This window comes from Eggerthella guodeyinii (assembly GCF_009834925.2).
Taxonomy (GTDB): domain Bacteria; phylum Actinomycetota; class Coriobacteriia; order Coriobacteriales; family Eggerthellaceae; genus Eggerthella; species Eggerthella guodeyinii.
In genome coordinates this window covers 3,778,558-4,009,243 of sequence record NZ_CP063310.1, presented here as the reverse complement: position 1 = coordinate 4,009,243, position 230,686 = coordinate 3,778,558, and the positions used below count along the sequence as shown (strand labels likewise).

Below are 230,686 nucleotides of genomic sequence, written 5' to 3'. Positions count from 1 at the left end.
GCGCGTTGGCGTTCTCGCTGCTGGTCAGCCTGATGCTGGCTGCGTGCGGCTCGCACAGCCTACTGGGATGGGACGCGTTGGCGAACTGGCAGTTCTCCGCGGGGCTCGACATGCAGGCCGACCTCGGCAGCCTGTTGATGCAGCCCGCGCTGTGGTGCATCGTGATCAGCTGGATTGCGGCGACGGGCGCGCTGTCGGCCTTCCGCCTGCGTCCGACGCGCGCGTTCGCCGTGCTGGGGACGCTCGTGGCCGGCGCCCTGCTGCTGGCGGGCATCGCGCTGGCCGCCTGGGTCGCCTCGGGGCAAGCCACCTGGATGCCGTCGCTCAACAACCTCGTGTTCACTATCGTTCCCATCGTGGTGATGCTTCTCATGTGCGTCCTCGTCCCCGAGCCGTACTATTACGACGAGGACTACGAGGGCTACGCAGAAGAAGCGTAGCGGATTCGCGGAGCGGGTTGTTCCCGGCCTTGCGCACCGCTTCTCCGCGCGTATAATAGGACGAGCCGCAGGGAGGCTAGACTCCCCACGGCTCTCGGATCGCTTCGGCGGTTTGGGTTTAGTCTTGGCGCTCCTTTCCCCTACGGGTTAGGAGCGCGCTCCTTATCATGAGAACAAGCTCGATGACGCGGGACGCAAACTCCAAGAGCAGTGCTGCCAATTCGACAAACCCAAAAACGGTCATGGTCTTCACCTCCATCCATCTAGAATAATGAGAGGGAGAGGCACCAAGCCGCCTGGCGTATCCGTACCTATGAGTATAACGAGCCGGTCTCACGTTTCCATGGCGTGCGTCACCATGGAAAGCCGCCTGGATCCAGCGCCGATCCCACGCCGTTCCAACGCGCTTTCCACGTTTCTTGCCCGCGAATCCAGCGCGCTTCGAACGCGCAGCTCACGCTCATCCAACGTGAATTCGACGCGTGCAAACCTACGCGCTTCTACCTCCGGCCCTTGCGCCGGCGTCATGCCTGCGAACGCAAAAGAAGGGAGGCCGCGGGAGGGAGTGCGGCCTCCCTTGCAGGGAGGGGTCGGATATGTTCGGGGCCGGTCACGCTCGAGGCCGACGGCGCGGGCGCTACTTCACGGTGCCGCCCGCGGCGATCTTGCCGGCGACGTAGCCGTGGGTGAGCGCCATGCCGATGGAGCTGCCGGCAGCCGGCGTGGAATAGGCGTTGCCGAAGCGCTGGCCCAGGCAGTTACCGACGGCGTACAGGCCCTTGATCGGCGTTTTCAGATCGGACGAGAGCACCTGCAGATCGTCATTGGTCACGAGGCCGCACAGGCTGACCAGGCCCACGTAGCCGCGCCCGGTGTTCGGCTGTGCCGATCCGAAGAAGGGCGGGTTCTCGATGGCGCTCATGAACACGTCGTCCTTGCCGAAATCGGAGTCTTCGCCCGCCCGGCACAGCTCGTTGTAGTGCTCGATGGTGGCCGCCGCTTCCTTCTTCGCGTCGCCCTCGTAGCCTAGGTAGCCGAGCAGTTCGTCGATGGTGTCGGCGGCGTACACCTGATCGGGCATCGTGTTGTCGTATTCGATGACGTACACGCCGTCGACGCTGACGCCTTCCGCTCCCTTTCCCACGGCCGACTGCATCTGCTCGTCCATGCGATCCATGATCTTGATGATGTCGACGCCCGCCGCGCCCCAGTTGGGGGAGAAGTGGTCGGTCGAGCACTGCTTCATGACGTCCATGTACTTGGAATCGCAGATGGTGGCCAGGATGCCGCGCGGCTGCTTGAGCGTGGTGGGCTTGATGTACGGCGTCATGGCTTCGTTCATGAAGCGCTTGCCGTAATCGTTCAGCCACAAAAACGGCGTGGTGCCCCACGGGCCCGCGTTGCCGCCGTTCGTGTTCATGCAGGGTCGCGGTGCCTGCTCGATGAAGCCGCCCGCCCAGCAACCCAGCTTGTGGCCGGCGCCCTTGCAGTTGCTCTCGCCGGTCATCTCCTCGCGCGGGATGTCGCAGCGCAGCGATTGCTCGTTGATGTCGGTGCACAGGTTCACCACCATGTCGGGGTTCGCGCCGAAATCGCCGGTCGCGAGGATGACGCCCTTCGCCGCCTGGTAGCGCACGAGCCCGTCCTTGCCCTTCGCCACGACGCCGGTGACGTTGCCCTGCCCGTCCTGGTCGAGCACCGTCACGTCCGTCTCGAAGAAGAACTCGGCGCCCAGCTTCTCGGCGGCTTCCTTGCAGTAGAGGGCGATTTCGGTCATGCGCGACACGCCTTCGCGCCCGCAGACGGGCGTGGGGTTCTTCGTGCTGAGGTTCTGGATGGTGGTTGCCCACGATTGGAACCCACCGCGCGTGAAGGGGTAGGAGCTTCCGTCGGGCATGTTGTACGCAACCTGGATCTGCGCCTGACCCGTTTCGAGGTCGAACAGGTTCGACGTGTCGGGAATCTGCGCGACGATGTTGTCCAGCATGTCGCCCGAGTTCGCCACGAACTTGCGGATGATCTCGGCACTGACGCGTCCGCCCCCGCGACGGATGAACTCGGCCACGATGTCGCCCGTCTTGTACGGGCCGTACCCCTTGTCCACGAGCCACTGTGCGTTGAACGCGCAAATGTCGTTGCCGAGCTGCGTCCAGGTGGCTTCGGGCTGGATCTCGAGCACGGCGACCTTGGCGCCCTCCTGCGCCGCGGCGAGCGCCGCCTGCACGCCGGCGTTTCCGCCGCCGCACACGACGATGTCGAAGTCCTTGGTGTCGACGATGTCGCTGTCGGCCACCTCCGGCTTCGCCCCCAGCCAGTCTTCGGCGCATTCGTAACCCTTCGGCAGGGAAGAGCCGGACGTCCCGGCAGCCTGCGCCGCGGTGCCGGCGCTTGCCGCGTCCTTGGGCTGTGCGGGCGAGCAGCCGGCCAGCATGGCCCCTCCCGCGGCGAGCGCGCCGGTGGCAAGCGCGCCCTTGAGGAAGTTCCTGCGATCCATCGTTTGCTGTTCCATGATGCATCCTTTCCTTGGACGGTTCGGCATCTGCCGCGCTTCTCCCGCGGAAGCTCCCCTGGCAGATGGCTCGATTCGGATGTTCGCGCAGCGCGGCTCGGCTGTCGCTATCGACGGCGGGTAGTTTCCGCCGTCCACGAGGGAAGACCTATCAAAAGTTGGTAGGTTTGCGGCATGGCGGGTATGGTAGTATCGAGCCGCAGGGTGCAGGGAGGGATGCAGGTGAAAGCCGTTTCGGGACAGATGCCGCGCGCGCATGCCGTGGCTTTCGTCGGATACGTTCTGTATTCCGTGTACGTTTGCATGACCTTCTACTCGCCTACCACCATATCCTCGGTGGTCGAGATCGGCTATCTGCCGAAGGCGCTGTACCTCTTCTACATCATTCTCGGACGCATGATCGCGCTTGCCGTGCTGGCCTTGGTGCTGGCACGTCGCAAGAAGCAGGCGCCGCTTTCGGTCATGGTGGCCTCGTCGGCCGCATGCGCGCTCGTGGGGTTCGCGGTGATGGCCATCGTGTTCCAGATGACGGCGGTCGCCGCGCTCGATGCGCTGCTGCCCTGGTTCTTCGCAAGCGGGGTGTGGATCGGGTTGGGCGACGCGTTCGCCATCGTGCTGTGGTTTACGTACGTCAGCAGGTTCGATATCCGGTTCATGTACGTGTTCCTCGTGGCATCGGCCGCAGCGGGCGCGGTGCTGTACTTCGCGACGACGTTTCTTCCCGCGCCGGTGCCGTGGATCGTGGCCGTGACGGCGTTTTTCGGGTCGCTCGCGTGCTGTGCGCAGGTGCTCAAGCGGCCGGAGGAAATGTTGCAGCCGGTCGATGCGGCCGTGGATCGCCGCTCGTTCCGTCGGCTGATCAGGCCGCTGCTCGGGGTCGCCCTCATGGCGTTCATGGCGGGGCTCATGATGAACGTGGCCGGTCAGGAGAAGATATCGCTCGGCACCTATCAATGGACGGCGTTCGTCATCATGTTCGCGCTCAACGGCATCTTGCTGCTGCCCGCGCTGCTCGCGCCGCGCGCGTTCAGCGTGCCGCGCCTGTACAAGTTCATCCTGCCGTTGTCGGCGCTGGGGTTTCTCCTGCTGCCGGTGGCGTGGGACGCCAGCGGGCGCGGCATGGTGAACTCGTTCGTGCAGGTGGGGTTCACTTTCACGAACGTCATCTTCTTCTGCCTGATCGCCGAGGAGTACCGCTGCGAAAAGGGGTCGTCCATCAAGACGTTTTCCCTCATGCAGCTCGTGGTGATGGCGGCGAACTTCGCCGGGCTGTTCCTCGCGTTCTTCGGCATCGGGTACCTTGAACCGGGCGATTTGATGCTGACCATCACGGCGCTCGTGGCGGTGTACCTGATTCTCGCCGCGACGTTGGTGCTGTTCAAAGACAAGAGCCTGAGCGTCACCGAGGGTGAGAGGGAGGGTGCGGACGAGGACGCGGGGCCGGCCGAGCAACCGACGCGCGCCGACGCCGCGCGAGTCGATTCGGCGCGCACCTCGCAGCTGATGGAGCGCGCCGGCCTGTCCGTTCGGGAGCGCGAGGTGCTCGAGCATCTGCGGCAGGGCCGCGCGCCGAAGACCATCGCGAAGGTGCTGTTCGTCTCGGAGAACACGGTGCGTTTCCACATCCGCAACATCTACCAGAAGTTCGGCGTGCACTCGCGCACAGACCTCATGGAGCTGTTCGACGACGAACTCGACGCCCGGGAGTCGGTTGAGCGTTCGGGCGGTTCGTAGGGGGCGCCTCGACGCGCGCACTTCTCGCGCTCGCCGGATGTTTCACGTGAAACATCCGGTTTCCTGTACCCTTCGAACGTAAATCCGACACAAGAGACACCTCCGGGACGAGCCCCTCCGTAGTACTATTGAACCCAACACAATCTTGTAGAAAGGGTGACCTCATGCAGGAACTTGATGACGGGCGCGTGCTGTTCGCGTTCGCGCGCGATGCGGAGCCGGCGCTGACGGTGGCATCGGGCGAGACGGTGCGCATCCGCACGCAGGATTGCTTCGGCAACCAGGTGCAGACGCCCGAGGACGAGCTGGACGAGATCAACTGGGATCGCATCAACCCGGCCACCGGCCCCGTGTTCGTCGAGGGCGCGGTGCCCGGCGGCGCGCTCAAGGTGGTCATCGAGAACATCGAGCTCGATGCGCAAACCGCGTCGTGCACGGGCAAGGACGAGGGCGTGTGCGGCGACCGCTTCGACGCGTGGAGCACGCACCTGTGCGCCATCGACGGCGACAAGCTGGTGTGGAACGACAAGCTGTCCATCCCGCTCAACCCCATGATCGGCGTGATCGGCGTGGCGCCGGCCGGCGAGCCGGTGAACTGCGGAACGCCCGGCAGCCACGGCGGCAACATGGACAACACCGCCATCACCACGGGCGCGACGCTGTACTTCCCCGTGGCGGTTGAGGGCGCGCTGTTCGGCTGCGGCGACATGCACGCCGCCATGGGCGACGGCGAGGTGAGCGTGTCGGGCGCCGAGGTTGCCGGCTACGCCACGGTGACCCTGACCGCGCTGCCCGACCTGCACCTGGTCGACCCCCTCATCGAGAACGCCACGCATTTCGGCGTCATCGCGTCGGCCGAGACGCTCGACGCCGCTGCCGACCGCGCGGTGCACGAGATGGTGGACCTGCTGCACGATCGCACCGGCGTCGACGAGGCCGAGCTGGTCATGCTGCTGTCGCTCGTGGCCGACGTGCAAGTCTGCCAAATGGTCGACCCCGAGAAAACCGTCCGCTTCATGGTGCCGAAGCACGTCCTGGAGGCGCTGGGGTTCGAGCTGTAGAAGGCGGAGGCGCAGCTCCCTCCCTTTCGCCCTGCCGTCTAGCTGGTAACGGCATTGCGGCTTGTCGGGGTTCCTTTCGTAGCGCGCCTTCGGGCGCGCTACGATGCGTTTGGAGCCCGTGCCGTGCGGGCGCCGAACGAACGGAAGGAGCGCGTCATGAGCGATGCGAACATGAAGGCCATCGTCGTCGAGCAGTTCGGCGGCCCCGAGGTGCTGCGCGTGCGCGAGCGCCCGATGCCCCAGCCTGCGGCGGGCGAGGTGCGCGTGCGGCTTGCCGCAGTGGGCGTGAACCCCGTCGAGACGTACATCCGCGCCGGCGCGTACGGCGCGCTGCCCGCGTTGCCGTACGTCCCCGGCAACGACGGCGCGGGCGTGGTGGATGCCGTGGGCGAGAACGTCGAAGGCGTGCAGGTGGGCGAGCGCGTCTTCGTGGCTGCCACGCGCGCGAAGCGGAACACGGGCACCTATGCGGACTACGTGGTGTGCGACGCCGCCGCGGTCGGGCACCTGCCGCAGGGCGTGTCGCTCGAGCAGGGCGCGGGCATCGGCACGCCGGGGCTGGCCGCGGGCGATGCGCTGTTCGTACGCGCTCGCGTTCGACCGGGCGAAACGGTGCTCGTGCACGGCGCGAGCGGCGGCGTGGGCACGCTGGCGGTGCAGCTGGCGCAGCGCATCGGCTGCACGGTGTACGGCACGGCGGGCGACGAACGCGGCCGCGCGCTGGTCGAGCAGCTGGGCGCGGCGCGCGCGTTCGACCATCATGCGGACGGCTACCTCGACGCCATTCTCGACGCGACCGACGGCTGCGGGGTCGACGTGGTGCTCGACATGGCGGCGCACGCGAACCTCATGAAGGACGTGCGCGTGACCGCGATCCGCGGTCGCATCGTGGTGGTGGGCAGCCGCGGCTCGCTTGAGTTCGACCCGCGCGGGCTCATGGGCAACGACCTGGACGTGCGCGGCATGAACGTGAACAACCTGCGTCCCGACGAGCTCAACCTGGTCATGCATGCGCTGGAAGCGGCGCTCGACGGCGGCTTGCGCGTGGCGGTGGCTCGGACGTTCCCGCTCGCCGAGGCTGCCGAGGCGCATCGTGCGGTGGGCGAGCGCGGCAAGGACGGGAAGATCGTGCTGATCGCCGGGCTGTCCGAGGAAGTGGACGAGGAAGGGCGCGGCGCATGATCTACCTCACGGGCGACACCCACGGCAGCTACCGGCACATCCGCGCGTTCGCGCGCGAGCACGATGCGGGCCCCGGCGACGTGCTCGTCTGCCTGGGCGATACGGGCTTCGACTACTACGGCGACGAGCGGGACGCGCAGGTGAAGGACAAAGCCGCGAGCATGGGCTTCACGCTGCTGTGCATCCGCGGCAATCACGATCGCAACCCGGCCTCGCTGCCCAGCTACCATCTGATCCCCTGGCGCGGCGGCGAAGTGTACTGCGACGACCGCTGGCCCAGCATCCTGTTCGCGCGCGACGGCAGCGTGTTCGACCTCGACGGCCGCGCCACCGTCGCCATCGGCGGTGCCTATAGCGTGGACAAAGCGTATCGCCTGGCCAAAGGGTACGCGTGGTTCCCCGACGAGCAGCTTACCGCCGACGAGCAGCGCGCCGTCGAAGCGGCTCTCGCTCACCGCGACTGGCGCGTCGATACCGTGCTCTCGCACACCTGCCCCGCCTCGTTCGTGCCGCAGGAGGCGCTCCTCGCCGGCGTCGACCAAAGCACGGTGGACACCGCGATGGAGGACTGGCTCCAGACCGTCGAAGATCGCCTCGACTACCGCCGCTGGTTCTGCGGCCACTTCCACATCGAGAAGCAGGAAGCCAACCTCCGCTTCGTCTACCACGACATCCTGGAGTTCTAGACCCCGAGCACGGAAAAGGCCCGGCGAACGTTGTTCGCCGGGCCCGGTTCGCACATCGTCGCGCGTGCCGTTACAGCAGCTCGCACACCTTTCCCAGCAGGGGCTCGAAGCTGACGCCGCGGTCGCGGAAGTCGGGCTGCTCGGCGCTCACCAGCATGGCGTCGTGCACGAAGTCGCCGGCGAACTGCACGGCCTCTTCCAGCGAGCGACCGGCCATGACGGCGGCCATCAGGCACGACGCGTACAGGTCGCCCGTGCCGTGCAGCATGTAGGGTAGGTACTCGTTGTGCACCTCGAACGTCTCGCAGTCGGCACCGCCCACGAAGTTGCGGATGCACGACTCGCCCGCGCGTTGGATGCCCTTGAGCACCACGTGCTTCGCGCCCTTCGCGACAAGGGCGTCCACCAGGCGGTGCGCCTCCTCGTCGGAGATGTCGGTGCCGCCCCAGTCCTCGCCGATAGGTTCGCCCAGGATGATGGCGGCTTCGGTGAGGTTCGGCGTGAGGATGTCGGCACCGCAAGCCAGCTCGGCCATGGCGTCGCACAGCTCGGGCGTGTACGTGGGGTACACCTTGCCGTGGTCGGCCATCACGGGGTCCACCACGCGCAGCGCGTTCGGGTACATCGCATACAGGTCGCGGATGCGGTCCACCTGCTCGGGCGCGCCGAGGAAGCCGGAGTACACGGCGTCGATCTCCACGCCGATGCCCTTCCACGCGTTCAGGTAGTCGGCCAGGATCTCGGTGGTGTCGTGCATGTACCAACCGGGGAAGGCGGTGTGCGACGAGAACAGGCCCGTCGGCACGGGGCACACGTCGCAGCCGGCGGCCGACAGCACGGGGATGGCAACGCCCAGCGAGCACTTGCCGTAGCCGCACAGGTCGTGCACGGCGGCGACGCGGGGGATGTACGCGCCTTCGCGCTGGTAGAGGTGCGTTTCAGCTTCGCTCATGAGGGGACTTCCTTTCGAACTTGTCAAGAGCCGATGGAGCTCAAAACTGTGGATTGGGTGTGCGGGATAATTTACGACTTGAAAACAGGAACGCGCAGCTGAAAAGCTGCGCGCGATGGGCAAGCGAGCGACGATCGTGCGCTTGTGCGAAGGGCTGTGCACCGGTCGGATCGCACCGTTTCGTCACCGTTCAGCACGCGTGCGGAGACGTTACTTGTCGTCTTCGTCGTCGTCGAAAAAAGACCAATCGTCCTCGTCAGGCTCATGGTTCGTGAATGTTTTGCGCGTACGACGCTCCATGATGACGCAGGCGATCAGGCTGATGACCAAAGCCAAACCCACCAGGCACCCGATGCCGGCGTAGGTTTCAAAAAGAAAATGGTAGATCTCACCGAAATCCATGGTTACCTCGTTACTCTAACTCGTTCCATCACCGTTACCACAGAACGCTTGCATTCCAGCGTTAGAGTATACTATGTTGAACCGATTCGGTACCGGTCGGCTTCGATATTCCTTTATTCTTACGTGCGCCGGAGAAGGGCAAGCACATGCGCGCTATGAGCAGGGATAAGCAGAAACGACGCATAGCCGCATCAATCGCAATCGTCGCCGTAGTGGCGGCGATTGTTGCTGCTGTGCTCGGACTGACATCCTACATCGACAAAAAGCTCAATCAGAGCGCCGAGCAGCAGGTGGTCACATTCACCGAGCAAGCTGCGGCGAGCGTTGCTGATCGCATGTTCATGTCGCAGAACGCCATCGGCGCCTTCACCGTGCAGACGGCCGACCCCGAGCTGATCGTGCCGGCCCTCAAGAATTTCGAGGAACGCAACGGCTTCGAGTGCGCCGGCTTCGCCGACATGGACGGCAACGGAATCCGCTCGGACGGCTCGGCGTTCTCGGTCAGCGATCTGCCGGAACCCGAGACCGCGCTCTCCGAGGGCCGCGCCTCGTACTCGGGCACGTTCGCCAACGAGGACGGCGTGCGGGTGCGCCTGGCCCAAACGCCGCTGTACATCGGCGACGAGCAGGTGGGCGCGCTGTACGTGCAGGTGCCGCTCAGCCTGTTCTCCATGGCTCGCCAGCTGGACATGTTCGACGGCCGCGGCTACTTCATGCTGTTCGAGGGCTCCACCGGCGAGGTGCTGGTCCCGCCCACGGACGAGACGAAAACGCCGGTGTCCATCGGCACGTCGCTGTACGATTTCCTCAACGAGGCGTCGCGCTACCAGGACACCACGGCCATCACCGACGCTGCCGTCTCCACCGAGGCCGCCCTCCAGCTCATGCAATCGCGCTCGCAAAGCGACCTGTCCACGCTGCGCGATGTGGTGGAGAACAGGCAGACGGGGCTGCTCACGGCCACGGTGGACGGCAAGGCCAGCTACGTGTGCGTGGCACCGGTTGGGGAAGGGTACTGGTACGTATGCAACGTGGTGCCCGTCGAGAACGTGCGCGCCGAGGCGGCCGTGGTCACCACCACGTTCGAAGCGGTGTTCGCCATCATCTTCGCCTGCCTCGTGGCCGTGGGCCTGCTGGTGTTCGGCGCGTACCGTCGTCGGCTGCGCGAGCAGAACATCGCCATGCTCACGCAGCTGTACGAGGCGCTGTCCGACAGCATCGACATGGCGGTGAACCTGTACTCGCCCGCGGACGGAACCGTCACGCCCATCGTGGCGAAGGCGGAGCGCATCATCGGCTACCGCCTGGACGCCTTCCTGAAAAACGAGCGTCTGGCGGCCACCATCGACCTTTCTCCCGAAGGCGTGGCCCTGTTCGACCGCATCCGGTCGGACGAAACCAAGGGCTTCGAGCAAGGCGAGTTCTCGTTCCGCAGCAAGCAGACCGGCAAGGAAAGCTGGGCCTCCTACTCCGTCAAGCAGCTCACGTTCGAGGGGAAGCCGCAGCTGCTCGTGGTCATGCGCGACGTGACGGCTGACAAGGAGATCCAGCTGTCCATGAAGGACGCGATGGACGTCGCCGAGGCCGCTAACGCCGCTAAGTCCGAATTCCTCTCGCGCATGAGCCACGAGATTCGCACGCCGATGAACGTGATCATCGGCATGCTGCAAATCGCCCAGGGCAGCGTGGACGACCACGAGAAGGTGGCGGTGAGCCTCGACAAAATCGGCGCGGCTTCGGACCACCTGCTGGGGCTCATCAACGACGTGCTGGACATCTCGAAAATCGAGAACGGAAAGATGACCCTGGCCAGCGAGCCGTTCCGCCTGAGCGATCTGTTGTCGCACGTGACCGCCGCCATCCGCATGCAATGCGAGCAACGCGATCAGGAGTTCACCGTGAAGGTGCCCCCGTGCGCCGACGCCGTGTACGTGGGCGACGCGGTGCGCCTGAAGCAGCTGCTGCTGAACCTGTTGACGAACGCGGTGAAGTACACGCCCTGCGGCGGCCGCGTCCGGTTCGAGACGATGGTGTCGAAGGGCGCCGCTATGGGGTATCGCCAGGTCAGATTTATCGTGTCCGACAACGGCATCGGCATGTCCGAGGAGTTCAAGGCGCGCATCTTCGAGCCGTTCAGCATGGAGGGCCGTTCGCGCGAGCAGGGCACGGGCCTCGGCATGCCCATCGTGAAGAACATCGTCACCATGATGGCGGGCGATATCGTCGTCGAGTCGACGAAGGGGCAGGGCACCACGTTCACCGTGACGTTCAACCTGCGCATCGCGTTGGAGGCCGAGCGCATCGTGTTCGAGGAAGAGGAGGGCGTCGAGCCGGAGGACGTGCAGCCAGAGGTGCTGAGCGCGGCGGCTGCGGCGGCCCAGCTGCACGCCCGCGGCCGGCGCGGCGATCGCGCGTCGCGTCCCGTGTCGGCCTACGCGGCGCCCCTGCCGGGCGCGCCGCGTGCCCTCGACCGCACCGAGTTCGAGGGGCTGCGCGTGCTGCTGGCCGAGGACAACGACCTGAACGCCGAGATCGCTTGCGAGCTGCTGTCGGAAGCGGGGCTCGTGGTGGACCGCGCCGAGGACGGTGCCGAGGCGCTCGCCGCGTTCGAGGCGTCGCCGGCGGGCCACTTCGACGCGATCCTCATGGACGTGCAGATGCCGAACATGAACGGCTACGAGGCCACGCGGCGCATCCGCGCGCTCGACCGCGAGGACGCGCGCGTCATCCCCATCATCGCCATGTCGGCCAACGCGTTCGCCGAGGACGTGAACGCCTCGCTGGCCAGCGGCATGGACGCGCACCTGTCGAAGCCCATCGACATGCGCCGCGTGCTGGCCACCATCATCAAGTACGTCCGGAAGCGCTACGGAGGGTAGCTGCGAGCCGCATGCGGCCCTGCGGGTTGCCGACTTCGAGCTCCGAGAACATGCCGGGTGCGTGAAGGTGCGACGGGGCGTTGCGCCCGTGAGGTATACTGAAGAGATTACCGTATCCCATCGTGAAGGAGCGCGACTATGCTCGACATCAAATTTGTCCGCGACAACCAAGAAGCCGTCGCCGAGGCGATGAAGAACCGCCATGCTTCGTGGGACGCGTCGCGCTTCTCCGAGCTCGATGAGACCCGTCGCGCCGCCATCGCGAAGGAAGAGGCGCTGCAGGCCGAGCGCAACGCCACGTCGAAGTTGATCGGCCAGATGATGGCCGCCGGCCAGCAGGACGAGGCCGAAGCCGCCAAGGAGCGCGTGCGCGCCATCAACGACGAGCTGGCCGTCATCGGCAAGGATCGCGAAGCGGCCGACGAGGCCCTGCGCGAGCTGCTGCTGGGCACACCGAACATGCCGGCCGGCTCCACGCCCGTGGGCGACGACGAGGACGACAACCCCGAGGTGCGCCGCTGGGGCACGCCTCGCGATTTTGCCGCCGAGGGCTTCGAGATGAAGCCGCACTGGGACCTGGGCCCCGAGCTGGGCATCATCGACTTCGAGCGCGCGGTGAAGCTGGCCGCGAGCCGCTTCATCCTGTTGGGCGGCCTCGGCGCTCGCCTGGAGCGCGCCCTCATCAACTTCATGGCCGACACGCACGCATCGCGCGGCTACAAGGAATGGTGGTGCCCGGCCATGGCCAACGCCGAGACGCTCACCGGCACGGGCCAGCTGCCGAAGTTCGAGGAGGACCTGTTCCACACCACCGAGGGCCTGTACCTCATCCCCACGGCCGAGGTGCAGCTGACGAACATCCACGCGGGCGAGATGCTTGACGCCGGCCAGCTGCCGCTCAAGTACTGCGCGTTCACGCCGTGCTTCCGCGAGGAGGCGGGCAGCGCCGGCCGCGACACGCGCGGGCTCATCCGCGTGCACCAGTTCGACAAGGTGGAGATGGTGAAGTACGCCAAGCCCGAGGAGAGCTACGACGATCTGGAGGCCATGGTGGCCGATGCCGAGAACATCCTGCAGCTGCTGGGCCTGCCGTACCGCGTGATCAGCCTGTGCACGGGCGACATCGGGTTCTCGGCCGCCAAGACGTACGACCTCGAGGTGTGGCTGCCGTCGTACAACGGCTACAAGGAGATCTCGTCCTGCTCGAACTGCACGGACTTCCAGGCGCGCCGCGCGAACATCAAGTACCGCGACCCCGAGAACTTCAAGGGCTCGCGCTACGTGCACACGCTGAACGGCTCCGGCCTGGCGGTGGGCCGCACGATGGCCGCCGTCATCGAGAACTACCAGCAGCCCGACGGCACCATCAAGGTGCCCGACGTGCTGGTGCCTTACATGGGCGGCGTCGAGGTCATCGCGCCCGAGTAGCGGCAGGCGAATCGACCGGGACCGGCCAAGGACACGACCAGCGTGGCAACGAAGCGTAAACGAACCAGGGAATCGAATACCGCCGCATCCGTGACGGACGCCGCCAAGCCGGAGGCGTCCGGCCGCATCGCGCCGCGCAAGCGCACCGATGCGCCGCCGCCGAAGGCGAAGGGGCGCACGGGCGCCACGCCGCGCGTCGCCGGTGCGGCCGGGGCCGCGACGGGTGCCGGGGCGGATGCGGCTGCGAGCGCGGCCGACGCGTCGGCCGAGAGCGCGCGCGAGCGGCGGGAGCGTCGCGGGACGGCGGCGAAGCCGCGCAAGCGCCGCTGGCCGCTCGTCGTGACGGGCTCGGTGCTGCTGGTCATCCTGCTGGCGGTGGGCGGGTTCTCGTGGGACCGTTGGCTGCGCTACGACGACGCGCGCGAGTTCCTGGGCGAGTGGCAAACCCACGGCACCACCGCCGTCGTGGTCATCGACGGGGAAACCATCAAGCTCACCGAGGACGTGAGCTGGACATACACGCTGGATACGGGCGCGAAGACCATCGTGTTCACGTTCGGGAACATGGAAGGCTCCGGCCGCTACCGCTTCTCGCTCGACCGCTCGCAGCTGGTGATCACCGACGGCGACGGCTACTCGTGGCTCTCCACGCTGGCGGACGACATCGCCTGGCAGTTCGACCAGCTGGTGCGCGCGATACAGGGGCAGCCGCAGGAGGAGCCTCCGTCGGGCGACGGGTACACGGTGCTCGATCGCCTGTCGCACGATGCGGCGGCCACGCCGCAAACGGGCACGCCGGTGGAGCCCGACCCCGAGCCGGAGCCGACGCCCGACCCCGAGCCGACGACCGAGCCGGAAGCCACGCCCTCTCCCGAATCGAACCCCGAGTCCGAAACCACGCCGGAGTCCGATGCGGGATCGACGTCCGCGCCGGACGCCGCCCCCGAGTCCACGGACGCGGGCAAGAACGACGACGCCGGCACGTCGAGCGCCCCCAGCGGCGTGTTCGACGTGAGCGACCTGCCGGCGTGAGCGCCTGCGACACAGCCCCGCTCGCCATCGAGCGCCTCACCGTGCGCGCCGACCGCCTCGTGTGCGACGTAGCGCTGGCGCCCGGCACGCCGCACCGCACTTCTCCGCTGCTCATGGAGCGCGTATGCGCCGCGCATCCGCACGTGCCGCGCCATGCCTGCGTGAACGACGAGGGCGACACCTTCGCCGCGGTCATGAACGGCACGTCGCTGCCGCACCTGTTGGAGCACCTGGTCATCGACCTGCAAACGCAGGCCGCAGCCCAGCGGGACGCCGTGTTCGTGGGCACCACCGAGTGGACGGACGAGCGCGCGGGCCGCGCGCGCATCGAGGTGAGCTTCATCGATGATCTGGTCGCTTTGCGCGCTTTTCGCGATGCGATTGCGTTTCTCAACGCCGCGGTGGTACGCTGACGCCCATGACTTCGGCTCACCTGACATTCGACCAGACGGGCGAGAAAATCGCCGAACGCGTCACGAAGATGCGGTCCTCCGCCGTGCGCGACCTGTTCGCCGCGGCGTCGAACCCCGCCATCATCTCGCTGTCCGGCGGCATGCCCGACGTATCGCTGCTTCCTCAAGCCGCCATTCGCACGGCCACGCACGCGGCCTGCGACGACGAGCGCGCGGTGGCGTTGCAGTACGGCTCCACCGACGGTCGTGCGGAGACGAAGCGCGTGTTCTGCGACCTCATGCGCGACATCGGCGTGCGCGCCAAGCCCGAGAACGTCATGATCACCTCGGGCGCGCAGGAAGCGCTCGACCTCATCGCCAAGACGTTCGTGAACCCGGGCGACATCGTCCTGGCCGAAGGCCCCACGTACCTGGGAGCGTTGCAGGCGTTCAGCGCCTACGAGCCCGATATCCGCTGCATCCCGTTCGACGACGAGGGTATGCGGATGGACCTCCTGGAGGCTGAGTTGCAGCGCATCGGCGCGGGCAACCCGCAGCTCAAGTTCCTCTACACCATCCCGAACTTCCAGAACCCCGGCGGCGTGACCATGGCGCCCGCGCGGCGCAAGCGCCTGCTGGAGCTGTCCGACGAATACGGGTTCATGGTGGTGGAAGACGATCCCTACGGGCGCCTGCGCTACGACGGCGGCCACGTGCTGCCCCTCAAGGCGCTGTCCGACGACGTCATCTACCTGGGCACCGTGTCGAAGGTGTTCGCGCCCGGCCTGCGCACCGGCTGGATTGTGGCGCCGAAGCACGTGCTGGCGAAGATCAACCTCGTCAAGCAGGGAACCGACCTGTGCGGCAGCGCGTTCAACCAGGTGGTGGTAGAGCACTACTTCACCGACACCCCGTGGCAGAAGACGCTGCAGACGTTCGTCGAGACGTACCGCGAGCGGCGCGATGCCATGCTGGCCGCGCTCGAGGAGCATTTCCCGCCCGAAGCGACGTGGACGCGTCCCGAAGGCGGCTTCTTCGTGTGGGTGACGCTTCCCGGCTACGTGGACACGGGTTCCATGCTGAGTGCGGCCCTGGACCGAGGCGTGACCTACACGCCCGGCGACGGCTTCTTCCCCGACGGCACCAGCGGCAAGAACAGCATGCGCATCGCGTTCTGCTACGAAAGCCCCGAGAACATCGCCGAAGCGGTGCGCCGCCTCGCCGCCGTCATCGAGGAGCGCCTCGGGCTCTACCGGGCCTTCCTGGAAGCCGGAGCGATCAAACCCGAATAGCGTCCCTAGCACCCCTAGCACCCCTAGCATCCCTAGCGTCCCAAAGGAGTACCCCATGAAAGTTGCAGTGTTGATGGGCGGCAGCTCGTTCGAGCGCGAGTTTTCCCTGGCCAGCGGCAAGAACGTGTGCGCCGCACTCGAGGAGGCGGGCCACAAGGTGGTGCCGCTCGACACCACGTCCGACCTCGTCCCCACGCTGCGAAGCGAACGTCCCGACGTGTGCTACAGCGCCCTGCACGGCAAGCACGGCGAGGACGGCACCATCCAGAGCCTGCTCGAGTTCGTGGGCATCCCCTTCGTCGGCTCGCCCTCCAGCGTGTGCCAGCGTGCCTGGAACAAGGATTCCATGCACTCCGAGATGGCCGCCTATCGCGCCATCACCGGCGACGAGCCGGTGGCGTACTGGCCGCAGGGCCTCTACATCGCGCGCGATGCGTTCAAGGACATGGGCGCCGCGACGGCTCTCGACCTGGTGGAAGACCGCGTGATCGGCGGCTATCCCGTGGCGGTGAAGCCCGCGCACGGCGGCTCGGCCTTGGGCGTGCATCGCGTGGACTCCGTCGACGATCTGGGCGAAGCGGTGCTCGACGCGCTGTCGTTCGACGACGCCGTGGTCATCGAGCAGTGGATCGAGGGCGTGGAGCTTGCCGTGTCCGTGCTGGGCTCCGGCTGGGACGCCTACGCGCTGCCGCCGGTGGAGGTGGTCGCGAAGCGGGGCCTGTACGACACGACCGCCCGCCTCACGCCGGGTGCGGTGGAGTACCACGCGCCCGTGCGCCCCGCGTCGCTGTCGAACGACGAAGCCGACGCCCAGGCCATCCGCGCCGAAATCGAGCGCGCCGCCCTCGAGGTGTATCGCGCCTACCAGGTGCGCGACCTCGCGCGCATCGACCTCATATGGGACGGCGCCCAGGCGCGCGTCTTCGAGGTGAACGTGTCGCCCGGCATGACCGAGACGTCGCTGTTCCCGGCTGCCTGCGAGGCTGCCGGGCTGTCGTTGCCCAGCGTCCTCAACGAGCTGGTCAGCCAATACGCATAGGAGTTGAAGGAAACCGCTTGTTCGGTAGCCGCCGAAGCCGCCGTGCTACAATGGCCGCAGAACCGGTTCGAAGCTGAGGGGGACGCGTCATGGGAAGATCGGGCGGAGGAGGCAGCGGCGGCTCGTCGGGAGGCGGGCGTTCGTCGGGCGGATTCTCCGGTGGAGGACGTTCCTCCGGCGGCTTCTCGGGCGGGTCGCGCGGCTCCGGCGGCAGAAGCCGCTTCAGCGGCGGCTCGGGCGGCTCGAGCGGATCGAGCGGCGGCGGCTTCGGCTCGGGAGGCGGCGGAGGCTTCCGCCTGCCCTCCATCATGCCCATCATCATCAACGCGACGCGCAGCGAGCGTCGGGACGAGCGCTACGAAGCCCCGCCCGCTCCTGCGCCCGATCCCGCTCCCGCTCCCGTAGCTCCGCCCGCGCAACAGGTGCCCCAGGCGCCCTCGGCGTATCCCAACCAGTACCAGGTTCCGTATCAAAACCAGCCCACGAGCGTGCCGCCCACCGCGGCGTCCGGCACGCCTCCCACCGCGACGCCCCCTGGGCAGCAGCCCTCGTCCAGCGCGCCCAAGAGGAAGGGCCCCGGCTGCCTGATCGTCGCCATCGTCCTCATCGTCATATTCGCGGCGACCGCCTTCTCGACCGTCCTCGACGATCGCAACGGGGTCGACGCGTACGGCAACAAGGTCGTCGTACGCGAGGCGCTTCCCTCGTCGGCCACGACGGAAACCGACTACTACACCGACGAGGACGGCGACTGGATTCGCAGCGACCGCAAACTCGAAGACGGTCTGCGCTCGTTCTACCGCGCGACGGGCGTGCAGCCGTACGTGTACATCCTGCCGAACGGGTCCTCCACGTCCACGTCCGAGCTGCGCGGCATCGCGGAAGAGCGCTACGACCAGCTGTTCTCGGACGAGGGCCACTTCCTGTTGGTGTTCTGCGACGACGGCGACGGCTCGTTCAACTGCGGCTACACGATGGGATCGGACGCGCGTGCCGTGATGGATACCGAAGCCGTGGACCTGCTGGGCGACAACCTCGACCGGTACTACAACGACCGCTCCCTCAGCGAGGAGGAGATTTTCTCCAAGGCGTTCTCCGATACGGCTGACGAGATCATGAAGAAGCCCCACGATTCCGGGGACACCGTTGTGGGTGCTGTCCTGATCATCGTGCCGCTCGCTGCCTACGTCGTGTATTGGTTCGTGCGCCGCCGCCGCGAAGATCGCGAGCGCCAGCGGGCGTACCAGGAGGAGCTGCTGCGGACGCCCCTGGAGAAGTTCAGCGACCAGAGCATCGAGGATCTGGCCGAGAAGTACGAGCAGTCCGACCAAAAGGAACAGCCTCGCGACGGTGCGGGGAGCACGATACAACCTTAGAAGAGGAGAACAACGATGGGCATCCTGGACCGATTCACCGACATTGTGAAAGCGAACATCAACGAGCTGCTCGACCGGGCGGAAGACCCCGCCAAGATGATCGACCAGTACCTGCGCGATCTGACCGACAACCTGGCCGAAGTGAAGCAGGAGACGGCCGGCGTGATGGCGGAAGAGGCGCGCACGAAGCGCCTCGCGGACGACTGCGCCGCCGACATGGAGAAGTACGACGGCCTGGCCCGCAAGGCGCTGCAAGCCGGCAACGAGGACGACGCCCGCGCGTTCCTCGCCAAGAAGCAGGAGCTTGAGGCGAAGGCCGCCGGTCTGCGGGCCACGTACGAGGCCGCGCACGAGAACGCCTCCAAGATGCGCCAGATGCACGACAAGCTGGTGGACGACATCGAAGAGCTGAAGGGCCGCCGCGAGGGGATCAAGGCCAAGGTTGCCGTGGCGAAGACCCAGGACAAGGTCAACGAGTTCACCTCGGGCGCCGACAAGGCGGAGGGCGCCATGAGCGCCTTCGACCGCATGGAAGCCAAGGCCGACCAGATGCTCGACCGCGCGAACGCCATGAACGAGCTGAACCAGCAGCCCGTCGATACGGCGGCCGAGCTCGAGGCGAAGTACGCGAACGCGGGCAGCGACGCGGCGGTGGACGAGGAGCTGGCGAAGCTCAAAGCCGATATGGGTTTGTAGGACAATCGGCGAGCAACGAAACGGCAGCAAAATCGTAGAGCGCTCGTGTTTTCCCTCATGGGGGCAGGCGGGTGCCCCTATAATGGACGGACAGACAAACATCCCGAAGGAGGCCGTCATGGGCAACAAATTTGGAGCATTTTTGGCTGGTGGGTTGGCCGGCGCGGTTGTCGCGCTGCTGTACGCCCCCCGGTCTGGTCAGGAAACGCGCGCTATGGTCACCGATAAGATGAACACGGCGTGGGGCGAGGCGCAGGAGCTGGGCTCCCAGGCCAGCGCCAACGTGCAGCATGCGTACCAGGATGCCACGTCCAAGGGTCAGGAAGTGGTGCAGGACGTGGCCGCGAAGGGCCAGGAGCTATACGGCCAGGCGTCGCAGCGCGTGCAGGAAGCCGCCGACAACATCAAGCCGGCGTTCTCGCAGAAGAACGACGAGCTGCGCGACAAGATCGAAGCGGCGCGCCAGCGCATCGCTTCGCAGGTTGCCAAGAACGCCGAGCAGGCGCACGACGCGGTGAGCGACACCATCCCCGTGGCGGCCGACACGGCGCATGACGCCGTCGACAAGGTCGAGGACAAGGCGCAGGACGTGGCCGACACGGTGAAGGACAAGGCCGAAGACGCTGCCGACAAGATCTCCGGCGACGACAAGTAACCAAACGCATTCATCACGAAGCGGCGAGGCAGGTGACGAGAGCGCAAGCTCCGCACCGCTCGCCGCTTCCTGAGTATTCGACAGACAACGGCGCTGGGGGGCCGCGGTGCGAGCCGCGGCAAATGCGCAGGTTGCCGAGTGGAGAAGAAGGTCATGGCAAGCAAACTCATCACCACGCATGAGCTCACGGGCGTTCGCGTCGTGGGCGGCAAGAACGGCACGAAGCGCATCGGCAAGGTGCGCCGTTTCGTGTTCCATCCGAAAGAGAAGCGCTGCATCGGATTCATCGTGAAGCGCCCCGACCTGCTGTGGATGTTCCGCCGCAAGGACAAGTTCGTGTCCATCGAGGGCTACGACATCGTGGACGGCCGCATCGCCATCCGCGACGTTCCCGAGGCTACCGACAAGGCCGCATGCAAGGCGCTGGGCGTCAACTGGGACGACTGCGTGCTGTGGGTGGGGCTTCCCGTCATGACCGAGGACGGCACGTCGCTGGGCATGGTGGGCAACGTCACGTTCAACCGCATCACCGGCGCGGTGGACACGTTCGACACCGATTCCGGCGCCACCGCCAACGCGCTGCTGGGCAAGCGCACCATTCCGGCCGATCTCGTCAGGGGGTTCCGCCGCGGCATGGGCGTGGCGCTCGCGCAGGTGGGCGCCGAAGGTCGCGAGACCGACGAGGTGGTGCTGGGCGCGATGCTGGTGGACGATGCGGCGAAGGATCTCGTGGCGGAAGGCGGCGTCGCCGAGAAGGCGGGCGCGGCCACGGCCGTGGCCGTCGACAAGGTGCACACCACGGTGGACAAGGCGAAGCCCGTGGTCAGCGAGGCCGCCAAGAAAACCGGCGAAGTGGTGAACAAGGGCGCGTACGCCACGGGCAAGCAGATCGCCGCCACGAAGGGCATGTTCTCCGGCTTCAAGGAGGAGTACGACAAGGCGCGCGGCACCAAGCCCGATTCCGACGACCAGGCGCTTGCGGCGCCGGACGAGGTTGAGGCCGAGGACGCTGCCGAAGACGTTGCCGTGCCCGCGAAGCCCAAGACGACGACCGCGCCGAAGAAAAAGACGACGACCGCCAAGAAGCCTGCGCCCAAGAAGAACATGTTCGCAGCCTTCAAAGAGGAGTATGACAAGGCCCGCCACGATGACTGACGAGAAAAAACCCGGCCGTAAAATCGAAAAGGCCGACATCTTCAAGTTTGCCGGCCTCATCGCGTTCTTCGCCATCATGGTGCTGATCGTGGTGCTGCTGTGGCCGTACTTTGGCGACCTTTTCGAGGAGGGCGGCATCGAGCGCATCATCACCGACGTGCGCGATGCGGGGCCCGTCGGGTTCCTCATCCTGCTGGGATTGCAGTTCTTGCAGATCGTCGTGGCGTTCATTCCCGGCGAGGTCGTGCAGATCGCGGCCGGTCTGCTGTACGGCCCGTGGGTCGGCGCGCTCGTCATTCTCGTGGGGTGCGTCATTTCCAGCGCGTTCATCTTCGCGCTCGTGCACAAGCTGGGCGCGCCGTTCGTGCAGAGCATGGTGCCCACGCAGTACCTCAACAAGTTCCGCAAGTTCGAGCTGACCGGCAAGCTCAACATCGTCGTGTTCGTGTTGTTCCTGATCCCCGGCTTGCCGAAGGACGTGTTCACGTACCTCGTGCCGCTGACGGACATGCGGATGCGCACGTTTTTGCTGCTGTCGAACGTGGGGCGCATCCCGGGCATCGTCGTGTCCACGTACGCGGCCGACGGGTTGGCCGACGGACGTCTCATGGAGAGCGTGATCATCTTCGCGGTGGCGGCCGTGATCGCCGTGCTGGGCATCGTGTTCCGCGAGCGCATCATGAAGCTGCTCGAGAAGCATTCGGATAAGAAGAACTAGGTGCGATCAGGCTTTTCGTCAGCATCTTCCCATACCTTAAGAAATACTGAACGACGTTTACGGTATTGTGACGAAACCGTCTCGCGCGCCTCGGCGCGCACTACTATGGCGATAAAGGATACCGACGCAGAAACGCAGGATGAGAGGTAGGTCCTTATGGCCACCAACGAACCTTTGAATAGCGCAGCGGACGAGGTTGCCGCTGCTGAAGCGGAGCTCAAGGCCGCTCAGGAAAAACTGGAAGCCGCGAAGGCGAAGCTGGCCTCGACGTCCGACGATGCGTGCGTTGTCGAAGGCGAGACGGTAGCCGCCGTGGTCGTCGACGAGGCGACGGGCGAGGTCGAGGCCGTCGTGGTCGAGGACGTGGCGGTCGTCTCGTGCGACGCGGAACCCGCGTGTGCGGAGGAAGCGTCGGCTGAGGCCGTGGCGCCTGTCTCGGCTGCGGCCGCGAAGCCTGCCGAGCCGGCCGAACCGGAGCCTGCTTGGGTGCCGTACTCGACGGCTCCGGCGACTGCCCCTGCCCCTGCGGCTGCAACCGCCCCGCAGGCTGCCCCGACGCAGCCCCTGCCGGCTGACGCCTCCGCCGCGACCGCCGCTCCCGCGCAGCCCGCGGGCGCAGCCCCGGCCGCCGGCCAGCCCGCGCCCGGCTACTATGCCGCTCCCGGTTACGCCGCGCCGCAGACGCCGCCGCACGCCGGCCCCGGCGCCGTGCCGCCGCAGCAGCCCTACTACGGCTACCAGCAGCCGTATTACCAGCAGCCGTACAGCCAGCCCATGGTCACGACGAAGGATCACGTGGCCGCCGGCCTGCTTGCCATCTTCCTGGGCGCGTTCGGCATCCACAAGTTCTACCTGGGCTACAACACCGCCGGCTTCATCATGCTGGCCGTCACCATCATCGGCGGCGTGCTGACGTTCTCGCTGGCGTCGTGGGTGATCTGGGTCATCGCCATCATCGAGGGCGTCCTGTACCTCACGAAGTCCCAAACCGAGTTCGAGCAGATCTACGTGCTGAACAAGCGCGAGTGGTTCTAGTTCTGTTCCGCGGGCCTGCCGGCCCGCGGAACCGCCCTCGCTGACTCACTACGCCAACCCGCGAGCCCACCCTCGCGCTGCGCGCGAGGCGCAGGTCGCTTCGCTCCTGCGCGCCCCAACCTGCGAGCCCCTTATGCGCCCTGCGGGCGCATGGGCGGGTCGCTTCGCTCCCGCCCCGGTGTCGCCCGGCATCTCCATCCCGTGTTCGCGCTGCGCGCGAGGGGCGGCTCCTGCGGAGCGCGCCCTTTTCGCGCTGCGCGCGAACGGATGTTTCACGTGAAACATCCGAATCCACCCACGGCCGATCGCGAGCCGACGGCGCCCTGCCACGCGGATGTGGGCGCAAAAGGGCAGCCATGACAATTTCGGGCGGGATTTCAGGTCGCCTGCTCGAGATTGTCCGAAACGCATTCGGCATATGCCCAGGTCGCAAGATCCCTGGTGCAGCTGCAACATGAGTTCGCCGCAGGTAACATTGTCAGGGCTGCCCTTTTGCGCCCACGTTTCAGCGGGGGAACGCTCGTCCGAAGCGAAGCACGAACGGATGTTTCACGTGAAACATCCCGCGCCCTCGTCCCCCGAGGTTCTGCGTCTGTCGCGTGCCCTTGTTCGCGCTTCGCGCGAATCGGCGGCTCGTTCACGGGTTTTTCAGTGAAACGGAGCGCCCCGCTTCCCTTTTTCGCTAGAATGTCCCTATCGATAAGGCGTTGAGCCTCATCCGTTGAGTTGGATCCTATAAGGAGGAAACCATGCCCAAAATCACTCGTGACCAGGTGAGGGTGCCGGCCGACGTCATGCCGGAATCCCGTGACGAGTACATCGAGAACTTCATGAAGGCAACCCGCGGAACGGGCCGTCTCATGCTGTTCGCGTGCGATCAGAAGATCGAGCACCTCAACAAGGACTTCTACGGTGAGGGCATCGACATCGCCGACGCCGAGCCGCAGCACCTCTTCGAGATCGGCCGCCAGGGCGTGTGCGGCGTGTTGGCTGGCCAGCGCGGCCTTATCGCGCAGTACGCCGCCGACTATCCCGAGATCAACTATCTCGTGAAGATGAACTCCAAGACGAACATCGTGGGCGGCAGCCAGGACGACCCCTATTCGCCGCAGCTCTACGATTTGGACGCCGTGCTGGCCATGCGCGAGGCGGGCGTGAACATCGTGGGCATCGGCTACACCATCTACCTCGGCAGCGAGTACGAGTCCACCATGATGGCCGAGGCCGGCGAGCTCATCGCCCAGGCCCACGCCAACGGCCTGCTGGTCGTGCTGTGGATCTACCCGCGCGGCAAGGCCGTCAAGGCCGAGAAGGACCCGGCGCTCATCGCCGGCGCGGCGGGCGTGGCCCTGTGCCTCGGCGCCGACTTCGTGAAGGTGAACCCGCCGAAGCCCGAGGACGGCACCGCGCCGGCCGAGGCGCTCAAGATCGCTACGATGGCGTCCGGCCGCACGGGCCTCGTGTGCGCCGGCGGCTCGACGGTCGACGCCGAGACGTTCCTCACGCAGCTGTACGACCAGATCCACACCGGCGGCGCCGTGGGCAACGCCACCGGCCGCAACATCCACCAGCGCTCGCTGTCCGAGGCGGTCCGCCTGACGAAGGCCATCAGCGCCATCACGCTGGCCGACTACTCCGTGGAGGACGCTCTCGACGTCTTCAACGGTGACGAGGACTTCTCGCTGTAAAACAGCGAGTTCCACGCAGCCGCGCATCCCGACGGGCCCCTCATCGAGGGGCCCGTCGTGCGTCCACCCCAAAATGTTTCACGTGAAACATCCGTTCGACCCGCTTGACGCGTACCCATGCTCGCCGGATGCAGCTTCGCGCCACCCGCGGTTCCTCCGGATGCGCGAGGAAACGACGACGCGGTCGAAGAGGGCGCGACGGACCCGCGGACGCGATCCGTCCCGTCGCGCGCGGTGCGTCAGACGGCCTCGCGCCTCGCCGTCTGCCGCTCGCGGGCTCACGCTGCCGCTCGCCTGCCGCAGCCGTTGGGGGATTGTTGCGCCCTGCCCCTAGCGCCCCTCCTCATTAAATGGTACTATAAACGTAACATATAAGAACAAGCAACAAACGCAGTAAGGAGTGCGGTATGGAAGCGGTTATGGACACGACGAACCCGATGGGCGATATGGTTGTGAACGACCGGCTGACCGTTGACGGCGTGAACGTATTGGTGGGCTACACCAACGAGAACGACCAGCATGTGACCGAGGCGGAGATCCGCGCCTACCTCGAGCGCGGCGCGCTGCAGCATCCGAACAGCGCCGTGACCGGCCTCGCGCTGCTGGTGGACGGCGAGGACGTGGGCATTCGCTACGAGCTGGCGCCCGTCCCGTTCGATCGCATCCGTCGCATCACGGGCTATCTTGTGGGGACGATGGATCGCTGGAACGACGCGAAAACGGCCGAGGAGTCCGATCGCGTGAAGCACGGCGTCTATCGCGAAGATCGCGTCCCCACGTGCGCGAGCGGCCGTTAGCGCGAGCCCGGCTTTGTAAAATCTTCTGTTCGTTACCGGGCTGTGGCCGCGAGGTCACGGCCCGTTTCGTATACTACTACCTATGACATCAGAGAAAAACACCGACGCGCGCGAAGAACGCGAAAGCGCTCCTCGCGAAGAAACGCCGCCCGCCTGCCTGAGCGGCGATCCCACCTGCTCGCCTACCGAGCGCATCCTCGAGCCGGAAGTGCGGCGCCACCACCGGCGCAAGCGCAAGCTGCTCGAGTTCACGCACTCGTCCACGCGCGCGACCATGCTCATGCTGGCCGCGGCCGTGGCGGCGCTCATCATCGAGAACACGCCGGTGCTGCCGTACTTCGCCGAATTCTGGCACTCGTTCAACATCGGCATCTCCCTCGGCGACTTCGCGCCGCACCTCTCGCTCGAGCACTTCATCAACGACTTCCTCATGGCCATCTTCTTCCTGCTGGTGGGCCTCGAGATCAAGTTCGAGATGACGGCGGGCGAGCTCAAGAACCCGCGCAAGGCGCTGCTGCCCATCCTGGGCGCGGCGGGCGGCGCCATCGTCCCGGCGCTCGTGTACACGGCGGTGAACGTGGGCAGCGGGTTCGAGCAGGGTTGGGGCGTCCCCATGGCGAACGATATCGCGTTCTGCCTGGGCATCCTCGCGCTGCTGGGCAGCCGCATCCCGGCGGGGCTGCGCTCGTTCCTCTCGACGCTCACCATCGCCGACGACATCATCGCCATCATGGTGATCGCCATCTTCTACACCGCGAACCTCGACGTGGCGTGGTTGGCCGGCGGCTTGGGCCTGTTCGCCGTGCTGCTCGTGTTCAACCGGCTGCACATCTACGATCTGCTGCCCTACATCCTCGTGGGCCTGGGGATGTGGGTGTGCTTCCTCATGTCGGGCGTGCACGCCACCATCGCTGGCGTGCTGATGGCGCTTGCCATCCCGGCGCGCTCGCAGGTGAAGCTCGACCGCGCTCCGGGCTGGTTCGCCGCACGCGCGCGCCGCGCCGACGACCGCTACGATCCCGGCGAGCCCGACATCGTGCAGAAGGAGTACCTGTCCGAGGTGGCCGAGATCGGCCGCGTGTCGCGCCTGTCCATCCCGCCCATCACGCGCCTCGACCACCGCCTGCACATCCCCGTGTACTTCTTCATCCTACCGCTGTTCGCGTTCTCGAACGCCAGCGTGGTGCTGACGGGCATGGACCCGCTGTCCATCATCACGAACCCCGTGACCATCGGCGTGTTCTGCGGCCTGCTGTTCGGCAAGCCGCTCGGCATCTTCCTGGCCACGTGGCTCACTGTGAAGCTGAAGCTGTCCGACCTGCCGTACGGCGTGAACTGGGGCCATATCGCGGGCGTGTCGGTGCTGGGCGGCGTGGGCTTCACCATGGCCATCTTCGTGACGAACCTCGCGTTCGTCGATCCGAACATGATCGCCATGGCGAAGGCGGCCATCTTGGCGGCGTCGCTGATCGCCGGCATCGCGGGATTCTTCATCCTGCGCGCCGTGACCGACGAGGAAGATCTGGAGGAGACCGTATGAACAAGGTGAGGATCACCGTGCTCAAGACGACGCTCGACGAGGAGCTGGCGGCCGAGTTCGGCGTGGAGGGCCTCAAGGCGTGCCCGATGCTCGAGGCCGGCCAGGTGTTTCAAGCCGACTACGCGAAGCCCGAGGGCTTCTGCGACGAGGCGTGGAAGGCCATCTACCAGTACGTGTTCGCGCTGGCGCACGGGGTGGGCCAGGACGGCGGCCTGTTCTATTACGGCGACTGGATTCGCAAACCGGGCGTGGCCGTGTGCAGCTGCAACGACGGCCTGCGACCGGTTATCTTCAAGCTGGAAGCCACGGGCGAGGAATCGGCCCTCGACTACGAGCCGGTGCGCTAGCCTATCTTCGGCGTGGACGCGGCGGGTGCGGGCAGCTCGGCCGTGCAGTGCGGGCAGCGCGTGGCGCCTTCGTTCACTTCTTCCAGGCAGAACGGGCAGTGGGGCGCTTCCATCTCCTCGGCGTGCTGGCCGCGGGTGGTCAGCGTGCGCGCCTTGTTCAGGGCCTTCACGATGAGGAACACCACGAACGCGATGATGAGGAACTGGATGACGGCGTTGATGAAGTTGCCGTACGTGAACGCGGCGGCATCGGGGCCGTCGCCCAGGGGGATCTTCATGTCGGAGAAATTGATGCCGCCCGTCACCAGCGAGATGATCGGCATGATGAGGTCGCTCACCACCGAGTTCACGATGGCGGTGAACGCGGCGCCGATAACCACCGCCACGGCCAGATCCATGACGTTTCCCTGGTTGATGAACTCCTTGAACTCCTCGAAGAACTTTTTCATAGTGTGCCTTTCTTGCGTGCTTGCAGGGGCGGAGGTTCGCGTCCGCCGCAGGATAGGATCAGTATAGAGGCCGTCGTGCTAGAATGCGATTCACTCACGATTTGGTTGACTGTTCGGTGCCGAGCGCGGGACGGCGATAGCGAGAGAGGCCTTTATGACGAAGATCTTTTCATACACGCAACCGATCGAAGCCGATATCGTCGACGCGTACTGCGTGCTGCAAAAAGGCTTCACCGACCAGTTCGTCTACTATCGCAAAGACCGCCCCGTCCGCTTCATGGGCATGGGGCGCTGCATCGCGCTGCCCACGCTCGACGGCGTGGAATGCGAGCTTGAAGGCCCCGCCGACCAGCAGCCCGTCTTCTTCTCGTTCAACCGCTTCGACGCCGAGAACCCCGCGCCCAGCGACGAGCTGTTCGAGGCGTTCCCGCGTTTGAAGTTCATGCTGCCCGAAGTGGTGCTCGTCGAGGACGAGCGCGGGGCGTACTTGCAGGTGAACTCGCTGAGCCAGGTGTACCCCGGCCGCATCGAGCGGTTCGCGCGCCAAGCGCTGGGCGCGCCGCGCCGCAGCCGCCGCACCATCCCCTTCAAGCTGAAGCCCGACCCGCGCCCCGTGTGGCGCGCCAATGTGGAGCGGGCGCTCGATGCCATCGAGCGGGGCCGCATCAGCAAGGTGGTGCTGTCGCGTCGCCAGCGCCTCGAGGCGTTCGAGCCGTTCTCGTCGAAGGATTTGCTGGTGAACCTCATCGACGGACCCGCGCGCGGCACCGTGCTGCTGTACCGCTACGCCGACGTGTTCTTCTGCGGCTGCACGCCCGAGCTGCTCGTGCGCAAGCGCGGCAGCGAGGTGGAGAGCATGTGCCTGGCGGGCACGTGCCCCGCCGGTTCCAGCGAGGATGAGCGCGCGCGGCTGGCCGACGAGCTCATGGCCGACGCGAAGAACCGCGCCGAGCACGACTACGTGGTGCGGTTCATCCGCGAGGTGTTCCACCGCACGTGCTACGACGTGGAGGTTCCCGAGGAGCCGGGCATCCTGCCGCTCACGCACGTGCAGCACCTGTGCACGCCCGCGAGCGCGCGCATGCTGGAGGGCGTCGATCTGTGGACGATGAAGGACGATCTGCATCCCACGCCGGCCGTGGCCGGCACGCCGGTGGGCGAGGCGCAGATGCTGATCAGGAGCATCGAGTCGTACAACCGCGGGTTCTTCGCCGGCGCGTGCGGCTACGTGGACGGCGCGGGCAACGGCGAGTTCTCGGTGGCGCTGCGCACGGGCGTGTTCGATGGCGAAGTGGGCTGGGTGTACGCGGGCTGCGGCATCGTGGCCGGCAGCGTGGCCGACGACGAGTACGACGAGAGCGGCATGAAGCTGAAAACCGTGCTGTCGGCGTTCGACGGCGAAGAGGTTGCGGACGGGGGTGCGCGATGAGGGCCGATCCTACGGCGAGCGCCCTGTTCCTGGGCGCGTTCTTCGACGAGCTGGAGCGTTGGGGCGTGCGCGACGTGGTGGTGAGCCCCGGATCGCGCTCGACGCCGCTTGCCATGGTGGCCTACGAGCTGTCGCGCCGCTTTCCCGAGCGCCTGCGGCTGTTCGTGGACGTTGACGAGCGCGGTGCCGCGTTCTTCGCGCTGGGCTTGGCGAAGGCGAGCGGGCATCCTGCGGCCGTCATCTGCACGTCCGGCACGGCGGTGGCGAACTACTACCCGGCCGTGATGGAGGCCGAGTCGTCCCGCGTGCCGCTCATCGTGCTGACGGGCGACCGCCCGGCGCGGCTGCAAGGCCTGGGCGCGCCGCAAACGTGCGACCAGCTGAACGCATACGGCGCGCATGTGCGCGCGTTTCGCCACATGCCCGAGCCCGCCGCGGATGCGGCCACCCTCGCGTTCGCGCGCCAGGCGGCGCGCGAGGCGTGCATCGCCGCAGGCGGGGAGCTTGCGGGCTCCGCGAGAGAGCCGCGCATCGCGGGCGCCTGCCTGGGCGGCCCCGTGCATCTGAACTTCCCGTTCGACGAGCCGCTCAAGCCAGACTTGCACGTCGAGAGCTTGTTCGAGGCCGGGCGCGGCATGCAGCACGCGTTGCCCGACCTGCGGATGGCGTACCCGCCGACGTACTTCGATCCCGTCGATGCCGCGCGCATGCTCGATATGCTGCGCGGGCGGCGCGTGCTCGTGGTGGCGGGCGAGGGGTCGTGTGCGACGGCGGGCGAGGCGAACGCGCTGCTGGCCTGGGCCGAGTCGTTCGAGTACCCGCTGCTGGCCGATCCGCTGTCGGGCCTGCGCACCACGTCGGACGCGCTCGTCGTCGACCACTACGACACCGTGCTGGCCGCGCCGACCGAGGCGCTGACGCCCGAGGTGGTCATCCGCTTCGGACGCTACCCGGTGTCGAAGCGCGCCACGACGTTCCTCGCGTCCGCAGACGCCGTTAACATCGTGGTGGACCCGCTGGAGACGCGCGATTTCAACTGCGCGACCGACCTACATCTACGCTGCACGCCGCTCGACTTGTCGCAGACGCTGCTCTCGGCGATGCGCGGGCTCGCGCGCGAAAGCATCATGAGCGACCGGCAGCATGCGTTCGCAACGGCCTGGTTGGGCGCGAACGCCGAGGCGGGCCGGCGCATCGAGGCGGTCGGCGCGGTGGAGTGCGGTTTCGAGGGAGCGTTCGTGCGCCGCGTGGTGGAGCGCGCCCCCGAGGGATCGTGCCTGTTCGCGGCCAACTCGATGAGCGTGCGCGCCCTCGACACGTTCTACCCGAAGGGCGACAAGCGGCTGACGGTGTTGTGCAACCGCGGGCTGAACGGTATCGACGGAACCGTGTCGACGGCGCTCGGCGCGGCGCAGCGATTCGAGCAGACGACCCTGCTCACGGGCGACTTGACGCTGCTGCACGACCTGAACGCCCTCGCGCTGCAGCGCGAGCTGCGCGTGCAGGTCGCGCTGGGCGCGCCGCCGTGCAGCATCGTGATCGTGCTGCTGAACAACAACGGCGGCGGCATCTTCGACATGCTTCCGCAGCGCTCGGACGACCCGTACTTCGAGCGGCTGTTCCTCACGCCGCAAGACGTGGAGTTCGGGGCGGCCGCGCAGGCATTCGGCGTGCCGTATCGCCTGGTGGAGAACGTGGATGCGTTCGACGCGGCCTACGGCGAAGCGCTCGGCGTGCCGGGCATCTCGCTCGTCGAGGTGCGCGTGCCTCTCGAGGGCCTCCCCGAGCGCTACGCCCCGTACTGGTCGTAGGCGGCGAGGAAGAGATGCGCGCTGCGCGGTTGCGCCGGCTTTCGGAGGTTCCGACGGCTGAATCTGGCACAAAATCACGGTTTGGGCGAAAGAATCCGAACGCGGAAATGTGCGACCTGGGCATATGTCTGCGCCTTCGCCTCGTTTCGGCGAATTTGAGGTCGAATGTCTGCCCAAACCGTCAATTTGTGCCAGATCCTGGGTTTGCGACCGAGCGCTCTCGCTTGCGTCGTTGCGCGGCGAGGAGTCGGTGATGCGCGCGGTCGACACGCGCCGGTTCTCGTGCGGCGGAACCGTGTACGCCTACCGCGTCTGGGCGCCCGCGCCCGCCGCGGGCCGCGCCACGCCCCCCGCGCCCGACGCGCCCTGCGTCGCGCCCGTCGCCCCGCGCGTCGTGCCTGCCCCCCTCGTCTTGCTGCACGGGTTCGCGCAGAGTGCGGCGTCGTGGGACGCCGTGGCGCGCGCATTCGCGGATGCCGGCCGCCCGGTGTACGCGCTCGACCTGGCGGGCCACGGCGCAAGCGAGCGCCCCGCCGACCCGCGCGCCTACGCGCTGGACGCGCAGGCCGACGCGCTGCTCGCCCTCGCCCACGCGCTCGCAGCTGAGGCCAACACACGCCCCGCGATCCTCGGCTACTCGATGGGCGGCCGCGTGACGCTCGCCGCGCTGGCCCGCGACCCGCACGCGTTCTCCGCGGTCATCCTGGAAGCGGCCGGTTTCGGCCCCGCCACGCAGGCCGAGCGCGACGCCGCCGCCGAGCGCGACGCGGCCTGCGCCGCCCGCCTGCGCGCCGACGGCCTCGAAGCGTTCATGGACTTCTGGGAGCAGCTGCCCCTGTTCGCCAGCCAGCGTGACCTGCCCTCCAATGCGCGCGCCCGCCTGCGCGCCGGGCGCTTGGCGAACGACGCCGAGGCCCTCGCGCGCACGTTCGAGCACGCCGGCCAGCACGTCATGCCCGCCCGCGCGACGACGCTCGCAACGCTGGGGAGCCTGCGCGCCAGCGGCACGCCGCTGCTCTACCTGGCGGGCGAGCGCGATGCGAAGTACCGCGCCCTCGCGGCGCAGGCGGCCGAGGTGGCGGGCGCGACCGTGCGCATCGTGCCCGGCGCGGGCCACAACGCGCACCTCGAGGCGCCCGCGGCGTTCGTGAACGAAGCGGCATCGTTCCTCTCTGCCGAACGGGTATAATGACCCGATGAGCAAGCGCGGGCGCGCGGAAGCGCGCGAGGCGCACAAGGAACAGGAGGCACCATGGCCGATCTCGAAGGTGGAACAACCCTTTCCCTCGACCGTCATCTGGGCGCGTCGGACACCGCCGAGGCGATCAAGTCGTACACGGAGATCGAGATCCCCGAGAGCCTGCGCGACAACCTCATCCTGTTCCTCCGCATGGAGCGCAAGGTGCTCAAGGAGTACGACCCCGCCATCTGCGCCCTCTTCGACCGCTTGTTCAACAGTGTGATCAGGGCGAACGAAGGCAACCCGGGCACCGTCGCGGCGGACGAGCCCACGGACGCCCAGGGCATCCCCACGGCGGACACCGACGGCGCGCGGGCGTTCCGCGAGGCCGTCGAGCTCATCGACGCGCTGCCGGTGGATCAGGCGCAGGTGGTGGTGCGCGCGTTCACGTCGTTCTTCCACCTGGCGAACCTGTCCGAGGAGAACTACCGTGTGGAAACGCTGCGCGAGCTGGAACGCAACGTGTCGATAGAGTCGGCGGTGGACACGTCCAACGAGCTGGTGGTGGCGTACGGCCGCCTGTTGGACGAGGTCGGCCCCGAGCGCACGGCCGAGCTGCTGGGCCGTCTGGAATTCCATCCCGTGTTCACCGCGCATCCCACGGAGGCGCGCCGCAAGGCGGTCGAGGGCAAGATCCGCCGCATCGCCGCGTTGCTGGACGAGCATCCCCGCCTGGGCGGGTCGGCCCTCCTGGAGAACGAGCGCCACATGCTGCAGGAGATCGACGCGCTCGTGCGCACCTCGCCCACCGAGCTGAAGAAGCCGACGCCCCTCGAAGAGGCCGATACCATCATCGACATCTTCGACAGCACGCTGTTCGACACGGTGCCGCAGGTGTACCGCCGCTTCGACGACTGGGTGCTGGGCGAGGCCGCCGGCAGCGTGCCGCCCGTGTGTCCGGCGTTCTTCCGCCCGGGCAGTTGGATCGGGTCGGATCGCGACGGCAACCCGAACGTCACCGCGAAGGTGTCGCGCCGGGTGGCGGCGAAGTACTTCGCGCACGTGGTGTCGAAGCTGGCCGAGAAGTGCCGCAGCATCGGGCGCAACCTCACCCTGGAGTCGCGGCACACCGCGCCATCGGACGAGCTCATGAACCTGTGGAGCCAGCTCGTCGAGGTGAGCGAGACGCTGACGGGACGCGTGGCCGACGACCTGGGCTTCGAGCCGCATCGCGCCGTCATGCTGGTGATGGCCGCGCGCCTCGAGGGCACCGTGGCGCGCAACGCCGACATCATGTACCTCACGCCCGAGGACCTGCTGGCCGACCTGCGCACGGTGCAGGACTCGCTCGCGCGCGCCGGCGCCGCGCGCGCCGCGTACGGCCCCGTGCAAACGCTCATCTGGCAGGTGGAGACGTTCGGGTTCCACCTGGTGGAGATGGAGTTTCGCCAGCATTCGCTCGTGCACGAGCGCGCGTTGGACGACATCCGCGCCCACGGTGTGCGCGGCAAGCTCGACCCCATGACGCGCGAGGTGCTCGACACGTTCCGCGCCATCGGCGCCATCCAGAAGCGCTACGGCCAGAAGATGGCACGGCGCTACATCGTGTCCTTCACCAAGAGCGCCCGCCACATGGCTGACGTGTACGAGCTGGCCGAGCTCGCGTTCTCCCACGCGCAGGACGTGCCCGAGCTAGACGTGATCCCCCTGTTCGAGCAGTTGGAGGACCTGGAAAACTGCGTCGCCGTGCTGGACGAGATGCTGCAGCTGCCGCCCGTGCAGCGCCGGCTGGCGCAGACGGGGCGGCGGATGGAGGTCATGCTGGGCTACTCGGATTCCTCGAAGGACGCGGGCCCGGTCACGGCCACGCTCGCGCTGCACTCCGCGCAGGAGCGCATCGCGCGCTGGGCCGAGGAACGCGGCATCGACGTCGTGCTCATGCACGGTCGCGGCGGCGCGGTGGGTCGCGGGGGCGGCCCGGCCAACCGCGCGGTGCTCGCGCAGCCGAAGGGGTCGGTGAACTGCCGGTTCAAGGTGACCGAACAGGGCGAGGTCATCTTCGCGCGCTACGGCAACCGCTCGCTTGCGCTGCGCCACATCGAAAGCGTGGCGGCGGCGACGCTCATGAGCTCCGCGCCGTCGGTGGAGCGCGTCAACACCGAGGCCACCGCGCGCTTCGCCGACGCGGCCGCGCGCCTGAACGAGGCCGCACATCAGCGCTACCTGGACCTGCTGCACACGGACGGTTTCGCGCCGTGGTTCTCCACCGTCACCCCGCTGGCCGAGGTGGGCTTGCTGCCCATCGGCAGCCGTCCCGCCAAGCGCGGCCTGGGCGCCCAGTCGCTCGACGACCTGCGCACCATCCCGTGGGTGTTCTCGTGGTCGCAGGCGCGCATCAACCTGGCCGCGTGGTACGGCCTGGGCGCCGCGTGCGAGCAGCTGGGCGACCTGGAGCTTTTGCAGCGCGCGTATCGCGAGTGGCCCTTGTTCCGCACGTTCGTCGACAACGTGGAGATGTCCATCGCCAAGACCGACGGGCGCATCGCGAAGATGTACCTGGCGCTGGGCGATCGCGACGATCTGGCCCAGGCGGTGTTCGACGAGATGCAGCTGACGCGCTCGTGGGCGCTGGCCATCGTGGGCGACGAGTGGCCGCTCGAGCACCGTCGCGTGCTGGGCTGCGCCATCCGCGTGCGCAACCCCTACGTGGACGTCCTGTCGCTTGCGCAGGTGCGCGCGCTGCGCGTGATCCGCGGCCAGCAGGAAGAGCTGTCGAACGAGGCCAAGGCCGAGTACCTGGCGCTCATCCTGGCCACGGTGACCGGGGTTTCCGCCGGCTTGCAGAACACGGGGTAGCGCCTGATTCAACCTTTGGCGAAAGTTCCCCTCACTTTTCGGAGAAATTTTGCTATGAGGTGCGAAAACACGCGATACGCGGTACTATAGAAGCATCTAGTTGGAGACCCCCTTCTATACACGGCGCACTCGCTTCGTCGGGCGCGCGACGAAAGGACGGCCATGGGCGACATCGCGTGGCAGGCGGGCAAGGCATACCGCGAGATCATCTACGAAACAGCAGGCGGTATCGCCAAGATCAGCATCAATCGCCCCGAGCGACGCAATGCGTTCACCCCGCTCACCGTCAACGAGCTGTACGACGCCTTCAGCGAGGCGCGCGACGATGCCAGCATCGGCGTCATCATCCTCACCGGCGTCAACCACGGCGGCCGTCACGAGGACGAGGCGTTCTGCTCGGGCGGCGACCAGAAGATCCGCGGCAACGGCGGCTACGTGGGCGAGGACAACATCCCGCGCCTCAACGTGCTGGACCTGCAGCGCCTCATCCGCGTGGTGCCCAAGCCCGTCATCGCCATGGTGAACGGCTACGCCATCGGCGGCGGCCACGTGCTGCACATCCTGTGCGACCTCTCCATCGCGGCCGAGACGGCCAAGTTCGGACAGACGGGCCCGAAGGTGGGCAGCTTCGACGCGGGGTACGGCGCGGGCTACCTGGCCGATATCGTCGGCCAGAAGAAGGCGCGCGAGATCTGGTACCTCTGCCGCCAGTACTCGGCGGCCGAGGCGCTTGAGATGGGCCTCGTGAACAAGGTGGTGCCGTTCGAGGAGCTGGAGGCGGAATGCGTCGCGTGGGCGCAGGAGATGCTGCAGTTCAGCCCCACGGCGCTGCGCTTCATGAAGGCGTCGTTCAACGCGGCGACGGACGGCCTGGCCGGCATCCAGCAGCTCGCCGGCGACGCGACGTTGCTGTACTACACCACCGACGAGGCGAAAGAGGGCCGCGACGCGTTCAAGGAGAAGCGCGCCCCCGACTTCACCCAGTTCCCCAAGTTTCCCTAGGATCGAAGGTTAGCGAGGGCTCGACCGAAAGGCAGGAATCCGGCAGCGATGATCGGTGCGTTCGAAAGCATGACGCGGCAATGTCCGCAGCGCACGTGCTTCACGTACGTTGACGAGGCAGGCACCGAAACGGCGTACTCGTACCGCGAGGCGCGCATGTTGTCCGCTGCGCTTTCCCGGCTCCTGCTCGATCGCGGCGTGCGGCCGGGCGACTGCGTCGCCGTCGATCTGCCGAATTGCCCGGCGTACGTGCTGCTCATGCTGGCCGCCGCATACGGCGGCTTCGCCCTGGTCACGCTCAACAACCGCCTGACCGACGCCGAGAAGCACAGCCGCCTCCTCGACATCGAGCGCAAGCCCGACGTGTCGCTGGCGTCGCTGCGCATCGACGAGATGAACGTGTCGCGCCTGGTGGACGGCGCGCAGGCGCTGCTGGCGGGCGAGGGGGCCGCCGCCGGCCCCGGTTCCAATCGCGCGACGGGGCGCGGCGTGCGCCCCAGCTTCGCCGCCCGCGTCAACGCGGCCTCTGCCGAGGCCCGCACGACGAAGGCGCTCGGCCGCGCCAGCTCGAGCCGCGCATCGCTGCGCCGCCGCAGCGAGATGGCGCAGCAGGATGCGGTGGAGAGCGTCATCCACTTCGCCGAGCATGCTTCCCATGTGTTCGATTTCGACGCCCGCGCGGTGGTCATGTTCACGTCGGGCACCACCGGTCGCGCGAAGGCCGTGTCGCTGACGTGGGGGAACATCTGCTTCGCATCCGAGGCGTCCAACGCGGCGCTCAACCGCCATGGCGAGGGCCTGTGGCAGGCGGTGCTGCCGCTCTACCACATCGGCGGCTTCCAGGTCATCGTGCGCAGCGTGCTGAACTGCTGCCCCTTCGTGCTGTACCGCCGCTTCGACGCGCCGCGCCTGCTGTCCGATGCGGCGAAGAAGGGTGCCACGCATGTGTCGGTGGTCGACAAGATGCTGCAAGACATGCTGGCCGCCGAGAAGCCCGAAACGCTTGCGCGCTACTCCTGCATCCTGCTGGGAGGCGGCGCGCTCAACCCGCAAACGCTCGACCGCGCCCGCCGCGCGGGCGCGCGCGTGTACGCGAGCTACGGCATGACCGAGACGTCGAGCCAGATCGCCCATGCCCAGGTGACGGCCTCGTTTACCGGAGGCCTGCGCCTGCTGCCCGGCTACGAGGCGCACATCGTGGACCCCGGCGACGACGGGTTCGGCCGCCTGGCCGTGAAGGGCCCGGGGCTGTTCGGCGGCTACCTGAACGCGCGCGCGGCCTACACGGTGGACGGCTTCTTCCTGACGGGCGACACCGCGGCGCTGTACGGGGGCAAGCTGTTCGTGAAGGAGCGCACCGAGGACATGTTCGTGTCGGGCGGCGAGAACGTGTACCCGGCCGAGATCAAGGAGAAGCTGCTGCGCGTGGCCGGGGTGGCCGACGCGCACGTGTTCGGCGCGCCCGACCCGCGCTGGGGACGGCGTCCCGTGGCGTTCGTCGAGCGCGAGAAGGCTCCCGCCCCGCGTCAGGCCTCAAGCCCCTATGCGCAGCAGCGGTCGCAGGTCGATCCGCTCGCTACCATGACGAACCGCCAGATGGCATCCGTCATCCGCGCCAGCCTGGCCCCTCGCTTGTCGAAGCTGTACCTGCCCAAGCACGTGTGCGTGGTCGACGAATTCCCGCGCTCGGGCATCGGCAAGGTCGACCGTGCCGCGCTCGAGCAGCGGTACGACCAGCGCATCGAGGTGGTGCGCGTCACGCTGCACCGCATCCGCCTGCCGTTCAAAACGCCCTTCAAGACGGCGAAAACCACGCTGACGCATCGCGAGTCGGTCATCGTCGAGGTGACCGACCACGCCGGGCGCACGGGTCTGGGCGAGTGCGTGGCGTTCCCCACCGATTGGTACCTGCCGGAAGTGCTCGACCAGGACGTGCGCGTCCTCCACGACCTGCTGGCGCCGCTCGTGCTGCACGAGGCCTTCCTCCACCCGAGCGAGGCGAGCGCCGCCTTCGCCTCCCTTCCCGAGGCGAAGGCGTTCCCGTTGGCGTGCGGCGCGCTCGAGCCGGCGCTGTGGGACCTGTACGGCAAGATCGTCGGAAAACCGTTGTGGCAGCTCATCGGCGGGACGGCCGATGCCGCGAGCGCGGGCGCGAGCGCGGGCACGCCGGGGGGCGCGAGCGCGTCCGCATCCGTGCCGGCCGGCGCGGTGATCGGCCTGGGCTCCGCGGTGGAGACGGTGGCCGCCGCCCGGCGCTGCGCCGAGGCGGGCTACAAGCGCGTGAAGCTGAAGGTGAAGCCGGGAGGCACGCTCGCCTGCGTGCAGGCCGTGCGCGCGGCGCTGCCCGACATGATGATCACGCTCGACGCCAACCAGAGCTTCTCGGAGCGCGAAGCCGAGGAGCTGCGCGGCCTCGACAACCTGAACGTCGCCTGGATCGAGGAGCCCCTCGACCCGCGCCGTCTGCCCGCCGTGGGCCCCACTGACCTGTTCAGCCGCTTGGCGCGGCTGCAGCGCGTGCTGCGCACCCCCATCTGCCTCGACGAGTCCATCGTGCGCCCCGACGATCTGTCCCGCGCGCTGGCGCATCCCGAACTGCGCTGCTACGCTCTCAAGCTGGGTAAATGCGGTGGCGTGCAGCCGGGCCTCGACTTCGTGCGCCTGGCGCATACGCGCGGCATCGACGTATGGATGGGCGGTATGTACGACACGGGGGTGTCCAAACGCCTGCACGCCGCATTCGAGACGCTGCACGCGGTGCGCGCGCCCGGCGACATCGGCGACACGGCGCGCTACTTCTCCTGCGACATCACCGATCCGCCCCATACGGCCGAGCGCGGCATGGTGACGCTCAACCGCGAGGGGCACGCCGCCGGCCTGGGGTGCGACCTCAACCGCTCGGCGTTGGAGAACGTGCTGGTGGAGCGCATCGTCATCACCTAGCGCTCGCGCGCGGTTCTGCGGCCGGCGCATTCTGGGATTGCCTTGCATGCAAAATGTTGCATAACGGTGTGACGGAATGCAGCGTTGTGGAGTATCATGCTACCAGTTGTACAACGAGGAAACGGTGATTACATGAGCGAATCCGCATCGCACCATCCGTCCGCGTCTCCGGACATCCCCCAGCCCCAGGGTGGATTGGGTATCTTCCGCCTCGTTACCACGGTTATCACGCTCATCGTCGGCGGCGGCGTGTTCACGCTGGCCGGCGACCAGGCGGCGGGCGGCGCCAGCGGCGCGGCCATCCTCACGGCCTGGGGCATCTCGGGCGTCGGCGTGCTGTGCCTCGTCATGACGTTTTTCGCGCTGTCGCGTATCAAGCCCCAGCTCAAAGGCGGTATCTACAGCTACGCGAACGCTGGGTTCGGCGACTTCCTGGGCTTCAACAGCGCGTGGGGCTACTGGATCAGCGCGCTTCTGTGCACGGTCAGCTTCTCGGCGCTGCTGTTCGGCGCGCTTACGTATTTCTTCCCCATCTTCGGCGGCGGCACGAACCTGCCGTCGGTCATCGGCGCCAGCATCCTCATCTGGTTCTACGTGTTCCTCGTGTCGCGCGGCATCAAAGAGGCGACGGGCGTGAACGCCGTCATCACCATCTCGAAGTTCGTGCCCATCTTCGTGGCCATCACGGCCATCATCTTCCTCCAGAAGTTCGACCTCGGCATCTTCCTCGCGAACATGTCGCAGGGCGCCGAGCCGGGCCTGCCGTTCTTCGACCAGGTCAGCAACACCATGATGATCACCATCTGGGTGTTCGTCGGCATCGAGGGCGCGGTGGCCATTTCCGGTCGCGCGAAGAAGGAGCGCGACGTGGGCAAGGCCACCATCATCGCGTTCGTGTGCGTGCTGAGCATCTACCTCATGGTGAGCGTGCTCAGCATGGGCGTCATGCCGCTGTCCGAGCTGGCTCAGCTGGAGAACCCGGCGCTCGCCGGCGTCATGGAGCACGCGGTGGGGCAGTGGGGCGCCATCCTCATCAACGGCGGCGTGGTGCTGTCGCTGGTCGGCGCGATGCTGGGCTACACGGTGCTGTCGAGCGAGTCTCCCTACGAGGCCGCTGAGCAGGGCGTGTTCATCAAGGCCTTCGCCAAGACGAACAAGAAGGGTGCTCCCATCGTCACGCTCGTGGTGACGAACATCATCATCGAGGTGTTCCTCGTCATCATGCTGTTCTCGGACAGCACGTACCAGTTCTTCTACGCGCTGTCGGCCGGCATGATCCTGCTGCCGTACCTGCTGTCGGCGGCGTACTTCGCGAAGCTCACCTTCACCGAGCCGGGCGCGTTCAAGGGCAAGGTGGGCGGCAGCCTCGTGCTGTGGCGTATCTTCGGCGTCTTCGGCGTGGTGTACAGCTTCTTCTTGGCGTGGGCATCGGGCTCGGTGGGACTCACCTTGATGTCGCTGCTGTACGCGCCGGGCATCCTCATGTACATCAAGGGCAAGAAGGAGCGCAACGAGCCGTACCTGAAAAGCACGGTCGACAAAGTGGTAGTGGCCATCATCCTCATCGCCGCCATCGTGTCGCTCGTCCTTCTGTTCACCGGTCAAGTGGTGCTGTAAAGCGGTTCGCGGTTCGCCCGTGCCCGCCCGTCCACACGCCCGCTCTCGCCTGCTGTCCCAAGGCCGCGCTTGCTGCAAGCGCGGCCTTTCTTGTGCACGTGCCCGTTCGAGCGCTCGTGCATCCGTGTGTGCCCATGCGCTTTCCGCGCGAATTCAACCCGGTATGCCCCTTCTGCTTGACAAAGCGTCGCGGGGGGGGGGCATTATATGTTGAATACTCATGAAAACAGGTGCGAGCATATCCCGGGAGGACGTGAGAGCGATGGGCGAGACGACAGAGGTGGGCGCGAAATCCGTGGAAGCGGTGGTGCCGGGCGATCCGATCCCGTTTGAAGGCCCTTGCAAGAAGCCGCAGGTCAAAACACGCGCGGCCATGGCGGATATCCTGCAGTACCTCTTGGAGCGCACGGCGCCCGGCAGCGCGTACGCGCTCGTCTCGCGCCACGTGCTGCAGCGCGACCTGGGCATCACGCCCGCCCGGTTGCGCAACGTGAAGCTCGCCCTCGCGCGCGCGGGCTACATCCGGGCCGTCGCCTGTTTTCGCGAGGACGGCGGCCAGCGCGAGAGCGCCTACCAGGTTACCGAGCAGGGCCGCGCCTTCCTGCGGAGCTACCGAGAACTTGCGTGACGCTTCGCCGCCAGCTTGGCCCGCGAAGCCTGCGGAACGCGCCTCGGAGGGCGCTGTTTGCATACGATTTCGTCCTGCATGCACAAAAAACGGCGACGTGCGGATTCTCGAAGCCTTTGGAGGATGCAAAGATGTTGGTCTTGCCTGTCCGTGGCGGACGTTTTGGACATGCGTGTTCGTCTGAACTGGTCATTCGCTCGCCGTGTGCGTGGAAGCGTCGCAGGGAGGCGCCGGCGAGTCTCGCACGTCGAGGGTTTTTGTGCAAAAAGCGCCGAATCGCATGCACGAGGTTTCGTTGTCCACAACGAATGTGACAAAGGGGGCCGTCGATCGGCGTCGGGTTGCCCCCTCCCGTTCGGGCGCGCGCTCGGGTACACTGGTCGGTACAACATTCGGCGGGCATCGACGGGTCCGGGGCAGCGGACGGAGGAGCGGCATGGAGCTTTTGGAGGAGCGCATCAGGCGCGACGGGGTGGTGAAGTCGGAAGGCGTCCTCAAGGTGGACAGCTTCCTCAACCACCAGCTGGACATCGATCTGTTCGACGCGATGGGCGAGGAGTTCAGGCGGTTGTTCGCCGACGCCCCCATCACGAAGATCCTCACGATCGAGGCGTCCGGCATCGGCATCGCGTGCGTGGTGGCGCGGCATTTCGGCGTGCCCGTGGTGTTCGCCAAGAAGGCGCAGAGCATCAACCTGGACGGCGAGACGTACACGACGCGCATCGAGTCGTTCACGCACAGCCGCGTGTACGACGTGATCGTGTCCAAGAAGTTCCTCAACGCCGACGACCACGTGCTGATCATCGACGACTTCCTGGCGAACGGGTGCGCGCTCAACGGCCTCATCGAACTCGTCGACGAGGCGGGCGCCACGGTGGAGGGCATCGGCATCGCCATCGAGAAGGGCTTCCAGCCCGGTGGCGACGACCTGCGGCACCGCGGGTACCGCCTCGAATCGCTCGCCATCGTGGAGGGCATGGACCCCGAGACGGGGGAGATCGCGTTCCGATGAAGTCATTCGCGCACGAAGAGCTGTTCAAGCTCGACGGCGACATCCCCGTCGTCCGCGCCGTTCCCTACGGCATCCAGCACATCCTCGCCATGTTCGTGGCGAACCTCGCGCCCATCCTCATCGTGGGCACCGCCGCAGGGCTGGCCGACGATCAAGTCGGCATGCTCGTGCAAAGCGCCATGCTCATCGCCGGCATCGGCACGCTCATCCAGCTGTTCCCCTTGTGGCGCATCGGCTCGGGGCTGCCCATCGTCATGGGCATCAGCTTCACGTTCGTCACGGTGCTCACCGGCATCGTGGCCACCTACGGCTACAACGTGGCCATCGGCGCCATCATCGTCGGCGGCATCATCGAGGGCGTGCTGGGCCTGTTCGCGAAGTACTGGCGCCGCATCATCTCGCCCATCGTGGCCGCCGTCGTGGTGACCTCCATCGGATTCTCGCTGCTGGGCGTGGGCGCGAACTCGTTCGGCGGCGGCACGGGCGCGCCGGACTTCGGCTCGCCGCAGAACCTGCTGCTGGGTACCGTCTCGCTCGTGTCGTGCCTGGCGTTCCAGGTGCTGGCGAAGGGGAAGACCAAGCAGCTTTCGGTGTTGTTCGGCCTGGTCATCGGCTATGCGTGCGCGGTGGTGATGGGCGCGGTGGACTTCAGCGGCTTCCAGAACCTGCAGCTGTTCGCGCTGCCGCAGCTCATGCCGTTCGCTCCCGAGTTCAATCTGGGCGCCATCGTGTCGGTGACGCTCATCTTCCTCGTGTCGGCCACCGAGACCATCGGCGACACGTCGGCGCTGACCATGGTGGGCCTCAACCGCGAGGTCAAGGAGAAGGAGCTGACGGGCTCCATCGCGTGCGACGGCTTCGTCAGCTCGCTGTCGGCGTGCTTCGGCTGCCTGCCCATCACGTCGTTCTCGCAGAACGTGGGCCTTGTGGCCATGACGAAGGTGGTGAACCGCAAGGCCATCGCCACCGGCGCCGTGATCATGGTGCTGGCCGCGTTCCTGCCGGTGATCAGCGTGGTGTTTGCGTCGCTTCCCGAGGCGGTGCTGGGCGGCTGCACCATCATGATGTTCGGCAACATCATCGTCAGCGGGTTCCAGATGATCGCGCGCGCGGGCTTCTCGCAGCGCAACATCCTCATCGCGGCGTTGTCGCTGGCGGTGGGCATCGGCTTCACGCAGGTGTCCGCGCTGTTCGCGAACTTCCCCGAGCTGGTGCAGAGCGTGTTCGCGCAGAACTGCGTGGCCGTGGTGTTCCTGGTGGCCGTGGTGGCGAACCTCGTGCTGCCGAAGGACGCCGGCGTCGACGACGCGGCGACCGCGCCCGAGCAGGCGCCCGCCGATGCGGTGTCGAGCATCGAAGAGGACGGCGACCTGGCTACCGCGTAGCGTGCGGGTTACTTGACTTTCTTGAGGACCGGGGCCTGGGCGACGATGCACAGGCCCAGGATGCCGAGCGCGGCCAAGGGGAGTATCATCTTCAGGGGCTTGCTCATGGGCGCTTCCTTTCGTTGGAGCGGGCAGCTCGCTCCACGATACCCGCCCAACTTTGCAAGAACATTGCAGCCCGCCTGATTCAACCTTACGTTTTTGTCACGTTGCGGGCGACGGGCTAGGTGGCCGATTCCTGCGGAGCGGTCTCCTCGATGAGGTCGAGCAGCTCTTGGCGCGAGTGCACTTTCAACTTCTGGTAAATGTGGCTGGTGTGGGAATTCACGGTGTTCATGGACACGTGGAGCTCGCTTTGGATGCGCGGCGCTGAACGCCCCTTGGCGATGAGCGCCAGCACTTCGGCCTCGCGCTTCGACAGCCGACCTATGCGAACGAGGCGATCGCATGCGTCCCGCATGGAATCGGACGAAGCCGCCTCCCCTTCGGCCTTGAGGAAGAGCGACGAGCTAGAGCGATCGGCGAATACGAACAAATAGGTGGCGATGATCAACAGCCCGAGGGTAACCGAAAGGAGTCCCAGCAGGTCGGGCATGATGGGGGAGAACGAGCGGTACGCGTGATAGGCGCCGAACCCGATGAGCAGGTCGAGCGAGAACGCGATACGCGTCAGCGCGAATACCAGCACGGGAATCGTTCGATACCGATGGCAGAAATTGAACGCGATGATCATGACCATGATCTTAAACAGAAATGCCCCGAAATTCGTGATGCCGTAGAACAGCGTCGTGACGTGCTGCGTGTAGGGCATGAACAGGACGGCTATCATGGCGAGCAAAAACGATGCGCGATACACCAGGGGCATATGATGGATCTGGCTGGTGAGCATCGAAACGAGGACGACCGTGCAGAGCAGCTTCGCAAGCAGCAAGACGAGGTTCAGCCCGCTCGAGTAGAACATCAAGTCGGTGCCTTCCAGGTAGAAATTCCGCATGAACTCGTCAGCGAGGCTGACCGTGAATATGCCGAGGCAGAGAAGGATGAGGGCGCGGCGCTGCTCGGTGCCCTTTTCGGGAAAGGCGGCTTCCGAAACGTAGTCGTCTCGACGCGGTGCGCGCGTGAGCAGCAATCCCGACACCAGCGGAGTGACGCAGGCGATGCCCACCATGACCCACGGGCTGAGTATGGGCGCGAGCGCCACCGCGGTCAGCACGTACATGAACAGGCTGGACACGACCACGCCCAGCACGAAGCCTGCCAAATCGTCGATCTTGCAGAACGCCTGGTACCATCCGACGAACAGCCATCCCGAAGGGATGCCGGTGAGCAGCGCGGCTGCAACCTGCAGCACGACGGCCTCGGTGCTCGAGCCCGCCGAGAAGGGAATGAGCAGCGTGCCGATGCCCGCGCACGCGGCCAACGCCCAAACGGTGCGGTTGTCTTCGAGGAGCCGCTCGCTGCGGCGCGAGAACAGCAAGCAGGGGACGAGGCTGACGACGCAGACCACAAGCGATAGCTCGTACACGAACACCGACGCGTTGTCGGGGAACAGCTGCGGCGCGAAAAAGCAGAGGGAAAGCCACAGTTGGCAGAGCGCATAGCCCACCACCAGAGGGAAATGCACGGAGGCTGCTTCCTCGACGAACCGCGTGACGGTCGACGCGCCGGTTTTCTTTTGCGTTTGGTTCCGAGCGATGTCTTCCATGAGCTCCCCTAACCTCACTAGAAACTGGTGAAAACCGCTGAAATACCTGATAAATAGCCTAGTAGTTCCCCCAGATCGCACGTATTTCAGCCCCTTTCTCCCATAGTTTCACAAGTTTCCTCGGATGACAAGCACCGCGCCCGTGCCATACGCTTTCACCCATCGAAGCCGTGCGGAGGGCATGGCGACAACCGAGGGAAGGGGGTACGCATGGCGAAGATTCGCTCGGCGAATGCCGTAGCGTTGGCGTTGGTCGCTCTTGCGGTTGGCATGGTGTGCGTGGCGGGCTGCTCGCCGCAATCGTCCGATGACGCGGCAGGTTCGAAGCCGCAGGGATCGGATTCGTCCCAAGCTGCAACGCAGGCGGGATGGTCGCTCGACATGGAGTGCACCACGTGCCACAGCGTGGAAGGCGGCACGATGGAGGACGGGACGTCTGGCGCAAGCGCTCATGTGCAGCAAGCGCAGGCGACCTGCGCGACCTGCCACACCGACGAGCAGGGGCTGGCCTCGGTGCATGAGGGCAAGACGGCGTCGGATGCCATGCCCAAGAAGCTGAAGAAGACCGCCGTCGAAGCTCAAACGTGCCAGTCTTCGGGGTGCCACAACGAAACGGCCGACGAGATGACGGCGCTGACGGCCGGGTACACCGAGCTGGTGGACACGAAGGGCACGCAGGTCAATCCCCATGAGGTCATGGGGCTGACGGAGGGGCACGCCGACATCACGTGTTCGAACTGCCACAACATGCACGAAGCGGAGGTCGCCGCTGCGGACACGTGCGTGAGCTGCCATCACGCGGGCGTGTACGAGTGCAACACCTGCCACTGAGGTTCGCAGCGCGCGCTGCGTGCTGAAACGATGGGAACAACGCCTCGGGCGCAAGGGACTTGGGGCGCACACAATGGGAAGGGGATCGTCATGGAGCAAACGCGGAGGAGTTTTTTGAAGGGTGCCGGCCTGGTCGCTTTGGGAGCCGGGGCGCTGACGGGCGCCGCAGGGCTGACGGGTTGTGCTGCGGCTTCGACGCCGTCGGCGTTCGAGACGAAGCACGAGTGCGACGTGGTTGTGGCCGGCGCCGGCATCGGCGGCCTTGCGGCGGCGGTCAGCGCCGCGGAGCAGGGCGCGAACGTCGTGCTGGTGGAAGCGTCCAAGCACGTGGGCGGCACCAGCCGATTCGCCGCCGGCGCATTCGGACCGCGCTTCGGCGCGGAGTGGGAGGCGGCGTACGCGAAGGCCCCGCTGTCGGACCCGGAGCTGGGCAAGTTCGTCTGCGACAACTGGAGCTCCTACCTTGAGTGGATCGAAGGGCTCGGCATGACCACCGAGGAGCTTGCAGCTGGCAGCCCGTACGTTTGGATGGGCGGCAAGCGTCCGACGGAAGAGGGATCGAAGAGCTACACCGACGAATACCTGCAGCAGTTCGGCGAGGTGTTCGCGCAAAAGGGCGGGACCACCCTGCTCGAGACGCGGGCGAAGAAGCTCGTGACCGACGAGGCGGGAACGGTCGTCGGCCTCATTGCCGAGGATGCCGAAGGGGCGTTCGAGATCAAAGCCAAGTCGGTGATTCTGGCGACGGGCGGTTGGCAATGCGACAAGGAGATGTGCACGAAGTACATCGGTCGCCACGCTGATCTGGGCATGGCCCAGTGCGTTCCCTACCTGGACGGTTCGGGCATCAAGATGGGCGTTGAAGTGGGCGCTCAGCTGTCCCGCAGCTTCGGCTCGTTCTACGGCCACCCCCAGCCGTGGCCGATGACGTACCTCGAGGGCGTGGACACCCCCGAAGGCTACGAAGCCGTCGAGAACGTCGACGACGTGCATGTGCTGTATTACGGCACCACGGGCCATTCCATTCAGAGCATGGGCGTGTACGTCAACACCGACGGCGAGCGCTTCGTGAACGAGGGCCTGGGGTCGTCGCTGGTGAACCAGGAGATCATGCAGCAGCACATGGCCCGTGCGTACCTCATACTCGACGAGGGCGTGCGCGACATCATCCGCGCCACGCCCTTCTGCAACGCCGCGGTCATCGGCGGCGATCGCATCGACCACATGATCGAGCTGGGCATGACGGTGGTGCAGGCCGACTCGCTCGAGGACCTTGGCGCGAAGATCGTGTCGGATACGGCGGACGGCGTCAGCTTCAATGCCGCGAACATGGTGGCCACCGTCAACGCGTACAACGAAGCGGCGGCAGCGGGAACCGCGGCGGCCCTGCCCGTCCCCCATCAGGGCACGGTGCCGGCGACGGCCCTCACCACGCCGCCTTTCTACGCCATTCCCATGGTGGGCGGCATCATGGCGACGTTCGGCGGCCTCAAAATCAACCTCGACACGCAGGTGATCGGCACCGATGCGCTGCCGATCAAGGGCCTGTACGCCGTGCCCGGCGCGGCCGGCGGCATCATGAACGGCGATTACTGGTGCGTGATGAGCGGCTATTCCATCCTCGGCCGCACGGCCGGCCAGGTATCGGCTGCCAGCGCCCAGGAAGCGCAGAAATAACCTTCCCTCCTCCCTTCTTGACGGGGCCGCGCTCTTCGGGCGCGGCCCCGTTCGGTTCGCGTGTGGATTGCTGGCTCCCACTTGTGGAAACCTGCGGGTTTCCGGTAACGGGTATATGACCGGGTGGGGTAATGCCGTACGATTACATGGCGAATAGTCATATAAAGGAGGACCATCCGCAATTATGCCCATAGCACTCAGTTTGCTGCTCGTTCTGTTCTTCCTGCTCATGAATGCGTTCTTCGTCGCCGCCGAGTTCTCGCTCGTACGCGTGCGCAAGTCGCAAGTCGAGATCCTCGTCGATGAGGGTCGCAAGGGTGCAAAATACACCAAGATCGTGGCCGACAACGTCAACGCGTACCTGTCTGCCTGTCAGCTTGGTATCACCCTCGCATCGCTGGCGCTCGGTTGGTTGGGCGAGCCTGCGGTATCGGCGCTGTTCGAACCGCTGTTCAAGGCGCTCAACGTGCCCGAGGCGGCCACGCACGGCATCTCCATCGTCATCGGTTTCGTCATCATCACGGCGTTGCACATCGTGGTGGGCGAGCTTATCCCGAAGTCGTTGGCCATCTTCTCCACCGAGCGTTACTCGTTGCTTACCGCTACGCCGCTCGTGTGGTTCTACCGCATCACGTACCCCATCATGTGGCTGTTCAACAGCATCACGAACGGCGTCATGAAGATGCTCGGTCACGACGTGGCCAACGAGCACGAGGTGTACACCGACGAGGAGATCAAGCTGCTCATCGACGAGAGCACCGAAAGCGGCCTCATCGATCCTGAGCAGAACGAATACGTGGACAACATCTTCGACCTGGGCGACAAAGACGCCGAGGCCATCATGACGCCGCGTACCGACGTCGTGTGCATCGACCTGGACGATCCGCTGGAGGAGAGCCTTCAGACCGTGCTGCAGTACAAGTACACGCGCTACCCCGTGTGCCGCGGCAGCAAGGACCGCATCGTCGGCTTCGTGCACGTGAAGGACCTCTACACGATGCCCAAGGACGCGACGGTCGACGACCTGCGCATTCGCATGATCCAGGCCGTGCCCGAGAGCGTGCCCATCGCGAAGCTGCTGCAAACGCTGCAGGAGAAGCGCACGAAGATCGCCGTGGTCATCGACGAGCACGGCGGCACGGCCGGCATCGTCACGATGAGCGACATCATGGAGCAGATCGTCGGCCGCATCGACGACGAGTACGCCCACGGCGGTTCGGACGAGGTCGTGCAGCTCGATGACGGCAGCTACCTCATCGACGGCTCGCTGCCCATCGACGAGGTGGGCGAGCTCATCGGCTTCGAGCCCGTCGAGTCCGAGGAGTGCGAGACGGCGGGCGGCCTGCTGCTCACCGTGTTCGATCGCATCCCCGACGAGGGCGATTCCGCCACGGTGGAGGACGGCGACGACAAAGCCACGTTCACCGTGGTCGACATGGACCGCCACCGCATCGACAAGATCCGCGTGGTCGTGGAGAAAGCCGAAAAAGAAGAAGCTTAGGCATCTTTCCGCAGGTCGGAGTGCCAGAAGGCGAAGCCGTTCTTGCCATGGTTCTTCACGTGGTGCAGGGCGGCGTCGGCCTGCTTGTACAGCATCTCGAACGTGTCGCCCGGCTGCGCCATGGCGACGCCGATGCTGCGATGGAGGGGAACGTCGTTCCGCTCGCCGATGGTCAGGTCGGCGCTTTTCGCCACGAACGACTCGATGACGGTGCGCGCCTGCCCCTCGCCTTCGAGGCCCTTGATGCACACCATGAATTCGTCGCCTCCGATGCGGCCGATGATGTCGGTGTCGCGGAAGTTGCTTTTCAAGCTGGAGGATAGGGTTCTGATCGCCTGGTCTCCCTGCAAATGGCCCAGGGTGTCGTTGATCGTCTTGAGATCGTCGATGTCGACGATGGCAATGGCAAGGTGGCTCGTCCGGTCGGCTTCGTGCTCTTTGAGGGTGTCGGCGATGAGGGCCTCCGTGGCCTCTTTGTCGTACAGCCCTGTCATCGAATCGGTTTGCGCTTCCAGTTGCAGCAGCTCCATGGTGCGCACCGTCTCGTCGATGTTCATGAGCTTGCCCAGCACGCGCGCGATTTCGCCCGACTCGTCCATCACCGAGCTGAGATCCACGGAGTACCAGGTGGGCTTGCCGTCATCGTCGAGGCAGCGAAGCCGGCCTTCAACGTGCTCGTCGTGCGCGTACAGGCTTTTGATGAGGCCGCGGTACACGCCGAGGTCGTCCGGATGCACGCGCCCGCCTTCGACGAAGCACTCGTAGCGGCAGGCGGGGCCGAACTGCTTCACGAAGTTCTCGTTGTGCTCGATGGTCTTTTCGGCCATGTTGATCTCGAACACGATGATGTCCGAATCGCGCGCGATCAGCCGATACTTCTCCTCGGACAGCGCGAGCCGCATCTTCTCGTCCTGAATGCGCAGGTTGTCTTTGCGCAGACGGTTGCGTTCGCGCGAGAAGATGAGCAGCATGCACAGCAGGCCGCCGGCGAACGTTGCGGTAACCGTGATGTTCATCTGGTTCATGTTCGTGTTGATGAAGGCGTATGCTTCGTCGATGCTGTTTCTGTCGACGGCGGAGAACAGCGTCCATCCATTGTAGCCGAAGGGGATCTGGGTGGTGTAGATCTCCTCCACCCCGTTGTCTGCCAGCGTTGTCAGCGCCTCGTTGTTGCTCATGGCGCTGCGAACGTCTTCGACCGACTTGCCGTCGAGGAAGCTGAAATTCGTTATCTCTTCGAAGATGTTGAGGCCGGTCAGCGCGATGCCGTCTGTCGGCGTGGAGACGATGACGTTGCCCTCTTCGTCGCTCAGGAAGGCGACGTCCTGCGTTTCGAGGTTCCCGTCAAGGAACAGACTGCCGAAGTACTCCGACGTATAGGATCCTCCCAGCACTCCCACGATCTCGCCGTCCGCGGTTGTGATGGGGACGGCCAGCATCACGCACACGTAATTGGCGTCCACGTTCGAGAGGAACGGCTCGGTGACGGTGCGCTCGCCCGCCAGCGCATTGTGGAAGTAGTCGCGGTGGGCCACGTTTCCCGCGACGCCGTCGCTTGTCAGGCTGTCGCCTTGAACGTCGGCAACGGTATAGCGTGCGAAGTTCAAGCTGGTTTGCATGGCGGCGACGACGGTTTCGAAATCGGTGCGATCGCCCGGGTAGGCGGCTCCGAGATACGCTGCGGCCGATTCGAGCGAGGCGAACTGCCCGTCGAGCACCGTTTCGACGTAGCGAACCTGCTGTGCGGTTCTGGTCTCCAGCTTGCGGTTGGTTCTCTCTGAAATCTCTTTCGAGGTGTTGTCGACGAAGTAGCCGAACGCAACGAAGAGCGTCGCCGCAATCGCCAGGAAAACGAGTGCAACGAGGCAAATGGTTGTTGTTGACCCCTGTCTTCTCATGAACCCCACCTCGAACGATGCGTGCGAAAATGTCTCACGTGCGTCGAGCTCGCCTCGATTATACAATGGCCTTCGAGGCGTCGGCCTGGAGAAATTGGGATTCTCGCGCTTAGCTCACCTTCACGCCGGCGAAGCGTTCAGCGTTGTGCCACAGCATGTTCTCCAGCTCGTCCTCCGAGAAGCCGGCGGTGACGAACTGGTCGTATTCCGCGGCCGGGCTCCACATGGGGTAGTCCGAGCCGAACATGATGCGGTCGGTGCCCCACATGCGCGCGAGCTCCACCGTGCGGCGCTGCCCCAGGAAGAACTGGGAGCTCGAGGCGTCCACGAACAGGTTCTCGGCGTTGTGCAGGATGTCGTAGCCCACTTCGTAGCGCGACCAGCAGCCGAAATGCGCCGCATCCACCACGAGGTTGGGGAAGGCCTTCAGCACGTTCATGAGGCGGCGCGGGTGCGAGTAATCGTAGCGGTAGTCGCCCGTGTGGATGACGATGGGCAGGCGCCCCTCGATCATCTCGTAGACGTTCATGAGCCGCGGGTCGTCCATGTTCACGTGCTGCGTGTCGGGGTGCAACTTCATGCCCTTGAGGCCCAGGCCGATGGCGCGTTCGATTTCCTTCTCGGGCTCCGGATAGTCCTGGTGCATGGCCATGAAGCCGATGAATTCGGGGTGCAGCCGGCACTGCTCGGCGATGAAGTTGTTGATGGATTCCACGCTGCCCGGGGTCGTGGCCACCGAGTGCACGATGAAGTGCGTGATGGGCGCGTGCTGCTGTGCGGACAGCAGATGCTCCACCGTGCCTTCGCCGAACATGTCGATGAGGTAGAAGTTGCCCACGGCATCGACGGCTTTCGAGGCGATCTTGGTGGGGTAGATGTGGGCATGGGCATCGATGACGGCCATGGGTGCGTGCTCCTTCGAACGGCTTGCGGCTTGCGGGCTGCGGGCAGCGTGCGGCTGCGGGCGGTTCGCGACGTGTTTCGCCTCCGATTGTAGTGCATCCGCCCCGCCCCCGCATTAATCAAAGCCGGGTTCTTGGGGATTTCGCACGTGAAACGCGGCCGCAACCTGAAATTGCGGGCGTTGCCTACTAGATGCGCTAGCGCAACCGATCGTCGAGCCTCTATGATGGACGAAACGACAACGGAGGAGTTCTCATGGCAGACGTAAGCGTGGAGGCGGCGGGCATCACGGGTTTGACGATCAGGTGGGCTGCGGGATCGGTTGACGTGGCGGTGATCGACGATGCCGGCGCGCACGCGATCGAGCTGACCGAGACGGCGCCGCGCCCTCTGGGGGAGACTCAGCGGATGCGGTGGCGCGTCGTGGGCTCGACGCTTGAGGTTGAGTTCGGCTCGTGGTTCGAGTGCTTCCTGCTGGGGCGCAAGGATCTCGAAGTGCGCATCCCCCGTGCGTTCGCGAGCGCGTTCGAGCGGGTGAGCGTCGAAGGCTCGTCGGGCTTGTACCAGGTGCGCGACATCGGGTGCGGCACGATGAAGCTCAAGCTGGCCTCCGGAAGGATCGACGTCGATCGGGTTGCCGCTCGCGGGTTGAGCATCGATGTGGCAAGCGGTTACGTGTCCGCGGTGGGTCGCTTCGACGAGAGCGTGCGCGCCCATGTGGCATCGGGGGAGATCCGGGTGCTGTGCGACGGTCCGTGCCCGCAATCGATCGATGCCGATATCGCAAGCGGCAGCGTGCGTCTGGCCATTCCCGCGTCGTCGGGTTTCACGGCCCGCATCACGAAAGCGTCGGGCGCGTTCAAGAGCGGATTCCCGCTCGAGCAGGCCAGCGGCGGCTACCGCCACGGCGACGGCTCCGCCCGCGTGACCGCCCGCATGGCCAGCGGCACCTTCGCCCTGGACAGCGTGGGGTAGGGGGCTGCCCCCCCCCCTCCGAAATATGTAGACTATGTGGAGTGAAGAGAAATAGTTTGCGATTAGAGGGGTGTGAGGGTAGTATTCTTTCTTGCCGCTTTTCCTGTTTGAAGGCACTTCGGGCAGGAGAGGTAGGCGCAACATAACGGTGCGGGGTGGAGCAGTCTGGTAGCTCGCCGGGCTCATAACCCGGAGGTCATCGGTTCAAATCCGGTCCCCGCGACCAGAAACTAACAGGTCGGAAGCATTGCTTCCGACCTTTTCTTTGTGCTGTGTGTGGCCGTACCTTCTCTAGTCAGTCTGCTGTTGAGAGAGGGATAGATTCGGCTTCAGTGAGCAACTGCTGGCGAGAGCTGATTCCCATCTTTGCATAGACGTGACGAACATGGGTCTTCACAGTGCTCTCGGAGACGACAAGCGTTTCCGCCATGCGCGCGTTGCTATAGTTCTGCAGCATAAGAAGCAGCACGTCCTTTTCGCGAGCCGATAATTCCGGATATCGTTCGGCGAGCGCCTGGCAGCGGATTTGGGCTATTTCGGCGGGGCTCACAATCGACGCTCCGGTTATGACGTACTCGACCTTTTGTCTGCGACGCGAAAGCGGCAGTATCATGAGGAGTACGAAATAGACCACCAAGAGCGCGGTAAAGGTAAGCGCGGTTGCGTCGAGGCCGAACGTGTTACGAATCACGCCGCCGATGAATACGCCTAGCAGGTTGAGCGCGGCGAGCGTTGCGAGCAGGAAGGGGAACCTCGCCACGCCCTCGCCCTCCCTTGCTGCGAACAGGGCGATGACGAATGTAAGCAGCAATGTCGATTGAGCAAGAGCGACGGCGAACTCGCGCAGGATGGACGCGGTGCTGATGGGGAGCAAAACGAACGCCGTCGTCAGTACAAGAGGCACGGCTATTTGGATGCGCTCAATATCGGAAAGGCGATTCAGCAAAGTGAGCACAAGCGTTGCCAGTGCTGCGCCTCCGGCCATGATGCTCGCTTGGACAAAGCGCACTCGCTGCGCATCGATGGCGTCATAATCAAAACCAAGGATTCCCATGAATACGGCGAATCCGAATATAGCCACGCAAAGCGTTAGCGTGTTCGCAAAGGAGCGAGCAGGGGCCTCTTGCGTCGATAACGTGTTTGCTAGCTGACGTGATAGGGCAAGCAGGCAGCCGCACCATGCAAGCGGAAGCAGGCTGACGAGCGCATGGGCGGCGGTTGACGGCAACGTGCCTGCGATTACGTCGAGAGCAAACGCTATCGCGAAGCCCAAGATCAACCGTTGCGGTGCGAGAGAGGTATCGCCAACTGCAACAATACGCACCCAGATGCATAGTGCTATCGCCATTCCTGCGCCACACAGAATTCCGCATGCGAGTACGGGGGCGACCGATGCGAATTCTCCCACGATGCCCGCAGAGCCCAGTACCATACAGATGGCTGCAGCAACGAGGGGAGTTTTTGCCGAGAATGCGGGGACGGTTCCTCCGCGCTGCATCCTGTCTCTCGTGGTTAATCCTATTATCAAGGCGACTGCAAGTACGGTAGCCAAAGCGGCAAGCCAGGTTTCGTCGCGTCGCGGAAATGAAAGAAACGACCAAGGAAGAGAGACCGCGGGCGCGTTGACCATGCGAAACGCAAGGCCGTTCCACGTGGCGAACGCTGCGACGGCACCTGCGCCCCACCAGTCGCGTTTGGTATAGGAACATACGGAAAGCTTGCTGGCCTTGCCCATCTTCTCCCCTTCTGATTTGGCTCGCCTCGCATTATAGAGCTTCGTGCATAGCCGCGCCTGCGGTTGGTTTTTTTGACGTCATCCTTTCGGGTTGATTCAGTCTGCGGCCTTGCTTTTCAGCACAGAAGACGGACGCTCGATGGCTTTCGGTTCCCTAATCTGCAAGCGGGTTCTCAGTACAACGCCCGCCGACAAGGAGTGGGCGTGGAGCGGAGGAGGAAAGCATGGAACGATTGGATATGGGTCGCCGAGATTTTCTGAAGGTGGCTGCCGGTCTCGGAGCGATGACGGCGGTGGTTGCGCTTCCCGGATGCGCGCCGCAAGGTGTTTCGGAGGAGGTCGGCAAAGAGAAAACATCGGTTTCGGCATCCGCAGGAACGGGTGACGGCTACGCGTGGCTTGGAAACGCTCCTGAAATCGATGAATCTCAGATTGTCGACACGGTTACGACGGATGTGGTGGTGCTTGGCGGCGGAAACGCGGGTGTCATGTGCGCGTGCGCGGCAGCAGAGGCTGGGGCTACCGTTTCGGTGGTCGAGATGCAGAGCGAAAGTGCTATCTCATATTACGGTTTGCACGACATCGCGACGCTCAATTCGAATTACCTGACCGAGCACGGGATTGAAGCTGTGAAGCCGAGCGAGTTTATCGCCGAATATCAGCGTCGAAACCGCAATAAGACAAACCCTGCGCTCGTGCGTCAGTTTGCGAATCACAGCGGCGAAATGCTTGACTGGCTCATTTCAAACGCTCCACAAGAGGTGGTGGACGCGCTTGAGATCGAAAACGGAATCGAGAGTCAGACGGCGACGGAATACTTCAACGATGGTGCTGTTATTAACGGTTTCCGTTGCTGGAGAGGCTGCACGCAGGTTAATTTCCAAGATACAGCCCCTGTATTGATTGCTCAAGCTGAAAACCAAGGCGCAACATGGTACTGGGAGCACACCGCAGTCAAGCTACTCACCGAAACAGTGACTGAAAGGGTGAGAACTACGGTGTACAACCAAGAGGAGAGCGCCGTAGTCGAAAAAGACGTCGACACGGAGGTCACAAGAGTGACAGGGGCGATCGTGCAAGACGCAAACGGCGAATACCATGCGTTTGTGGGCGAGAAGGGCGTAGTGCTTGCGTGCGGCGATTACGGCGGCAACAATGATATGTACGTTGCTTTGCAGGATGAGCGTCGCTGGTTGTACGAAGCGCACGGTTTGGATACCGGTGAGATGCGAACCAAGATGTTCGGTCGCGACGGAAGCGGCATCAAGATGGGCATGTGGGCTGGCGGCTCGATCGACCCGTGCCCTCATTGCCTGGTATCGCCTCAGGTCATGTTCGAGAGCAACGATTTTCCCACCAACGTATTGCGCTGGGGATCCGGCTTCAAGGTGGAAGCGGATCGTTTGCCTGCGGGCTCGGGCGGCGCGAGCCAGAATCCTTGGGCGCTCCGTTCGTTTGCCTCGACAGCAATGGGCGACGCTTTACCGATGAAACGTTTCTTGGCATCTTCGGAGTGCTCGATCAGGTGGAACGCCGAAAGCCTGGACGATACTTCTACTTCTTTGACAATAAGTGGAAGGAGCTTATGGCGAAGATGCCGCCCGAGCACTTCTCCCAGCCAATCGGCGTAACGGATGCCGCTGATTTCGAGAAGTTATTCCAGGGTTGGGTTGATCGTGGAGCTGAGGGCGCGGAGACCGAGGAAGGGGGAGTCGTGTGCGCATGGGCTGCCAACAGCTTCGATGAGTTGTTGGAGTACATGGGTTTCGAGGGCGATGTGAAGGAGAACGTCAAATCGTCCATCGCCAAATACAACGAGTACTGTGCCCAAGGGGAAGACGAAGATTTCGGTCGCGATCCCAAGCTGCTGCTCGATGTAAGCGAGCCTCCGTTCTTCGGTATGTATAGCGTTGAAGAAAAGCCCATGCTGGGAACGGTTGCACTGAACGGCTTGGTCATCGACGATGATCAGCGCGTTCTGGACAAGAATTACAACCCCATCGAAGGATTGTATGCGACGGGTAACAATAGCGGTGGTCGCTTCGCCGTGCAATACTCCACGGCCATATCAGGATTGACGCTCGGGTTCGCTATGACGCTCGGACGTGAATTGGGTAAAGCGTTGGCCGAAAAGTAGTACGACATTCCGCGCTTGCGCCTGTTGCGTGCGCATTGCTTACGGCTCCGAAAGGCTCATCCCTCCCTGGCCTTTCGGAGCGTCTTTGAGGATGTATTGTCGTTTCGCGCATTGGAAGTGCTCGCAACTTTGCATATGCCGATTATATATGACTGCATTGATTATATACTTTTCATAGGATCATAATGCGATGGTCTGATTTGTTTATTTTGCTGCGGAAGGACCGTTGGATGGATGGGTATTTGTTCTTGGACGTTGAATGGGCTGATGCGAGGCGTCATATCTGCTCGATCGCCTATCAGCGGACGAGCTACGACGGCACGCTTCTCGACAGCTGCTATCAGCTGGTGAACCCCCTGTGCGACTTCGATCCCATGACGCAGCGCGTCCATGGGATCACCGAGGAGATGGTGGCGCACGAGCCGACGTTCGACGTCGTGTGGAACGAGGCGCTGGGGTCGTTGGTCGAGTCGCACGTGGTGGTTGCCCACTGCGCCAAGACGGCGGACTGCCCCGCCATCTATCGGAGCTTGGAGTACGTCGAAATCGAGATGCCCGAGCTTCTGTACATCGACACCGGCGAGATGGCCAAGCGCGTGCTGGGCGGCCGGAAGTACGGGCTGTCGACGTGCTGCGACTATTACGGCATCTCGCTCGACAAGCACCACGATGCGCTGTGCGACACCAATGCTTGTCGGGAATTGTTTTGGCGGCTTGCGGAAGAGGTCGAAGTGCCCGCACCGAGGCCGTACGTGTTCGGTGGTGGATCGAAAAGGAGCAGGGCGCGATGGAGATAGGGAGCGGTGATAACCATGCATGAAACGATTGCTATGAGCGAGACGGAGATCCGGGACCTGTTCGGGTTCACGAAGACGAAGCCGATCGTGTTCAAGGAGCGGGGCGACGACGGGCAAGCGATTCGGACGCTGCCGGTGACGGACATGCAGCTGATCCAGCTGGATACCGACGGCAAGATGGGGTCGCTCAGCATCACGCTCGAGGATGGCCGTGAACTGCGGATATGCTCGGCGTATCTCAAAGAGATGCAGGCTGCGCGCTTCACCTTCGAGACGAAGCTCGACGACGAGGAGTAGCAAGTCCCGCCGCGCGCAACGGCGCGGCGGGCGAAGATGTATCGCGGGGCGCGCTAGAGATCCAAGCCCAGCAGGTCGATGGCGTTCTGGCGGCCGATCTGCTCGCGGTCGGCGTGGCTGAGCGGCACGTTGTCGAACCAGAGGGCGGCCTCGTCGAGGCTCTCGTACGGGGTGTCGGACGAGAACATCACGTGCGAGGTGTTGCACTCCATAAGCGTGTTCAAAAACGCCTGCGTGTTGAAGTGGCCGCTCGTGGTGACGTACACGTTCTGCTCGAAGTACTCGGTCAGGGGCTTCTTGTGCGCGCCGCACGGCTTCTGGTTGTTCAGGCGATGCTGAACGCGCGGCAGGCCGAAGGGCAGGCCTTCGCCGAGGTGGCCGAGGATCAGTTTGGCCTCGGGCAACTCGTCGAACAGGCCGCTGCACAGCAGGCGCAGCGCATGCAGCGACGTCTCGGCGCCGAATCCCCAGGCGGAGCCCAGCAGGCCCTCGTAACCCTCGTAGCCACGTTGCTGGTTCGGGGCGGGATCGCGCGGATGCAGGTACAGCGGAACGTTCAGCTCCACGAGCTTCTTCCAGAACGGGAAGTTCTGCTTCTCGTCCAGGTACTCGACGTTGTTCTTGTCGTTCTTCATCGTGTAGCCGTTGACGAGCGCGCCCACGAACCCGAGCTCCTTCACGCAGAACTCCAGCTCCTTGGCCGCGGCCTCGGGGTCTTGCAGCGCCACGGCGGCGAAGGCGTTGAAGCGGGTCGGGTACTTCTGCACGTAGTTCTCGTAGATCCAAATGTTCATCTCATGCGCGCGCTGCACGGCCTCGTCGGTGTCGAGCACCTCCTGGATGCCGGGCTGGGTGAGCGACATGATGAACATCTCCACGCCGTTGCGGTCCATCTCCTCGATGCGGATCTCGGGGGAGTGCAGGCGCGCCTTCACGGCCTCGAAGTAGTCCTCCTTGTTGCGGGCCGTCTCGTTCGCCGGGTCGCCCGTGGCGTCCCAGGTGGGGGACTCGTAATGCTCCTCGAGCGCGATTTTCCCGTGCGCGACTTCCTGTCCGTAGGGCGCGACGTAGTCCTTGACGAACTCGGTGCGAAACTCGTGTGCCATCGTTCTCGTGCCTCCTTGTGGTTTGGTGTGATCGGTTCGACGAGCTCGATTCTAGCGAGCGGGATTCCGGCTGGGTATCTGCAAAATTGGACGTAATGTATGAATTCGGACACTTGTAGTAAAATTGTGCGAGAACGGAAGCACGGAGAGAGCGAGATGCGCACCGCCCTGAAAGGAGTCCCATGGATCGCACGAACGACATGCGGAAGACGCGGAGCCGGCAGTACCTGGTGGACGCGCTTCTGGAGCTGATGCAGGAGAAGGACTTCGAGAGCATCTCGGTCAACGAGATCGTGAAGAAGGCGCGCGTGTCCCGCAGCACGTTCTACTTCCAGTTCGAGGACAAGTACTTCTTCGTCAACCGGATTATCGACGACGTGCTGGCCGACCTGCGTCGCGAGGCGAGCCCCTCGCGGAAGGCGGAGCACGGGCTCGAGCGCGAAAGCCACGACTACTACAAGCGGCATTTCGAGTACATCTACGACCACGCGCAGTTCTTCGTGACGATGCTCGGCCCGCACGGCGCGCCCCTGTTCAACAAGAAGTTCGAGGAGAGCGCGCACCGCACGTACCGCGAGATATTCAGCACGTTCGAGGGCGGCGGCTTGGGCGAATCGCTGGACTACTTCATCCAGTACATCATCTCGGCCCACATCGGCATCACCATCAAGTGGATCAACGGCGGGCTGCGCGAATCGCCCGCGTATATGTCGGAGCTGCTGACGAGGCTGACGTTCCGCGGCTTGCTGCACGGTCTGGAGATGGACCAGCAGGTGACGTTGCCGCAGTAGGCGTCTACGCGCATTACCCTAAGAAGATACGCGGTTTGCGTACTGGCGCACGGCGTCGGAAGTTGGGATGATGCTGCCATCAGGGGAGGCGACGCGAGGGGGTGCCGAGTGGGCGATCGTGCTGGCGGCCATGCCGATCGCGACAGCGACCGACGCTTGTCGCCGTATCGGTGGGTGATCCTGCTCGTTTCCTGCGCGCTCATCTTCATGACGAACTACCTGCAATTCCAGATGTCGTCGCTTGCCCCGCTGATCGTGCCGCGCTTCGGGCTGGACTCGGTGCAGCTGTCCAGCCTGCTGCTGGCCCCGCTGCTGTCGGGCGTGTTCCTCAGCATTCCCGGCGGCGTGCTGTGCGACCGGTTCGGCCCGCGGGTGGTGGTGGCCGTGGCCACGGCGGTGTCGGTGGCGGCCGGCTTCGCCCGAGTGGGCGCGGGCGATTACCCGACGCTGTTCTGCGCGATGTTCCTGTTGGGGTGCTGCCCCGCGGTGCTGCAGGCCTCGCTCATCAAGCTGTTCTGCATCTGGTTCAAACGCTCGAGCAACATGGCCATGGGCATCTACTTCGCCAGCGCCTCGGTGGGCATCGCGTGCGCGCAGGCCACGTCGAACCTCTTCGCCGACATGGCCGTCGCGTTCCTCGTGCCCTCGGCCCTGTTTCTGGCGTGCGCGGCAGCATGGGCGCTGTTCGCGCGCGACGTGCCGAAGGGGGAGGAGCCGCCGGAGGGCGAACCGGTCGCGCGCTACCTAAAAACGGCTGCCGCCAGCAAGAACGTGTGGCTCGTCGCGCTCGCCGTGGGCCTGGGCATGGCGACGTCCACCGCGTACGTGGGCCTGTTCCCGCAGGCGTTGTTCGAGGTGCACGGGCTCGATCCGGAGTCGGCGGGGGCGACCGCGGCCATCCTGTCGCTGGGGTCGATCGCGGGTTCCATGCTGGGCCCGCTCGTCTGCCAGCGCCTGGGAAGCGTGAAGGGCGCGCTCGCGGTCATCGTGGTGCTGGGCGGCATCGCGAAGCTGCTGAGCTGGACGCTGTTCGGGACGGTGGGCATCGCGGCGATGCTGCTGGTGAACGGCGCGTTGGGTTCTGCCGCGGGGCCGGTGCTCGAAGCGCTCCCCGGGGCGTTTCCCGAGATCGGGCACAAGTACGCCGGCTCGGCCGGCGGGGTGGTGGGAAGCGTGAGCCTCGCCATCAGCTACGGGCTGCCGTTGGCCGTGTCGGGTATCGCGGGCGCCGACTACTCGCTCAACCTCATCCTGGAATCGTTGTGCTTCGCGCTGGCCGTCGTGCCCATCGTGCTGCTGTCGAAGGTGCGTGAAGCGCCCGCCGTCGCGCCGGTCGGCGCCCCGGTCCTGCCGGTGACGGACGCCGCCCCCGACCCCACATCGGACCCTGCGCCCCTGCCCTAGCCGGCGCGCATGTGCTTGCGCGCGAACACCGCCAGCTCCAGGCGGCTTTTCGCGCCGGCCTTCTTGTACAGGTTCTCCAGATGCTTGCGCGTGGTGGCGGGGCTGATGCACAGCTCCTCGCTGATCTCGCCGTTGCTCATGCCCTTCAGCAGGCACGACAGCACTTCGCCCTCGCGCGCGGTGATGTTGTGATCCTGCAAGAACTTCTCGAAATCCTTCTGGCTGCCGTCTTGCAGACGGTGCTGCGACAGGCGCTCGGTGATGTGCGGCTCCAGCACTTCGAGGATGAACACCTCTTTGTCGCTGAAGTCGTTGAGCTTGCGGTTGAGGTTGAGCGACCCCAACGGCCCCTTGGGGCAGGCGAACGTGCAGGTGAGCACGTTGCGGCCGCCGAGAAAATCGGAGTAGTAGGACGACGACCGCTTCTCCTCCTTCGAGACGAAATCGCTCTCGCGGATGACGCGCGATTCGTCGGTGGGGAACAGCTCGCGAATCTTGTCGCCTTCCCAGGCGGTTTCGAGGTACTCGTCCAGGCGTCCCTCCTCGCAGTCGATGCCGATGGGCGACGCGAAGAAGTTCGGCGTGGTGGACACCTTCGACAGGTCGGTGAGGAAGAACGCCGCCGACTCGTAGGGGATGAGGATGCGCAGCTGCTCGAGGATCGTACGTCGGAACGCGTAGTCTTCGTTGAGACGGTTCGCCAAGCCGATGATCTTGATAAGGTGCAGCCATTCTCCATCGGTGAGCAAGTTGATGGGCTGCGGCCCCTGTTCGTCTGGCATTGCGCCTCCCCGGCAACGATAATGCGGACCCTGCGGTTCGTCCGATACGGCCTAGTATAGCGCAGCGTCGGGCGCGCAAAAAGCCGACGGCGCTCGCGGGCGCGGCGGTCGGTCTACCGCTTTGCGCGTAGAAAGATACGAAGTTCGGTCGATGGTGGCCGCCGGAGCCAGTCCCTATACTTCCAGGTGATGCCGGCGTATCAACCATTTCATTCGTATCGACAAAGGAGGGGAATCATGGAATCGCGTACGTTGTCCTCGTATCGTTGGGTGGTGCTGCTCGTCTCGTGCCTCATCATCTTCATCGCGGACTACATCCAGTTCCAGCTTTCCGCATTGGCCACCGAAATCATGCCCGCCCTGGGCATCGACGTGGCCCAGTTCTCTGCTCTGCTGCTCGCTCCGCTGCTGGCGGGCGTGTTCGTGTCCATCCCCGGCGGCTCGCTGGCCGACAAGTTCGGCGCGAAGATCGTCGTGGGCGTGGCGACCGCCATCTCGGTCGTGCTGGCGTTCGGCCGCCTGGTCGCAGGCGATTTCACCGTCATGCTGATCATGATGCTGGGTACCGGCATCGCGCCTTCCGTGCTGCAGGCGGCAACCATCAAGCTGTTCGGTGCGTGGTTCGAGGACAAGATGGATTTCGCTATGGGCATCTACTTCGCGGCCGCGTGCTGCGGCATCGCGGCCGGCCTGGCGACGTCCGCCTTCTTCCCGAGCGTGCAGGACGCCTACCTCTGGTCGTCCATCGCCTTCGCCGTCATCCTCGTGCTGTGGTTCGTGCTGGCGAAGAACCAGCCGAAGGGCGCCGAGGTTCCGCCGTCCGAGCCGGTCATGCAGTACTTCGGCGTGGCCATCAAGAACAAGTTCGTGTGGCTCATCGCCATCGCCACGGGCTTGGGCATGGCCACCGCCACGAACTACTCCGGCATCCTGCCGCAGGCTATGGTGGAGATGCGCGGCGTGGACATCATGGCCGCCAACAACATGGCCGCGTTCCTCACCATCGTGTCCATCTTCGGCTCCATCATCGGCCCCGTGCTGTGCCAGCGCTCCGGCAAGCCGCGCCTCGTGCTCGTCGTCATCTGCATCCTCGGCGGCGTGGTGATGATCGCCAACTGGTACTCGCCGATGGGCATCATCCTGTGGGTGCTCCTGTGCTTCAACGGCATCTTCTCCGCCGCGTCGGGCCCCATCCTGCAAGCGCTGCCGTTCCAGCTGCCCGAGATCGGCCTGAAGTACGCGGCCTCCGCCGGCGGCGTCATCGGTTCGGTCAGCCTGATCATCTCCTACGTGCTGCCCATCGGCATCGGCCTGATCGCCGGCACCGACTACACGCTGAACTTCATCCTGGAGGGTATCTTCTTCGCCATCGCGTTCATCCCGGTGCTCATGCTCCCGCGCTCGCTCGATAGGAAGAGGTCTGCCGCGCCCGAGGAGCTGGAAGGGAGCGAGGCGTAATGGTTGCCGATCGCATTCTGCTGTCCGAGGCGGTGTTCACGGGCAACACCCTGGAACCCCTCGCGGGCGGCGTGGCCATCGCGGGCGACCGCGTGCTGGCCGCGGGGCCGAAGGACGAGGTCATGGCGCTTGCCGGCCCCGACACCGAGGTGACGGACTACGGCGACCAGCTGATCGCCCCCGGTTTCAACGACTCGCACGTGCACTTCGCGTCGGCCGCGGCCTACGACGACCCCGACTTCTGCGTGAACCTCATGGGCTGCACGAGCGAGCAGGAGTGCGCCGAACGCGTGCGCGCTTTCTGCGAGGCGCATCCCGACAACGAGTGGGTGTACGGCCTGGGCTGGGACACGGCCATCTGGGACGACCATGCGGCCCCCACGCGCGACTCGCTCGATTGCTTCGCGCCCGACCAGCCCATTTGCCTGAGCAGCTTCGATCACCATGCGGTGTGGGTGAACGGCGCGGCGCTGGCGAAGGCGGGCATCACGGCCGCAACGCCGCAGCCCGAGGGCGGCGAGATCGTGCACGACGAAAGCGGCCGCCCCGTGGGGCTGCTGCTGGGTCAGCCGGCTTCCACGATGGTGTCCGACCTGGCGTTGCAGGTGAAGGGGCTCAAGGGCTCCATCCTGCGCCTGCTGGACGTGTTCCGCGAGCTGGGCATCACGGCGGTGGGCGACATGTTCCCGCGCGACCTGTCCAACGACGACATCTACGACACGTACCGCGAGATCGAGCAGGACGGCGACCTCACCTGCCGCATCACGTTCTTCCCGTCGCTGCTGGAGATCCCCGAGGTGCTGGACCTGCGCGCCCAGCTGCGCGGCACCCGCCTGCGCGTGGGCGGCGTGAAGCAGGTGCTCGACGGCGTGATCGAGGCGCACACCGCGTTCATGCTGGAGCCGTACGAGGGCACCGACCAGCGCGGCGAGACGAACCTGCCGCCCGACGAGTTCAAGCGCCTCGTGCGTGCGGCCGATGCCGCAGGGCTGCCCGTGCGCGTCCACTGCATCGGCGACGCGTCGGCGCGGTTGGCGCTCGACGCGCACGAGGAGGCCCAGGCCGCGAACGGCCGCAAGGAGCTGCACCACTGCCTCGAGCATATCGAGACGATCGCGGACGAGGACATCGAGCGCATGGCGGCCCTCGGCATTGGTGCCAGCGTGCAGCCGCTCCATGCCACGTTCGGTTCATCTACGGGGTTCTACGACGTGTGCATCGGCGCCGAACGCGCATCGCGTTGCTGGCGTTTCCGCACGGTGCGCGACGCGGGCGTGCCCCTGGGGCTGTCCACCGACTTCCCGGCGGCGCCCATGGTGCTGCCGCTGCAGGTGCTGTACGCGGCCGTGGCCCGCTGCATGCCCGACGGCCAGCCTGCCGAGGGCTTCCATCGCGAGTACGCGCTCGCCCTGGGCGAGGCGCTCCAGTGCATGACGCAGGGCTCGGCCTGGGTCGAGAGCTTCGACCACGAGCTGGGCACGCTCGAGCCCGGCAAGCTGGCCGACCTCGTGGTCATCGACCGCAACCTCTTCGCCGTGGACGACCTCCACGAAATCGCCGAAGCGTCGGTGGTGACCACCATCGTCGGCGGCGAGACGGTGTTCACGCGGTAAGGAGGTAGGGAAGAACTCGGCTGGAATTGCGTCGCGTCTTCTGAAATGAAAGCAGGTCGGAAGCTTCTAAGCCTTCGACCTGCTTCTGTTTGCGGGGATGTGAAGGCGGTGCCAGGCAAGGCCGTGGGCCTCTTCGGGATGCACTTCTGGCCTGGCCCCGTTGTGCGCGCGGCGGTCGGAAGCGCCTTGGCACGGCGATTCGCTATCTGGTGCACAAAAACTCGCGATGTGCGAAACCTCCGCGCCTCTCAGGGGTCGCAAAGCGGACGGATCGTTGGGGATACAACCTCGCGGTATGTCGGATCATACCTGCGACCTGGGGATTTCCTCGAAACAGGTCGGGGCGAGGCGGCGTAGTGCCATCGACGGTTTCGCACGTCGAGGATTTTTGTGCAAAAAACGCCAATCCCGCGTGTAAACCTTCGCCATCCGGTGGTAGATGCATCGGGGTAGGCGTGCTGAGACCGTGCATCGAGGTGCCTTGGAAGCGGGCTTTCTGCGAATGCGTGTCGACGATCTGGCGCGGAGCGAGAGCGGACGCTGTGCTATGCTTGGGGGCATGCAGCATGGCTTCGGCGTTTCGACATAGCCGAAGCCACGATACCGGGGGAGCGGTGCTGCTCAGGCGTTTGACGGGTGGGGGAGATCATGAAGCACATGCAATTGCAGGGGCATCGCTATGTTTTGGCCTGACAAGGGCGACATCGCGTCGGAGATTCCGACGAAGGACGAGTTGATCGGCATGTTGCAGGAGACGGGCGTCGATTACCGCGTGCGCCGCGTGCCGAAGGGCGTCCTGTTCGGGTGGGGCGAAGAGCCTCACAAGAGCGCCCATTTCGTGGTGGAGGGCATGGTCGAGATATACAAGCTCGAGCGTGACGGGCGAAAGAAGACGCTCTACTTCTGCAAGAAAGGGGACTTCTTCGGCTTTCAAATCCTGGGCGATAGCTGCGTGCCCATCGCCACGGCCAGCGCGTGCGCCGACAGCGAGCTCATCGCCATCCCGAAGGAGTCGTTCTTCAAAGCCTTGCACACGTGTCCCGACTTCGCCGACATGGTGGTGAAGTACCTGTACAACCTCATTTCGGTGCTGACGAACGAGTCGGTTCAGTCGGCGTTCTATGCAACCGCCCAACGGGTGCCCATGCTGCTGCTCAGCCTGGGGCGCGACGAGCAGGGCTCGCACGACGCCGCCGCGGATGCCGCCGCGGACGACGGCACGTCGGTGCCGATCATCGTGAAGTACAACAACAGCGATCTGGCGAACATCCTCGGCATCAGCAGGAATTCCGTCACGTCGTCGATCTCCCGCCTTCAAGAGCAGGGCATCGTGGCGAAGCGGCGGAACAGCATCGAGATCCTCGACATGGATCGCCTGGAGAAGGTCACGCTGCTCGAATCGAGCGAATAGCGGCGCCCGCGCGCTTGTGCACAATATTGGTCAGACCCGCCGAAGCCCGACGGATATACTCTGGACAAGGGCGTAGGGGGTGGGGATATGACGAATGCGGAGCAGCCGAACGCGGGAGCGCGCGGGCCCGTCCGAAGGGGAATCGTGCCGCTCGTCGGGCTGTCGCTGGCGGGCTTCTTCATGTACGGGTGCAACAACATCCTCATGACGCTGCTGCCGGCGTACGCGCTGGGCATGGGCGCGACGATGGTGGAAGCGGGCTTGCAGGGGACGGTGTTCCTCCTGGTGGCCGTTGTCATGCGGTTCTATTTCGGCCCGCTGGCCGACCGGCGCGGCACGCGTTTCGTCATGGTCGTCGGCGCGGCCTCGTTCGTCGTGTCCAGCGTGCTGCTGGTTTTCTGCGCGACGTTCTGGCAGCTGCTGCTCATCCGCTGCATTCAGGCCGTGGGCCTCTCGGCGTTCTGGTCGTGCGCGGTCGCGGCCGTGGCCTCCATCGCGCCTGCGGGCAAAGGCGGCCTGTTCATCGGCTCCTACCGGTTCGCCACGGCGGCGTCGCTCCTGTTCGGCCCGCTTGTCGCGCTGATGCTGGTGAACGATCGCGGGTACGCCTCCTGCTTCATGGTGCTGGCGGGCTTCGCTGCGGCGGCGTTCGTCCTGTCGTTTTGCTTCGCGCCCGCGGGTGACGGCGCAGGTGGAAGCGCGGGCGGCGACGCGGACGGACGCTCCGCGCGCGCCGCGCGCGAGGAGCGGCGTCTGGGGACGGCGAAAACGCTGCGCATGGCGTTTTCCTCGGGCCAGCGAAGCCTCGTGGTGCTGCTGGGCGTGACGGCGGTCGTCGCGCTCGGGTACGGCCTGTCGATGAACTTCGTCGTGACGTTCGTCGAGGGCGCCGACATCCCCATCAACGCAGGGCTGTTCTTCTCCTGCTTCAGCCTTGGCGGCCTCATCGCCAACCCCCTTGCCGGATGGGTTGCCGACAAGTGCGATCAGCGCGTGCTGCTGGCGACGACGCTCGGTTGCATGGGGGTGGGCATCGGCCTGATCGCGTTCGCGCAGGCGATGCCGCCCGTACTGCTGGCTGCGGGCCTCGCGGCGGGCATGGGATCGTCGGGGTCGACGATCGTCGTGCTGTCCACGATATCCGCGCGCGTGGACGAGCGGTTCCGAGCGTCGGCGCTCGCCGTGCAGCAGAACGTCGTCGATCTGGGCATCGCCTGCGCTTCGACGCTGTTCGGATGGCTGTTCGCCGTGGCCGCGGTCCCCGAGCTCGTCTTCGCCGGGCAGGCCGTCTTCGCGATCGCAAGCGCGCTCGTGCTGCTGGCCGCCAAGAACGCGGCCCGTTTCTAGCGCCAACGCGGGAAGCCCGCCGAGGCGGGCTTCCGGGGAGGGAGCGCAGGTGAAGGGCGCGCGTCAGAGCACGTAGTACACCGAGGAGCCGGTTTCGAATTCCTCGTGGAAGGGGACGGCCTGCTTATCGGCGAGGTACTTCGCCACGTCGCTGTTCGGGTCGTTGAGGTCGCCGAAGATGCGCGCTTTGCCCGGGCACGACAGCACGCACCAGGGCTGCTCGCCCACGGCTGTGCGCTCGTAGCACAGATTGCACTTCGACGCCTTCTTGGCCGCCTCGTCGATCTGGGGAATCTCGTAGGGGCAGGCGAGGGCGCACGTGCCGCATCCGATGCACGCTTCCTCGTCGATGACCACGGCGCCGTCCTCCTCACGCTTCTGAATGGCGCCCGCCGGGCACTTGGCGAAGCACGCGGGCGAGGCGCAATGGTTGCACAGCTCGGGCCTGAACGCCAGCTTCGCGTCGGGGAAGGTGCCCGTGGCCTGGTAGGGGATCTCGCCGTCGCGGCTGCGAACGCGGCCCCAGTACAGCCCCTCGGGGGTCTGGTTCGAAATTTTGCAGCTTATCACGCATGTCTGGCATCCCATGCAACGGGTCGTGTCGATCACCATGCCGTATTGAACCTTGTCAGCCATGGTTCCACCTACGCTTTCTCTACTTCGACCAACACGTCATAGAAAGCGGTACTGGTCTGGCCTATGAACTCTTCGGTCGGGTTGATCGTGAAATGGGTGAGCATCTGGTAGTTGCCCTCGATGAACTGCTCGGGCGTCCACCCGCTTGCCGTGGCGACGGCACCGGGGCGGATGCCCTCGGTCAGGAACGCCTTCATCTTGCAGGAGCCGCGGTCGTTCTTGATCGAGACGACGTCGCCGTGCTTGACTCCGCGCGCTTCGGCGTCGACGGGGTTCATCTCGAGCAGCGGCTCGCTTTGCACGACGCTGAGCTCGGGGATGAGAATGTGCTGTGAGTGCACGTTCAGGCGATCGTGGAATTGCAGGTACACGAGCGGGTACTTCTGGCCCAGGTCGCCCGACGGATCCTCGAGCATCGGCTCGTACGTGGGAACCTCTTGGCCGAACGCGACGAGCTCCTCGTTGTACAGCTGGAAGCGCTTCGACGGCGTGGGGAACGTGTTGTCGGGTCGGAAGATCAGCGGCTCGAAGATGCCGTCCGCGCGGGCGAAGATACCCTCCTCGGCAACCTTGTCGAAATCGAAGCCTTCCCAGGCGGGGTGATCGTAGTTGATGAACCCGCGCACCCATTCCTCGTCGGACTTGTTCCAAAGTTCCTCAAGCCCCACCTTCTTCGCGAGCAGCGACATGATCTCGGCGTCGGACTTGCTCTCGCCCATCGGCGTGATGGCGGGCTTGCTGATGATGACCCAGGGGGTGCGGTCCTCGATGTCCCACTTCTCCCAGTAGTTGCAGGCTGGCAGCACGTAGTCGGACTGCTTGGCCGTCCACGTCCAGTACGGGTCCACCGTCACGATGGTCGAGACGTTGGGCAGCACCTCGTTGATGATCTTGTTGGCGTCGGGGCTCATGTTGACGAAGTTCGAGTTCGCGAACCACAGGAAGTCGAGCGGGTACGGATCCTTTGTCATGATCTGGTCGTACATGGTGGACGTGCGCACCATGGCGGCCTTCTTGTCGCCGGTGCTCGACCAGTCGGGGTTGCCCAGCGCAGGCTTCTCGATCTCGGGATGCGGCTGCGCTGCCGTGATGCCGCCCATGTGCGACGCGCCGCCGCCTTCGACGCCCACGTATCCGGTCACGGCTGCGAGCACCGCCACCGTGCGGAACGGCGCGAACGAGTTCCAGACGCGCTGCATGCCCTGGCCCATGCGGATGCCGGCCGGCTTCGCGTTGGCGTACTCCAGCGCGAACGTCTCGATGACGTCTTCGGACAGGCCGGTGATCTCGGCCGTCACGGGGAGCGTGTACGCGGACACCTCGTCGACCAGGTGGTCGAACGCCGTGCGCACCGCCTCGCCGTTCACGTCGAAGGTACCCGAGAGGGCGGGCGCGACGCCCTCCTCGTTGTATTTCTTGGCGCTGTTCGACGCGGTGTCCCACACCAGCCAGTCTTCGCCGTCCATGGCGTACGCGCCGTCGGACTCCTTGACGAGGAAGGGGGCCACGCTGTACGAGGCGAGCCATTCCTTGTCGTGCAGGTCGTTGCCGATGATGACGTTCATCATGCCGAGGGCCAGCGCGGGGTCGGTTTGGGGCTTGAGCGGAATCCACTGGTCGGCGATGGTCGCCGACGAGCACAGGCGCGGGTCGACCACGACGATCTTCGCGCCCTTCTCGTGCGCTTCCACGAGGTAGCGGAACTCGGACGTGTGCGTGTCGGCCACGTTGCGGCCCCACAGCACGATCATGTTCGAGTTGAGGTAGTCGCGCGTGTCGTGCGAGCCGCGCTTCACGCCGTACGCGAGGATCATGCCCATGCTGGCGCCCTGGTCGCCCATGATGCCCTCGATGTCGAAGACGGTTCCGCCGAACGTCCCCGCGAATCGCGTGGGCGCGCTCATCGAGAGGTTGCCCGAGTTGCCGGTGAACGAGTAGAAGCCGGCGGCTTGCTCGCCGTGCTTCTCCTTCGTCTCGTTCAGCTTCTGCGCGATCTCGTCCATCGCCTGATCCCACGAGATGCGCTCGAACTCGCCCGACCCGCGCTCGCCCGTGCGCTTCATCGGGTACATCACGCGCGCGTTCTCGTCCTGGGTTTTCTGGCTGAGCGCCATGCCGCGCAGGCAGGCGTTGGCGTAGTCCTCGCGCCCGGGCGTGTCGCCCGGCGTGACGGTGACGATAGTGCCGTCCTTGATGTGGGCTTTAAGATGGCAGTGCGACGTGCAGTTGAGATTGCAGCAGGCGTGCGCGTAAGTGACGCCCTCGTTCGGGTCGGCGGAAGCGGCCGCCCCTTTGTCCGCCTGCGGCTCGCTGGCGGGCGCGCAACCGGCGATGCCGAGCCCCAACGCCGAGGTGACGGTGATCCAGCCGGCCCCCTTCACGAATGTTCGGCGGGTGAGCCTGCCGTCCTTCACGTACTCGATCGGTGAAAAATCCTGCTTCTTTTCCATGCTCCTCCTATCGTCCTGATGCCGCATAGTGCATTCCCCCAATGCGGGCGACATCAGTATAGGGAGGGCGGTCGGGCCCGTTCTGCCCAGAATTGGTCACATGAAACGCTCCATTTGGACGACCGAGGCTCCGACCGCCGATGCGGCCGGAGCCTCGGTCGTCGCCCCGCCGGGGAGGGAGGGTGCGGCGGGGCGACGCGTGTTGGCTGGGAGGGAGGACGACGACGCGTCGCGCGCGACCCTGCGCACGCCGCGTCGCGCGCACGCTAGGCGGTTTGCTCCTTGGCGGCGTTTTGGCCGGCGATGCGGCCGTTCACCAGGCAGTCGGCCGTGGCGCAAGAGCCCAGACGGCATGCGCCGTGGATGCCGCCCACCGCCTCGCCGGCCGCGTACAGGCCGGGGATGACCTGCAGGTCCATGTCGACGACGCGGCACTCGAGATCGGTTTTCACGCCGCCCATGCAGTGGTGCACCTTCGGCCACAGACGCACGCCGTAGAACGGAGCCTCGTCGATGGGCTGCGCGTCGTCGGGGATGGGCTTCTTGAAGTCCTCGTCAACCTTGTTCGCCACGAACGTGTTGTAGCGGGCGATCTCTTCCTTCACCGCATCGACGGGCATGCCGTAGTGCTCGGCCGCCTCCTCGATGGACGCGAACTCGGTGGTGATGCCGGCCTTGATGGCGCCCTCGAGGCCGGTGCCGCCGTCGTACAGCGCCTTCTTGCAGGTGATCTGCACGCACGGCTGGCCGGTTTCCAGGATGGCGTCGGCATAGCGCTTGCGGTCGGTCAGCTCGTTGACGATGCGCTTGCCGGTGGCCACGTCCAGCGTGGGGGCGTAGCTGGCTTGGCCGTCGGTGTAGAACGCGGCCACGCCGTAGCCCTGCTCGTCCGGGCTCATGAAGGGCAGCAGCTGAATCCAGTCGGTGTGCACCGCCATCGCGCCGGCGGCCACCGAGGCGCGCAGGCTCTCGGCTGTGGCGCCTTCCTGGTTCGTGCAGTCCACGGAGTCGTCGAGGCGCGGGTCCTGCGCCTGGCGGAACGCCAGGTCGCGACCGAACCCGCCGGTGGTCAGCACCACGGCCTTCTTCGCCTTGATGGCGACGGGCGTGCCGCTTTCCACGTCGTTGCCGCTGGGCTTGTCGTGCACGATGGCACCGATCACGCGGCCGTTCTCGTCCTTCACCAGCTCCGTGAGCATGCGCTTCGTCTCAACTTCGACGCCCAGCTCTTTGAGCTTCTCGGCGAAGGGGCCCGTGACGTTCGCGCCGCCGCCGTCGCCCTGCGCGATGGAGCGCATGACGGTGTGGCCGCCGTACGGGTAGAGGAAGTACTCGTCGTTGTCGTTCTTCGCCCAGGTGGCGCCCATCTCGATGGTCCACTCCCACGTCTCGTTGGACTTCTCGGCGATCACCCGGCACTTTTCCTTGTCGTTGAGGTACAGGCCCGCCACCATCATGTCGTCCACGTACTGTTCGACGGAGTCCTGCACGCCCTCACGCTCCTGCACGCTGGAGTTGCATACGGCGAAGTCGCCGGCTGCAAGCGCCGAGTTGCCGCCCACGCGCGCCGTCTTCTCGATGACCTTGACGTCCGCGCCGGCGTTCTTCGCCTCAAGCGCCGCAGCCAGGCCCGTGTACCCGCTGCCCACGACCAGGACGTCGCACTCCTCGTCCCACTTCGTGTCGGCGCCGTTCGTGGCGGCCGATGCGGTCTGCTTGTCCTGCGGCGCGCAACCTGCCAAGCCCAGCGTTGCCAGCATGCCGGCCGCCGCCGCTCCCGTGATGAACGAGCGGCGCGACACTCCCGTTGCGTGCGACGGTGCGTTCGATGCGATGTTCCCCATAAAAAGCCTCCTCCGTGGTGCGTTCTTCTGCGATCCTGGCTTCGACGCGCCGAAGCGCATCTGCTGGAACTCAGCGTACGGTCGCAGCGGGGCGCGCGCACCCCACCTGAGGCGGGAAACCGCGAAACCCCCCTTGAGGTGGGGTGCGTGACCTGGGGATTATGATGGTGGTGCTTCTCCGCCGCGTTGCGCGGGCTAGCGTCGCGCTGCGTCGGCTTCGCCGTGCACGAGGTCGATGATCTCCTGCTTGCTGTGCACGTCGAGCTTCGCGTAGATGGTCTTCTGGTAGCTCTTCACCGTGTTCTTCGACAGGAACAGCGTCTCGCAGATGAAGGCGAGATCGCGTCCCTGGGCCAGCAGGTACAGGATGTCCTTCTCGCGGTTCGTCAGCCCGCGGTCGTCGGCCAGCGTGTCGCAGCGCAGCTTGCGCACGCTTTCCTGCTCCTGCGCGAAACGGCCGAGCAGCTCGTCGGCGGCGCGCGCCTGCGTTTCGGCGCGCTTGCGCTCGTGCGAGTTCACCATCCAGATGACCATGAGGATGAGGTACAGCAGAAAGAAGGCCACGGCCGTGGTGCGCACGAAGTCGGCCGTGCTGCCCACGCCCAGCAGTTGCGCCACGTTCTGCCCCACGAACAGGCCGAACCGCGGCAGCGCGTACGCCAGCGAGATGCCCACGAGCAGCTTCGCGCGGCTGTGAGCGTACGTGGTGACCACGAGGTAGAACAGCGCCAGCATGACGAGCTTCCATCCGGCGGCGGCCAGGATGTTCAGCGACACCGCGTAGTCGTTCGACAGGAACGGCAGGAACAGGATGCCGGTGGCCAGGATGCCGAACACCACGTTGAACAGCAGCGACGGCGCGGGTTTCGCGCGCGTCCCGAAGTAGGCGAGGAATACGACGGCCGCGGCGATGCCACCGAACTGCGAGATGAGGATCGACGTGGCGGGCGAGGCGCTGCCGCCCGTGGCCGCGGTGTCGAGGATGCCGTACACGATGGACAGCGCGAACGTGCACACGCCCGATACGAGGAACACGTCGAGGAAGTCGTGCTTCGACAACGCGTCGCGCGCATGCGGCGCTGCGCTGCGGCGTTCTCTTTCGGCTGCTCCGCCCTCGCTCTCGGCGGGCTCCGTGCGGTGCGCGTTGCCCAGGCACAGCGCCGAAGCGCCGAGCAGCACCGCGTACGCCGCCAGGGAAACGACGTCGGGCGCGAATTCCAACAGCATGTTCGCCGCCATGCCGCCCAACGACATGATGCCGAACGCGATGGCGACGCGGCGCGACGAGTAATGCGCGAACGTTTCGAAGTAGAAGGGCATGACCAGCCCCATGCCGATGCCGGCCGCCAGCGCCGACGCGGCGACGACGGCGGGGCCGATGCTCGTCGTCGCGGCGAGGAGCGCGCCGCCCAGCCCCAGCGCGAACCCCCCGTAGCCCGCCGCGAGGAGCGCCGTGCGGGCGACGGGTAGTTTCGAGCGTACGAGCAGCGAGAACAGCAGCGACATCGCGAAGATCGAGGGGTTCAGCACGTTGTCGAAGAGCGCGACCGACACGTCCGAGCCGTCGACGGTCCAGCTGGAATAGAAGAACGACACGCACACGGCGTACAGGCACGTGAAGCCGACGACGGCAACGGAGTAGCGCCGGCTCGCGCCGAACTGCTTCGCGTCGTTCTGCTGGTTCGTGTTCCCCATATCTCCTCCGTCGTGACCCCCGAGGCTGCGTCGCATCATTATAATGCGCCCGCGACGGGTTTCGCGCGGCATCGCGACGTTGCGGCGTTGCGGCATCGCGGCATCGCACCCGTTACGCATCGGATACCGCATACGCGCCCGGAACGCATTATGATAGAGGACATCACCTTCAACCGCACGAAACGGAGGCATCATGAAATCGTTTCTCGACGCATTGCGTTCCAACATGCTGGCGCAGGCCATCACGTCCATCGCGCTCGGCATCCTTCTGGCATTCTGGCCGGGTATCACGGTGATCACCGTCGTGTACCTGCTGGCGCTGTACCTGGCGGTGTCGGGCATCGCGTCGCTCGTGGCGTACTTCCGCTCCTCGGGCGCGCGCTACCGTTCGGGCGGCGTGCTGGTCAACGCCATTTTCCTGCTCGTGCTGGCGCTGCTCGTGTTCCTGTTCCCCGAGGCGGTGGGCGGCTTCTTCTCGCTCATCCTGGGCATCCTGCTGACCATCGGCGGCATCGTGAACGCCGTGCGCTCGGTCGAGCTGCGCGCGTACCAGGGCAGCACGTGGGTCGTCACGCTGATCCTCAGCGCGATCATCGCCATCGGCGGCCTCGTCATCATCGTGAACCCGTTCGCCACGACGGCGATGTTCGTGCTGGTGCTGGGCGTCCTGCTCATCGTGAAGGGCGTGGCCGACCTCGTCATCGAGCGCCGTCTCGCCCGCATGATGAAAGAAGCGCGGTAAGGAACCTCAAGAAATAGCGGTCAAAGTCTCAACCATACGATTCTTACGCTACAATCGTAACGCTTTTCTTACGAGCAATTTGGTACAAGAATCAGCGGGAGAGGTATGGTATGAGCAACGGCAAGGGGAGCGGCGCGGCCGCGGCTGCGGGCGCGCAGGCGGATGGCGGCATCGCCAAGCGCGAGCGGTTCGGCTCGCGTCTGGGCTTCATCTTGATATCCGCGGGATGCGCCATCGGCTTGGGCAACGTGTGGCGCTTCCCCTACATCACGGGCGAGTACGGCGGCGCGGCGTTCGTGCTCATGTACCTCGTGTTCCTCGTCATCCTGGGCCTCCCCGTCATGGTGATGGAGTTCGCCGTGGGCCGTGCCAGCCAGAAGAGCTCGGCGGTGGCGTTCGACACGCTGCAGCCGTCGCGGAAGTGGCACTGGTTCTCGTGGTGGGGCTACATCGGGTGCATGGTGCTCATGATGTTCTACACCACGGTGGGCGGCTGGATGCTGTCGTTCGTGGTGAAGATGGGCACGGGCGCGTTCAACGGCCTGGACAGCGCGGGCGTCGGCGCCGTGTTCAACGACATGCTGGCGAACCCCACCGAGCTGGTCGGCTGGATGCTCGTGGTCATCGTGCTGGGCTTCCTCGTGTGCAGCCTGGGGTTGCAGAAGGGCGTCGAGCGCATCACGAAGGTGATGATGATCTGCCTGTTGGGCATCATGGCGGTGCTCGTGGTGCGCGCGGTCACGCTGCCGGGCGGCCTCGAGGGCCTCAAGTTCTACCTCATTCCCGACTTCGGCAAGCTGTTCGCGGGCGCGACAAGCGCCGAGCAGTGGGCCACGTTCGGCGACGCGGTGTACGCGGCCATGGGCCAGGCGTTCTTCACGCTGTCGCTGGGCATCTCGGCCATGGAGATATTCGGCAGCTACATCGGCAAGGAGCGCTCGCTCACCGGCGAGGCGCTGCGCATCTGCGGCCTCGACACCGCAGTGGCGCTCGTGGCGGGCCTCATCATCTTCCCCGCGTGCTTCGCGTTCTCGGTGCAGCCCGACAGCGGTCCGGGCCTCGTGTTCGTCACGCTGCCCAGCGTGTTCAACCAGATGCCGCTCGGGCAGCTGTGGGGCGCGCTGTTCTTCGTGTTCATGAGCTTCGCCGCGCTGTCCACCATCATCGCGGTGTTCGAGAACCTCATCAGCTGGTCGATGGACAAGTGGGGCTGGACGCGCAAGAAGGCCGTCGCGCGCACGGCCGTCATCGTGACGGTGCTCAGTCTGCCGTGCGCCCTCGGGTTCAACGTGCTGGCGGGCGTGCAGATTCCGGCCATCGGCGACATCCAGTCCATCGAGGACTTCATCGTGTCGAACAACCTGCTGCCCATCGGCAGCCTGCTGTACGTGCTGTTCTGCGTGACGAAGGGCGGCTGGGGCTGGGACAACTTCCTGGCCGAAGCCGATACCGGCAAGGGCATGAAGTTCCCGGCCTGGTCGCGCTTGTGGCTGAAGTTCGGCATCCCGGCGCTCATCGTCGTGATCTTCGTGATGGGCTACGTGCCGAAGTTCGCCACCTGGCTGGGGCTGTCGTAGGGATGGACGGCGGCCTTCGCGCGCCCGGCGCGGGGCCCTTACCGGTTGTTGGCGGCCTGGTTCGCCAAGCTTTCCAGGAGCTCCTGCATCTTCGCGATGACGGGCATCTCGCCGAGGCCGTAGCGTTCTGCAAGTTCCTTCATCGTGGGGAATGCCAGCCAAGTGCGGCCCGCTTCGTCCTCCCAAACGGCGATGCGCAGGGGAAGCTCAAGCGATATGCGCTGGTCGGCCTGCATGAGGGCGGTGCCAACCCGGGGCGAGCCGAACACCACGACCGTGGTGGGGCGCAGGTCGAGCCCCACGTCTTCGGCGTTCCGAGCGTGGTCGAACGTGGCGAACACGGGAATGGAGCGCGCCGCCAGCTCGTCCTTGAGGCGGCGAACCGTCTCGTCTGCGGGCAAGCGCCCTTCGACCAGGCAGAGGTTGCGCGCTTCCGATTCGCTCATAGCAGGCTCCTTCGACGTGTGCGGCTGCTGTCGTGTTCCACGATAGCGCGTTCTGGTCCGAAGGGCGCGTTTTGTTGGGCAGCGGTTGCGCGAGAGAACCCGAGGGAAAGCGGAGGCGCAGCGGTATACTGGTTCCACCACACGTTGGCGAGAGCGCGCCATCAACCAAAGGAGGTACCATGCAGGTCATTGAGGATCAGGTCATCAAGTTTTCCAAGGACAATGCACCGTGCGCGACCGCGCAGCCGGGCGAGGTGCTGCTGTTCAAGACGCAGGACTGCTTCGCCGGGCGCATCCCCAGCGAAGACGTCACGATGAAGGACCTCAACTTCTCGTACGGGTTCACGAACCCGGCCGCCGGTCCCGTGTACGTGGAGGGCGCCGAGCCGGGCGACGTGCTGGTGGTGGACATCTACGACGTGCAGGTGGCCGACCACGGCGTCATCGCCACCGACGACCACTGCGGCCCGCTGTTCGAGACGACGGACTACCGCAGCAAGATCATCCCCATCGAGGGCGGCATGGCCGACTTCAACGGCGTGAAGTTCCCCATCAACCCGATGATCGGCGTCATCGGCACCGCGCCCGACGGCGAGGACGTCATCGACGGCTTCGTGGGCGCGCACGGTGGCAACCTGGACAACAAGCTGATCACGAAGGGGACGCGTCTGTACTTCCCTGTGCGCGTGCCGGGCGCGCTGCTGCAGATGGGCGACGTGCACGCCACGATGGGCGACGCCGAGCTGTGCGGCACGGGCATCGAGATCGCGGCCGACATCACGGTGAAGGTGTCGCTGGTGAAGGGCTTCGAGCTGAACTGGCCCGTGCTGGAGACGTTCGGCGCGCACGGCAAGTGGTACGTGAACGCGAGCGCGCAGGAGTTCAACGAGGCGCTGATGAACGGCTGCAAGGAGATGCAGCGCCTACTCATGCGCATCACGGGTTGGGACGCCATCGACACCTACATGTACATGTCGGTGCAGAGCGACGTGGAGCTGAGCCAGGCGTGCAAGCCCTGCGAGGTACAGCTGAGCCTGCGCGTGGGCACGCCGAAGCTGGTGGATTTCCCGCCGCTGGTGCCGCAGCCGTAGCGCCAACTGCGTCGAGAGCGCAACGAAGCCCCGAGCCCGCCGCGAAGCGGACCCGGGGCTTTTTCGTGTTACAGCAGCGCGAGCAGCTCGTCCACGGCTTCGGGACGGGTGGCCCAGCTGGTGGCGAAGCGGACGACGGTGCGGCCGTCGGGCGTGCGCTCCCAGAAGCCGAACGACGCGTGCTCGGCCAGGCGCTCCTTGGTGGCGTCGTCCAGGACGACGAACTGCTGGTTCGTGGGCGAGTCGATGGCCAGCTCGTAGCCCTTCGCGCGGAAGCCCTCGGCGATGCGCTGCGCCAGCTCGACGGCGTGGCGGCCGATGCGCTCGTAGCGCAGCTCGCCCTCCACCTGGTCGAACAGCACGTCGAACTGCAATCCCAGGAAGCGCCCCTTCGCCAGCAGCGCCCCGCGCTTCTTCATGAGCGTGAAGAAGTGGTCGTCAAGCCCCGGTTTCGTGAACACGACGGCCTCGCCGCAGAACGCGCCCACCTTCGTGCCGCCGATGTAGAACGCGTCGCACAAACGCGCGATGTCGGCCAGCGTGACGTCGGTGCCCACGGCGGCCAGGCCGTAGCCCAGGCGCGCGCCGTCCATGAACAGCCGCATGTCGAAGTCGTGGCACACCTGCGCGAGCGCTTCCAGCTCGGCCAGCGAGTACACGGTGCCGTACTCGGTGGGATGCGAGAGGTACACCGCGCCCGGCGCCACGATGTGCTCGCGATTCTCGTCGCCCCAGTACGCCTCGCACAGCGCGCGCACCTCGGCGGCGTCCAGCTTGCCGTCGTGCTGCGGCAGCGGCAGCGTCTTGCGGCCGCACGCCTCCACGGCACCGGCCTCGTGCGCGGTGATGTGGCCGGTCGTGGCCGACACGATGCCCTCCCACGGCCGCAGGATCTGGTCGGCCACGGCCGCGTTGGCCTGGGTGCCGCCTACGAGGAAGTACACGGCCGCGTCGGGGCAGGCGCATGCCGCGCGGATGCGCTCGCGGGCGGCGGCGCACACCTCGTCGGTGCCGTAGCCGGACGTCTGGTCGAGGTTGGTGGCCATCATGCGCTCGAGGATGGCGGGATGGGCGCCTTCCATATAGTCGCTGTCGAAGTGGAGCATGGGGGTCGATCCTTTCTGGGAGGGGGTCTTGGCGCCTTGGCGCGGCGGGTCGGTCGGGGTCAGCGGCGGCTGGGCAGCACGCGGCGCTTGGGGATGACGATGGCGCGCGGTTCGAGGGCGAACAGCTCCGAGACGGTGAGCGTCTCCTCGCGGGAGATGGCCTCGTAGCGGCAGGTGTCGGTGCACGTGCCGCAATCGCGGCACAGGGCCGCGTCGAACTCGAGCAGCGTGCGGCCGCCGGCGGCTTTGCCCGCCTTGCGCAGCGCCTGCGTGGGACAGAAGCCCGCGCACAGCGCGCAGCCCGAGCAGCGTTCGGCGTCGATGTCTACGCGCGGCGCGAGCGCGCGCGGCACGACGGCGTCGCCGGAGGGAAGGCCCGCGGCGTGCAGGTCGTCGAGCAGCTGCCAGCGGCGGCGGTCGGGCTCGGGGGCGGGCGCGTCGGCGGCGCGTCGGCCGGCCAGCGCGTCTATCTGCGCCGATGCGGCGTCGGTGGCCGCTTCCACCAGCGCCGAACGCGCCTGCGAGAACAGGCCGCGCCGCGACACTTCGCCCGCGGCGTCCTCGTCGTCGGGCGCGGCCACGTCGTCCACGGCGTCGACGATGCTCACGACGGCGTCGAGCTGCCACGTGTCGAGGATGCGTTGGGCCGCGTCCGCCGCCTGCGGCAGCGCGTCCACGGCGGCGGCGTGCTCGCACGAGGCGCACGGGGCCGTCAGCAGCGCGATGCGCTGCGCGCCCGCGCAGGCCATGTGCACGATGAGCGCCTCGTCAACCCAGGCGAGGCAAGGCAGCGTCACCGTGCGCTCGGCGTCGATGCGCGCGCCGCCGCGCACGGCCCGCTCGCACACGAAGCCCCCGCAGGAGGAGCCCACGGCGCTCGCCGCCGCTTCGCCTCGGGTTCCGGCGGCCGGGGGTGTTCCCCCTTGGGGTGCTACTCCTCGGACCCCTCTTCCTTGCGCCGCGGTAGGGGCTTGCAGGTCCCCGTCATTCCCACGCGGCGCAAGGGGAAGAGCCGCTTCGCCCCCCGCAAGCGCCTCCGCAAGTCGAGCCGCCGCTCCCGCCTGCGCGCTTGCGTCCAGCAGCGCATCGTCGTCGAGCGGTGCGTTCGCCAGCAGCGCGGCCGTGGGGCACGCCGTGATGCAGCGGCCGCAGCGCACGCACGCTTCGTCGTCGATGCGCGGTCCGGTGGGCCCGTCCTTGGTCACGGAGCCGTACGCGGTGGCGGACGCATCGTCATCGCCGCGCGCCGCGCCCACCGCGATGGCGTCGACCGGGCACGCTTCGGCGCAGCGCGCGCAGGATGAGCCCAGATCGCGTTCGGGCAGGCAGCGCTCTTCGTGCAGCAGCGCTACGGCCGGTTGCTCGGCCAGGCGTTGCGCTATGTCGATGAGATTCGGCATCCCGTTCCCCCTGGGTGTTCTTCTCGTCCCGTCGTCCGCCGCCGCAGCCGAGGTGCGAGCCGCGGGCGACATCTCCCTATTCTACGACGCGTACTGCTCAAGGTAGTCGAGGATCTCCTGACGGGAGTGCAACCCGGTTTTAGCGTAGATGCGCTTGATGTGCGCGTGGGCGGTTCCCTGGGTGATGAACAGCTCCTCGGCCACGCGCTTCTGCGTGTAGCCCAGCGCATACAGCGCCATCACCTCGATCTCGCGGTCGGACAGCAGGAACTGCTTTCCCATCTCCTCGGCGTTGTGCTTCATGGAGGCTTGGCGCATGTCCGCGAGGCTTTCGTGCTCGTCGAGGCCCATGATCTTGAGCATGCTCTGGCGCCGCGCGCTCTGCTCTTCCTGTTCCTCGGCCGTGTGCCGGGTGATGTTGAGGAACTGCACGAACACCACCTGGGTGGACAGGACCACCATCGCGCCCATCACGGCGCTCATGAGGATGTCGTTCGAGTACAGCTCGTGGCTTCCCAGCAGCGCGATGCGCGCCACGGCGCGGCAGCCCAGCCACACAAGCCATCCCGCGATGGCGTAATAATACGGGTCGCGCCAGCCGTAGCTCATGAACGCGATGATGATATACCAGGTGAACCCTACCATGAGCGCGTTGAGCGTGGTGGTGAACACCGCGCCGATGTCCAGCATGTCGGGGAAGGCCGCGTACGCGACCAGCGCGAAGCAGGCCAGCAACTCCATGACCACGAAGATGCCCACGGTCATCACGTGCTGCCGGCGCTTCAGCACCAACGCGATGAGCGCGGCGCTGATGCCGATGGTCAGCGCGCCGTACGCCGCGCGCGTCACGGGCGTGAACGCGATGGCGGTGCCGTCGGGGTAGCCGCGCAGCAGGCCGATGACGATGGACAGGCAGCCGATGCCCAGCGCGGTGGCCGCGAGGAACTGCTTGCTTTGCAGCATGGTTTTGGAGAACCCGAAATAGTCGTTGGCCTGCGTCGGCGACACGATGGCGTGCGGTCGGCGCTGCTTGCGCGCCCACAGCATGCAGGGGTACTGCAGCAGCACGAGCACGGCGGCGGCGACGTTGCCCGCGAACACCGGCAGCAGCGTGCACAGGTAGATTTCCACTTCGCTGATGATGAGCGCGACGAACACGAACACGGCGGCGGCGGTGGTGCTCGTGCCGCGAGCGCGTCGCAGCCAATAATAGATGGCGCCGGACGACACGAGGGTGCACAGCGCGCTCAGCACGAAGCGCTCGCCCGCGCCGCCGCTGTCGAGCAGGTCGAACGCGGCCATCGCCACCAGCGCGAAGGCTTCCAGCGCCACGCACACGCGCATGATCACGTTGGTGGTGTGCTTGCGGATGGTGCGTTTGCTGACGGTCAGCGCGATGAGGAACAGCGCCAGAACGGACAGCGCCACCAGCATGGCGCCGTCGGTGAAGATGCCTTCGTCGGTGCTCGTGTAGCTGCCGTAGCTGTTTACGATGAGGCCTGCGCGGCCGAAAGCCAGACCGAGGATCAGCGGCCACAGCGGAGCGTAGCGGCGCGCCGTCCCGCTGAGTCCGCGGTAGGCATGGCTTTGCTCGGCGCTCTCGGGCGTCGGATCTGTTGTCGTGCGTGCGCCCAACCGTACGCTCCCTCCCGTGATCGGTACGAAGTTGACGCGGGCGCACGCCCCGTTCGCCTCGATTTATCCTGAAAGAGGGGATGCGGGCCGCGCGCCGTGGGTCATCATACCATACGGAAACCAGCGCATGGCAAAGGAGCGAACTTATGGTTGATGAAGAGGCTCAGCTAATCCGCGACGAAGTGATCCGCGCACTGGCTGAGCAGGGGGAAGACATCGAAGCGCTCGGTCTGCAGACTCCCGTCGAAGCCCAAATCGATGCCGAGCCCGTGGCGATGCCCGCATGGGATCACGTGGCCGAGGCGGCTGCCGAAGCGCGCGGCGACGCGGCGGCTGGCGAAGCGGGCATGGGCGACGAAGAGGTGGAGCGCCTGTTCTTGGCGGCGGTGTTCGACGACGTGCGCGCGCAGTCTGCGGACGGCAAGCTGGTTCAGCCGGCGCGCTGGCTTGGCGCGGGCCTCGTGCCGCAGCACTTCTCCGTCGATGACTGGGAGATGTTCGTCTACGAGTATCTCGAGGATCGCAAGGCCGAGCGCGACGAGCGCGCTGCCGCGGCTCCTGCGGCTCCCGTTCGCACGGCGACCCGCCCGGTGGGCGTTCCCCGCATGCTGCGCGTGGAGGAGGAGCCTGAGCCGGAGGAAGCGGAAGACCCTCGTCATCCCGAGCTCGGCGTGGAAGACGCGGAATCAGAGGATCCCGAGCGGCGCGACGACGCAGAGGAGGCCGGCGGCGACGAAGCGCTCGCGGGCGTTCCCTGCGACGACATCGTGGCGCTCGTCGGGAAGCACAGCTACTACCTCTACTCGAACGATCGCATGACGGACGCGTACGCTCGCTGGTCGTTCCTCGCCAGCGAGGACGATCGCGTGCTGACGTTCGTGGAGTGCGTGCGCGACGAGTCGCGGAAGTACCCGCGGCCGATGGAGGCGTCGTCGCTGTCCAACGAGCCGTTCAACCTGTCGGCCGACGAGATCGACGAGCTGTGGCGCACCGTGCACGAAAGCGGCGCCTATCCCGATCTCGACACCGTCACCGCGTCGAACGGCGATGTGTACTACTTCTCGACCGAGCACCTCACGCCCACCTACGCGGCGTCGCTCGCGGAGTGGAGCTCCGTCGAGCGCGACATGTTTCTGTAAACCGAACGCCGGCAAAGGCCGGCACGTACGGCGCCGCAGCGGCGCACGAAAGGGGCTTTCATGGAAGACGAGGCGCGCAACGTATACCGCGAGGTGAAGGATCGCCACGTGCTGCGCACGGCGGACGTGTACCAAACCGAGATCGAGGACGGCGTGACGGGGTACTCCGACACGCTGCTGTCGGTGGTGGCGAACTTCCGCAACGGCGGCGCCCCCGAAGGGTTCAACGCGCAGAGCATGGTGGGCAAGTCGAAGCGCGGCGAGGTGGCGTTGCGCCTGTTCGCCGTCATCGACCCCGAGACCGAAAGGTTCGTGCGCGTGGGCTTCAAAGCGCGCGGGTGCCTGGCCGTCACGGGCTGCGCCAGCGTCGTGTGCTCCATGCTGGAAGGCCGCACGTTCGACGAGGCCCTGGCCATCACCACCGACGACGTGAAGACGGCGCTCGACGGCGTCCCCGTGGACAAGGTGTACACGCTCCATTTCGCCGTCGAGGCCATCCGCGCCCTCATCGGCGACTACCTCGCGCACCGCGGCGCCACGCTCGAAGAGCTCGACGCCGTCGTGCCCTGCAATGCCATGGGCGTCCCCTGCATCATCTGCGAGCACTGCTCCTTCCGCTCCACCCGCGTAGACCTGAAGATGGCGGAGGCGTAGGGAGCCCCTGCTCCCTTCCCCTTCGGCGCGGCGGATTGCTTGGGATGCACGCGTCCAGCTTCGCGTCGTTCGCGCAAAGCCTCTCAACCAGGAATGCCCCCGGATGCAGCATCCGGGGGCATTCCTATAAGGAGGTCGGGGTCGCGGGGAGAGGGGGAGATGCGACCCCGTGTCGTGGGTTGCGTTACGGCAGCAGACCCAGGCCGTCGAGCTCTTCCTTCACGTCGGCCATGCCGTACTGGTCGAGGCAGGCGGCCGTCGGGCAGCCCTTCTCGTGGTCCCAGCCGAACGTGTCGTACACCATGCCCAGGGCGGTCTGGAAGTCGTCGCGGTCCATCTTGATGGTGCCCTCGGTGAAGGGCTGCTTGTCCGGATCGTGGTCGAACGTCCAGGCGCACATCGTGTCGTGGACGTTGCGCATGTCGTTCTCGCCCATCGTGCCGTCGTCCTTCGTCATGCCGCGCACGGTGTTGGCGCGCTGCAGCGTCATGATCTTGGCGCCGGCCTGGTACAGGTCGTCGGTGGTCACGTCCTCGCCGGTGACGGCCTTGAAGAACTTGGCCTCCAGGTCGAGGTCGCCGCGGTAGTCGCGCGACTTCGTCGGGCTCATGGTCATCGGCCACACCCAGTTGCACAGCGTCAGCGAGTCGTGCAGCACGTCGGTGACGATGCTCCACCACGCGAAGTTCGCCTTGCGCTCGTTCATGGGGGTGTAGTTCTTGTTCTGGTCGATGGCGTCCTTGCCGCCCCACACCTCCTCGGCGATCTGCTGCTTCAGCTCGAAGGGCAGGCCGCAGCCCTGGAAGTTCACGGCGGAGTGGATCATGTCGTCGCGGTTGAACATCATGTTGTACACGCCGCCCACCTGGCCGAAGCACTCGATGGCGTGGTGCACGGGCCAGCCGCGGTAGTTGATCAGCTGGCTGGGCTGCTGGTCGAACCAACCCGCGTCGTCCCAGCGCTCGGTCCAGTGATACGGGCCGTAGGCGATGTGGGCGATCTCGGAGTCGTTCTGCGCGATGTCGTGCAGCAGCTCCACCATGATGGTGGGGTCGTCATCATAGATGCGCTGCCAGTCGTACTTCGCCTTCTCCTCTTCGGGGAGGACGCGGTCGAACACGCCGGCCTTGATGCAGTGGGCGAGGTCGCGCCACAGCTGGGCGTAGTTGCACCACAGGCCCAGCTCGTCGATGGTGGTGCCGATCAGCGTGTTCCACACGATGCCCGACTCGGTGTCTTCCTTGATGTCGGTCTTCAGGATGCCGTTCATGTACTTGAACGGGAAGTTGGCCGCGCAGGTGTTGCCCGAGACGGTCTTGCCGCCCAGCTCGCCGGTGCGCTCGGTGCGCAGGTCGGAGTAGCAGTGGATGGGGCAGCTGTGGCAGCCGTCCATCTTGATGGTGTACTTCTCGGCCACTTCGCCCAGGTCGTACACCGACTTCATGCAGCGGTAGCCCACGGTGTTCAGCTCGCCGGGCTTCGGCTCGCCGACGTCGATGGGTTCGCCCTCGGCCATGCCCCAGGTCAGGCCCTTGCGCGCCGACCAACGGGAGCCTTCGTCGTAGAACTCGGCCCATTCCTGCTGCGTCTGCGGCACCACGTGGTTGTTGTTGGAGCCGATGACCTCGCGCAGCATGTAGTCGGACAGGTCGGCCACGGCCTGCGGGTCCTTTACGTGCACGCTGCCGTTGCCCTGCACCACGATGGCCTTCACCATCTTCGAGCCCATGACCGCGCCCGTCCCGGCGCCGGCCGAGTGGTTGCGGGAGTTCATGATGACCGCGTAGGGCAGCAGATTCTCGCCGGCGGGGCCGATGGTGGCCACGCACGACTCGACGCCTTCCAGGCGGTTGAGGGCCTCGGTGGCCTCGCGGGTGCCCATGCCCCACACGAAGCTGGCGTCCTTGATCTCCACCTTGTCGTCGACGATGTTCAGGTACACGGGCTTGTCCGACGCGCCCTCGATCACGATGGCGTCCCAGCCGGCCAGCTTGATCTTCGCGCCGATCATGCCGCCGCAGTGGGCGTCCACCACGAGGTGGTCCTTGGTGAACGTGGACAGGGAGCAGATGGTGGTACGGCCGGCCAGGGGCACGCCGGAGGCCGTCAGGGGGCCGACGGCGAAGATGACCTTGTTCTCAGGGGAGAAGGGATCGGTGCCGGCGGGCACTTCGTCGTACATGATCTTGTTGGCCAAGCCCATGCCGCCGATGTACTCCTTGTAAGGGTCGGTCGGCTGCGTCGTGATCGAGCCCGTGCTCAGATTGACGCGGAGGATCTTACCGGCCCATCCATACGATGTTTCGTCAGCCATGTTGCATCTCCAAATCTTGGATAGATTACTGAGGTTCGGTGTTGTGTGGGAACCTGCGGGTGCGACACGAGTGCTGACAACATTCGTCGCTCGCCAGTATGCCGATGCGGGCGGTCAGGGTATACCCTCTTTGAGGGTAATTTGGGGAACTCGCCGATCAGGGGCGAAAAGTCCCTCAAAGAGGGGAGGGTGTTTTCGTCGGCGCTTCCATACTGGGTACCGTTGTGTGGAGCCAAGAACGGGATCGAACCGAGTGTGAAACCGCCGTCGCAGCGCGGGCGTATAGAGGAGTTCGCGCGAGTACGCATGCGACGGAGGGACGAGGAAAACGACACTCACCGCACTCAAGTGAGGGAGGGAGCACCAGGCTATGTCAGATTCCAATCTGAACCAGAACACCTCCGAGGACCGGGACGCCAGGGCGAACGGGCCCGAGGCCGCCCCGGCCGCGGCCGCGCCAGCGCCCGAGGGGGATCCCAAGCAGAAGACCTTCACGCGCCGCACGGTGCTGGCCATGGCCGGCTGCGGCGTCGCCGGGCTCGCCGTGGGCGGCGTGCTGGCGTCGTGGGGCGTCACGTCGAGGTCGATCGCCTCGGGGCGCATCGAGATCCGCACCACGCCGACGAAGATGATCGTCACCGACCGCGCCCGCTGCTCGGGCTGCCAGCGCTGCGAGATGATGTGCACGCTGAAGAACGACGGCCGCGTGTCGCAGCACACCGCCCGCGTGCGCGTGTGGCAGAACTACAACTGGGGCGCGAACCCCGACGGCCCGGACGGCGTCTACAAGAGCTGCGAGTTCACCGTCGAGCACTGCAAGCAGTGCGCCGAGGCCGCCTGCATGGAGTACTGCCCGGTCCACGCCATCTACGCCAGCGAGGACAACGGCGCCCGCATGGTGGACGCCGACCGCTGCATCGGCTGCGGCATGTGCGCCTCGGCCTGCCCGTGGAACATGCCGCGCGTCGACTCCGAGAGCCGCGTGTCCACCAAGTGCGTCAGCTGCGGCCGCTGCGCCGAGCAGTGCCCGAACGGCGCCATCAAGTTCATCGACTGGGAGGACATCGCGCAGAAGGTCATCGAGCAGGGCGTCGTGAGGACGACGACCCTCGTGCAGGCGTGACGGGCGCCCGATCCGCGTCCCTATCCATGATATTCATCCCATGAAGCGAACGAGAAAGGAAGCAGGGCGATGATGGAAGACGAGGTCATGTTCTCGGTGCTCTCCACGTGCTTCGCGCCCGTCGACGAGGACGAGTGGAAGCGCGTCGTGGCCGGCACCGCGTGGCCGGACTTCCTCGACGCCGCTCGCCGGGCGTTGCAGGACGACGGGGCCCTCGGGACTTCCCCGACCCCGATATCCGAAGCGCGTCGGCGCTGCCCCTTGCAGGACTTCCTTTCCGTCGGCGAGGTGGACGCCCTGTTCCGCCCTCCGAGCTACGAGGAGAAGCGCGCGTTCGCCGCGCGCCATTTCACCGGAGGCCTGCCCGAATCGGCCATGCCGGTGGAGTCCCTGTACCGCTTGCGGCCGGTTGGCGCGCCGCCTTCCCCGCTCGCGCGGCGAGATGGGTCGTACATGGGGGATTCGGCGTCGTACATGCAGGACCTGGTCGAACGCCTGGGCTTGGAGGTGCCGCCGCAGTTCGCGGCCTGCCCCGACCACCTGGCGCTCGAGCTCGACCTGCTGGCGGTGCTGCTGCGAAGCGGCTTGCAGAGCGAGGCGCGCACGTTCCTCGCCGAACGCTTCGCATGGCTGACCGCCTATCGGATGCGCTTGCTCGCGCTCAAGGACGACGCGAGCTTCTATATCGGGCTGGTCGACGTGCTCATGGGCATTTGGGCACAGAAGTCGCCGGTGGAGATGAGCGCATGAACGACGCCGGACAGGATCGAATTCACGTGCATGCATATAGAGAGGAAACAGCTATGTCTGAGAACGCTATAACCAGGCGGAGCTTCCTGGCCGGCAGTGCGGGGGTCGCGGCTGTCGCGGCCGGCGCCGGCTTCATGAGCTTCGGTTCCTGGGAGCAGGCGCATGCTGCGGGATGGCGCAGGGAAGTGTCCACTGCCCATTCGCTGTGCAACGCCTGCTCGACCAAATGCGGGTTCACCGGATACGTCGAGAACGGCCGCCTTGCCAAGATGATCGCCGACAAGGACCACCCCTACGCCGAGGGCCACCTGTGCGCCCGCGGCTACGGCTACGCCGACATCGCCTACTCGAAGGATCGCCTGACCGACCCGCTGAAGAAGAACGACAAGGGCGAGTTCGAGGCCGTGTCGTGGGAGCAGGCCTACGCGGAGATCGCCGAGAAGGTGAAGTCCATCATCGACTCCTCCGGCCCCGAGGCGCTCGCCATCGTGCAGGATCCGCGCCCGTCCGGCAAGTACTACTCCAAGCGCTTCATGAACGCGCTGGGCAGCCCGAACGTCTACACGCACGGCGCCGCCTGCAACCTGTCGAAGAACTCCGGGTTCACGCAGGTCATCGGCGCGGGCGACTACGTCAGCGACGTGGAGAACTCGAAGATGACGATGTTCATCGGCCGCAGCTACGCCGACGCCATCCGCCCGAGCTCGGTCCACGCGCTGCAGAAGGCGCACGACAACGGCGCGCAGATCGTGCTGGTGGACCCGCGCTGCAACAACTCCATCGCGTTCGCCGACGAGTGGGTGCCCATCAACCCCGGCACCGACCTGGCGCTCGTGCTGGCCATGTCCAACGTGCTCATCTCGAACGGCCTGTACGACAAGGAGTACGTCGCCGCCAACTCGGTGGGCTTCGAGGAGTGGGCCGAGGCCATCAAGGACCACACGCCGGCGTGGGCCGAGGGCGTCACCGGCATCCCGTCCAACACCATCGTCCGCCTCGCCACCTCGTTCGCCGAAGCCGCCCCCGCGGCGTCCATCGAGCCCAGCTGGCGCGGCGCGTTCGGCTGCTCGTACGCGAACTCCGGCGAGACGGCGCGCGCGGTGTGCTGCTTCAACACGCTGCTCGGCTGCTGGAACCAGGAGGGCGGCGCGCTGCTGCTGCCCAGCGTGTCGGCGGGCGACGTCGACAAGGAGAAGTTCCCGTCGGTGCCCAAGGTGGAGGCCAAGATCGCCGGCACCGAGGAGTACCCGCTGGCGCTGTCCAGCATGGGCGTCAACCTCTTCGCGGCCGACCAGGCCAAGAAGGGCGGCATGAAGGGCATGTTCTTCTACAACTCCAACATGGTGGCGGGCTACTCCAACACGGCGTACCTGGCCGAGTGCATGGAGAGCCTGGAGCTGTGCGTGGCCATCGACGTGCAGATGTCCGAGACCTGCATGGCGGCCGACTACGTGCTGCCCGACACCTCCTATTTGGAGCGCCTCGAGCTGCCGGAGTTCATCGGCGGCAAGGTGCCGGCCGTGGCCCTGCGCGACCAGGTGATCGAGAAGGTGCACCCGAACACGAAGCCGGTCGACCAGATCTTCAGCGAGCTGGCCGAGGCGTGCGGCGTGGGCGAGTACTTCCAGTTCGGCGTCGACGAGCTGGCCGACGCGGAGCTCAAGAGCGTGGGCCTGTCCCTCGACGCGCTGAAGAAGACCGGCACGGCCTACTTCCCCGAGAAGGAGTTCTCCTACGGCGGCGTGCCGAAGTGGAAGACGCCCACCGAGAAGATCCAGTTCGCGAGCGATGCCTGCGAGAAGGCGGGGCTTTCCCGCACCCCCGTGTGGGTGGAGCCCCAGACCATGCCGATGGGCAACGAGCTGCGCCTCATCGGCGGCAAGCAGGCCATCCACTCGCATACCCAGACGGCCAACATCGAGTCCCTCATGGAGATCACGAAGAAGTACGGCCTCGACCGCGTGTGGCTCAACGCCGACAAGGCCGCGGAATGGGGCATCTCCGACGGCGACACCGTGGAGGTGTCCAGCGGCGAGCACACGGGCAAGGCGCAGGCGAAGGTGACCCAGCGCATCAACCCGACCGCGCTGTACATGCCCAGCCACTACGGCTGCTCCTCGCCCGACCAGCACACCGCCTACGAGGTGGGCCTGCGCCAGATGGACTTCGTGCCGTTCCACATTGAGCCCGCCTACGGCGGGGCGATGACCCAGGAAGCGGTCGTCACGGTCAAGAAGGTAGGTGCATGATGGCACGGTACGGAATGCTGATCAATACGAAGAAGTGCATCGGCTGCTACGCGTGCCGCGTGGCCTGCCAGCGCCAGAACGGCCTGCTGCCCGACGAGGACTTCATCCGCTACGAGGAGAAGGAGACGGGCACCTACCCCAGCGTGGGCGTCGAGACGGTCCCCCTGCAGTGCATGCACTGCGAGGACGCCCCCTGCGCGTCGGTGTGCCCGACGGGCGCGGCCCATATCGGCCCGAACGGCATCGTGAGCGTCGACCAGGGCCGCTGCATCGGCTGCCTGTACTGCATGGCGGCGTGCCCCTACCAGGTGCGCGCGCGCAACAGCGAGACGGGCGCGGTGGACAAGTGCCGCTTCTGCACCGCGTCCAACTTCGAGTCGGGCACCGAGATGGCCACGTGCGTGACGGCGTGCCCGACGGGCGTCCGCATCTTCGGCGACCTGGACGACCCGAACGGCGAGCTGGTCCGCGAGATCAACCGGACGCACGCCCAGCCCATCGCCGGGGATATAACCAAGTCCAAAGTATTCTACGTGAGGTGATGAACGATGACGTTTGAACCTATTTGGGGCGCCATCATCGCATGGTACCTGTTCCTCGCCGGTCTCGGCGGCGGCGCGTTCGTGACCTCGGCCTTTTTGGGCTGGCGCCATCCCGAGGCGGTGAACATGCGCAAGATCGGGCACATCATCGCCCCCGCCGCGGTGATCGTCGGCCTCGTGCTGCTCATGTTCGACGCGCACGCCGGCTTCATGAACCCGCTGCGCTTCGCGCTGCTGCTGACGAACTTCGGGTCGGTGATGACCTGGGGCGTCGTGTTCCTGGCGGGCTTCACGGTGGTGGCCCTCGCCGCGTTCGTGCTCGATCGCCTGAAGAGGCCGGTGCCGGTGTGGCTCGACATCGTGGGCGTGGTGTTCGGCGTGGCCGTGGCCATGTACACGGGCGCCCTCCTGGGCGTGTGCAAGACGTTCCCGCTGTGGAACAACGCGCTGCTGCCCATCCTGTTCCTCGTGTCGGCCCTGTCGGCCGGTGCCGCGTCGGTGCTGGTGGTGGGCATCGTGCGCCATGCCGACGAGTTCAACCGCGCGGGCGTGCTCAAGAAGTTCCACTTCTGCCTGCCCATCATCGAGCTCGTGCTGGTGGCGGCGCTGCTGTTCATCACGTGCACGAACTCCACGGCCGGCTGGAACTCGGTCATGAGCCTGCTGGTGGGCGAGCATGCGCCGCTGTTCTGGATCGGCCTCGTGGCGATCGGCCTCGTGCTTCCCACCGTGCTCGAGACGTGGCTGCTGTTCTTCAGCCCGAAGGAGTTCGAGGAGAGCCGCGCGGCCCACTGGATCAGCTTCGGCTCCGACGCCGGCGTGCTGGTGGGCGGCTTCCTGCTGCGCTACCTCGTGGTGGTCGCGGCCCTGCCGCTGACCATGGTGGTGCCCATGCTGTAGCGGGCCCCCGCACAACCGCTTCGTCGCGCGCCGCCCCTCCGGGGGCGGCGCGCTTGCGTTGGGACGGGGTAGAAGGGGCGATGGAGCGCAACGGTTCCCCGGAAATGCTCCTTGAGAACCGATTCTGCTAAAAATTCTCGTTTGTGAACGATTTCTCGCATGCTATGGATTTTGCGACCCGGTGTTTTTCTCATACCGCTTCAAATGTTCTTGCCAAAATCGTTCACAAACGAGAATTTTTAGCAAAAACGCAATACTCGATTCGCGGAACGGCTTCTGCGTTTGCTCGCCGGAACTCACCTTTCTGCAGGTGGCCGATTCGTTCGACCTCGTTCGGCTCGTCGATTTGGCCTACGAACTGTGCGGAACGTACGACACTTCCACGGGCAACGTGCGAGAATGCGCCCCTCTGACCACGATCGCGAAACTCAAAACGTACGTGGGTAAGTCCGAAGGTGTGCGGGGGAGGAAAAAGGCGTTGCGTGCGCTGCGCTATGCTGCTGACGGATCTGCGTCTCCTCGAGAAACGGTGCTGGCCATGCTGCTGTGCCTTCCCCACAGCTTGGGCGGCTATCGGTTCGCGTTGCCTCAGTTGAACTGCCGTATTGATGTGAGTGCTCGGGCGAAGGCCGTGACTGACAAGAGGTTTTACCGTTGCGACCTCTATTGGTCCGAAGCGAAGCTGGCCGTGGAATACGACAGCGATCTTGAGCATTTGGGCTCCCGCAACGCTGCAAGCGATTCCTCCCGCCGCACAGCTTTGGATGCGCTGGGTGTTACGGTGGTGACAGTGACCACGCTGCAGATCGCAAGTCGCGTAGAGATGGAGCATGTTGCCCATCGCGTGGCGCGCTGCCTTGGAAAGAGGCTGCAATATCGGGAACCTGGCTTTTCGAGCGCCAACCTGAGACTTCGAACGAAACTGCTAAGCAGCTTGCAGGACGAAGGCGTCCTCACGGCTCTACAATGTTGAAGAAGAAGTCGTACGACACCAGGTGTTCGGTGAGCTTCGCGATGACCCCCGGATCGCCCTCGACGACGATGGCGCGCTGCGCTTCCTCGTCGCGGTTGAGGATGGCGAACATTCCCAGCCGTGGCATGGTGAGCGTGGCGTCGGCATCGGGGGACTGGGCGTTGCGCTCGTACAGCACGACGCCAGCGCGCATGGTCAACAGGTAGGGGTCTTCGTCGGTGAACGCCAGGTTCACGATGAGGTTCGTATCCTGCGCGGCGTTCGCGTCCACGAGAATGCCCAGGTAGTCCAGCATCATATCCGGCGTCATGGCTTTCTGCACGTCCTGACTGCCGGTTGCCCGGTACTTCGGGTCGGCATCCACGCCGTCGCGGAGCTCTTTCGCGCCGGTGAGGTAGGCGTTGCGCCATGGGCCCGATTCTGCCGTGTAGGCCAGCTGCTCGAGCGCGTCGGCGCACAGCAGGCGCGCCTGTTGATTCGTCGGGTCGGCGAACACGAGGATGTTCGTCACCTGCGCCACCCACTGGTAGTGGCCGTCGTCGAAGTCGCGCGCGGCGCGTGCCAGCACCGCATCCGTATCGCCGAAGTATTCGACGAACTTTTTGGCGGCGTCGACGGGCGCGAGCGGGTGGAGGTTCACGGGGTTCGCGTCGTACCAGCCCATGTACTTCTGATAGACGGCCTTGGCGTTATGCGCCACCGTTCCGTAGTACTGGCGCGTGTACCAGTTCTTCTCCAGTGCGGCCGGCAGCTCTATCATGTTCGCGATCTCGTTTTGCGTGTAGCCGAGGTTGAGGTACATGAGCGTCTGGTCGGTGATGAACTTGTACATGGCGGCCGTGTTCTGCAGATACTCGTTCACGAGGTCGTTGCCCCAGTGCGGCCAGTTGTGCGCCTGGAACGTCACCTGCGCCTCGGCGCCGTAACGGGCTTTCGTCTCCATGAGGTAGTTCGCCCAGGCATTGCCGTCGCGCACTTCGGCGCCGCGCAGCGTGTACAGGTTGTGCAGGGTGCCGGTGCAGTTCTCGGCCACCCAGAGGGCGTTCAGATCGGGAAACCAGGTGTTCATCTCGGCAGGTGCTTCGGTGCCGGGCGTCATCTGGAATTCCATGCGCACGCCGTCGACGACGCGCGTCTCGCCCGTGGCGGCGATGACGTCGTTCGGGGCGATGTAGGAGGTGTTGCCCTTCGACTGTCCCAAACCGATGCCGATGCTCAGGCTGCCCTGCGCGCCCGGCTCCAGCATGACACCGTACTGATAGCTGGCGCGACGGCCCATGGCATTGCCGGCGTATACGTTCTCGGCCACGGCATGCTCGGCAAAACCCTGCGGCACGATGAGGGGGATGGCGCGCTCGGCCACGTCCTGCTCGCTGACGATGCCTTTGATGCCGCCGTAGTGGTCGACGTGCGGATGGCTCATGACGATGCCCGTGACGGGGCGCTCGCCCAAGTTCTCGGTGACCAGCGCGAAAGCCGCCTGAGAGCATTCGACGCTCATGAGCGGGTCGAACACGATCCACCCGGTTTCGCCGCGCACGAACGTGATGTTGGTCATGTCGTAGCCTCGCACCTGGTAGATGCCGTCCATGACTTCGAACAGGCCGTACAGGTGGTTGAGCTGGGCGTTGCGCCAGAGGCTGGGATTGGCGGTGTCGGGAGCCTCGGCGGGGAGGCCGTCCGCGTCGTCCAGAAACGCGTACGCCTTCTGGCTCCAAACCAGCTTACCGTCCTCGTCGACGATCTCAAGCGATTCGGGTGCGGCAATGAGGCCGCGGCTGGCGAATTCCCGCTCGCGTTCGTCGGAGAAGTCGAGCAGTGCGTACACGGCTTGATTGGCCTCGGCCGTCGCCGCAGTCGCGCCCTTGCGCATGGCGTCGAGGTCGGGCGCGGCGGTGCTGGCAGGCACATCGCCTGGGTTGGCTGCGCATCCGCAGGCGACCGTGCCGGCGGCGACGAGCGCGCCTGTCGCAAAGGCGCCCGAAACGAATGTGCGTCGATCGATGGGATGATTGCGGGTCATAGGAGTGTTCTCGCTTTCGTCCGGGATCACGCGGCTCACACAATGATAGCATGCCCGCACCGATCGAGCCGCCGTCGGGTACGGCGCCCGGCTCCGCAGGTTCTTCCAGCCCCGTGATCACATGCTGGTCGTGGATCGTGAGCGTTCGGCTCAGGGCAGGGCGCGTCGGCGTCCACCCAGCCCCCGTTCTCGAAGCGCTCGCGAGCGAACGTTGCCGTCAAACGATAGGTGCCATCGCGACCATGCCGTCCGTGGGCAACACCTCCTCGAGAGGGGGGGTGCCGTCTACGAGCCGTCGGCGATGGCGGTAGCGCCGGAATCGCTCAATAGCTCGACGTTCCAGGTGGAGGGGCGCAGCCGTTGCGTGCCCCAAGGAACGTCGGTTGCGTCCATACTCGCGCCAATCGTCGCGAAAGGAACGCCCACGCCCGGCTCGAACAGCTGGCCTTCGTCGAGGCCTCCCAGCGCGCAGGCGACCGAATCGCGTTGGGCGCTCGGCCGCAAGGACGAGGCGGTGGCGGTGTTCGCCGAGGTGCTGTCGGCTGTCGCCGCGTACCGGTTCTTCCGCGTGGTGGCCGACGAGGGAGCAGCGGTGGAGCCGGTGCTCAAGAGTCTGGCGGACCGGCTTGCCCGCGTCGCATGGTGGCACCCTCGGCACGGGAGACGAGCGGCGTCTGCCCAATCGTGAAGTCGAGCATGGCCGAACCGGGTAGGGAGAAGGTCACCTGGTAGTCGCTGGCGGTCACGGGCGGATGGGCGGTGGGCCCCGTAGGGCGTGCCGCCGTAGGTTGCGGTTGAGTACAGGCCGCTTTTTGTCGCTATAGGAATATGGCACGACGAAAAACATCATCCAGGATGAGCTTCTTGCCGTATTTCGCCGAGAGTGTTCGCCCGCATCTGTTACCTGCGATTTCGCCGTGCTTGCACTATAATAAGGCGTTTCATGGAAGGGTAATCTGATCAACGGTATCACGAAATATGCTCGCGAATGGTCGCCTGTCGGCCTCGCTATGTCCTGCGTTCTGGCCGGGTTCGCGCTGTGCTTGCACGCCGACAACCTGCTGCTGAGCGCCTATGCGATCGAAGGCGCGTCCGACCTGTTCATCCACTCGTTCCTTGCGGGCGTGGTGGTGCTGTGCGTCGTCGTGTTCGTTTCGGCGCACGACGGGGAGAAGCGGCGTTGGTCGATCGGCGCGGGGCTGCTCGCATCGGTGGCGGGCGTGCTGTGCGCGCTGCTGTACCAGGTGCTTCCCATCGAGGTGAGCGCCGTGGGGGCCGGCTTGTTTCTGGGCTTCGGATTGACGTGCCTGCTGCGCCAATGGGGGCGCTACTACCGCCTGTTCTCCTACCAGGGCGCGCTGCTCAACACCATGCTGGCGTTTCTGGCGGCATCGTGCTGGTGGTTCGTGGTGTCGCACGCCGGCACGCCGTTCCTGTTCTGCCTCGGCATGCTCGTGCTGGTGTCGTGCGGTGCGTTGCCGCTGTTGGCAAGCCAGATCGTGCAGGCCGACGAGATCAAGGTGGGGCTGCGCAGCGCCGTCGTGGTGAAACCGCTCGAAACGATGCGCGAGGTCATGCAGAAGGGCTGGGCCGCGGTTGCCGGGCTCATGTTCAACTTCTTCACCATCGGCCTGACGTTGTGGACCGAGCGCGTCGACGCCGGCCCGGTGAACGTCGCTTTCAAGCCGGTGGCGTATCTGCTGCTCACCGTCGTTGTGTGGTGGGTCGTCGCGCACGCTTCGCGCGCGACGGACGGCATCCTCCAGGTGTTCTATCGCGTGGCGCTCCCCGTTTCGGCGGCGCTTTTGCTGGCGTGCCCCCTCGTCAACGCGACGGGAGCGCTTTCGGGGTCGATGCTGTTCTCCGTCGCCTCCTATCTGGGCGTGGCGTTGATGAACGTGCTGGGCCTCGTGGTGCTGCTGTGGATGGCGAAAAGCTCCGAGGTGGGATTTTCCAAGGTGTTCGCCGCGTTCTGCTCCAGCTGCGCGGCCAGCGTGGCGGCGGGCATGATCGCGTTCCAGCTGTTCGGCGGCCAGGCGCAGCTGCTGTGGTCGAGCGCGCTGTCGGTCTATCTCGTGGCGATGGTGCTGAGCGAGATGGTTGCGGCCGCGGGGCGCCGTCACGGGGTGTGCGAAGCCGTGCGCGAGGCGGGCGCGGAGGACGAGCTGCTCGACCTGGTCGAGGAGCTCGAATAGGCGCGCGCCGCGCCATCGGCGCTGTGTTGATTTGACGCGAGCACGGGCGCCAATCTCGTCTGCAAGTAGGAGGAGCGCTATCATATATGCAGATGAAACGGGGTGCATTACCGGTTCGCTCCCCGAACGAACGAAGAAGGAGATGCCCATGGACGCACGCGTGTATGAACTTCTGAACGATCAGATCAACAAGGAGCTGTATTCCTCGTATCTGTACCTGTCCTTCGCCGACTACTACGAGGAGGAGGGCCTCGAAGGCTTCGCCAACTGGTACGAGATCCAGGCCAAGGAAGAGCGCGACCACGCCCTCATCTTCCGCAACTACCTGCACGAGAACGGCTGCAAGGTGAAGCTGCTGGCCATCGACCAGCCCGACAAGGAGTTCACCAACTTCCTGGAGCCGCTCGAGGCCGCCCTCACGCACGAGAAGTACGTCACGAGCCTCATCAACGACATCTACGCCGCTGCTGCCGAGGTGAAGGACTACCGCACCATGAAGTTCCTCGACTGGTTCATCGAGGAGCAGCAGGAGGAAGAGGACAACGCCGACAAGATGATCACGCGCATGAAGCTGTTCGGCTCCGACGCGAAGGCCCTCTACGACCTCGATCAGGAAAACGCCGCGCGCGTCTACTCCGTCCCGAGCCCTCTGGCCACCGCGTAAGCGCGCACCGTACTTCACCGCCAAAAACGCCCCCGGCCAACCGGGGGCGTTTTTTTTTGCGCCCGGAGGACAAGCGAGCCCCTTACCCGGCTTCAACAAGGCGTTGACGGCGGGGTGACGGATAGCAACGATTTGGTTGTTCACCTGCACAAAAACGCTTGCGGGGGTTCGCAAGGAGAACAAAAGAGCGTACAATCTGCGTTGTCCGACAGTTGATAAAAAAATCGCAATACGAACGAATAAAGACTATCTTCGCCAAGTAAACAGTCTCGTAAGGTATTGCTACGAACATCGCGAAAGCGATGGGCTAGTAGGCTTTCAGCCAAGCGGTACTGTCGGTATTCCTTTCGATGAGACCGGGGATCACTCCCCGGTCTCGTTGTGTTTCGGCGCTGGTATGCGCGTAGGTAACGCTGGGAAAAAGCATCGAGGCCGTCATCGTTTATTGGCGTACACTGTGCTGGTACCACAGAATGGCGCGACGCCGACCACGGCACCGCTGCGCCGATACGCACCTTCGAACGAATACGATAGGAGCAGGTAATGCAAACTGCTTTGTTATGGGCCGCCGGCGGAACCGGCTTCACCTTTCTCATGACCACCTTGGGCGCCGCCTCGGTGTTCTTGTTCCGCAAGCGCAACAGCATGGTGTTTCAACAGGTATTTCTCGGGTTCGCCGCAGGCGTGATGGTGGCGGCGTCCGTGTGGTCGCTGCTCATTCCCGCCATCGAGCGCGCGGAGGAGGCGGGGCAGATCGGGTGGATTCCCGCAGCGGGAGGCTTCGCCATCGGCGTGGTGTTCCTCATGGTGCTGCACCAGCTGCTGCCGCACCTGCATCCGGGCGAGAGCAAGCCCGAGGGCCTGCCCAGCAAGTGGGATCGTCCGACGCTGCTGTTCACGGCCGTCACGCTGCACAACATCCCCGAGGGCATGAGCGTGGGCTTGCTGTTCGCCATGGCGGCGCAGAACGGCGGCGATCCGGGCATGTTCGGCATGGCCGTGGCGCTGGCCATCGGCATCGGCATCCAGAACGTGCCCGAGGGCGCGGCCGTGGCGCTGCCCATGCTGCAGGAAGGCATGAGCGCGCCGAAAGCGTTCGCGCTGGGCACGCTGTCGGGTCTGGCCGAGCCTGTGTTCGGCATCCTCGTGGTGCTGTTCGCGGGGCTCATCTCGCCGTACATGCCGTGGATGCTGGCGTTCTCGGCCGGGGCCATGATGTACGTCGTGGTGGAGGAGCTCATCCCCGAGGCGCACCTGGGCGAGCACTCCAACGCCGGCACCCTCGGCGTGATGGCCGGCTTCCTCGTGATGATGATCCTGGACGTGGCGCTGGGGTAAGGTGCCGCGCGCCAGGCGTTCGTGCTCGGCGTCCGGAGCGGCGGCGCCGTGCCGGGTCGTCGAGTTATGCACCCCTCTGTCATTGAAAAGGGCCTAAAAATGACCTGTCGTCGAGTTATGCACCCTCTCTCGGCGGGCAGCGGGGGTTCCGTGACCGAAGTGAGCAGATTCACCTGGGATTTTGCGCACGCTTCGAGCTCGGCTCTCTTTCCGAGCGCCCAGCGGGGTTGCCAAAGGGGTGCATAACTCGAGAACCTTGCAGGAAACGCGCGAGCCGGCGTGCTCGCGTGGCGGGTCGCTGTTGGCTGGCAGACTGCTATAATCGCGTTGTCGTGTACGTCGAAGCGGGAACGTGGCCCATGTTCAACAACCTGATCGTCGCATATCTCTTCCTGGGCGGTATGGGCGCGGGGGCTTGCTGCGTGCTGAACGTGTTGGGCTTCGCGACGGAGCGTGCGGGCATCGCGCCGCGGCGGCTGTTCGGCTTCGGGTTCCTCATCGCTTCGGCCGTGTGCACGGTGGGCGCGTTCTGCCTGCTCGCCGACATGAGGCGACCCGACGAGATCCTGATCCTCCTCACCGAGCCCACGCTTTCGGTGGTGTCGGTGGGCGCCTACACGCTGGCGGCCACCATCCTATGCGGGGTGTTCTCGGGGCTGGCATGGCTGCGGGTGTTCCCGGTTCCTCCGCTGGCGATGCGCATCGTCGCGGCGGTCCACCTCGTGCTGGCGTGCGCGGTCATGACGTACACCGCGTTGCTGCTCATGGCGTTCTCGGGCGTGCCGCTCTTCCGATCGCCGCTGCTCATCCCGCTGTTTCTGGCATCGTCGCTCTCGTGCGGCGCGGCGGCCGTCACGCTGAGCGCCGTCGCCACGAGAACGTGGGACAGCTTCGCGCCCGCGATGCGTCGCGTGGCGCTGGCGGATGCGGCGGTGCTGGTGGTGGAGCTGCTCGTGCTGGCGGCCTTCGTGCTGGCGAGCCTCCAGGATGCACCCGCGTCGGCATGGCGGCTGATCGGCGGAAGCGCGGCGGTCCCGTTCTGGGCCGGCCTCGTGGCGATCGGCATCGTCGCGCCGATCGTGCTGTACGTGCTGGCGCGCAAGGTGCCCACGCTCCGCGTCCATCCGTTCGTTCCGGCGGCGCTCGTGCTGGTGGGCGGGTTCGTGCTGCGGTGGTGTATTCTGGCGGCGGCGTGAGCCGTTGGTGTACTCTGATCACGACAGATAGTCAGGTGCGAGATAAGCGGGGAATGAGGACAACCGATCGTGTTTCACTTCGAGAAGAACGAAGAAAGCCGCGTGCCTCTGTGGATGCAGCTGCGCAACCGCCTGGTGTACCTGATCAACTCGGGGCACTACCAGCCGGGCGACCAGCTGCCGACGATCCACGAGATGGCGATCGACCTCTCGATCAACTACAACACGGTCAGCAAGGTGTACACGAGCTTGGCGAACGACGGCTACATCACGTCGAAGCGCGGCGTGGGCGCGTTCGTCAACGGGTTCGACGCGGGGGAGAGCAGGGAACAGGCTGATGCGATCGAGCAAGCGCTCGACGAGTGCATCGCCGCGCTGACGGATATCGGGCTGTCGAACCGCGACATCGAGGCCGCCATGAGGACGCGCGTCCGCAAACTGGAGCAAGAGGCCGGCACGTATCCGTCGCACGAGTAAGGGGGAGGACGTTCATGGGGATGAAACGAAACGACGAGGGCAGGGAGAACGGCAGCGGGAAGCCGCGCCGCGTGACGGTGGCGCCGCCGGGCGAGGGCGACCCGATGCAGCGGGCGTCGCGCAACGGCGTGTACTTCCTCCAAGCGATGATCATCGTGGCGGCTTTCCTGGTCGTGTGCTGCGTATTCTACCTGGCCAGCGGCAAGATCGGCTTCTTCGCCATCGCCGTGGCCGTCTTCGCCGCCATCGTGGTGGCATCGTCGGTCCACATCGCGCAGCAGTGGGAGCGCATGGTGGTGATGCGCCTGGGCAAGCTGAAGTGCGTGAAGGGACCCGGGCTGTTCTTCACCATCCCGTTCATCGAGTACAGCACGATGCGCATCGACGTGCGCATCCGCACCACGGCGTTCGGTGCGGAGGAGACGCTGTCGACCGACCTCGTGCCCCTCGACGTGGACGCGGTGGTGTTCTGGATGGTGCACGATGCCGAGCGCGCATGCGTCGCGGTGGACGACTACGCCAACCAGCTGCTGTTCTCCGCGCAGACCATCCTGCGCGACGCCATCGGCCGCGCGACGGCCGCCGAGGTGACGGCGCGCCGCGATCAGCTGGACCGCGAACTCAAGCGGCTGCTGGAGGAGAAGGTGTCGGAATGGGGCATCACGGTGCTGTCGGTGGAGGTGCGCAACATCCTGCTGCCCGAAGAGTTGCAGGACGTCATGTCGTTGGAGGCGCAGGCCGAGCAGAAGAAGAAAGCGCGCCTGATCCTCATGGAAGCCGAGCCGGAAATCTCGGCGATGATCGAGCGCTACGCGCACACCTACGACGACGATACGGCGCTTGAACTGCGGAAAATGTACCTGCTCTACGAGGGCGTCAAGGAGGGGAAGGGAACGGTCGTCGTGCCCAGCTCGTGGAACGAGGGGTTCGCCGACAAGGTGAGCGAAGCGTCTTCCCCGAAGCCTGTGAAATAACCTGAGTGGGGAATCATCTAAAACTAGAATAATGCAATCCCCCGTAGCCTCTTGAGTTTTCATATGAAAAGTGTTTTCATATGAAAACTAGAGGGGTTGGCCAATCCTGACACGGCAAGAGGGTTCTCGAAACGCGTGCGTGCGTGGTGACCCATGCGCGTTCGCCCTGGATTTCGAAGGGGGAGACATGTCTTGGACGAATGAAACGTCAGGCCTCACGAGGCGGAGTTTTCTGAAGTCGACGGCGGTTGTCGCAGGAGGGGTGTGGGCCGGCACGGCACTGGGGTGCGCGCCGAGCACATCGGGCTCCGACGACGGCGCGGCCGAAACGCAGCAGGTCAACGAGGAGCACTTCAACGTGTGCTGCCGTCCGAACTGCTTCAACACCTGCATGATGACCGCTACGGTGCGCGACGGCAAGCTGGTGAAAACGGCTCCGGCCGATTTTCCGAGTCCCGAGTTCAACCGCATCTGCCTGCGCGGCTTGGTCAGCAATGAGAACATCTATCATCCCGATCGCGTGCTGTATCCGATGAAGCAGACGGGCGCGCGCGGCAGCGACCAGTGGGAGCGCGTGAGCTGGGACGAGGCGATCGACGACATCGCCGCGAAGATCAAGGGCTATCGCGAGGAGTTCGGCGACTCGTCCATCTTCAAAACCTCGGGCTCGAGCGTGTACCACGCCACGAGCGGCACGCCGGGCAAGCTGTTCGGCACCATCAACGCGTCCACGATGAGCGGCCCGCTGGACGCCGGCAACATGTACGGCATCATGCGCGTGTTCGGGTACGGCGGCTCGCCGTGGCCCGGCAACGACCAGCGCGACTACGTGAACGCGAAGAACCTGTTCCTGTGGTGCAACAACCTGACCGATGCGCAGATCCACGACTGGCACTTCGTCGCCGACGCCATCGAGGCGGGCGCGAACGTCATCTGCATCGACCCGATCTACACGCAGATGGCCGCGAAGTCGCACAAGTGGGTGCCCATCCGCCCCGGCGCCGACCTGCAGCTGATCATGTCCATGATGTATGTCATGCTGGAGGAAGACCTGGTCGACTGGGACTTCATCAAGCAGCATACGGTGGCTCCGTTCCTGGTGAAGGATGCCGACGGGCTGTTCCTGCGCATGAGCGATTTGGGCGTGGAGCCCACGAAGGGCGATATCGACCCCACGACCGGCGAGCCGGCGATCATCGACCCGTACGCGGTGTGGGACGAGGACGCGGGTGCCGCCGCCGAGCTCTCGACGGTGGCCAACGCGGCGATCGAGGGTGCGTTCGACGTCGAAGGCATCGCCGTGCATACGGCGTTCACCCTGCTGAAAGCCGAGATCGAGAAGTTCGCCCCCGCGCAGGCGTCCACGATGTGCGACGTGCCGGAGGAAACCATCGTCGAGCTGGCGCGCCTCGCCTGCGACGGCCCGGTCACGCACCGCGTCGGATGGGGCACGCAGGCCTACGACAACGGCCTTGCTCCTCACGTCGCAGGCGCGACGATGGCGGCGCTCGCCGGCCAGCTGGGCAAGCCGGGCGCGAACTACAGCTCGGCCGTGTGGATGTCGTGGGCGGGCGGCAACAAGGCCGCGACCTCGCCCGCAACGCCGGCGACCTCGCCCACCATCGCGTACATGAACATGCCCGAAGTGTTCGCGAGCGGCCAGTACCTCGGCGCTCCCATCACGCCCAAGGCGCTGTGGGTGTACTCGGGCAACCCGCTGTGCACCTGGTGCGACACGAACGCGCTGCGCGACGACATCTTCGCCAACTTCGAGCTGGTGGTCACCGTGGACTACATGATGACCGACACGGCGCGCTACTCCGATTACGTGCTGCCGTGCGCCCACTGGTTCGAGTACGAGGATGCCATCACGAGCGGCAACACCTATCACCTCATCCACTCCGAGAAGGCCATCGAGCCTTTGGGCGAGGCGCTGTGCGACCTCGACATCATGCGCAAGCTGGGCACGGCGCTCGGGTTGGACGACAACCTGTTCCCGGACAGCAACGAAGCGTTCCTGCGCGAGTACTTCGACAGCGAGCTGGCCGCGAAGCAGGGCATCACGTACGACGCGCTGTGCGAGAAGAACGCCATCCACGCGTACGGCGACTACTTCATGCAGTGGCAGGACCTCACGTTCGCCACGCCGTCGGGCCGCGCTGAGTTCTACGTCGAAAAGCCTACGCCGTACGGCGTGACGGGGAAGACGCCCGACCTGTCGCGCGAGCACCTTCCCACCTGGTTCGAGCCCCGCGAGGCGTGGCCGACGAACCCGCTGGCCGAGCAGTACCCGTTCGTGCTCATGTCCGAGCGCCCGCGCTTCCGCGTGCACGGCCAGTGGTCGTACAACCGCATCCTGCGCGAGCTTGATCCGGAGCCTACGGTGAAGATCAACCCGGCCGATGCCGCCGAGGCCGGTTTGGCCGATGGCGTGCTGGTCGAATGCTACAACGACCATGGCCATGCGGTTGCCAAGCTCGTGTACAACGAGGCCATCCGTCCGGGCACCCTCGTGTACCCGAAAAGCTGGCAATCCGACCAGCACGTGGCGGGCGGCTGGTCCGAGCCGCTCTCGCGCGAGACCGACGCCGTGCTGGTCAACCAAAGCTTCATGGACTGCTTGGTGGGCATTCGCGCTTGGGAAGGAGCTGAGTAACGATGACGCAATACGGAATGGTTATCGACGTCAAGCGGTGCATCGCGTGCAGCACGTGCGTCGTGGGATGCAAGGTTGAGAACAATCTGCCGCAGGATATGTGGTGGAACAAAGTGGTGAACGAGGGCGGTGAGAACCCCGATTCTCCGGCCGGCACGTACGGCGGCGAGATGAGCATGTCGTCCTACACGCTGTCGTGCCAGCACTGCGACAAGCCGGCCTGCGTGGCGGTGTGCGCGACGGGCGCGACGTGGAAAGACGAGGAAACCGGCATCGTTATGATCGATGCCGAGAAGTGCATCGGCTGCGGCCTGTGCGTGGAGGCCTGCCCCTATGGCGTGCGCTCGCTGCAGGAGGGCGACCCCGTGCAGTACGCCGACTTCGCCTTCGGCGCGGCGAACGCCCCCGCGCACCTGGCGGGCACGGCCGAGAAATGCACGTTCTGCCACCATCGCGTGAAGGACGGCGACGTGCCGTTCTGCGTGGAGGTGTGCCCCGGTCGCGCACGCTTCTTCGGCGACTTGGACGATCCGAATTCCGAGGTGGCGAAGCTGGCTGCCCAAAGCAACGCCGAGCAGCTGCTGGCCGATGCGGGCACCGGTCCGAACGTCTATCTGCTGCGCTAGATGCTGCGCGTGTGGCGCCCCGCCCGACCTTCCCTCCCTCCTCGGGCGGGGCGCCCACCCAAGCAGCACGTGGCGTGAGGAGGTGCAATCATGAGTCAAGTGATCTCGCTGGCGTTTTCGGTCGCGTTCGTGGCGCTGTTCCACAACGCCATCAAGGCGCGCCCGTCGGCGTTCTACGTGCTTGCCGCAGCGACGGCGTGCTTCGGCGTGTACTTCACGTACCACCCCGTTGCCGACGGCTTCGTGCGCGCGGCGGCGTTCGCGATACAAAAGGGGCAGGTGGGATTCACGTTTCTCGCCATCGTGATGTTCGTGGGGGCGTTTCGGGACGGTTCGGCCGTGCGCAAGGCCTTGCAGCCTGTGCGCGGGGAGCTCTCCATCGTCGCCACCATCCTGATGGTCGCCCATGTCGTCCCGTACCTGGCGAGCTACGCGGGCATGGTGGGGACGCTCGGCTCGCTCAGGCCGACCGTGATCGCGTCGTTGGGGATCGCCGTGGTGCTCATCGTGCTGCTGGCCGTTCTCGCGGTCACGTCGCTGCAAGCGGTCAAGCGTGCGATGAAGGCGAATTCGTGGAAGCGTGTGCAATGGCTAGCATATGCGTTCTTCGCGCTGATATTCTTCCATATGCTTGGCTATATGATGGTACCCGTTGCGGCGGGGTCGCCGGATGCGTCGGCGGCGCTCGCGTTTTACGGTATGGTGTACGCGTCCTACGCGGTTGCGCGCGTGAGACGAGCTTGGGCTGACAAAAGAGGAGGGCACACATGGTTGACGACATGAACGGCGGCGAGGCGCGTGCGGCTGCGTGGGAGCTGGCGGCGTTCAGCTTCCGGTATCCGACGGAGGAGCTTGCCGAGGCGGTGGCGTCCGGCGAGTGGACCGATGCGGCGCGCGAGGTCGCGGAAGCGCTGGGACTTGAGCTGCCGGAATCGTTCGGCGCGGGCGACGCCGAGAGCGTGCAGGATTTGAAGGCGCTGCGCGTTGAGGCGACGCGCCTGTTCGTGGGCTCGCCCCAGCCGGCGGTCAGCCCCTACGAGGGCGTGCGGCGCGCGGAGGAGGAAGGCGTGCAGGCGCTCCTGTTCGTGAACCCGCACTCGATGGCGGTGGAGCGTTTCATGAAGTCGTGCGGGTTGGCCAGGCCCGAGGGGACGAACGAGCCGCTCGATCATATCGCGACCGAGTGCGAGCTGCTTGAGCACCTCGCCCTTCGCTCGCTGGGCATCGCGCTGGACGACGAGTCGCCGCTTCCTGCAAGCGCGGACCTGCCCGGGGGATCGCCGCAGGCGGCGTACGAGACCTTCCTGGCCGAGCACGTGGCGGTGTGGGCGCCCGGCTTCGCCGCCGCGGTGGCCGCCGAAACGCGTCTCCCATTCTACCGCGATGCAGCCGAGCTGCTGAAGGTTCTTACGGCGTAACAGGCACGCGAGAAGCGCCTCCGCATTCGGAGGCGCTTCTCGTTACGGCTGGTAAGGAGGCACGGGTGGCATCGGCGCCTGCGGCTGGTAGGGCGGCGTGCGCAGCTTGTTGAGGTACACGGCCGCAATGATGAGCAGCGCCATGGTGATGAGGTTGCCGCCCAGCAGCGACAGCACGGCGCCGGCGATGGCCCAACCGAACGCGGTGCCCAGCTTCTCGGGGCGCGCGGACGCCTGCAGACCCATGATGCCTGCGACCAGCACCACGCCGTGGCAGATGACCAGCCAGATCACGCCGATGCTGGCGAAGCCCAGCCCGAGGGCCGTGAGCATGGCGGCAGCTTCCGCGTCGGAGCTCGAGGAGAACCTCTCGACGAAACCGGGGTCGTTGTGCGCGACGATGAACGACGAGCCGGGGTCGCTCAACACGGCGCCGCCGATGCCCAGCACGACGAGCAACAGCAGACATCCTGCAAGCGCCAACGCTGACAGGACGATCACGGCGATGCTTACACCTCTCACCAACCGCGCATCGGGGTTCGGCATAGGGTATCCTTTCCTGAGAGTATCGCTGGTAGTAGTATACGATACGTTGCACTACGAAAAATCAACGGGACGTGAACGCACTGCGGAAAGGATCGTCTATGGAGAACTTCGAATTCGTGTCGCCGACCCACTTCGTGTTCGGCAAAGGCGCGGAGGAGCAGGTGGGCGCGAAGCTGGCCGAGCGCGGGGCGCGCAAGGCGCTGCTGCATTTCGGCGGGCAGAGCGCGGTGAAAAGCGGCCTGATCGATCGCGTGAAGGCGTCGCTCGACGCGGCGGGCGTCGAGCATGTGGAGCTGGGCGGCGTGCGCCCGAACCCCGAGATCACGCTTGTGCGCGAGGGCGTGGCGCTGTGCAAGGAGCACGGCATCGACTGGGTGCTCGCCGTGGGCGGCGGCTCGGTCATCGATTCGGCGAAGGCCATCGCCGTGGGCGCGCACTACGACGGCGACGTGTGGGACTTCTTCGAGACGAAACGGCAGACGAACGACGTGCTGCCCATCGCCGTGGTGCTCACCATCCCGGCTGCCGGCAGCGAGGCGTCGAAGAACACGGTGGTGTCGAACGACGAGCTGCAGATGAAGTCGGGTTACCCGAACAACGCGCAGCGCCCGAAGCTCGCCTTCATGAACCCCGAGCTCACGTTCACGCTGCCGCCGTTCCAGACCGCCGCGGGCCTCACCGACATGTTCTGCCACCTGCTGGAGCGCTTCTTCGACGACGTGGGCGCGGTGCCGGTGACGGACAACCTGTGCCTGTCGCTCATGAAGACCGTGCGCGCCGAGGCGCCGCGCGTCATGGTGGAGCCCGAGAACTACGATGCGCGCGCGAACGTCATGTGGGCGGGCATGCTGTGCCATCAGGGTCTCGCCGGCGTCGGCCGCCACGAGGACTGGGCGACGCACGGCCTGGAGCACGAGCTGTCGGCGCTCTATCCCGAGATCACGCACGGCGCGGGCCTCGCGGTGATGTTCCCGGCCTGGATGGAGTTCGTCTACTCTGAGAACCCGGCGCGCTTCGCCCACTACGGCCGCGAGGTGTTCGGCCTGGCGCCCACCGGCGACGTCGACGCCGATGCGCTGTCGGCCATCGACGAGACGCGCTCGTTCTTCGCCTCGCTCGGCATGCCCCTCACGCTGGCGGAGCTCGACGTGGAGGAGGACGACATCGAGAAGCTCATCCCCACGCTCAAGGAGAACAAGGGCGAGCCCTTCGGCAGCTTCAAGAAGCTCACCATGGACGACGCCCGCGAGATCTACAAGATCGCGCAGTAATCGCGCTTGCTTTTGAAGCGTCTGCTCGTATAATAAAGGCGAGCCGCAGGGAGCTCTTACTCTCCCCACGGCTCTCGAATCGCTTCGGCGGTTTGGCTACTTGGTTACGGCTCCTTGTCCTTTCGGATCGGGAGCCGCTCCATTATTGCGGTCAAAAACCCCAGCAAACTGGAAGCGAACTCAAGGATCGCCGCGAGCAAGGCCAAAACGGTCATGGCGTCCACCTCCCTCCGAACGGTCCCTCTCTCGGGAGCATCTGGTGGAAAGGGGTGTGGTGCCGCGCCGCCTCCGCGCTTCGTGCCTACCAGTATATCAGCGCGGCCTCACGCGCAGATGGCGCAGATCCAGCGCGGATTCGCCTCGATCTCGCGCGGAACCTGCGCGCTTCCAACGCGGATCCCACGCGGCTTGCCGGCGTTTCCAACGCGGATTGCACGCGCGTCCCACGGAAATTCAGCGCCCTTGTCCAGCTCCCGCGTCTCTCGCTTGCGCCCGTCCCTACAAAAAGCAGCTTGCTATGATCACGATGGCGGTGGTCAGCAGGCCCGACACCGCGATGGAGACGCCGCTCATAGCGCCTTCCAGCTCGCCCATCTCGAGCGCCTTCGTCGTGCCCACCGCGTGGCTGCACGTGCCGATGGCCACGCCTTTGGCGATGCCGTCGCGCACGCGGAACAGGCGCGCCATGAGCGGTGCGGTGATGGCGCCCAGGATGCCGGTGACGATGACGGCCGCCACGGTGATGGACGTGATGCCGCCCAGCTGCTGCGACACCGCGATGGCGATGGGTGTGGTTACCGACTTGGGGATGAACGACAGCGCCAGCGTGTCGTCGAGTCCCAGCAGCTTGCACAGTGCGTAGGCGCTCGTCATGGACACGACCGAGCCCACGAGGCACCCGGCGAAGATGGGGACGAAATGGTCCTTGAGCGTTTGGCGCTGCCGGTACACCGAGTACGCCAACGCCACGGTGGCCGGTCCCAGCAGAAACGAGATGAGCTGCACGCTCTGCTCGTAGGATTCCAGGGGAATGCGCAGCGCCACGAGCGCCGCGATGATGAACGCGACGGTGACCAGCAGGGGGTTGAGCAGCGGCGATTTCACGCGCTCGTACAGCAGCACGGAAAGCTTGAACACCGCGAACGAGGCCGCGGTTCCCAGCGCCAGGGTCAGCGCAAGGTACACCATCGGGTCCATGCGCCTACGCCTCCTCGTCGGCCGTGCGCGCATCGCGCTTCGCCAGCAGCCGCGACACGAGCATCACCGTGTACGACGTCGCCAAAAACACGAGCACCGTGGTGATCACGCACACGAGCGCGAACTTCGCCGCATTGCCCTCGAGTAGGGAAAAGCATCCCATGATGGCCACGCCGGCCGGGATGAAGAACAGCGACATGTTGTCGAGCAGGCAGTCGCACGCGTCGCCCACATGGCGAGCCTTCAGCAAGCCCGTGCCCAGAAGCGCGAGCAGCAGCACCATCCCCACGATGTTGCCCGGTAGCTGGACGGGCAGCACCGAAGCCAACGCGCACCCCGCGGCGTACACCGCCACCACCACGCCGAGCTGCACGACGAGGCGCGCCCCGCGCTTGCCGGCCCGTCCGGCCTTCGTCCGCCACGAGGCATCGTTAGGAGAGGGCGCGGAGGCGCACCCGGAGACGCCCGAAGCGGCGTCGGTCAGCTGTTCCATGATTCGAATTCCTCACCAGTATGCGGATCGGCGCGGCTCTTCGCCCTGCGCCTGCGACCCGCCCGTCTTAGTCGCGCCTATTGTACGGCTGCTCCTGGGCGCAGGGGCGCGCTGCACTCAGAATTCACGCAAAACGAAAGCGGCACCGTCGAGTTTCGACGGTGCCGCCCGCGGCCCAGAGGGGGTCGGATGCTAGTCCTTGTTGCCAACCAACGCGTTTACCAGCGCCGATACGATGCTGATGACGATCGACGCCACGAACGCGCTGCCGAACGAGTCGATGACAAGCCCCACCTGGAATATCCCGTTCGCCAGCCACGCGGCGATGTACAGCATGAGCGTGTTCACCACGAGGTAGAAGATGCCCAGTGTGATCACGCTGATCGGGAGGCTGAGCACCTGCATGATGGGCTTGATGCTGATGTTGATCAGCGACAGGATCAGGCCGAAGATCGCGATGCCCACCCACGCGTCGGAGCCGCCGAGCAGCTCGATGCCGGGGACGATCCACACTGCCACGCCCACGGCGATAGCGGTGACGAGCCAGCGGATGATGAAGTTCATGACGTGCTCCTTGATATGCGGCGATACAACCGCACTACTATAGCACGCCGTCATCGGCAGGGGGCTTATCGGTCACGCAGCCGTAAACCGCATGCCCCGGCGGCCCGTGCGCACGGGCCGCCGGGCTGGCGAAACGTTACAGCACCTGGATCGTGCCGGTGGCCATGAGGGCGATCGACACCACCATGAGCACCACGATAACGGCGGCTATCGCCTTGTCCGCCACGTTCGGCAGGATCTTCTCGCCGCGCTCGCGCTGGCCGAGGGCGTACACGATGATGCCCGGCGCGAACAGGATGGTGGTGATCATGATGCCCACCAACCCGGCCGCCCACACGAGGAACACCGTGTACACGAAGCCCACGGTGCCGAACACGCGCGCCTTTTTGACCTGGTCGGGCGTCAGGCGTTCCTTCTTCCAGGCGATCTTCATGTAGTAGGCCGCCGAGCATACGTAGGGGATGAGGATGGTGGACACGGCGCACGCGTAGAAGAACTGGTACGTGGACGACGAGAACACCGACACGATGAGGAACAGCTGCGTGATGCCGGCCGAGATGAGCACGGTCACGATGGGCGCGCCGTTCTTGTTCGTGCGCGCGAACGACTTGGGGAACACTCCCTGGCGCGCAGCCTCGAACGGCGTCTCGGCCGCGATGATCACGTAGCCCAGCATCGCGCCCAGCAGCGACAGCACCACGCCGAGGTTCACGATGCCCGCGCCGACGGGGCCGATGGCGTGCTCGAGGATGCCGGCCATCGAAGGGGTGGCCAGCTGGGCCATCTGCTCGCGCGGCATGACGCCCATGCTTTCGAGCGAGATGATGAGGTACAGCACGAACACCGAGATGAAGCCGATGACCGTGGCGCGGCCCACGTCGCGGGCGTACTTCGCGCGTCCCGAGATGACCACGGCGCCCTCGATGCCGGTGAACACCCACACGAGCGCGATCATGGTGGAGACGATCTGCTGTCCCAGGTCGGGTCCGCCCGGCTCGCCCCAGAAGTTCTCCATGAAGATGGCGGGATCGAACTTTCCTAGCAGCGCGATGGACAGCACGAACAGCGCCAGCGGCACGAGCTTCGCGATGGTGACGACGACGTTGATGCCGGCCGCCTCCTTCACGCCGCGCGACACGAGCCACACGAGCAGCCACAGAAACGCCGAGGCGCACACGCACGACAGCAGGTTGTTGCCGCTTTCGAACGGGTGGAAAAAGTACCCGAGCGCCGAGAACAGCAGGATGGCGAACGACACGTTCGACAGGCATGCCGACACCCAGTAGCCCCAGGCGGAGTTGAACCCGACGAAGTCGCCGAAGCCCGCCGCCGCGTACGCGTAGATGCCGCCGGTGAGGTCGGGCCGGGCCTGCGACAGCCCGTTGAAGCACATCATGAGCGAGAACACGCCGACGAAGCAGATGGCCCAGCTGATGAGCACGGCACCGGTGCTGGCGCCGCCCGCGGCCATGTCGCCGGCAAGCGCGAAAATGCCTCCGCAGATGCTGGCCGTGATCACCATCATGGTGAGGCGGAACAGGTCCAGGCCGTTCGGGTCGATGATCTGGCCTTTGTCGGAGGCTTTCAAGGCAGCGCTCGACATAGCCCCTCCTTTCAAAGGGGTCGAAGGGAATGCTGACGCACGGCACGGTGCGGTGCGCGCGTCGAATATGGAACGGCGCGCCGGGCGAAGCCGCAGCGCGCCGTATGCGGCGATGTGAAGAGGGGAAGAGGGTTTCTGCGGCGTCGGCCGCAGAAACCCGTCAGGTTAGAAGCGCAGCGACAGGCAGCTCAGGCCGCCGTCGAGCTTGCGATACTCGGACGTGTCCACGGTCAGCGTCTCGTAGCCGGCGTCCTGCACGGCCTTCAGCACGGTGGGGTAGCCCTCGGGCACGATGACGGTGCCGTTCACCCAGATGCAGTTCGCGGCGTACGCCTCGTCCTCGGGGATCTCGATGCGGTTGTACTGCTCGAAGTCGGGCTTCGTTACGAACTCGCCGGACACCAGCATGTTGCCGTCCTCCAGGTAGTTCACGCCGGTCTTCAGGTGCAGCACGTACTCCAGCGGCACCTCGGAGCCTTCGAGGCCCCAGCCTTCGAGGATCTCGAAGAACTGACGCAGGCCCTCTTCGTTCGTGCGGGCGGAGCGGCCTACGTAGAAGTGGTCCCCCACCATCATGACGTCGCCGCCGTCGAGCGTGCCGGGGCTCACGATGTGCTTCACGTGTTCGTCGTCGAAGAACTGGCGCACGGCCGGCTCGATCTCGTCCTTCTCGCCGTTGCGGCTGTCGGCGCCCGGGTTCGTGATGATGGCACCCTTGCGCGTGATGACCGCGGGGTCCTCGACGAAGCAGGAGTCGGGGAACTGCTCGAGCGCGGGCAGGACGGTCACCTCGACGCCGCACTCCTTGAGGGCCGCGATGTAGTCGTCGTGCTGCTTGAGCGCCAGCTCGTAGTCGGGCTTGCCCAGCTCGGGGGCGGAGGTGATGCCCTCGACCATGGACTTGGCAGGACGGCGGACGATGACGTTGGAGAACTTGGTCATAACGGAATCCTTTCGTAAGAGATTATTTCCGTTCGTTCCTATGCCGCACATTGTATTCTGTATATTGTATACAATCAAGGGGAAGCGGAAAGTTTTTGGAATTCGTTGAAAAGAGGGATGCGCCGACGAGGGAGGAGTGAACAGGGGGCGGGGAAGAGGGACGGCGATAGGGGCGGGGGCGATGAGAGGGGCGAAGATGGGGGTGACGATGGGGCGGTGAAAAGCGAGGCGATGAGGGGGTCGGGGAAGAGGGAGCGGGGAAGAGGGATGCGCCGACGAGGGAGCGGGAGCCGCTCAAGAGAACGGCGACGAAGAAGGCGGCGATGGGGGCGGGGCCCGGGTCGCCCCCATCGCCCCCATTGCCGCGGTCTCGAAGCGGCTCCTGCGCTATCGGGCGCATGCACCCGGTCGGTCATGCATCGGTGGCGGTTCGACGCGGAAATCGCGGAGTTCCAAGCAATTTTTACGTTTTGCGTACCATGCAAAGGCTTCGGCCCCTATTTTCGCTTGTTCGCTCCCGGAGGCTTTCAAGGGTGTTTTGCATATACCCAGGTCACAAGGTTTTTGCTGCAATGACCCACCCAGCCGTTTCGCCCATTCAATGCTCCTGGGTGCGCAAAACGAAAAAAGTGCTTACTTCGAACGGATTCTGCTGCTGAAACGCTGCGGCGCTCTTCGACGGCCATGCGTGCAGGGAGGGATGCGGGCGCACGCGCGGCGGGTCCCTCCCTGCACGCGGGCCAGCCGCTCGCGAACGCGCCCGAGCGCTTGTGGTATATTAGTATACACGATAGCTGTACGACAGGCGGATGATATGACGAACGAGTACCGATCGCTCAAGGACCATGTGTACGACCACATCGTCGACCTCATCGACGGCGGCACCCTCGCCGACGACCATAAGATCAGCGAGCAGCAGATATGCGATGCCCTCGGCGTCAGCCGCACGCCCGTGCGCGAAGCGCTCATCCAACTTGCCGCCGACGGGTATCTCGAGAACGTGCCGCGCAAAGGCTTTTCCGTCAAGCGCGTGACGGAGGACAGCGCCCGCGAGATCGTGGAGATCATCGGGCCGCTCGACGGTCGTGCCGCCCTGCTCGCCGTCGACGAGATGACAGAGGATGACATCGCGCAGCTGCAGTTCCTTCACGGCTCCATGCAGCTGGCCATCGACAAGGGCCTCTTCAAGAAGTACGACGATCTGCAGCACGACTTCCACGACAGCTATGTGCGCAAGTGCGGCAACTCGCGCCTCATCGGCCTGATACACCAGATGAACCGCTATTTCATGAAGCGCGAGTACGCCAATGTGGGCGAGGACGAGCTGGACGGCCTGCTGCGCAAGGCGAACGAAGAGCACGCCGAAATCGTCAGGTTGTTCGAGCTGCACGATGGGGAAGAGCTGCAGCGGTTCATTCGCGACGTCCATTGGAGCATCGACAATGCCAAGTTCCTCGTCTGGTAGTGTGCGGCCCGCCCCGCGTCCTGCGTCGACGGCGTCTGCGTGCCCCGTCGAGCGCGAGTGCGGTGCCTGCCAGCATATCGGCGTCCCGTACGCGAAACAGCTCGCGGGCAAGGACGCGCGCGTGGCCGCCCTGTTCGCCGACGTGGCCGATCCGGCCGCGCTGCGACCCATCATCGGCATGGACGAGCCCTATCATTACCGCAACAAGGTGGTGTCTCCCTACGCGCCCGGGCGCAAGCTGCAAGGCGGCACCGCGAAGCGCGGTCAGAAGCCGCGCCGCGAAATCCTCTGCGGCATGTACGCGGCCGGGTCGCACCGCATCGTCCCCACGGACGGCTGCCTCATCGAGAACGAGGAGGCCAAACGCATCATCCGAGCCGTGCGCGACCTCATGGGGCGCTTCGGCATCGAGCCGTACCGGGAGGACGCGGGCTCCGGATTCCTGCGCCATGCGGTGGTGCGCGTCGGCCACACGAGCGGCGAGATCCTCGTCACGCTCGTGACGAACGGCCGCACGTTCCCGGCGTCGCGTGCGTTCTGCCGCGAGCTCGTGCGTCGCTGCCCCCGCATCACGTCGGTCGTGCAGAACGTGAACGAGCGCCAGACCAACGTGATCCTCGGCGAGCGCGAGCAGACCCTGTACGGCCCGGGCTTCATCCTGGACAAGCTGTGCGGGTTGAGCTTCCGCATCTCGTCGCAATCGTTTTACCAGGTGAACGCCGTGCAGACCGAAGTGCTGTACGAGCGGGCCATCGAGATGGCGGGCTTCACCGGCGCCGAGTGCGCCATCGACGCCTACTGCGGCACGGGCACCATCGGGCTCGTGGCGGCCAAGCACGGCGCGCGGCAGGTGATCGGCGTGGACACGGTGGCGTCGGCCGTGCGCGACGCGCGCGAGAACGCCAAGCACAACGGCGTGGAGAACGCGCAGTTCGTAGTGGGGGACGCGGGGGCGTTCATGCGCGAGCGCGCCGCCGCGGGCGAAGCCGTCGACGTGCTGCTCATGGACCCGCCGCGCGCGGGCGCGAGCGAGGAGTTCCTCGCCGCCGCCGCGACGCTGGCCCCGCAGCGCATCGTGTACATTTCCTGCAACCCCGAAACACACGTGCGCGACCTGGCCTTCCTGCGGGAGCGCGGCTATGCCGTGCGCATGGTGCAGCCGGTGGATATGTTTCCCCATACGGATCACGTCGAAACGATTGCGCTCGTGGAGCGCGAAGAAGGCGCCCCTGAAAGGAGCCAGCGATGAGCGAGCGCGATCCCAAGCGATCGTCTGCCCCGAGCGAGCAGTCTGACGAGGCCGCTCCGATGATGCGGCACGATGCGCCGCTGACCGCCGACGACAACCACGGAGGCGTCACCGACTTGCACAGCTTCGTGTTCGACACGGTGCTCGAGGGCATGCGCACGAGCATTTACGTGACGGACCCGAACACCGACCGCATCCTGTATATGAACGGGTTCATGAAGCACGACTACGGCGTGGAGAACCCCGAAGGGAAGGTGTGCTGGCAGGTGCTGCAGCGCGGCCTGACCGAGCGCTGCGCGTTTTGCCCCGTCGATGAGCTGTTGAGCTGCGGAAGCGAAGCGCCGCTTGTGGAGTGGGACGAAGAGAGCCCCGTGACGGGCCGCACGTACCGCAACTACGACAGCCTGGTGGAATGGATCGACGGGTCGCGCGTGCACCTGCAGCAATCGGTGGACATCACCGCGCTCGTGTCGGCGAACACCGACGAGCTGACCGGCATGATGGGGCGCCGCGCCGGCAAGGAGCGCCTCGGCCTCTCGCTTGCGCGCGCTGCGGTCGAGGGCGAAGACGTGTCCATCGTGCTGTACGACATCAACCGCCTGAAAGACGTGAACGACCAGTACGGTCACGCCGAGGGCGACTACCTCATCCGCTCGGCCGCGAACGCCATGCGGTCCGAATTCGGGCCGAACGACTACGGGTTCCGCTTGAGCGGCGACGAGTTCGTGTGCGTGTTCCTGGGCGACGCGGCTTCGACGCGCGTGAAGGTCGAACGCGCCCGCACGGCGCTCACCGCGCTCCCGCGTCGCACCGATCCCCCGTACGACATGGGATTTTGCTTCGGCATCGCCGAGATCGACCCCGCGGCGCCGCTCGAGCTGTACGAGGCCCTGGCCCTGGCCGACCAGCGCATGTACGAGGAGAAGCGCCGCTACCATATCGACCGCAACATCAACGCGCTGATCAGCGCCGAGCAGTCGGGAAGGGGCGTATCGGTCGACCTGAGCGCGTTCTCGTACGACGAGAGCAAGCTGTACGACGCGGTGGTCGAGAGCACTGACGACTACCTCTACGTGTGCAACATGAAAACCGGCGTGTTCCGCTATCCGCGCGCCATGGTGGAGGAGTTCGACCTGCCCTCCGAGGTGGTGGAGAACGCGGCGGCCGTGTGGGGCTCGAAGGTGCATCCCGACGACAAGCAGGCGTTTCTCGAATCGAACCAGGAAATCACCGACGCGCGCACCACGCGCCACTGGATTGAGTACCGCGCCATCAACCGCAAGGGCGAGTGGGTGCGCCTGCGATGCCGCGGCCGGCTCATCCTCGATGCGAAGGGCAAGCCGCTGCTGTTCGCCGGGTTCATCACGAACCTGGGCAAGAAGAGCAAGGTCGACCCGCTGACCGGCCTGTTCAACAGGTTCGAGTTCGAGGACGACCTGCGACGCCGCATGGAGACGGCGCCGAGCGAGACGATCAGCCTCATGGTGCTCGGCATCGACGACCTGCGGCATATCAACGACCGCTACGACCGCGCATTCGGCGACGAGGTCATCCGGTTCGTGGCGCAGCGCATCCAGAGCGCGCTGCCCGAGGAGGCGCGCGTGTACCGTCTCGACGGCGACGAGTTCGCCGTGATCATCAACGACGACGTCAACGTGCTGCGCGGAGCGTACGCCCAGTTGGGCGGCATGTTCCAACGGCAACACGACCACGAGGGCCGCAAGTTCTACTGCACGTTGTCCGGCGGCATCGCGCAGTACCCCGGCGATGCCGAGACGTACGAGAGCCTCGTGAAGTACGCCGATTACGCGCTGGAGTACGCGAAGGGGCACGGCAAGAAGCGCTGCGTGAACTTCTCGCAGCCTATCCTGGCCGAGCGCACGCGCGAGCTCGAGTTGATGGAGCTGCTGCGCGACAGCGTGGAAAACGGGTTCAAGGGGTTCAGCCTGTGCTATCAGCCCCAGGTGGAAGCCGCCACGGGACGGGTCGTGGGCGCCGAGGCCCTCGCGCGCTGGCGCTGCGACGCGTACGGCGATCTGTCGCCGCTCGAGTTCATCCCGCTGCTCGAGGAGAGCGGCCTCATCGTGCCGATGGGGACGTGGGTGCTGCAGCATGCCGTGGACACGTGCAGGCGCTGGAGAAAGGTGATCCCGACGTTCACCATGAGCGTGAACCTTTCGTATCGCCAGCTTGACGAGGACGGCCTCGTGCCGCTCATCGTGGACACGCTGCACGAGGCGGGGCTGCCTCCCGAGAGCCTCGTGGTGGAGATGACCGAGAGCCGTTTCGCCGACGATGCCCAGGCCACGCATCAGCTGTTCCACCAGCTGCGCATGCAGGGCGTGCGTGTGGCCATGGACGATTTCGGCACGGGCTATTCGTCGCTGGGCGTGCTGAAGACCTCGCCCGCCGACATCGTGAAAATCGACCGGGCCTTCATCCGCGATATCCAGACGAGCACGTTCGATGCCACGTTCATCAAGTTCGTGGTGGAACTGTGCCATGCCGTGGGCATCAGCGTGTGCCTCGAAGGCGTGGAAACCGATGAGGAGTACGAAGTGGTGGGCGGCATGGGGCTCGACTACATCCAGGGATTCCTGTTCGGACGCCCCCTGCCCGAAGGCGAATTCGAGCGGAGGTTCTTGGAGGTGCATGCGTGATGGCTGCCGCACGGACGGACGCGCTGGTCGACCGCGTGGGGGAGGTGCTGGCGGCGCGCGCTTTGGCCGACGCCGATACGCCGGCGCTGCTGATGGTATCGGGCGGATCGGACTCCACGGCGCTCGCTTACATCGCCTGCGACCTGCGGGAACGAGGAATGTTGGGGCAGCTGGCCATGCTGCACGTCAACCACCAGCTGCGCGGCGCCGACGCCGACGACGACGCGCGCTTCGTCGCCCGGCTGGCCGAGCTGCTGAGCATCCCGCTGTTCTCGTGCGACATCGACATCGCGGGCGAGGCCCGGCGCACGGGCGAGAACGTGGAAGCCGTCGCCCGCCGCGAGCGCTACCTGGCCGCGAACGAGGCGCTCGAAAGCCTGTGCCTTCACGCGGCCGCGCCGCTCGCCGACGGCCGCATCCTCACGGCGCACACGTCCGACGACCGCGTGGAGAGCTTCTACATGCGCTCGATCGTGGGCACGGGGCCGGGCGGGTTCCGCGCCATGAAGTACCGCAACGGGCCCGTGGTGCGCCCGCTGCTCGATGCGAGCCGCGAGGAGCTGCGCGCGTACGTTTCCGAGCGCGAGCAGGCCGGCGCGCCCGTGGCCTGCGACGGCGAGGGCAACCTGTGGCGCGAGGACGCGACGAACGCGCATACCGACCGCTTCCGCGCCTACGTGCGCCATGAGATCGTCCCGCGCGCGAAGGAGCGCAACCCCCAGCTGCTCGAGGTGCTCTGCCGCACCATGAACCTCATCGCCGACGAGGACGACATGCTTGAACGCATGGTGGACGAGCTGATGGCCGGCCACGTGGAGGCGCTCGGCGACGACTACGGCGCGGGCTGCGTGCTGGCCCCCGCGTTCGGCGCGGAGCCGCTGCCGCTGCGCCGCCGCGCCGTGCTGCGCGCCCTGCAGCTGATGCTGGGGCGCGACGCCCGCGTGGAGACGGCTTCGGTCGAGGCGGTGCTGGCCGCGTTCGACGAGGGGGCGGACGGCAAGCCCCGCGGCGGCTACGTGACCAACATCCAGGGCGACCTCGCGGTCAGCGCCAACAAGCACGGCGTGCGCATCGAGCCCATGGCCGCCTACCGGGCCCGAAGAAAGCGCGCGTAGCATTCGCGCTAGGCGCTTGCGCCGGGGTTGCGCTACAATGCGTCGCATGGAAAACGAAGAGAACACCCAAAACGCCCCGGAGGCTTCGGCCTCCTCGGACGAATCGATGCCCGCCCTCGACGTGGTGCTGGCCAGCGCCTCGCCCCGTCGCAAGCAGCTGCTTGCGGACGCGGGCGTGCGCTTCGTCGTGCACTCCTCGGATGTGGACGAAACGCTGGAACCCGACCTGCTGGCCGACCCGCCCGAGGCGTGCAAGAAGCTGGCCGAGCGCAAGGCCGGCGCGGTGGTGCAGGAGGTGCTGGCCGAGGACTACACCGGCATGGCCGCCGTCATCGGCGCCGACACCATGGTGGTGCTCGACGGCGAGATCTTCGGCAAGCCCGTCAGCCTGTCCGACGCGAAGCGCATGCTGCGCCGCCTGTCCGGCCGCACCCACGAGGTGCTCACCGCCGTGTCCGTGTGGATGGTGGCCGCGCCCGAGCCCGAGAAGATCTCACTGGGCTTTCGCACGTTCGTCGAGCGCTCGGCCGTGACGTTCCACGAGCTGACCGACGAGGAGATCGCCGACTACCTGCGCAAGGGCGAGTCGTTCGACAAGGCGGGCGCCTATGCCGTGCAGGGTGCCGGGGCCGACCTGGTCGCGCGCGTGGACGGCGCGCTCGACACGGTCATCGGCCTGCCCGTCGGCCGCCTGCTCGAGGAATTCCCCGACCTCGCCGGTTCGCCGGCGTAACGGCCCAACACAACCTATCGTCCCAGTTCCCGTTGCGAAATGTAAAAATCGTGACAGGTGGGCTGGCGTTACCGTATCGTCTCCTTTTCCCGGGATGGCAATGGTACACTAACCGAATTCAAGGTAAGCGTGACGCCGCCGCTTCGTGATCATGTGATGCGATCAGGGGCGATGGCAGAAGCGAAACGCGATGAAGAGGTTAGGAACGTGCACAACGACATTTCGGAGATCCTATTCACCGAAGAGCAGATCGCAGGCCGCGTAGGCGAAATCGGCGCCGCCATCACACGCGACTACGCCGATGCGGCCGACGAGGGTATCGTCCTCATCTCGGTGCTGCGCGGAGCGGCCATCTTCATGGCGGATCTCGCGCGGCAGATCGATCTTCCGGTCGAGATGGACTACATGGCCATCTCGTCGTACGGAAACGGCGCGAAAAGCTCCGGCGTGGTGCGCATTCTGAAAGACCTCTCGTCCGAAATCGAAGGTCGCCACGTTATCGTGGCCGAGGACATCCTCGACTCCGGTCTTACCCTGACGTACCTGCTGAAAAACCTGTCGTCGCGTCAGCCGGCCTCCATCGCGGTGGCCACGCTCCTTCGCAAGAAGACGCTCGCACAGGCGAAGATCGATTGCAAATACATTGGTTTCGAGTGCCCCGATGAGTTCATCGTGGGCTACGGGCTGGACTTTGCAGAACGGTATCGCAATCTGCCCTACATCGGCATCTTGAAGCCGGAGATTTACTAGCGAAGCAGCCTTGGCGGGCGGTCGGTTCGGCTCGGTCGAACCGTGCGGCGCACTGAGGGTATGCGGCATCGGCCGCGTGCGAAGGCGGGTCGGGCACCAGCCCGGTCCCTCTCGCAGCGCGAGTCGGTGAGAAAAGGAAAGTAAGACGCTATGGCACAGCAAAACAAACAATCGCAGTTCCAGCAGCCCAGTCCGAGGACGACCATCATCTCGGTCGTCCTGTTCATGCTGGTGGCCTTCTTCGTGGGCCAGCAGTTCCTGAACATGTCGTCCTCGAACGCCAAGCCCACCGACCGCCTGATCACGTCTGAGTTCGTGCAGGCCGTCGAGCAGGATCGCGCGACGAAGGTGGTGTACAGCGCCGGCGACTACTCGGTGTCCGGCACGTACTATCCCGCGGTCACGGCGGGCTCCACCGGCGCCGACGCCTTCAACGAGGCGTTCCAGGCGCTCAATGCGCGCATGGCCACGATCAAGAACCCCGACACCGGCAAGGCGCTCGGCGGCGTGGGCACCACCGACATCAATGCGGCGACGCTGGGCACCGAGCACAACTTCACCTCCACCTACTACGGCGGTTCGCTGGGCGACCTCATGGCCGCGCACCCGAACATCCCCTACGAGGTGTCGCTGCCGAGCCCCTTCATGGAGCTGCTGGGCACGCTGCTGCCCATCGGCCTGATCGCTCTCGTGCTGCTGTTCTTCTTCACGCAGATGCAGAAGGCGAACAACTCGCAGATGAGCTTCGGCAAGGCGAAGACGAAGAAATCCATCGAGGAGCGCCCCGACGTGAAGTTCTCTGACGTCGCCGGCGTGGACGAGGCCGTCGAGGAGATGCAGGAGATCAAGGACTTCCTGGCGAACCCGGCGAAGTACCAGTCCATGGGCGCGAAGATCCCCCGCGGCTGCCTGCTGGTGGGCCCTCCGGGCACCGGCAAGACGCTGCTCGCGCGCGCCGTTGCGGGCGAGGCGGGCGTGCCGTTCTTCAGCATCTCCGGCTCGGACTTCGTTGAAATGTTCGTCGGCGTGGGCGCGTCCCGCGTGCGCGACCTGTTCCAGCAGGCGAAGGACGCCTCGCCGGCCATCATCTTCATCGACGAGATCGACGCCGTCGGCCGCCAGCGCGGCACGGGCCTCGGCGGCGGCCACGACGAGCGTGAGCAGACGCTCAACCAGCTGCTCGTCGAGATGGACGGCTTCGAGAGCAACGACTCCGTGGTGCTGATCGCCGCGACGAACCGCGCGGACGTGCTGGACCCGGCGTTGCTGCGCCCCGGCCGCTTCGACCGTCAGATCGTGGTGGACGCGCCCGACGTGAAGGGCCGCGAGAAGATCCTGCAGGTGCACTCGAAGGACAAGCCCATCGGCAGCGACGTGGACCTGTCGAAGGTCGCGAAGCTCACCCCGGGCTTCACGGGCGCCGACCTGGCGAACCTCATGAACGAGTCGGCGCTGCTCACCGCGCGCCGCGGCAAGAAGATCATCACGCAGCAGGAAGTGTCCGAGTCCATGGAGCGCGTCATCGCCGGTCCGGAGCGCAAGGGCCGCGTGTTGGACGAGCGGACCAAGCACACGATCGCCTACCACGAGAGCGGCCACGCCCTCGTCGGCCACTCGCTGCCGCACGCCGACCCGGTACACAAGATCTCGATCATCTCGCGCGGCCGCGCGCTGGGCTACACGCTGTCCATCCCCAAGGAGGACAAGGTGCTCAACTCGCTCGGCGAGATGCGCGACGAGCTGGCCGTGTTCATGGGCGGCCGCGTGGCGGAGGAGATCTTCTGCGACGACATCACCACGGGCGCTTCGAACGACCTCGAGCGCGCCACGAAGATGGCCCGCGCCATCGTGACGCAGTACGGCATGAGCGCCGAGCTGGGCACGCAGGTGTTCGGCCAGCCGAACCACGAGGTGTTCCTGGGCCGCGACTACGGCAACACGCAGGACTACTCGGAGGAGACGGCCAAGCGCATCGACGACGAGGTCGCCCGCATCATGAAGGACGCGCACGACCGCGCCTACGAGATTCTGTCGAGCCATCGCGAGCAGATGGATCTCATGGCGAACGTGCTGCTCGAGCGCGAAACGGTGGAAGGCGAGGCCTGCCTGGCCCTGCTGGACAACACGTGGGACGAGTACCTCAAGCACGAGGATGAGATCAACGCCCGCAAGGAGGCCGAAGAGGCCGCCGCGCGTGCTCGCGACGAGCATCTGGCCGATCCGAACTGGAAGGAAGAGCCGGTGGAGCCGGGCGATCAGGATCCGAACCCGCCGTTCCGCGCGCCTTCCGATGTGGCCGAGGGAACCGACCCGCAGCAAGCCCCTGAGCAGAAAGGCGACGGCACCGAACGATGATCTGGCGCTGTTCAACCTATGAGTTCGATACGAGGATGCCCATGGTTATGGGCATCCTCAACGTTACCCCCGATTCCTTCTCCGACGGCGGTCAGCACGACGGCTTCGATACCGCGTTGGCCCATGCCGAGAGCATGCTGGAGGAGGGTGCCCGCATCATCGACGTGGGCGGCGAGTCCACGCGTCCCGGCGCCGCGCCGGTGTCGGTGGACGAAGAGCTGGCGCGCGTGCTGCCGGTGGTGCGCGCGCTCGCGCAGCGCGGCGTGTGCGTGAGCATCGACACGCGGCACGCCGACGTGGCGCGCGCGTGTTTGGAAGCGGGTGCGGCCATCGTGAACGACGTGTCCGGCTTCCGCGATCCGGCCATGGTGGAGGCGGCGCGCGCGAGCGATTGCGGCCTCGTGGTCATGCACATGCAGGGCGACCCCTCCACGATGCAGGACGCGCCCGCCTACGACGACGTGGTGACGGACGTGCGCGATTGGCTGCGCGACCAGGCTGCCGCGCTGGAAGCGGCGGGCATTGCGCACGACCGCATCTGCATCGATCCGGGCCCCGGGTTCGGCAAGACACCGTCGCAGACGCTCGAGCTGGTGCGCAACTTCCAGGAGTTCGTGCGCCTGGGCTACCCGGTGATGGTGGCGGTGTCGCGCAAGAGCTTCCTGGGCTGGGCGTACGGGATCGACGAGCCGTCCGAGCGCGACGAGGTGTCGGCCACCGAGGCGCTCATGGCGTGCGAGCTGGGGGCCAGCGTGGTGCGCACGCACAACGTGGCCGCCACGATTGCCGCGCTCGAAGGGCTGCGGCCGTACGCGCTCATCGGCATGGGCTGCAACGTGCCGCTCGTGGCTCATCCGGGCGAGGAGCGCGAGGGCAAGATCGCCATGCTCAACCAGGCCATCACCGAGCTGTGCTCGCTGCCCGACTCGCAGATCGTCGACATCTCGAGCTTTTACGAGAGCGAGCCCGCCTACTACCTCGATCAGGACGCGTTCGTGAACGCCGTCGTGCTGCTGCGCACGGGCATCCCGCCGAAGGAGCTGCTGGGCTACCTCCACGCGGTGGAGAACAGCCTGGGTCGCGTGCGCACCGTGGAGAACGGGCCGCGCACCTGCGATCTCGACATCCTCGACTACCAGCTGTACGTCGTGGACACCGATGTCCTCACGTTGCCGCATCCGCGCCTGCTGGAGCGCGACTTCGTGGTGCAGCCTTTGCTGGAGTTGGTGCCGGGCCACGTGCTGGCCAACGACGTTCCCGTCACGGCTGACGGCGCGTGCGTGGGAAAGGCCGTACGGCTGTGAGCGAGGGGAAAGGCGGCGCGCCGGGCGGTTTCCCCTTCCGCGTGCTTCTGCTCGACGAAGTCTCCTCCACGAACGACGAGGTCAAACGCGCGCTGGACGACGGTGAACCCGAGGGCCTCGTGGTTCGCGCGCTCCGGCAGGTTGCCGGGTACGGTCGTCAGGGCCGCGTATGGACCAGCCCCGCAGGCGGGCTGTACTGCTCGCTGCTGCTGCGCCCGCAGGTGGAGCCGCGCGAGCTGCCGACGTTGAGCCTGGTCGTGGGCATGGCGGTGCGCCGAGCGCTCGTGGCGTTGGCAGGGGATGCCGCCGCGCAAAGCGTTCGCATCAAGTGGCCCAACGACGTGGTGTGCGAGCAGGGCAAGCTCTGCGGCATCTCGCTTGAGGCGCACGGCGGCGGCGTGTGCGTGGGCGTGGGCGTGAACGTGCTGCCGCCGGACGAGCGCCCCGACGTGGGCGGCAAGAACCGCGCCGCGTACGTGGCCGATCTCGCCCCCGCCGCGCCTCCCTCCATCGAAACCGTGCTCGATGCCTTCCTCGCCGCCTTCTCGCCGCTGTACGACGAATGGACGCGCGCCGGTTTCGCCGCTCTCGTCGACGAGTTCAACGCCCATGCGAGCCTCATCGGCCGCACGGTGAGCGTCGTCGATCGGACGGGCTCCACCTTGGCCGAAGGCGCCGTGCGGCGCATCGACGCCCAAGGCCGTCTCGTCCTCCTCGACGCGTCCGGCACCGAAACCCCTGTTTCATCAGGCGAAGCCCATCTCGTCTAGCGCCCGCGTGCCGCGGTTGCTGTCGTCCTCCGCTCGTTCCCGAATTCCCGCTTGACCCTCGACCTGGTTCAGGGTCTACCGTGGTTTGTGCGCCAAAGGCGCATCGAGGGAAACGCACGCAAAGGAGGAGAGATGAAACAGGCCAGATTATCACGGCGCGATTTTCTCAGGGGAGCGGGATTGACCGGGGCGGCCGCCGCGGGCATGCTCGCGTTCCCCGGGGCGGGCGCGGCGTTTGCGGACGACGGCGCCACTGCCACGCAGGCAGACGGTGAGGAAAGCGCGGGCAACCTGTACTCCCGGGTGTTGGGGGACGATGCCTCGCTGCTGCCGCTGCGCAAGGCCGCTTGTCCCGGCCCGCGCGGCCCCATCGCGTTCGAAGATCGCGAGATCGCCGAATCCGAGATAACCAGCACCGAGGAATGCGAGATCCTCATCGTGGGGGCGGGCATCGGCGGCTTGATGGGCAGCTTGAAAGCGGCGGTGGAGGGTGCGAACGTCATCACGCTCGAGAAGATGACCGAGGGCCGTTCGGCGTGGGAGAGCTTCGGCGCGGTCGGTGCGAAGTTCCAAAAGGAGCAGGGCATCGAGATCGATCCCGCCCAGCTGCGCGACGAGATATATCGCGCCGCCGACTGGCGCGTCGACCCCGGCCCCATCGAGACGTACGTGAGCCGGTCGGGCGAGATGGCCGACTTCTGGCAGGAGATGCTCGACAAGGGCGGGTCCGGGTGGCAGCTGTACAAGTTCGATCAGGCACCGAACTACAACGGCTTCCCCGTCATCGACAGCTACGTCAACTTCAAGATGCCCGAGGGCATCAGCACCACGTGGCTGTACGGTCTGTACGTATGCAAGGAGCTGCGCGCGGTCGCCGAGACCTACGACAACCTTTCCATCCGCTACGAGATGCCGGCCGTGCAGCTGGTTCGCGAGTCTGGCGGGCGCGTGACCGGGTGCATCGCCAAAAGCGGCGACCAGTACGTTCGCATCAACGCCTCGAAGGGCGTGCTGCTGGCAACCGGCGGCTACGACGCGAACCCCGAGATGATGCAAACGTGGGTCCGTCCCGAAGACTACGAGTCGTCTTCCTGGTGGAATCCCAGTTGGGGAACCACGGGCGACGGCCACATGATGGGCCTCAAAGTGGGCGCCGACATGGACTCGCTGCCGCATCCGGTGATGAACTTCAGCAACGCCACGCCCTCCACGTTCGTCGAGAAACGCGTGTACTTCCCGGGCGCGATGAACTACTCGATCATCGTGAATTCCGACGGTCAGCGCTTCGTGAACGAGAATCAGGCACGCCAGTACATCTCCAACGCCATCAACATGCAGATTCGCCGCGGCAAGAAGTGCTATCACCTTTTCGACCAGGCCATGATAGCTTCTGCGCTGGAGAAGGAGCCGAGCGCGGAGCAGCAGCTCGAGCGCGACGAGGAGAAGGGCCACCTGTTCCGCGCGTCGTCCTTGAGCGAGCTTGCCGGCATGATCGATGTCGATGCGGCGGCGCTCGAAGGCACGGTCGAGCGGTACAACAGCTTCTTCGAAGACGGCCTCGAGCGTGATCCCGACTATTACCGTTACACGGGGAACAACGTCGCGTTCACGGGCGGCACGTACTACGCGCTGGTCACGAACAGCGTCATCCTGGCGACGGTGGGCGGTCTCACCATCAACGGCGACACGCAGGTGCTCGACCGGGACGGGGCCGTGATCGAGGGCTTGTACGCGACGGGCAACGTGTCCGGCAATTTCTACGCAGGAAACTATCCGCGCCACATTCCCGGCACGTCGGTGGGGCGTGCGGCGACGTTCGGCTACGTGGCGGTAGAGCATATGTTGAAAGGAGGCCAGGCATGAGCCGATTCAAGGTGCGCGGTAGCGTTGCGATCGCCTTCGCTGCGATTGCGCTGGTGGCGATCTTCGCGGCGGCGGGATGCGCGCCGCAGCAGACCAGCTCCTCGTCGAGCGACGGGGCGAAAACCGAGGCGGTGTCGGGCGAAGCGGGAGCCTACGTTTCGGACGAGCAGTGCCTCAGCTGCCACGGAGGCAGCTACGAGGCGCTTGCGGAACGCACGGCCGATCTGGGCGACTGGAATCCGCACGACTCCCTGCATGGCGGTTACAACGCATGCGTGAACTGCCACGAGAAGGACAAGGAGATCACGTTCAACTACTGCGAGAACTGCCACGTGTACGCTCCCGACGAAGAGCCGCTGTACTAGCGGCACGCGCTGCGGCAACGCGCCTTCTTGAGGGGCTCCGGCTGGCGATTTCGCCCCGGAGCCCCTCAACCGTTTCAGCTGACGGGCACGTAGAGCGTTTCGATATCGCTTCCCAAACCGTCGAGGTTGAGGAAGGACGGGAAGAGGATGATGTCGTTGCGGAGTTGATAGCCGTGGCCGTCGAGGTACGCGAACAGGGTGGCGAACGTTTCCTTCCGCACGCTTTCCGTTCGGGTGGCCTGCCTTCTGAAGCGGATGCATTTTCCCAGGTACAGTCGTTTTACCTGCTTGAACGCGTCGCTGTCCAGCCGATGGCTCTCGTGTTCGGGCATCGTCAGCACGTAATCGGGGTTCACCGTGGGCGACTGGTCAAGCAGGTCGTCCCGTTTGATGATGCGCGCGCAGCTGGTGATGCTCAGCAAGTCGTAATACTGCGAGATGGTCTTCTCATGCTCGAGCGAAACGTGGAAGTCGCGACCGTGCGACGTGTTGATGTAAAGCTGGTCGGCGGCATCCACCAGCTCGAACTCTGAACCTGGTTCGGACCTTATCGCGCCGAGGGTGCTTTCGAGCCGCCTGAGGCGGTACGCGATCAGGTCGGCCTCGCGCGTGAGCTTCTCCTGCTGGGTCAGCAGCGAGCGTTCGAACTCCTCGGTGCCCTGCTGGGCGTCGAGCATCGCGACGGCCTCGTCGATGCTGAACCCGTATTGAAGCAGCACGCGAAACGCATTTGACTTGAACGCGTCTTCGGGTGTGAATACGCGGTAACCGTTTTCTTCGCGATCCGACAGGACCAGCCCGCGCTTCTCGTAGAAGCGGATTTTCGACTGCGGCAGCCCGGTCATGGCTGCGAATTCCTTCATCCGGTACATGTTCCCCCAACCTCCATGCATCGTGGTGACGCCGTTCAATATAGCATACGCGGTGCTGCTTTACGGTGTATCTGATTTCAGGGCTGTGCGATGCCAAGATGATGGGTTACAATATGCCGTTCCTCGAAAATGGAGAAGGTTGAAAGGCAGCAGCGAACTCATGGAAACAGAAGCAACGAACCCCACTCTCAACTTCACGGAAGAAAGCACCGGCGCACCCGTCGGCAAGGATCCGAAGCGCCCGGGACGCGACGACAAAGTCAGTCGCATGGGCACGGCATCCATTCCGCGCCTCATCGTCGAATTCGCCATCCCGTCCATTCTCGGCATGCTGGTGAACGGCGCGTACAACGTCATCGACTCCGTCTTCCTCGGCCAGGCGCTGGGCGAGATCGGCCTGGCCACCGCCACGGTGGCGATGCCCATCATGACGGTGTTCATGGCCATCGCCATGCTCGTGGGCAACGGCGGCAACGCGCTGGCCGCGCTGCGCATGGGCGAGGGCAACCGGGTCGAGGCCGAGCGCAGCCTGGGCAACACGGTGTGCCTGTCCATCGCGTTCGCGGTGGTGGTGGCCGTGGCCATGCACATCCCCGCATGCGTCGACGGCCTGCTGAGCGTGTCGGGCGCCACGGCTGAGGACTGGGAGTTCGCGCGCTCGTTCATCCAGATCATCTCGCTGGGCTTCGTGTTCCAGTGCATCGGCATGGGCGTGAACAACTTCATCCGTACGGCCGGCGCGCCGAACCGTGCGCTGGGCACCATGATCATCGGCGCCGTGTCGTGCACCATCTTCAACTTCCTGTTCGTGATGGTGCTGGGCTGGGGCGTGCAGGGCAGCGCGCTGGCCACGGTGTGCGGCCAGGCCATCTCATGCGGTGCGGTGCTGTGGTACTTCATCTTCACGAAGAACGTGCCCATGAAGCTGCACCTGCGCTTCATGCCGCTGCATGTGCGCACGGTGCGCCTCATCCTGTCGCTCGGCCTGGCCAGCTTCGCGGTGCAGGCGGGCATGGCCGTGGTGAACTTCGTGCTGAACAACCTGCTGAACATGTACGGCGCCATGAGCCCGCTGGGGGCCGAGGGCGCGCTCGCATCCATCGGCGTGGTGCAGCGCGTGTCGATGTTCGCCGTGCTGCCGCTCATCGGCGTGGCCATCGCCATCCAGCCGTTGCTGGGGTACAACTACGGCGCGCACCTGTTCGAGCGCGTGAAGAAGACGCTGTGGTACGGTATCATCGGCGCTACGGGCATCGGCGTGGTGCTGTGGACGCTCGTGCACCTGTTCCCCGAGCAGATCGTCGGGTTCTTCGGCATCACGAGCGAGTCGTTGCGCGACTTCACCGTGTTCGCGCTCAAGGTGCAGCTGCTCATGCTGCCCTTCATCGGCTTCCAAATCGTGGGCTCGAACTACTTCCAGGCCACGGGGCAGCCGTTGAAGTCCATCTTCCTGTCGCTGACGCGCCAGATCTTGTTCCTCATCCCGCTGCTCGTCGTGCTGCCGATGCTGCTGCCGGGTTGGTTCCCGCAGTTCACCAGCCTCGATGCGCTGTACTTCGCCACGCCTGCGGCCGACTTCCTGGCCATCTTCACCACGGTGGTGTTCATCATCCTGGAGATGGGCCGCCTGCGGAAGCTCAAGAGCGGCGAGCTGAAGGCGAAGTTCTAGCCCGCGCCGCCGCGCGTGCGGTGCGTGCGGAAACTGCGCGCTTCCGCATCGCTCATCCCGATTGTCACCCTTGTCCAAGCCCCGCGGTTCACAAAACCGCGGGGCTTGCTTATAGTGCGATGCTGTTGAAAACGGCATTTGAGCTTTGGGAAAGGAAGCAGCACATGGAGGCAAGCAAGGTGAAACGGGGTTCCGCGCGGGCGTCGCGCACGCGTTCCATCGCGTTCGTCGGGTTGACCATCGCGATCATGGGCGTGTCGGCATGGGTGGCCATCCCGTTCGGGCCGGTGCTGCTGACGCTGCAGATGTTCGCGCTCATGTTCGCCATCATGGCGCTCACGCCGAAGCAATGCATGGCGGCCATCGCGGGCTATCTGGTGCTGGGGGCCGTCGGGCTGCCGATGTTCTCGGGGATGCGCGGCGGCATCGGCATGCTGATGGGTCCGACGGGCGGCTATCTGTGGGGGTATCTGCTGGGCGCCGTCGCGGCGCTGCTCGTGCGGGAGGCGCTCGGGCGCGCGATGGGCGGTGCGAAGGGCCTCGGGGGGACGAAGGCGTTTGCCGTGGACATGACGGCGTGCCTCGCATTCATCGTGGTGACGTACGTGTGCGGATGCTTCCAGTACGCCGCCGTGGTGGGGGTCGATTTGGCCGCGGCCTTCGCCGTGACCATCGCGCCGTTCGCGGTGCCCGATGTGCTGAAGGCGGTGGCGGCCGTGCTATGCGCCCGCGCCGTGAAGCGCGCGCTGCCGAAGCGCTAGAGCATGAAAACGGGCACCCGCGGGTGCCCGTTTTCATGATGATGGGGGAGGGTCGCTATGCCTCGATGAGCACGGCGCCCGAGGTGAAGCCGCCGCCGAACGCGACGAGCACCACCTTGTCGCCGCGCGCGATGCGGCCGCTGGCGTAGGCGTCGCACAGGGCCATGGGCAGGCTGGCGGCCGACGTGTTGCCGGTGTGGTCGATGGACAGCTGGAAGAAGTCCATCGGGCGGCCCAGCTTCTTGGCCGCGTACTTGATGATGCGCTCGTTGGCCTGGTGGGGAACGATGCAGGCGACGTCGTCGAGCGTCAGGCCCGCGCGGTCGAGCGCTTCGTGCACGGCGACGGTCATGGCCTCGGCGGCGAACTTGAACACCTTGGGGCCGTCCATGCGCAGCACCTGGCGCGGCTCGCCGGCGTCCACGAGCTCGGCGATGTCCAGCTCGTCGTCGATGCGGGAGAGCGTGGCATCCTCGGAGCGCGCGGCATCCACGCCCTCGACGGTGAACGGACTGGGCGCATCGAAAGCGAACGAGCAGGTCAGCGCATTGGTGTCGTCGTCAGCGTTCGTGATGAAGCTGCTCATGATGCCCGGGCGCGATTCGTCCCACTCGAGCACGGCGGCGCCGGCGCCGTCGCCGAACAGCACGCAGGTGTTGCGGTCGCTCCAGTTCGTGACGCGCGTGAGGCGTTCGGCGCCCACCACGAGCGCACGGCGGATGGGGTTGCGGCCCGTCGCGCCCGGCGTGCCGGAGGCGGAGCCGGCCATCATGCATTCGGCAACGGTCAGGCCGTACACGAAGCCCGTGCATGCGGCGTTCAGGTCGAACGCGATGGCGTGCTCGAGGCCCAGGCGGCGGCGCAGCAGGCCGGCGGCGGAGGGAACCACGACGTCGGGCGTGATGGTGGCGAAGATGATGAGGTCGATGGTGGAGGGGTCGACGGCCTCTTCGCACCAGCCGCCCTCGACGAGGCCGAGGGCCTGGCGTGCGGCGGCTTCGGCAAGGTCGGTTGCGGTTTCCTCGACGGCGACGTGGCGGGTCCTGATGCCCGTGCGCGTGCTGATCCATTCGTCGTTCGTGTCGACGAGCGCTTTCAGGTCGTCGTTCGCCACTTCCAGCTTCGGGAGGGACTTTCCGCATCCGATGATCGTGCTGCCCATGCTGCTCCGTCCTCGATCGCACCTACGCCGGGCGCGTCGTCAATGCTTTGATAATCAAACTAAATGCATTATAGCACCGAGCCTGTTCCCCGTCAGAAACCCAAGCGACCTTCACAAAGGGGCGGGCGCGGTGCGGATGTTTCACGTGAAACATCCGTTCCGTTCGGACGCCTTGGCGCCGCAAAGCTCCGTTGCCCCCCCTACCGCGCGGCGGCGGCCAGCGCTTCGAACAGCGACGCATTGCTGTCGAGGTACTCGGGGTGCCATTGGACTCCCAGGTAGAAGCGGTGCGCGGGGTCTTCCACGCCCTCGACGATGCCGTCGCCGCTGACCGCGCACACCTGCAGCGGATCGGCCACGCGGGCGAGCGCCTGATGGTGCATCGAGTTCACCAGCAGCGAGTGCGGCGCGGGGGCGACGCCTTCCCAGCTCGCCTCGAGCGACGCGGGCCATCCCGCCTTGCATCCCGGCACCATGCCGTCGCCCGGACCGTCGCACAGCACGCGGTCGAGCACGCTTCCCGGCGCGATGTCCACGCGCTGCGCGACGACGTCGTAGGGCGGCTTCTGCTGGTGCACGGCGTCGGTGAGCCCGCAGGCGTGCACGTCCTGGTACAGCGATCCGCCCAGCGCCACGTTGAGCACCTGCATGCCGCGGCAGATGCCCAGGGTGGGGAGGTCACGCTCGTGGGCGACGCGCGCTAGCTCCAGCTCGAGCGCGTCGCGATCGTCGAACACGTACACGGTTTCCGTCAGGCGCGCCTCGTCGCCGTAGGTCGCCGGGTTGAGATCCCCGCCGCCGGCCAGCACCAGGCCGTCCAGCCGCTCCACCAGCTCGCGTGCCGCGCGGCGGTTCGCATCCGCCCCGCCCGCGACGGGCGGCAGCAGCACGGGCACCGCCCCGGTGGCGGCCACGCGCCGCACGTATTCCACCGTCACGCGTTCCACGGGAACGCGTTCGTCCTTCTGCTCCTCTTCAACATACGTGGTGGTGATGCCGATGATCATGCCGCTCGCCCTCCGGTCGTCGTCTTCCTGCCAGCAGCATACGAAAAAGCGACCCGTCGGGAATCGACGCGCGCGGAATTCACAAAAGTAAGAGGGAAAGATTGGCACGGTAGTTGCTATGGGGAGGCCAGAGAAGGTTGTCGTCCCGCAAGCGCGGGCGACGCAGGATACGGGATCAGGACACAAGGAGGAACGCACATGAAGTCATCGGATCGCCCCAAGTTCGGCAACTTGCAGAACTTGAAGGTGCTCAACGCGGGCGCCGTCATCGCGGCACCGTTCGTTTGCGAGCTGTTCGCCGAGCAAGGCGCCGACGTCATCGAGCTGGAAAGCACGGTGGCGCCCGATATGTACCGCATGTACGGCGACGCATGGTCGGTCGATCGCCGCAACCAGCGCATGATCACGCTCAACATCCCCTCGCCCGAGGGCAAGGAGATCCTGCTGCAGATGGTGAAGTGGGCCGATGTGCTGGTCGAGTCGTCCAAGGGCGGCACCTGGGAGAAGTGGGGGCTTACCGACGAGGTGCTGTGGGAGGCGAACCCCGCGCTGGTCATCCTGCATATTTCCGGCTTCGGCAACTGGGGCGATCCGGATTACGTGCGCAAGGCATCGTTCGATCCCATCGGCCAGGCGTTCTCGGGCTACTCGAACCTCAACGGATTCCCGGATAGCCCGCCCAGCGTGACCAAGCCCTTCACCGGCGACTTCATGACTGGCCTCATGGGCGCATGGGCCACGCTGGCCGCCGTGATCCGCGCGCGCGAGACGGGCGAGGGCGAGTCCATCGACTGCTGCCAGTTCGAGGCGCTCGTGCGCCTGCAGGGCGCCACGCTGTCCGACGGCATCAACCACGGCATCCAGCCCATGCGCATCGGCAACGAAGACCTCGTGGGCGCCTGCGCCGGCGCGCAGAAGTGCAAGGACGGCTACTGCCAGGTGGCCGTGGGCGGCGCCGGCCCGGTGAAGAAGCTCGTCGAGTTCTTCGGGTTCGCCGACGATCCCGATTTCCAGCCGCTCGGCACGTACCCCTCCATCACGCGCAAACCCGGCTGCAAGAGCCTCGACGAGCCGCTGCCCGACCGCGCCGCGAAGTTCCGCGCCGCCCTCGACAGCTGGTGCGAGGAGCACACGGTTGAGGAGGTCAACCAGATCTTCGGCCAGATGGGCGTGGCGGTGAGCCCCCACATGACCTACGAGATGATGCTGAACGACCCGCATTACCAGGCGCGCGAGGTGTTCATCGACTGCTACGACGAGATCACGCAGAAGACGGTCAAGCAGGTGAACATGATCCCGCGCTTCAAGAAGCATCCCGGCAAGATCGTGCGCGGCGGCGCGAAGTACGACGCCGATACGAAAGACGTGCTGAACGAATTCGGCTACTCGGAAGAGGAGATCGAGCTGCTGTACGAGAAGGGGGTGCTGCGCAAGGGCGAATAACGCGCCGGGCGATCGGCGGCCTCGATGCGCTTCGATCGGGGCCGCGTCGCCGGGCGGGCAGGGAAAGGGAAATCCTCTGACGCCCTAACGATGGCATGGATTTTGCTTATCGCTAGAGCGTTGGGGATTCTACGTTCGACAAAGGAGGCATTATGGGATCTGAAACAATGAAGGGTAGCAACTACGCATGGGCGATCGCCATCGCCTGCGTAGCCTTCTACGCTATACCGCTTGGCTTCGTGGCCAACCAAGCGGGCCTGTTCGCGTCGCCGGTCATGGAGGAGTTCGGCTGGTCCCGCACCGACGCGACGCTGTACATGTCCATCCAGCCGTGGGTGGCGGCCATCTGCACGCCGTTCGCCGGCAAGCTCATCACCAAGTTCAATCCCCGCTGGGTGATGACCGCTGCCGCCGCCGTGTTCGGCTTGGCATCGCTCGCGTGCGCCTGGTTCACCGAGCCGTGGCAGTGGAACGTGTACGGCGTGCTGTACGGCGCGTCCGCCGCGTTCTGGATGTACATCGCCACGCCGACGTTCATCAACCGTTGGTTCGCCAAGAGCAACGGCACCGTCATCGGCGTCATCGGCGTGTGCGCGTCGCTGCTGGGCGCGTTCATGAGCCCGGTTATCCAGGGTTGGATCAGCGGTTACGGCTGGCACACCGCCCGTATCATCATCAGCGTGATCGCGCTTGTTGCGTCCGTCGTGCTGACCGCGGCGCTGCTGCGCGAGTCGCCCGAGAAGATGGGCGTGCTGCCCTGGGGCTACGGCGCTGCTGAGGTCGCATCCGCAAAGTCCGAGGCCAAGTCCGTTATCGACGTTGCCGCCGACGAGGGCGCCACGGCTGCGCAGGCGCGCAAGAATCCCGCGCTGTGGCTGCTCATCATCATGGCCGGCTTCTTCGTGATCGCTGCCGGCATGATGCAGCAGTTCTCGTCCTATGCTTCCACCGGCGCGCTCGGCGCGGCCGTGGGCGCCATGGGCGTGACCGTGTGCATGATCGGCCAGCTGTTCGGCAAGTTCGGCCTGGGTTGGCTGTGCGACCACACCGGCGCCCGCGTCTCCGGCGTGGTGGCCAGCGTCTTCGGCGCGCTCGGCATCGCCATCGTGCTGTTCAGCGTCGACAACGCCATGATGTTCTACGTGGGCGTGTTCCTGTTCGGCATCGGCTTCGCGGCGCTCAACATCGTGCCGCCCATGGCGTGCCGCCAGGCGTTCGGTCAGAAGGACTACGCCAACATCTTCTCGATGGTGGCCACCGGCCTCAACGTGTTCTCCGGTTTCTCGGCGCTCATCTACGCGCAAATCTTCGACATCACCGGATCGTTCGCCGGCTGCTTCTACCTCATCATCGGCTTCTACGTGGTGACGCTCATCTGCTCGCTCGTGATCGTCCCGATGGGCCGCCGCTCCTGGGCGAAGAAGTAAGCTCGCCCGCGCTTCGCACCCAATCGCACAACGGGCCGCCCCTTTGGGCGGCCCGTTTGCGTGGTGGGCGTGGCTTGGAAACGGTGTCGAGGCAGCCTCGCCCTTCGTTACCGGTACCAGTCCATCACTTGCTTGTAGAGGGGGAGGATCTGCTGACGCTGCGCGCGGAAGGCGGCTTCGGCGGCGTGCAGCTCGACCACCGTGTCGTCGGTCGCGTCGGCAACATCCACGCTCAGCGCTTTCTCGAGGCGCTTGCGGGTTTGCTTGTACGTGCTTTTCGCGCCGTGGCTCATCTTCTTCTTCGCCGCGCTGTAGTAGTCGTTCGTCGCCCCGATGAACGCGTAGCACTCGAGCATCTTCTGGATGAGGTCGCGGGTGGCCCGGTCGGCCGCCTCGTGCTCGCGCGCGTCGGCTAAGGCCTGCTGGATGTCGCTCTGGGTGACGACGTCTCCGGCGGTGAACACGACGATCTCCGCGTTGCTCCGGTCCAGGTTCGCGGCCGACACGGTCAAGACGCCCGTCGCGTCCAGCTCGAACCGCAGCTCGATCTGGGGCACGCCCGCGCCGCTCCACTTGATGTTGCGCACTCGGATGCGGCACAGCTCGATGCCGTCGCGCGCGAGCGGGCGGTTCCCCATGAGGACGTGGAACTCCGCGGCCATCTGGAACGAGTCGGCCGTGGAGAACATCGTGGACGCCGTATGGGGCACGCGCACGTCGCTCGGGACCACCTCGGACACGTAGCCGCCCGGCAGCTCCACGTTGAGGGCCAGAGGCAGCAGGCCGTCGGGCAGCTCCACCTGTATGCGCGCCTCGGGCTCGTCGACGCGAACCATATTCTGATAGAGGTCGGAAGCCTTGCTCGCCATAGTCGCTCCTCCTGCATCGATCGGGTATCCCTTGCCTCGATCATCGCAAAAATCATGCCATGTTGGCATCAATTTTGCAGTGGATTTCGCAGCCGCTCTCCTGGGTGGCAACGTCGAGAAGGAGGAACCGTATGAAAGCTCAAGATTGCCCGAAGTTCGGCCCGCTGCAAGGGGTGAAGGTGGTCAACCTCACCATGGCCATCGCGGGCCCGTTCGCCTGCAGCCTGCTGGCCGACCTGGGCGCCGAGGTCATCGGCGTGGAAAGCCCGCGCGGCCGCGACACCTCGCGTCCCACCAATCAGGCGTTGCAGGGGTGGGGCACGCAGATGGAGCGACGCAACACGCGCTCGCTGTGCATGAACGTGAAGGACGGCGCGGGCCGCGCCTGGTTCTTCGAGCTGCTCAAGCAGGCGGACATCCTCGTGGACGGCTTCCGCGGCGGCCAGATGGCGAAGTGGGGCATGACCGACGAAGCGTTGTGGGAGGTCAACCCGAAGCTGACCATCGCGCACATCTCGGGCTTCGGTCAGACGGGCGATCCGGCGTACGTGTCGCGCGCCTCGTTCGACGGCATCGGCCAGGCCTACGGCTGCTTCATGGAGATGAACGGCTATCCCGATCGTCTGCCGGTGCTCGCGTTTCCCCAGGTGTCGGACTACTACGCGGGCTTCATGGCCAGCATCGGCGCGCTGGCCGGCTACATCAACGCGCAGCGAACCGGCAAGGGCGACAGCGTGGACGTTGCCCAGTACGAGGCCATGCTGCGCTGCGAGGGCTTCTATGCGCTGAACTACCTGAACACGGGCGCGCTGCCCGTGCGCGAGGGGTCGCACAGCACATCGAGCGCCGGCTACGGCACCTACATCTGCCAGGACGGCGTGCCCATCTACACGCTCATCCTGGGTCCCGGCGTGGTGCGCGCCGCGCTGCCCGTGTTCGGTTTGGAGTACGGCAGCGAGCTGTTCCCCGAAGGCACGCCGGTCATCTCGTTCGGCAGCGAGGCCGGTAACGTGTTGGAGGAGGCGATGGAGGCGTTCTTCGGGTCGCACACCGCCGAGGAGGCCGAGCGCATCATGCTGGATGCGGGCGTTCCGTGCAGCCGCATCTACACCTTTGAGATGGCCGAGCAGGATCCCCACTACCAGGCGCGCGAAAGCTTCACGTCGTGGAAGAACTCCTACGACGACGAATCCATCCGCGGGGTGAACGTGGTGCCCCGCATGAAGAACAACCCCGGTCAGATTTGGCGCGGCATGCCGCTCGTGGGCGCCGACAACGAGGACATCCTCGAAGAGCTGGGCGCCACGCCCGACGACGTCGCCAGCCTCTACGACGAGCAGCTCCTCAAGAAGGAGAACGGCCCCTTCGGGTAATGTGATAGGGGGACGGGGCGCGACGTATGTCTCGCCCCGTCATTCCGGGAATACTGGAAGAGACGGGTTTGACGTCTCAGGGTCGAGCGCTGAATCGGGACAAGGGGTCGCGACGCTGATCCTCGATATAGTAGACATGCACCTCGCCGCGATCGTCGGACACTTCATAATAGATGCTGTAGTGTCCAGCGTAGGCTACCATTACCGGCTCCTTGGGTCTCGCGGCTTCGTATACGGGATCGTACGTGCGTCCGATTCCGGGGACGGTGTCGAGAATGGAGAGGACCTTGTCGATTCTCGCCCTATCGGCCCTTGAGGCAATGGTGCTTATCGCCTCAAGGGCCGTAGGGGATATGATCACCTCGTAGGTTTCCGGCCCGTTCTCCTCGTGCAGCTCGTCCATCAAAGGCCCAATTCTTCGCGCACTTCGCGATAGGGCCTGCCGAGACCTCGCCGAATCTCATCGCGGCCTTGCTTGATCCCCTCCAACGTGCGCATTTCGCGTTTGTAAGCCAAATCGCGCAGCTCCATGGCCTCGTCGAATGCCTGCGCATCCATGACAACGAGATCGACGCCGCCGTTGCGCGTGATGTAGATGGGTTGACGTGTTTCGCGGCACAGGGCCGAGACCTCGCCGATGTTGCGTTGCAGGTCAGTTGTGGTTTTTGTAATCACCGTCATACCAGCCTCCTGTCATGTTTGTCTCGATTCATTCTACCAGGTTATCTGATAATTATCTGATTTGATATCGGAATCTTACGCAAACAGCATGCCGGAATGATATAGGGCGAGACAGGGGGGGGCGGGGACGATGTCTCATTCCCCGCCCCCCCCCGCTTCGCCGAATAGCATTCCGAATGAGACATCGTCCTCCCCCCCGTCTCTTGTCCCGCCCCCGTCCCATTCCAACTTGGCACGGTATTTGCTTTCTGTTCTCCATCGGAAGTTTCAGGGGATTTTGAGACAAGGAGATGAGGACATGGGCACTGCACGTACCAAAGGAGCCGTGTGGGCTTGGCTCGTCGTTATCGGGTGCATCGGCTTCTATTCGATTCCGACGGGCATCGTCGGCAACACCTCGGGTATTTTTGTCGCTCCGGTGATGGATCAGTTCGGTTGGACGCAAACCGACACCACCATGTACCGCACCATCCAGCCGCTCGTCGCAGCCGTGTGCGCGCCGATCGCCGGCAAGCTGATGGAGAAGTACAACCCGCGCTGGATCCTCGCCGCGGTGTCGGCGGCCTTCGGCCTGGCGTCGTGGGCGAGCGCCTACGCCACCGAGCTGTGGCAGTGGAACCTCTACGGCGTCGTGTACGGCGTGACGTCGGCGTTCTACATGTACCTCGCGGCCCCCGTCCTGATCAACGCCTGGTTCAAGAAGAGCGCCGGTTTGGCCATCAGCATCACGGCGGCGGTGCTGTCCATCCTGGCCGCCGTGGCCAGCCCGGTGGGGCAAGAGCTGATCAACCAGTTCGGCTGGCAGACGGCGCGCGCCGCGCTGTCCATCGTCACCACGGTGCTGTCGGTGGTGCTGACGGTGGCGTTCGTGCGCAAGAGCCCGTCGGTGATGGGGCTGCTGCCGTTCGGCGCGGGCGAGAAGGACGCGTCCGACGACAAGCTCGCCGCGGCCCCCGAGGCCGACGAGGGCGCCACGGTGGCGCAGGCCATCAAGTCGCCCGGCCTCTACCTGCTCATCCTCGTGGCCTGCATCTTCGTCATGTGCGCCGCGTTCTTCCAGCAGATCCCCGCGTTCGCCGCGCACGGCGCGCTGGGCGCGAGCGCGGGCGCCATGGCCGTGTCCATCATCATGGTGGGCGGCGTGATGTTCAAGCTGCTGCTGGGCGCGCTCAACGACAAGATCGGCGTCAAGTACACGGGCATCATCGCCGCGTCGTGCGGCGCCATCGGCATCCTGCTCGCCTACGTCGCCGGCGAGAACGTGGCCCTGTTCTACGCGGGCATGGTGGTGTTCGGCGGCGGCTACGCGGGCCTCACGGTCATCGCTCCCATGCTGGCGCGCGCGGCCTTCGGCTCGCTCAACTACTCGCAAATCTACTCCTGGGTGTCCACGGGCATCTTCATCGCAACGGCCGTGTCGTTCTTGGTGTACGGCATGATCTACGACACGACGGGCTCGTTCGACCTGTGCTTCATCCTGGTCATCGCCCTGTACGTGCTGGCCGTCGTCCTGGTTCCCATCACGCTTGCGCTGTCCCAGAAGTCGTGGAAGCGCAGCGATCGGTAAATCGCGCAATCGAGAGAAAGAGGAGAACGACCCGGTGGATGAAGAAGTATTCGATGTCATGATCGTCGGCGGCGGCCTGGCCGGCTGCGCGGCGGCGTACGCGTTGGCGAAGGCCGGCGTGGAGGTGGTCGTGGTGGAGCGCGGCCCGTTCAGCGGCTCCAAGAACATGACGGGCGGCCGCCTGTACGGTCACAGCCTTGAAAAGCTCATACCGGGCTTCGCGGCATCAGCGCCGGTGGAGCGGCTGATCACGCGCGAGCGCCTGTCGTTCCTCACCGACGACAGCGCCACCACGATGGACTTCGCGAGCACGTCTCTGGGCGCGCCGGTGTGCGCTTCGTACGCGGTGCTGCGCGCCTCGTTCGACCAGTGGTTGGCCGAGCAGGCGGAGAACGAGGGCGCGCTGTTCGTCAACGAGATCCGCGTGGACGACCTCATCGTGCGCGACGGCCGCGTGTGCGGCGTGCATGCGGGCGAGGACGACATGGAGGCGAAGGTGGTGCTGCTGGCCGACGGCGCGGTGTCGCTGCTGGGCCAGAAGCTGGGCATGGTCGCGCCGCTCGACCCGCACGCCATGGCGGTGTCGGCCAAAGAGGTCATCCAGCTGGACGAGAAAACGGTGTCGGATCGCTTCGGCTGCGCGCCGGGCGAGGGCTGCGCCTGGCTGTTCGACGGGTCGTGCACCGACGGGCACATCGGCGGCGGCTTCCTGTACACGAACCGCGACAGCATCTCGCTGGGCGTGGTCACCACCATCGGCGACATCGACCACAGCGACACCTCGGTGCCCGAGATGCTCAAGCGCCTGGAGCGCCATCCCGTAGTGGCGCCGCTCATCGAGGGCGGCACCCTGCGCGAATACACGGGCCGCATGATCCTCGAGGGCGGTATCGCCGCCGTCCCCGAGCTCGTGCGCGACGGCGTGCTCATCGCGGGCGACGCCGCGGGCTTCGGGCTGAACACCGGCTACTGCGTGCGCGGCATGGACTTCGCCATCGAATCGGGACGCTTGGCGGCCGAGGCCATCCTCAAGGCGCGCGAAGCCGACGACTACGGCGCCGCCAGCCTGGGCGTGTACCGCACGCTGCTCGACGAGAGCTTCGTGATGCAGGACCTGAGGTTCTATCGCGGCTTCCCCTCCTTCATGGAGCAGACGCGGCGCATGTTCATTGAGTACCCCGTCATGTTGGAGGACCTCATGCTGGGCATGTTCCGCGTGGACGGAGCGCCGCCGAAGAAGCTGACGAAGAAGGCCCTGGCGGCCGCGAAGGGCGTGGGCCTCATGGCCCTGGCGAACGATGCGCGAAAGGGGTTGAAGGCGCTGTGATCCAGCAGATGACGGTTGAAGAGAAGCTTGCCGCGGACAAGTTCCACGTAGACGAGGAGTGCGCCCACATCGAAGCGGACAAGGCGGCCAGCAGGAACGACATCGAACGATTGGCGAAGCTGTGCCCGGCGGGCCTGTACGTGATCGACGAGCAGGGAAACTTGAGCTTCGACTACGCCGGATGCCTGGAGTGCGGCACGTGCCTCGTGGCCGCCAAGGGCACGGTGATCACGTCGTGGAACTACCCGCGCGGCGGCATGGGCGTGGAATTTCGCCTGGGTTAGGAACACCGAGAGAGGACTTGAGACTATGAGCACGCAGTACCCCATCCTGGGATCGCCGTTGCAGGTGAACGGCGTCACCTTGAAGAACCGCATGATCACCACGTCCATGTCGCCGGGCGCGGGCTACGTGACGAAGGACAACCGTCCCACGCAGCGTTTGGCGAACTACCTGGAGGAACGGGCCGAAGGACAGACGGCCCTCATCATCCAAACCATCTGCCCGTGGAAGCGCAATGAGATCGACCCCGACCACATCCACGAACTGCCCAGCTGCTACGACGAAAGCTGCATTCCCGACCTGCAGCGCTACCTGGTCGAGCCGGTGCACAAGCACGGCGGCCTCATCTGCGCGCAGCCGTACTACGTACACGATTGGAAGCCCGACGCCGAGACGCCGGAAGGCCCCTACGGCCCGTCCGATATCGCCATCCTCAAGTTCATGGGCGGCTTCCGCGCCATGACGCTCGAGCAGATCGAGGCGTTCAAGCAGCAGTTCTTCAACGCGGCGCGCGTGTGCAAGGCGGCCGGATTCGACGCCATCGAAGTCATGGCCGGCGTGGGCGGCATCCTGTCGCGCTTCATGGCGCTCGCCACCAACAACCGCACCGACGAATACGGCGGCAGCCTGGAGAACCGCGTGAAGCTGACGCTCGAGGTGATCCGCGGCGTGCGCGAAGCGGTGGGGCCGGAGTTCCCCATCGTGGTGCGCTGGTCGCCCGTCGACTTCATCAAGAGCCCCGCGGGCCCGGGCCTGTCCATGGAGGAGGCGCTGCGCATCGCGCCGATGCTGGAAGAAGCGGGCTGCGACCTGCACGATCTGGCCGTGGGCTGGCACGAGACCAGCGAGCCGCTCACCACGAAGGTCATCGAGGACGGCCACTGGACGTTCATCTCCCAGCAGATCAAGACCGTGGCGAAGAAGCCGGTGGCGCAGGGGTACCGCAACACCGATCCGCGCGTGATGGAGCGGAACCTGCAGGACGGCAAGATGGACGTGGTGGCCGGGTTGCGCTACAGCATCGCCGACCCGGCATTGCCCCGCAAGGTGATGGAGGACCGCACCTGCGACATGCGCCTGTGCATCGTGTGCTGCCGCTGCTTGGACGACGTGGTGAGCCAGGGCAAACCGCTCAACAACTGCGGCGTGAACCCGCGCTTGGGCGAGGAGCTCGACCACGAGGCGTTTCCGCCGGCGCAGAGCGCCAAGAAGGTGATGGTGGTGGGCTCGGGGCCGGCCGGCATCAACGCGGCGCTGACGGCGGCACAGCGCGGCCATGCCGTGGACCTGTACGAGGAAGGCCCGCGCCTCGGCGGATGCGTGAAGATGAGCAGCATCTTCAGCCCCTACCACGAACGCTACCTGGACTACCTCCTCACGCAGGTGAAGCAGCATCCCGAGATCACCGTGCACCTCAAGACGAAGGTCACGCCCGAGACGGTGCGGCAGGCCAAGCCCGACGCGGCCATCGTGGCCGTGGGCGGCAAGCCCGTGGGGCTGGACGTGCCGGGCGCCGACGGCAAGAACGTCGTGTCGTCGCACGATTTCCTCGAGATGATCAACGGCCACAAGCCTGCGGGGAAGAAGGGCGCGCTCAACAGCTTCATGTGGGGTGCGGGCTCGCTGTTCCTCAGCATGTACTACACGCCGTCGTTCGCGCGCACGATGACCGAGAAGTCGCCGTGGCCCATCGGCCGCAGCGTCGCCATCGTCGGCGGCGGCCTGCCGGGCTGCGAGTTCGGCCACCTGTGCATGGAGACGGGCCGCACCACCGCCATCATCGAGGAGCGCAAGAAGGTGGGCTTCGACGTGGGCGGTTCGGACCGCTTCGGGCTGATCAGCGGTTTCAAGAAGGCCGAGAACGTCGAGATGTACCCGCTCACGCGCGTTACGGCCATCACCGAGGAGGGCGTGAAGGCCGTGCAAACCACGCCGGAGGGCGACAAGGAGCTGTTCATCCCCGCCAAGACCGTGGCCATCACGCTGGGTCTTGCCGAGAACCACGATCTGGGCGAGGCATGCAAGCCGCTCGTGAACGAGGTGTACCTCGTGGGCGACTGCGAGACGCCGGGGCGCATCGCCGACGCAACCAAGATGGGCTATCGCGCGGCATGCGCGCTGTAGGAGAGGAAACGCGAGTGAGTGCTATGACCGAACAACCTGTCATCCCGAGCGAAGGCGGCGAAATCGCCGGAGCCGACGGATCTCCTGCGTGCGCTTCCGCGCACGACGTCGTGTACGCCGAGCGGCTCGAAGGGGGCATCGAGGTCGTCTACCTGAACCAGCCGCGCAAGAAGAACGCCCTGTCCGGCGAGATGATGAGCAAGCTCGACGGGCTGCTGCGCGCGGCGGACGTCGACGACGGCGTGCGCGTGGTGGTGCTGCGCGGCGCGGGGACCGACTTCTCGAGCGGCGGGGACCTCGATCAGGGCCCCGCGCTCGAGCCCGGCCCCGAGGGCGCGCGCAAGACGCTGCGCCGGTACCTGGCCGTGATCCGCACGATCCGCACGATGTCGAAGCCGGTGATCGCGATGGTGGACGGCTACGCCGTGGGCGGCGCATTCGCGCTCGTGTGCGCGTCCGACCTCGTGTGCGCGTCCGAGCGCGCGCAGTTCGTGCCGGCGTTCTGCCAGATCGGCATCGTGCCCGAGATGGGCATGATGAAGCTGCTGCCCGATTTGGTGGGTCCGCAGCGTGCCAAGGAGCTGCTGTTCTTCGGCGGCAAGATCCCCGCGCTCCAGCTGTACGACTGGGGCGTGGTGAACCGGCTGTTCCCGGCCGAAACCCTGGAAGCCGACACGCTCTGGTTCGCGCGCCAGCTGGCGGGGATGCCCGACGCGTCCATCCAGCTGACGAAGAACATCATGAACGGGCTTGCCGACGGCAATCTGGAAGCGTGCCTGGAAGCCGAATCGACGGCGTCGCCGTTCTGCACGACGACGAAGGCGTACGCCGCCACCATGGAGAAATTTGCCCGCTGAACCCTGCGAAGGTGAGACGATATGGCACAGTGCAACGTAGCGGAACCGTTCCTGGCAAGCGTGCAGGCGCATCCCGATAAAACGGCCGTCGTGTTCGACGGACGCGAGATCACCTACGGCGCCATGAACGACCGCATCAACCAGATGGCGGGCATGCTCGCCGGCGACCTGGGCGTACGGCCGGGCGATCGCGTGGCCTACCTGCTGCCGAACTGCCCCGAGCTTCTGGAGGTGTACTATGCCATCCAGAAGCTCGGGGCGGTGGCCGTGCCTTTGAACTACAAGCTCATCCCGCGCGAGATCGGCTATCTGGTGAACGCGAGCGGGGCCGAGGTGCTCGTGTTCGCCCACCAGTTCGCTGCGGCGGTGGCCGAGGCGGCGCGCGCGTTTTCGGCCGACGTGGCGCTCGTCAGCGCAGGCGGGGAGGTGGATGGCGCGCTGGAGCTGGAGAGGGCGTGCGCCGGCCACGGCACTGCCGAGCCCCCGCTGTTCCGCGACCCGGACGCCCTGTCGCGCATCCAGTACACGGGCGGCTCCACGGGCCTGCCGAAGGGGGCCGCGCGCACCCATGCCGCCGACCTCGTGGAGCTCGATGCCATCATGGACTCGAACAGCATCGGCGACGACCCCGACAACGTGGTGCTCATCCAGTGCCCGCTCGAGCACCACGGCGGCCACAGCTGGTTCACCATCACGTTCGCGGCCGGGGCGACGCTGGTCATCTGCGAGGCGTTCAACGCCGAGCAGATCCTCCACTTCATCGAGTTCTACCGGGTGACGTACATGATTCTGCTGCCGCCCACCACGTACCTGCGCCTGCTGCGGTGCCCCACCATCGACCAGTGCGACCTCAGCTCGGTGCGCCTCGTGCAGAGCGCCGCCGGGGCCACCACGAAGCCCATCATCCAGGCCATCTACGACAAGTTCCCCAACGCGGTGCTCAACTACGGCTGGGGCCAGTCGGAAAGCGGCGCGGGCAGCAGCCTGAAGATCACGCGCGCGATGCTCGAGGCCGGCTCGCCCCTGCTGGAGAGCGTGGGGCGGCCGATGAAGCACGTGGAGATGAAGGTGGTGGACGAGGCCGGCTGCGAGGTGCCCGACGGCGAGGTGGGCGAAGCGCTGTTCCGCTCGGCGTCGGTGATGCGCGGCTACTACGGGCAGCGCGACCTCACCGACGAGGCGTTCACGCCCGACGGCTGGCTGCGCACGGGCGACCTCATGATGCGCGACGCGGAGGGGTACTACTACGTGCGGTCGCGCAAGAAGGACATGATCAAGTCGGGCGGCGAGAACGTGTTCGTCGCCGAGGTGGAGAACGTGCTGCGCACGCATCCCGATGTGGAGGATTGCGTCGTGTTCGGCACGAGCGACCCGGTGATGGGGGAGGCCGTGGCGGCCGTCATCCAGCCGCGTGCGGGCTCGAACCTCACGGCCGCCGAGGTGCAGACGCACTGTAAGGGCTACATCGCCAGCTACAAGAAGCCGCGCTACGTCGTGTTCATGGACGACCTGGGACGCGATGGCGCGGGCAAGGTGCGGAAGCTCGACGTCGTCGCGTACTTCGACGAGCGCAAGGAACAGGCCGCGCCGCGTCACCACGAGAAGCTGTGCAGCGACCCCGACATCTACCTCATCCAGGTGCCGTACTCGGGCGGCACGCCCATCGGTTACACGAACGCCTACCTCATCGTCACCGACGAGCGCAACCTGCTGGTGGACACCGGCGTGAGCCATGAGGCGTCCTACGAGGTGCTGCGTTCGGCGTTGCAGGATCTTCGCGTGGACATGGCGCGCACCGACGTGTTCGCTACGCACTTCCACATCGACCACCTGGGGCTGGTCGCGGCGCTTGCGCACGAGGACACGCGCGTGTACCTGAGCGCACGCGACGAGGAGGTGTTCCGCGGGCGGGGCGCGCGCTCGTATCGCGGCACGGTGAAGGCGCGGCTGGCGCGCGAGGGCTTCCCGCCGGACGAGTTGGACGAGCTTGAGCGCACCGATGCCAGCCTCATCCCGCGCGTGGAATGGCCCATGCCCGAGAGCTTCGTGAACCTGGCCGACGGGGACGAGGTGCGCTACGGCGACTATCGGATGCGGGCCGTGGACACGCCCGGGCACACGCCGGGGCACCAATGCCTGTACCTGCCCGATCAGAAGATCATGTTCTACGGCGACCACGTGCTGATGAACAGCTCGCCCAACATGGCGCCGTTCCCCGACGAGGCGGATTCCCTGGGAGACTACCTGCGCAGCCTGGACAAGGTGGCGCAGCTGCCGGTGGCGTTCGCCTGCATGGGCCACGGCTTCGTCGATCCGCGGCGGCAGGCCGAAGCCATGCCCGCGCGCATCGCGTGGCTGCGCCAGCATCACCAGCAGCGGCTCGACGAGATTCTCGCGCGAATCGACGAGGTTCCCGGCATGACTGGCACGGAACTTGCTAAGTCCATCACGTGGAACATTCCGCATGACACCTGGGAGGAGATCCCCATCATCCAGCGGTGGATCATCGTGTGCGAAACGCTGGCCCACCTCGACCACCTCAGGGGCGAAGGGCGGGTGCGCAGGGAGCGCGCGGGGGATGCGTACCGGTATTTCATGGGGCACTACGTACGGAGAACCGAAGGAAAGGAACGATGAGATGGATTTCAGTTTGACCGACGAGCAGCAGCTTCTGCTTGAGAGCCTCGACGAGCTGATGGAGCGCTATTGCACCGAGCAGTACATGAAGGAGTGCGACGAGAAGCACGAATGGCCGCACGAGTTCACCGACGCGCTGCTGGAGAACGGCTTCCAGATGTTGGGCGTGGACGAGGAGTTCGGCGGCACCCCCGTCGACGTGACCACGCTCATGCTGGTGGCCGAGCGCGTGTGCAAGAACGGCGCGCCCATCTACGTGTACGGCAACCTGTGCGCGCTCAAGGACATGACCGAGTACGGCACGCCCGAGCAGCAGGAGCAGTGCTTCGCCGAGGTGATGGCGGGACGCCCCGGATTCGTGCTGGGCTTCACCGAGCCGGGCGCGGGCAGCGACAGCTCTGCGCTGGCCAGCACCTACCAGCGTCGCGACGGCAAGGTGTACCTCAACGGCAGCAAGTCGTTCATGACGAACGCCGTGAATTCGAAGTACATGCTGTGCGTGGCTCGCGATGCCGACGACGACCCCGAGGAGCGCGCCAACCGCTCGCGCTTCTCCATGTGGTGGGTACCGCTGCGCGACGACGAGGGCAACCTGACCCCCGGCATCTCCATCGAGCCGCTCGAGAAGATCGGCTGGAACATGGGCAACACCTGCGAGCTGCACATGCAGGACGTGGAGCTCGAGGAGAAGGACCTCGTGGGCGTCGAGGGCAACGGCTTCATGCAGGCCATGGTGAACTTCGAGGTGGAGCGCTTGCTGGCGTGCGCCCAATCGCTGGGCGCCGCCGAGTGCGCGTTCGAGGACGCCACGCGCTACGCCACCCAGCGCATCCAGTTCGGCAAGCCCATCGGGCGCAACCAGCTCATCCAGGAGCACATCACCGACATGTACCTGAAGATCGAGAACATGCGCAACTGGGTGTACAAGACGGCGTGGAAGATCGACAACGGCGAGTCGGTGCAGATCGACTCCGCTGTGGCGAAGCTGTACTGCGGCCGCGCCGCCTTCGAGGTGTGCGACACCGCGCTGCAGGTGATGGGCGGCATCGGCTACACGAAGGACTGCCGCATCTCGCGTCTCTGGCGCGACCAGCGCGTCTACCGTATCGGGGCCGGAACCGACGAGATCATGATCCACATCGCCGGACGAGCCATCCAGAAGCAATTTCAGGAGTAGGTCGTCTGGCTTTCGTGCGCGGCGGATCGGCCTTCGGGATGCGCGGGTTGCGTCCGCCGCGCGACGCACCGTTCCCGCAGGAGGTTCGCGGGCGCATGGAGCGCGTGCACAAACCACCGAGAAAGGACTTCATCATGCCCCAAATCTTCAATCCCGTCGACGACCTCGTTGCGGAGCAATCCCTGGTTGATTCGCTCGTTGCCGACTTCACCGAGGACGACTGGAACCGTATGGCGTCGTACTGCACCACCTGGACGTTCAAGGACGTCATCTGCCACATCGCGTTCTTCGACTACTGCGCGGTCGAGCTGCTGGCCGGGCGCGGCGAGAGCGTGAACGCCGTGGCCGACGCCGCGTCCGAACAGGACGAGCACTACCATGTGATGGCGTTCCGCGACCAGAGCGGCGCCGATATCCTGAACTGGTGGCGCGAGCAGCGCACCCTTATGACGGCCGCCTTCATGGAGCTGGGCCCCAAGGGCCGCGTGCCGTGGGCCGCCGGCATCCCGCCCATGTCCGTGCGCTCGCTCGCGTCGGCGCGCCTCATGGAGCTGTGGGCGCACAGCGTGGACCTCTACGACGCGCTGGGCATCGACCCCGTGGTGAAAGAGCGCATCACCTCCACGCTGTTCCTCTCGTGGCAGGGCCGTCCGAACATGTACAACGTGAACGGCCTCGCGTTCAACCCCGAGATTCCCCTGTACCTCGAGCTGACGCTGCCGTCGGGCGAGCTGTGGGCGAAGGGCGAGCCGAACGACCAGAACTACATCAAGGGCTCGGCGAAGGACTGGGCGCTCGTGGCCATCCGCCGCCGCAACTGGATGGACACCGATCTCGAGGTGGTCGGCGACGAGGCGCGCACCTACGCCGGCATCGTGCAAACCTACGCCGGCCCCGCCGATCCGGCTCCGGAAGCGAAGAATCCGCGGTAGGCGCAGGGACGGTCCCCGAAGGCGCCGGTCCCCTTGGGGGCCTTCAGCGGTAGATCATGGGGACGGGGGAGCAGGTGGCGAAATCGGGGCACGTGTCGCAGTCCTCGCCGAGGTCGGGCGAAATGCGCTCGCGCGCCACCTGCTCGCACCCGAGTGCCGTGTAGAAGGGGACCGCCGGGCCGCGCGCGACGAACAGCAGCGCTCCGTAGCGCGCCCGCGCGTCCTCCATGAGGGCGCGTCCGACGCCCAGCCGCCGCGCCTGCGGATCGACCACGATGGGGCTGATGTACCAGCTGCCCTCGGCTTCGACGATGCGGATGAAGCCGACGATGCGCCCCTCGCTCAGCGCGACGTACGACGTTCCGCGCGGGGTGAGCGTGCCCATGCCGGCATCCTCGGCCAGGCGCGCGATGGTGTCGCCGTCGTGCTCGGTTGCTTCGCGAATGGTGAGGGTGCATGGATCGCACGTCATGAAGGGGTCCTTCCTGAGCTTTATCCATAGATTAGTGAAGTAATTAGCAAAAATCGTGCTAAAGTTTATAATATCTCATATTTAGTTGAAAATTTCACGGAATCATCTTAAAATGGGTGCATTGACACCGCTTGTCGGTAAAACCACGCGCTGGCCGAGGGGAACGGCCCCAGCGTACCGTACCAAGGGGGTTGCATGCCGGAGTACCCGAGCCAAGCCGTTCGCATGGAAGCGCGTTCCGAGGTATCGTTGCGCACGAAGCAGCGATTGGCGCCTGCGGCCATCCAGGGGCTCGAGGTGCTGTCGCTGCCCGTCACGCGCCTCGATGCCTACGTGCGCGATCTGGTGGAGCGCAATCCCCTGCTCGATTTCGATTACGATCACGCCTCCCTGTCGTTCGAGGAGATCCCCGAAGAAGACGACGACCGCGCTTCCGGCGGCGCCGACGAGGACGCCGAGAGCGCCTACGCGCGTCCCGCTTCCATCGCCTGGGATGCGCACGGGTTCGATCTCGCGCGCCTGCGCGACGAGTGCTCCGAGACCGAGACGCTGCAGAGCCACCTGCGCATGCAGCTGACGGGAGCATGCGCCAGCGAGCGGGACCGTCTCGTGCTGGACGCCCTCATCGAGAACATCGACGACGACGGGTACTTCTCGGGCAGCATGCCCGCGGTGTGCGCGGAGGCGGGCTGCTCGACGGACGACGGCCAGCGGCTGCTCGCGCTCGTGCAAACGCTGACGCCGCGCGGCGTGGGTGCGCGCGACCTGGCCGAGTGCCTCATGCTGCAGCTCGACGACGACGTCCCCTATGCGCCGGTGATTCGCGCGATGCTGCAGAACAGCCTGGAAGATCTCGCCGAGAATCGCACGACGAAGCTCACGCGCGCGTACCATGTCAGCGTCGACGACCTCTCGGCCATCCGCGATATCATCTGCACGCTCGACCCGCGTCCCGGCTCGTCGTTCTCGCAGCGCAAGGGGACGGTGTACGTCGTGCCCGACGTGACCATCATGCCCGACGGGACGGGGTTCTCGGTGCGCGTGACCGGCCAGCTGTCGGAGACGCTCGTGCTCAACGGAACCTACGATCGCATGGCCGCGCAGGGCCGCATGGACGGCGAGGCGCGCGAGTGGCTGGGCCAGAAACGCGCCGAGGCCGATGCGGCGCTGGCCAACATCGACCAGCGCCGCCAGACGCTCCACCGCTTCGGCGTGTACCTGGCGGAGGCGCAGTACGACTTCTTCATCGGAGGCGATGCGCGCATGCGCCCGCTCACCATGCAGCAGGCTGCCGACGCGCTGGGCGTGCACGTGTCCACCATCAGCCGCACGGTGCAGGACAAGCACGTGCTCACCCCCTGGGGCGTGTACCCGCTCAAGCACTTCTTCTCGAGCTCGGTTGCCTGCTCGGCGGAGGAGCGTCGCCACGCGCTGTCGTCGCTGGCCATCAAGGACCGCATCAAGGATCTCGTCGCGCAGGAGGACCGCCGCAAGCCCCTGAGCGATGCGACCATCACCACCATCCTGAACGGCGAGGGCGTGGACATCAAGCGCCGCACCGTGGCGAAGTATCGGGAAGCGCTCGGCATCGGGCGGCAGTCGCAGCGAAGACGGTAAGGTTCTCAATCGAGACGGAGGGGAGCGTACGTGGTATATCGAAAAGAACACGCGATAGAGGCCTGGAAAACGTTTGTCAGCACCGGAACGATCCTCGAGGACAAGGTTCGCCCCGAAATAGCTCGCTCATGGATTCGGTGCCGCGCGGCAGGCGTGAACCCATGGTCGAGCGATTTCGTCGATCAGAACGTCCCGTTGCTCGAGGAGAAGCGGGCGCGTTTCGCCGCCTCGCTCAGGGCGACCGCGCCGGTCATGAAGTTCCTCGAGATGATGCTGGGGTGCAACGTGTCGCTCATGGACGGCGAGAACTTCGTGTTCGAGCTCATGTCGCCCCTGGCAACCTATCCGCGCACGTTCGGCACGTTCACGCGCGAAGAGGAGGTGGGCACGGGCAACGCCACCGTGGTGGCGTACGAGAAGCGCCCGGTGCGCGTCGACGGGTTCGAGCACTACCGCGCCATCGTCCAGACGTACTCGGGCGTGTCGGTGCCCTACCTCGACGCGGCGGGGAAGTACTACGGCGCGCTCAACATCAACAGCCCCTTCGCCGTGCTGCCCCAGAGCGCCTTGGAGCTGTGCCGCATCGGCGTGTCGCTGACGAACGACCTGTACCGCGCGCACGCGAAGGCCGGCGCGCTGCTGTCCACCGTGGACTTCTTCAAGCCGCTCATGCTGGCGTTCGAGCATCCGGTGCTCCTCATCGACCAAAGCGGCCGCATCCTGGGCGGCAACGCGGGCATGCGGCCGTACTGTCCCGATTGGCAGCAGTACTCCTACGGGTCGCAATCGCTGAGCGCCTATCTGGGCAAGGGCTTCACCGCCCAGGACGTGCTCGACCTTCCCGAGAAGCTGGAGGCGCCGCTGCCCCTGCCGTTCAAGAAGGGCCGCTCGCGCGCCGTGCAGGAGCTCAGCCTCGTGCGGCGCGGCGTGGTGGACATCGACGGTCAGGAGCCGTTCGTCATGCTCGTGTTCGAGGACGGCGGCGAAGCCGAGCGCAATGCCAAGCGCGCGACCGGTCGCCGCAGCGACGCCGCGGTCATGCCCACGGGCGACAAGGTCGACTACATCGGCGAGACGGAGGAGTGGAAGAAGATCGACCGCATGGTGCAGAAGGTGGCTCCCATCAAGACGAACGTGCTGCTGCTGGGCGAGACGGGCACGGGCAAGGAGGTGGTGGCGCGCGCGTTGCACCGCCGCAGCGGGCGTGCCGGCGAGTTCGTGGCCATCAACTGCGGCGCCATGCCGCGCGACCTGCTGGCCACCGAGCTGTTCGGCTACGAGGGCGGCGCGTTCACCGGCGCGCGCGAGACGGGCGCGGTGGGCAAGTTCGAGTACGCCGACGGCGGCACGCTGTTCCTCGACGAGATCGGCGAGATGCCGGTGGACATGCAGGTGAGCCTGCTGCGCGTGCTGCAGGAGCAGAGCGTCACGAAGCTGGGATCGAACACGGCGAAGACGCTGGACGTGCGCGTGATCGCCGCGACGAACCAGAACATCGAGCGCCTCATCGCCGAGAAGAAGTTCCGCAGCGATCTGTACTACCGCCTGAGCCTCGTGGAGATTCGCCTGCCCCAGCTGCGGCGGCGTGCCGCCGACATCCCGCCGCTCGTGGACTACTTCAACGGGCAGCTTTCCTCGGTGCTCGAGGTGCCGTGCACGCCCTTCCCCGCCGACACCATCGAGGCGTTGCAGGCCTACAGTTGGCCGGGCAACGTGCGCGAGCTGCGCAACATCGTGGAGCGCTGCCTGATCATGCAGGGCCAAGGCGCCAACGTCACCCTCGATTCGCTGCCGCCGCACATCGCGAACGCGGCGAATACGATGCCGGACGGCCCGGTCGCCCACGTTGCCGCGGCCATGCAGCAGAGCGCGGGCGCGATGCGGGAAGGCGTTGAGGACGACGCGACGTCCGAGGAGCGTCAGCTCGTGCAGGCGCTCCTCGCGCAGTACGAAGGCGACCTTGCGGAAGTGGGGCGCCAGCTCAACCTCACGCACGACGAGCTGGCCGAGCTGCTCAACCGTCTCCACCTGCGCGTTCGCGTGGTGCTCGAAAGCATCGACGATACGTTCTAGGGACGGCTTCCTTCCGGACGGAGGGCAGCCGCGACAGGCTGGCACGCTTTTTGCTTCCCGAATGCACGGAACCGCATTCCCGATACGCAAAAGGAGTGATTCATGAACATCGTTGTGTGCTACAAGATCGTGCCCGACGAGCAGGACGTGGTCGTGCAGGCCGACCGCACGCTGTCGTTCGAGCGCGCTGCGCTCAAGATCGGCGATTACGACCTGAACGCCGTGGAAGCCGGCGCGCAGCTGGCGGCCGCGCACGGGGCGTCGCTCGTATGCCTCACCGCCGGCGGTGACGCCGTGGAGGACACGAAGCTGAAGAAGGCGATCCTCGCGCGCGGCCCGCAGGAGAACGTGGCGGTGAAGGACGCGTCGCTGCCCGAGGCCGCATCGACCACGACGGCGCAGGTGCTTGCGGCGGCCGTCAAGCAGCTGGGCGACGTGGACCTCGTGCTGTGCGGCGAGGGGTCGGCCGACCGCTACGCGCAGCAGGTGGGCGTGCAGCTGGGCGAGGTGCTGGGCCTGCCCGTCATCAACGCCGTCAGCTCCATCGAGCTCGATGGCGACGTGGCGCACGTCGAGCGCACCGTCGGCACCGTGGTGGAGCGCCTGGACGTGCCGCTCCCGGCCGTGCTGTCGGTGGTCGCCGACATGAACACGCCTCGCATCCCCTCCATGAAGGACATCCTGGGCGCGGGGAAGAAGCCCTCGCGCGTGCTTTCGCTCGAGGACGTGGGCTTCGCCGGCGCCGACGAGGCCATCGAGGTGGTGAGCACGCTTGCGCCCGAGCAGCGCGATCGCGCGTGCGAGATCCTCGAGGGCGATGACGACGAGACGGTTCAGGCATTCGTGGCGCGCGTGCGCGAGCGGCTGTAAGGAGGCTTCCATGAGCAATAAGACGATCGCGGTGTTCGCCGATGCGGTTGAGCCCTACGAGGAACTGTGCAGCGGAGCGCGGGCGCTGGGCGGCAGCCCGGTGGCGTTGTGGGCAGGCGACGAGGCCGATGCGGAGCGCATCGCTGCCTGGGGCGCGCGGGTGATTCGCGTCGGGGCCGTCCCCGAAGGCGCGCTGTACGAAGACTGCGTCCCCGCATTCCAGGAGATCCTCGAGGCTGAGCAGCCGGCGCTGGTGCTGGTGCGCATGTCGAAGCGCACGCAGTGCGTGGCGGGTCGCCTCGCCGTGCGGTTGGGCGTGCCGGTGGTCACCGACGCGTCGCGCGTGGCGCTCGACGACGCGGGCGTCGAGGTGGCGCATATGGCGTACGGCGGCGCGGCCGAGCGCGTCGAGCGAGCGCGCGGCGCGGCGCTCGTGCTCGTGGGTTCGGGCGTGTTCGAGATCGACGCGGCACCGGCTCCCGGTACGGTGGAGCGTGCGGCGGCGTCGATCGAGCCGGGCCCCATCAAGCTGGTCGGGCGCCAGGAGAAGCAGGAGGAAGTGGTCGACCTCGGCTCCGCGAAGGTGGTGGTGTGCGTGGGCCGCGGCATCCAGAGCGAGCAGAACCTGGGCGCGGCGCAGCGGTTCGCGGCGCGCATCGGCGGCGAGATGGCCTGCTCTCGCCCCATCGCCGAAGGCGAGGGGTGGATGGCGCATAGCCGCTACCTGGGCGTTTCCGGTGCAACCGTCAAGCCTGACGTGTACGTGGGGCTGGGCGTGTCGGGTCAGGTGCAGCATACGGTGGGCATGGCCGAATCCCAGTTCGTGGTGGCCGTCAACAAGGATAAGAACGCCCCGCTCATGAAGCAGTGCGATCTCGGTCTCGTGGCCGACCTCGAGAAGGTGCTTCCCGCGCTCGCGGCCCTGTAATCATCCGCAGCGCGCATGATGCGAAGCGAGGCCCCTGATTTCCGGGGCCTCGCGGTCGTTTCAGGCCTCGTACACCGTGCTGCGGAGCAGGGCGAACAGGGTTCGGCAGCTCGGGTCGCCGTGCTTGATGGACGACAGCATGCTGTCCCACACGAACGCGCACAGCGGCTCGGGGGCCAGCGCGTCGTGCAGGCGAGCGCGCACCGCGCGCGGATCGCGCTCGAGCGCCACCACGAGGCCGCGGCGGATGTGCGCGAAGCACGCTTCCTCGCGCTTACGCGCGGCGGCCAGGCCCTGCGCGTCGAGCGCCGCGATCTCGGTGAGCCAGTCGTCGCGGAACTTCGCGAGCGCTTCCGACAGCTGCCGAGCAAGCTCCTGGCAGAAGCAGATGAAGTCGTCGCCGGCCACGGCATGCGGCATGCGGTCGGCCAACGCCTCGTTCCAGAACCTGCCCACCACGTCGTTGACGAGGTCGTTCTTGGTGGGGTAGGAGTTGTACACCGTGCCCACGGCCACGTTGCAGGCGCGCGCGACGTCGCGGATGCTGAGGCCCGCCAAGCCCGACTCGCTGGCCAGCGCGAAGGCGGTGTCGAGGATCTGCTGCTTGCTGATGATGGGTTTGTTGCCCATGCGCACCTCCCGCGTGCGGAAGTTCGTGGTTCGAACAGGATGCCCCTCATTGTAGAGGAAGACGCGCCTCCCCGCTCGTGAAGAAACGGTGGGCGACGGGTGCGCGGTATTGCATTCCCCTCGTTCGCTCCTTAACATGAACCTCGTTCATTAATGAACAACGTTCACAAAAGATGAAGAAAAGGAGCGCCTTATGAGTATGGAATTGATCGTGGCGAGCGTCGCCATCACCTGCGCGCTGGTGCTGTATACCGTGGGAGTGTTCGGAGAACGCCGTTCGGGGACGCTGTCCCTGCGTCATGTGCTGCTGTTCTGGGGCGGCCTCGTGTGCGACACCACCGGCACGATGATCATGACGAACATGGCGCAGCAATCGGCGGCGGGCGGCTTCGGCATCCATGCGGCTACCGGCGCCATCGCCATCGCGCTCATGCTCGTGCACGCCACCTGGGCAACCGTCACGTACGTGCGTCGCAACGAGCGCGGCATGGAACGCTTCCACACGTTCAGCACGTTCGTGTGGCTAGCATGGCTCGTCCCGTACATCATCGGCATGCTCGTGGGCATCCCGATGATCCATCTGCAGGCGGTGTGCGCCATCGGCACGAGCGTGGTCGTGGTTGCGGTGCTCGCGTTCGCGCTGTTCCGCGGCAAGAAGGGCCACGCGCGGGGAGCTCGCTAGCAGCGGGCGCGCCGCCGCCCGGAGCGGCCCGACCCTGGAGCGGCCCGGCAGCCTCAGCGCTCGCCGGACAGGATGGACGGCAGCGCGATGATGAAGCACGCGCCCCCGTCGGGCAGGTTGATGGCCTCCACCGTGCCGTCGTGCGCCTCCACCACCGACTTCACGATGGCCAGCCCGAGGCCCGTGCCGCCCGTGCCGCGGCTGCGCGAGGCGTCGGTGCGGTAGAAGCGGTCGAACAGCAGCTGCGGGTCGATGTCGCCGAATCCGGTGCCGTCGTCCTTGACGGCGAGGATGGAGTTGCCCTTGAGGCCGAACAGCTCGATGGTGATGTGGCCGTCGGGCTCGATGAAGCGGCTCGCGTTCTCCACGAGGTTCGTCACGGCCTGCTTGAGGCGGTCGGGGTCGCCCAGCACGTCGGGGGCCTCGCCGATGATCTCGGTGTTCGCGTGACGGTCGCGCAGGATGGGCTCGAGCGCGTCGAGCACGCCCGTGGACAGCTCGCGCAGGTTCACGCGCGACAGCTCCATGGGCATCGCCGCGTCGTCGAGGCGCTGCAGCGTCAGCAGGTCGTGGGTGAGGCGGCTCAGGCGCTCGCTCTCGTTGATGATGATGGAGCAGAACTTCTCGTGAAGCTCGGGCGGCAGGTCGGGGTCTTCCAGCATCTCGGCGTTGCCGCGGATGGCGGTGAGCGGGGTGCGCAGCTCGTGGGCCACGTCGCTGATGAACGCCGCCTGGCGGCGCTCCTTCAGCACCAGGTCGTGCTGCTGCGTCTTCATGGTTTGCGCGAGCGCCTTGAAGTCGGTGGCCAGCTCGTCGGCTTCGTACAGGCGACCGTCCGGCTCGAACGGCACGTCGGCGCCCGAGCGGTACGCGGCGGTCTTCTTCGCCAGCAAGCGCAGCGGTTCGGATATGAAGTGGCCGATGATCAAGCTGAACGTGAACACCACGAGGCCGACGGGAACAAGCAGCAAAAACGCCTTCGACGGAAGGTCGAAGGCGAGGAAGCAAATGAGGAGCAGTACCGCGCCGGCGAGAAGCGAAAGCAGGGTTGCCAGCAGCGAGAAGTATGTTTGCAGTCTTTTTATTGCCTGAACCTATATCCGTAGCCGCGAACCGTTTCCACCAAGCCGGGATCGTACCCGGCAGACTCAATCTTATCACGCAGACGCTTGATGTGGGTGTCGACGGTCTTGGTTTCCGTCAAGTATTCCCAACCCCAGGCGTCGCGCAGCAGATCCTCGCGCGAAACCACCTTGCCGGCGTTCTTCATGAGGCTGGCAAGCAGCTCGAACTCGCGCGGCGTGAGGTCGATCTCGCCGTTGGCGCCCGAAGCGGTGTGGGCATCCTCGTCCAGCGTGATGCCGCTGGCGGTGACGGCGTGGTTCGCGCCGGGGAAATCGCCGCCCGAGCCGCGACGCAGCAGAGCGCGCACGCGCGCGATGAGCTCGCGAACGCCGAAGGGCTTCGCCAGGTAGTCGTCGCCACCGATTTCGAGGCCCACGACCTTGTCCAGCTCGGTGTCGCGAGCCGACAGGAAAAGGACGGGAACGGTGGTCTTCGAACGCAGGCGGCGGCACAGCTCGTAGCCGTCCATGCCGGGAAGCATGATGTCGAGCACGAACAGGTCGTACGAGTTCTTCGTGGCAAGCGCCAGCGCGTCTTCGCCGTTGTCCACGACGTCGGTGAAGAAGCCCTCCTTCTTGAGGGCGTAGCTGACGAATTCGGTGATGGAGGGCTCGTCGTCAACAACGAGGATGCGGTGCGGAGTGTCGTTCATGTGTTGCCTTTCTATCAGATGGACTCCCGTTGCCGGTGCCTGACAGATGCGCGTGGGCGGGTTGTTATAATGTCGAGAGCAACTATAAGCATTCGGGCCGCAACCGAGGGAGACTGTCAGGAACATGTTACTTGCCATCGACGTGGGGAATACTCAAACGGTAGTCGGGATCTACCAGGACAGAAGCCTGCAATACCGGTGGCGCGTGGCCACGAATAAGAGCCATACTTCGGACGAACTTCGCGTGAAACTCGTGCCGCTGCTGGCGTCCGAAGGCCTCGCGCTCGACGACATCCGCGGCGTGGCGTTGGCCTCGGTGGTTCCGGCGCTCACGATGGCGTGGCGCTCGGCGGCGCACCGCATGATCGGCGAGGAGGCGCTCGTGTGCTCGGCCGAGACGGCGGGGGCGCTGTTCGAGGCCGACTACCCCAACCCGCACGAGATCGGCGCCGACCGCGTGGCCGACGCCGTGGCCGCGAAGGCGCTGTACGGGTCGCCCGTGATCGTGGTGGATTTCGGCACGGCAACCAACATGGAGGTCATCGACGCGGACGGCCGCTTCATCGGCGGCGTCATCGCGCCGGGCGTGGAAACGTCGGCTTCTGCGTTGTTCTCGCACGCCACGAAGCTGGGCGCCATCGACCTCGTCGATCCGGGCACCGCCATCGGGCACAACACCGAGGAGGCCATCCAGGCCGGCATCGTGTACGGCGAGGCCGACCGCGTGGACGGCATCATCCGCCGCATCTTCGCCCAGCTGGGCTACGAGACGCCCGTGGTGGCGACGGGCGGCCTCGCGTCGCGCGTCGCGGCCCAGTCGCAGACCATCACCGCCATCAACCCCGAGCTGACCCTCGAGGGCCTGCGCCTCGTCTACGAGGCCCAGGAGGGGGCGGGCCGCTGAGCGCGGATCGATGGGCGCGAACGGGTTCCCTGGCTCTGCGATGCACCTGCTCCAAGGGCGCGTTGCCGCAACGCTGGCTTTATTGCGCTCTTGGGGAATGATTCTCGTCCCCGACGCGCCGAGCAGCTAGAATGCTGCTATTGGGAAAGCCACGCCGCCTGTGACGAGCAGGCGAAAAGAAAGGAAGGGCCCGACGTGTTGAGCGACATTGAAATTGCCCAAGCGACGAAACCTCTGCCCATCAGCGCGATCGCCGAGAAGGCGGGCGTGCCGGAGTCGTACCTCGAACTGTACGGTACGAACAAGGCGAAGGTGGACTACAACCTGCTCACCGATGAGGAGCACACGCCGGGGAAGCTCATCTTGGTCACGGCTATCAACCCGACGCCCGCTGGCGAGGGCAAGACCACCACGACCGTGGGCCTGTCCGACGCCCTGGCTCGCCAGGGCAAGAACATCGTCGTCGCGCTGCGCGAGCCCAGCCTGGGCCCCGTGTTCGGCGTGAAGGGCGGCGCTGCTGGCGGCGGATACGCCCAGGTCATCCCCATGGAGGATATCAACCTGCACTTCACGGGCGATTTCCATGCCATCGGTGCGGCCAACAACCTGCTGGCCGCCATGCTGGACAACCACATCCAGCAGGGCAACGAGCTGGGCATCGACGTGCGCAAGATCACGTGGAAGCGCGTGGTGGACATGAACGACCGCCAGCTGCGCAACGTGGTTGACGGCATGGGCGGCAAGGCGCACGGCGTGCCGCGCGAGGACGGCTTCGACATCACGGTGGCCAGCGAGATCATGGCCATCTTCTGCCTGTCCACCTCCATCACCGACCTCAAAGAGCGCCTGGCCCGCATCGTCGTGGGCTACACGCGCGACGACCAGCCCGTCACGGCCGGCGACCTCAACGCGCAGGGCGCGATGGCGGCGCTGCTGAAGGACGCCCTCAAGCCGAACCTCGTGCAGACGCTCGAGGGCACGCCGGCGTTCGTGCACGGCGGCCCCTTCGCCAACATCGCGCACGGCTGCAACTCCATCATGGCCACCCGCATGGCCATGGCGCTGGGCGATTACTGCGTGACGGAGGCCGGCTTCGGTGCCGACCTGGGCGCGGAGAAGTTCCTCGACATCAAGTGCCGCCTCGCGGGCCTGCGCCCCGACGCGGTGGTCGTGGTCGCCACGGTGCGCGCGCTCAAGAACCATGGCGGCGTGGCGAAGGCTGACCTCAACGACGAGAACCTCGAAGCGCTCGAGGCGGGGCTGCCGAACCTGCTGCAGCATGTGGAGAACATCACGAAGGTGTACCAGCTGCCGTGCGTCGTGGCCATCAACCGCTTCCCGACCGACACCGAGGCCGAGCTGGCGCTGGTGGAGCAGAAGTGCCGCGATTTGGGCGTGAACGTGGCCCTGTCCGAGGTGTGGGCCAAGGGCGGCGAGGGCGGCCTCGCGCTGGCCGACGAAGTGGTGCGCCTGTGCGAAGAGCCGAACGACTTCCAGTTCGCCTACGAGGACGACCTGTCGCTGACCGAGAAGATCGAGGCCATCGCCACGCGCGTGTACCATGCCGACGGCGTGGACTTCGAGCCGAAGGCGCTGACCGAGCTGGCGAAGCTGGAGAAGCTCGGTTTCGGCGGCATGCCGGTGTGCATGGCGAAGACGCAGTACAGCTTCTCCGACGACGCGAAGAAGCTCGGCGCGCCGCGCGACTTCCGCATCACGGTGCGCAACGCGAAAGTGTCGGCCGGCGCCGGGTTCGTCGTGGCGCTGACGGGCGACATCATGACGATGCCCGGCCTGCCCAAGGTGCCCGCCGCCGAGCGCATCGACGTTGACGAAACCGGCAAGATATCGGGATTGTTCTAAGCGCGGAGAACCCCCGGTTTCCCTTGAAACCGGGGGTTCTCCTGTCGTATACTACGGCTACCGGCGGTGCCCAGGATGTGAGTTTTGGTGGCTACACGATCCCCTTCGGGCGGCGCAGGTTAATGTGGGAGCCCGGGATTATTCCCGGGCTTTGCTATTTCAGCTTCTCCCCGGTTCCCTCCCTGCTTCGTCCGCATTTCTTATAGTCCGTCCACAGGTCGCGGAGAAAGCTCGCGATCGTGGCCACCGCTGCGTAAGCGTTAAGGATTTCAAAAACGATGTTCATAGGTTTTGCCCCTTTCGCAAGAAGCGCCACCCGAATGCGGACACCGTCGGTGCGGCCATTGTACTCCTTGCGAACGATTGTGTGAAGCATCAAAAGTCCTGTTCATATGCGTAGAATTGGCGTTGGAACCGCATCGGTTCCGCGCTGGAATCGCGTGCAAAATCCGATGGATTCGCGTGAGAATCGCATGAGGATTCTGCTGGAATCGCGCGGGGAAATTGAGGAGGATGCGGCCGCCGGCCGCGCGCTGATCTCCCTGCGCAGTGGATTGTCGTATCATGGGGCTATGTTTCGAGTGCGCGACGCGACAAGGAGGACCTTCTTGGACACGACTTTTATCGACGAGCTGGCTTCGGCCGCCCCCACGCCGGGCGGCGGCGGTGCCTCGGCGTACGTGGGGGCGGTTGCTTCCGCGCTCGCGTCCATGGTGGGCAACTTGACGACGGGCAAGAAGACGTATGCGGCCGTGGAGGACGAGGTGCAGGACGCGTTGCGCGACCTCGAGGGCGTGCGCGCCAAGCTGCTTGCGCTCATCGAGTCGGACGCGCGGGCGTTCGAGCCGTTGGCCGCGTCGTACCGCATGCCGAAGGCCACGCCCGAGGAGGCGGCGGCGAAGCAGGCGGCGCTGCAGCTGGCGCTGGGACCTGCGTGCGACGTGCCGCTGGCCATCATGCGCGCGTGCGCCGAGGTTATCGACTACGCCGACTTCCTCGCACGCAACGGCAGCAAGCTGGCCGTGTCGGACGCGGGCGCGGCGGCGGTGCTGGCGCGCGCTGCGCTGGTGGCCGCCAGCATGAACGTGTACATCAACGCGGCCTCGATGGACGACGAGAACCGCGCCGACGGCTATCGCACCGAAGCCGATGCGCTCATCGCCGAGGCAAACGTGCGCGCCGACGGAATTCTCGCATATACGATGGACGCGATACGGTAACATCGCCAGTTTCATGGCTTGCGAAGCAGAAAGGCAGACATGGCTGAGTTACTGAGGGGGAAGCCCGTTGTCGACAGCATGGCGCTCGACCTGGATGCGCGCATCGAGGCGCTCGGTCGTGCCGGCGTCACGCCCGCGCTCGCGCTCGTGCGCGTGGGGCAGCGGCCCGACGACCTGTCGTACGAACGCACGGCGCGCAAACGCGCGGAGTCGCTCGGCATCGCCGTCAAGCCGTACGAGCTGGACGAATTCGCCCCTCAGGCGGCCATCGAGGCGGCCGTTCGCGAAGTGAACTACGACGACGGCGTGCACGGTTGCCTGCTGTTCCGCCCGCTGCCGTCGTTCGTGGACGAGTCGCACGTGTGCGAGCTGCTCGATCCGAAGAAGGACATCGACGGCATCACGTTGGCGTCGCTGGCCTCGGTGTTCACCGACGGCCATGCGGGCTATCCTCCCGCGACGGCGGCCGCGTGCATCCAGCTGCTCGACCACTACCGGGTGCCGCTCCAGGGCAAGCACATCGTGGTGGTGGGCCGCAGCCTCGTGGTGGGCAAGCCGGTGTCCATGATGCTGCTGCGCCGCAACGCCAGCGTGACCATCTGCCACAGCAAAACGGAGCATCTTGCCAACATCATGCGCTCGGCCGACGTGGTCATCTGCGCCACGGGTCGTGCGCGGGCCTTCGGCGCGTCGTTTTTCAGCCCGGGGCAAACGGTGCTCGACGTGGGCATCAACTTCGACACGCAGGGAAACCTGTGCGGCGACGTGGACTTCGCCGAAGTCGAGCCCGTGGTGGGGGCCATCACGCCGGTGCCGGGCGGCATCGGCACGGTCACCACGTCGGTGACGATGGCGCACACGGTGGCCGCGGCCGAAGCGGCGCTCGCCGCACGTGGGGAGGGGCGGTAGGCGGTGCGCGCTCCCTCTCCGATGGGCCGCACGTTCGTCATCGCCGACCCCGCCACCTGCATCGGCTGCAAAACGTGCATGGCCGCATGCTTCCATCGCCACGACGCGCCGAACGACGTGGCCGTTCCGCGCCTCACGCTGGTCACCACGCGCACCATCTCGGCTCCCGTGGGCTGCCACCACTGCGCCGAGGCGCCGTGCGTGGACGCGTGCCCCACCGGGTGCCTCTTCACCGACGACGAGCATGTGGGCGTGCACGCGGACAAGTGCATCGGCTGTCGCAACTGCGTGCTGGCCTGCCCGTACGGTGCCGTGGAGATCGTCACCGAGAAACTGCCGCCCGAACCGGAGCCCGCGCCCGGCACCGCGGCCGCGGCCGCGCCCGCCCAGGACGACAAGGGCGCCCGTGCCCGAGCGCGCGCGAAGAAGCGCAAGCGCACGAAGTCGACCGTGGTGAAGTGCGACCTGTGCATCGGCCGCTCCGGCGGCCCCGCGTGCGCGTCGGCATGCCCGACGAAGGCGCTGCGGCTCATCGACGAGCGGTTCATGGAGCGCGCGCGGCAGAACAAGCGTCGGGCTGCGGCTCGGGCGGCCGCATCGTACGCCAGCATGAAGCTCAACGCCGATCTGGACGAGGGGGAGTAGGATCATGGAAAAGCATATGGCGGTGTGCCCGTACTGCGGTGCCGGCTGCAAGATGAACCTCGTGGTGGAGAACGGCCTCGTCATCGACGCGGAAGGCCTGCCGGGCGTCACGAACGAGGGCGAGTTGTGCCTCAAAGGCAGGTACGGCTACGACTTCGTCAACGACACGAAAATCCTCACGCCCCGCATCTACCATCCCATGATCCGCCGCGCGAAGGGCGCGCCGCTCGAACGCGTGACCTGGGACGAGGCGCTCGATTTCACGGCCGACCGCCTGCGCTCCATCATCGCGGAGCACGGTGCGCGCTCGGTGATGCTCACCGGCTCGTCGCGCGGCGCGGGCAACGAGGCGAACTACGTGATGCAGAAGTTCACGCGCGCCTGCCTGGGCACGAACAACATCGACAACTGCGCCCGCACGTGCCACGCGGCCAGCGTCATCGGCCTCATGGAGGTGGTGGGATCGGGCGCCATGAGCGTGAGCATCCCCACGCTCGAGGAGACGGACTGCATCCTGCTGTTCGGCTACAACCCGGCGGCCAGCCATCCCATCGTGGCGCGCCGCATCGTGAACGCGAAGGAGCGCGGGGCCGAGCTCATCGTGTGCGACCCCCGCGTCATCGAGTCGGCGCGCATCGCCGACGTGTACCTGCCGTTGAAGAACGGGTCGAACGTCGCGCTGCTCAACGCGTTCGCCTACACGATCATCGACGAAGAGCTGGCCGATTGGGATTTCATCGACCAGCACACGACGGGCTTCGACGCCTGGTGGGAAGTCGTGCAGGACTACGCGCCCGAAGACGTGGAAGAGGTCACGGGCCTCGCGGCCGAGGCCATCCGCCACGCCGCGCGCCGCTACGCGAACGCCGAGACCGCCGTCATCGGCTGGGGTATGGGCGTGACGCAGCAGGCCCAGGGCGTGCAGACCGTGCGCGCCCTCGCCGCGCTTGCGATGATCACCGGGCACATCGGCCGGCATGCGAGCGGGTTGGCGCCCGTGCGCGGCCAGAACAACGTGCAGGGCAGCTGCGACATGGGCATGTGGCCGAGCCTCTATCCCGGCTACCAGCGCGTGGACGACCCCGCGGTGCGCGCCAAGTTCGCCGCCGCCTGGGGCGTGGACGAGGATCGCCTGTCGCTCGAGGAGGGCTTCAAGCTCACCGACCTGCCGCACGGCGTGGAGACGGGCACCATCCGCGCGTTCTACAACTTCGGCGAGGACCCGGTTCAAACCGAGCCCGACACAGCGCAGGTGCGCGCCGCGCTCGAAGGGCTCGACCTGCTGATCAGCCAGGACATCTTCATGACGCAGACCACGGCGCTGGCCGACGTCGTGCTGCCCGCTACGTCGTGGGCCGAGCACGACGCCGTGTACACCGCGTCCGACCGCTCGTTCCAGCGTACCACTGCGGCGCTGCCGCCGAAGGGCGCGTGCCGCCACGACTGGGAGATATTCGCCGACCTGTCCACGCGCATGGGCTACCCGATGCACTATCGCAGCGCCGAGGAGATCTGGGACGAGGTGCGCAGCCTGTGCCCCCAGTTCGCGGGCGCGACGTACGAGAAGATGGCGGGCGTCGGCTACGCGCAATGGCCCATCTACGCCGAGGCGGCGGACGACCCCGACAACCACGGCACGGCCGAGCTGTTCGCCGGCGGCGCGTTCACCACGCCCGACGGGAAGGGGCATTTGGAGGCCGCCGCGTGGCGCCCGCCCACCGAGGAGCCCGACGAGCGCTATCCGCTCGTGCTGTGCACGGTGCGCGAGGTGGGGCACTACTCGTGTCGCTCGATGACCGGCAACTGCAAGGCGCTGGCCGCGTTGGCCGACGAGCCGGGGTACGTGAGCATCAGCCCGGTCGACGCCGCTGCGCGCGGCATCGACGAAGAGCAGCTCGTGTGGGTGACGTCGCGCCGCGGGAAGGTGCTGGCCCGCGCGGCGGTGGACGACCGCATCAACGACGGTGCCGTGTACATGACCTACCAGTGGTGGATCGGCAAGTGCAACGAGCTGACGCTGCACGCCACGGACGGGGAGTCGGGCACGCCCGAGGACAAGTTCAGCGCGTGCCAAGTGGAGTCCATTCCCGATCAGGCGTGGGCCGAGACGTACCTCGTGGAGCGCTACGCCGAGTTGAAGGCGCGGCTGGCCGCCGAGGCCGACCGGCAGCATCCGGTGGAGGAGGAGTCGGCCGAGGACGCCGTGCCCTCCGCCGTCCTGAGCGATGCCGCCGGAGTCGAAGGATCCCCCGCGGCGCCGGCCGATGCGGCCCCGACTCCCACCCCCGCCTTCGCGCCCCACGAGGCCGAGGTGGCGGGGCGCGCCCTGTATGCGAACGGCGAGGAAGAGACGCTCGTATGAACCGCTTCGTCGTGTCCGATCCGTCCCGGTGCATCGGCTGCGGCGCGTGCCGCGTCACCTGCACGGAGAGCCATCGCCGCCGCGCGCTGCGGCCCGCGTCGCGCATCTCGCTCGTGAAGACGCGCACGGTGTCCGCCGCGGTGACGTGCCACCAGTGCGAGGGCGCGCCCTGCATGTCCGTGTGCCCCGAGGGGGCCATCGTGCAGGAGCGCGATCGCCTGCACGTGGACGAAAGCCGCTGCACGGGATGCCTGCTGTGCGCGCTCGTGTGCCCCTTCGGCGCGGTGTACCCGTCGGCGCCCTCGACGGCGCACGTGAAGGCGGCACCGTACAGTCGCGCCTCGTCGGCGCGGTCGGCGGGGCTGCTGCGCCAGAAGGAGACGGGCTCGTACACCTCGGTGGTGATGTGCGACCTGTGCGCGAAGTCGCCGGACGGGCCGCGATGCGTGGACGCCTGCCCCACGAAGGCGCTCGCCCTGGTGGACGAGGGCACGCTGGGAGCTTTGGGCCGCACGCGCCGCATCGACGCCATCGAGATGACCGACGTGGCCATGCGCGGCGTGCTGGGCGTCGAGGAGGGGGAGGCGTGATGGGGACGATGAAGCCGCGCGTGCCAAACGCCATCTCCGGAGGACGGCCCGTTCCGTTGGCGCGCCGCGCGCACGAGCGAGCGAAGGGGAAGCCCCGCCACGACTTCGGCCGGTGCATCGCCTGCGCGGCCTGCGCGGTGGCGTGCGACTCCCGCGCCATCCGCATCTTCATCGACGAGGACGAGGGCATGCTCGTGTGGACGCTCGACCTGTACGACTGCACGCAGTGCGGCCGCTGCGTGCCCGTGTGCCCGACCGGGGCGATGAGCCTCATCGAGGGCACCGAGTTCGCCGACGACTCCGAGCCGCCGAAGCGCTGCCTGTTCGCGCTGGCCGAGTGCGAGTCGTGCGGCCGCTACTACGCCACGAACAAGGAGGTGGAGTTCGCGAACGAGCTGCTCGAGCAGGAGGAGAACGCCGACGCCGCCCGTGCTCGCACGCTCACGTCCATCTGCCCCGACTGCAAGCGCCTCCACGACGCCAAAGCCGCCGCCCGCCGCAGCGGGATGAAGCGGTAGGCAAACCCCGTCTTTCGCCCGAAACACACGCCTGAGCGTGCTGTGGCGTGTGCTTCGGGCGAAAGACGGGTGCTGTAAGGGCGGCTACGCTGCCTTCGGGAGATCCTCCTGCTTGGCGTCGTCGTCGGCGTCTGCTCCGGCGCCGCCCTCGATCACGCTGATGGCGTTCGCGGCGGCTTCCTCCACGGCAGCGGGATCGGCGCTGTCGAGCGTGTCGGTTCCGTCTTCCACGGCGCAGCCGGAGCAGGCGCGGTTGCGGCCGGCCTCAAGCGCGTCGTTGATCGAGCCCGAGTAGATGGTGCCCGAATTCTTGATGTACTGGCAATCGGGGTTGAAGTGGTACACCTCGCCGAACGGCGTCCAGTACGCCAGCCCGTCGTCCGAAAGCACGGCGGCGCCGGCTTCGGCCTGGTCGAGGTCCTCCTGCGACGTCGGATGGTAGTCGATGCCGCTGCCGACGGCGGCCACGAGCGCCACGCCGGCCACGATGGAGCACACCTGCTTCGTCTTCTTGTCCAGGTCCTTGTTCGTTAGCATGAGCAGCAGGATGGGCGCGAACGCGATAACCGCGATGATGACGCCGAGCTCGGTCTGCACCCAGTACGCCAGCTTGTTCTCCTTGGACGCCGGGTTGATGTGGTTCGCGCGCTTCCACAGCTGCGAGCCCACCACCACGAACACGAGGTCGACCACGAGGAAGATAACCACCCAGGTCATCGGCGGGAACTTCGGAAGATACAGCGTGCTGTTCGCCACGAGGATGGCCACCACCTCGAACACGATGCCCAGCACCCACAGCACGATGGCGCCGATGCGGAACGGCAACGCGTTCCCCTTGCGCTCCGCGTGCATCTCCTCGCGCACGGCCTGCGTCGCTGCGCCCGAACCGCCCTGCTTCGGTTTCGCGACGGTCTCCCCGGTTTTCGCGTCAACGAAGTGGCGCTCCTTCGGCTCCTTCTTCTCGGCCGGCTTCTTCGGCGCCTCGCTTGCTTTTTCGTCGTGCTCGCTCGGCTGCTTCTTCGTTGTCATAGGCGTGTCGTCCCCTCTTGTTCTCCTTGAACGGTTATCGATATGATAAGGTACGCGCAGAAGTTGAGAACGGAATAAGCCCAGTTCAACGTATAGTTGAAGCAAGGAGAGAACCATGGATGTGCAGCAGATCGTAGGGCAGTTCGTGAAGGGGGCGGCCGAGGATCCGGAGCAGCTGAAGGCTTTCGGCATCGACCCGGGCGCCGCCATCAAGAACGCGACGGGGCTCGAGCTGAGCGACGAGCAGCTCAAGGACGTGGTGGGTGCCGTGGAGCCCCTGCTCGAGGGCAAGGAGCTCAACATGGACAAGGTGATGGAAGCGGTAGGCGACTTCCTGGGCGACGGCGACATCCTGGGGAAGCTCTCGGGCCTGTTCGGCGGCAAGTAAACGAAAAGCGGCCCCGCCTCCGGAAGCCGAGGCGGGGCCGCTGCGCGATGCGGAGGGGGGCGGCGAAGCGCTTTGGGCGGGTTTCGCCTGCCTCAAAGAACCCCGAACAAGTGCCCGAGCGCCAGCACCATGGGCACGCTGATCAGCACCCGCTCGAGATACACGACGAACAGCTGCGGGAACGAGAAGGGGATCTTCGAGGTCAAGATGAGCGCGCCGATGTCGGTCATGTAGAGAACCTGCAGGATGCAGAGCGTCCCCACCAAGAAGCGCACTTCGACGGAAGCCTGCGCCGCCCCGAGGATGACGGGAACGAATTGATCCGCGAAGCCGACGAGCACGATCGAGCCCACCTCCATGGCGTCCGGAATCCCGAACAGCGAAAGGTAGGCTCCCAACGGCGCGCCGAGGTAGGCGAACAGATCCGTGTAGGTGGCCACCATCAGCGCGACGGTTCCGAATACCATGATGCTGGGCAGCGTGCTCACCGTCATGTTGAGCGCGCTCGTGAGGCCTCGCGACAATGCGGTGCCCAAGCCGGGAGCGCTCGCGGCGCGGGCGAGCGCCTGGCGGCAACCCCAGGCGAGCCGGCCGACGTTCTCGGGAGCCTCTTCGTCTATCTTCTTGCCGACATCGTCGCAGTAGTCGCTCGTCATGGAGCGGATGGGCCAGATCCTCGGCAGCAGGAGTGCCAGGATCAGGCCCGTGATCGCTATCGTGCCGTAAAAGGCGATGAAGTGTCGCCCCAGTCCCAGTATCGAGGCGATCATGGAGCAGAAGCTGATGCTCAGGATGGAGAAGCAGCTGATGATGGTCGCCGCCTCGCGGCCGGTGTAGAAGCCCTTCTCGTATTGGGAGATGGTCAGATAGGTTCCGCAGACGCTCGAGCCGAACCATGAGGAGAGGCAGTTCGCCACCGAGCGGCCCGGTATGCGAAACAGCGGTTGGGCGACGCCGCGCAGCAGCGAGGCGAACAGGTCGACGAAGCCGTAGTCGGTGAGCAAAGGCAGGAACACGCCGCCTATCAGGTACCATGCCGCGCAGGTGGGCGCTACGGTGTGCAGCATATTTCCGCCGGTGCCTTCGGATACCAGTTCCGCAGGCCCGATGCCGAGAAAGACCGCGAGCATCATAGCCGCTCCGCCGACGCGCACCGCGATCCAGAACCTGCTTGGCGAAAAGATGGCGTCAAGGCCGTCGTGCCTGCTGATGAAGGGGATGGGCGAGATGCGATGCCAGAGCGAGAGAACGGCTGAAGCGGAGACCATGCATACGAGCAGCGGGACGGATACTCCTTCCAGCGACGATTTCAGCCAGGATACGATGATGCCCGAAAGCATCTCTTGGCTTTCCCCGTAGCTAACCGGAACCAGGAAGAGCAAAACCCCCGCCGTCGAGGGGACGACGAGCTTTGCGATGTCGATGATGCGTTTCTTATCCATAAGACCCACGTCCGTCGGTTCGGCCTCTTGGCATGCGATTGCGCCCGCGGCGCATGCCGCGCGCGGAGGAGCGGTGCGGCGGGAGGGACGGATACGCCACCCTTCCCGCCGCCTGGATGCGGCTACTTCTGGATGTTCTTCGTCGCGCAGTGGATGCCGCCGCCGCGGATGTTCAGATCCATGGAGTAGATGGGCACGATGGTGCGTCCGGGGTACGCCTCGGCGAGCGCCGCCATCGCCTGCTCGTCGCGTTGGCGGATGGCCTCGGGCTTGCCCTCGCGCCAATAGCTCTGCGCGATCACGACGTCGTTGCAGACCAGGTAGTTGATGTAGCTCATCGCCGGCTGCATGATGATCTCGCCTTCGGGCATGGGGGTGCCGTCGTCGAGCAGGGGCTCCTCGTTCTCAGCGAAGCGCTTGCCCCAGGTGCGGTTCGTCCAATCCTCCGGCGTGGTCGACACGTACTCGGGGATAGGGGCGGGGATGCGAATGATCGTGAGCGGGGTTCCCTCGGCGTCCGTCTCCGACTTGAGGACCTCGTAGGCCGCGTCGCAGCGCTCCTTGGTGATGCGGGCGCTCTCAAGCTCGGAGGCCTCTTCCTCGCTCACTTCCAGCAGCAGCACGGTGCTCTTGTCGACGAAGCGCGCGAGCTCGTCGATGTGGCCGTTGGCCGAGCCGGAGCGGTATACGGGCTTCCCGTCGACGTGGTCGAGCACGCCGAGCGTCGAGGGCTCTTCCTCCCAATGGCACTGCGGCAGCCAGATGACCTTCTCGAGGTTGAAGACGCGCTTGAACTCCTCTTCGACTTCCTCCTTGGTCATGGAGCCGTTGCGCTTGGCAACCTCGGTCTCCTCGATGGCCATCATCACGCCGGCGCCGTTGAACTCCTTGTCGCCGCCCTCGGAGACGAGGCGCGACTCGACGATGTCGTAGCAGCCCAGCTCGATGGCCATATGCGGCGCGAACTTCTTGCACAGAAGCGACATCTCGCTGTCTTCCTCGCCCATGCCGTACATGTCGAAGCGGAAGTGGACGAGGCGCATGTTCCCCTCGTCGTCCCTCATGATGTCGGGGCCGTAATCGCGCATCCAGTGCATCATGTCGGGGATCTGGGTGATGGCGATCCGATCGAGGTCGATGCCGCCCTCGCTCAGCACTTCGCGGCAGCGATCGTAGGTGCCCGGCCATCCGCAGTTGACGACGATGTTGTCCACATGCCCGACGAGCGCCTTGACGACCTGGCGCATGACGCCCTCGGTGTACATGCCGCCGACCGGTTCGATGATGCGGGGCCAGCCGATCACGACCGTTTCCTGGGGCTCGAACTCGCCGGCGTAGCGGAACGTGTTCTCTTTCATTGCGTATCTCCTTTGCTTGCCTTCGCGCACGCGCGCTGACGGAATCGAATGCTTGCTAATGGATATGCGCCGCGCGCGGGGGGGGGGGGGTAGGGCCCTCCTGCGGCGCGGCGGAAATGGGCCGGGCGCTCGGTTAGACCACCACGAACCCGAGCACGAGGTAGAAGAGCAGCGTGAGGCCGCCCGCGATGAGCGCGTAGGGGCGCAAGCTGCGGGTGAGATCCACGGCGTTGGAGCCCAGCTCCTCGCCGATGAACATCACCAGCGCTCCGCGCGGCGAGAGCACCGAGCCAAAAGTGGCCGCCGAGAAGAGCACGGCGGAAAGGACGAAGGGGCTGATGCCCATGGAGTCGGTGACGGGCAGGCATGCCGCCATGAACAGCGCGGTGGTGGGCCAGAACATGCCGGTCAGCGTTCCGATGGCGGCTGCCGCCACGAAGAAGAACGCGAGGGCCGCGCCGGGAACCATGAAGCCCGCGACCGCCTGCACCAGCTCAGGGAAGCCGATGAGCTTCAGTATGGTGGTGAGCGTGAAGCCGACCATGAGGTAGACCGTGGGCTTGAACACGCCGAACATGCCCTTCCAGAAGCTGTCCATGAATTCGGCGAAGGTCATGACCCTCCGTGCGGTAAACCACACCATCTCGAAAGCGATGGCGACGAGGCATGCGATCGCCAGGTCGCCGTCGAGCGCGATGCCCACGGCCAAAAGGACGATCAGGGGGGTTACGAAGTCGAGGGGGCGCGCCTTGAGAGCGGCGTTGTCCAAAAGCCCCTGATCTTCATAGCAGGAGAAGTCGTAAGAGCCTTCGCGCTTCTTCGCGATGGCATGCTTGACGGTGCCGAACGCCGGCATGATGCCCAGGGAGAACAGCACGATGATGGCCGTGAGGATGATGGGGAACACCATGATCGGCATGACTTGCGTCACGAAGTCCATCATGCCGTTGGCAGCGAAGCCCGAACTGACCATGAGCTGCGAGAAGTACACCGACCACGTGGCCATGGGCGTGAACGCGACGAGCGGGATGCACAGCGCCACCACCAGCATGCCCACGACCTCGGCGGGAATGCGGTTCTTGCGTCCGATGGTCTTGCCGTACGAGTCGAGCACGGCGGCCTTCAGGAACTCGTCTGCGTAGACCAAGATGCCCAAGACGACGATGGAGAGCATCGATTTCTTCTCGTTGTTGGCGAAGCGCTTCGTGACCCAGTTGCTGAAAGCGGCGGTGGCGCCGGCGTCCGTGAGGATCTGCGTGACCGCTCCGATGGAGAGCGTGAACACGATGACCCACATGTTGCCGGGCTCGCTGCTCGTTTCCGCGAGGAAGTTGTAGAAGAGCAACGGGATGTTCCAGTCGCCGGTTTGCGCCGCATAGATGATCACGGCCGTGATGATGCCCGCGATGCACGACTCGAAGGCGCGCTTCGATATCATCACGCCTGCGAAGGCGACGATAATGGGGATAAGGCTCACGACGAACATGCTGTCCCCTCCTTTCTACGCGGTCTTACGCGTCGTTGCCCATGACGGCGTAGGTGACGGCCTTGATGGTATGCTGGCGGTTGCCCGCCTCGCGGAAGATGTAGCCGGCGTTGTCCTCGAACACTTCGTCGGTGACCTCGAAGCCCTTGTCGAGGAACGATTGGAGCTCCGGATCGGCGATGGCGCCGATGAGGTTCTGCGCCGCGCTGTGGCCGCTGTTGTGGGTTGCCGGCAGCATGTGGATGAAAATCGCGTTCGGGTTCTTGGTGCGCTCCATGAGCTCGCGGTTGACCTGGTAGGGACGGTACTTGGCGATGCCGGGAAGCCACGTGATGGCCTTGTTGGTGAAAAATCCCCAGTTCTCGGTCGACACGACGTCCGTGCCCTCGATGGCGTCCACATCCTCGGTCTCGAGGAAGCTGCACTCGGGATGGTGCTTCGCGTACAGGTCGTTGATGAGGGCCCTCTGCTCCTCGGGAAGGGCGCCGGACCAGCCGTCGAGCTTGGCTCCCTCGGGAACCTCGCGGCGGAAGGCCACGCGCTCCTCGGGGGTGAGCAGCTCGAGCGACTCCTCGAGCGTCATGTAGGAGGTGATGAAGCGGAAATTCATGCCGAGCATGGCGCAGGCCACGGCGTAGGAGAACGCGCAGCAGGCCCCGCCGCGTCCGATGTAGGTGAACGTCTTGCCGCGGTACCCTTCGCGGCCCCAAACCTCGTCGAGCGTCATGAAGTCGGCGAGCATCTGCGTGGGATGCTCGTGCATGGTGTAGCCGTTGATGATGGGGATCGCGCTTTCGGCGGCCATCTCGACGAGCTGCTCGTGGTCCTTGCCGCGGTAGGCGATGACGTCGTACATCTCCGAGAAGACGCGCATGGAATCCTTGATGGTCTCCTTCGCGCCGAAATGCGAGTTGGAGAGGTACGTGGTTCCCATGCCCAGATCCTGCGCGGACGTCTCGAATGCGCAGCGCGTGCGCGTGGACTCCATCTCGAAGAGCATGAGCATGTTCTTGCCGATGTTCTTCTGCTGGTTCACGCCTTCTTTCTTCTCCTTCTTGAGCTTGGCGGACAGGTCGAGCAGGTGACGGAGCTGCTCGGGCGTGCATTCCTCGAGGGTCAGGAAATGCTTGCCTTTCAAGGAACCTTCTACGTTGGACATGGCTGCCTCCTTTTTGTTATAAACATACATGTTTGTATGTTTTTGGCCAAAAAAATATACCGCTCAGACCAGGCTGCTCAAAAGCACCTCGACGAAATCGGCGATCTCCTCTTCCGAGAAATAGCGGTTCTGCTCGCCCGTGTCCTGCGAGGCGTTGTACGTGTCGAATCCCAGCAGGTTCATGTAGACGGAAAGCGTGAGCATCCGCGCGCTCTTGTCGCGTCGGAACTCCCCGAGATCCTGGCCCCGTTTGATCTCGCCCTCGATCAGCGAGGTGAACTCGCGGTCCAAGCGCGCCTGACGCTCGGCGAGGTCGGAAAGCTCGTCGCAGGCCTCCACCTTGTACAGGATGATTTTGGTGTAGGGGTTGTCGACGTTCTTCTTCAGGAAGTCGCACGTAAGGAAGCTCTTCACGGTCTCGTAGGCGGACTCGAAGTGCCGGTAGCTCGCGTAGATCTCGCGATAGAATTCTTCGTAGCGATCGACGACTTCGTCGAGGATGTCCTTCTTGGACTTGAAGTTCCAGTAGAACGCGCCGCGGGTGAGGCCGACGCGGCGCACGATGTCCTCGAGCGTGGTGTGGGAGTACCCCTTCTCGATGAACAGGCCGATGGCGGAGTCGATGATGAGCTCTCGCGTCTCCTGGGAGTTGTGCTGCCGAACCATATCGCCTCCTCGATGCACCATCGTCTCACCGGATAGCGCGATGATACCCGTAAAATACATTCATGTATGTTTGTTATCGGTAAACGGCGTATTTTTATCGGTGGACGGCAGCCCTGCTGCCTGGCTCGTCATCCGAGCGAAGGCGCTGGGCGCCTTCGCTCAGGAGGCGACGCTAGCCGACGGCGGTCAGCTCGCGGGGGTAGCTGTTGAGCACTTCGCAGCCGTCGTCGGTGACCAGCACGAGGTCTTCGATGCGCACGCCGAACTCGCCGGGCAGGTAGATCCCCGGCTCGATGGAGAACACCATGCCCGCTTCAACCGGCGCGTCGTGCGCGGCCGACACGTCGCCGGGCTCGTGCACGTCGAGGCCGATCTGATGCCCGAGGCGATGGGTGAAGTACGGCCCGTAGCCGGCCTCTTCGATGACGGTGCGCGCCGCCGCATCGATGTCGCAGAAGCGCACGCCGGGGGCCACCAGCTCGCGGGCCGCTTCGTTCGCGCGCCGCACGGTATCGTGCACCTCGCGCTGCTTCTCGGTGGGCTCGCCGAACACGAACGTGCGCGTCATGTCGGAGCAGTATTCGTCCCGACGGCAGCCGACGTCGAACAGCACCACGTCGCCGCTGGCCAGCGGCGTGTCGTCGGGTTCGTGATGCGGGTCGGCGGCGTTCGCGCCGAAGCTGACGATGGGCGTGAACGAGTGTCCCTGTGCGCCCAGTTCGCGATAGATCGCCTCCAGCTGGCCGGCCACGTCGGCTTCGGTGACGCCCTCGTGCACGAGCTGGCGGAAGCGGCCCATCGCGGCATCGTTCGTGGCGCTGGCAGCGCGCATGAGCTCGCGCTCGGCATCGTCCTTGATGGCGCGCGCGTCGTCGACGGCCTCGGAGGCCAGCGCGAAGCCCGCTGCGGTACCGCGGTCCATGAGCGGCAGCAGGAAGCGCGCGGGCAGGTTCTTGTCGCAGCCGAGCGGCGCGTCGGGGTCGCACAGCTCTTCGACGATGGCCAGCGGGTCGTCGGTATCCGTGAACGAGCAGACGGCGCACGCCGCATCGGCCGGGGCGGTGAACAGCGCGTTCAGCACGAGCGTGGGCGGGATGCTCGGAGCGATGATCAGCCCGAGGAAGCGTTCGCCCGGCTCGGCGTAGACGCCGGTGAGGTACTGGATGGAACGGGGATCGCACACGAGCATCTGCTCGAGGTCGCGGCTCGCGAGGTTGCTCCTCACGGCATCGACGCGCTGTTCGTACATGGCGTGGCTCCTAACGTGGTCGTCGGCAGAACCGAACTGCTTGGCTTCTTTGTTCGCTGCGATCATAGCTCATCGAACGCCTCGTGCGGAGGGCGTCCGCCGAATGCGGTGATATTCGGGAGGGCTGGTTCGCGCAGGGGCGTTGGCGTATGATACGGAGCATGGCAAACGGACTGACATACACGCGCAAAACGACCTCGTCCGAAGCGACGAAACAGCTGGCGGCCACGCTTGCGCCCTACTTGCAGGCGGGCGACGTCATCGTGCTGTCGGGCGACCTGGGAGCGGGCAAGACGCAGTTCGTGCAGGGCGTCGCGGCGGGCCTCGGCGTGCGCGATCAGGTGACCAGCCCCACGTTCAACATCCTGCTGACGTATCCGGCCGGCTTGCTGCCGCTGTATCACTTCGACCTGTACCGTCTCGAGGAGGCGGACGAGCTCGAGGACATCGGCTATTACGAGACCATCGACGGCGACGGCGCGTCGTTCATCGAGTGGGGCGAGAAGTTCCCCGAGGCGTTGCCGTACGGCTATCTCGAGCTGTCGCTGCGCGTGGACGACGCGGGCAACCGCGCTGTCACGGCGCATGCCTACGGCGACCGCGCGCGCAGGCTGCTGTTCGTATGGGCGAAGGATTCTAAGTCGCGGCTCATGAAGTGCGCGGGAGGAAATGCGTGAGCGAATTGAACTCGCGTCCTGAGGGCGCGTCTGATCGGGCACGATACGTGCTCGCATTCGATACTGCCAACGAAATCATCGCGATCGGCCTGGGCGTGCTGCGCGCGTCGTCGCAGGCGGTCGAGGTGGTGGCGTCCGTCGAGGTGGAGGCGCGTCGCGCGTCGAACACGCAGCTGTTGCCGCGCATCGACGAGGCGCTGACCGCGCACGGCGTGGCGCGCGAGGATATCGCGTGCGTGACGGTGGGGCGCGGCCCGGGCTCGTTCACGGGTGTGCGCATCGCGATGGCCACGGCGAAGGGCGTCGCGTCGGCGCTCGAGGTGGCGCTGGTGGGCGTGTCGTCGCTCGATGCGGTGGCGTGGAACGCGTGGGCGGCGGGCGAGCGCGGGCCGTTGGCCGTGGTGGCCGACGCCATGCGCAAGGAAGTGTACCCGGTGCGCTACCTGCTGGGCGACGAGGGAATCGAGCGACTCGAGGCCGACCGCGTGGTGAAGGCCGAGCTTGCCGCCGAAGAGTTGGCCGCCGATGAGGCGTCGCTGCAGGTGACGGGCGATGCGCTGCGCAAGTACGCCGAGCTGTTCGCGGCGTGCGGCGCGACGCTGGCGCCCGAGCTGTGGACGCCGACAGGGCGCGGGCTGCTGCTGGCGCTGCAGGCGGCGTGGCGAGCCGGCGAGGCGGACCCGTTCGACGCGCGCCGCCACGATCCCGCGTTCGCGCTGCCCGTGTACACGCGGCTGTCGGACGCGGAGGAGAACGAGCGCATCCGCCTGGCGAAGAACGATCCGAAGAACCTCATGACCGGCGTGCAGGACGTGGCGAAGCGGGCCGACCAACGCGCCACCATGCACGACACCGCCATCCTGAACGCGCAGCCCGACGAGCGCGGCATCACGTACAAGCCGCTCGATGCCGCCCACGCGGCTGCGGTTGCGGCGCTGGAGTCGCAGGTCATGGGTTCGGACGCCTGGAACGAAGCCCTCGTCGCCGACGAGCTCCCCCGCCCCGACCGCGTATGGTGGGCGGCTTACGAGGGGGAGGCGCTCGCAGGCTACGCCGGCGGGTGGATCGTCGACGGGCAGGTGCAGATCCTCAAGGTGGGCGTCGACCCGGCCATGCGCCGTCGCGGCATCGCGCGCGGGCTGCTGGCCCGCGTGGCGGCCGACGCGCGCGACCTGGGCGCGTCAAGCTGCTCGCTCGAGGTGCGCGCGGGCAACGCCGGCGCGCAGGCGCTGTACGCCGCGCTCGGCTTGGCTGCGCTCGGCGTGCGCCCGCGCTACTATTCCGACGGCGAGGACGCCGTCATCATGGAGGGTCCCCTGCCGCAGGGCTTGCACGACGTGGCCGGCATGGAGCTGCACGTGCACGACGCGATGGGCGAGGCGTCCGCGGCTCGCCCCCTCATCCTCGCCATCGAATCGTCCTGCGACGAGACGGCGGCCGCCGTCGTCGACGGCAACGGCACGCTCATCGCCGACGTCGTGGCCTCGCAGATCGACTTCCACGCGCGTTTCGGCGGCGTGGTGCCCGAGATCGCCAGCCGCAAGCACATCGAGGCCATCTGCGGCGTGTGCGACGAGTGTTTCGACGTGGCGGCTGCCGCGCTCGGGGTGGAGCGTCTCACCTGGCGTGATCTCGATTCCGTGGCCGTGACGTACGCGCCGGGGCTCGTGGGCGCGCTCGTGGTGGGCGTCGCCTTCGCGAAAGGCGCGGCCTGGGCGGCCGACCTGCCGTTCATCGGCGTCAACCACCTCGAGGGCCACCTGTACGCCAACAAGATCGGCGCGCCCGACTTCGAACCCCCCGCGGTGGTGTCGCTCGTGTCGGGAGGCAACACGCTGCTCGTGCACATGAAAGGCTGGGGCGACTACGAAACGCTGGGAGCCACCATTGACGACGCGGTGGGCGAGGCGTTCGACAAGGTGGCGAAGGCGCTGGGCCTGGGCTATCCGGGCGGCCCCGTCATCTCGAAGCAAGCCGCACTGGGCGACCCGTCGGCCATCCCGTTCCCGCGCGCCATGATGCACTCGGGCGACCTGCGCTTCTCGCTGTCGGGGCTGAAAACCGCGGTGGTCACCTACATCAACAACGAGCGCGCCGCCGGGCGCGAGCTCAACGTGCCCGACATCGCTGCCAGTTTCCAGCAGGCCGTGGTGGACGTGCAGGTGAGGAAGGCCGAGATGGCGCTGCGGCAAACGGGCGCGCGCACGTTCTGCCTCGGCGGCGGCGTGGCCGCGAACCCCGTGCTGCGCGACGCTTACCAGCAGCTGTGCGAGCGCTTGCGCGTGCGGCTGACCCTGCCGCCCATGAGCGCCTGCGGCGACAACGCCGGCATGATCGCGCTCGTGGCCCTCGACCGCCACAACCAGGGCAAGTTCTTCCCCCTCGAAGCCGACGCCCAAGCCCACGCCAACCTAGACGAGGCGTACTAGGGAAGGGGTGCGCCAGCCTCCCTTCCCGTCGCGCGCGATCTCCCTGCGGATGTTTCACGTGAAACATCCGTTCGTTAATGATGAAACGCGTGCAAGCGCCCCCTTCGGTCCGGAACGTCTCGGAAGATCGAAAGGGGCGCTTCTTCATGAATATCATTTGCTCGCCTTGTTGTGTAGTACTAATAACGATGCATGTATCATGCATAGGATCGTCTCATAGAAGCCACGCACCGCAATCCCCGAGACGTGGCATTCTCCGATTTTGCGTGTGTATGCGATGCTTATTTAAGGGGGCGATGTGACGTGAGCGATGCGAAAAAGTATGCGTATCGGGTGATATGGTCCGAGGAAGACGGCGAATACGTTGGCACAGTGGCCGAGCTACCATCGCTTTCTTGGCTTGCCGAGAAGCCCGAGGAAGCCCTGTCGGGAATTCGATCCCTCGCCTGCGAGGTTGTGGCTGACATGATCGCATCGGGCGAAATACCCCCTGCTCCGATAGCAAGTAGAGGGTATTCGGGCAAATTCCAAGTGCGTATTCCTCCCGAGCTTCATCGCAGGCTCGCAATAGAGGCCGCCGAAGAGAGGGTGTCCCTCAACCGGCTGATATCCGCCCGTCTATCGTGAGCCTCGCTCTTTTGCACCGCTCGCTACGTCGTTGATGAAGCCCCGTAGAGGCGGCAGACAAGCTGGCGTTGGGAGTGGGCGTCGAATTTGGCGAACATGTTTTTCAAGTGCGACTTGAGCGTATTGTTCGAAATATCAAGCTGTAGCGCGATATCGCGTGTCGTCATCCCCGTGAGCAGCAGGTACGCCACTTCGAGCTCTCGAGGTGTGAGATGGCGAGTGGGACAAGCTGGGATCGCGCTAGGTGCCGTTTCGCGTTTGGGAGCCATGCCGGTCCTTTCTCTGGCACAAGGGGCCGATATGCCGCCGGCGGGAGGGGGTGCCGACGGCATAGGTCGAGAGTGAGAGTTACGCGTTCTGTCCCTGTTCCGCCATGTGGTTGACGGCAATGACGCCGAAGGTGAAAGCGGGGCCGATAGTGCCGCCCTCGCCGCCGTACGAGGGGCCGGGGCCGCCTACTCCGGCGCAGTTGCCCATAGCATACAGGCCTTCGATAGGCTCGTTGCTCACGTGCATGACCTGAGCATTCCCATTAAGCTGAGGCCCGCCGATGGTGCCGCAGCATCCGGCGCTGATGGCCACCGCATAGTACGGCGGCTGCTCCATGACCTGAAGATCGAAGGCGGGCTGCCCGGCGGTTCCCACTTCTCCACGGTGGAACAGTGGATCCTCGCCGTCTTTCGCATGGAGGTTGTACTCGTCGACAGTACGCACAAGCTGCTCGGCATTGACGCCGATAAGCGTGCCGAGCTCCTCAAGCGTGTCTGCCTTGAACACGTAGTCATCCTCGGGAATCTCGGGCACCGGATATCCCCACGATGCGCACGTGCCTGTAGGCCCGCCGTTCTGGTCATAGCAAAGCTGATCGCATATCCACCAGGCAGGATCGGCCGTGTAGCCCTCGTCGCCGAAGTTGTTGTAGCCGCCGAAGGTGTTGTTGATGGACATGTAGGAAGAGTCTTCGCGGCAGAAGCGACGTCCGTTCCGATCGACGATGATCGATCCGGGATTGCTGCGCGCCGCGTTGCCCGCCATGGACATAATCTGCCCGTTTTCGCGTGCGTATTCGCCGTGCGCTTGGAAACACGGCATGCCGAACGTGTGGGGCATAAGGCAGAGGTCGGCACCTACCGACTGCGCCATGAGCAGGCCGTCTCCGATGTTCTCGGGCCACGAGAGGCCGTACTTCAGCGGCACGCGCACGTACTTCTCCACCAGTTTTTCGTTCCACTCGAAACCGCCCGTTGCCAGGATGACGCCTTTGTTCGCCTTGATGCGTACTTCACCCTTTTTACCGTCAGCGACGATGCCGATAACGCGAGGGACGGCATCGGCATCGGAGCGGTTCGTGACTAGACGACGTCCACGGGTATTAGTGAGCACCTCGACGCCCAACTGGCTGCATGCGGCGGAAAGCGAGCTGTTCAATCGCGCGCCGCCTGCTTCCGAAACGTCGGCGCCGTCGTTGTCGCCCATCACCTGGCAGCTGCGCCCGATCACGTCCGCGCCTTCCCAGTTCGGCTGGTATTGGCCGTTGCGAGGCAACGGTTGGATGTTCACGCCGTTTGCGGTGAGCGTGTCGATCACTTTCTGCGTATTGTTAAGGTACGCCACCACCAGCTCTTCGTTATCCATGCCCATTTGCATGTGGTCGAGGTAGGTCTTGGAGAAATCGTAGCTGTCGCCGTTCGCGTTCGAGTATTCCGTGTTCGCGAGCCAAGCGTTGCCGCCCGAGAACGCCATCGCGCCGCCCACCATGTTGCGCGCCTCAAGCAGGATCACGCTCATGCCTGCGGCGGCTCCGGCGATGGCAGCGGCCTGCCCCGTGCCGCCGCCCACCACTACGAGGTCGGCCTCTTTGTCCCAGGTACCGCTGTCCGCCACGCTTGCCGCACCGTCCGAGCAGCCTGCAAGCGTCCCGAGTCCCAGCGTGCTGCCAAGTGCGGCGGCACCCAGGAGGAAGTTCCTACGCGTCAGTTCCATGATCATCCCTTTCCTGCGATTGCCTTGATGCCTTTCGGCATGCCGCGAGTATAGGAAGATCTCGGTCAATAGGTGAAATACCGCTTTTCGAAGCGGGAATAGAAAGCCGGAAAGCGGGCATTACGTTTTGTGATACGTGATTGATCAGCGTTTTTCGATAGAAGTACGGCGTGTTAGAATGAACGAGCGTCGTGCGGCGCGAAGGGAGGAACTCGTTCGGGGGCATGCACATGAGACTTGAAACGCTGCGGGAATTCGTCGTATTCGCCAAATGCCAGAGCTTCAGCGCTGCAGCATTGGAGCTGCATTTGTCGCAACCTGCCATGAGCGTGCACATTGCCAATTTGGAGAAGGAGCTAGGTTTTCAGTTGGTCGACCGGAAGCGCGGCACGGAACTCACGCCCGCAGGGCAGCGATTTCTCGCTGGTGTGCAGACGGCGCTTGCCAGCTACGACGAAGCGGTGCGCGCCTGCGACGAGCTCGTGAAAAGCTACCCGGCAGTGCGCATCAAGACCACTGGCGTTATCCCCTTCCTGCCCGATTTGCTGGCGCGTGCGGCCGGTATTCCCTTCGAGCTCATCGAGCTCTCCATCGATTCGCTTGCTCCTCTGGCCGAGCTCGATAAGGAAATCGTCGACATCAGCACATGCTACGATTTCTCCTTTTCGCCTTGTCTTGCCGCCGATGCTGAGCGACGGGGCATCGCGACGGCTCAGGTGGGCGAGGATCGCATTCGCATTTGCATGAAGAAAGACCATCCGCTCGCATCGCTCACCAAGCTGCGGAGGGAAGACCTGCGCGGCGTCGCGGTGGCCATCACCAGCAGCAAATGGTACGATTTCATGGTTGCGCAGGCGCTTCGCTTGTTCGGAGACGATCTCGATCTGACGTTTCGCATGATTCCCGTGGCGAGCCCGCTCGCGCTTCGCTACGTGGATATTGGCGACGCTGTCGCGTACTGCGGCATCAACACCGAGGCGCTCACCGATCGCGACGACGTCGTGTTGTTCGATGAGCTGGACGGCCGTCCGCTCGTGCTCGATCAAATGGTGGCCTACCGGGCCGACGATCCCAATCCGAACGTTCACGCCCTCGTCGAAGCGTTCATGGCGTAGAGTCCTTCCCCCGCTTCTCCCCGTGCCCCATGTCCCTTTGCGTTACGTTTACACGACGCAAAGGGACATGGGGAGGGAAAGTGAGCGTCTCTCTCGGATGTTTCACGTGAAACATCCGTGCTGATTCCCTATTTGGCGCATAATGCCCAATGGGCCGCCCTTCCCGGCGACGTGTTCGGCGCGCGAGCGCCCTTCCGCGTCGCTCCAAGCCCCTCTGCGTGCAGCGAAATTCGACTTTTGGTAGCCCATCCCCGGGTTTCGGCCTCGCAGGATGCCGGCATCGCGGTTTCGGACGGCGAAGCCCCAGGTCGGAGTTTTCCGCGACGGAAGGCCGGGGGTCTCGATTACCAGAAATCGAATTTCGCTGCACATGGAGGGCGGAATCGCGCCGGCGCGGACGTCCCCGGCCGAAGCCCCGGCCGGAAGCGGGGGTGCAGGGCACGATCCGGCGATTATGCGCCAAATAGGGAGTCAAAGCATTTGCTCGAGGGCGTGATCGCGCGCTCCGCCCCCGCATCTTAATCCTTCCTTAACACGCGGGCTTCCATCTTTACGTCGCGCTCATGCGGTTCTTCTTATGCTGGGTTCGTGGCGGCGCTCCCGTACGCGCCGCCACGCCAGGCAACTCGTAAGGAAGGATCATGATGAGTATCGTAACCGGGATCGTTGGGGGTTTGAGCATCGTCGTTGCTCTCTACCTCTTCTCCGTGCTTCTGCGAGGGGGTGATGAACGATGACGGGTGAAGTGTTCGAGTACGCAATCTACCTCGCGCTGCTGGTGGCCCTCGCCATTCCGCTGTCCGCGTATATCAACCGAGTGATGGCGGGCGAGCGGGTGGCCGTGCTGTCGCGCGTGCTCAATCCGGTGGAGAACCTCATCTACCGCGGCATCCGCGTCAATCGTCAGGAAGACATGGGCTGGAAGCGCTACCTGGTGAGCGCGCTCGCATTTTCGGCCATCTCGCTCGTGGGGCTGTTCGCCATCCTCATGCTGCAGGGCGTGCTGCCCGGCAACCCGGAGGGCATGTCCGGCCTCAGCTGGGACCTCGCGTTCAACACCGCCGTCAGCTTCGTGACGAACACGAACTGGCAGGCCTACAGCGGCGAGGCGGCGCTCAGCTACTTCTCGCAGGCCATCGGCCTGACCGTGCAGAACTTCGTCACGCCGGCCGTGGGCATCGCCGTGTTGTTCGCGCTGTTCCGCGGCATCGTCGCCGAGAACGCGTCCGGTTTGGGCAACTTCTGGAAAGACGTGACGCGCGCGGTGCTGTTCGTGCTGCTGCCGCTGTCGTTGGTGGTGGCTATCGTCGATGTCGCGCAGGGCTCGCCCCAGAACCTCTCGCCCTACGAGACGGTGCAGCTGGTGGAGCCGGTGGGCGTCACGGCCGACGGCGACATCGTGAGCGCCGACGACCCCGCGGCCGAGCAGATCGTCACGCAGGAGGCCATCCCCCTGGGGCCGCAGGCCAGCCAGGTTGCCATCAAGCAGCTCGGCACGAACGGCGGCGGCTACAACGGCGTGAACTCCGCCAGCCCGCTTGAGAACCCCACGCCGCTGACGAACCTCATCCAGTGCATATCGCTGCTGCTCATCCCCGTGTCGCTCGTGTTCAGCTTCGGCCGTTTCGTGAACGACCGGCGGCAAGGGCGCGCCCTGTTCGCGGCCCTGTTCATCCTGCTGCTGGCGGGCCTCGTGGCCATCGCGTACTTCGAGCAGGTGGGCACGCCGCAACTCGCGCAGGACGGCGCGGTGTACATGGGCACGTCCGATCAGTCGGGCGGCAACATGGAAGGCAAGGAAACGCGCTTCGGCGTGACGGACTCGTCGCTGTGGGCGGCGTTCACCACCGCCGCTTCGAACGGCGCGGTGAACTCGATGCACGACAGCTTCACGCCCCTCGGCGGCATGGTGCCCATGATTCTCATGGCGCTCGGCGAAGTGGTGTTCGGCGGCGTGGGCTGCGGCCTGTACTCGCTGCTCGGGTTCGTGCTGCTCACGGTGTTCATCGCCGGCCTCATGGTGGGACGCACGCCGGAGTATCTCGGCAAGAAGATCGGGCCGAAGGAGATGCGCATGGCGGTGATCCTGTGCGTCACCACGCCGCTCGTCATCCTCGTGGGCGCAGCCGTCATGTGCCTCGACCCCGCCACGGTCGACAGCCTCACCAACTCGGGCGCGCACGGATTCTCGGAAGTGCTGTACGCGGCCATCTCGGCGGGCGGCAACAACGGCTCGGCGTTCGCGGGCCTCAGCGCGAACACGCCCATGATCAACGTGGTGTTGGGCGTCGAGATGCTGGTGAACCGCTTCATTCCGCTGGCGGCGGCACTCGTGCTGGCCGGCGGCTTGGCGAAGCGCTCGAAGGTGGCGACGAGCGCAGGAACGCTGTCCACCTGCAACACCATGTTCGTGTTCCTGCTGATCGTTATCGTGCTGCTGGTGGGTGCGCTCACGATGTTCCCCGCGCTTGCGCTGGGTCCCATTGCCGAGCATCTTCAGATGGTGCTCGGGTAAGGCAAGGTGAATGGAGCTATGACTACAACAACTTGGGAAGACGCGGGCGCTCGCAGCCCCCGCGGCAATCGGAACGACGGCGCCATGAACGCGCTCGCGAAGCGCGCGGTGCGCGACGCCTTCGCGAAGCTCGATCCCCGCGAGCAGGCGAAGAACCCCGTCATGCTCATGGTGTACCTCTCGGCCATCCTCACGCTGGGGCTGTTCGTGCTGGCGCTGTTCGGCGTGACGGACTCGCATCCGGCGTTCGTGCTGGCCATCTCGGTGGTGCTGTGGCTCACCGTGCTGTTCTCGAACTTCGCGGAAGCGTTGGCCGAGGGCCGCGGCAAGGCGCAGGCCGACTCGCTGCGCGCCGCCAAGCGGGACGTGGATGCGCACAAGATCAACCAGGGCCAGCTGGCCAAGGGCATGCATCTCGACGACCCGGCCGAGTTCTTCCGCCTGAACGCGAGCGAGGTGAGCTCGGCGCTGCTCAAGAAGAAGGACCTGTTCTTCGTGGCGGCGGGCGAGCAGATTCCCGCCGACGGCGAGATCGTCCTGGGCGCGGCCTCGGTGGACGAGAGCGCCATCACGGGCGAGTCTGCCCCGGTCATCCGCGAGTCGGGTGGCGATCGCTCGGCCGTGACCGGCGGCACCACGGTGCTGTCCGACTGGCTGGTGGTGGAGGTGACGGCCGATGCGGGCCACAGCTTCCTCGACCAGATGATCGCGATGGTGGAATCGGCCTCGCGCAAGAAGACGCCGAACGAGATCGCCCTCGAGATCCTGCTCGTGGCGCTGACCATCGTGTTCCTCATCGTGGCCGTGGCGCTGTTCCCGTTCAGCGCGTTCACGGCCGGGCAGGAGGGCGCGGCGAACCCGACGACGCTCACCTCGCTCATCGCGCTGTTCGTGTGCCTGGCGCCCACCACCATCGGCGCGTTGCTGTCGGCCATCGGCATCGCCGGTATGAGCCGCCTCAACCAGGCGAACGTGCTGGCCATGAGCGGCCGAGCCGTGGAGGCCGCGGGCGACGTGGACGTGCTGCTGCTCGACAAGACGGGCACCATCACGCTGGGCAACCGCCAGGCCGCCGCGTTCATCCCGGTGGACGGCGCGTCGGAGCGCGACGTGGCCGATGCGGCGCAGCTGGCCAGCCTCACCGACGAGACGCCCGAGGGCCGCAGTATCGTGGTGCTGGCGAAGGAGCTGTTCGACATCCGCGCTCGCGAGCTGGAGGGGTCGGGCATGGAGTCCATCCCGTTCACGGCGCAGACGCGCATGAGCGGCGTCGACTTCGGCGGCCATGAGATTCGGAAGGGGGCGGCCGATGCCGTCAAGAGTTATGTGGAGTCGCACGGCGGCACGTACAGCGCTCAGTGCGCCGGCATCGTTGAGGATGTCTCGCGCGCAGGTGGCACTCCGCTGCTCGTTGCTCGCGATCATCGTATTCTGGGCGTCGTGCATCTGAAGGACATCGTGAAGCAGGGCATCAAGGAGAACTTCTCCGACCTGCGCACCATGGGCATCAAAACCGTCATGATCACGGGCGACAACCCCATGACGGCGGCGGCCATCGCGGCCGAGGCCGGCGTGGACGACTTCATCGCCGAGGCGACGCCCGAGACGAAGCTGGCCGCCATCCGCGGGTACCAGGCCGAGGGCCACATGGTGGCCATGACGGGCGACGGCACGAACGACGCGCCCGCGCTCGCGCAGGCCGACGTGGCCGTGGCCATGAACAGCGGCACCCAGGCGGCGAAGGAAGCCGGCAACATGGTGGACCTCGACTCCAGCCCGACGAAGCTCATCGACATCGTGCGTATCGGCAAGCAGCTGCTCATGACGCGCGGCAGCCTGACCACGTTCTCCATCGCGAACGACGTGGCCAAGTACTTCGCCATCATCCCGGCGCTGTTCGTGCCGCTGTACCCGCAGCTCGAGGCGCTCAACATCATGCAGCTGGGCAGCCCGTCGTCGGCCATCCTGGCGGCCATCATCTACAACGCGCTGATCATCGTGGCGCTGATCCCGCTGGCGCTCAAGGGCGTGAAGTACCGCGAGGGCACGGCGCAGAGCCTGCTCACCCGCAACCTCGTGGTGTACGGCGTGGGCGGCGTGGTGCTGCCGTTCGTGGCCATCAAACTGTTGGACATGGCGTTGGTGGCCATCGGCGTGTAGCCCTTTTTCACGGGTCCGGCGAGCCAACTCGCAGGACGAAAGCGCGGGCGGCCGGGCACAAGCGGCCGCCCGCCGGCGGAGCTACTATCGAAAGGAAGCGAACCGTAATGAGCAAGTTTAAGACCTGGGGGAGCGCAGCGCTGTTCTTCGTGGCGATGACGCTGCTGTGCGGCGTGCTGTACACGGCGGTTACCACGGGCATCGCGCAGCTGCTGTTTCCCCAGCAGGCGAATGGGTCCATCATCGAAGTGGACGGCGTGAAGTACGGCAGCACGGTGGTGGGTCAGGAGTTCTCGGACGACGATCATATGTGGGGGCGTCCCACGAACGCGAACGTCAGCACGTTCACCGACGATGCGGGCAACCCCGTGATGTGGTACGGTCCCTCGAACCTGAGCCCGGCCAGCGACGAGTTCGACCAGCTCGTGGCCGAGCGCGTGGAGAAGATCCGCGAGGCGCACCCGGAGAAGGGCGACCGCGCCATCCCGAGCGACCTCGTGACGTGCTCCGGCAGCGGCCTCGACCCGCACATCTCGCCGGCCGCCGCCGAGTACCAGGTGGATCGCCTCGCGAAGAACACGGGCAAGAGCACGGAGGAGGTTCGCGACATCATCGAGCAGTGCACCGAGCAGCCCCAGTTCGGCGTGTTGGGCCAGGCGCGCGTGAACGTGCTGAAAGTGAACCTCATGCTCGACGGCGTGCTGTAGCAGGGTTCCGGCGGTCTGACGGCCGCCGGAACGGGCCGACAGCCGCGCCGCGAAGCAAGTCCCCGAAGGGAGCCCCTCGCTGGCTCACTGCGCCAACCCGTGATCCGCTCGACAACCGACGAGGAATGGTGCGTGCTATGATGAGCGGCGCGAAAGGAAAGGACGATCATGACCGATACGAGGTGCGACGGCTTCGACGCCCGGCGCGATCCCGATGCCATCCTGCGGCAAATCGAGGAAGCCGAGGCCACCGAGGGCGACACGCGCGGCAAGCTCAAGATATTCTTCGGTTATGCAGCGGGCGTCGGCAAGACGTACGCCATGCTCACGGAGGCCCATGAGGTGTTGGCGAAGGGCTACGACGTGGTGGTGGGATACGTGGAGCCGCACACGCGCGTCGAGACGATGGCGCTCGTCGACGGGCTCGAGCAGATTCCCCCGCGCGAGCTGCGCCATCGCGGCATCACGCTGAGGGAGTTCGATCTCGATGCCGCCTTGGAACGCCGCCCGCAGATCATGCTCGTGGACGAGCTGGCCCACACGAACGCCCCGGGCGGCCGTCACAAGAAGCGCTACCAGGACGTGGAGGAGCTGCTGCGCGCCGGCATCAACGTGTTCACCACCGTCAACGTGCAGCATCTCGAGGGGCTCAACGACAAGATCGCCGCCATCACGCACGTCAGCGTGGCCGAGCGCATTCCCGACCGGCTGTTCGACCAGGCCGCGTCCGTCGAGCTCGTCGACATCGAGCCCGACGACCTCATCGAGCGCCTGGAGGCGGGCAAGATATACCTGCCCGAGCGCGCGAACACGGCGCTGGCCAACTTCTTCTCGCGCAAGAACCTGGCGGCGCTGCGCGAGATCTCGCTGCGCCGCATGGCCGACCGCCTCACGCGCAAGGGCGAATGCGTGGAGGCCGGCCGCCACTTCGAGGTGGGCGAAGACGTGCTCGTGTACGTCACGGCCGATGCGGGCAACGTGAAGGCCATCCGCGAAGCGGCGAACATGGCGGAGGCCTACCACGGCGCGCTCACGGCGCTCATCGTGGAAACGTCGCGCGACAAGCGGGTGGAGGGCGAGGTGCGCGGCCGCCTGCGCGCCAACACCGACCTTGCCGAGGAGTTGGGCGCGCACGTGGTCACGCTGTACGGCGAGGACATCGCCCAGCAGATCGCGCAGTATGCCGAGACGGCGGGCATCGCGCACATCGTGGTGGGCAGCACGATGGGGCTGCGCTCGCTGGCGCTCGGCCGCGAGGGGCTGGCGAACCGGCTCATGCGCCACGTGCACGGCGCGGTGGTGAACGTGGTTCCGGTGCGCGACCTGCCGGTGCAGTACGGACGCCTGCGCGAGGCCGCCGGCCTGCGCCCCACAACGGGCGACGTGTGGAAGGCGCTGGCGGCCGTGGGCATCGCCACGGCACTCGGCATGGGCGTGTACGCCATCGGGCTGTCGTCGTCGGTCATCCTCATGCTGTACCTGCTCGTGGTGCTGTTCGTGGCCACGAAGGCCGACGGGTTCTTCTACGGGCTCATCGCGTCGCTCGGCAGCATGCTGGCGTACAACTTCTTCTTCACCACGCCGCGCTTCACCTTCAACGCCTACGGGCTGAACTACCCGTTCATCTTCGGCTTCCTGCTGCTGGGCACGCTGGCGGCCTCGTCGCTGGCCGTGCGCATGAAGCGCCAGGCCATCAGCACCACGCGCCGTGCGTACCGCACCGAGGTGCTGCTGGAATCCAGCCGGAAGCTGCAGGCGGCGCCCGACGTGGACACGTGCTTCCGCCTGGCGGCGCAGCAGATCATCAAGCTGTTGAACCGGCCCGTGGTGATGTACCGGCTGCACGACGGCGTGCTGGGCGCGCCCGAGGTGTACGACGTGCCGGGCACCGTGGGCGACGGCTCGTCGGCGGCGCTCGTGTCGCCGGGCGAAGCGGGCGTCGCGGCGTGGGTGGCCTCGAACAACGAGCGCGCGGGCGCCACCACCGAGACGTTGGCCGACGCGCGCTGCCTCTACCTGCCCATCAGGGCGAAGGATGCCGTGTACGGCGTGGCGGGCCTCGTGGTGGACGGCGCCGACGACGAGGATTTCGGCGGCTTCGAGAAGAACCTGCTGCTCATGGTGCTGGACGAGTGCGGCCAGGCCGCCGAGCAGATCAGCCTCGAGCGCGAGCGCCGCCACATGGCCGTGCGCGTGGAGAAGGAGACGCTGCGCTCGAACCTGCTGCGCACCATCTCGCACGACCTGCGTACGCCCCTCACCAGCATTTCCGGCGACGCGGACGTGCTGCTGCACGAAGGCGGCGCGCTCAGCGAGGAGCAGAAGGAGCGCCTGTACCGCGACATTCACGACGACGCGTGCTGGCTGGTCACGCTCGTGGAGAACCTGCTGTCCATCACGCGCATCGACAACGGCACGCTGCAGATCGCCCGTCAGCCCGAGTTGGTGGGCGAAGTGGTGCGCGAGGCGCTGCAGCATACGGATCGGCGCGCCGAGCAGCGCCGCATCGACGTGCTGCTGGACGACGAGCTGCTCATGGCCCAGATGGACGCGCGCCTGATCATCCAGGTGATCATCAACCTCGTGAACAACGCCGTGTCCTACACGCCGCCCGACGGGCGCATCGTCGTGTCGGCCCGTGCGGTGGCGGCGAGCGGCGGCGAGGGGCCGCGCGTGCGCATCGGCGTGTCGGATGAGGGCCCCGGCATTTCTGAGGAGGAACGCACGCATCTGTTCGACCTGTTCTACAATGGTTCCACCGGCAAACGCGGCGACAAGAGCGGCGACTTCAAGCGCGGCTTGGGCCTCGGGTTGCCGCTGTGCCATTCCATCGTCGACGTGCACGGCGGCGTGCTGGAGGTGCGCAACGTCGAGCCGCACGGCAGCGAGTTCTGGTTCATGCTGCCCGCCGTGCAGGCCGACGACGTGATTGCCGAGCGCATGAACGAGTCCGAAGCGTCCACGACGGAGGAGCGCCATGGCTGATGGCTACAGGATACTGGTGGTGGAAGACGACACGGCGGTGCGGCGTCTCGTGACGACGACGCTCAACCTGCACGGGTACGCCTGCCAGGAGGCCAAGACGGCCAACCAGGCGCTGCTCGAGCTGTCCACCCAACCGCCCGACCTGGTGGTGCTCGACCTGGGGCTGCCCGACCGCGATGGCGTGGAGGTCATCCGCACGCTGCGGGAATGGTCGGCGCTGCCGGTCATCGTGCTGTCGGCGCGGCTGGAGGACGCCGACAAGGTGGAAGCGCTCGACGCCGGCGCCGACGACTACCTCGTGAAGCCGTTCTCCGTCGAAGAGCTGCTCGCACGCGTGCGCGTGGCGCTGCGCCGGCTCGACCGCGAGCGCGCCATGCGCGGCCAGGCCGACGACGCGGTGTACGAGAACGGTGGTCTGAGCATCGACTTCGCGGCCGCGTGCGTGCACCGCGACGGCGAGGAGATCCACCTCACGCCTATCGAGTACAAACTGCTGTGCCTGCTCGCGCGCAACACCGGCAAGGTGCTCACGCACAACTACGTGCTCAAGGAAGTGTGGGGCAGCGCGCTCGCGTCCGACCGCTCGTCGCTGCGCGTGTTCATGGCCACGCTCCGCAAGAAGATCGAGCCCGACCCCGCGAACCCCCGCTACATCCAAACCCACGTAGGAGTAGGCTACCGCATGATGCGCGTAGAGTAAGGCGCGTTCTTTCGCGAGCCCGGGCATCCTCTGCGCTTTCCTGCGCCGCGCAACCCCGCCCGCCAAACGAATTTGCCGAAATGCCGGGAATATTTGCTTCAATCCGCACCTCTGATCAGCGAGAATGATTGTGATGAAACCGCTGCGGAAGGAAACGGCATGGTGGGCGAGAAACTGATGAAGCTGCGGAAGAAGCGGGGGATGAGCCAGCAGCAGGTGGCCGCCGCGCTGGGCGTGACGCGCCAGACCGTCTCGAATTGGGAATGCGACCAGGGCGCGCCGGCGCTCGACAAGGCGAGCGAGCTTGCGCGGCTGTACGGCGTGAGCCTGGACGACCTCGTGGCCGACGACGTGGAAGTCGTGATGGCCGACCCCGATCGCGTCACGAGGGAGCCGCGCGATCTGCACGTCCTCAAGCACCTCGAAGGAAAGCGCTGCCGCATCTGCTACCGTTCCACCGATGACGTGATCTTACTCGTCAAATCGGTTTCGATGCCGGAGAAAGTGCGTGTGCTGAATGTCGGCGACGATTGGCTTCGTGTTGAGCATGCGCTAAGGCTCGATGCACCCTGGTCGAAGAGAGAGACGGCAGTGCGACTCATCGATATCGACTTGATCGACAGCGTACTCGCGTGGCCGAACGATGACGAGGGGGCGGTCTTATGCTAGAGCTGCTGCTGGCCATCATCGTCGTACAGCTCGGATTCGTGCTCAGCCGACTGCCCAAGAAGGATTCGTCTTCGAAGGAAAGTTTCTCAGATCGTTTCGATCGAGAGCAGAAGGGAAACGCTGTGTTCGTCGCCGAGCAGCTGCGCGAGCAGCATGGTCGCGCATGCGCCTTCACCTTGTGGGCGCCGGGACGCATCTTCGCCGACAATTCACCATCGACGGAGGGCCGTGGCATCGTCCTCGACTCCGACGACGAGTGGGTGCTCATCGAGTGCCCCGCTCCCTTCGGCGCCAAGGGCGCCACGCAACGTCTGTTCCGCGTAGCCGACATCAAGTCCGTAGCGGAAATCACCGGATAGCCCCTGCGCTTTGTTCCCGGCTTCCCGGTGTGCCGCGGGTTCCATGCGGCGAACTGCGGCTCTCCTACGCTGCCGGCTTCGTCGCGACGTGCACGGCGGCGATGCCACCTGTGTAGTTCTTCCAGGTCACGTTCTCGAAGCCGGCCTTCTCCATCATGGTCGCCAGCCCCTGCTGATCGGGGAACGCCTTGATGGAGCGCGACAGGTACACGAAGCCCTCGCGGTCGCCCGTGATGAGCCCGCCCCAGAAGGGGATGAGGTGCTTGAGGTAGAAGCCGTACAGCGCGCGCCACACGGTGTTCGGCGGCGTGGAAAACTCCAGGCACACGAGCGCGCCGCCGGGCTTCAGCACGCGAAACATCTCGGACAGCGCTTGGTCGCGCTCGGGCATGTTGCGGATGCCGTACGCCATGGTGATGGCGTCGTACGAGCAATCGCCGTACGGGATGTGCTGCGCATCCACCACCTCGAAGTCCACCGGCACGCCCTCGGCCTTGCCGTCCGCGTAGTGCATGCGCGCCACGTCGAGCATTTCGTTCACGAGGTCGGTGCACTGGATATGGCGGGGGTGCTTGGCGTGTGCCACGGTGAACGTTACATCGCCCGTGCCGCCCGCGATGTCGAGCACGTCCGCGTGCGCGCCGATGGGCGCCTGGCGCATCATGCCGGCCAACCACGCCTTGTAGGCGCCGAAGCTCGACACGGCGTTGAACCGCTCGTATTTCTTGGCGATGGAGGAGAAGATGTCTTTCACGCGTTCGGACGAAATGTCCGCGGGCGCTTCCTTGCCGGTAGCGGTATCGATGCTCACAGGTGATGCTCCGTTAATCAGGAAAGATTGGAAGGTGTAACCTTATTATACAGGAAAGGAACCTGCCAAGAACAGGCTCCTTTTTTCCACGGGCCGAGCGTATAATCTCCCGAACCCACGAAGGAGACAGAGGAGCACTTTTGGAACACGAGCACACAGATCCCGCGGCCAGCCCCGAACCCAGCCCCGAGCTCAATCCCGAGTCCGACCCGGTGTTCGAGGCGGAGCAGCGCCACCTGAGCGAGACGTACGCCACGCTGCAGACCATGGGCCGCGACCTGCTGGCGAAGATGGAGCGGAACAGCAAGGACGCCGCCGCCGACAAGCTGGCGATGATGGACGAGCTGACGGTGAACCTCGCCAGCTACGCCGACGCCATGGAAACCTACGCCGACTTCGCCACGGTGAATCGGGTGATCGATGCGTACAACCTCGCGCAAACCGTCGACGCCGAGAAGCTCACGAGCATTCAGGTGCTGCTCAGGCAGCCCTACTTCGCGAAGGTGGTCATGCAGCTCAAGCCCGGCCAGGAGCCCAAGGAGCTCTACATCGGCACGGCCGGCATCTCCGACGACGCGTACCGCCGTCTCGTGGTGGACTGGCGCTCGCCGGTGGCCGAGGTGTACTACAACCAGGAGAACGGCCCCACGTCCTACGAGGCCAACGGGCGCACCATCCACGTGGACCTCAAGCTGCGTCGTCAGTTCGACATCGAGGCCGACCGGCTGAACGCCTACTTCGACACGAGCGTCGCCATCCAGGACGCCATGCTGCTGGCCTCGCTGACGAAGCAGCGCACGGCGCAGATGAAGGCCATCACCGCCACCATCCAGAAGGAGCAGAACCTCGTCATCCGCCACGAGGACGTCCCGACCCTGCTCGTGAGCGGCATCGCCGGCAGCGGGAAGACGTCCGTGCTCATGCAGCGCATCGCCTACCTGTTCTACCAGCAGCGCGAGAGTCTCGACCCCAGCGAGGTGTTCCTCATCACGCCGAACCCCGTGTTCGAGCACTACATCGAAGGCGTGCTGCCCGACCTGGGCGAGCGCAACCCCGAATGCCTCACCTGGGACGAGTTCCTGCAGGGGCTCATGCCGCCCGACCGCACCGGCGGGCAGGCGCCCGCGTCCCTCGACACGTTCGAGCGCATCGACGCCGCCTGCGCCACGTTCACGTTCGACCAGCACGATTTCAAGGAGCTTCGCATCAACGGCGAGCGCCTGGTCACCGTCGGCCAGATCCTCCAGGTGGCCGCGAAGTTCAAGAACATCCCCGCCGGCCCGCATCTCGTCACGCTCATGCGCGAGGAGCTGCTGGAACGCCTGGAAAGCCGCCTCAAGCAGCTGGCATCGTCGGAGAAGGTGCTCGACGAGATCGCGGAACTCGCTCCCGACGAGCAGGTCGACCTGTTCCACGAAACGTTCGACCCGCACGACGAAACCCAGGTGCGCGCCATGGGGCAGCAGTACGTGGACGCCCGCTTCGCGTCTGCGCGCCGCGCGGTGGAGAACGACGACTGGCTGCGCATCGATCGCATCGGCATGCGCCTGCTGGGCGTGGAGAACCTTGTGCCGGTGGAATGGCTCTACCTCAAGATGGCGCTCACGGGCCTCGGCAACCCGAGCGCGAAGTACGTGATGATCGACGAGGTGCAGGACTACACGGTGGCTCAATTGGCCGTGCTCGCGCGCTACTTCAAGCGCGCCCACTTCCTGTTGCTGGGCGACGGGAACCAGGCCATCGCGCCGGGCACGGCCACCTTCGACGAGGTGCGCGCGCTGTTCCAGAAGGCGCGCGGCCCGCTGGAGGAATGCCGTCTCATGACCAGCTACCGCTCAACGCCCGAGATCACGCAGCTGTTCGCCAGCCTGCTCAGCTCCGAGGAGCGCCTGCGCATCTCGTCCATCCAGCGCGCCGACACCGCGCCGGTGATCCGCGCGTACGCCGACCGCGACGAATACGACCGCGCGCTGCGCCGCACCATCGCGGAAGCCTCCGAAAACGACGGGCTGACCGCGGTGATAGTGCCCCAGAAGCACCAGGCCAAGCAGCTGCAGAAAGCGTTGGGCGATGCGGCCCCCGCGCTCATCGACGCGTCCGCGACGCTGCCGGCGCGCGGCGTGGTGCTCGTGCCGCTGCGCTTGGCGAAGGGGTTGGAGTTCGACCACGTCATCGTCCCCGACGCCAGCGCGCAGACGTTCCCGGACGACCCGCTGTCGCGCCGCCGCCTGTACACCACCATCTCGCGCGCCACGCGCACCATCACGCTGCTCGCGCAAGGCGAGGTCACGCCGCTGCTGGCCGACCGCTCCTGACGCCGCCCCTTCGGGGCGATTCCGTGCGTACGGCTGCCGATTCCCCTGTGTGCGTTTGCCGCAGAGGGGACAGGGAATGCTATGATACGCATCATGCGATTATTCTAAGAGATTGGCGGGACAGACATGCTTTTGTGCGCACAATACATTCTTCCCATCACGTCCGAGCCGTTCCAGAACGGCGCGGTGCTGATCCGCGACGGCGTCATCCGCGACATCGGCACGGCCGAGATGCTCAAGCTGCGCTATCCCGACGAAGAAGTGGCGGACTTCGGCCAGGCGGCGCTCATGCCGGGCCTTGTCGACCTGCACACGCATCTCGAGAACTCCGTCATGCGCGGCATCGTGCACGACGTGCCGTACACCACCTGGATCACGTCCATGCTGGAGAAAAGCGCCAAGATGGACGTGGGCGATTGGTACGATTCCGCCATCCTCGGAGGCCTCGAGGCGCTGTCGAGCGGCATCACCTGCGTCGCCGACATCACCACCACCGGCGCCGCCTGCACCGCCACGCAGAAGCTGGGCATGCGCAGCGTCATCTACCGCGAAGTGGGCGCCATGGACAAGCGCCGCGTCGACTACGCCATGCGCATCGCGGAGAACGACATCATGCACTGGCGCGAAGAGGTGGACGGCGACCGCATCACCATCGGCGTGGCCCCCGCGGCCATGTACGCGTGCCACCCCTCCGTGTTCACGAAGGTGTCGGAGTTCGCGCGTCGCGAGAACGTGCCCGTGGCCATGCACATGGCCGGCAACCGCGAGGAATACAACTTCATCAAGTACGGCTCGTCGCCGTTCTCGGTGCACACGATGGACCAGAAGCGCGGTTTCGTCGAGATTCCGCCGTGGCTGCCCACCGGCACGACGCCCGTGCGCTACGCCCTGAACTGGGGCGCGTTCGAGTCCGACAACGTGCTGGCCATCCACTGCGTGCACGTGGACGACAAGGACGTGCAGAAGCTGAAAGAGTACGACGTGGCCGTGGCCGTGTGCCCGCGCTGCAACGCGCAGCTGGGCATGGGCGTGGCGCCCATCAACGAGTTCATGCGCGCCGGCCTGCGCTTGGGGATGGGCACCGACTCGCCCGCCGCGACCGACTCCACCGACATGCTCACCGAGATGCGCATCGGCATGCTGGTGCAGCGCGCGGTGAACGTGGGCGAGTTCCTGGACTCGGCCACCATGCTGGAGATGGCCACCATCGGCGGCGCCCGCGCGCTCAGGCTGGACGACAAGATCGGCTCGCTCGACGTGGGCAAACTGGCCGACATCATCGCCGTGGACCTGTCCGGTTCGCACCAGACGCCCACCACCGATCCGGTGTCGGCCGTCGTGAACACCTGCAGCGGTGCCGACATCCTCATGACGATGGTGAACGGGGTCGCGCTGTACGAGAAGAACAAGTGGAACGTGGGCGTCGAAGTTGCGAAGAACATCGCCCGCGTCATCGAGATCCGCGGTAAGTTGAGGTTGTAATCCATGGGAACGAACCAGAAGTTGACGGCTCAGCAGAAGAGCGAACGCGTCCGTGCCGCACAGGAGCGCGAGCGCAAGGAGAAAGAGCGTCGCGAGGCGGCGGCGCGCACGAAGAAGATCTTCACCATCGTCGTGTGCGTCATCCTCGTGTTGGCGCTCGGCATCCCCACGGTGGCGCTCGCCTTTCTCGGGAACGGCTCGTAAAGGAGCCGACCCGCGACACGCCCTCCGCTTTCGCGGAGGGCGTGTCGCCGCTAAAACGAGGCTTCGTGTCACAAAAATCACCGTTGTGAAGCGATTTCGGCGTCTTTTGAGTCTTTCCGCCGCTTTGCGCTCGCGATGCATCGGCATGCAGCCGTCGTTTTACCAGGTCGCAGGCATCGATGTCGCTCGCTCGCCGGGGGAGGGGCTTCACAACGGTGATTTTTGTGACACGAAGGGCGCGCGCGGTCCGCTTTTCCGATCCAGATCAAACGGTGTACGCCCCAATCGGTGTTCGTTGAGCGCAGCGTTGTCCCATTCGTCATGCTTTTTCTGTAGAGCTATCTCGTTTGGGTGCAGGGGGCAGGTTTGTGATACTATAAATCGTTGCCGCGCATGGGGCGCGGAAACGAGAGAAGAGTAACCGCACAAAGGGGTTTGCTTTGTTTGGTATAGGTGGATTCGAGCTATTCCTCATTCTGCTGTTCGGGTTTCTGATCTTCGGACCCGACAAGTTGCCTGCTATGGCGAAGACGCTGGGGAAAGCCATCAACAAGTTCCGGAGCGCTCAAGAGGAAATGAACAAGGTCATCAAGACGGAGGTCTACGACCCCACGTCCGACGAGCCGTTCAAGAACCCGCTTGAGGCGCTGTCGAAGGTCGGCGAGATCGGCAAGGATGACAAGGAGGAGAAGACCGAGAGCTTCTCCGAGCGCAAGGCGAGGTACGACAGGGAGCGCGCGGCCAAGAAGGCCGCCGAGGCCGAGAAGGCTGGAAGCGGCGAGGCTGCCGCGACCACTGCCGCCGCCGCGACGACGGCCGCTGCGGCCAAGCCGGTCGCCAAGCCCGACGGATCGTTCGCCAAGCCGGAAGCGGCGAAGCCCGCGGAGACGAAGCCGGCTGCGAAGCCTGCCGCGACCGCCGCGAAGCCGAAGCCGTCGCCCGACGAGCTCTACGGCACGAAGCCCGCCGCCAAGAAGCCGGCGGCCTCTCCCGCGCCCGCGAAGAGCGCGGCCAAGCCCGCAGCCGCGAAACCTGCCGCGAAGCCTGCAGCCAAGCCTGCCGCGAAACCCACGGCCGCGAAGGCTGCGGCCGCTTCCAAGCCCGCTGCCAAGACCGACGCCGAGAAGGCTGCGGCTCGCTCGGCGGCGGCGAAGAAGGCTGCGGCCACGCGCGCTGCGAACAAGAAGGCGGCCGAAGCGACGCCCAAATCCAACACGAACGAGAAGGGGGAATAAGCCATGCCCGTCGGACCGGCGCGAATGCCCCTATTCGATCACCTGGGCGAGCTGCGCATGCGTCTCGTGCGCATCATCGCGTGCCTCGCTATCGCCGTGGTTGTGTTCTACATGGCCACGCCCGTTATCAGCCAATTTCTGCTCCAGCCTATTTCTCCGTACCTGCCGGACGGCGTTGACGGCTTGCTGTCGGGCACGATCGTGCTCGATCCGTTCGAGGCGTTCGCGACGCGCTTCAAAATATCCATCTGGACCTCGATCGTGGCCTGCTCGCCCGTCATTCTCTGGCAGATCCTCGCGTTTTTCCTGCCGGCCCTCAAGCCCAGCGAGCGCAAGTGGTTCGTCCCCACGTTCGCTGCGGCGGTTGCGCTGTTCGTGTTCGGCACGGTGTTCTGCTACCTGATCATCCTTGACCCGGCGTTCCAGTGGCTGACCGACCAGGCCGCGGGCTTGGGCGAGGTGGTGCCGCGCGCGTCGACGTACATCGACACCATCATCAAGTTCGAGCTGGGCTTCGGCTTCGCATTCGAGCTACCGCTCATCGTGTTCTACCTCGTCATCTTCGACGTCGTTCCGTATAAGAAGCTGCGCGGCAGCTGGCGTACGGTGTACGTCGTGCTCATGGTCATCTCGGCCATGGCCACGCCGGACGCGTCCCCGGTCACCATGCTGCTCATGTTCGCCGCTCTGCTGGTGCTGTACGAGGGCAGCCTGTTGATCGCTCGCGTCGTGTTGAGCAAGCGCATCAAGAAGCAGACCGAAGAGCTCGATGCCGAAGAGGCCGAAGAGCGTGCCGAGGAGCTGGCGCTCAAGAAGACGAAGGCCAAGAAGGCCAAGTAGTCCGAACCGTACCTTGTCGAAGGCCCGTCGCATAGCGGCGGGCCTTGTGCGTTTTCTGGGCAGCATTCGCACCCGTTGACGCATCGATGCCTGCACGGCCGCGGCTCTTCGGCTACTATAGGCACGAACGATGCAAGGTGGATCAAGCGCGAAGGAGCGTCATGCACGAATTGGGAATCATGACGGGCGTGATGGATGCGGTGACGGCGTCGGCGCAGCAGGCCGGGGCCACGCGCGTGCTGAAGGTGAGCCTGTCGGTGGGAGAGATGACCGAGGCCATCGAGGACGCGCTCATGTTCGCGTTCGAGGCCCTGTCGGAAGGCACGCTCTGCGAAGGCGCCGAGCTGGAGATCACCATGGTGCGACCGAAGAGTCGCTGCTTGGAATGCGGTGCCGAATACGAGCACGACCGGTTCCACATGCTGTGCCCGGAATGCAACAGCTTCGCCACCGAGCTCATAGCCGGCCGCGAGCTGCAAATCGACTCGATTGAAGTCGACATACCCGACGATGATGACGATGACGAGGAGAACGAGGACTAACCATGCAAATCGATCTGAAGCAACCGATCCTCCAGAAGAACGACGCGATCGCCTCCGAGCTGCGCCAGCGCTTCGCCGACAACCACGTGTTCGTGCTCGACCTGCTGGCCAGCCCCGGTTCGGGCAAGACGTCCACCATCCTGGCCACCATCGACGCGCTGCGCGACGAGTTCAACATCGCCGTCATCGAGGGCGATATCGCCAGCAACGTGGACGCCGAGAAGATCAAGGCCCAGGGCATCGCCGCCGTGCAGATCAACACGGGCGGCGCGTGCCACCTCGAAAGCGCGATGATCAAGCGCGCCGTGGACGTGCTCGACCTGGAGCGCCTCGACCTCATCATCGTGGAGAACGTGGGCAACCTCGTGTGCCCCACCGATTTCGACCTGGGTGAGAACGCCAAGGTGATGATCCTGTCCGTGCCCGAGGGCGACGACAAGCCGCTCAAGTACCCCGGCGTGTTCCAGGTGGCCGAGGCCGTGGTGCTCAACAAGGTGGACACCATGCCCGTATTCAACTTCGACCGCGCGGCGTTCGACGAGGCGGTCGCGCAGCTGAACCCGCAGGCGCCCATCTTCCCGATCGCCGCCACGAAGGGCGACGGCGTCGAAGCCTGGACCGAATGGCTGGCCGACCGCATCCGCGCTATCCAGTAACGCTATGGAGAACAGCGAACGGTATCGCCTTTGCGTCGAGGCGCTTGAGGCTTTCATGGACGGCGCCGGGTTCACCGACGTCGTGATCGGCTTGTCCGGCGGCATGGACTCGAGCCTCGTGGCCGTCATGTGCGTGGACGCGCTCGGCGCCGAGCGCGTCCACGGCGTGCTCATGCCGGGACCGTATTCCACCGAGCACTCGGTGGACGACGCGCTCGAGCTGGCGCGGAACCTGGGCCTCGAGCCGCGCACGGTGTCCATCGCCGAACCGTACCGGGCGTTCGAGGCCGCGCTCGCCGACGCGTGCGGCGGCAAGCTCGAGGGGCTGGCGGCCGAGAACACGCAGGCGCGCTGCCGCATGGTGTGCCTCATGGCGCTGTCGAACGCCTACGGGTGGATGCTCGTGAACACGGGCAACAAGAGCGAGGCCATGATGGGCTATTCCACGCTGTACGGCGACACGGCCGGCGCGTTCGCGCCGATCGGCGGCCTGTACAAAACCGACGTGTTCGCGGTGGCCCGTTGGCGCAACGACCAGGCCGAAGCTGCGGGCACGACGCCTCCCATTCCCGAGCACGTGTTCACGAAGCCGCCCAGCGCCGAGCTGTCGCCCGAGCAGGAGGACGAGAAGAGCATGGGGATCGACTACGCCACGCTCGACCGTCTATTGGAAGCGCACGTGGAGCGCGGGCTGGACGCGACGGCGCTCGCGGCCGAAGGGTTCGACGCCGCCGACGTCGAGCGCGTGCTGCGAACGGTGCGCGCGACGGCTTTCAAACGCGCTCTCGAGCCCCCGAGCCCCGATGAGGCGTTCTACGTCTAGCCAGCGAACCGAGTAAAGGAGGTCTTCCGCCATGGAGCGCCGCGCGTTCTTCAAACTTGCGGGCTTGTCCGCTGCCGTGCTCACCGTGGGCGGAACCCTCGGTGCATGCGAGGCGGGAAAGCTGCCGGATAATCCCCTGACCGCCGCGAACGAAGCGAACGAAACCGCCGGGCAGTCGAGCGTGATGGGCCAGCCGGCTATCTCGTTCGACGCCGACGTCGACGTGCTGATCGTGGGCAGCGGCGTGGCGGGCCTGTCGGCCGCCATGGACCCGCTCGAGGCGAAGCGCTCGGTGATGGTGGTGGAGAAGCTCGACCTGCTGGGCGGCGAGAGCTACGAATCGAACGGCGTCATGCGCATCGCCGGCACCGACGTGCAGCAGGGCGCGGGTGTGAAGACCACGGTCGACGAGGCATGGGAGGCGCGCAAGAAGGAGCTGAGCGCCGCCGGCATCGAGGATCTCGAGTTCGCGAAAACGCTGTTCGCCGCCGCGACGGACTGGGCCAATCGCCTGGCGTCCGACTACAACGCGCAGTTCGCCGATCCGAAAACCTACGTGGACGGCAAGGTGAACACGTCGGTCATGCTGCCGAAGAACGGCCTCGGCGACATGCAGAGCGTCATGATGCCGCTGCGCGACGGCCTCACCGCCAAAGGCGCCACCTTCTCGACCGGCCATCGAGCCATCGCGTTCATCCTGAACGAGGGTGGCGCGGCATGCGGCATGCGCTTCTGCGTGGAATCGGGCACGTCGGTGCTCGACGTGCGAGCGCGCCGCATCGTCGTCGCCACGGGCGGCTTCGCCAGCAGCCAGCCGCTTGTGCACGCGAACACGCCCGATTACGAGCGCGTGGGCTGCTACACGGTCGCCTCCATGGGCGAGGGCCAGCAGCTGTGCGCGCTGCTGGGCGGCCAACTGCTGGACATGGACAAAGCCGCGCCGCTCACCAGCAACCTGCCGCAGGCCACCGCGTGGGGGATGTTCGGCCCCACGGTCATCGTGGACGCGCTGGGGAAGCGCTTCGCGCGCGAGGACGACGCGAACGCCGCGGCCGGCGCCTGCTTCTCCGAAGAGCGGGGCTACTGGTGGACCGTGTTCGGCAAGCAGCTTACCGAGAGCGGCCAGTCGCGCAGCATCGCAGAGGTGGCCAGCAAGAACACCAAGCGCCTCATCGGCCCGTTCGACGATCTGGACGCGCTGGCCGCGGGCATGGGCGTCTCGGCCGACGCTCTGAACGAGACGTTCGACCGCTACAACGGGTTCGTGAAAGACGGCAAGGACGCCGACTTCGGCCGCACCCTGTATCTGGACGAGCTCGAAGCTCCCTACTACGCGCTCAAGCAGCTGCCGCAGCGGTACAAGTCGAGCGGCGGCGTGAAGACGGACAAGACGGGCCAGGTGCTCAGCATCGTGGGCGCCGTCATCCCCAACGTGTACTGCTGCGGCGCGGCCGCCGCGTCGAGCGTGGGCGGCCTCGCGTCGAACGGCGCGTTCGGCATGCTGGTGGGCCAGGCGGTTGCCGCCGCGCTCGATGCCGAGGATGCCGAGGATGCCGAGGACGCCGCCGCGCCGCAGGATGCTTCCTGATCGCAACCTCCCTCGTTGCTGACGGGTTGCCAAGGTGCAAAGCCGCGGCAACCGGGCCTCAATCGACGCATGACACAATGTCTCCATACCTACTTGAAGCTGCATGCGGCGCGCCTGCGTGTCGTCTGACCAGCGACGGATACGGAATTGGAGGTCTTCTATGTTCGGGGAAAGCAAGGCTGAGCGCGGAGGCGGCATGTCGCGTCGCGCGTTTCTGACGGGTGCGTGCGCCACCGGCGCAGTGGCGATGGTGGGCGGCCTGACCGCCTGCGCGACGCCGCCGCAGGACACCGGCCAAGGCGATGCGGGCGGCACGGGTGCCGGCACGAACGGCGACGCGGTGCCCGGCAACAAGGCGCCCGGCAAGGTGGACAAGACCTACGACACCGACCTGCTCATCGTCGGCGCGGGCGGCAGCGGCTTGGCATGCGCCGTGCAGGCGGCGCTCAACGGCACGAACTTCATCCTCGTGGACAAGAACAACCAGGTGGGCGGCAACGCGAGCTTCGTCGAGGGCATGTTCGCCGTCAACTCGACGATGCAGCGCGAGCAGGGCATCGACATCCAGCCCGCCGAGATCGTGGAAGCCGAGCTCACGCGCGGCCAGCATCGCCAGAACGGCGATTTGTGGCTCGACCTCGTGAACAAGTCGGCCGACAACATCGCCTGGTGCATCGAGCAGGGCGTCATGTATTCCGGCACGGTGGACGACTACTACGGCGGCCTGTTCCCCACGTTCCACTGGTTCAAGGACAACAAGGCCGCGGTGGGCTACGTCGAGCCGATGAAGGCGCGCCTCGACGAGCTGGGCGTGCAGCTGCACCTCAAGACCACGGTGAACGGCCTCATCATGAAGGACGGCAAGATCGTTGGCGCATACGCCGACGGCGACGAGGGCGTGCTGCAGTACAACGCCAAGGCGGTGGTGTTCGCCACGGGCGGCTTCGGCGGCAACGAGGAGGTCATTGCCGAGCAGGGATGGAATACCGACGGCATGCACATCGTGGGTTCGCCGAACGCCGCGGGCGACGGCTATCGCCTCGCCATGGACAACGGCGCGCTCAACTTCATGGCCGATTCGGCGCAGTCCATCCTGTACGCCATCGAGGCGTTCCCGCCCATCGACTTCCACGATGCGGCCGAGAACCCCATCAACGGCTACTTCGGCATCGCGGCCGGCGGGCCCGTGCTGTGGGTGAACGAGGCGTGCCAGCGGTACACGCGCGAGAACCTTACGGCCGACAACCTCGTGCTGCAGTGCATCCCCGGCAAGGGCAACAAGGAGAACTTCGTGGTGTTCGACCAGACCATCTTCGACCAGTTCTTCGGCAAGGACGACGACGCGAAGAAGATGTTCGACGACGCGCTCGCCTCGAACGGCGGCGGCAGCCTGTACGCGGGCGACTCGATCGAGGCCCTCGCGAACAACTTCAACCTCGACGCCGACGCGCTCAAGGCGACGATCGACCACTACAACGAGCTGTGCCGCGACGGCTCCGACAGCGACTTCGGCAAGGCGGCCGACCTCATGGTGCCCATCGAGACGTCGCCGTTCTACCTGGCCAAGTTGTCGTACAGCTACTTCTTCTCGGTCGGCGGCATCACCACCGACAAGCAGCGCCGCGTGCTGGACGGCAACCGCAACCCCATCGACGGCCTGTACGCCATCGGCAACGACGGCAACATGCTGTATCGCAACGTGTACACCATCAACATGCCGGGCACCGCGTTCGGCAACCAGGTGAACAGCGGCCGAGAATCCGCGAACGCCGTGATGGACTACCTGAAGCGGTAGGGGATGCGCCGATAGAGAACGCGCCGGAAGGCTCCCGTTGCGGGAGCCTTCCGTGGTGAGGGGAGGGGGTGTCCGATGCCCTACGCCTTGAGTGCCTCGACGACGGCTTTGCCGGAGATGAGGCCGCTGCCCGCGTTCGGGCTGAGGTCGCTGCCGCTGTCGGCAACGGTGGAGCCGGCGCAGTAGACGTTGGGGATGGGGGTGCCGTCCTTGTCCGTCAGCTGGCTGTCGGTGGTGATCTTCATGCCGCCGTGCGTCTTGTAGCGGTAGGGGAAGTGCTTCATGGCGTAGAACGGCGCGGACAGCGACTGCAGGAACAGCTTCTTTCCGAACTCGGTGTCCTCGCCCGCGGCCACCATGGCGTCGTAGGTTTCGAACGTGGCCTTCAGCGTGTCGGCCGGCACGTCCATGGCGGCGGCCAGCTCGTCGAGCGTGGCGCACGGCCCCACGAGGCGATCGGCGTTGCTCTTCATGTTCATCTCGACGTTCCACTTCTGGCTGCCGTTGATGGTCTGATCGTCGAAGATGGTCCACCAGAAGCCCAGTCCCAGCTCGGCGGCTGCGTCGGGCGAGTCGTGGCTCTGGTCTTCCTTGATGAAGCGACGGCCCTGCGGGGTCACCTGCACCTGCGGCGAGAAGTAGCCCCACACCGTCACCTGGGCGAGGTCGCTCATGCGGTTGGCTTCCATGTCCATGTGCGTGTACTCGCCGCCGATGGCCTTGCACAGCTGGTGGCCTTCGCCCATGGAGTTCACGGTCAGCGGCCCCAAGCGCGCCTGGCTGGGCAGGTACGTGGACACCATCTCCTGGTTGCACGAGAAGCCGCCCGTGGCCACGATGATCTTCTTCGCGCGGATGTCGACGGTTTTGTTGTTCTTCTCGTCGTTGAAGCGCACGCCGATGGGCGCGCCCTCGCCGTCCACGATGAAGTTCGTGGCGCGCAGGTTCAGCTTGTACGTGGCACCCTTCTGCTCGAGGCCCTTCTGCAGCGGCGTGAGCACCTGGGTCATGTCGCCGATGCCGTTGCCCGGCAGCAGCATCGAGGTGGGAGCGCCCGTGTTCATGTAGTCGGTGATAGGCTGGAACACGGCGCCGTAGTCGGCGGCCACGCGGTCGGCCCACTCGGTTTGGTAGACGTACACGCGGTGCTTGTACTCCATGTCGTCGGTCTCGCCCTTCTTCTCGAGCACCGGTTGGTAGGCCTTCCACTTCTCCTCGGGATCGCCCTCGATGCCGGCGTCCTTCTGCATCTTGCTACCCGACACGTTCATGACGCCGCAGGCGATGAAGCTTTCGCCGCCCACGCGCTCCAGCTTGTCCACGAGCATGACCTTGTGGCCCGCTTCGACGGGGTCCATCGCGGCCGACATGCCGGCGATGCCCGTGCCCAGGATGAGCACGTCGGTTTCCTCGCTGAACGAGACGGGCGCGGTGCCCACCACCTGCTCGGCCGCGTTCGCGTCGCCCGACCCGCCCGACGCCCCGCCGCTCGGCGAGCATCCTGCCAGCGCGCCGCCCGCGGCGATGACCGCGCCCGAAGCGATGGCGGCCTTCAAGAAATTGCGGCGATCCATTGCAGTTTTCATAGCGTTCCTCCCTGTTGTTGCGTGGTGATCCCTCCGTGCCGCCGCTTGCGTGGCGACGGGTTCACCCTACGTTCGATCAGGGAATTCGTCACCGTCCGTTTCGGACTATATTGTCCTCGGACGGCCGGAATCCTGTGCGTTTGCCTCATGGGTGCCCGCCGTTTCCGGTATGATGCCCCCTATGAGGGAAACGGGAGGGAACAACCAGAAACAGGTGCCGCGGTCGCGCGCTCATCCGGCTGTGTTTTCGGCCATGGTGATCGTGGGCTTCGGCTTGTACCGCGGCGTGAACTCGAACGCCTACCTTTCCGCGTTCGCGTTCGTCGAAGCGCCGTTCGTGTTCGTGCCCGACCTCTTCTTCAACGTGGTGGTGGCGTGCTCGGTCATCGTGTGCGCGGCCGTGGCCGTGGCGTTGGCGCTGACGGGGAGGATCAAGCCGAACACCATGCCGTTCGCACTGCCGACGGCCCTGCTTTTGGCGGGGAACCTGGCCGCGCTGCTGGGCGTGGTGCTGGCGCTGCCCTCCGACGTCGCGCTGCTCGTGCCTGGCGTGCTGTACGGTGCGGGAAGCGTCATGCTGTCGCTGTTCTGGATCGAGGCGTTCGCGGCCAGCAAGCCCAGCGTCATCGTGGTGCAGATCGCGCTCGGCATGCTGCTGAACGTGGTGGTGTCGTCGGCGCTGTCTCCGCTGTCGGGCGACGCGCAGATGCGCCTGAGCTGCGCGCTGCTCGTGGTGATGGCGGGATGCGCCTGGTTCGTGCGACGGCAGCTGCGCGCTGCGAGCGACGAGGGCGAGGCGGAGGGAAAGGCGGCCGGCGGAGCGCTTCCGGTCGAGGAGCTTCCTGCCGAAGAGCCGGCCCGCACGGGGCTGGGCGCGTCGCTGCGCGCACGGTGGGGCGCGTACCGCGACGCATTCCTGGAACTGGGCGACTCGCTCGTGGCGTTCTTCGTGCTCGAGGCCGTCATCGGGCTGCTCAACAGCTTCATGCTGGCGGGCTCCATCGACTTCGAGGGCTCGGGCGCCGTGTCCATCGCCGCCATCGTGGGCGCCATCGTCGTGTTCTGCTTCATCGTGTTCGTGGCGCATCGCATCCCGAAGGTGTCCACCGTGTCGGGCGTGGTCATGCCCGTGCTGGCTGCGATGCTCGTGTTCCTCCCGTTTCTCAGCGAGCAGTACAACCTCGTGTTCTCGCTGTTGCTGCTGGGCAGCTACTGGTTCGTCGCGCTGCTCATCACGTACCTCGTGGCCGAGGTGGCGCACGTGCGGAAGGTGTCGCCGTACGTGCTGATGGGCGTGGCGATGGGAGTCGCCCGGGTGTGCCTGGTCGTCGCGCTGCTGGCGGGGTACGCGGCCGGCGTGGCGGGCGGCGGTCCCAGCGACGAGGCGGAGCACACGATGCGCTACCTCGTGATCATCGTCGTGGTGCTGTACGCGCTGTGCATGGCGCTCGTGTTCTTCTCGCGCGACCGCAAGCGTCGGCGCGCGGAAGAAGCGTCCGCGACACCGGGGGAGGTCGAAGCGCCGACGGGTCCCGTCGCTCCCGCCGACGCCGGGGCGGCTGCCGTGTCCGAGGGCGAGACGGCGCTCGATGCGCGCTGTGCCGCGGTGGCGCACGAGGGCGGCCTCACCGATCGGGAGGCCGAGATTCTCGGCTACCTCGCGCGCGGGCGCACGAAGGCCTACATCGCCGACGTGCTGTTCGTCACCGAGAACACCGTTCGCAGCCACGTGCGCAACATCTATTCCAAGCTGGGCGTGCACACGCGCCAAGAACTGCTCGACCTCCTGGAGCGCTGACCCCCGCCTCCCGGCAACATACATCGCCTGGGGTATGGCAGAGTCTCGACGGGTCGCGTAGTATGGGGCCATGGATACCATTCTGGTGAACAATCGACCGATGAGCCCCAAGGACTGGGGCATCGACGCCGCCGTCACGGCGCTGGCGTTCCTGTTCGGCAGCGTGCAGCTGATGCTGGCGGCGTCGAACATCATCATCTCCGACTTCGGCCTGCGCCAGTACTTGGGCATGGTGGACGCCGTGCCGAACGTGCAGGTGTTCGTGGCTTTGGCCATCACCACGCTGCCGCTTATCGTGCGCCGCCGCTTCCCCTGGCCCGTGTTTCTGTTCTGCCTCGTCTCGTTCTTGGGGCTGCAGAACGCGTTCAACGGATTCTCGCTCACCATCGTCGGGCCGGTGGTGGCCATCTACACCATCGCCAGCGAGCGCGGCCGCACCGAGGCCGTCGTCGCGGTGGTGCTGGCCGTGGCGGGCCTCATGTTCTCGGACCCGCATGCGGGCACGGCCAACATGGTGCTGTTCACGCGCTTCCAGAACATCGCGATGGTGGTGGCCGCCGGCTTGGCCGGCTACGCCTACCGCACGCATCGCGCATACGTGAAGGCCACCGAGGAGCGCGCCGTCGAAGCCGAGCGCACGCGCGAGGAGGAAGCGGCCCGGCGCGTGGAGGAAGAACGCGTGCGCATCGCGCGCGAGGTGCACGACATCACGGCGCATTCGCTGTCGGCCGTCAGCATCCAGGCAGCCGCCGCCGAGCGCATGATCGACCGCGATCCCGCTGCCGCGAAGGAGGCCATCGCCACCGTGCGTGCCACCGCGAAGAGCGCGCTCGACGATATACGCAGCATGATCGGCGTGCTGCGCTGCGGAGACGACGCGGCGGAGACGGCGCCCACGGCGGGAACCGATCGGCTGGACGACCTCGTGACGTACCTGTGCGATGCGGGCATCGAAGCCACGCTCGAAGCGAAGGGCTACTGTCGTGCGGACGTGCCCGCGCATGTGGACATGGCGCTGTTCGGCATCGCGCGCGAAGCGGTCACGAACATCGTGCGGCACGCCCATGCGCGCACGGTGTCCATTCGCTTGACGGTCGAGGCGGGCAAGGCGCGCCTCGTGGTGGAAGACGACGGCAACGGATGCGGCTTGTCGGCATCGGCGGCGTCTGCGGGCGCGTTGCCCCAGGCGGCCGATGGCGAAGGCCACGGCATCGCCGGCATGGCGGAGCGCGTGCACCTGCTGGGAGGCGCGTTCGCGGCGGGTGACCGGGCGGGCGGAGGCTTCCGCGTGGTCGCGTGCCTGCCGACGAAGGGAGCGGAGGCGTAAATGGAAGAACGCGTGCGCGTGGTGGTTGCAGACGATCAGGATCTCGTCCGCAGCGGGTTCAAGCTCATCCTCATGTCCTACGACGGCATCGACGTGGTGGGGGAGGCGCGCGACGGCCACGAAGCGGTGGAACTGGCTTCGCGGCTGCATCCCGACGTGGTGCTCATGGATATCCGCATGCCGCGCATGAACGGCATCGAGGCCACGCGCGCCATCCACGACGACCCCGCGCTCGAAGGCGTGCATGTGCTCATCCTCACGACGTTCGACCTCGACGAATACGTGTACGACGCGCTGGCCGCCGGTGCCAGCGGGTTTCTGCTCAAGGACGCCGAGCCCGACGAGATCGCCGCGGCCGTGCGCGTCGTGGCGCAGGGCGACGCCCTCATCGAGCCGTCCATCACGCGCCGTCTCATCGAGACGTTCGTGGCCACCCGCCCCGCCACGCTCGGCGGCGCCGCTGCCGTGGCCGCCGGGCTGCGCGCCCTCACCGATCGCGAGCGCGAGATCCTCGCCCTGGTGGCGCGCGGGTTCACGAACGATGAAATAGGCTCCGAGCTGTTCATATCGCCCGCAACGGTGAAAACCCACCTCGCCCGCATCATGGCGAAGCTCGACGCCCACGATCGTGCCCAGCTCGTCGTGCGCGCCTACGAAGGAGGCCTCGTGAAGCCCGGAGCGTTTTCGCGCTAGACGCCCATCTCCTGGGCGCGGCGCAAGGCTGCGGCAGTCGCCCGTTTGCCAATTGTGATGATCGTTTGACGATTATGCAAAATCTCAGTCACGAGCGCTCAGATTTCCTCGAATCCCCTTGCATTCAGTGATGAGGATGCTATGATAACGCAATGTTTAGCACTCGTTACCGAGGAGTGCTAGCAGTCACCACCAACGAGTGGTTAAATAGCGAACATGCGGCAAACCGGGTTCGTGCATACGTCGGACGAAAGGAAGGCAACGTTATGAATTTGAAACCTCTGGGTGATCGCGTTATCGTCAAGCAGGACGAGGCCGAGGAGACGACGGCCTCCGGTCTGTTCCTCGCGACCGAAGCGAAGGAGAAGCCCCAGAGCGGCACCGTGCTGGCAGTGGGCGACGGCAAGCTCGACAAGGACGGCAACCTCGTTCCGGTTCCCGTAAAGGTGGGCGACAAGGTCGTGTATGGCAAGTTCGGCGGCACCGAGATCAACGTCGAAGGCGAGGACGTGCTGATCCTCCGCGGCGACGATCTGTACGCTGTATTCGCATAGCTCGACCTGACGGCTTTTTGTGACGGCTATTCGACTCGCCACAAAAACCCTGTGATTACCTTTATTGATAAACGCGGTTGAAAGGATACATGCAACATGGCTAAGGAAATCAAGTTCGAAGCCGACGCTCGCAGCGCGCTTGCCGCCGGCGTCAACAAGCTGGCCGACGCCGTCAAGGTGACGCTTGGCCCCAAGGGCCGTTACGTGGCGCTTGAGAAGTCCTACGGCGCTCCGCTCATCACGAACGACGGCGTGACCGTCGCCAAGGAAGTCGAGCTCGAGGACCCCATCGAGAACATGGGCGCTCAGCTGGTTCGCGAAGTTGCCGTGAAGACGAACGACGTGGCCGGCGACGGCACCACGACGGCGACGCTGCTCGCCGACGTCATCGTGTCCGAGGGCCTGCGCAACGTGACCGCCGGCGCTGACGCGCTCGGCATCCGCCGCGGCATCCAGAAGGCCACCGACGTCGTGGTCGAGGCTATCAAGGCCGACGCGACGCCCGTGTCCACCAAGGAGCAGATCGCGAACGTCGGCACCATTTCCGCCGGCGACGCCGAAATCGGCAACGCCATCGCCGAGGCCATGAGCGCGGTCGGCAACGACGGCGCCATCTCCGTCGAGGAGAGCCAGACGTTCGGCCTCGAAATGGACATCGTCGAGGGCATGCAGTACGAGCGCGGCTACATCTCGCCGTACATGGCCACCGACATGGAGAAGATGGAGGCCGTGCTCAGCGACCCCTACATCCTGCTCACCGATCAGAAGGTCACCAACATCCAGGATATGGTGCCCCTGCTGGAAGAGGTCATGAAGTCCGGTCGTCCGCTGTTCATCGTCGCGGAAGACGTTGAGGGCGAGGCGCTGGCCACCATCCTGCTGAACAAGCTGCGCGGCACGTTCAACTGCGTCGCCATCAAGGCCCCCGGCTTCGGCGACCGCCGCAAGCGCATCCTCGAGGACATCGCGGCCGTCACGGGCGCGCAGGTCATCGACAAGGACTTCGGCATGACCATGGCCGATGCCCGCATCGACATGCTGGGCCATGCCAAGACGGTCAAGGTCACGAAGGACACGGCCCTCATCGTGGACGGCGCTGGCGACAAGAAGGCCATCGACGACCGCATCAGCCAGATCAAGGCCGAGCTCGAGCGCGTCGACTCCGACTTCGACCGCGAGAAGCTGCAGGAGCGCCTGGCGAAGCTGTCCGGCGGCGTGGCGGTGCTCAAGGTGGGCGCTGCGACCGAGTCCGAGCTCAAGGAGAAGAAGTCCCGCATCGAGGACGCCCTGCAGGCGACCCGCGCGGCGGTCGAAGAGGGCATCGTCGCCGGCGGCGGCGTGGCGCTGGTCGACGTCCTGCCGAAGCTCGACGACGTCGAGACGGCCGACAAGGACGAAGAGGTCGGCGTGGCCATCATCCGCAAGGCGCTTGAGGCTCCGATGCGCGCCATCGCCCAGAACGCTGGCTTCGAGGGCAGCGTCGTGGTCGAGCACGTCAAGGGCATGGGCGCTGGCGAAGGCCTGAACTGTGCCAACGGCGAGTACGGCAACATGATCGAGATGGGCGTCAACGACCCCGTGAAGGTGACCCGCACGGCTCTGCAGTCCGCTGCCTCCGTTGCGGCCCTCATCCTCATCACCGAGGCCACCATCAACGAGATCCCGAAGGACCCGGATCCGGCGGCCATGGCTGCTATGGCCGGTGCCGGCGGCATGGGCGGTATGATGTAGGCCCTGCGCAACGCGCAACGTGCTTTATCAAGGGAGGCGGCCGCTGGCCGTCTCCCTCTTTTATAGTAGGGTACTTTCCAGGGACGCGTGCTTCCTCCTGTTGTGAACGGCCCTTCCGAATCTTTTCCAGGTTTCCCGAAACTCGCCCTTGCGTTCGGGGCCGCGAGCCTGTAGCATATGCAAGCTGCCTTCCCCCGGGAGAGGCGAGGCAGTGCCGGAACCCCCGGTCCGCAGCACGCGAAAGCGGCCCGCGGAAAAAATTCTCGAGAAACTGGAAAATAGTTCTTGACGGCGGGGTGACGGGCGCGTAATATATCTCCTTGCGCTTCGGGTGGAACCGAAAGCGACGGGGCCCCGGGAGGGGCGCCGCAGAACCTTGAAAACCGGATACTGAGTAGCGAAAGAAGAACAAGCCAAGCAAACGATTCTTGCGAACGGAAACCCGGCCCGAGCGCGCATCCCCGAGAAGGGGGGCGGGCGAGGGCCGAAACCAAGATCGGACTTAGCGGGAAGCGATTCCCGCCTCTTAAACGGAGAGTTTGATCCTGGCTCAGGATGAACGCTGGCGGCGTGCCTAACACATGCAAGTCGAACGACGAAACCGCCCTCGGGCGGACATGAAGTGGCGAACGGGTGAGTAACACGTGACCAACCTGCCCCTTGCTCCGGGACAACCTTGGGAAACCGAGGCTAATACCGGATACTCCTCGCCCCCCTCCTGGGGGGCCCGGGAAAGCCCAGACGGCAAGGGATGGGGTCGCGGCCCATTAGGTAGACGGCGGGGTAACGGCCCACCGTGCCTGCGATGGGTAGCCGGGTTGAGAGACCGACCGGCCACATTGGGACTGAGATACGGCCCAGACTCCTACGGGAGGCAGCAGTGGGGAATTTTGCGCAATGGGGGAAACCCTGACGCAGCAACGCCGCGTGCGGGACGACGGCCTTCGGGTTGTAAACCGCTTTCAGCAGGGAAGAACAACGACGGTACCTGCAGAAGAAGCTCCGGCTAACTACGTGCCAGCAGCCGCGGTAATACGTAGGGAGCGAGCGTTATCCGGATTCATTGGGCGTAAAGAGCGCGTAGGCGGCCTTTCAAGCGGGATCTCTAATCCGAGGGCTCAACCCCCGGCCGGATCCCGAACTGGGAGGCTCGAGTTCGGTAGAGGCAGGCGGAATTCCCGGTGTAGCGGTGGAATGCGCAGATATCGGGAAGAACACCGATGGCGAAGGCAGCCTGCTGGGCCGAAACTGACGCTGAGGCGCGAAAGCTAGGGGAGCGAACAGGATTAGATACCCTGGTAGTCCTAGCCGTAAACGATGGATACTAGGTGTGGGGGGCAACGCCCTCCGTGCCGCAGCCAACGCATTAAGTATCCCGCCTGGGGAGTACGGCCGCAAGGCTAAAACTCAAAGGAATTGACGGGGGCCCGCACAAGCAGCGGAGCATGTGGCTTAATTCGAAGCAACGCGAAGAACCTTACCAGGGCTTGACATGCTGGTGAAGCCGGGGAAACCCGGTGGCCGAGAGGAGCCAGCGCAGGTGGTGCATGGCTGTCGTCAGCTCGTGTCGTGAGATGTTGGGTTAAGTCCCGCAACGAGCGCAACCCCTATCGCATGTTGCCAGCATTCAGTTGGGGACTCATGCGAGACTGCCGGCGTCAAGCCGGAGGAAGGTGGGGACGACGTCAAGTCATCATGCCCTTTATGCCCTGGGCTGCACACGTGCTACAATGGCCGGTACAACGGGCTGCGAACTCGCGAGAGTGAGCGAATCCCTCAAAGCCGGCCCCAGTTCGGATCGGAGGCTGCAACCCGCCTCCGTGAAGTCGGAGTTGCTAGTAATCGCGGATCAGCATGCCGCGGTGAATACGTTCCCGGGCCTTGTACACACCGCCCGTCACACCACCCGAGTCGTCTGCACCCGAAGCCGCCGGCCGAACCCGCAAGGGGCGGAGGCGTCGAAGGTGTGGAGGGTAAGGGGGGTGAAGTCGTAACAAGGTAGCCGTACCGGAAGGTGCGGCTGGATCACCTCCTTTCTAGGGAGACACTCATCGTGTCCGACGGGGTCGAGCGCAAGCGCTCCCCCGCCTGGAAGACAAAACAATTCTTATTTGGGTCCCGAACGCGAGGATCCGCCTGGCTCTTCGCCCGCTCGCTCAGCATCCGGCTTCCGGGGCTCTGCCCCCGAGGGGGCCTCTTCGGGCCTCCGCGCACCTTGACAGTTGCATAGCGTTTAGTGACAAATGATCTTTTTCCCCGGCGGCCCTCGGGCGGCCGGGACGAAGCATCATTCACGATCGCAAGAGTATCGAGTATTCGATACCCGAAACCTGAGTTAAGAGAAGAAGATATTAAGGGCGCACGGCGGATGCCTTGGCACAGGAAGTCGATGAAGGACGCGGCAAGCTGCGATAAGCTTCGGGGAGGCGCAAACGGCCATCGATCCGAAGATCTCCGAATGGGGGAACCCGGCCAGGGTCATGCCTGGCCATCCCCGCCTGAATCAAATAGGGCGGGAGAAGGCAACCCGGGGAACTGAAACATCTAAGTACCCGGAGGAAGAGAAATCAACCGAGATTCCGGTAGTAGCGGCGAGCGAAACCGGACCAGCCCAAACCCATGCACGTGTAAGCGTAAGGGCGTTGCTGCATGAGGGGTTGTGGGACCACACACTCCATGGGCCTTATACCATGGACGGAGTTACAAAGCTGCGCGGAAGCGGAACGGCCTGGGAAGGCCGGCCGGAGCGGGTGAGAGCCCCGTACGCGAATCCCCGCAGCCTCCGAGTGAGGCACCCGAGTAGCGCCGGGCACGTGAAACCCGGTGCGAAGCAGGGGGGACCACCCTCCAAGGCTGAACACTCTCCTGTGACCGATAGCGAACCAGTACCGTGAGGGAAAGGTGAAAAGCACCCCGAGAGGGGAGTGAAACAGTACCTGAAACCGTGCGCCTACAAGCAGTCGGAGCCCCCGAGCGGGGTGACGGCGTGCCTTTTGTAGAATGAGCCAGCGAGTTGCGGTATGCGGCGAGGTTAAGCTTTTAAGCGAGCCGCAGTGAAAGCGAGCCTTTAAGATGGCGTTTTAGTCGCATGCTGCAGACGCGAAGCCGGGTGAGCTATCCATGGGCAGGCTGAAGCGGGGGTAAGACCCCGTGGAGGGCCGAACCCACTTCGGTTGAAAACGGAGGGGATGACCCGTGGATAGGGGTGAAAGGCCAATCAAACCCGGAGATATCTCGTTCTCCCCGAAATAGCTTTAGGGCTAGCCTCGGCCGTTCTCCGACGGCGGTAGAGCACTGGATCGTCGAGGGGGCTTCACCGCCTACCGACACGAACCAAACTCCGAATGCCGTCGGATCAGAGGCCGGGAGTCAGAACATGTGGGCTAAGCTGTGTGTTCGAAAGGGAAACAGCCCAGACCGCCTGCTAAGGTCCCCAAGTTTATGCTGAGTGGCAAAGGATGTGCGTTTGCCTAGACAACCAGGATGTTGGCTTAGAAGCAGCCATGCATTTAAAGAGTGCGTAACAGCTCACTGGTCAAGTGGACATGCGCCGACAATTCACGGGGCTAAGCATAACACCGAAGCAGCGGACTAATTCATATTAGTGGTAGGGGAGCTTTCCCCGCAGCGGAGAAGCCGAGAGGGCGACCCTCGGTGGAGCGCGGGGAAGTGAGAATGCTGGCATGAGTAACGAGAGCGGCGCGAGAAACGCCGCCGCCGTAAGCCTAAGGGTTCCTGGGCAAGGCTAATCCTCCCAGGGTCAGTCGGGAGCTAAGGCGAGGCCGAGAGGCGTAGCCGATGCACAACAGGCGGACATTCCTGTACCGCCGATGGACCGTTGTACCGACGGGGTGACGGAGAAGGGTAGCCGAGCGGGGTTCTGGACGTCCCCGTGAAAGCGCGTAGGGCGATGCGCATGGAAATCAGCGCATCATGCAGCCTGAGACGCGAGACGAAAGCTTATGCTGAAGTCGGCGAGCCCATGCTTCCGAGAAAAACCTCTAGGAAGGGACATCGGCGCCCGTACCAAAACCGACACAGGTGGGCAGGTAGAGCATACCGAGGCGATCGGGAGAACCATGGTTAAGGAACTCGGCATACTGACTCCGTAACTTCGGGAGAAGGAGTGCCCCTGGCGGTGACGGGACTTGCTCCCCGAGCGGCCGGGGGTCGCAGCGAAACGGCCCAAGCGACTGTTTATCAAAAACACAGGACTCTGCTAAGTGGCAACACGACGTATAGGGTCTGACGCCTGCCCGGTGCTGGAAGGTTACGCGGATGGGTCAGCCTCACGGCGAAGCTCTGAAGCCAAGCCCCAGTAAACGGCGGCCGTAACTATAACGGTCCTAAGGTAGCGAAATTCCTTGTCGGGTAAGTTCCGACCTGCACGAATGGCGTAACGATTTGGGCGCTGTCTCAACCATGGACCCGGTGAAATTGTATTATTCGTGAAGATGCGAATTACCTGCGGAAGGACGGAAAGACCCCGTGAACCTTTACTGCAGCTTGACATTGATCGTTGGCTCGGCGCGTAGAGGATAGGCAGGAGGCTTCGAAGCCCGGGCGCCAGCTCGGGTGGAGCCGGCCTTGGAATACTGCCCTCGTCGCGTTGGCGATCTAACCCCCGGCCGTGATCCGGCGGGGGGACCGTGTCAGGCGGGTAGTTTGACTGGGGCGGTCGCCTCCTAAAATGTAACGGAGGCGCGCAAAGGTCCGCTCAGAACGGTTGGCAATCGTTCGCAGAGCGCAAGAGTACAAGCGGGCTTGACTGCGAGGCCCACAAGCCGAGCAGAGACGAAAGTCGGTTCTAGTGATCCGGCGGCACAGAGTGGAATGGCCGTCGCTCAACGGATAAAAGGTACTCCGGGGATAACAGGCTGATCTTGCCCAAGAGTCCACATCGACGGCAAGGTTTGGCACCTCGATGTCGGCTCATCGCATCCTGGGGCTGAAGTCGGTCCCAAGGGTATGGCTGTTCGCCATTTAAAGCGGTACGCGAGCTGGGTTCAGAACGTCGTGAGACAGTTCGGTCCCTATCCTCCGCAGGCGCAAGAGGATTGAGGAGGTCTGCCCCTAGTACGAGAGGACCGGGGTGGACGGACCTCTGGTGCAGCAGTTGTCGACCAACGGCACGGCTGCCTAGCTACGTCCGGCACGGATAACCGCTGAAAGCATCTAAGTGGGAAGCCGTCTCCAAGATGAGTCCTCTTTCCGGTAAGGGCCCTCGCAGACCACGAGGTCGATAGGCCGCAGCTGCAAGGCGCGCGAGCGCTTCAGGCGAGCGGTACTAATAGCCCGAGCTCTTCTTCGCAAACACATTCTCGGTTTCGCGACCGTGAAGTCACGAGCGCTGTGCAACCGCCAGGGTGGCGCGGAGGGTCCGCGGCCGCCGGGCGGGGCCATATGAGGCCCGCGCGGGAACGCCCTGCGCGAGCGCGACCATGGAGGCAGGGATCACCCGGTCCCATTCCGAACCCGGCAGTTAAGCCTGCCATCGCCGAAAGTACTGCGGGGTCAGCCCGTGGGAGGACAGGACGTCGCGCTCGCCCAGGGCGTTTCCGTTTCCGCCGAGAGGCCCGAGGGGCCCCCGATCCGGCCAGGATCGGGGGCCCTTTTCCTTTGCGCCGGGCCCCTCAGCGGGCGCGCCGCGCCCGGAGGGCGCGGGCGGCGACCCCGGCTGCGAGCAGCCCCAGGCCCGCGAGGGCGGCCAATGCGGCGGAGGCGCTGCCGAGACCGTCCCCCGTGGCCGCGAGGGCGCCGCGGTGCGGCGTCGGGGGCGCGGGCGTCGGCTGCGGGGCCGGGGCGGGAGCGACCTGGAACGCGGCGTCCGCCGAGGCCCGCGCGCCCTCGGTCGAGGAGAAGGCGAGCTTCTCGGAGTGGGAGCCGGCGCCGAGCCCCGCGACGGGCTTGACGGCCACGGCGATGGACTGCCCGGGCTGGAGCTCGAGGCCGTTCGGCAGGTCGGTGACGAACAGCTCCAGCGGATCTGCGGAGACGCGCAACGCCACGTCCCCCGCGTTAGTGAGGGTCAGGCGCTGCGCCGTGACGTCGGAGTAGCCCGCCGTCGCCGAGAACGAGAGCGCCGTCGGCTCTATCGCAAGCTTTGCCTCGCGGGAGACGGCGACGGTGACGTCGCCCGCGTCCACGCCGTCCGCCCGGGCGATGTAGGCGGACGTGACGTCCATGTCGGGATCGCGGTACGAGACGACCGCCGCCCCGGCGGGGTCGACGATGCGGTTCCCCGCGTCGAGCACGATGCGCCCGTCCTCGTCCTTGGTGAGGAAGCCGGCCGCGTACACGGCCGAATCGCTGTCGTGCCGCCCGACGGCGTCGGCGGGCACCGTCGCGTGCACGAAGCCGTCTCCGGTCAGGGAGAACGCGACGGTGCCGTAGGTGTGCACGGCCGCCGACGGCTGGTAGACGTTCCCGCTGGCGGCTTCCACGTGCGAGGCCCCGGCGAACGCGATGCCGGCGTCGGCCTTCACCGCCGTGGTGGTGGCCGACGCCGCGGTCAGCGCGCTGTCGGTGACGGCGAGCGTGCCGTTTTCCTTTCCTGCGTACACGGCCGTATTGTCGGCTGAAGCGCGTACGGTGCTGGCCTCGATGACGATGGGTCCCCACGACTGGATGCCCGTGCTGAGGCTGCCCGGCGCCTCCACGTCAACGGTGCTCGATGCGATGCGCAGCATTGCGTCGTTGAGCTGGTAGAGCGCGTGGCCCGCCTTGAGCGGGTCGTCCGACGCGTACGCCATGTTGAACGTCAGATTCGAGCCTTCGATGGACATATCGCCGTCGCCGATGAGGCATTCGAATTGCGTTTGCACGGAAAGCGTTGCATCCTGCACCGTGGTGGCTCCGTCGCACGAGATGCCCCGCATCATGCGGCTCTGCGTTGCGAGCGATCCGGTTCCGGTGATGAGGCCGACGAGCTTGTCGGTGCCGTCGGTCGATTCCATTCCGATGGTCGTGACCCAGCTGAGCTCGTTGTCCTCGCTGTACGCGGGGAACGCGAACGTGCTTGCGCCGATGAGCCGCACCGTGAGGTCGCCGTCGGCATACACGCCGTATCGATACGTTCCGTCGTCGTTGGTGATCACGCAGGGGGTGTCGACGAGGGCGTTCTCGAGCGTGAGCGTGTTCGTCGCGGCGTCGTAGCGGATGGGGTCGGTTTCCGATCCGGGGTGCGCGATCATGTCCACGCCGTTCGCCATGACGGTAGTGGGCGCAGGACTGGCGAACGCAGGTTGCACGGTCCAGCAGAGCAGCGCCAGAAGGGATGCGATTGCGATCAGGCTCCAGAGCGGCAGGGTGAGAGCACGTTTGGCAGGGGAAACGGGCGGGATCATGCTGACCTCTTTCTCGAATTCGGCTCGCTCTCTCGACCATAGCAAAACCGCGTTTCTATGGAGGCGACGCGCGCGGGCTGGCTCTGCGCGGTTGTCGTTCCGTGACCATTTCGCGACGATATGGGTGTTGGGCGGTGGTTGGGCTACAATACGGCGCTATGGAAGAAATCATGTACATAGCACTCGACGTGCTGGTAGACGCGGTCAAGGACACGATCTACATCATCCCGTTCCTGTTCATCACGTACCTGGCCATGGAGTGGCTTGAGCACAAGACGAGCGGGAAGACGGAAGCCGCCATCCAGCGCGCCGGCGCGGCGGGGCCGTTCATCGGCGCCATCGTGGGCGTGGTGCCCCAGTGCGGCTTCTCCGCGGCCGCCGCGACGCTGTGGGCCGGGCGCGTCATCACCCTGGGCACGCTGTTCGCGGTGTTCCTCTCCACGTCGGACGAGATGCTGCCCATCTTCATCGCCGAGCAGGTTCCGCTCGACGTCATCTTCAAAATCATCGGCGCGAAGATCATCATCGGCATGATCATGGGCTTCCTTGTGGACGCCGGCCTGCGCATCGCGCGCCGTATCGACATGCCGCTGCATATTCACGACCTGTGCGAGCAGGAGCATTGCCATTGCCACGACGGCGAAGGCGGCATCCTGAGAAGCGCGCTCAAGCATACGTTGCAGGTGACCCTGTTCATCTTCCTCATCACGCTGGCGCTGAACGGCCTGCTGGCTGCGGTGGGCGAGGATGTGCTGGCCGAATTCCTCGGTGCGAACCCGGCGCTGTCGGTGTTCGGATCGGCGCTGGTGGGCCTCGTGCCGAACTGCGCGGCCAGCATCGTCATCGCGCAGTTGTACGTGGAGGGCGTGCTGGGCTCGGGCGCCATGCTGGCCGGGTTGCTCGTGTCGGCGGGCGTGGGCCTGCTCGTGCTCGTGCGCACCAACCGCCACCTGAAAGAGAACGTCGCCATCATCGTGGCGCTGTACGCGATGGGCGTCATCTGGGGTTTGCTGGCGAACGCGCTCGGCATCGTGTTTTAGGGTTTTCCGCGTGCTGACTTCGCGCACCCTATGGGGTAGGATAGCGGAAGGCACCGAATAGGAAACGAGAAGGAGAGCATCATGGCGACACTCGAGGCCGGCCTGACGCGCGACGAAGCGTTCGCGCTGCTGCAGGAGCACAACAAGGATCCGTTCCACATCGAGCACGGCGAGACGGTCGAGCAGACCATGCGTTATTTCGCGCGCGAGTTCGATCCTGAGAACGAGGAGTTCTGGGGCATCGTCGGGCTGCTGCACGACCTCGACTGGGAAGAGCACGACGACGAGCCCGAGCTGCACACCATTTACGCGGCCCCGCTCATCGAAGCCGCCGGCGGCTCGCCCGAGCTCATCCGCGCCATCCAGAGCCACACCTCCGACTTCAACCCGGAGCTGCCGAAGCCCGAGCTGCAGATGGAGAAGATCCTGTTCGCTTCCGAGGAGCTGACGGGCCTCATCGGCGCGGCCATCGCCATGCGTCCCTCGAAGAGCGTCATGGACTTCGAGGTGAAGTCGCTGAAGAAGAAGTTCAAGGACAAGCGCTTCGCCGCCGGCGTGAGCCGCGACGTCATCCGCTCCGGCGCCGAGATGCTGGGCTGGGAGCTGGACGAGCTGTTCGCCCGCACCATCGAGGCCATGCAGTCCTTCGCCCCCGACAAGGACACCTTCGTCCCCGTCGAAGGGTAACCAGGCAGCGCGGCAGCGCGCCTGCGTCGTCCAAAGCCCCTGTCGCCTCGTGCGGCGGGGGCTTTTTGCGTCTTGGTTGCATTTGCAACCGATATTATCCTTAATTACAGATAATATGCGTGCCTAAGGATTAAGGGGCTGCGTTCGCAGGGGAAAGACGAGGGGGTCGCGGTGGAGCCGAAGGAAGGGCGCAAGCTGCGTGCCAGTTTCACGCTGAAGATGATCGTGCTGCTGGCGGTTCTTGCGGTGGTCTACCTGTATTCCTTCCTCATCGGCAGCGTGGATATCTCGGTGGGCACGGTGGTCGATATCCTCCGTGCGCAGATCATGCCGGTGCAGCAGTATTGGGCCGACGTGCTGGAGCCCATCATGATCAACGTGCGGTTTCCGCAGATCACCCTGTCGGTGCTTATCGGCGGCGCCCTGTCCGTTTCGGGTGCGTCGTACCAGACCGTGTTCAAGAACCCCATGGTGTCCTCCGACATTCTCGGCGTATCGGCCGGTGCCGGGTTCGGCGCGGCGTTCGCCATGCTGAACGGGGGCACGTGGTGGGAGATCCAGATCGCCGCCTTCGTGTGCGGCATCGCCGCCGTCAGCATCGCGTACGGCATCGGCGCGATATTCGGCAAGCAGAACCTGACCATTCTCGTGTTGGCCGGCGTGGTGGTGTCGAGCTTCTTCCAGGCGCTCATCTCCATCATCAAGACGGTGGCCGACACCGACAGCGTGCTGCCCTCGATCACGTTCTGGCTGATGGGCAGCTTGAACAAGGGCGATAACGCCGACTTGCTGGTCATGCTGCCCTCGGTGGTGCTGTCGCTGGCGCTGCTGTTCGTGTTTCGCCACAAGATCGACGTGCTGGCGGCCGGCGAGGACGAGGCGACCGCCATGGGTGTGAACGTCAACCTCGTGAAAGGCGTGGTGATCGTCGCCTCCACGCTGATGACCGCCTGCGCCGTGTCGGTTGCGGGCATCATCGGCTGGATCGGCATGGTGGTGCCGCACATCGCCCGCACGGTGACGGGCGCGTCGTACTCGAAGCTGATCGCCGGCTCGTTCGTGATCGGCGGCATATTCCTCGTGCTCATCGACGACATCGTGCGCGCCTCGCTTGCGGACTTGCCGCTGGGCGTGCTGACGGCCCTCATCGGCACGCCGGTGTTCGTGTTCCTGCTCGTTCGCACGAGGAGGGAGTGGCTGTAATGCTGGAAGTGTCCGACCTCCGCTTCGCGTACCACGCCAACCGGGGCGACGTGCTCAAGGGCGTGACGTTCTCTTTGGGCGAGGGCGAGATCCTGTGCCTGCTGGGTTCGAACGGCACCGGCAAAACCACGCTGCTGCGCTGCCTGCTGGGGTTTTCCAAACCCAAGGGCGGCACCGTCGCCATCGACGGCAAGAACATCGTGGGCATGGCACCGAAAGAGCGTGCGCACCACATGGCGTACGTGCCGCAATCGTCGTCGCTGGCCTTTCCGTATTTCGCGCGCGAGGTGGTGCTGATGGGGCGCGTGTCGCATCTGGCTCCCGGTGCCGCGCATTCGGCGCACGACAAGGAGGTGGCGCTCGCCTCGATGCGCCGCTTGCAGATCGAGCATCTGGCGGAGCGCCGGTACCAGGAGCTGTCGGGCGGAGAGAAGCAGATGGTGCTGGTGGCGCGCGCGTTGGCGCAGGAGGCGCGGCTGCTCGTGATGGACGAGCCGACGGCGAACCTCGACTACCACAACCAGGTGAAGATCCTCGCGGCCATCAAGCATCTTGCGGCCCAGGGCCTCGCCATCCTCATGACGTCGCACTATCCCGATCACGCGTTCCTGGCGTGCTCGACCGTGGCGCTGATGAGCGGCGGGCGCATCGTCGATGCGGGCGCGCCCGACGATGTGGTGACCAGCGAGAGCCTGACCGCGCTGTACGACACGCCGGTGCACGTGGCGCGAACCGATGTGGGCGGCGTGTCCATCAAAACCTGCATTCCTTTACTCGACGGAGCGCAACCCGGTTGCGACTCCGAGGGGATGATAGAACGTACCGAACAGGAAGGAACTGATCATGAAGATCGCTAGCACCAAGGAATGGCTTGCGCGCGCGACGGCGGTGGCGCTGACCGCCGCGCTGGCCTGCGTGGGCTTGGCCGGTTGCACGTCGCCGAGCTCCGAGACCGCGCAGCAGCCTGCCGAACAGCAGACGCAGGAGCCCGCCGAGCAGAAGGCTCCCGAAACCCGCACCGTCACCGACATGGCCGGCCGCACCGTCGAGATCCCCGGCACCGTCGAAAGTGTGGCCACGTTCGGGTCGGTGGGCGTGCTCAACGCGTTCGTCGAATGCATGGGCAAGGGCGACCTGATCGCCAACGAGATGCCCGCCAACTTCACGAAGAACGACAAGTGGGCGATGCAGTACAAGTTCGCGCCCCAGATGAAGGGCGAGCCGGTGCTTGAAACCGCCGACGGCATCGACATGGAAGCCACCATGGCGCTGAACCCCGACCTCTGCATCACGATGATGGAGGATATGGCCCAGCAGCTCGAGGAAGCGGGCATGACGGTGATCGTGCTGCAGTGGGGCGACACGGAAGACGTGAAAACGGCGGTGAATCTCATGGGCGAGGTGTTCGGCGTGGAGGATCGCGCCGACGACTACAACGCCTACTTCGACGAGACGGTGAAGAAGGCCGCCGACCGCACGGCGAAGCTCTCCGACGACGAGCGCCTCAAGGTGATCTACGGCGACGTCGAGTCGCTGACGAATCCGCACGTCATTTCCGAGTGGTGGCTCACGGCTGCGGGTGGCCAGAGCGTGACCGAGGAGAAGCACCAGAAGAACTCGCTCGAGTACACCATGGAAGACCTGCTGGCCTGGCAGCCGCAGGTGATCTTCTCCAGCAACACCGACACGGCGACCATCTACGCCGATGCGAACATCGCCAGCCTTCCCGCCATCCAGGACCAGCGCGTGTACGTGGTGCCCACCGTGGCGCATGTGTGGGGCAACCGCACGGTGGAGCAGCCGCTGACGGTGCTGTGGGCCATGAACAAGATGTATCCGGAGCTGTACACCGAAAGCGAGCTGGCCGAGGACATCAAGTACTTCTACAGCCACTTCTTCGAGTACGAGATGACGGACGCGGAGATCGATTCCATCATCAACTACCAGTAACGACTTCTCCCCGACGATCCGCCCGCAGCTCCGAAACGCTGGCGCTGCGGGCGGAACCTGGGGATTCAAGGTGGCGCGCACGCGGGGGACGACGGTTGGGCGCGCGAGGCGAGTGAACGGACATCCATGTACAAACTGGCGATCTACGGCAAGGGCGGCATCGGGAAATCGACGACGACGTGCAACCTGGCGGCGGCGCTTTCCGCCGACGGCTTCACGGTGATGCAGGTGGGGTGCGACCCGAAGGCCGATTCGACGCGTCTGCATACGGGCGGCGAGCCGCTTCCCACGGTGCTCGACCGCATGCGCGCGGGCGGCGAGCTGACGCTGGACGAGGTGGTGTTCCGTGCGCCGAACGGCGTGCTGTGCGTCGAGGCGGGCGGACCCGTACCGGGCCAGGGGTGCGCGGGGCGCGGCATCATCGCCGCCTTCGACCTGCTTGAGACGCTGCATGCGCACGAGGCGTTCAAGCCCGATTTCGTGCTGTACGACGTGCTGGGCGACGTGGTGTGCGGCGGCTTCGCCATGCCGCTGCGCGGACAGTACGCCGACGAGGTGGCGGTGGTCACGTCGGGCGAGATGATGTCGCTGTATGCGGCGAGCAACATCATGCGCGCCGTCGAAGGGTTCAAGAAACGCGGGTACGCGCAGCTGCTCGGGCTGATCGCGAACCTGCGCAACGTGGACGACGAGGTGGTCAAGATCGCCCGCTTCTGCGAGGAGGAGGGCGCGCGCGTGGTGGCGACCGTGCCGCGTTCGCCGCTCGTGCAGGAAGCGGAGGACGCGGGAACCACCGTGATCGAGGCGTTCCCCGACTCCGCCATGGCCGGGGTGTATCGCCAGCTTGCCGCCACCGTCAAGGCTGCGGCCGCCGCGAGGGCCTGACGATGGCCGAGCTCTCCTATCAGATTCCCGAGTTCGGGCGCGCAAAGCGCATCATGCGCATACCCGAAAGCCACGCGCTGTACCTGTGCCCGAACGCATGCGGGCGCCGCCAGGGCATACGGGCGCTGCGCAACGGTGAGGCCGACCATGCCTCGTTCCTGCGCTTCTCGCAAACCGACATCGTGTCAGGTGCGTACGAGGAACAGGTGGTGCAAGCCGTGGGCGAATTGCTTGACGCGCTGCATCCGCGTCCTCGCGTGCTGTCGCTGTACGTGAACTGCATCGACGACTTCTTGGGAACCGACGAAGACGGCTTGCTGGCCGAGCTGCGCGCGGCGTTTCCCGGCATGCGCTTCCTGCTGTCGCACATCAACCCCATCGCCGCCGATCTTGCGCGGTCCACGGCGAAAAACATCCACACGCGGCTCTACGATGCGCTCGACGAGGTCGACGAGCATGACGCGGGAATCAACCTCGTGGGCAACTTCGAGGCGCCGCCGCCATCGTGCGAGCTGTATCGCGTGCTGGACGAAGCAGGTGCACGGCCCGTTCGTCAGCTGATCGCGTGCGCGTCGTTCGACGAGTATCTTGACCTGGCGAAGAGCCGGTTCACGTTGAGTCTGTCGCATCTGGGGGACGGCGCGGCGGCATCGATGGAGGAGCGCTTCGGGATTGCCTCGATGCGCTGGCATGCCGCCTACGACGTGGCCGAGGTCGGCCGACGCTACGCGGCGCTTTTCGAAGCGCTCGAGGTGACGGACGATGCGCGGGCGCGGATCGACGCGACGCTGCTTGCGCGCCGGCAGGCTGCTGAGGCGGCGCACGACGCGGCGCGCCGCGCGGTGGGCGACCTGCCGGTGGTGGTGGATTCGTCCGCGTCGCTCATGCCGTTCTCGCTGGCGCTGGCTTTGCTGGAGACTGGGTTCAACGTGGCCGCCGTGTTCGGCCTGCATCTCAAGGGGTGCGACGATGGTGCCGAAGCGCGTCTGCTGCGAGAGTATCCCCAGGTAGTTGTTGTGCGCAAGGAGAGCTACGAGGCGATTCAGGGGTACGGGTTCTCGCGCGCCTGCCTGGCGATCGGATCCGACGCGGCCTTTTTGCTGCATGCGCAGCATACGGTTGACCTGTATCACGACGAGGGGTTCTTCGGGTACCAGGGCATCGAGCGCTTGGCGCGCGCGATGGTCGATGCCGTGGAGGACGCCGCGTCCGACGCGGCGGAAGGCGAGGCATGATGGCGAAGCTGTCGCTGTACCTGCCGCCGTTCGCGGGCGATTATTCGGGGGCGTGCTCCACGTTGTTCGGGCTCGATTGCCTCGTGATCGTCATCGACGCCGGTTGCTGCACGCGCACCTACGTGGAATACGACGAGCTGCGATGGAGCCGTCGGCGCAAGAGCACGTTCTCGGCGCAGCTGCGCACGCTCGATGCGGTGTTGGGCGACGACGAGCGCATTCTGGAGCAGACGATCGAAGCGGCCGAGGCGTTGCGGCCTGCGTGCATCGCGCTGGTGGGAACGCCCGTGCCGGCCATCGTGGGGATGGATCTGGCGGGCATGGCGCACGAAGTGGAGGCGCGCTGCGGCGTGCCGTCGTTCGGGTTGCCCACCACGGGGTTCGAGACGTACGAGCACGGGGCCTCGCTTGCGCTGGCGGCGCTGAGCGGGAGGTTTGCGCTCGAGGGCGCGCCGGCGGCTTCGTTCGGCGTGCCGGGCGCTCGTCCGCGCGTGAACCTGTTGGGCGTGACGCCGCACGATTGCATGGGCGAAGAGCATGCGGCCGCGCTTGAGGCGTGCGTGCGCGAACAGGGCTTCGAGGTGGCGTGGAGCACGGCGGGCTCGTACGCGCTCGAGGACGTGGCGGCGGCTTCGCGCGCCGATGCGAGCCTGGTGGTGGCGTGGTCGGGGCTGGCGGCGGCGCGCTTGTTGCGCGATCGCTGCGGCGTGCCGTTCGCGACGGGATTCCCGGCGGGGAGCGTGGGCGTCGCCGCGCTGGGCGCGGCGTTGCGCGCGGCGATGGCGGGTGGGCGCGCGGGCGTTTCGCCGCCGGTTTCGGGCGCGGCATCGGACGCGGTGCCGGCAATGGCTGCGGCGCCGGTGCTCGTCGTGGGCGAGCAGGTGGCCGCGAACGCGCTGCGCGGTGCGTTGCGCGCCCGCTTCGCGCACGTGGGCGCGGTGCCTCCCGTGCACGTGGCGTCGTTCTTCGCGATGGAGCCCGCGTGGATGGAGCCGGGCGATAGGCGCTTGGAAACCGAGGCGGACCTCGCGCGCTTCGCCGAGGAACATCCGGGCTTGCGCTGCGTGGGCGACCCGCTGCTGCGGCGGGTTCCCGGGCTCGCCGCCGCGCCCCTGCTGGAACTGCCGCACGAGGCGGTGTCCAGCACGTTGTACGCGCAGGACGCCCCGCTGCCCGGTGCAGCGATGGATGGCGAGATCGATGCGTTCGTGGAACGCTGTACGAAGTGAAACGCGCCTGATGGCGTAGACGAGAAAGGCGACCGATGGAATTCGTGTACGAAACGAGCGTGACGCGCGCGGATGCGCTGCGCGAGCTGTGCGAGCGATGGGGCGTGGAGCCTGCGGTGCGCGTCGTCGCGCTCGACGAGGCGTTCGGCCGGGTGACGGCCGAAGACGTGCGGGCGGTGTGCTCGCTGCCGGTGAAGCGCTCATCGAAGCGCGACGGCATCGCCGTGCGGTCGGCCGACTTCGCGCATGGCCTGCCCGACACGAGCGGGTGGCGGCGCGGCCGCGACTTTGCGCAGGCCGACACGGGCGACGATTTCCCCGATGCCTTCGACGCGGTTATCGCGGTGGAGGACATCGCGTACGAGGCCGACGGCGCGTTGCGCATTACGAACGACGACCTGGATGTTCGTCCTGGAACCGCGGTCAATCCGTGTGGGTCGATCGTGCGTGCGGGCGATGTGATCGTTCCTGCGCACACGCGCCTCACGCCCGAACTGGTGGCCGCGCTGGCCGTGGGCGGCCACGCACAGGTGCGCGTGCTGGAACGCCCCGTGGTGGCCTATCTTCCCACGGGCAGCGAGCTGGTGCCGTACGGATCGTATCCGCAACGCGGGCAGAACCTGGAAACGAACGGCCTCATGGTGCGCGGCATGCTGGATGCTTGGGGCGCCGAGGTGCGTTGCTACCCCATCGTGCGCGACGATCGGGAGGCGCTCGAAGCGGCGCTCGACCGCGCGTTGGAAGTGGCCGACATCGTGCTGATCAACGGCGGATCGTCGCGCGGCGAGGAGGATTTCAACGCGCGTTTGCTGGAGCAGCGCGGCAGTTACTTCCGCCATGGCGTGCGCGCGATCCCGGGGCGTCCGGTGGGCATGGCGCTGATCGACGGCACGCCGGTGGTGAACGTTCCCGGGCCGGTGCTGGCGGCGTTTCTGTGCATGGATTGGCTGATCAAGGGGCTGGTTGCCCACTATCTTGGCATACCCGTCCCGCAGCGTCAGACGGTGCGCGCCCGCCTTGCCGAAGAGGTGAAGAAGCCGGCGGGGTTCGAGCGGCTGTCCCGCGTGGCGCTGTCGCCGGACGGCGAGGGCGGCCTGACGTGCACGCCGCTGCCGTTCGGTCTGGGCGTGGCGAACACCCTGCGCGAGAGCGACGGGATGCTCGTGCTGCCCCTCGGTTGCACGGGGGCCGAGGCGGGCGAGCTGGTGGAGGTCGAGCTGCTGAAGCCGCTCGAGTTGATTGAGCGGGGCGCATGCCGATGATGCGCGAGGGGGAATCGAGCGACGCCGCGTTTGCGGCGACGCTCGACGCGGCGCGGACGCACCGCCCGACGGCCGAGGAGGTGCTGGTCCTGCTGAGGCTGGCGATGGCCGATGGGGCGCGGCTCGAGGAGCTGTGCGCGGCGGCG

General features: G+C 65.7%; 191 protein-coding genes, 1 tRNA gene and 3 rRNA genes (2 of these 195 running past the window's edge). 146 read left to right on the top strand and 49 right to left on the bottom strand.

Annotation, left to right across the window (positions count from 1 at the left end; translation table 11 throughout):
* A protein-coding gene (locus GS424_RS17190; RefSeq protein ID WP_244977609.1) for a serine/threonine-protein kinase crosses the window boundary here: on the top strand, window positions 1–440 show its end. Its footprint begins 1,498 nt before the window's first position; 440 of the gene's 1,938 nt are visible here — the last part of the coding sequence; the start codon falls outside the window, past its left edge; the stop codon is at window positions 438–440.
* Between the two features lie 637 nt (window positions 441–1,077).
* On the opposite strand, the gene GS424_RS17185 is transcribed toward GS424_RS17190, so the two are convergent.
* Window positions 1,078–2,949 carry an FAD-binding protein gene (locus tag GS424_RS17185; protein ID WP_160940923.1) on the bottom strand — a complete coding sequence of 624 codons (1,872 nt, stop codon included), beginning with the start codon at window positions 2,947–2,949 and terminating at the stop codon, window positions 1,078–1,080.
* A gap of 222 nt (window positions 2,950–3,171) precedes the next feature.
* On the opposite strand from GS424_RS17185, the gene GS424_RS18115 reads away from it, so the two are divergent.
* The 4 genes from GS424_RS18115 to GS424_RS17165 all read left to right on the top strand — a co-directional run bounded on the left by GS424_RS18115 (window position 3,172) and on the right by GS424_RS17165 (window position 7,612).
* Window positions 3,172–4,683, top strand: a complete 1,512-nt coding sequence (locus tag GS424_RS18115) for a helix-turn-helix domain-containing protein (protein WP_280527515.1) — start codon at window positions 3,172–3,174, stop codon at window positions 4,681–4,683.
* 164 nt (window positions 4,684–4,847) lie between these two features.
* Window positions 4,848–5,744 carry an acetamidase/formamidase family protein gene (locus GS424_RS17175; RefSeq protein ID WP_160940924.1) on the top strand — a complete coding sequence of 299 codons (897 nt, stop codon included), beginning with the start codon at window positions 4,848–4,850 and terminating at the stop codon, window positions 5,742–5,744.
* Between the two features lie 156 nt (window positions 5,745–5,900).
* Window positions 5,901–6,926 carry an NADPH:quinone reductase gene (locus GS424_RS17170; RefSeq protein WP_244977608.1) on the top strand — a complete coding sequence of 342 codons (1,026 nt, stop codon included), beginning with the start codon at window positions 5,901–5,903 and terminating at the stop codon, window positions 6,924–6,926.
* Complete coding sequence (locus tag GS424_RS17165) at window positions 6,923–7,612, top strand: metallophosphoesterase (protein WP_160940925.1); 690 nt, start codon at window positions 6,923–6,925, stop codon at window positions 7,610–7,612. The genes GS424_RS17170 and GS424_RS17165 overlap by 4 nt, the downstream gene beginning before the upstream one ends.
* Window positions 7,613–7,682: 70 nt before the next feature.
* Here the strand turns inward: GS424_RS17165 and GS424_RS17160 are convergent, their stop codons facing one another.
* Window positions 7,683–8,564, bottom strand: a complete 882-nt coding sequence (locus GS424_RS17160; protein ID WP_160940926.1) for a PfkB family carbohydrate kinase — start codon at window positions 8,562–8,564, stop codon at window positions 7,683–7,685.
* A gap of 210 nt (window positions 8,565–8,774) precedes the next feature.
* On the bottom strand, window positions 8,775–8,966 hold the full coding sequence (locus GS424_RS17155; protein WP_154332498.1) for a DUF6724 family protein: 192 nt from the start codon (window positions 8,964–8,966) through the stop codon (window positions 8,775–8,777).
* 233 nt (window positions 8,967–9,199) lie between these two features.
* Between GS424_RS17155 and GS424_RS17150 the strand changes: the two genes are divergently transcribed.
* The 16 genes from GS424_RS17150 (at window position 9,200) to GS424_RS17075 (ending at window position 27,035) form a co-directional block, all read left to right on the top strand.
* Window positions 9,200–11,845 carry a PAS domain-containing hybrid sensor histidine kinase/response regulator gene (locus GS424_RS17150; protein WP_244977607.1) on the top strand — a complete coding sequence of 882 codons (2,646 nt, stop codon included), beginning with the start codon at window positions 9,200–9,202 and terminating at the stop codon, window positions 11,843–11,845.
* A gap of 138 nt (window positions 11,846–11,983) precedes the next feature.
* Window positions 11,984–13,273, top strand: a complete 1,290-nt coding sequence (gene serS / locus GS424_RS17145; protein WP_160940928.1) for a serine--tRNA ligase — start codon at window positions 11,984–11,986, stop codon at window positions 13,271–13,273.
* Window positions 13,274–13,315: 42 nt separating this feature from the next.
* The gene (locus GS424_RS17140) at window positions 13,316–14,305 is read left to right on the top strand and encodes a hypothetical protein (protein ID WP_244977606.1); all 990 of its coding nucleotides are present in this window, start codon (window positions 13,316–13,318) and stop codon (window positions 14,303–14,305) included.
* Window positions 14,302–14,718, top strand: coding sequence for a cyanophycin synthetase family protein (locus GS424_RS17135; RefSeq protein ID WP_160940929.1), 417 nt, complete (start codon window positions 14,302–14,304; stop codon window positions 14,716–14,718). Before GS424_RS17140 ends, GS424_RS17135 begins: the two co-directional genes overlap by 4 nt.
* Before the next feature lie 5 nt (window positions 14,719–14,723).
* Window positions 14,724–15,989 carry an aminotransferase-like domain-containing protein gene (locus GS424_RS17130; protein WP_160940930.1) on the top strand — a complete coding sequence of 422 codons (1,266 nt, stop codon included), beginning with the start codon at window positions 14,724–14,726 and terminating at the stop codon, window positions 15,987–15,989.
* Between the two features lie 55 nt (window positions 15,990–16,044).
* Window positions 16,045–17,028 (top strand): D-alanine--D-alanine ligase family protein, encoded by a 984-nt coding sequence (locus GS424_RS17125; protein WP_160940931.1) that lies wholly within the window; start codon window positions 16,045–16,047, stop codon window positions 17,026–17,028.
* Between the two features lie 89 nt (window positions 17,029–17,117).
* The gene (locus tag GS424_RS17120) at window positions 17,118–18,404 is read left to right on the top strand and encodes a hypothetical protein (protein ID WP_160940932.1); all 1,287 of its coding nucleotides are present in this window, start codon (window positions 17,118–17,120) and stop codon (window positions 18,402–18,404) included.
* A 15-nt stretch (window positions 18,405–18,419) separates the two neighbouring features.
* A complete protein-coding gene (locus GS424_RS17115) occupies window positions 18,420–19,100 on the top strand; it encodes a PspA/IM30 family protein (protein WP_160940933.1) in 681 nt (226 codons plus the stop codon).
* Between the two features lie 118 nt (window positions 19,101–19,218).
* Window positions 19,219–19,755: a YtxH domain-containing protein gene (locus GS424_RS17110; protein WP_186939008.1), complete on the top strand. Its 537-nt coding sequence runs from the start codon at window positions 19,219–19,221 to the stop codon at window positions 19,753–19,755.
* A gap of 153 nt (window positions 19,756–19,908) precedes the next feature.
* Window positions 19,909–20,910: a PRC-barrel domain-containing protein gene (locus tag GS424_RS17105; protein WP_160940935.1), complete on the top strand. Its 1,002-nt coding sequence runs from the start codon at window positions 19,909–19,911 to the stop codon at window positions 20,908–20,910.
* Complete coding sequence (locus tag GS424_RS17100) at window positions 20,903–21,628, top strand: TVP38/TMEM64 family protein (RefSeq protein ID WP_235904798.1); 726 nt, start codon at window positions 20,903–20,905, stop codon at window positions 21,626–21,628. Before GS424_RS17105 ends, GS424_RS17100 begins: the two co-directional genes overlap by 8 nt.
* A 156-nt stretch (window positions 21,629–21,784) precedes the next feature.
* On the top strand, window positions 21,785–22,663 hold the full coding sequence (locus GS424_RS17095; RefSeq protein ID WP_160940936.1) for a TM2 domain-containing protein: 879 nt from the start codon (window positions 21,785–21,787) through the stop codon (window positions 22,661–22,663).
* Between the two features lie 749 nt (window positions 22,664–23,412).
* The gene (locus GS424_RS17090; protein ID WP_154332488.1) at window positions 23,413–24,351 is read left to right on the top strand and encodes a beta/alpha barrel domain-containing protein; all 939 of its coding nucleotides are present in this window, start codon (window positions 23,413–23,415) and stop codon (window positions 24,349–24,351) included.
* A 407-nt stretch (window positions 24,352–24,758) separates the two neighbouring features.
* Window positions 24,759–25,148: an anaerobic ribonucleoside-triphosphate reductase gene (gene nrdD / locus GS424_RS17085; protein ID WP_160940937.1), complete on the top strand. Its 390-nt coding sequence runs from the start codon at window positions 24,759–24,761 to the stop codon at window positions 25,146–25,148.
* 82 nt (window positions 25,149–25,230) lie between these two features.
* Window positions 25,231–26,688 carry a Na+/H+ antiporter NhaA gene (gene nhaA / locus GS424_RS17080; protein ID WP_244977605.1) on the top strand — a complete coding sequence of 486 codons (1,458 nt, stop codon included), beginning with the start codon at window positions 25,231–25,233 and terminating at the stop codon, window positions 26,686–26,688.
* On the top strand, window positions 26,685–27,035 hold the full coding sequence (locus GS424_RS17075; protein ID WP_160940938.1) for a TIGR04076 family protein: 351 nt from the start codon (window positions 26,685–26,687) through the stop codon (window positions 27,033–27,035). Before nhaA ends, GS424_RS17075 begins: the two co-directional genes overlap by 4 nt.
* Here the strand turns inward: GS424_RS17075 and mscL are convergent.
* Entirely contained in the window at window positions 27,032–27,484 is a 453-nt protein-coding gene (gene mscL / locus GS424_RS17070; protein ID WP_160940939.1) for a large conductance mechanosensitive channel protein MscL, read from the bottom strand. The genes GS424_RS17075 and mscL overlap by 4 nt on opposite strands.
* 154 nt (window positions 27,485–27,638) lie before the next feature.
* Here mscL and GS424_RS17065 point away from each other — a divergent pair, with 154 nt between their 5' ends.
* The 10 genes from GS424_RS17065 to GS424_RS17020 all read left to right on the top strand — a co-directional run bounded on the left by GS424_RS17065 (window position 27,639) and on the right by GS424_RS17020 (window position 43,347).
* Window positions 27,639–28,913: an isochorismate synthase gene (locus tag GS424_RS17065; RefSeq protein WP_160940940.1), complete on the top strand. Its 1,275-nt coding sequence runs from the start codon at window positions 27,639–27,641 to the stop codon at window positions 28,911–28,913.
* A complete protein-coding gene (menD, locus tag GS424_RS17060; RefSeq protein ID WP_160940941.1) occupies window positions 28,910–30,724 on the top strand; it encodes a 2-succinyl-5-enolpyruvyl-6-hydroxy-3-cyclohexene-1-carboxylic-acid synthase in 1,815 nt (604 codons plus the stop codon). The genes GS424_RS17065 and menD overlap by 4 nt, the downstream gene beginning before the upstream one ends.
* Window positions 30,725–30,977: 253 nt before the next feature.
* The gene (locus GS424_RS17055; RefSeq protein ID WP_160940942.1) at window positions 30,978–31,913 is read left to right on the top strand and encodes an alpha/beta fold hydrolase; all 936 of its coding nucleotides are present in this window, start codon (window positions 30,978–30,980) and stop codon (window positions 31,911–31,913) included.
* Window positions 31,914–31,976: 63 nt separating this feature from the next.
* Entirely contained in the window at window positions 31,977–34,760 is a 2,784-nt protein-coding gene (locus GS424_RS17050; RefSeq protein WP_160940943.1) for a phosphoenolpyruvate carboxylase, read from the top strand.
* A gap of 162 nt (window positions 34,761–34,922) precedes the next feature.
* Window positions 34,923–35,762, top strand: coding sequence for a 1,4-dihydroxy-2-naphthoyl-CoA synthase (gene menB / locus GS424_RS17045; protein ID WP_160940944.1), 840 nt, complete (start codon window positions 34,923–34,925; stop codon window positions 35,760–35,762).
* 48 nt (window positions 35,763–35,810) lie between these two features.
* The gene (locus GS424_RS17040) at window positions 35,811–38,705 is read left to right on the top strand and encodes an AMP-binding protein (protein ID WP_160940945.1); all 2,895 of its coding nucleotides are present in this window, start codon (window positions 35,811–35,813) and stop codon (window positions 38,703–38,705) included.
* Between the two features lie 132 nt (window positions 38,706–38,837).
* Window positions 38,838–40,322, top strand: a complete 1,485-nt coding sequence (locus tag GS424_RS17035) for a basic amino acid/polyamine antiporter (RefSeq protein WP_160940946.1) — start codon at window positions 38,838–38,840, stop codon at window positions 40,320–40,322.
* Window positions 40,323–40,584: 262 nt separating this feature from the next.
* Complete coding sequence (locus GS424_RS17030; RefSeq protein ID WP_160940947.1) at window positions 40,585–40,950, top strand: hypothetical protein; 366 nt, start codon at window positions 40,585–40,587, stop codon at window positions 40,948–40,950.
* A 436-nt stretch (window positions 40,951–41,386) separates the two neighbouring features.
* Window positions 41,387–41,962, top strand: coding sequence for a xanthine phosphoribosyltransferase (locus GS424_RS17025; protein WP_160940948.1), 576 nt, complete (start codon window positions 41,387–41,389; stop codon window positions 41,960–41,962).
* Window positions 41,959–43,347: a nucleobase:cation symporter-2 family protein gene (locus GS424_RS17020; RefSeq protein ID WP_160940949.1), complete on the top strand. Its 1,389-nt coding sequence runs from the start codon at window positions 41,959–41,961 to the stop codon at window positions 43,345–43,347. Before GS424_RS17025 ends, GS424_RS17020 begins: the two co-directional genes overlap by 4 nt.
* Before the next feature lie 223 nt (window positions 43,348–43,570).
* Here the strand turns inward: GS424_RS17020 and GS424_RS17015 are convergent, their stop codons facing one another.
* Window positions 43,571–45,052, bottom strand: a complete 1,482-nt coding sequence (locus GS424_RS17015) for a helix-turn-helix transcriptional regulator (protein WP_160940950.1) — start codon at window positions 45,050–45,052, stop codon at window positions 43,571–43,573.
* Window positions 45,053–45,262: 210 nt separating this feature from the next.
* Here GS424_RS17015 and GS424_RS17010 point away from each other — a divergent pair, with 210 nt between their 5' ends.
* From GS424_RS17010 to GS424_RS17000, 3 genes are all read left to right on the top strand, one after another.
* The gene (locus GS424_RS17010; protein ID WP_160940951.1) at window positions 45,263–45,883 is read left to right on the top strand and encodes a cytochrome c3 family protein; all 621 of its coding nucleotides are present in this window, start codon (window positions 45,263–45,265) and stop codon (window positions 45,881–45,883) included.
* Between the two features lie 90 nt (window positions 45,884–45,973).
* On the top strand, window positions 45,974–47,560 hold the full coding sequence (locus tag GS424_RS17005; protein ID WP_160940952.1) for an FAD-dependent oxidoreductase: 1,587 nt from the start codon (window positions 45,974–45,976) through the stop codon (window positions 47,558–47,560).
* Window positions 47,561–47,744: 184 nt separating this feature from the next.
* Window positions 47,745–49,061 carry a hemolysin family protein gene (locus GS424_RS17000; protein ID WP_160940953.1) on the top strand — a complete coding sequence of 439 codons (1,317 nt, stop codon included), beginning with the start codon at window positions 47,745–47,747 and terminating at the stop codon, window positions 49,059–49,061.
* Here the strand turns inward: GS424_RS17000 and GS424_RS16995 are convergent.
* A complete protein-coding gene (locus tag GS424_RS16995) occupies window positions 49,058–50,959 on the bottom strand; it encodes a sensor domain-containing diguanylate cyclase (RefSeq protein ID WP_160940954.1) in 1,902 nt (633 codons plus the stop codon). The two genes, GS424_RS17000 and GS424_RS16995, sit on opposite strands and share 4 nt — an antisense overlap.
* Window positions 50,960–51,068: 109 nt before the next feature.
* A complete protein-coding gene (locus GS424_RS16990; protein WP_160940955.1) occupies window positions 51,069–51,863 on the bottom strand; it encodes an amidohydrolase family protein in 795 nt (264 codons plus the stop codon).
* Between the two features lie 254 nt (window positions 51,864–52,117).
* On the opposite strand from GS424_RS16990, the gene GS424_RS16985 reads away from it, so the two are divergent.
* The gene (locus tag GS424_RS16985) at window positions 52,118–52,837 is read left to right on the top strand and encodes a DUF4097 family beta strand repeat-containing protein (RefSeq protein ID WP_160940956.1); all 720 of its coding nucleotides are present in this window, start codon (window positions 52,118–52,120) and stop codon (window positions 52,835–52,837) included.
* A gap of 149 nt (window positions 52,838–52,986) precedes the next feature.
* Window positions 52,987–53,063 (top strand) — tRNA-Met (locus GS424_RS16980).
* Between the two features lie 69 nt (window positions 53,064–53,132).
* On the opposite strand, the gene GS424_RS16975 is transcribed toward GS424_RS16980, so the two are convergent.
* Window positions 53,133–54,572, bottom strand: coding sequence for a helix-turn-helix transcriptional regulator (locus tag GS424_RS16975; protein ID WP_160940957.1), 1,440 nt, complete (start codon window positions 54,570–54,572; stop codon window positions 53,133–53,135).
* A gap of 224 nt (window positions 54,573–54,796) precedes the next feature.
* Here GS424_RS16975 and GS424_RS18110 point away from each other — a divergent pair, with 224 nt between their 5' ends.
* The 4 genes from GS424_RS18110 to GS424_RS16955 all read left to right on the top strand — a co-directional run bounded on the left by GS424_RS18110 (window position 54,797) and on the right by GS424_RS16955 (window position 57,803).
* Window positions 54,797–56,203: an FAD-binding protein gene (locus GS424_RS18110; protein ID WP_160940958.1), complete on the top strand. Its 1,407-nt coding sequence runs from the start codon at window positions 54,797–54,799 to the stop codon at window positions 56,201–56,203.
* On the top strand, window positions 56,086–56,709 hold the full coding sequence (locus GS424_RS18105; protein ID WP_342354566.1) for an FAD-binding protein: 624 nt from the start codon (window positions 56,086–56,088) through the stop codon (window positions 56,707–56,709). The genes GS424_RS18110 and GS424_RS18105 overlap by 118 nt, the downstream gene beginning before the upstream one ends.
* 230 nt (window positions 56,710–56,939) lie before the next feature.
* Window positions 56,940–57,506, top strand: coding sequence for a 3'-5' exonuclease (locus GS424_RS16960; protein WP_154332467.1), 567 nt, complete (start codon window positions 56,940–56,942; stop codon window positions 57,504–57,506).
* A gap of 33 nt (window positions 57,507–57,539) precedes the next feature.
* Complete coding sequence (locus GS424_RS16955) at window positions 57,540–57,803, top strand: hypothetical protein (protein ID WP_235904796.1); 264 nt, start codon at window positions 57,540–57,542, stop codon at window positions 57,801–57,803.
* Between the two features lie 53 nt (window positions 57,804–57,856).
* Here the strand turns inward: GS424_RS16955 and GS424_RS16950 are convergent, their stop codons facing one another.
* Window positions 57,857–58,909, bottom strand: a complete 1,053-nt coding sequence (locus GS424_RS16950; protein ID WP_160940960.1) for an amidohydrolase family protein — start codon at window positions 58,907–58,909, stop codon at window positions 57,857–57,859.
* 182 nt (window positions 58,910–59,091) lie between these two features.
* On the opposite strand from GS424_RS16950, the gene GS424_RS16945 reads away from it, so the two are divergent.
* On the top strand, window positions 59,092–59,700 hold the full coding sequence (locus GS424_RS16945) for a TetR/AcrR family transcriptional regulator (protein WP_160940961.1): 609 nt from the start codon (window positions 59,092–59,094) through the stop codon (window positions 59,698–59,700).
* Between the two features lie 108 nt (window positions 59,701–59,808).
* On the top strand, window positions 59,809–61,104 hold the full coding sequence (locus GS424_RS16940) for an MFS transporter (protein ID WP_160940962.1): 1,296 nt from the start codon (window positions 59,809–59,811) through the stop codon (window positions 61,102–61,104).
* Here GS424_RS16940 and GS424_RS16935 read toward each other — a convergent pair.
* A complete protein-coding gene (locus tag GS424_RS16935; protein ID WP_160940963.1) occupies window positions 61,101–61,886 on the bottom strand; it encodes a response regulator transcription factor in 786 nt (261 codons plus the stop codon). The two genes, GS424_RS16940 and GS424_RS16935, sit on opposite strands and share 4 nt — an antisense overlap.
* A 237-nt stretch (window positions 61,887–62,123) precedes the next feature.
* Between GS424_RS16935 and GS424_RS16930 the strand changes: the two genes are divergently transcribed.
* The 4 genes from GS424_RS16930 to GS424_RS16915 all read left to right on the top strand — a co-directional run bounded on the left by GS424_RS16930 (window position 62,124) and on the right by GS424_RS16915 (window position 67,715).
* Window positions 62,124–63,344 carry an MFS transporter gene (locus GS424_RS16930; RefSeq protein WP_160940964.1) on the top strand — a complete coding sequence of 407 codons (1,221 nt, stop codon included), beginning with the start codon at window positions 62,124–62,126 and terminating at the stop codon, window positions 63,342–63,344.
* Entirely contained in the window at window positions 63,344–64,957 is a 1,614-nt protein-coding gene (locus tag GS424_RS16925; RefSeq protein ID WP_160940965.1) for an amidohydrolase, read from the top strand. The genes GS424_RS16930 and GS424_RS16925 overlap by 1 nt, the downstream gene beginning before the upstream one ends.
* 679 nt (window positions 64,958–65,636) lie before the next feature.
* Window positions 65,637–66,368: a Crp/Fnr family transcriptional regulator gene (locus GS424_RS16920; RefSeq protein WP_160940966.1), complete on the top strand. Its 732-nt coding sequence runs from the start codon at window positions 65,637–65,639 to the stop codon at window positions 66,366–66,368.
* Window positions 66,369–66,455: 87 nt separating this feature from the next.
* Complete coding sequence (locus GS424_RS16915) at window positions 66,456–67,715, top strand: MFS transporter (protein ID WP_160940967.1); 1,260 nt, start codon at window positions 66,456–66,458, stop codon at window positions 67,713–67,715.
* 63 nt (window positions 67,716–67,778) lie between these two features.
* Here the strand turns inward: GS424_RS16915 and GS424_RS16910 are convergent, their stop codons facing one another.
* The 4 genes from GS424_RS16910 to GS424_RS16895 all read right to left on the bottom strand — a co-directional run bounded on the left by GS424_RS16910 (window position 67,779) and on the right by GS424_RS16895 (window position 74,340).
* Window positions 67,779–68,351, bottom strand: coding sequence for a 4Fe-4S dicluster domain-containing protein (locus tag GS424_RS16910; protein WP_160940968.1), 573 nt, complete (start codon window positions 68,349–68,351; stop codon window positions 67,779–67,781).
* A gap of 8 nt (window positions 68,352–68,359) precedes the next feature.
* Entirely contained in the window at window positions 68,360–70,801 is a 2,442-nt protein-coding gene (locus GS424_RS16905) for a molybdopterin-dependent oxidoreductase (RefSeq protein ID WP_160940969.1), read from the bottom strand.
* Between the two features lie 266 nt (window positions 70,802–71,067).
* A complete protein-coding gene (locus GS424_RS16900) occupies window positions 71,068–72,645 on the bottom strand; it encodes a flavocytochrome c (protein ID WP_160940970.1) in 1,578 nt (525 codons plus the stop codon).
* A gap of 195 nt (window positions 72,646–72,840) precedes the next feature.
* Window positions 72,841–74,340, bottom strand: coding sequence for a helix-turn-helix transcriptional regulator (locus GS424_RS16895; RefSeq protein ID WP_160940971.1), 1,500 nt, complete (start codon window positions 74,338–74,340; stop codon window positions 72,841–72,843).
* A gap of 193 nt (window positions 74,341–74,533) precedes the next feature.
* Between GS424_RS16895 and GS424_RS16890 the strand changes: the two genes are divergently transcribed.
* The gene (locus tag GS424_RS16890) at window positions 74,534–75,082 is read left to right on the top strand and encodes an HdeD family acid-resistance protein (protein ID WP_154332451.1); all 549 of its coding nucleotides are present in this window, start codon (window positions 74,534–74,536) and stop codon (window positions 75,080–75,082) included.
* A gap of 110 nt (window positions 75,083–75,192) precedes the next feature.
* On the top strand, window positions 75,193–76,659 hold the full coding sequence (locus GS424_RS16885; protein ID WP_160940972.1) for a sodium-dependent transporter: 1,467 nt from the start codon (window positions 75,193–75,195) through the stop codon (window positions 76,657–76,659).
* Window positions 76,660–76,697: 38 nt separating this feature from the next.
* Here the strand turns inward: GS424_RS16885 and GS424_RS16880 are convergent, their stop codons facing one another.
* Window positions 76,698–77,105, bottom strand: a complete 408-nt coding sequence (locus tag GS424_RS16880; protein WP_218958873.1) for a DUF302 domain-containing protein — start codon at window positions 77,103–77,105, stop codon at window positions 76,698–76,700.
* Between the two features lie 179 nt (window positions 77,106–77,284).
* On the opposite strand from GS424_RS16880, the gene GS424_RS16875 reads away from it, so the two are divergent.
* Window positions 77,285–78,196 (top strand): acetamidase/formamidase family protein, encoded by a 912-nt coding sequence (locus GS424_RS16875; protein WP_160940974.1) that lies wholly within the window; start codon window positions 77,285–77,287, stop codon window positions 78,194–78,196.
* Between the two features lie 68 nt (window positions 78,197–78,264).
* Here the strand turns inward: GS424_RS16875 and GS424_RS16870 are convergent, their stop codons facing one another.
* From GS424_RS16870 to GS424_RS16860, 3 genes are all read right to left on the bottom strand, one after another.
* A complete protein-coding gene (locus GS424_RS16870) occupies window positions 78,265–79,302 on the bottom strand; it encodes a threonine aldolase family protein (protein ID WP_160940975.1) in 1,038 nt (345 codons plus the stop codon).
* 59 nt (window positions 79,303–79,361) lie between these two features.
* Window positions 79,362–80,702 carry a 4Fe-4S binding protein gene (locus GS424_RS16865; RefSeq protein WP_160940976.1) on the bottom strand — a complete coding sequence of 447 codons (1,341 nt, stop codon included), beginning with the start codon at window positions 80,700–80,702 and terminating at the stop codon, window positions 79,362–79,364.
* Between the two features lie 81 nt (window positions 80,703–80,783).
* Window positions 80,784–82,337 carry a helix-turn-helix transcriptional regulator gene (locus GS424_RS16860; RefSeq protein WP_160940977.1) on the bottom strand — a complete coding sequence of 518 codons (1,554 nt, stop codon included), beginning with the start codon at window positions 82,335–82,337 and terminating at the stop codon, window positions 80,784–80,786.
* 146 nt (window positions 82,338–82,483) lie between these two features.
* On the opposite strand from GS424_RS16860, the gene GS424_RS16855 reads away from it, so the two are divergent.
* Both GS424_RS16855 and GS424_RS16850 read left to right on the top strand, forming a co-directional pair.
* Window positions 82,484–83,476 carry a hypothetical protein gene (locus GS424_RS16855; RefSeq protein WP_160940978.1) on the top strand — a complete coding sequence of 331 codons (993 nt, stop codon included), beginning with the start codon at window positions 82,484–82,486 and terminating at the stop codon, window positions 83,474–83,476.
* A gap of 60 nt (window positions 83,477–83,536) precedes the next feature.
* Entirely contained in the window at window positions 83,537–84,130 is a 594-nt protein-coding gene (locus tag GS424_RS16850; RefSeq protein WP_160940979.1) for an iron-sulfur cluster assembly scaffold protein, read from the top strand.
* Window positions 84,131–84,314: 184 nt separating this feature from the next.
* Here the strand turns inward: GS424_RS16850 and GS424_RS16845 are convergent, their stop codons facing one another.
* Window positions 84,315–86,444, bottom strand: a complete 2,130-nt coding sequence (locus GS424_RS16845) for an aldehyde ferredoxin oxidoreductase (RefSeq protein ID WP_154332441.1) — start codon at window positions 86,442–86,444, stop codon at window positions 84,315–84,317.
* Between the two features lie 370 nt (window positions 86,445–86,814).
* Between GS424_RS16845 and GS424_RS16840 the strand changes: the two genes are divergently transcribed.
* The 6 genes from GS424_RS16840 to GS424_RS16815 all read left to right on the top strand — a co-directional run bounded on the left by GS424_RS16840 (window position 86,815) and on the right by GS424_RS16815 (window position 92,981).
* A complete protein-coding gene (locus tag GS424_RS16840) occupies window positions 86,815–87,567 on the top strand; it encodes a 4Fe-4S binding protein (protein ID WP_160940980.1) in 753 nt (250 codons plus the stop codon).
* Between the two features lie 69 nt (window positions 87,568–87,636).
* Window positions 87,637–88,317, top strand: a complete 681-nt coding sequence (locus GS424_RS16835; RefSeq protein ID WP_244977604.1) for a molecular chaperone TorD family protein — start codon at window positions 87,637–87,639, stop codon at window positions 88,315–88,317.
* Between the two features lie 53 nt (window positions 88,318–88,370).
* A complete protein-coding gene (locus GS424_RS16830; RefSeq protein ID WP_160940981.1) occupies window positions 88,371–90,566 on the top strand; it encodes a molybdopterin-containing oxidoreductase family protein in 2,196 nt (731 codons plus the stop codon).
* Window positions 90,566–91,108 (top strand): 4Fe-4S dicluster domain-containing protein, encoded by a 543-nt coding sequence (locus GS424_RS16825; protein WP_160941088.1) that lies wholly within the window; start codon window positions 90,566–90,568, stop codon window positions 91,106–91,108. Before GS424_RS16830 ends, GS424_RS16825 begins: the two co-directional genes overlap by 1 nt.
* A 6-nt stretch (window positions 91,109–91,114) precedes the next feature.
* Window positions 91,115–92,008, top strand: a complete 894-nt coding sequence (gene nrfD / locus GS424_RS16820) for an NrfD/PsrC family molybdoenzyme membrane anchor subunit (protein ID WP_160940982.1) — start codon at window positions 91,115–91,117, stop codon at window positions 92,006–92,008.
* Window positions 92,009–92,189: 181 nt separating this feature from the next.
* Window positions 92,190–92,981, top strand: a complete 792-nt coding sequence (locus tag GS424_RS16815; protein ID WP_160940983.1) for a hypothetical protein — start codon at window positions 92,190–92,192, stop codon at window positions 92,979–92,981.
* Here GS424_RS16815 and GS424_RS16810 read toward each other — a convergent pair.
* Window positions 92,962–95,004, bottom strand: coding sequence for an alkyl/aryl-sulfatase (locus tag GS424_RS16810; protein WP_160940984.1), 2,043 nt, complete (start codon window positions 95,002–95,004; stop codon window positions 92,962–92,964). The two genes, GS424_RS16815 and GS424_RS16810, sit on opposite strands and share 20 nt — an antisense overlap.
* Window positions 95,005–95,305: 301 nt before the next feature.
* Between GS424_RS16810 and GS424_RS16805 the strand changes: the two genes are divergently transcribed.
* The 11 genes from GS424_RS16805 to GS424_RS16755 all read left to right on the top strand — a co-directional run bounded on the left by GS424_RS16805 (window position 95,306) and on the right by GS424_RS16755 (window position 106,548).
* Window positions 95,306–95,692: a hypothetical protein gene (locus tag GS424_RS16805; RefSeq protein WP_160940985.1), complete on the top strand. Its 387-nt coding sequence runs from the start codon at window positions 95,306–95,308 to the stop codon at window positions 95,690–95,692.
* Window positions 95,693–96,014: 322 nt separating this feature from the next.
* Window positions 96,015–97,199: a hypothetical protein gene (locus GS424_RS16800; RefSeq protein ID WP_160940986.1), complete on the top strand. Its 1,185-nt coding sequence runs from the start codon at window positions 96,015–96,017 to the stop codon at window positions 97,197–97,199.
* Window positions 97,200–97,347: 148 nt separating this feature from the next.
* Window positions 97,348–97,863, top strand: a complete 516-nt coding sequence (locus GS424_RS16795; protein WP_154332435.1) for a ferritin — start codon at window positions 97,348–97,350, stop codon at window positions 97,861–97,863.
* Between the two features lie 543 nt (window positions 97,864–98,406).
* Window positions 98,407–99,201 (top strand): ZIP family metal transporter, encoded by a 795-nt coding sequence (locus GS424_RS16790; protein WP_160940987.1) that lies wholly within the window; start codon window positions 98,407–98,409, stop codon window positions 99,199–99,201.
* 359 nt (window positions 99,202–99,560) lie between these two features.
* On the top strand, window positions 99,561–100,397 hold the full coding sequence (gene nrfD, locus GS424_RS16785; protein WP_160940988.1) for an NrfD/PsrC family molybdoenzyme membrane anchor subunit: 837 nt from the start codon (window positions 99,561–99,563) through the stop codon (window positions 100,395–100,397).
* Window positions 100,398–100,466: 69 nt separating this feature from the next.
* The gene (locus GS424_RS16780) at window positions 100,467–100,874 is read left to right on the top strand and encodes a GntR family transcriptional regulator (RefSeq protein WP_160940989.1); all 408 of its coding nucleotides are present in this window, start codon (window positions 100,467–100,469) and stop codon (window positions 100,872–100,874) included.
* Window positions 100,875–100,888: 14 nt separating this feature from the next.
* Complete coding sequence (locus GS424_RS16775) at window positions 100,889–101,848, top strand: slipin family protein (protein ID WP_244977603.1); 960 nt, start codon at window positions 100,889–100,891, stop codon at window positions 101,846–101,848.
* A gap of 187 nt (window positions 101,849–102,035) precedes the next feature.
* Window positions 102,036–104,504 carry a molybdopterin-containing oxidoreductase family protein gene (locus GS424_RS16770; RefSeq protein WP_160940990.1) on the top strand — a complete coding sequence of 823 codons (2,469 nt, stop codon included), beginning with the start codon at window positions 102,036–102,038 and terminating at the stop codon, window positions 104,502–104,504.
* A gap of 2 nt (window positions 104,505–104,506) precedes the next feature.
* The gene (locus tag GS424_RS16765; RefSeq protein ID WP_160940991.1) at window positions 104,507–105,130 is read left to right on the top strand and encodes a 4Fe-4S dicluster domain-containing protein; all 624 of its coding nucleotides are present in this window, start codon (window positions 104,507–104,509) and stop codon (window positions 105,128–105,130) included.
* 90 nt (window positions 105,131–105,220) lie between these two features.
* Window positions 105,221–105,913, top strand: a complete 693-nt coding sequence (locus GS424_RS16760) for a ferric reductase-like transmembrane domain-containing protein (protein WP_160940992.1) — start codon at window positions 105,221–105,223, stop codon at window positions 105,911–105,913.
* Window positions 105,898–106,548 carry a TorD/DmsD family molecular chaperone gene (locus GS424_RS16755; protein ID WP_160940993.1) on the top strand — a complete coding sequence of 217 codons (651 nt, stop codon included), beginning with the start codon at window positions 105,898–105,900 and terminating at the stop codon, window positions 106,546–106,548. The genes GS424_RS16760 and GS424_RS16755 overlap by 16 nt, the downstream gene beginning before the upstream one ends.
* Window positions 106,549–106,590: 42 nt before the next feature.
* Here the strand turns inward: GS424_RS16755 and GS424_RS16750 are convergent, their stop codons facing one another.
* Window positions 106,591–107,094: a hypothetical protein gene (locus GS424_RS16750; RefSeq protein ID WP_160940994.1), complete on the bottom strand. Its 504-nt coding sequence runs from the start codon at window positions 107,092–107,094 to the stop codon at window positions 106,591–106,593.
* Window positions 107,095–107,192: 98 nt separating this feature from the next.
* On the opposite strand from GS424_RS16750, the gene GS424_RS16745 reads away from it, so the two are divergent.
* Entirely contained in the window at window positions 107,193–108,365 is a 1,173-nt protein-coding gene (locus tag GS424_RS16745) for an iron-containing alcohol dehydrogenase (RefSeq protein ID WP_160940995.1), read from the top strand.
* Window positions 108,366–108,863: 498 nt separating this feature from the next.
* Here the strand turns inward: GS424_RS16745 and GS424_RS16740 are convergent, their stop codons facing one another.
* The 5 genes from GS424_RS16740 to GS424_RS16720 all read right to left on the bottom strand — a co-directional run bounded on the left by GS424_RS16740 (window position 108,864) and on the right by GS424_RS16720 (window position 113,164).
* Window positions 108,864–109,562, bottom strand: coding sequence for an LrgB family protein (locus tag GS424_RS16740; protein WP_160940996.1), 699 nt, complete (start codon window positions 109,560–109,562; stop codon window positions 108,864–108,866).
* Window positions 109,563–109,566: 4 nt separating this feature from the next.
* Window positions 109,567–110,055 (bottom strand): CidA/LrgA family protein, encoded by a 489-nt coding sequence (locus GS424_RS16735; RefSeq protein WP_160940997.1) that lies wholly within the window; start codon window positions 110,053–110,055, stop codon window positions 109,567–109,569.
* A gap of 192 nt (window positions 110,056–110,247) precedes the next feature.
* Window positions 110,248–110,619, bottom strand: coding sequence for a phage holin family protein (locus GS424_RS16730; RefSeq protein ID WP_154332424.1), 372 nt, complete (start codon window positions 110,617–110,619; stop codon window positions 110,248–110,250).
* A 136-nt stretch (window positions 110,620–110,755) separates the two neighbouring features.
* Window positions 110,756–112,222: a basic amino acid/polyamine antiporter gene (locus GS424_RS16725; RefSeq protein ID WP_160940998.1), complete on the bottom strand. Its 1,467-nt coding sequence runs from the start codon at window positions 112,220–112,222 to the stop codon at window positions 110,756–110,758.
* 165 nt (window positions 112,223–112,387) lie between these two features.
* Complete coding sequence (locus tag GS424_RS16720; RefSeq protein ID WP_160940999.1) at window positions 112,388–113,164, bottom strand: dimethylarginine dimethylaminohydrolase family protein; 777 nt, start codon at window positions 113,162–113,164, stop codon at window positions 112,388–112,390.
* A gap of 814 nt (window positions 113,165–113,978) precedes the next feature.
* Here GS424_RS16720 and GS424_RS16715 point away from each other — a divergent pair.
* From GS424_RS16715 to GS424_RS16665, 11 genes are all read left to right on the top strand, one after another.
* Entirely contained in the window at window positions 113,979–114,629 is a 651-nt protein-coding gene (locus tag GS424_RS16715; protein ID WP_160941000.1) for a GntR family transcriptional regulator, read from the top strand.
* On the top strand, window positions 114,556–115,878 hold the full coding sequence (gene rlmD / locus GS424_RS16710) for a 23S rRNA (uracil(1939)-C(5))-methyltransferase RlmD (protein ID WP_342354565.1): 1,323 nt from the start codon (window positions 114,556–114,558) through the stop codon (window positions 115,876–115,878). Before GS424_RS16715 ends, rlmD begins: the two co-directional genes overlap by 74 nt.
* Window positions 115,875–118,538, top strand: coding sequence for a bifunctional diguanylate cyclase/phosphodiesterase (locus GS424_RS16705; protein ID WP_160941002.1), 2,664 nt, complete (start codon window positions 115,875–115,877; stop codon window positions 118,536–118,538). The genes rlmD and GS424_RS16705 overlap by 4 nt, the downstream gene beginning before the upstream one ends.
* Window positions 118,538–119,653: a tRNA lysidine(34) synthetase TilS gene (tilS, locus tag GS424_RS16700; RefSeq protein WP_160941003.1), complete on the top strand. Its 1,116-nt coding sequence runs from the start codon at window positions 118,538–118,540 to the stop codon at window positions 119,651–119,653. Before GS424_RS16705 ends, tilS begins: the two co-directional genes overlap by 1 nt.
* Before the next feature lie 46 nt (window positions 119,654–119,699).
* The gene (locus GS424_RS16695) at window positions 119,700–120,386 is read left to right on the top strand and encodes a Maf family protein (protein WP_160941004.1); all 687 of its coding nucleotides are present in this window, start codon (window positions 119,700–119,702) and stop codon (window positions 120,384–120,386) included.
* A 207-nt stretch (window positions 120,387–120,593) separates the two neighbouring features.
* Complete coding sequence (gene hpt / locus GS424_RS16690; RefSeq protein ID WP_160941090.1) at window positions 120,594–121,136, top strand: hypoxanthine phosphoribosyltransferase; 543 nt, start codon at window positions 120,594–120,596, stop codon at window positions 121,134–121,136.
* Between the two features lie 150 nt (window positions 121,137–121,286).
* Window positions 121,287–123,491 carry an ATP-dependent zinc metalloprotease FtsH gene (gene ftsH, locus GS424_RS16685; protein WP_244977602.1) on the top strand — a complete coding sequence of 735 codons (2,205 nt, stop codon included), beginning with the start codon at window positions 121,287–121,289 and terminating at the stop codon, window positions 123,489–123,491.
* On the top strand, window positions 123,488–124,795 hold the full coding sequence (gene folP / locus GS424_RS16680; RefSeq protein ID WP_160941005.1) for a dihydropteroate synthase: 1,308 nt from the start codon (window positions 123,488–123,490) through the stop codon (window positions 124,793–124,795). The genes ftsH and folP overlap by 4 nt, the downstream gene beginning before the upstream one ends.
* Window positions 124,792–125,565: a biotin--[acetyl-CoA-carboxylase] ligase gene (locus GS424_RS16675; RefSeq protein ID WP_244977601.1), complete on the top strand. Its 774-nt coding sequence runs from the start codon at window positions 124,792–124,794 to the stop codon at window positions 125,563–125,565. The genes folP and GS424_RS16675 overlap by 4 nt, the downstream gene beginning before the upstream one ends.
* A 132-nt stretch (window positions 125,566–125,697) precedes the next feature.
* The gene (locus GS424_RS16670) at window positions 125,698–127,428 is read left to right on the top strand and encodes an FAD-dependent oxidoreductase (protein WP_160941007.1); all 1,731 of its coding nucleotides are present in this window, start codon (window positions 125,698–125,700) and stop codon (window positions 127,426–127,428) included.
* On the top strand, window positions 127,425–127,793 hold the full coding sequence (locus GS424_RS16665; RefSeq protein ID WP_160941008.1) for a cytochrome c3 family protein: 369 nt from the start codon (window positions 127,425–127,427) through the stop codon (window positions 127,791–127,793). Before GS424_RS16670 ends, GS424_RS16665 begins: the two co-directional genes overlap by 4 nt.
* A gap of 74 nt (window positions 127,794–127,867) precedes the next feature.
* Here GS424_RS16665 and GS424_RS16660 read toward each other — a convergent pair whose 3' ends face one another.
* Window positions 127,868–128,656, bottom strand: coding sequence for a MerR family transcriptional regulator (locus GS424_RS16660; protein ID WP_280527524.1), 789 nt, complete (start codon window positions 128,654–128,656; stop codon window positions 127,868–127,870).
* Window positions 128,657–128,825: 169 nt separating this feature from the next.
* On the opposite strand from GS424_RS16660, the gene GS424_RS16655 reads away from it, so the two are divergent.
* Both GS424_RS16655 and GS424_RS16650 read left to right on the top strand, forming a co-directional pair.
* Window positions 128,826–130,334: an MATE family efflux transporter gene (locus GS424_RS16655; RefSeq protein ID WP_160941010.1), complete on the top strand. Its 1,509-nt coding sequence runs from the start codon at window positions 128,826–128,828 to the stop codon at window positions 130,332–130,334.
* Between the two features lie 164 nt (window positions 130,335–130,498).
* On the top strand, window positions 130,499–131,095 hold the full coding sequence (locus tag GS424_RS16650) for a biotin transporter BioY (RefSeq protein ID WP_160941011.1): 597 nt from the start codon (window positions 130,499–130,501) through the stop codon (window positions 131,093–131,095).
* A gap of 55 nt (window positions 131,096–131,150) precedes the next feature.
* Here GS424_RS16650 and GS424_RS16645 read toward each other — a convergent pair whose 3' ends face one another.
* Window positions 131,151–132,257, bottom strand: coding sequence for a 3-oxoacyl-ACP synthase III family protein (locus tag GS424_RS16645; protein WP_160941012.1), 1,107 nt, complete (start codon window positions 132,255–132,257; stop codon window positions 131,151–131,153).
* Window positions 132,258–132,457: 200 nt separating this feature from the next.
* Window positions 132,458–133,264, bottom strand: a complete 807-nt coding sequence (locus GS424_RS16640; RefSeq protein ID WP_160941013.1) for a gamma-glutamyl-gamma-aminobutyrate hydrolase family protein — start codon at window positions 133,262–133,264, stop codon at window positions 132,458–132,460.
* Window positions 133,265–133,462: 198 nt separating this feature from the next.
* On the opposite strand from GS424_RS16640, the gene GS424_RS16635 reads away from it, so the two are divergent.
* Both GS424_RS16635 and GS424_RS16630 read left to right on the top strand, forming a co-directional pair.
* A complete protein-coding gene (locus GS424_RS16635) occupies window positions 133,463–134,707 on the top strand; it encodes a CoA transferase (protein WP_160941014.1) in 1,245 nt (414 codons plus the stop codon).
* Between the two features lie 152 nt (window positions 134,708–134,859).
* Window positions 134,860–136,134 (top strand): MFS transporter, encoded by a 1,275-nt coding sequence (locus GS424_RS16630; protein WP_154332410.1) that lies wholly within the window; start codon window positions 134,860–134,862, stop codon window positions 136,132–136,134.
* Window positions 136,135–136,241: 107 nt separating this feature from the next.
* Here GS424_RS16630 and GS424_RS16625 read toward each other — a convergent pair whose 3' ends face one another.
* A complete protein-coding gene (locus GS424_RS16625) occupies window positions 136,242–137,003 on the bottom strand; it encodes an Hsp70 family protein (RefSeq protein ID WP_160941015.1) in 762 nt (253 codons plus the stop codon).
* A gap of 131 nt (window positions 137,004–137,134) precedes the next feature.
* On the opposite strand from GS424_RS16625, the gene GS424_RS16620 reads away from it, so the two are divergent.
* Entirely contained in the window at window positions 137,135–138,376 is a 1,242-nt protein-coding gene (locus tag GS424_RS16620) for a CaiB/BaiF CoA transferase family protein (RefSeq protein WP_160941016.1), read from the top strand.
* A 76-nt stretch (window positions 138,377–138,452) separates the two neighbouring features.
* Here the strand turns inward: GS424_RS16620 and GS424_RS16615 are convergent, their stop codons facing one another.
* Together GS424_RS16615 and GS424_RS16610 are read right to left on the bottom strand one after the other, a co-directional pair.
* Window positions 138,453–138,779 carry a hypothetical protein gene (locus tag GS424_RS16615; RefSeq protein WP_160941017.1) on the bottom strand — a complete coding sequence of 109 codons (327 nt, stop codon included), beginning with the start codon at window positions 138,777–138,779 and terminating at the stop codon, window positions 138,453–138,455.
* A complete protein-coding gene (locus tag GS424_RS16610; protein ID WP_160941018.1) occupies window positions 138,779–139,057 on the bottom strand; it encodes a type II toxin-antitoxin system prevent-host-death family antitoxin in 279 nt (92 codons plus the stop codon). Before GS424_RS16610 ends, GS424_RS16615 begins: the two co-directional genes overlap by 1 nt.
* 298 nt (window positions 139,058–139,355) lie before the next feature.
* Between GS424_RS16610 and GS424_RS16605 the strand changes: the two genes are divergently transcribed.
* From GS424_RS16605 to GS424_RS16570, 8 genes are all read left to right on the top strand, one after another.
* A complete protein-coding gene (locus GS424_RS16605; protein WP_160941019.1) occupies window positions 139,356–140,624 on the top strand; it encodes an MFS transporter in 1,269 nt (422 codons plus the stop codon).
* A gap of 34 nt (window positions 140,625–140,658) precedes the next feature.
* Window positions 140,659–141,951 carry an FAD-dependent oxidoreductase gene (locus GS424_RS16600; protein ID WP_160941020.1) on the top strand — a complete coding sequence of 431 codons (1,293 nt, stop codon included), beginning with the start codon at window positions 140,659–140,661 and terminating at the stop codon, window positions 141,949–141,951.
* Window positions 141,948–142,235, top strand: coding sequence for a ferredoxin family protein (locus tag GS424_RS16595; protein ID WP_280527513.1), 288 nt, complete (start codon window positions 141,948–141,950; stop codon window positions 142,233–142,235). The genes GS424_RS16600 and GS424_RS16595 overlap by 4 nt, the downstream gene beginning before the upstream one ends.
* A 25-nt stretch (window positions 142,236–142,260) precedes the next feature.
* Window positions 142,261–144,357, top strand: a complete 2,097-nt coding sequence (locus GS424_RS16590; RefSeq protein ID WP_160941021.1) for an oxidoreductase — start codon at window positions 142,261–142,263, stop codon at window positions 144,355–144,357.
* Between the two features lie 23 nt (window positions 144,358–144,380).
* Complete coding sequence (locus GS424_RS16585; protein ID WP_244977599.1) at window positions 144,381–145,214, top strand: enoyl-CoA hydratase/isomerase family protein; 834 nt, start codon at window positions 144,381–144,383, stop codon at window positions 145,212–145,214.
* A gap of 21 nt (window positions 145,215–145,235) precedes the next feature.
* Window positions 145,236–147,851: an AMP-binding protein gene (locus tag GS424_RS16580; protein WP_160941023.1), complete on the top strand. Its 2,616-nt coding sequence runs from the start codon at window positions 145,236–145,238 to the stop codon at window positions 147,849–147,851.
* 1 nt (window position 147,852) lies between these two features.
* Window positions 147,853–149,028, top strand: coding sequence for an acyl-CoA dehydrogenase (locus GS424_RS16575; RefSeq protein WP_154332403.1), 1,176 nt, complete (start codon window positions 147,853–147,855; stop codon window positions 149,026–149,028).
* A gap of 134 nt (window positions 149,029–149,162) precedes the next feature.
* Window positions 149,163–149,960 carry a TIGR03084 family metal-binding protein gene (locus GS424_RS16570; RefSeq protein WP_160941024.1) on the top strand — a complete coding sequence of 266 codons (798 nt, stop codon included), beginning with the start codon at window positions 149,163–149,165 and terminating at the stop codon, window positions 149,958–149,960.
* Between the two features lie 43 nt (window positions 149,961–150,003).
* Here the strand turns inward: GS424_RS16570 and GS424_RS16565 are convergent, their stop codons facing one another.
* Window positions 150,004–150,432, bottom strand: a complete 429-nt coding sequence (locus tag GS424_RS16565) for a GNAT family N-acetyltransferase (RefSeq protein WP_160941025.1) — start codon at window positions 150,430–150,432, stop codon at window positions 150,004–150,006.
* 195 nt (window positions 150,433–150,627) lie between these two features.
* On the opposite strand from GS424_RS16565, the gene rpoN reads away from it, so the two are divergent.
* The 4 genes from rpoN to GS424_RS16545 all read left to right on the top strand — a co-directional run bounded on the left by rpoN (window position 150,628) and on the right by GS424_RS16545 (window position 155,920).
* Window positions 150,628–152,049 (top strand): RNA polymerase factor sigma-54, encoded by a 1,422-nt coding sequence (gene rpoN / locus GS424_RS16560; protein ID WP_160941026.1) that lies wholly within the window; start codon window positions 150,628–150,630, stop codon window positions 152,047–152,049.
* A gap of 153 nt (window positions 152,050–152,202) precedes the next feature.
* Window positions 152,203–154,122 carry a sigma-54 interaction domain-containing protein gene (locus tag GS424_RS16555; RefSeq protein ID WP_244977598.1) on the top strand — a complete coding sequence of 640 codons (1,920 nt, stop codon included), beginning with the start codon at window positions 152,203–152,205 and terminating at the stop codon, window positions 154,120–154,122.
* A 102-nt stretch (window positions 154,123–154,224) separates the two neighbouring features.
* On the top strand, window positions 154,225–154,992 hold the full coding sequence (gene fixA, locus GS424_RS16550) for a putative electron transfer flavoprotein FixA (protein ID WP_160941028.1): 768 nt from the start codon (window positions 154,225–154,227) through the stop codon (window positions 154,990–154,992).
* Between the two features lie 10 nt (window positions 154,993–155,002).
* Window positions 155,003–155,920 (top strand): electron transfer flavoprotein subunit alpha/FixB family protein, encoded by a 918-nt coding sequence (locus GS424_RS16545; RefSeq protein WP_160941029.1) that lies wholly within the window; start codon window positions 155,003–155,005, stop codon window positions 155,918–155,920.
* Window positions 155,921–155,980: 60 nt separating this feature from the next.
* Here the strand turns inward: GS424_RS16545 and GS424_RS16540 are convergent, their stop codons facing one another.
* On the bottom strand, window positions 155,981–156,550 hold the full coding sequence (locus GS424_RS16540; protein WP_160941030.1) for a TetR/AcrR family transcriptional regulator: 570 nt from the start codon (window positions 156,548–156,550) through the stop codon (window positions 155,981–155,983).
* Window positions 156,551–156,743: 193 nt separating this feature from the next.
* Here GS424_RS16540 and GS424_RS16535 point away from each other — a divergent pair, with 193 nt between their 5' ends.
* Window positions 156,744–157,232 (top strand): HsmA family protein, encoded by a 489-nt coding sequence (locus tag GS424_RS16535; RefSeq protein ID WP_160941031.1) that lies wholly within the window; start codon window positions 156,744–156,746, stop codon window positions 157,230–157,232.
* A 53-nt stretch (window positions 157,233–157,285) separates the two neighbouring features.
* On the opposite strand, the gene GS424_RS16530 is transcribed toward GS424_RS16535, so the two are convergent.
* Both GS424_RS16530 and GS424_RS16525 read right to left on the bottom strand, forming a co-directional pair.
* Window positions 157,286–158,203, bottom strand: a complete 918-nt coding sequence (locus GS424_RS16530; protein WP_160941032.1) for a sensor histidine kinase — start codon at window positions 158,201–158,203, stop codon at window positions 157,286–157,288.
* Window positions 158,204–158,313: 110 nt separating this feature from the next.
* A complete protein-coding gene (locus tag GS424_RS16525; protein ID WP_154332394.1) occupies window positions 158,314–159,009 on the bottom strand; it encodes a response regulator transcription factor in 696 nt (231 codons plus the stop codon).
* A 124-nt stretch (window positions 159,010–159,133) separates the two neighbouring features.
* On the opposite strand from GS424_RS16525, the gene GS424_RS16520 reads away from it, so the two are divergent.
* Entirely contained in the window at window positions 159,134–159,913 is a 780-nt protein-coding gene (locus tag GS424_RS16520) for a type III pantothenate kinase (RefSeq protein ID WP_160941033.1), read from the top strand.
* A 195-nt stretch (window positions 159,914–160,108) separates the two neighbouring features.
* Window positions 160,109–161,776, top strand: a complete 1,668-nt coding sequence (locus GS424_RS16515) for a formate--tetrahydrofolate ligase (protein WP_160941034.1) — start codon at window positions 160,109–160,111, stop codon at window positions 161,774–161,776.
* A gap of 154 nt (window positions 161,777–161,930) precedes the next feature.
* Here GS424_RS16515 and GS424_RS18100 read toward each other — a convergent pair whose 3' ends face one another.
* Window positions 161,931–162,062, bottom strand: coding sequence for a hypothetical protein (locus GS424_RS18100; protein ID WP_280527512.1), 132 nt, complete (start codon window positions 162,060–162,062; stop codon window positions 161,931–161,933).
* Between the two features lie 322 nt (window positions 162,063–162,384).
* Here GS424_RS18100 and GS424_RS16510 point away from each other — a divergent pair, with 322 nt between their 5' ends.
* Genes GS424_RS16510 through GS424_RS16485 form a run of 6 tightly spaced genes read left to right on the top strand, consistent with a single transcriptional unit; the run spans window position 162,385 to window position 168,020 of the window.
* Window positions 162,385–162,996 carry a cyclodeaminase/cyclohydrolase family protein gene (locus GS424_RS16510; protein WP_160941035.1) on the top strand — a complete coding sequence of 204 codons (612 nt, stop codon included), beginning with the start codon at window positions 162,385–162,387 and terminating at the stop codon, window positions 162,994–162,996.
* A 39-nt stretch (window positions 162,997–163,035) separates the two neighbouring features.
* A complete protein-coding gene (locus tag GS424_RS16505; protein WP_160941036.1) occupies window positions 163,036–163,905 on the top strand; it encodes a bifunctional 5,10-methylenetetrahydrofolate dehydrogenase/5,10-methenyltetrahydrofolate cyclohydrolase in 870 nt (289 codons plus the stop codon).
* A gap of 3 nt (window positions 163,906–163,908) precedes the next feature.
* Complete coding sequence (locus GS424_RS16500; RefSeq protein WP_244977597.1) at window positions 163,909–164,550, top strand: 4Fe-4S dicluster domain-containing protein; 642 nt, start codon at window positions 163,909–163,911, stop codon at window positions 164,548–164,550.
* Window positions 164,551–164,554: 4 nt separating this feature from the next.
* The gene (fdhF, locus tag GS424_RS16495) at window positions 164,555–166,912 is read left to right on the top strand and encodes a formate dehydrogenase subunit alpha (RefSeq protein ID WP_160941037.1); all 2,358 of its coding nucleotides are present in this window, start codon (window positions 164,555–164,557) and stop codon (window positions 166,910–166,912) included.
* Window positions 166,909–167,502, top strand: coding sequence for a 4Fe-4S dicluster domain-containing protein (locus GS424_RS16490; RefSeq protein WP_160941038.1), 594 nt, complete (start codon window positions 166,909–166,911; stop codon window positions 167,500–167,502). The genes fdhF and GS424_RS16490 overlap by 4 nt, the downstream gene beginning before the upstream one ends.
* Window positions 167,502–168,020, top strand: coding sequence for a 4Fe-4S dicluster domain-containing protein (locus tag GS424_RS16485; RefSeq protein ID WP_160941093.1), 519 nt, complete (start codon window positions 167,502–167,504; stop codon window positions 168,018–168,020). Before GS424_RS16490 ends, GS424_RS16485 begins: the two co-directional genes overlap by 1 nt.
* Before the next feature lie 84 nt (window positions 168,021–168,104).
* Here the strand turns inward: GS424_RS16485 and GS424_RS16480 are convergent, their stop codons facing one another.
* Window positions 168,105–169,049, bottom strand: a complete 945-nt coding sequence (locus tag GS424_RS16480) for a hypothetical protein (RefSeq protein WP_160941039.1) — start codon at window positions 169,047–169,049, stop codon at window positions 168,105–168,107.
* 115 nt (window positions 169,050–169,164) lie between these two features.
* Here GS424_RS16480 and GS424_RS16475 point away from each other — a divergent pair, with 115 nt between their 5' ends.
* Window positions 169,165–169,437, top strand: a complete 273-nt coding sequence (locus GS424_RS16475; protein WP_160941040.1) for a homocitrate synthase — start codon at window positions 169,165–169,167, stop codon at window positions 169,435–169,437.
* Between the two features lie 92 nt (window positions 169,438–169,529).
* Here GS424_RS16475 and GS424_RS16470 read toward each other — a convergent pair whose 3' ends face one another.
* The 6 genes from GS424_RS16470 to GS424_RS16445 form a co-directional block, all read right to left on the bottom strand.
* Entirely contained in the window at window positions 169,530–170,879 is a 1,350-nt protein-coding gene (locus GS424_RS16470; protein WP_160941041.1) for a YjiH family protein, read from the bottom strand.
* A gap of 122 nt (window positions 170,880–171,001) precedes the next feature.
* Window positions 171,002–172,237, bottom strand: coding sequence for an agmatine deiminase family protein (locus tag GS424_RS16465; RefSeq protein ID WP_160941042.1), 1,236 nt, complete (start codon window positions 172,235–172,237; stop codon window positions 171,002–171,004).
* A 133-nt stretch (window positions 172,238–172,370) separates the two neighbouring features.
* Window positions 172,371–173,723: a Na+/H+ antiporter NhaC family protein gene (locus GS424_RS16460; RefSeq protein WP_160941043.1), complete on the bottom strand. Its 1,353-nt coding sequence runs from the start codon at window positions 173,721–173,723 to the stop codon at window positions 172,371–172,373.
* 25 nt (window positions 173,724–173,748) lie between these two features.
* A complete protein-coding gene (locus tag GS424_RS16455) occupies window positions 173,749–174,882 on the bottom strand; it encodes a Rossmann-fold NAD(P)-binding domain-containing protein (RefSeq protein WP_160941044.1) in 1,134 nt (377 codons plus the stop codon).
* Window positions 174,883–174,945: 63 nt separating this feature from the next.
* The gene (locus GS424_RS16450; protein ID WP_160941045.1) at window positions 174,946–175,548 is read right to left on the bottom strand and encodes a TetR/AcrR family transcriptional regulator; all 603 of its coding nucleotides are present in this window, start codon (window positions 175,546–175,548) and stop codon (window positions 174,946–174,948) included.
* Between the two features lie 172 nt (window positions 175,549–175,720).
* Window positions 175,721–176,863 carry a M24 family metallopeptidase gene (locus GS424_RS16445; protein WP_244977596.1) on the bottom strand — a complete coding sequence of 381 codons (1,143 nt, stop codon included), beginning with the start codon at window positions 176,861–176,863 and terminating at the stop codon, window positions 175,721–175,723.
* A gap of 95 nt (window positions 176,864–176,958) precedes the next feature.
* Between GS424_RS16445 and tsaE the strand changes: the two genes are divergently transcribed.
* The 3 genes from tsaE (at window position 176,959) to GS424_RS16430 (ending at window position 180,530) form a co-directional block, all read left to right on the top strand.
* Window positions 176,959–177,474 (top strand): tRNA (adenosine(37)-N6)-threonylcarbamoyltransferase complex ATPase subunit type 1 TsaE, encoded by a 516-nt coding sequence (gene tsaE, locus GS424_RS16440; RefSeq protein ID WP_154332384.1) that lies wholly within the window; start codon window positions 176,959–176,961, stop codon window positions 177,472–177,474.
* Entirely contained in the window at window positions 177,471–179,903 is a 2,433-nt protein-coding gene (tsaD, locus tag GS424_RS16435) for a tRNA (adenosine(37)-N6)-threonylcarbamoyltransferase complex transferase subunit TsaD (protein ID WP_160941046.1), read from the top strand. Before tsaE ends, tsaD begins: the two co-directional genes overlap by 4 nt.
* A 303-nt stretch (window positions 179,904–180,206) precedes the next feature.
* Entirely contained in the window at window positions 180,207–180,530 is a 324-nt protein-coding gene (locus GS424_RS16430; protein ID WP_160941047.1) for a type II toxin-antitoxin system HicB family antitoxin, read from the top strand.
* 23 nt (window positions 180,531–180,553) lie between these two features.
* On the opposite strand, the gene GS424_RS16425 is transcribed toward GS424_RS16430, so the two are convergent.
* A complete protein-coding gene (locus tag GS424_RS16425) occupies window positions 180,554–180,799 on the bottom strand; it encodes a helix-turn-helix domain-containing protein (protein ID WP_160941048.1) in 246 nt (81 codons plus the stop codon).
* Between the two features lie 79 nt (window positions 180,800–180,878).
* Window positions 180,879–182,513: an FAD-dependent oxidoreductase gene (locus GS424_RS16420; protein WP_160941049.1), complete on the bottom strand. Its 1,635-nt coding sequence runs from the start codon at window positions 182,511–182,513 to the stop codon at window positions 180,879–180,881.
* A gap of 224 nt (window positions 182,514–182,737) precedes the next feature.
* Between GS424_RS16420 and GS424_RS16415 the strand changes: the two genes are divergently transcribed.
* The 8 genes from GS424_RS16415 (at window position 182,738) to GS424_RS16380 (ending at window position 193,723) form a co-directional block, all read left to right on the top strand.
* Window positions 182,738–183,628, top strand: a complete 891-nt coding sequence (locus GS424_RS16415; RefSeq protein ID WP_160941050.1) for a LysR family transcriptional regulator — start codon at window positions 182,738–182,740, stop codon at window positions 183,626–183,628.
* A gap of 733 nt (window positions 183,629–184,361) precedes the next feature.
* The gene (gene kdpA / locus GS424_RS16410) at window positions 184,362–186,143 is read left to right on the top strand and encodes a potassium-transporting ATPase subunit KdpA (RefSeq protein ID WP_160941051.1); all 1,782 of its coding nucleotides are present in this window, start codon (window positions 184,362–184,364) and stop codon (window positions 186,141–186,143) included.
* Between the two features lie 18 nt (window positions 186,144–186,161).
* Complete coding sequence (kdpB, locus tag GS424_RS16405) at window positions 186,162–188,303, top strand: potassium-transporting ATPase subunit KdpB (protein WP_160941052.1); 2,142 nt, start codon at window positions 186,162–186,164, stop codon at window positions 188,301–188,303.
* A gap of 107 nt (window positions 188,304–188,410) precedes the next feature.
* Window positions 188,411–189,010, top strand: a complete 600-nt coding sequence (gene kdpC, locus GS424_RS16400) for a potassium-transporting ATPase subunit KdpC (RefSeq protein WP_160941053.1) — start codon at window positions 188,411–188,413, stop codon at window positions 189,008–189,010.
* A 168-nt stretch (window positions 189,011–189,178) separates the two neighbouring features.
* Window positions 189,179–191,995 carry a sensor histidine kinase gene (locus GS424_RS16395; RefSeq protein ID WP_160941054.1) on the top strand — a complete coding sequence of 939 codons (2,817 nt, stop codon included), beginning with the start codon at window positions 189,179–189,181 and terminating at the stop codon, window positions 191,993–191,995.
* On the top strand, window positions 191,988–192,695 hold the full coding sequence (locus GS424_RS16390; protein ID WP_154332379.1) for a response regulator: 708 nt from the start codon (window positions 191,988–191,990) through the stop codon (window positions 192,693–192,695). Before GS424_RS16395 ends, GS424_RS16390 begins: the two co-directional genes overlap by 8 nt.
* A 159-nt stretch (window positions 192,696–192,854) precedes the next feature.
* Complete coding sequence (locus GS424_RS16385; protein ID WP_160941055.1) at window positions 192,855–193,364, top strand: helix-turn-helix transcriptional regulator; 510 nt, start codon at window positions 192,855–192,857, stop codon at window positions 193,362–193,364.
* On the top strand, window positions 193,358–193,723 hold the full coding sequence (locus tag GS424_RS16380; RefSeq protein WP_160941056.1) for a hypothetical protein: 366 nt from the start codon (window positions 193,358–193,360) through the stop codon (window positions 193,721–193,723). The genes GS424_RS16385 and GS424_RS16380 overlap by 7 nt, the downstream gene beginning before the upstream one ends.
* Before the next feature lie 64 nt (window positions 193,724–193,787).
* Here the strand turns inward: GS424_RS16380 and GS424_RS16375 are convergent, their stop codons facing one another.
* Window positions 193,788–194,534 (bottom strand): class I SAM-dependent methyltransferase, encoded by a 747-nt coding sequence (locus GS424_RS16375; protein WP_160941057.1) that lies wholly within the window; start codon window positions 194,532–194,534, stop codon window positions 193,788–193,790.
* A 140-nt stretch (window positions 194,535–194,674) separates the two neighbouring features.
* On the opposite strand from GS424_RS16375, the gene GS424_RS16370 reads away from it, so the two are divergent.
* The 10 genes from GS424_RS16370 (at window position 194,675) to GS424_RS16325 (ending at window position 206,014) form a co-directional block, all read left to right on the top strand.
* Window positions 194,675–196,849 carry a HelD family protein gene (locus GS424_RS16370; RefSeq protein ID WP_160941058.1) on the top strand — a complete coding sequence of 725 codons (2,175 nt, stop codon included), beginning with the start codon at window positions 194,675–194,677 and terminating at the stop codon, window positions 196,847–196,849.
* A 126-nt stretch (window positions 196,850–196,975) separates the two neighbouring features.
* Window positions 196,976–198,331 (top strand): amidohydrolase family protein, encoded by a 1,356-nt coding sequence (locus GS424_RS16365; protein ID WP_160941059.1) that lies wholly within the window; start codon window positions 196,976–196,978, stop codon window positions 198,329–198,331.
* Window positions 198,332–198,334: 3 nt separating this feature from the next.
* Window positions 198,335–198,535 carry a CASC3 protein CASC3 gene (locus tag GS424_RS16360; protein WP_154332371.1) on the top strand — a complete coding sequence of 67 codons (201 nt, stop codon included), beginning with the start codon at window positions 198,335–198,337 and terminating at the stop codon, window positions 198,533–198,535.
* A 440-nt stretch (window positions 198,536–198,975) separates the two neighbouring features.
* Window positions 198,976–199,770, top strand: coding sequence for a Sec-independent protein translocase subunit TatA/TatB (locus GS424_RS16355; protein WP_160941060.1), 795 nt, complete (start codon window positions 198,976–198,978; stop codon window positions 199,768–199,770).
* 3 nt (window positions 199,771–199,773) lie between these two features.
* On the top strand, window positions 199,774–200,610 hold the full coding sequence (gene tatC / locus GS424_RS16350; protein ID WP_154332369.1) for a twin-arginine translocase subunit TatC: 837 nt from the start codon (window positions 199,774–199,776) through the stop codon (window positions 200,608–200,610).
* Between the two features lie 161 nt (window positions 200,611–200,771).
* A complete protein-coding gene (gene hypA / locus GS424_RS16345) occupies window positions 200,772–201,152 on the top strand; it encodes a hydrogenase maturation nickel metallochaperone HypA (RefSeq protein WP_160941061.1) in 381 nt (126 codons plus the stop codon).
* A 2-nt stretch (window positions 201,153–201,154) separates the two neighbouring features.
* Complete coding sequence (gene hypB / locus GS424_RS16340; RefSeq protein WP_160941062.1) at window positions 201,155–201,808, top strand: hydrogenase nickel incorporation protein HypB; 654 nt, start codon at window positions 201,155–201,157, stop codon at window positions 201,806–201,808.
* Window positions 201,809–201,812: 4 nt separating this feature from the next.
* Window positions 201,813–202,631, top strand: a complete 819-nt coding sequence (gene nadE / locus GS424_RS16335) for an NAD(+) synthase (RefSeq protein ID WP_160941063.1) — start codon at window positions 201,813–201,815, stop codon at window positions 202,629–202,631.
* Between the two features lie 31 nt (window positions 202,632–202,662).
* Window positions 202,663–204,219, top strand: a complete 1,557-nt coding sequence (locus tag GS424_RS16330) for an FAD-dependent oxidoreductase (RefSeq protein ID WP_160941064.1) — start codon at window positions 202,663–202,665, stop codon at window positions 204,217–204,219.
* 196 nt (window positions 204,220–204,415) lie between these two features.
* Window positions 204,416–206,014: an FAD-dependent oxidoreductase gene (locus tag GS424_RS16325; protein WP_244977595.1), complete on the top strand. Its 1,599-nt coding sequence runs from the start codon at window positions 204,416–204,418 to the stop codon at window positions 206,012–206,014.
* A gap of 80 nt (window positions 206,015–206,094) precedes the next feature.
* On the opposite strand, the gene GS424_RS16320 is transcribed toward GS424_RS16325, so the two are convergent.
* Window positions 206,095–207,600: an FAD-dependent oxidoreductase gene (locus GS424_RS16320; protein ID WP_160941066.1), complete on the bottom strand. Its 1,506-nt coding sequence runs from the start codon at window positions 207,598–207,600 to the stop codon at window positions 206,095–206,097.
* Window positions 207,601–207,781: 181 nt separating this feature from the next.
* On the opposite strand from GS424_RS16320, the gene GS424_RS16315 reads away from it, so the two are divergent.
* The 8 genes from GS424_RS16315 (at window position 207,782) to rrf (ending at window position 219,249) form a co-directional block, all read left to right on the top strand.
* Window positions 207,782–209,398 (top strand): LuxR C-terminal-related transcriptional regulator, encoded by a 1,617-nt coding sequence (locus tag GS424_RS16315; protein WP_160941067.1) that lies wholly within the window; start codon window positions 207,782–207,784, stop codon window positions 209,396–209,398.
* A 70-nt stretch (window positions 209,399–209,468) separates the two neighbouring features.
* Window positions 209,469–210,725, top strand: coding sequence for a sensor histidine kinase (locus GS424_RS16310; RefSeq protein ID WP_160941068.1), 1,257 nt, complete (start codon window positions 209,469–209,471; stop codon window positions 210,723–210,725).
* Complete coding sequence (locus tag GS424_RS16305) at window positions 210,726–211,418, top strand: response regulator transcription factor (RefSeq protein ID WP_160941069.1); 693 nt, start codon at window positions 210,726–210,728, stop codon at window positions 211,416–211,418.
* A 266-nt stretch (window positions 211,419–211,684) separates the two neighbouring features.
* Complete coding sequence (locus GS424_RS16300; protein ID WP_101720770.1) at window positions 211,685–211,972, top strand: co-chaperone GroES; 288 nt, start codon at window positions 211,685–211,687, stop codon at window positions 211,970–211,972.
* A gap of 96 nt (window positions 211,973–212,068) precedes the next feature.
* Window positions 212,069–213,703, top strand: coding sequence for a chaperonin GroEL (gene groL / locus GS424_RS16295; protein WP_154332360.1), 1,635 nt, complete (start codon window positions 212,069–212,071; stop codon window positions 213,701–213,703).
* A gap of 527 nt (window positions 213,704–214,230) precedes the next feature.
* A 16S ribosomal RNA gene (locus tag GS424_RS16290) occupies window positions 214,231–215,739 on the top strand.
* A gap of 305 nt (window positions 215,740–216,044) precedes the next feature.
* Window positions 216,045–219,014, top strand: a 23S ribosomal RNA gene (locus GS424_RS16285).
* Between the two features lie 120 nt (window positions 219,015–219,134).
* Window positions 219,135–219,249: ribosomal RNA gene (gene rrf / locus GS424_RS16280) — 5S ribosomal RNA — on the top strand.
* The 16S, 23S and 5S rRNA genes sit together here, the layout of an rRNA operon.
* An 87-nt stretch (window positions 219,250–219,336) precedes the next feature.
* On the opposite strand, the gene GS424_RS16275 is transcribed toward rrf, so the two are convergent.
* Window positions 219,337–221,049 carry a carbohydrate-binding domain-containing protein gene (locus GS424_RS16275; RefSeq protein ID WP_160941470.1) on the bottom strand — a complete coding sequence of 571 codons (1,713 nt, stop codon included), beginning with the start codon at window positions 221,047–221,049 and terminating at the stop codon, window positions 219,337–219,339.
* A gap of 170 nt (window positions 221,050–221,219) precedes the next feature.
* On the opposite strand from GS424_RS16275, the gene GS424_RS16270 reads away from it, so the two are divergent.
* The 10 genes from GS424_RS16270 to GS424_RS16225 all read left to right on the top strand — a co-directional run.
* Window positions 221,220–222,089 (top strand): arsenic efflux protein, encoded by an 870-nt coding sequence (locus GS424_RS16270; protein WP_244977594.1) that lies wholly within the window; start codon window positions 221,220–221,222, stop codon window positions 222,087–222,089.
* 81 nt (window positions 222,090–222,170) lie between these two features.
* On the top strand, window positions 222,171–222,776 hold the full coding sequence (locus tag GS424_RS16265) for an HD domain-containing protein (RefSeq protein ID WP_154332778.1): 606 nt from the start codon (window positions 222,171–222,173) through the stop codon (window positions 222,774–222,776).
* A gap of 171 nt (window positions 222,777–222,947) precedes the next feature.
* On the top strand, window positions 222,948–223,979 hold the full coding sequence (locus GS424_RS16260) for a FecCD family ABC transporter permease (RefSeq protein ID WP_218958872.1): 1,032 nt from the start codon (window positions 222,948–222,950) through the stop codon (window positions 223,977–223,979).
* Window positions 223,979–224,836, top strand: a complete 858-nt coding sequence (locus GS424_RS16255) for an ABC transporter ATP-binding protein (protein WP_160941468.1) — start codon at window positions 223,979–223,981, stop codon at window positions 224,834–224,836. The genes GS424_RS16260 and GS424_RS16255 overlap by 1 nt, the downstream gene beginning before the upstream one ends.
* Entirely contained in the window at window positions 224,823–225,929 is a 1,107-nt protein-coding gene (locus tag GS424_RS16250) for an ABC transporter substrate-binding protein (RefSeq protein ID WP_160941467.1), read from the top strand. Before GS424_RS16255 ends, GS424_RS16250 begins: the two co-directional genes overlap by 14 nt.
* Window positions 225,930–226,055: 126 nt before the next feature.
* Entirely contained in the window at window positions 226,056–226,814 is a 759-nt protein-coding gene (locus tag GS424_RS16245; RefSeq protein WP_160941466.1) for a nucleotide-binding protein, read from the top strand.
* Between the two features lie 2 nt (window positions 226,815–226,816).
* Window positions 226,817–228,049, top strand: coding sequence for a nitrogenase component 1 (locus tag GS424_RS16240; protein WP_160941465.1), 1,233 nt, complete (start codon window positions 226,817–226,819; stop codon window positions 228,047–228,049).
* Complete coding sequence (locus GS424_RS16235) at window positions 228,046–229,278, top strand: nitrogenase component 1 (RefSeq protein WP_160941464.1); 1,233 nt, start codon at window positions 228,046–228,048, stop codon at window positions 229,276–229,278. The genes GS424_RS16240 and GS424_RS16235 overlap by 4 nt, the downstream gene beginning before the upstream one ends.
* Before the next feature lie 35 nt (window positions 229,279–229,313).
* Window positions 229,314–230,540: a molybdopterin molybdotransferase MoeA gene (locus GS424_RS16230; RefSeq protein ID WP_160941463.1), complete on the top strand. Its 1,227-nt coding sequence runs from the start codon at window positions 229,314–229,316 to the stop codon at window positions 230,538–230,540.
* Window positions 230,531–230,686, top strand: partial view of a radical SAM protein gene (locus GS424_RS16225; protein WP_160941462.1) — the beginning only. It continues 825 nt past the right edge of the window; only the first 156 of its 981 coding nucleotides appear in the window; its start codon is at window positions 230,531–230,533; its stop codon lies beyond the right edge, outside the window. Before GS424_RS16230 ends, GS424_RS16225 begins: the two co-directional genes overlap by 10 nt.

Coding starts and splice junctions, on each gene's coding strand:
- GS424_RS17185 (WP_160940923.1), bottom strand. CDS start 2,949: ATGGAACAGCAAACGATGGATCGCAGGAACTTCCTCAAGGGCGCGCTT.
- GS424_RS17175 (WP_160940924.1), top strand. CDS start 4,848: ATGCAGGAACTTGATGACGGGCGCGTGCTGTTCGCGTTCGCGCGCGAT.
- GS424_RS17170 (WP_244977608.1), top strand. CDS start 5,901: ATGAGCGATGCGAACATGAAGGCCATCGTCGTCGAGCAGTTCGGCGGC.
- GS424_RS17165 (WP_160940925.1), top strand. CDS start 6,923: ATGATCTACCTCACGGGCGACACCCACGGCAGCTACCGGCACATCCGC.
- GS424_RS17160 (WP_160940926.1), bottom strand. CDS start 8,564: ATGAGCGAAGCTGAAACGCACCTCTACCAGCGCGAAGGCGCGTACATC.
- GS424_RS17155 (WP_154332498.1), bottom strand. CDS start 8,966: ATGGATTTCGGTGAGATCTACCATTTTCTTTTTGAAACCTACGCCGGC.
- serS (WP_160940928.1), top strand. CDS start 11,984: ATGCTCGACATCAAATTTGTCCGCGACAACCAAGAAGCCGTCGCCGAG.
- GS424_RS17130 (WP_160940930.1), top strand. CDS start 14,724: ATGACTTCGGCTCACCTGACATTCGACCAGACGGGCGAGAAAATCGCC.
- GS424_RS17125 (WP_160940931.1), top strand. CDS start 16,045: ATGAAAGTTGCAGTGTTGATGGGCGGCAGCTCGTTCGAGCGCGAGTTT.
- GS424_RS17120 (WP_160940932.1), top strand. CDS start 17,118: ATGGGAAGATCGGGCGGAGGAGGCAGCGGCGGCTCGTCGGGAGGCGGG.
- GS424_RS17115 (WP_160940933.1), top strand. CDS start 18,420: ATGGGCATCCTGGACCGATTCACCGACATTGTGAAAGCGAACATCAAC.
- GS424_RS17110 (WP_186939008.1), top strand. CDS start 19,219: ATGGGCAACAAATTTGGAGCATTTTTGGCTGGTGGGTTGGCCGGCGCG.
- GS424_RS17105 (WP_160940935.1), top strand. CDS start 19,909: ATGGCAAGCAAACTCATCACCACGCATGAGCTCACGGGCGTTCGCGTC.
- GS424_RS17100 (WP_235904798.1), top strand. CDS start 20,903: ATGACTGACGAGAAAAAACCCGGCCGTAAAATCGAAAAGGCCGACATC.
- GS424_RS17095 (WP_160940936.1), top strand. CDS start 21,785: ATGGCCACCAACGAACCTTTGAATAGCGCAGCGGACGAGGTTGCCGCT.
- GS424_RS17090 (WP_154332488.1), top strand. CDS start 23,413: ATGCCCAAAATCACTCGTGACCAGGTGAGGGTGCCGGCCGACGTCATG.
- nrdD (WP_160940937.1), top strand. CDS start 24,759: ATGGAAGCGGTTATGGACACGACGAACCCGATGGGCGATATGGTTGTG.
- nhaA (WP_244977605.1), top strand. CDS start 25,231: ATGACATCAGAGAAAAACACCGACGCGCGCGAAGAACGCGAAAGCGCT.
- GS424_RS17075 (WP_160940938.1), top strand. CDS start 26,685: ATGAACAAGGTGAGGATCACCGTGCTCAAGACGACGCTCGACGAGGAG.
- mscL (WP_160940939.1), bottom strand. CDS start 27,484: ATGAAAAAGTTCTTCGAGGAGTTCAAGGAGTTCATCAACCAGGGAAAC.
- GS424_RS17065 (WP_160940940.1), top strand. CDS start 27,639: ATGACGAAGATCTTTTCATACACGCAACCGATCGAAGCCGATATCGTC.
- menD (WP_160940941.1), top strand. CDS start 28,910: ATGAGGGCCGATCCTACGGCGAGCGCCCTGTTCCTGGGCGCGTTCTTC.
- GS424_RS17055 (WP_160940942.1), top strand. CDS start 30,978: ATGCGCGCGGTCGACACGCGCCGGTTCTCGTGCGGCGGAACCGTGTAC.
- GS424_RS17050 (WP_160940943.1), top strand. CDS start 31,977: ATGGCCGATCTCGAAGGTGGAACAACCCTTTCCCTCGACCGTCATCTG.
- menB (WP_160940944.1), top strand. CDS start 34,923: ATGGGCGACATCGCGTGGCAGGCGGGCAAGGCATACCGCGAGATCATC.
- GS424_RS17040 (WP_160940945.1), top strand. CDS start 35,811: ATGATCGGTGCGTTCGAAAGCATGACGCGGCAATGTCCGCAGCGCACG.
- GS424_RS17035 (WP_160940946.1), top strand. CDS start 38,838: ATGAGCGAATCCGCATCGCACCATCCGTCCGCGTCTCCGGACATCCCC.
- GS424_RS17030 (WP_160940947.1), top strand. CDS start 40,585: ATGGGCGAGACGACAGAGGTGGGCGCGAAATCCGTGGAAGCGGTGGTG.
- GS424_RS17025 (WP_160940948.1), top strand. CDS start 41,387: ATGGAGCTTTTGGAGGAGCGCATCAGGCGCGACGGGGTGGTGAAGTCG.
- GS424_RS17020 (WP_160940949.1), top strand. CDS start 41,959: ATGAAGTCATTCGCGCACGAAGAGCTGTTCAAGCTCGACGGCGACATC.
- GS424_RS17015 (WP_160940950.1), bottom strand. CDS start 45,052: ATGGAAGACATCGCTCGGAACCAAACGCAAAAGAAAACCGGCGCGTCG.
- GS424_RS17010 (WP_160940951.1), top strand. CDS start 45,263: ATGGCGAAGATTCGCTCGGCGAATGCCGTAGCGTTGGCGTTGGTCGCT.
- GS424_RS17005 (WP_160940952.1), top strand. CDS start 45,974: ATGGAGCAAACGCGGAGGAGTTTTTTGAAGGGTGCCGGCCTGGTCGCT.
- GS424_RS17000 (WP_160940953.1), top strand. CDS start 47,745: ATGCCCATAGCACTCAGTTTGCTGCTCGTTCTGTTCTTCCTGCTCATG.
- GS424_RS16995 (WP_160940954.1), bottom strand. CDS start 50,959: ATGAGAAGACAGGGGTCAACAACAACCATTTGCCTCGTTGCACTCGTT.
- GS424_RS16990 (WP_160940955.1), bottom strand. CDS start 51,863: ATGGCCGTCATCGATGCCCATGCCCACATCTACCCCACCAAGATCGCC.
- GS424_RS16985 (WP_160940956.1), top strand. CDS start 52,118: ATGGCAGACGTAAGCGTGGAGGCGGCGGGCATCACGGGTTTGACGATC.
- GS424_RS16975 (WP_160940957.1), bottom strand. CDS start 54,572: ATGGGCAAGGCCAGCAAGCTTTCCGTATGTTCCTATACCAAACGCGAC.
- GS424_RS18110 (WP_160940958.1), top strand. CDS start 54,797: ATGGAACGATTGGATATGGGTCGCCGAGATTTTCTGAAGGTGGCTGCC.
- GS424_RS16960 (WP_154332467.1), top strand. CDS start 56,940: ATGGATGGGTATTTGTTCTTGGACGTTGAATGGGCTGATGCGAGGCGT.
- GS424_RS16955 (WP_235904796.1), top strand. CDS start 57,540: ATGAGCGAGACGGAGATCCGGGACCTGTTCGGGTTCACGAAGACGAAG.
- GS424_RS16950 (WP_160940960.1), bottom strand. CDS start 58,909: ATGGCACACGAGTTTCGCACCGAGTTCGTCAAGGACTACGTCGCGCCC.
- GS424_RS16945 (WP_160940961.1), top strand. CDS start 59,092: ATGGATCGCACGAACGACATGCGGAAGACGCGGAGCCGGCAGTACCTG.
- GS424_RS16935 (WP_160940963.1), bottom strand. CDS start 61,886: ATGCCAGACGAACAGGGGCCGCAGCCCATCAACTTGCTCACCGATGGA.
- GS424_RS16930 (WP_160940964.1), top strand. CDS start 62,124: ATGGAATCGCGTACGTTGTCCTCGTATCGTTGGGTGGTGCTGCTCGTC.
- GS424_RS16925 (WP_160940965.1), top strand. CDS start 63,344: ATGGTTGCCGATCGCATTCTGCTGTCCGAGGCGGTGTTCACGGGCAAC.
- GS424_RS16920 (WP_160940966.1), top strand. CDS start 65,637: ATGTTTTGGCCTGACAAGGGCGACATCGCGTCGGAGATTCCGACGAAG.
- GS424_RS16915 (WP_160940967.1), top strand. CDS start 66,456: ATGACGAATGCGGAGCAGCCGAACGCGGGAGCGCGCGGGCCCGTCCGA.
- GS424_RS16910 (WP_160940968.1), bottom strand. CDS start 68,351: ATGGCTGACAAGGTTCAATACGGCATGGTGATCGACACGACCCGTTGC.
- GS424_RS16905 (WP_160940969.1), bottom strand. CDS start 70,801: ATGGAAAAGAAGCAGGATTTTTCACCGATCGAGTACGTGAAGGACGGC.
- GS424_RS16900 (WP_160940970.1), bottom strand. CDS start 72,645: ATGGGGAACATCGCATCGAACGCACCGTCGCACGCAACGGGAGTGTCG.
- GS424_RS16895 (WP_160940971.1), bottom strand. CDS start 74,340: ATGGGGAACACGAACCAGCAGAACGACGCGAAGCAGTTCGGCGCGAGC.
- GS424_RS16890 (WP_154332451.1), top strand. CDS start 74,534: ATGAAATCGTTTCTCGACGCATTGCGTTCCAACATGCTGGCGCAGGCC.
- GS424_RS16885 (WP_160940972.1), top strand. CDS start 75,193: ATGAGCAACGGCAAGGGGAGCGGCGCGGCCGCGGCTGCGGGCGCGCAG.
- GS424_RS16880 (WP_218958873.1), bottom strand. CDS start 77,105: ATGAGCGAATCGGAAGCGCGCAACCTCTGCCTGGTCGAAGGGCGCTTG.
- GS424_RS16875 (WP_160940974.1), top strand. CDS start 77,285: ATGCAGGTCATTGAGGATCAGGTCATCAAGTTTTCCAAGGACAATGCA.
- GS424_RS16870 (WP_160940975.1), bottom strand. CDS start 79,302: ATGCTCCACTTCGACAGCGACTATATGGAAGGCGCCCATCCCGCCATC.
- GS424_RS16865 (WP_160940976.1), bottom strand. CDS start 80,702: ATGCCGAATCTCATCGACATAGCGCAACGCCTGGCCGAGCAACCGGCC.
- GS424_RS16855 (WP_160940978.1), top strand. CDS start 82,484: ATGGTTGATGAAGAGGCTCAGCTAATCCGCGACGAAGTGATCCGCGCA.
- GS424_RS16850 (WP_160940979.1), top strand. CDS start 83,537: ATGGAAGACGAGGCGCGCAACGTATACCGCGAGGTGAAGGATCGCCAC.
- GS424_RS16845 (WP_154332441.1), bottom strand. CDS start 86,444: ATGGCTGACGAAACATCGTATGGATGGGCCGGTAAGATCCTCCGCGTC.
- GS424_RS16840 (WP_160940980.1), top strand. CDS start 86,815: ATGTCAGATTCCAATCTGAACCAGAACACCTCCGAGGACCGGGACGCC.
- GS424_RS16835 (WP_244977604.1), top strand. CDS start 87,637: ATGATGGAAGACGAGGTCATGTTCTCGGTGCTCTCCACGTGCTTCGCG.
- GS424_RS16830 (WP_160940981.1), top strand. CDS start 88,371: ATGTCTGAGAACGCTATAACCAGGCGGAGCTTCCTGGCCGGCAGTGCG.
- GS424_RS16825 (WP_160941088.1), top strand. CDS start 90,566: ATGGCACGGTACGGAATGCTGATCAATACGAAGAAGTGCATCGGCTGC.
- nrfD (WP_160940982.1), top strand. CDS start 91,115: ATGACGTTTGAACCTATTTGGGGCGCCATCATCGCATGGTACCTGTTC.
- GS424_RS16810 (WP_160940984.1), bottom strand. CDS start 95,004: ATGACCCGCAATCATCCCATCGATCGACGCACATTCGTTTCGGGCGCC.
- GS424_RS16805 (WP_160940985.1), top strand. CDS start 95,306: ATGGCGGTAGCGCCGGAATCGCTCAATAGCTCGACGTTCCAGGTGGAG.
- GS424_RS16800 (WP_160940986.1), top strand. CDS start 96,015: ATGTCCTGCGTTCTGGCCGGGTTCGCGCTGTGCTTGCACGCCGACAAC.
- GS424_RS16795 (WP_154332435.1), top strand. CDS start 97,348: ATGGACGCACGCGTGTATGAACTTCTGAACGATCAGATCAACAAGGAG.
- GS424_RS16790 (WP_160940987.1), top strand. CDS start 98,407: ATGCAAACTGCTTTGTTATGGGCCGCCGGCGGAACCGGCTTCACCTTT.
- nrfD (WP_160940988.1), top strand. CDS start 99,561: ATGTTCAACAACCTGATCGTCGCATATCTCTTCCTGGGCGGTATGGGC.
- GS424_RS16775 (WP_244977603.1), top strand. CDS start 100,889: ATGGGGATGAAACGAAACGACGAGGGCAGGGAGAACGGCAGCGGGAAG.
- GS424_RS16770 (WP_160940990.1), top strand. CDS start 102,036: ATGTCTTGGACGAATGAAACGTCAGGCCTCACGAGGCGGAGTTTTCTG.
- GS424_RS16765 (WP_160940991.1), top strand. CDS start 104,507: ATGACGCAATACGGAATGGTTATCGACGTCAAGCGGTGCATCGCGTGC.
- GS424_RS16760 (WP_160940992.1), top strand. CDS start 105,221: ATGAGTCAAGTGATCTCGCTGGCGTTTTCGGTCGCGTTCGTGGCGCTG.
- GS424_RS16755 (WP_160940993.1), top strand. CDS start 105,898: ATGGTTGACGACATGAACGGCGGCGAGGCGCGTGCGGCTGCGTGGGAG.
- GS424_RS16750 (WP_160940994.1), bottom strand. CDS start 107,094: ATGCCGAACCCCGATGCGCGGTTGGTGAGAGGTGTAAGCATCGCCGTG.
- GS424_RS16745 (WP_160940995.1), top strand. CDS start 107,193: ATGGAGAACTTCGAATTCGTGTCGCCGACCCACTTCGTGTTCGGCAAA.
- GS424_RS16740 (WP_160940996.1), bottom strand. CDS start 109,562: ATGGACCCGATGGTGTACCTTGCGCTGACCCTGGCGCTGGGAACCGCG.
- GS424_RS16735 (WP_160940997.1), bottom strand. CDS start 110,055: ATGGAACAGCTGACCGACGCCGCTTCGGGCGTCTCCGGGTGCGCCTCC.
- GS424_RS16730 (WP_154332424.1), bottom strand. CDS start 110,619: ATGAACTTCATCATCCGCTGGCTCGTCACCGCTATCGCCGTGGGCGTG.
- GS424_RS16725 (WP_160940998.1), bottom strand. CDS start 112,222: ATGTCGAGCGCTGCCTTGAAAGCCTCCGACAAAGGCCAGATCATCGAC.
- GS424_RS16720 (WP_160940999.1), bottom strand. CDS start 113,164: ATGACCAAGTTCTCCAACGTCATCGTCCGCCGTCCTGCCAAGTCCATG.
- GS424_RS16715 (WP_160941000.1), top strand. CDS start 113,979: ATGACGAACGAGTACCGATCGCTCAAGGACCATGTGTACGACCACATC.
- rlmD (WP_342354565.1), top strand. CDS start 114,556: ATGGGGAAGAGCTGCAGCGGTTCATTCGCGACGTCCATTGGAGCATCG.
- GS424_RS16705 (WP_160941002.1), top strand. CDS start 115,875: ATGAGCGAGCGCGATCCCAAGCGATCGTCTGCCCCGAGCGAGCAGTCT.
- tilS (WP_160941003.1), top strand. CDS start 118,538: ATGGCTGCCGCACGGACGGACGCGCTGGTCGACCGCGTGGGGGAGGTG.
- GS424_RS16695 (WP_160941004.1), top strand. CDS start 119,700: ATGGAAAACGAAGAGAACACCCAAAACGCCCCGGAGGCTTCGGCCTCC.
- ftsH (WP_244977602.1), top strand. CDS start 121,287: ATGGCACAGCAAAACAAACAATCGCAGTTCCAGCAGCCCAGTCCGAGG.
- folP (WP_160941005.1), top strand. CDS start 123,488: ATGATCTGGCGCTGTTCAACCTATGAGTTCGATACGAGGATGCCCATG.
- GS424_RS16670 (WP_160941007.1), top strand. CDS start 125,698: ATGAAACAGGCCAGATTATCACGGCGCGATTTTCTCAGGGGAGCGGGA.
- GS424_RS16665 (WP_160941008.1), top strand. CDS start 127,425: ATGAGCCGATTCAAGGTGCGCGGTAGCGTTGCGATCGCCTTCGCTGCG.
- GS424_RS16660 (WP_280527524.1), bottom strand. CDS start 128,656: ATGAAGGAATTCGCAGCCATGACCGGGCTGCCGCAGTCGAAAATCCGC.
- GS424_RS16655 (WP_160941010.1), top strand. CDS start 128,826: ATGGAAACAGAAGCAACGAACCCCACTCTCAACTTCACGGAAGAAAGC.
- GS424_RS16650 (WP_160941011.1), top strand. CDS start 130,499: ATGGAGGCAAGCAAGGTGAAACGGGGTTCCGCGCGGGCGTCGCGCACG.
- GS424_RS16645 (WP_160941012.1), bottom strand. CDS start 132,257: ATGGGCAGCACGATCATCGGATGCGGAAAGTCCCTCCCGAAGCTGGAA.
- GS424_RS16640 (WP_160941013.1), bottom strand. CDS start 133,264: ATGATCATCGGCATCACCACCACGTATGTTGAAGAGGAGCAGAAGGAC.
- GS424_RS16635 (WP_160941014.1), top strand. CDS start 133,463: ATGAAGTCATCGGATCGCCCCAAGTTCGGCAACTTGCAGAACTTGAAG.
- GS424_RS16630 (WP_154332410.1), top strand. CDS start 134,860: ATGGGATCTGAAACAATGAAGGGTAGCAACTACGCATGGGCGATCGCC.
- GS424_RS16625 (WP_160941015.1), bottom strand. CDS start 137,003: ATGGCGAGCAAGGCTTCCGACCTCTATCAGAATATGGTTCGCGTCGAC.
- GS424_RS16620 (WP_160941016.1), top strand. CDS start 137,135: ATGAAAGCTCAAGATTGCCCGAAGTTCGGCCCGCTGCAAGGGGTGAAG.
- GS424_RS16615 (WP_160941017.1), bottom strand. CDS start 138,779: ATGGACGAGCTGCACGAGGAGAACGGGCCGGAAACCTACGAGGTGATC.
- GS424_RS16610 (WP_160941018.1), bottom strand. CDS start 139,057: ATGACGGTGATTACAAAAACCACAACTGACCTGCAACGCAACATCGGC.
- GS424_RS16605 (WP_160941019.1), top strand. CDS start 139,356: ATGGGCACTGCACGTACCAAAGGAGCCGTGTGGGCTTGGCTCGTCGTT.
- GS424_RS16590 (WP_160941021.1), top strand. CDS start 142,261: ATGAGCACGCAGTACCCCATCCTGGGATCGCCGTTGCAGGTGAACGGC.
- GS424_RS16585 (WP_244977599.1), top strand. CDS start 144,381: ATGACCGAACAACCTGTCATCCCGAGCGAAGGCGGCGAAATCGCCGGA.
- GS424_RS16580 (WP_160941023.1), top strand. CDS start 145,236: ATGGCACAGTGCAACGTAGCGGAACCGTTCCTGGCAAGCGTGCAGGCG.
- GS424_RS16575 (WP_154332403.1), top strand. CDS start 147,853: ATGGATTTCAGTTTGACCGACGAGCAGCAGCTTCTGCTTGAGAGCCTC.
- GS424_RS16570 (WP_160941024.1), top strand. CDS start 149,163: ATGCCCCAAATCTTCAATCCCGTCGACGACCTCGTTGCGGAGCAATCC.
- GS424_RS16565 (WP_160941025.1), bottom strand. CDS start 150,432: ATGACGTGCGATCCATGCACCCTCACCATTCGCGAAGCAACCGAGCAC.
- rpoN (WP_160941026.1), top strand. CDS start 150,628: ATGCCGGAGTACCCGAGCCAAGCCGTTCGCATGGAAGCGCGTTCCGAG.
- fixA (WP_160941028.1), top strand. CDS start 154,225: ATGAACATCGTTGTGTGCTACAAGATCGTGCCCGACGAGCAGGACGTG.
- GS424_RS16545 (WP_160941029.1), top strand. CDS start 155,003: ATGAGCAATAAGACGATCGCGGTGTTCGCCGATGCGGTTGAGCCCTAC.
- GS424_RS16540 (WP_160941030.1), bottom strand. CDS start 156,550: ATGGGCAACAAACCCATCATCAGCAAGCAGCAGATCCTCGACACCGCC.
- GS424_RS16535 (WP_160941031.1), top strand. CDS start 156,744: ATGAGTATGGAATTGATCGTGGCGAGCGTCGCCATCACCTGCGCGCTG.
- GS424_RS16525 (WP_154332394.1), bottom strand. CDS start 159,009: ATGAACGACACTCCGCACCGCATCCTCGTTGTTGACGACGAGCCCTCC.
- GS424_RS16520 (WP_160941033.1), top strand. CDS start 159,134: ATGTTACTTGCCATCGACGTGGGGAATACTCAAACGGTAGTCGGGATC.
- GS424_RS18100 (WP_280527512.1), bottom strand. CDS start 162,062: ATGAACATCGTTTTTGAAATCCTTAACGCTTACGCAGCGGTGGCCACG.
- GS424_RS16505 (WP_160941036.1), top strand. CDS start 163,036: ATGGCTGAGTTACTGAGGGGGAAGCCCGTTGTCGACAGCATGGCGCTC.
- fdhF (WP_160941037.1), top strand. CDS start 164,555: ATGGAAAAGCATATGGCGGTGTGCCCGTACTGCGGTGCCGGCTGCAAG.
- GS424_RS16490 (WP_160941038.1), top strand. CDS start 166,909: ATGAACCGCTTCGTCGTGTCCGATCCGTCCCGGTGCATCGGCTGCGGC.
- GS424_RS16485 (WP_160941093.1), top strand. CDS start 167,502: ATGGGGACGATGAAGCCGCGCGTGCCAAACGCCATCTCCGGAGGACGG.
- GS424_RS16480 (WP_160941039.1), bottom strand. CDS start 169,049: ATGACAACGAAGAAGCAGCCGAGCGAGCACGACGAAAAAGCAAGCGAG.
- GS424_RS16475 (WP_160941040.1), top strand. CDS start 169,165: ATGGATGTGCAGCAGATCGTAGGGCAGTTCGTGAAGGGGGCGGCCGAG.
- GS424_RS16470 (WP_160941041.1), bottom strand. CDS start 170,879: ATGGATAAGAAACGCATCATCGACATCGCAAAGCTCGTCGTCCCCTCG.
- GS424_RS16465 (WP_160941042.1), bottom strand. CDS start 172,237: ATGAAAGAGAACACGTTCCGCTACGCCGGCGAGTTCGAGCCCCAGGAA.
- GS424_RS16460 (WP_160941043.1), bottom strand. CDS start 173,723: ATGTTCGTCGTGAGCCTTATCCCCATTATCGTCGCCTTCGCAGGCGTG.
- GS424_RS16455 (WP_160941044.1), bottom strand. CDS start 174,882: ATGTCCAACGTAGAAGGTTCCTTGAAAGGCAAGCATTTCCTGACCCTC.
- GS424_RS16450 (WP_160941045.1), bottom strand. CDS start 175,548: ATGGTTCGGCAGCACAACTCCCAGGAGACGCGAGAGCTCATCATCGAC.
- GS424_RS16445 (WP_244977596.1), bottom strand. CDS start 176,863: ATGATCGCAGCGAACAAAGAAGCCAAGCAGTTCGGTTCTGCCGACGAC.
- tsaE (WP_154332384.1), top strand. CDS start 176,959: ATGGCAAACGGACTGACATACACGCGCAAAACGACCTCGTCCGAAGCG.
- GS424_RS16425 (WP_160941048.1), bottom strand. CDS start 180,799: ATGGCTCCCAAACGCGAAACGGCACCTAGCGCGATCCCAGCTTGTCCC.
- GS424_RS16420 (WP_160941049.1), bottom strand. CDS start 182,513: ATGGAACTGACGCGTAGGAACTTCCTCCTGGGTGCCGCCGCACTTGGC.
- GS424_RS16415 (WP_160941050.1), top strand. CDS start 182,738: ATGCACATGAGACTTGAAACGCTGCGGGAATTCGTCGTATTCGCCAAA.
- kdpA (WP_160941051.1), top strand. CDS start 184,362: ATGACGGGTGAAGTGTTCGAGTACGCAATCTACCTCGCGCTGCTGGTG.
- kdpB (WP_160941052.1), top strand. CDS start 186,162: ATGACTACAACAACTTGGGAAGACGCGGGCGCTCGCAGCCCCCGCGGC.
- kdpC (WP_160941053.1), top strand. CDS start 188,411: ATGAGCAAGTTTAAGACCTGGGGGAGCGCAGCGCTGTTCTTCGTGGCG.
- GS424_RS16395 (WP_160941054.1), top strand. CDS start 189,179: ATGACCGATACGAGGTGCGACGGCTTCGACGCCCGGCGCGATCCCGAT.
- GS424_RS16390 (WP_154332379.1), top strand. CDS start 191,988: ATGGCTGATGGCTACAGGATACTGGTGGTGGAAGACGACACGGCGGTG.
- GS424_RS16385 (WP_160941055.1), top strand. CDS start 192,855: ATGGTGGGCGAGAAACTGATGAAGCTGCGGAAGAAGCGGGGGATGAGC.
- GS424_RS16380 (WP_160941056.1), top strand. CDS start 193,358: ATGCTAGAGCTGCTGCTGGCCATCATCGTCGTACAGCTCGGATTCGTG.
- GS424_RS16365 (WP_160941059.1), top strand. CDS start 196,976: ATGCTTTTGTGCGCACAATACATTCTTCCCATCACGTCCGAGCCGTTC.
- GS424_RS16360 (WP_154332371.1), top strand. CDS start 198,335: ATGGGAACGAACCAGAAGTTGACGGCTCAGCAGAAGAGCGAACGCGTC.
- tatC (WP_154332369.1), top strand. CDS start 199,774: ATGCCCGTCGGACCGGCGCGAATGCCCCTATTCGATCACCTGGGCGAG.
- hypA (WP_160941061.1), top strand. CDS start 200,772: ATGCACGAATTGGGAATCATGACGGGCGTGATGGATGCGGTGACGGCG.
- hypB (WP_160941062.1), top strand. CDS start 201,155: ATGCAAATCGATCTGAAGCAACCGATCCTCCAGAAGAACGACGCGATC.
- nadE (WP_160941063.1), top strand. CDS start 201,813: ATGGAGAACAGCGAACGGTATCGCCTTTGCGTCGAGGCGCTTGAGGCT.
- GS424_RS16330 (WP_160941064.1), top strand. CDS start 202,663: ATGGAGCGCCGCGCGTTCTTCAAACTTGCGGGCTTGTCCGCTGCCGTG.
- GS424_RS16325 (WP_244977595.1), top strand. CDS start 204,416: ATGTCGCGTCGCGCGTTTCTGACGGGTGCGTGCGCCACCGGCGCAGTG.
- GS424_RS16320 (WP_160941066.1), bottom strand. CDS start 207,600: ATGAAAACTGCAATGGATCGCCGCAATTTCTTGAAGGCCGCCATCGCT.
- GS424_RS16315 (WP_160941067.1), top strand. CDS start 207,782: ATGAGGGAAACGGGAGGGAACAACCAGAAACAGGTGCCGCGGTCGCGC.
- GS424_RS16310 (WP_160941068.1), top strand. CDS start 209,469: ATGGATACCATTCTGGTGAACAATCGACCGATGAGCCCCAAGGACTGG.
- GS424_RS16305 (WP_160941069.1), top strand. CDS start 210,726: ATGGAAGAACGCGTGCGCGTGGTGGTTGCAGACGATCAGGATCTCGTC.
- GS424_RS16300 (WP_101720770.1), top strand. CDS start 211,685: ATGAATTTGAAACCTCTGGGTGATCGCGTTATCGTCAAGCAGGACGAG.
- groL (WP_154332360.1), top strand. CDS start 212,069: ATGGCTAAGGAAATCAAGTTCGAAGCCGACGCTCGCAGCGCGCTTGCC.
- GS424_RS16275 (WP_160941470.1), bottom strand. CDS start 221,049: ATGATCCCGCCCGTTTCCCCTGCCAAACGTGCTCTCACCCTGCCGCTC.
- GS424_RS16270 (WP_244977594.1), top strand. CDS start 221,220: ATGTACATAGCACTCGACGTGCTGGTAGACGCGGTCAAGGACACGATC.
- GS424_RS16265 (WP_154332778.1), top strand. CDS start 222,171: ATGGCGACACTCGAGGCCGGCCTGACGCGCGACGAAGCGTTCGCGCTG.
- GS424_RS16255 (WP_160941468.1), top strand. CDS start 223,979: ATGCTGGAAGTGTCCGACCTCCGCTTCGCGTACCACGCCAACCGGGGC.
- GS424_RS16250 (WP_160941467.1), top strand. CDS start 224,823: ATGAAGATCGCTAGCACCAAGGAATGGCTTGCGCGCGCGACGGCGGTG.
- GS424_RS16245 (WP_160941466.1), top strand. CDS start 226,056: ATGTACAAACTGGCGATCTACGGCAAGGGCGGCATCGGGAAATCGACG.
- GS424_RS16240 (WP_160941465.1), top strand. CDS start 226,817: ATGGCCGAGCTCTCCTATCAGATTCCCGAGTTCGGGCGCGCAAAGCGC.
- GS424_RS16235 (WP_160941464.1), top strand. CDS start 228,046: ATGATGGCGAAGCTGTCGCTGTACCTGCCGCCGTTCGCGGGCGATTAT.
- GS424_RS16230 (WP_160941463.1), top strand. CDS start 229,314: ATGGAATTCGTGTACGAAACGAGCGTGACGCGCGCGGATGCGCTGCGC.